Annotated in this window: 221 protein-coding genes, 2 pseudogenes, 1 riboswitch and 1 other annotated feature (2 of these 225 cut by a window edge); of the genes and pseudogenes, 128 read left to right on the top strand and 95 right to left on the bottom strand. The window is 36.1% G+C overall.

The features are described 5' to 3' along the window. The 8 genes from A5821_RS04025 to A5821_RS03990 form a co-directional block, all read left to right on the top strand. Positions 1-388, top strand: partial view of a GntR family transcriptional regulator gene (locus A5821_RS04025; RefSeq protein WP_086313303.1) — the 3' portion only. It extends 320 nt beyond the left edge of the window; the window shows 388 of its 708 coding nt (coding positions 321-708); its start codon lies beyond the left edge, outside the window; its stop codon occupies positions 386-388. Between the two features lie 94 nt (positions 389-482). After that, complete coding sequence (locus A5821_RS04020; protein ID WP_086313301.1) at positions 483-983, top strand: PTS system mannose/fructose/N-acetylgalactosamine-transporter subunit IIB; 501 nt, start codon at positions 483-485, stop codon at positions 981-983. Between the two features lie 2 nt (positions 984-985). Next, positions 986-1,798: a PTS mannose/fructose/sorbose/N-acetylgalactosamine transporter subunit IIC gene (locus A5821_RS04015; protein ID WP_086313299.1), complete on the top strand. Its 813-nt coding sequence runs from the start codon at positions 986-988 to the stop codon at positions 1,796-1,798. Positions 1,799-1,800: 2 nt separating this feature from the next. Further along, positions 1,801-2,619 (top strand): PTS system mannose/fructose/sorbose family transporter subunit IID, encoded by an 819-nt coding sequence (locus tag A5821_RS04010; RefSeq protein ID WP_086313298.1) that lies wholly within the window; start codon positions 1,801-1,803, stop codon positions 2,617-2,619. An 80-nt stretch (positions 2,620-2,699) separates the two neighbouring features. Continuing rightward, entirely contained in the window at positions 2,700-3,116 is a 417-nt protein-coding gene (locus A5821_RS04005; RefSeq protein ID WP_086313297.1) for a PTS sugar transporter subunit IIA, read from the top strand. Continuing rightward, positions 3,106-3,882, top strand: coding sequence for a glucose-6-phosphate isomerase family protein (locus A5821_RS04000; RefSeq protein ID WP_086313295.1), 777 nt, complete (start codon positions 3,106-3,108; stop codon positions 3,880-3,882). The genes A5821_RS04005 and A5821_RS04000 overlap by 11 nt, the downstream gene beginning before the upstream one ends. A gap of 14 nt (positions 3,883-3,896) precedes the next feature. Beyond that, positions 3,897-4,448: a glucose-6-phosphate isomerase family protein gene (locus A5821_RS03995; RefSeq protein WP_086313293.1), complete on the top strand. Its 552-nt coding sequence runs from the start codon at positions 3,897-3,899 to the stop codon at positions 4,446-4,448. Further along, complete coding sequence (locus A5821_RS03990; protein ID WP_086313292.1) at positions 4,423-6,165, top strand: class I mannose-6-phosphate isomerase; 1,743 nt, start codon at positions 4,423-4,425, stop codon at positions 6,163-6,165. The genes A5821_RS03995 and A5821_RS03990 overlap by 26 nt, the downstream gene beginning before the upstream one ends. 357 nt (positions 6,166-6,522) lie before the next feature. Here A5821_RS03990 and A5821_RS03985 read toward each other — a convergent pair whose 3' ends face one another. Continuing rightward, positions 6,523-7,161: a DUF998 domain-containing protein gene (locus A5821_RS03985; RefSeq protein ID WP_086313290.1), complete on the bottom strand. Its 639-nt coding sequence runs from the start codon at positions 7,159-7,161 to the stop codon at positions 6,523-6,525. Between the two features lie 274 nt (positions 7,162-7,435). Here A5821_RS03985 and A5821_RS03980 point away from each other — a divergent pair, with 274 nt between their 5' ends. Together A5821_RS03980 and A5821_RS03975 are read left to right on the top strand one after the other, a co-directional pair. Continuing rightward, complete coding sequence (locus A5821_RS03980; protein ID WP_086313289.1) at positions 7,436-8,884, top strand: DEAD/DEAH box helicase; 1,449 nt, start codon at positions 7,436-7,438, stop codon at positions 8,882-8,884. A gap of 274 nt (positions 8,885-9,158) precedes the next feature. Next, on the top strand, positions 9,159-10,973 hold the full coding sequence (locus A5821_RS03975; protein WP_086313287.1) for a penicillin-binding transpeptidase domain-containing protein: 1,815 nt from the start codon (positions 9,159-9,161) through the stop codon (positions 10,971-10,973). Positions 10,974-10,992: 19 nt separating this feature from the next. Here the strand turns inward: A5821_RS03975 and efbA are convergent, their stop codons facing one another. Then, positions 10,993-12,699: a fibronectin-binding protein EfbA gene (efbA, locus tag A5821_RS03970; protein WP_086313285.1), complete on the bottom strand. Its 1,707-nt coding sequence runs from the start codon at positions 12,697-12,699 to the stop codon at positions 10,993-10,995. Positions 12,700-12,998: 299 nt separating this feature from the next. On the opposite strand from efbA, the gene A5821_RS03965 reads away from it, so the two are divergent. Further along, the gene (locus tag A5821_RS03965) at positions 12,999-13,943 is read left to right on the top strand and encodes a PEP phosphonomutase (protein ID WP_086313284.1); all 945 of its coding nucleotides are present in this window, start codon (positions 12,999-13,001) and stop codon (positions 13,941-13,943) included. Between the two features lie 167 nt (positions 13,944-14,110). On the opposite strand, the gene A5821_RS03960 is transcribed toward A5821_RS03965, so the two are convergent. Together A5821_RS03960 and A5821_RS03955 are read right to left on the bottom strand one after the other, a co-directional pair. Beyond that, positions 14,111-15,232 (bottom strand): 5-methyltetrahydropteroyltriglutamate--homocysteine S-methyltransferase, encoded by a 1,122-nt coding sequence (locus A5821_RS03960; RefSeq protein WP_086313282.1) that lies wholly within the window; start codon positions 15,230-15,232, stop codon positions 14,111-14,113. Positions 15,233-15,249: 17 nt separating this feature from the next. Beyond that, complete coding sequence (locus A5821_RS03955) at positions 15,250-16,368, bottom strand: 5-methyltetrahydropteroyltriglutamate--homocysteine S-methyltransferase (protein WP_086313281.1); 1,119 nt, start codon at positions 16,366-16,368, stop codon at positions 15,250-15,252. 497 nt (positions 16,369-16,865) lie between these two features. Here A5821_RS03955 and A5821_RS03950 point away from each other — a divergent pair, with 497 nt between their 5' ends. The 5 genes from A5821_RS03950 to A5821_RS03930 all read left to right on the top strand — a co-directional run bounded on the left by A5821_RS03950 (position 16,866) and on the right by A5821_RS03930 (position 21,359). Then, positions 16,866-17,552, top strand: coding sequence for a hypothetical protein (locus A5821_RS03950; RefSeq protein WP_086313279.1), 687 nt, complete (start codon positions 16,866-16,868; stop codon positions 17,550-17,552). Positions 17,553-17,663: 111 nt separating this feature from the next. Continuing rightward, the gene (locus tag A5821_RS03945; protein WP_086313277.1) at positions 17,664-18,245 is read left to right on the top strand and encodes a GNAT family N-acetyltransferase; all 582 of its coding nucleotides are present in this window, start codon (positions 17,664-17,666) and stop codon (positions 18,243-18,245) included. 436 nt (positions 18,246-18,681) lie between these two features. Then, positions 18,682-19,671, top strand: a complete 990-nt coding sequence (gene trpX / locus A5821_RS03940) for a tryptophan ABC transporter substrate-binding protein (protein WP_086313275.1) — start codon at positions 18,682-18,684, stop codon at positions 19,669-19,671. 18 nt (positions 19,672-19,689) lie between these two features. After that, entirely contained in the window at positions 19,690-20,577 is an 888-nt protein-coding gene (locus A5821_RS03935) for an ABC transporter permease (protein WP_086313274.1), read from the top strand. Continuing rightward, complete coding sequence (locus A5821_RS03930; protein ID WP_086313272.1) at positions 20,574-21,359, top strand: ABC transporter ATP-binding protein; 786 nt, start codon at positions 20,574-20,576, stop codon at positions 21,357-21,359. The genes A5821_RS03935 and A5821_RS03930 overlap by 4 nt, the downstream gene beginning before the upstream one ends. An 81-nt stretch (positions 21,360-21,440) precedes the next feature. Here the strand turns inward: A5821_RS03930 and A5821_RS03925 are convergent, their stop codons facing one another. Beyond that, complete coding sequence (locus A5821_RS03925) at positions 21,441-21,899, bottom strand: threonine/serine exporter family protein (RefSeq protein WP_086313271.1); 459 nt, start codon at positions 21,897-21,899, stop codon at positions 21,441-21,443. 12 nt (positions 21,900-21,911) lie between these two features. Beyond that, entirely contained in the window at positions 21,912-22,673 is a 762-nt protein-coding gene (locus A5821_RS03920; protein ID WP_086313269.1) for a threonine/serine exporter family protein, read from the bottom strand. A gap of 254 nt (positions 22,674-22,927) precedes the next feature. Between A5821_RS03920 and A5821_RS03915 the strand changes: the two genes are divergently transcribed. Further along, on the top strand, positions 22,928-23,116 hold the full coding sequence (locus tag A5821_RS03915; RefSeq protein ID WP_086313267.1) for a hypothetical protein: 189 nt from the start codon (positions 22,928-22,930) through the stop codon (positions 23,114-23,116). A 37-nt stretch (positions 23,117-23,153) separates the two neighbouring features. On the opposite strand, the gene A5821_RS03910 is transcribed toward A5821_RS03915, so the two are convergent. Further along, the gene (locus tag A5821_RS03910; RefSeq protein WP_086313265.1) at positions 23,154-23,927 is read right to left on the bottom strand and encodes a Cof-type HAD-IIB family hydrolase; all 774 of its coding nucleotides are present in this window, start codon (positions 23,925-23,927) and stop codon (positions 23,154-23,156) included. Positions 23,928-24,077: 150 nt separating this feature from the next. On the opposite strand from A5821_RS03910, the gene A5821_RS03905 reads away from it, so the two are divergent. Further along, on the top strand, positions 24,078-24,797 hold the full coding sequence (locus tag A5821_RS03905; RefSeq protein WP_086313264.1) for a response regulator transcription factor: 720 nt from the start codon (positions 24,078-24,080) through the stop codon (positions 24,795-24,797). Next, entirely contained in the window at positions 24,798-26,264 is a 1,467-nt protein-coding gene (locus A5821_RS03900; protein WP_086313262.1) for a sensor histidine kinase, read from the top strand. 40 nt (positions 26,265-26,304) lie between these two features. Here A5821_RS03900 and A5821_RS03895 read toward each other — a convergent pair whose 3' ends face one another. The 3 genes from A5821_RS03895 to A5821_RS03885 all read right to left on the bottom strand — a co-directional run bounded on the left by A5821_RS03895 (position 26,305) and on the right by A5821_RS03885 (position 29,772). Then, the gene (locus tag A5821_RS03895; RefSeq protein WP_086313260.1) at positions 26,305-26,856 is read right to left on the bottom strand and encodes a hypothetical protein; all 552 of its coding nucleotides are present in this window, start codon (positions 26,854-26,856) and stop codon (positions 26,305-26,307) included. A gap of 4 nt (positions 26,857-26,860) precedes the next feature. Next, complete coding sequence (locus tag A5821_RS03890) at positions 26,861-27,571, bottom strand: hypothetical protein (protein ID WP_086313259.1); 711 nt, start codon at positions 27,569-27,571, stop codon at positions 26,861-26,863. 107 nt (positions 27,572-27,678) lie between these two features. Continuing rightward, positions 27,679-29,772, bottom strand: coding sequence for an LTA synthase family protein (locus A5821_RS03885; RefSeq protein WP_086314303.1), 2,094 nt, complete (start codon positions 29,770-29,772; stop codon positions 27,679-27,681). Between the two features lie 321 nt (positions 29,773-30,093). Between A5821_RS03885 and A5821_RS03880 the strand changes: the two genes are divergently transcribed. Beyond that, positions 30,094-31,266: a class I SAM-dependent rRNA methyltransferase gene (locus tag A5821_RS03880; protein ID WP_086313257.1), complete on the top strand. Its 1,173-nt coding sequence runs from the start codon at positions 30,094-30,096 to the stop codon at positions 31,264-31,266. A gap of 155 nt (positions 31,267-31,421) precedes the next feature. Here A5821_RS03880 and A5821_RS03875 read toward each other — a convergent pair whose 3' ends face one another. After that, on the bottom strand, positions 31,422-32,318 hold the full coding sequence (locus A5821_RS03875) for a LysR family transcriptional regulator (RefSeq protein ID WP_086313256.1): 897 nt from the start codon (positions 32,316-32,318) through the stop codon (positions 31,422-31,424). Positions 32,319-32,772: 454 nt separating this feature from the next. Between A5821_RS03875 and A5821_RS03870 the strand changes: the two genes are divergently transcribed. From A5821_RS03870 to ybaK, 5 genes are all read left to right on the top strand, one after another. Further along, positions 32,773-34,821, top strand: coding sequence for an FAD-dependent oxidoreductase (locus A5821_RS03870; RefSeq protein ID WP_086313254.1), 2,049 nt, complete (start codon positions 32,773-32,775; stop codon positions 34,819-34,821). 24 nt (positions 34,822-34,845) lie between these two features. Beyond that, positions 34,846-35,724: a shikimate dehydrogenase gene (locus tag A5821_RS03865; RefSeq protein WP_086313252.1), complete on the top strand. Its 879-nt coding sequence runs from the start codon at positions 34,846-34,848 to the stop codon at positions 35,722-35,724. Positions 35,725-35,753: 29 nt separating this feature from the next. Beyond that, the gene (locus A5821_RS03860; protein WP_086313250.1) at positions 35,754-36,956 is read left to right on the top strand and encodes an MFS transporter; all 1,203 of its coding nucleotides are present in this window, start codon (positions 35,754-35,756) and stop codon (positions 36,954-36,956) included. 13 nt (positions 36,957-36,969) lie between these two features. Continuing rightward, on the top strand, positions 36,970-37,725 hold the full coding sequence (aroD, locus tag A5821_RS03855; protein WP_086313248.1) for a type I 3-dehydroquinate dehydratase: 756 nt from the start codon (positions 36,970-36,972) through the stop codon (positions 37,723-37,725). A 138-nt stretch (positions 37,726-37,863) separates the two neighbouring features. Then, positions 37,864-38,316: a Cys-tRNA(Pro) deacylase gene (ybaK, locus tag A5821_RS03850; RefSeq protein WP_170922999.1), complete on the top strand. Its 453-nt coding sequence runs from the start codon at positions 37,864-37,866 to the stop codon at positions 38,314-38,316. Between the two features lie 23 nt (positions 38,317-38,339). On the opposite strand, the gene A5821_RS03845 is transcribed toward ybaK, so the two are convergent. Continuing rightward, on the bottom strand, positions 38,340-38,735 hold the full coding sequence (locus A5821_RS03845; protein WP_086313245.1) for a ribonuclease HI family protein: 396 nt from the start codon (positions 38,733-38,735) through the stop codon (positions 38,340-38,342). 83 nt (positions 38,736-38,818) lie between these two features. Between A5821_RS03845 and A5821_RS03840 the strand changes: the two genes are divergently transcribed. After that, positions 38,819-39,262 carry an EbsA family protein gene (locus tag A5821_RS03840; protein WP_086313243.1) on the top strand — a complete coding sequence of 148 codons (444 nt, stop codon included), beginning with the start codon at positions 38,819-38,821 and terminating at the stop codon, positions 39,260-39,262. A 73-nt stretch (positions 39,263-39,335) separates the two neighbouring features. Here the strand turns inward: A5821_RS03840 and A5821_RS03835 are convergent, their stop codons facing one another. Beyond that, positions 39,336-39,536, bottom strand: coding sequence for a cold-shock protein (locus A5821_RS03835; RefSeq protein WP_025869040.1), 201 nt, complete (start codon positions 39,534-39,536; stop codon positions 39,336-39,338). 401 nt (positions 39,537-39,937) lie between these two features. Here A5821_RS03835 and A5821_RS03830 point away from each other — a divergent pair, with 401 nt between their 5' ends. The 17 genes from A5821_RS03830 to A5821_RS03750 all read left to right on the top strand — a co-directional run bounded on the left by A5821_RS03830 (position 39,938) and on the right by A5821_RS03750 (position 57,163). After that, positions 39,938-40,321 carry a hypothetical protein gene (locus A5821_RS03830; RefSeq protein ID WP_086313242.1) on the top strand — a complete coding sequence of 128 codons (384 nt, stop codon included), beginning with the start codon at positions 39,938-39,940 and terminating at the stop codon, positions 40,319-40,321. After that, positions 40,321-41,022: a CBS domain-containing protein gene (locus A5821_RS03825; protein WP_086313240.1), complete on the top strand. Its 702-nt coding sequence runs from the start codon at positions 40,321-40,323 to the stop codon at positions 41,020-41,022. The genes A5821_RS03830 and A5821_RS03825 overlap by 1 nt, the downstream gene beginning before the upstream one ends. A gap of 6 nt (positions 41,023-41,028) precedes the next feature. Next, the gene (gene lspA, locus A5821_RS03820) at positions 41,029-41,505 is read left to right on the top strand and encodes a signal peptidase II (protein WP_086313238.1); all 477 of its coding nucleotides are present in this window, start codon (positions 41,029-41,031) and stop codon (positions 41,503-41,505) included. Beyond that, entirely contained in the window at positions 41,492-42,397 is a 906-nt protein-coding gene (locus A5821_RS03815; RefSeq protein ID WP_086313236.1) for an RluA family pseudouridine synthase, read from the top strand. The genes lspA and A5821_RS03815 overlap by 14 nt, the downstream gene beginning before the upstream one ends. A 423-nt stretch (positions 42,398-42,820) precedes the next feature. Next, the gene (pyrR, locus tag A5821_RS03810; RefSeq protein ID WP_086313234.1) at positions 42,821-43,378 is read left to right on the top strand and encodes a bifunctional pyr operon transcriptional regulator/uracil phosphoribosyltransferase PyrR; all 558 of its coding nucleotides are present in this window, start codon (positions 42,821-42,823) and stop codon (positions 43,376-43,378) included. A 33-nt stretch (positions 43,379-43,411) separates the two neighbouring features. Beyond that, positions 43,412-44,698 (top strand): solute carrier family 23 protein, encoded by a 1,287-nt coding sequence (locus A5821_RS03805; protein WP_086313233.1) that lies wholly within the window; start codon positions 43,412-43,414, stop codon positions 44,696-44,698. Positions 44,699-44,844: 146 nt separating this feature from the next. After that, positions 44,845-45,771 carry an aspartate carbamoyltransferase catalytic subunit gene (locus A5821_RS03800; RefSeq protein ID WP_086313232.1) on the top strand — a complete coding sequence of 309 codons (927 nt, stop codon included), beginning with the start codon at positions 44,845-44,847 and terminating at the stop codon, positions 45,769-45,771. Between the two features lie 9 nt (positions 45,772-45,780). Beyond that, a complete protein-coding gene (locus A5821_RS03795; protein ID WP_086313230.1) occupies positions 45,781-47,064 on the top strand; it encodes a dihydroorotase in 1,284 nt (427 codons plus the stop codon). A gap of 2 nt (positions 47,065-47,066) precedes the next feature. Continuing rightward, the gene (locus A5821_RS03790) at positions 47,067-48,146 is read left to right on the top strand and encodes a carbamoyl phosphate synthase small subunit (protein WP_086313228.1); all 1,080 of its coding nucleotides are present in this window, start codon (positions 47,067-47,069) and stop codon (positions 48,144-48,146) included. After that, positions 48,146-51,325 carry a carbamoyl-phosphate synthase large subunit gene (gene carB, locus A5821_RS03785; protein ID WP_086313226.1) on the top strand — a complete coding sequence of 1,060 codons (3,180 nt, stop codon included), beginning with the start codon at positions 48,146-48,148 and terminating at the stop codon, positions 51,323-51,325. Before A5821_RS03790 ends, carB begins: the two co-directional genes overlap by 1 nt. Positions 51,326-51,586: 261 nt before the next feature. Beyond that, positions 51,587-52,369 (top strand): dihydroorotate dehydrogenase electron transfer subunit, encoded by a 783-nt coding sequence (locus tag A5821_RS03780; RefSeq protein ID WP_086313224.1) that lies wholly within the window; start codon positions 51,587-51,589, stop codon positions 52,367-52,369. After that, positions 52,366-53,295 carry a dihydroorotate dehydrogenase gene (locus tag A5821_RS03775; protein WP_086313222.1) on the top strand — a complete coding sequence of 310 codons (930 nt, stop codon included), beginning with the start codon at positions 52,366-52,368 and terminating at the stop codon, positions 53,293-53,295. Before A5821_RS03780 ends, A5821_RS03775 begins: the two co-directional genes overlap by 4 nt. Further along, positions 53,292-54,011: an orotidine-5'-phosphate decarboxylase gene (gene pyrF, locus A5821_RS03770; protein WP_086313220.1), complete on the top strand. Its 720-nt coding sequence runs from the start codon at positions 53,292-53,294 to the stop codon at positions 54,009-54,011. The genes A5821_RS03775 and pyrF overlap by 4 nt, the downstream gene beginning before the upstream one ends. After that, positions 54,008-54,643: an orotate phosphoribosyltransferase gene (gene pyrE, locus A5821_RS03765; RefSeq protein ID WP_086313218.1), complete on the top strand. Its 636-nt coding sequence runs from the start codon at positions 54,008-54,010 to the stop codon at positions 54,641-54,643. The genes pyrF and pyrE overlap by 4 nt, the downstream gene beginning before the upstream one ends. 177 nt (positions 54,644-54,820) lie before the next feature. After that, positions 54,821-55,522 carry a carbonic anhydrase gene (locus A5821_RS03760; protein ID WP_086313216.1) on the top strand — a complete coding sequence of 234 codons (702 nt, stop codon included), beginning with the start codon at positions 54,821-54,823 and terminating at the stop codon, positions 55,520-55,522. Between the two features lie 14 nt (positions 55,523-55,536). Next, complete coding sequence (locus A5821_RS03755) at positions 55,537-56,427, top strand: LysR family transcriptional regulator (protein WP_086313214.1); 891 nt, start codon at positions 55,537-55,539, stop codon at positions 56,425-56,427. Positions 56,428-56,545: 118 nt separating this feature from the next. Continuing rightward, entirely contained in the window at positions 56,546-57,163 is a 618-nt protein-coding gene (locus A5821_RS03750; protein ID WP_086313212.1) for a hypothetical protein, read from the top strand. 66 nt (positions 57,164-57,229) lie between these two features. On the opposite strand, the gene hisC is transcribed toward A5821_RS03750, so the two are convergent. Then, on the bottom strand, positions 57,230-58,291 hold the full coding sequence (hisC, locus tag A5821_RS03745; RefSeq protein WP_086313210.1) for a histidinol-phosphate transaminase: 1,062 nt from the start codon (positions 58,289-58,291) through the stop codon (positions 57,230-57,232). Between the two features lie 216 nt (positions 58,292-58,507). Between hisC and A5821_RS03740 the strand changes: the two genes are divergently transcribed. Both A5821_RS03740 and A5821_RS03735 read left to right on the top strand, forming a co-directional pair. After that, positions 58,508-59,677, top strand: coding sequence for a pyridoxal phosphate-dependent aminotransferase (locus tag A5821_RS03740; protein WP_086313206.1), 1,170 nt, complete (start codon positions 58,508-58,510; stop codon positions 59,675-59,677). A 136-nt stretch (positions 59,678-59,813) separates the two neighbouring features. Further along, positions 59,814-60,719, top strand: coding sequence for a phosphate ABC transporter substrate-binding protein PstS family protein (locus tag A5821_RS03735; RefSeq protein ID WP_086313205.1), 906 nt, complete (start codon positions 59,814-59,816; stop codon positions 60,717-60,719). 61 nt (positions 60,720-60,780) lie between these two features. On the opposite strand, the gene A5821_RS03730 is transcribed toward A5821_RS03735, so the two are convergent. Next, positions 60,781-62,541, bottom strand: a complete 1,761-nt coding sequence (locus A5821_RS03730; protein WP_086313203.1) for a sensor histidine kinase — start codon at positions 62,539-62,541, stop codon at positions 60,781-60,783. Then, the gene (locus tag A5821_RS03725) at positions 62,538-63,251 is read right to left on the bottom strand and encodes a response regulator transcription factor (RefSeq protein WP_086313202.1); all 714 of its coding nucleotides are present in this window, start codon (positions 63,249-63,251) and stop codon (positions 62,538-62,540) included. Before A5821_RS03725 ends, A5821_RS03730 begins: the two co-directional genes overlap by 4 nt. A gap of 145 nt (positions 63,252-63,396) precedes the next feature. Between A5821_RS03725 and A5821_RS03720 the strand changes: the two genes are divergently transcribed. From A5821_RS03720 to ffh, 4 genes are all read left to right on the top strand, one after another. Continuing rightward, entirely contained in the window at positions 63,397-63,870 is a 474-nt protein-coding gene (locus A5821_RS03720) for a DUF523 domain-containing protein (RefSeq protein WP_086313201.1), read from the top strand. Between the two features lie 76 nt (positions 63,871-63,946). After that, on the top strand, positions 63,947-64,096 hold the full coding sequence (locus tag A5821_RS03715) for a hypothetical protein (protein WP_170922950.1): 150 nt from the start codon (positions 63,947-63,949) through the stop codon (positions 64,094-64,096). Positions 64,097-64,162: 66 nt separating this feature from the next. Continuing rightward, positions 64,163-64,501 carry a putative DNA-binding protein gene (locus tag A5821_RS03710; protein ID WP_086313199.1) on the top strand — a complete coding sequence of 113 codons (339 nt, stop codon included), beginning with the start codon at positions 64,163-64,165 and terminating at the stop codon, positions 64,499-64,501. 4 nt (positions 64,502-64,505) lie between these two features. After that, complete coding sequence (gene ffh, locus A5821_RS03705; protein ID WP_086313197.1) at positions 64,506-65,924, top strand: signal recognition particle protein; 1,419 nt, start codon at positions 64,506-64,508, stop codon at positions 65,922-65,924. Between the two features lie 62 nt (positions 65,925-65,986). Here ffh and A5821_RS03700 read toward each other — a convergent pair whose 3' ends face one another. The 3 genes from A5821_RS03700 to A5821_RS03690 are packed head-to-tail and all read right to left on the bottom strand — an operon-like array spanning position 65,987 to position 68,435. Beyond that, on the bottom strand, positions 65,987-67,156 hold the full coding sequence (locus tag A5821_RS03700) for an ABC transporter permease (RefSeq protein ID WP_086313196.1): 1,170 nt from the start codon (positions 67,154-67,156) through the stop codon (positions 65,987-65,989). After that, positions 67,153-68,052, bottom strand: coding sequence for an ABC transporter ATP-binding protein (locus A5821_RS03695; RefSeq protein WP_086313194.1), 900 nt, complete (start codon positions 68,050-68,052; stop codon positions 67,153-67,155). The genes A5821_RS03700 and A5821_RS03695 overlap by 4 nt, the downstream gene beginning before the upstream one ends. A gap of 2 nt (positions 68,053-68,054) precedes the next feature. Further along, on the bottom strand, positions 68,055-68,435 hold the full coding sequence (locus tag A5821_RS03690) for a GntR family transcriptional regulator (protein WP_086313192.1): 381 nt from the start codon (positions 68,433-68,435) through the stop codon (positions 68,055-68,057). A 143-nt stretch (positions 68,436-68,578) separates the two neighbouring features. Between A5821_RS03690 and A5821_RS03685 the strand changes: the two genes are divergently transcribed. Beyond that, positions 68,579-69,142, top strand: coding sequence for a DNA-3-methyladenine glycosylase I (locus A5821_RS03685; protein WP_086313190.1), 564 nt, complete (start codon positions 68,579-68,581; stop codon positions 69,140-69,142). A gap of 56 nt (positions 69,143-69,198) precedes the next feature. Here the strand turns inward: A5821_RS03685 and A5821_RS03680 are convergent, their stop codons facing one another. After that, positions 69,199-69,750, bottom strand: a complete 552-nt coding sequence (locus A5821_RS03680; RefSeq protein ID WP_086313189.1) for an NADPH-dependent FMN reductase — start codon at positions 69,748-69,750, stop codon at positions 69,199-69,201. Positions 69,751-69,924: 174 nt separating this feature from the next. On the opposite strand from A5821_RS03680, the gene A5821_RS03675 reads away from it, so the two are divergent. The 5 genes from A5821_RS03675 (at position 69,925) to A5821_RS03655 (ending at position 74,068) form a co-directional block, all read left to right on the top strand. Next, complete coding sequence (locus A5821_RS03675; protein WP_249921821.1) at positions 69,925-71,742, top strand: LPXTG cell wall anchor domain-containing protein; 1,818 nt, start codon at positions 69,925-69,927, stop codon at positions 71,740-71,742. 79 nt (positions 71,743-71,821) lie between these two features. Next, positions 71,822-72,658 carry a GNAT family N-acetyltransferase gene (locus A5821_RS03670; RefSeq protein ID WP_086313187.1) on the top strand — a complete coding sequence of 279 codons (837 nt, stop codon included), beginning with the start codon at positions 71,822-71,824 and terminating at the stop codon, positions 72,656-72,658. Positions 72,659-72,883: 225 nt separating this feature from the next. Then, a complete protein-coding gene (gene rpsP, locus A5821_RS03665) occupies positions 72,884-73,159 on the top strand; it encodes a 30S ribosomal protein S16 (protein WP_010761445.1) in 276 nt (91 codons plus the stop codon). An 11-nt stretch (positions 73,160-73,170) separates the two neighbouring features. Beyond that, positions 73,171-73,416, top strand: a complete 246-nt coding sequence (locus A5821_RS03660) for a KH domain-containing protein (RefSeq protein WP_086313185.1) — start codon at positions 73,171-73,173, stop codon at positions 73,414-73,416. Positions 73,417-73,522: 106 nt separating this feature from the next. After that, positions 73,523-74,068, top strand: coding sequence for a TIGR01440 family protein (locus tag A5821_RS03655; RefSeq protein ID WP_086313183.1), 546 nt, complete (start codon positions 73,523-73,525; stop codon positions 74,066-74,068). 57 nt (positions 74,069-74,125) lie between these two features. Here A5821_RS03655 and A5821_RS03650 read toward each other — a convergent pair whose 3' ends face one another. Continuing rightward, on the bottom strand, positions 74,126-74,464 hold the full coding sequence (locus A5821_RS03650) for a hypothetical protein (RefSeq protein ID WP_086313181.1): 339 nt from the start codon (positions 74,462-74,464) through the stop codon (positions 74,126-74,128). Next, positions 74,442-75,770: a DUF1576 domain-containing protein gene (locus A5821_RS03645; RefSeq protein WP_086313180.1), complete on the bottom strand. Its 1,329-nt coding sequence runs from the start codon at positions 75,768-75,770 to the stop codon at positions 74,442-74,444. Before A5821_RS03645 ends, A5821_RS03650 begins: the two co-directional genes overlap by 23 nt. Positions 75,771-76,103: 333 nt before the next feature. On the opposite strand from A5821_RS03645, the gene A5821_RS03640 reads away from it, so the two are divergent. Continuing rightward, positions 76,104-76,646, top strand: a complete 543-nt coding sequence (locus A5821_RS03640) for a TetR/AcrR family transcriptional regulator (protein ID WP_086314302.1) — start codon at positions 76,104-76,106, stop codon at positions 76,644-76,646. Between the two features lie 125 nt (positions 76,647-76,771). Here A5821_RS03640 and A5821_RS03635 read toward each other — a convergent pair whose 3' ends face one another. The 3 genes from A5821_RS03635 to A5821_RS03625 all read right to left on the bottom strand — a co-directional run bounded on the left by A5821_RS03635 (position 76,772) and on the right by A5821_RS03625 (position 78,415). Beyond that, positions 76,772-76,987, bottom strand: coding sequence for a hypothetical protein (locus tag A5821_RS03635; RefSeq protein ID WP_086313179.1), 216 nt, complete (start codon positions 76,985-76,987; stop codon positions 76,772-76,774). Positions 76,988-77,103: 116 nt separating this feature from the next. After that, positions 77,104-77,598, bottom strand: a complete 495-nt coding sequence (locus A5821_RS03630; protein ID WP_086313177.1) for a EutP/PduV family microcompartment system protein — start codon at positions 77,596-77,598, stop codon at positions 77,104-77,106. Positions 77,599-77,656: 58 nt separating this feature from the next. Further along, positions 77,657-78,415 (bottom strand): peptidylprolyl isomerase, encoded by a 759-nt coding sequence (locus A5821_RS03625; RefSeq protein WP_086313175.1) that lies wholly within the window; start codon positions 78,413-78,415, stop codon positions 77,657-77,659. A 179-nt stretch (positions 78,416-78,594) separates the two neighbouring features. On the opposite strand from A5821_RS03625, the gene A5821_RS03620 reads away from it, so the two are divergent. From A5821_RS03620 to A5821_RS03575, 10 genes are all read left to right on the top strand, one after another. Continuing rightward, the gene (locus A5821_RS03620) at positions 78,595-79,686 is read left to right on the top strand and encodes a DUF871 domain-containing protein (protein ID WP_086313173.1); all 1,092 of its coding nucleotides are present in this window, start codon (positions 78,595-78,597) and stop codon (positions 79,684-79,686) included. 132 nt (positions 79,687-79,818) lie between these two features. Then, positions 79,819-80,448, top strand: a complete 630-nt coding sequence (locus A5821_RS03615; protein WP_086313171.1) for an NUDIX hydrolase N-terminal domain-containing protein — start codon at positions 79,819-79,821, stop codon at positions 80,446-80,448. A gap of 122 nt (positions 80,449-80,570) precedes the next feature. Next, entirely contained in the window at positions 80,571-81,503 is a 933-nt protein-coding gene (locus A5821_RS03610) for an alpha/beta hydrolase (RefSeq protein WP_086313169.1), read from the top strand. 161 nt (positions 81,504-81,664) lie between these two features. Continuing rightward, positions 81,665-82,555, top strand: coding sequence for a site-specific tyrosine recombinase XerD (gene xerD, locus A5821_RS03605; protein WP_086313168.1), 891 nt, complete (start codon positions 81,665-81,667; stop codon positions 82,553-82,555). A gap of 30 nt (positions 82,556-82,585) precedes the next feature. Further along, positions 82,586-82,948: a GNAT family N-acetyltransferase gene (locus A5821_RS03600; protein ID WP_086313167.1), complete on the top strand. Its 363-nt coding sequence runs from the start codon at positions 82,586-82,588 to the stop codon at positions 82,946-82,948. A gap of 44 nt (positions 82,949-82,992) precedes the next feature. After that, positions 82,993-83,772: a segregation/condensation protein A gene (locus tag A5821_RS03595; protein WP_170922949.1), complete on the top strand. Its 780-nt coding sequence runs from the start codon at positions 82,993-82,995 to the stop codon at positions 83,770-83,772. Further along, the gene (gene scpB / locus A5821_RS03590; protein WP_086313164.1) at positions 83,769-84,386 is read left to right on the top strand and encodes an SMC-Scp complex subunit ScpB; all 618 of its coding nucleotides are present in this window, start codon (positions 83,769-83,771) and stop codon (positions 84,384-84,386) included. Before A5821_RS03595 ends, scpB begins: the two co-directional genes overlap by 4 nt. Continuing rightward, a complete protein-coding gene (locus A5821_RS03585) occupies positions 84,387-85,103 on the top strand; it encodes a pseudouridine synthase (RefSeq protein WP_086313162.1) in 717 nt (238 codons plus the stop codon). Positions 85,104-85,259: 156 nt separating this feature from the next. Then, positions 85,260-85,384: riboswitch (FMN riboswitch) on the top strand. Between the two features lie 397 nt (positions 85,385-85,781). Then, positions 85,782-86,396, top strand: coding sequence for an ECF transporter S component (locus tag A5821_RS03580; protein ID WP_086313160.1), 615 nt, complete (start codon positions 85,782-85,784; stop codon positions 86,394-86,396). 139 nt (positions 86,397-86,535) lie between these two features. After that, positions 86,536-87,261, top strand: a complete 726-nt coding sequence (locus A5821_RS03575) for an alpha/beta hydrolase (RefSeq protein WP_086313158.1) — start codon at positions 86,536-86,538, stop codon at positions 87,259-87,261. A 143-nt stretch (positions 87,262-87,404) separates the two neighbouring features. Here the strand turns inward: A5821_RS03575 and A5821_RS03570 are convergent, their stop codons facing one another. After that, a complete protein-coding gene (locus tag A5821_RS03570) occupies positions 87,405-87,617 on the bottom strand; it encodes a ferredoxin (protein WP_086313147.1) in 213 nt (70 codons plus the stop codon). Positions 87,618-87,656: 39 nt separating this feature from the next. Between A5821_RS03570 and A5821_RS03565 the strand changes: the two genes are divergently transcribed. The 5 genes from A5821_RS03565 (at position 87,657) to rpsA (ending at position 92,983) form a co-directional block, all read left to right on the top strand. Continuing rightward, complete coding sequence (locus A5821_RS03565) at positions 87,657-88,688, top strand: helix-turn-helix domain-containing protein (protein ID WP_086313143.1); 1,032 nt, start codon at positions 87,657-87,659, stop codon at positions 88,686-88,688. Continuing rightward, positions 88,685-90,127 carry a RecQ family ATP-dependent DNA helicase gene (locus A5821_RS03560; RefSeq protein ID WP_086313138.1) on the top strand — a complete coding sequence of 481 codons (1,443 nt, stop codon included), beginning with the start codon at positions 88,685-88,687 and terminating at the stop codon, positions 90,125-90,127. Before A5821_RS03565 ends, A5821_RS03560 begins: the two co-directional genes overlap by 4 nt. Before the next feature lie 79 nt (positions 90,128-90,206). After that, on the top strand, positions 90,207-90,761 hold the full coding sequence (locus A5821_RS03555; protein ID WP_086313128.1) for an SAG1386/EF1546 family surface-associated protein: 555 nt from the start codon (positions 90,207-90,209) through the stop codon (positions 90,759-90,761). A gap of 129 nt (positions 90,762-90,890) precedes the next feature. After that, positions 90,891-91,559 (top strand): (d)CMP kinase, encoded by a 669-nt coding sequence (gene cmk / locus A5821_RS03550; protein WP_086313126.1) that lies wholly within the window; start codon positions 90,891-90,893, stop codon positions 91,557-91,559. 212 nt (positions 91,560-91,771) lie between these two features. Beyond that, the gene (rpsA, locus tag A5821_RS03545; RefSeq protein ID WP_086313117.1) at positions 91,772-92,983 is read left to right on the top strand and encodes a 30S ribosomal protein S1; all 1,212 of its coding nucleotides are present in this window, start codon (positions 91,772-91,774) and stop codon (positions 92,981-92,983) included. Between the two features lie 91 nt (positions 92,984-93,074). Here rpsA and A5821_RS03540 read toward each other — a convergent pair whose 3' ends face one another. Then, a complete protein-coding gene (locus A5821_RS03540; protein WP_086313116.1) occupies positions 93,075-93,851 on the bottom strand; it encodes a helix-turn-helix domain-containing protein in 777 nt (258 codons plus the stop codon). A 229-nt stretch (positions 93,852-94,080) separates the two neighbouring features. Here A5821_RS03540 and A5821_RS03535 point away from each other — a divergent pair, with 229 nt between their 5' ends. The 7 genes from A5821_RS03535 (at position 94,081) to A5821_RS03505 (ending at position 101,896) form a co-directional block, all read left to right on the top strand. After that, positions 94,081-95,421 carry an acetaldehyde dehydrogenase (acetylating) gene (locus A5821_RS03535; RefSeq protein WP_086313115.1) on the top strand — a complete coding sequence of 447 codons (1,341 nt, stop codon included), beginning with the start codon at positions 94,081-94,083 and terminating at the stop codon, positions 95,419-95,421. A gap of 179 nt (positions 95,422-95,600) precedes the next feature. Continuing rightward, complete coding sequence (gene der, locus A5821_RS03530) at positions 95,601-96,911, top strand: ribosome biogenesis GTPase Der (RefSeq protein ID WP_086313114.1); 1,311 nt, start codon at positions 95,601-95,603, stop codon at positions 96,909-96,911. Positions 96,912-97,158: 247 nt separating this feature from the next. Then, entirely contained in the window at positions 97,159-97,434 is a 276-nt protein-coding gene (locus A5821_RS03525; protein ID WP_010761417.1) for an HU family DNA-binding protein, read from the top strand. A gap of 260 nt (positions 97,435-97,694) precedes the next feature. After that, on the top strand, positions 97,695-98,519 hold the full coding sequence (locus tag A5821_RS03520; protein WP_086313113.1) for a hypothetical protein: 825 nt from the start codon (positions 97,695-97,697) through the stop codon (positions 98,517-98,519). A gap of 522 nt (positions 98,520-99,041) precedes the next feature. Then, the gene (locus A5821_RS03515; RefSeq protein ID WP_086313112.1) at positions 99,042-100,088 is read left to right on the top strand and encodes a hypothetical protein; all 1,047 of its coding nucleotides are present in this window, start codon (positions 99,042-99,044) and stop codon (positions 100,086-100,088) included. A gap of 3 nt (positions 100,089-100,091) precedes the next feature. Continuing rightward, positions 100,092-101,351, top strand: coding sequence for a tetratricopeptide repeat protein (locus A5821_RS03510; protein WP_086313111.1), 1,260 nt, complete (start codon positions 100,092-100,094; stop codon positions 101,349-101,351). An 8-nt stretch (positions 101,352-101,359) separates the two neighbouring features. After that, positions 101,360-101,896 (top strand): ReoY family proteolytic degradation factor, encoded by a 537-nt coding sequence (locus tag A5821_RS03505; RefSeq protein ID WP_086313110.1) that lies wholly within the window; start codon positions 101,360-101,362, stop codon positions 101,894-101,896. Between the two features lie 53 nt (positions 101,897-101,949). Here the strand turns inward: A5821_RS03505 and A5821_RS03500 are convergent, their stop codons facing one another. Further along, complete coding sequence (locus A5821_RS03500) at positions 101,950-102,843, bottom strand: YitT family protein (RefSeq protein ID WP_170922948.1); 894 nt, start codon at positions 102,841-102,843, stop codon at positions 101,950-101,952. Positions 102,844-103,003: 160 nt separating this feature from the next. On the opposite strand from A5821_RS03500, the gene A5821_RS03495 reads away from it, so the two are divergent. The 25 genes and pseudogenes from A5821_RS03495 to A5821_RS03375 all read left to right on the top strand — a co-directional run bounded on the left by A5821_RS03495 (position 103,004) and on the right by A5821_RS03375 (position 125,975). After that, positions 103,004-103,351 (top strand): nucleotide pyrophosphohydrolase, encoded by a 348-nt coding sequence (locus A5821_RS03495; RefSeq protein ID WP_086313109.1) that lies wholly within the window; start codon positions 103,004-103,006, stop codon positions 103,349-103,351. Further along, positions 103,344-104,132 carry a 4-hydroxy-tetrahydrodipicolinate reductase gene (dapB, locus tag A5821_RS03490; RefSeq protein WP_086313108.1) on the top strand — a complete coding sequence of 263 codons (789 nt, stop codon included), beginning with the start codon at positions 103,344-103,346 and terminating at the stop codon, positions 104,130-104,132. Before A5821_RS03495 ends, dapB begins: the two co-directional genes overlap by 8 nt. Continuing rightward, entirely contained in the window at positions 104,129-105,340 is a 1,212-nt protein-coding gene (locus A5821_RS03485) for a CCA tRNA nucleotidyltransferase (RefSeq protein WP_086313107.1), read from the top strand. The genes dapB and A5821_RS03485 overlap by 4 nt, the downstream gene beginning before the upstream one ends. Positions 105,341-105,345: 5 nt before the next feature. After that, the gene (locus tag A5821_RS03480; RefSeq protein WP_086313106.1) at positions 105,346-105,717 is read left to right on the top strand and encodes a thioesterase family protein; all 372 of its coding nucleotides are present in this window, start codon (positions 105,346-105,348) and stop codon (positions 105,715-105,717) included. A gap of 82 nt (positions 105,718-105,799) precedes the next feature. After that, complete coding sequence (locus tag A5821_RS03475) at positions 105,800-106,252, top strand: hypothetical protein (RefSeq protein WP_086313105.1); 453 nt, start codon at positions 105,800-105,802, stop codon at positions 106,250-106,252. 73 nt (positions 106,253-106,325) lie between these two features. Next, positions 106,326-107,306 carry an NAD(P)H-quinone oxidoreductase gene (locus tag A5821_RS03470; protein ID WP_086313104.1) on the top strand — a complete coding sequence of 327 codons (981 nt, stop codon included), beginning with the start codon at positions 106,326-106,328 and terminating at the stop codon, positions 107,304-107,306. 16 nt (positions 107,307-107,322) lie between these two features. Further along, a complete protein-coding gene (locus A5821_RS03465; protein ID WP_086313103.1) occupies positions 107,323-107,661 on the top strand; it encodes a nitrous oxide-stimulated promoter family protein in 339 nt (112 codons plus the stop codon). A gap of 396 nt (positions 107,662-108,057) precedes the next feature. Then, positions 108,058-108,927, top strand: coding sequence for a shikimate dehydrogenase (gene aroE, locus A5821_RS03460; protein ID WP_086313102.1), 870 nt, complete (start codon positions 108,058-108,060; stop codon positions 108,925-108,927). Positions 108,928-108,956: 29 nt separating this feature from the next. After that, positions 108,957-109,979 carry a 3-deoxy-7-phosphoheptulonate synthase gene (aroF, locus tag A5821_RS03455; protein ID WP_086313101.1) on the top strand — a complete coding sequence of 341 codons (1,023 nt, stop codon included), beginning with the start codon at positions 108,957-108,959 and terminating at the stop codon, positions 109,977-109,979. 62 nt (positions 109,980-110,041) lie between these two features. Then, positions 110,042-111,103: a 3-dehydroquinate synthase gene (gene aroB / locus A5821_RS03450; RefSeq protein ID WP_086313100.1), complete on the top strand. Its 1,062-nt coding sequence runs from the start codon at positions 110,042-110,044 to the stop codon at positions 111,101-111,103. A gap of 11 nt (positions 111,104-111,114) precedes the next feature. Then, positions 111,115-112,281 (top strand): chorismate synthase, encoded by a 1,167-nt coding sequence (aroC, locus tag A5821_RS03445; RefSeq protein WP_086313099.1) that lies wholly within the window; start codon positions 111,115-111,117, stop codon positions 112,279-112,281. A gap of 29 nt (positions 112,282-112,310) precedes the next feature. Then, positions 112,311-113,408 (top strand): prephenate dehydrogenase, encoded by a 1,098-nt coding sequence (locus tag A5821_RS03440; RefSeq protein WP_086313098.1) that lies wholly within the window; start codon positions 112,311-112,313, stop codon positions 113,406-113,408. A gap of 176 nt (positions 113,409-113,584) precedes the next feature. After that, positions 113,585-114,832, top strand: coding sequence for a 3-phosphoshikimate 1-carboxyvinyltransferase (aroA, locus tag A5821_RS03435; protein WP_086314300.1), 1,248 nt, complete (start codon positions 113,585-113,587; stop codon positions 114,830-114,832). A gap of 15 nt (positions 114,833-114,847) precedes the next feature. After that, entirely contained in the window at positions 114,848-115,348 is a 501-nt protein-coding gene (locus A5821_RS03430) for a shikimate kinase (protein ID WP_086313097.1), read from the top strand. A gap of 12 nt (positions 115,349-115,360) precedes the next feature. Next, the gene (gene pheA, locus A5821_RS03425) at positions 115,361-116,209 is read left to right on the top strand and encodes a prephenate dehydratase (protein ID WP_086313096.1); all 849 of its coding nucleotides are present in this window, start codon (positions 115,361-115,363) and stop codon (positions 116,207-116,209) included. A gap of 110 nt (positions 116,210-116,319) precedes the next feature. Further along, entirely contained in the window at positions 116,320-117,447 is a 1,128-nt protein-coding gene (locus A5821_RS03420) for an LCP family protein (protein ID WP_086313095.1), read from the top strand. Between the two features lie 75 nt (positions 117,448-117,522). Next, complete coding sequence (locus tag A5821_RS03415; RefSeq protein WP_086313094.1) at positions 117,523-118,371, top strand: DegV family protein; 849 nt, start codon at positions 117,523-117,525, stop codon at positions 118,369-118,371. Positions 118,372-118,505: 134 nt separating this feature from the next. After that, a pseudogene (locus A5821_RS03410) lies at positions 118,506-119,123 on the top strand (DUF5052 family protein). 154 nt (positions 119,124-119,277) lie between these two features. Then, the gene (locus A5821_RS03405; RefSeq protein WP_086313093.1) at positions 119,278-119,469 is read left to right on the top strand and encodes a hypothetical protein; all 192 of its coding nucleotides are present in this window, start codon (positions 119,278-119,280) and stop codon (positions 119,467-119,469) included. A gap of 74 nt (positions 119,470-119,543) precedes the next feature. Further along, entirely contained in the window at positions 119,544-120,026 is a 483-nt protein-coding gene (locus A5821_RS03400) for a hypothetical protein (protein ID WP_086313092.1), read from the top strand. Positions 120,027-120,191: 165 nt separating this feature from the next. Then, positions 120,192-120,470: a hypothetical protein gene (locus A5821_RS03395; RefSeq protein WP_086313091.1), complete on the top strand. Its 279-nt coding sequence runs from the start codon at positions 120,192-120,194 to the stop codon at positions 120,468-120,470. A gap of 19 nt (positions 120,471-120,489) precedes the next feature. Next, positions 120,490-122,553 carry a cation:proton antiporter gene (locus tag A5821_RS03390; protein ID WP_086313090.1) on the top strand — a complete coding sequence of 688 codons (2,064 nt, stop codon included), beginning with the start codon at positions 120,490-120,492 and terminating at the stop codon, positions 122,551-122,553. Positions 122,554-122,609: 56 nt separating this feature from the next. Continuing rightward, positions 122,610-124,496, top strand: a complete 1,887-nt coding sequence (locus A5821_RS03385) for an ABC-F family ATP-binding cassette domain-containing protein (RefSeq protein WP_086313089.1) — start codon at positions 122,610-122,612, stop codon at positions 124,494-124,496. A 12-nt stretch (positions 124,497-124,508) separates the two neighbouring features. Then, the gene (locus A5821_RS03380; protein WP_086313088.1) at positions 124,509-125,456 is read left to right on the top strand and encodes a thymidylate synthase; all 948 of its coding nucleotides are present in this window, start codon (positions 124,509-124,511) and stop codon (positions 125,454-125,456) included. An 18-nt stretch (positions 125,457-125,474) separates the two neighbouring features. Beyond that, positions 125,475-125,975, top strand: a complete 501-nt coding sequence (locus tag A5821_RS03375) for a dihydrofolate reductase (RefSeq protein WP_086313087.1) — start codon at positions 125,475-125,477, stop codon at positions 125,973-125,975. 68 nt (positions 125,976-126,043) lie between these two features. On the opposite strand, the gene lexA is transcribed toward A5821_RS03375, so the two are convergent. Continuing rightward, the gene (lexA, locus tag A5821_RS03370; RefSeq protein ID WP_170922946.1) at positions 126,044-126,664 is read right to left on the bottom strand and encodes a transcriptional repressor LexA; all 621 of its coding nucleotides are present in this window, start codon (positions 126,662-126,664) and stop codon (positions 126,044-126,046) included. 332 nt (positions 126,665-126,996) lie between these two features. Between lexA and A5821_RS03365 the strand changes: the two genes are divergently transcribed. Both A5821_RS03365 and tkt read left to right on the top strand, forming a co-directional pair. Next, positions 126,997-127,239: a DUF896 family protein gene (locus A5821_RS03365; RefSeq protein WP_086313085.1), complete on the top strand. Its 243-nt coding sequence runs from the start codon at positions 126,997-126,999 to the stop codon at positions 127,237-127,239. A 98-nt stretch (positions 127,240-127,337) separates the two neighbouring features. Then, positions 127,338-129,332 (top strand): transketolase, encoded by a 1,995-nt coding sequence (gene tkt / locus A5821_RS03360; RefSeq protein WP_086313084.1) that lies wholly within the window; start codon positions 127,338-127,340, stop codon positions 129,330-129,332. A gap of 63 nt (positions 129,333-129,395) precedes the next feature. Here tkt and A5821_RS03355 read toward each other — a convergent pair whose 3' ends face one another. Beyond that, positions 129,396-130,538 (bottom strand): LPXTG cell wall anchor domain-containing protein, encoded by a 1,143-nt coding sequence (locus A5821_RS03355; RefSeq protein WP_086313083.1) that lies wholly within the window; start codon positions 130,536-130,538, stop codon positions 129,396-129,398. Positions 130,539-130,854: 316 nt separating this feature from the next. Here A5821_RS03355 and A5821_RS03350 point away from each other — a divergent pair, with 316 nt between their 5' ends. Then, positions 130,855-131,712 carry a glucosaminidase domain-containing protein gene (locus A5821_RS03350; RefSeq protein ID WP_086313082.1) on the top strand — a complete coding sequence of 286 codons (858 nt, stop codon included), beginning with the start codon at positions 130,855-130,857 and terminating at the stop codon, positions 131,710-131,712. A gap of 56 nt (positions 131,713-131,768) precedes the next feature. Here A5821_RS03350 and A5821_RS03345 read toward each other — a convergent pair whose 3' ends face one another. Continuing rightward, a complete protein-coding gene (locus tag A5821_RS03345) occupies positions 131,769-132,764 on the bottom strand; it encodes a 4-hydroxy-3-methylbut-2-enyl diphosphate reductase (RefSeq protein WP_086313081.1) in 996 nt (331 codons plus the stop codon). Positions 132,765-132,951: 187 nt separating this feature from the next. Here A5821_RS03345 and cysK point away from each other — a divergent pair, with 187 nt between their 5' ends. The 11 genes and pseudogenes from cysK (at position 132,952) to A5821_RS03295 (ending at position 150,229) form a co-directional block, all read left to right on the top strand. Then, complete coding sequence (cysK, locus tag A5821_RS03340; protein ID WP_086313080.1) at positions 132,952-133,881, top strand: cysteine synthase A; 930 nt, start codon at positions 132,952-132,954, stop codon at positions 133,879-133,881. 197 nt (positions 133,882-134,078) lie between these two features. Beyond that, positions 134,079-134,516 (top strand): peroxide-responsive transcriptional repressor PerR, encoded by a 438-nt coding sequence (gene perR / locus A5821_RS03335; RefSeq protein ID WP_086313079.1) that lies wholly within the window; start codon positions 134,079-134,081, stop codon positions 134,514-134,516. Between the two features lie 13 nt (positions 134,517-134,529). After that, entirely contained in the window at positions 134,530-134,910 is a 381-nt protein-coding gene (locus A5821_RS03330; RefSeq protein WP_086313078.1) for a RidA family protein, read from the top strand. Between the two features lie 254 nt (positions 134,911-135,164). Beyond that, the gene (locus A5821_RS03325) at positions 135,165-136,514 is read left to right on the top strand and encodes an NADH oxidase (protein ID WP_086313077.1); all 1,350 of its coding nucleotides are present in this window, start codon (positions 135,165-135,167) and stop codon (positions 136,512-136,514) included. Positions 136,515-136,641: 127 nt separating this feature from the next. After that, entirely contained in the window at positions 136,642-137,283 is a 642-nt protein-coding gene (locus tag A5821_RS03320; RefSeq protein ID WP_086313076.1) for a YczE/YyaS/YitT family protein, read from the top strand. Between the two features lie 464 nt (positions 137,284-137,747). After that, positions 137,748-142,556 (top strand): annotated as a pseudogene (locus tag A5821_RS03315) (Ig-like domain-containing protein); the annotation flags it as partial. Beyond that, entirely contained in the window at positions 142,557-144,425 is a 1,869-nt protein-coding gene (locus A5821_RS17565; RefSeq protein ID WP_422392085.1) for an Ig-like domain-containing protein, read from the top strand. A 186-nt stretch (positions 144,426-144,611) separates the two neighbouring features. Then, positions 144,612-145,541: a homoserine O-acetyltransferase MetA gene (gene metA / locus A5821_RS03310; RefSeq protein ID WP_086313075.1), complete on the top strand. Its 930-nt coding sequence runs from the start codon at positions 144,612-144,614 to the stop codon at positions 145,539-145,541. Between the two features lie 415 nt (positions 145,542-145,956). Beyond that, positions 145,957-147,312, top strand: coding sequence for a citrate transporter (locus A5821_RS03305; RefSeq protein ID WP_086313074.1), 1,356 nt, complete (start codon positions 145,957-145,959; stop codon positions 147,310-147,312). Positions 147,313-147,332: 20 nt separating this feature from the next. Continuing rightward, complete coding sequence (locus tag A5821_RS03300; protein ID WP_086313073.1) at positions 147,333-148,556, top strand: amidohydrolase family protein; 1,224 nt, start codon at positions 147,333-147,335, stop codon at positions 148,554-148,556. A 329-nt stretch (positions 148,557-148,885) separates the two neighbouring features. Next, positions 148,886-150,229: an FAD-dependent oxidoreductase gene (locus A5821_RS03295; protein ID WP_086313072.1), complete on the top strand. Its 1,344-nt coding sequence runs from the start codon at positions 148,886-148,888 to the stop codon at positions 150,227-150,229. A 53-nt stretch (positions 150,230-150,282) separates the two neighbouring features. Here A5821_RS03295 and A5821_RS03290 read toward each other — a convergent pair whose 3' ends face one another. After that, positions 150,283-150,675: a VOC family protein gene (locus A5821_RS03290; protein WP_086313071.1), complete on the bottom strand. Its 393-nt coding sequence runs from the start codon at positions 150,673-150,675 to the stop codon at positions 150,283-150,285. Between the two features lie 147 nt (positions 150,676-150,822). On the opposite strand from A5821_RS03290, the gene A5821_RS03285 reads away from it, so the two are divergent. Genes A5821_RS03285 through A5821_RS03275 form a run of 3 tightly spaced genes read left to right on the top strand, consistent with a single transcriptional unit; the run spans position 150,823 to position 152,485 of the window. Further along, complete coding sequence (locus A5821_RS03285) at positions 150,823-151,134, top strand: winged helix-turn-helix transcriptional regulator (RefSeq protein ID WP_010772493.1); 312 nt, start codon at positions 150,823-150,825, stop codon at positions 151,132-151,134. 55 nt (positions 151,135-151,189) lie between these two features. Then, positions 151,190-151,645: a nucleoside deaminase gene (locus tag A5821_RS03280; protein ID WP_249921820.1), complete on the top strand. Its 456-nt coding sequence runs from the start codon at positions 151,190-151,192 to the stop codon at positions 151,643-151,645. Positions 151,646-151,684: 39 nt separating this feature from the next. Beyond that, a complete protein-coding gene (locus A5821_RS03275) occupies positions 151,685-152,485 on the top strand; it encodes an alpha/beta fold hydrolase (protein ID WP_086313070.1) in 801 nt (266 codons plus the stop codon). Between the two features lie 210 nt (positions 152,486-152,695). On the opposite strand, the gene cls is transcribed toward A5821_RS03275, so the two are convergent. Beyond that, positions 152,696-154,156, bottom strand: a complete 1,461-nt coding sequence (cls, locus tag A5821_RS03270; protein ID WP_086313069.1) for a cardiolipin synthase — start codon at positions 154,154-154,156, stop codon at positions 152,696-152,698. Positions 154,157-154,360: 204 nt separating this feature from the next. Here cls and A5821_RS03265 point away from each other — a divergent pair, with 204 nt between their 5' ends. Continuing rightward, positions 154,361-154,900, top strand: a complete 540-nt coding sequence (locus A5821_RS03265; RefSeq protein WP_086314298.1) for a DUF2179 domain-containing protein — start codon at positions 154,361-154,363, stop codon at positions 154,898-154,900. A gap of 82 nt (positions 154,901-154,982) precedes the next feature. Here the strand turns inward: A5821_RS03265 and A5821_RS03260 are convergent, their stop codons facing one another. The 7 genes from A5821_RS03260 to A5821_RS03230 all read right to left on the bottom strand — a co-directional run bounded on the left by A5821_RS03260 (position 154,983) and on the right by A5821_RS03230 (position 165,527). Continuing rightward, positions 154,983-155,924 carry a DUF1803 domain-containing protein gene (locus tag A5821_RS03260; RefSeq protein WP_086313068.1) on the bottom strand — a complete coding sequence of 314 codons (942 nt, stop codon included), beginning with the start codon at positions 155,922-155,924 and terminating at the stop codon, positions 154,983-154,985. Between the two features lie 106 nt (positions 155,925-156,030). Further along, the gene (locus A5821_RS03255) at positions 156,031-156,957 is read right to left on the bottom strand and encodes a manganese-dependent inorganic pyrophosphatase (RefSeq protein WP_086313067.1); all 927 of its coding nucleotides are present in this window, start codon (positions 156,955-156,957) and stop codon (positions 156,031-156,033) included. 96 nt (positions 156,958-157,053) lie between these two features. Then, positions 157,054-157,818 carry a pyruvate formate-lyase-activating protein gene (gene pflA, locus A5821_RS03250; protein ID WP_086313066.1) on the bottom strand — a complete coding sequence of 255 codons (765 nt, stop codon included), beginning with the start codon at positions 157,816-157,818 and terminating at the stop codon, positions 157,054-157,056. A 65-nt stretch (positions 157,819-157,883) separates the two neighbouring features. Continuing rightward, entirely contained in the window at positions 157,884-160,130 is a 2,247-nt protein-coding gene (gene pflB / locus A5821_RS03245; protein ID WP_086313065.1) for a formate C-acetyltransferase, read from the bottom strand. A 286-nt stretch (positions 160,131-160,416) separates the two neighbouring features. Next, positions 160,417-162,888 (bottom strand): DNA topoisomerase IV subunit A, encoded by a 2,472-nt coding sequence (parC, locus tag A5821_RS03240; protein ID WP_086313064.1) that lies wholly within the window; start codon positions 162,886-162,888, stop codon positions 160,417-160,419. A 12-nt stretch (positions 162,889-162,900) separates the two neighbouring features. Further along, on the bottom strand, positions 162,901-164,979 hold the full coding sequence (parE, locus tag A5821_RS03235) for a DNA topoisomerase IV subunit B (protein ID WP_086313063.1): 2,079 nt from the start codon (positions 164,977-164,979) through the stop codon (positions 162,901-162,903). 122 nt (positions 164,980-165,101) lie between these two features. After that, positions 165,102-165,527 carry a CoA-binding protein gene (locus tag A5821_RS03230; RefSeq protein ID WP_086313062.1) on the bottom strand — a complete coding sequence of 142 codons (426 nt, stop codon included), beginning with the start codon at positions 165,525-165,527 and terminating at the stop codon, positions 165,102-165,104. 116 nt (positions 165,528-165,643) lie between these two features. On the opposite strand from A5821_RS03230, the gene plsY reads away from it, so the two are divergent. Continuing rightward, positions 165,644-166,276 (top strand): glycerol-3-phosphate 1-O-acyltransferase PlsY, encoded by a 633-nt coding sequence (gene plsY, locus A5821_RS03225; RefSeq protein WP_086313061.1) that lies wholly within the window; start codon positions 165,644-165,646, stop codon positions 166,274-166,276. Between the two features lie 53 nt (positions 166,277-166,329). On the opposite strand, the gene A5821_RS03220 is transcribed toward plsY, so the two are convergent. The 17 genes from A5821_RS03220 to A5821_RS03140 all read right to left on the bottom strand — a co-directional run bounded on the left by A5821_RS03220 (position 166,330) and on the right by A5821_RS03140 (position 183,101). Then, positions 166,330-167,205 (bottom strand): aldose 1-epimerase family protein, encoded by an 876-nt coding sequence (locus tag A5821_RS03220; protein WP_086313060.1) that lies wholly within the window; start codon positions 167,203-167,205, stop codon positions 166,330-166,332. 12 nt (positions 167,206-167,217) lie between these two features. Then, positions 167,218-168,009 (bottom strand): GTP-sensing pleiotropic transcriptional regulator CodY, encoded by a 792-nt coding sequence (gene codY, locus A5821_RS03215; protein ID WP_086313059.1) that lies wholly within the window; start codon positions 168,007-168,009, stop codon positions 167,218-167,220. Between the two features lie 122 nt (positions 168,010-168,131). Continuing rightward, positions 168,132-169,535: an ATP-dependent protease ATPase subunit HslU gene (hslU, locus tag A5821_RS03210; protein ID WP_086313058.1), complete on the bottom strand. Its 1,404-nt coding sequence runs from the start codon at positions 169,533-169,535 to the stop codon at positions 168,132-168,134. Between the two features lie 16 nt (positions 169,536-169,551). Beyond that, positions 169,552-170,100: an HslVU peptidase proteolytic subunit gene (hslV, locus tag A5821_RS03205; RefSeq protein ID WP_086313057.1), complete on the bottom strand. Its 549-nt coding sequence runs from the start codon at positions 170,098-170,100 to the stop codon at positions 169,552-169,554. 144 nt (positions 170,101-170,244) lie between these two features. Beyond that, the gene (gene xerC / locus A5821_RS03200; RefSeq protein ID WP_086313056.1) at positions 170,245-171,144 is read right to left on the bottom strand and encodes a tyrosine recombinase XerC; all 900 of its coding nucleotides are present in this window, start codon (positions 171,142-171,144) and stop codon (positions 170,245-170,247) included. A gap of 221 nt (positions 171,145-171,365) precedes the next feature. After that, positions 171,366-172,691: an FADH(2)-oxidizing methylenetetrahydrofolate--tRNA-(uracil(54)-C(5))-methyltransferase TrmFO gene (gene trmFO, locus A5821_RS03195; RefSeq protein ID WP_086313055.1), complete on the bottom strand. Its 1,326-nt coding sequence runs from the start codon at positions 172,689-172,691 to the stop codon at positions 171,366-171,368. 56 nt (positions 172,692-172,747) lie between these two features. Then, entirely contained in the window at positions 172,748-174,826 is a 2,079-nt protein-coding gene (gene topA / locus A5821_RS03190) for a type I DNA topoisomerase (RefSeq protein WP_086313054.1), read from the bottom strand. 120 nt (positions 174,827-174,946) lie between these two features. Next, complete coding sequence (gene dprA, locus A5821_RS03185; protein ID WP_086313053.1) at positions 174,947-175,828, bottom strand: DNA-processing protein DprA; 882 nt, start codon at positions 175,826-175,828, stop codon at positions 174,947-174,949. 66 nt (positions 175,829-175,894) lie between these two features. Next, positions 175,895-176,662 carry a ribonuclease HII gene (locus A5821_RS03180; RefSeq protein ID WP_086313052.1) on the bottom strand — a complete coding sequence of 256 codons (768 nt, stop codon included), beginning with the start codon at positions 176,660-176,662 and terminating at the stop codon, positions 175,895-175,897. Beyond that, positions 176,652-177,515 (bottom strand): ribosome biogenesis GTPase YlqF, encoded by an 864-nt coding sequence (gene ylqF / locus A5821_RS03175; protein WP_086313051.1) that lies wholly within the window; start codon positions 177,513-177,515, stop codon positions 176,652-176,654. The genes A5821_RS03180 and ylqF overlap by 11 nt, the downstream gene beginning before the upstream one ends. Before the next feature lie 8 nt (positions 177,516-177,523). After that, complete coding sequence (gene lepB, locus A5821_RS03170) at positions 177,524-178,078, bottom strand: signal peptidase I (protein WP_086313050.1); 555 nt, start codon at positions 178,076-178,078, stop codon at positions 177,524-177,526. A gap of 159 nt (positions 178,079-178,237) precedes the next feature. Then, complete coding sequence (locus A5821_RS03165; protein WP_086313049.1) at positions 178,238-179,683, bottom strand: S41 family peptidase; 1,446 nt, start codon at positions 179,681-179,683, stop codon at positions 178,238-178,240. Between the two features lie 95 nt (positions 179,684-179,778). Then, positions 179,779-179,997 carry a YozE family protein gene (locus A5821_RS03160; protein ID WP_086313048.1) on the bottom strand — a complete coding sequence of 73 codons (219 nt, stop codon included), beginning with the start codon at positions 179,995-179,997 and terminating at the stop codon, positions 179,779-179,781. A 4-nt stretch (positions 179,998-180,001) separates the two neighbouring features. Next, a complete protein-coding gene (gene msrA / locus A5821_RS03155; protein WP_086313047.1) occupies positions 180,002-180,511 on the bottom strand; it encodes a peptide-methionine (S)-S-oxide reductase MsrA in 510 nt (169 codons plus the stop codon). Then, entirely contained in the window at positions 180,508-181,191 is a 684-nt protein-coding gene (locus A5821_RS03150) for a YpmS family protein (protein WP_422392084.1), read from the bottom strand. The genes msrA and A5821_RS03150 overlap by 4 nt, the downstream gene beginning before the upstream one ends. 8 nt (positions 181,192-181,199) lie before the next feature. After that, on the bottom strand, positions 181,200-182,096 hold the full coding sequence (locus A5821_RS03145; protein ID WP_086313046.1) for an SGNH/GDSL hydrolase family protein: 897 nt from the start codon (positions 182,094-182,096) through the stop codon (positions 181,200-181,202). Positions 182,097-182,258: 162 nt separating this feature from the next. Continuing rightward, positions 182,259-183,101, bottom strand: coding sequence for a DegV family protein (locus A5821_RS03140; RefSeq protein WP_086313045.1), 843 nt, complete (start codon positions 183,099-183,101; stop codon positions 182,259-182,261). A 130-nt stretch (positions 183,102-183,231) separates the two neighbouring features. Between A5821_RS03140 and trhA the strand changes: the two genes are divergently transcribed. Then, positions 183,232-183,885: a PAQR family membrane homeostasis protein TrhA gene (gene trhA, locus A5821_RS03135; RefSeq protein ID WP_170922944.1), complete on the top strand. Its 654-nt coding sequence runs from the start codon at positions 183,232-183,234 to the stop codon at positions 183,883-183,885. A 161-nt stretch (positions 183,886-184,046) separates the two neighbouring features. After that, positions 184,047-184,247, top strand: a complete 201-nt coding sequence (locus tag A5821_RS03130; protein WP_010761341.1) for a hypothetical protein — start codon at positions 184,047-184,049, stop codon at positions 184,245-184,247. Between the two features lie 77 nt (positions 184,248-184,324). On the opposite strand, the gene A5821_RS03125 is transcribed toward A5821_RS03130, so the two are convergent. From A5821_RS03125 to A5821_RS03060, 14 genes are all read right to left on the bottom strand, one after another. Further along, positions 184,325-184,837 carry an adenine phosphoribosyltransferase gene (locus A5821_RS03125; RefSeq protein ID WP_069644738.1) on the bottom strand — a complete coding sequence of 171 codons (513 nt, stop codon included), beginning with the start codon at positions 184,835-184,837 and terminating at the stop codon, positions 184,325-184,327. A 3-nt stretch (positions 184,838-184,840) separates the two neighbouring features. Beyond that, positions 184,841-187,153, bottom strand: a complete 2,313-nt coding sequence (gene recJ, locus A5821_RS03120) for a single-stranded-DNA-specific exonuclease RecJ (protein WP_086313043.1) — start codon at positions 187,151-187,153, stop codon at positions 184,841-184,843. Between the two features lie 126 nt (positions 187,154-187,279). After that, positions 187,280-187,717, bottom strand: a complete 438-nt coding sequence (locus A5821_RS03115) for a LapA family protein (protein ID WP_086313042.1) — start codon at positions 187,715-187,717, stop codon at positions 187,280-187,282. Positions 187,718-187,825: 108 nt separating this feature from the next. Next, positions 187,826-188,626, bottom strand: a complete 801-nt coding sequence (locus A5821_RS03110) for an SDR family NAD(P)-dependent oxidoreductase (protein WP_086313041.1) — start codon at positions 188,624-188,626, stop codon at positions 187,826-187,828. Between the two features lie 12 nt (positions 188,627-188,638). Next, the gene (gene rnz / locus A5821_RS03105; protein WP_086313040.1) at positions 188,639-189,568 is read right to left on the bottom strand and encodes a ribonuclease Z; all 930 of its coding nucleotides are present in this window, start codon (positions 189,566-189,568) and stop codon (positions 188,639-188,641) included. A gap of 68 nt (positions 189,569-189,636) precedes the next feature. Then, complete coding sequence (locus tag A5821_RS03100; protein ID WP_086313039.1) at positions 189,637-190,932, bottom strand: sensor histidine kinase; 1,296 nt, start codon at positions 190,930-190,932, stop codon at positions 189,637-189,639. Continuing rightward, positions 190,925-191,617: a response regulator transcription factor gene (locus tag A5821_RS03095; protein WP_086313038.1), complete on the bottom strand. Its 693-nt coding sequence runs from the start codon at positions 191,615-191,617 to the stop codon at positions 190,925-190,927. Before A5821_RS03095 ends, A5821_RS03100 begins: the two co-directional genes overlap by 8 nt. Before the next feature lie 92 nt (positions 191,618-191,709). After that, entirely contained in the window at positions 191,710-192,282 is a 573-nt protein-coding gene (locus tag A5821_RS03090; protein WP_086313037.1) for a DUF1269 domain-containing protein, read from the bottom strand. 69 nt (positions 192,283-192,351) lie between these two features. Continuing rightward, positions 192,352-194,232, bottom strand: coding sequence for a carbohydrate-binding domain-containing protein (locus tag A5821_RS03085; protein WP_086313036.1), 1,881 nt, complete (start codon positions 194,230-194,232; stop codon positions 192,352-192,354). Between the two features lie 9 nt (positions 194,233-194,241). Next, entirely contained in the window at positions 194,242-194,919 is a 678-nt protein-coding gene (locus tag A5821_RS03080; RefSeq protein WP_086313035.1) for a DUF4956 domain-containing protein, read from the bottom strand. Next, the gene (locus A5821_RS03075; RefSeq protein ID WP_086313034.1) at positions 194,909-195,637 is read right to left on the bottom strand and encodes a polyphosphate polymerase domain-containing protein; all 729 of its coding nucleotides are present in this window, start codon (positions 195,635-195,637) and stop codon (positions 194,909-194,911) included. Before A5821_RS03075 ends, A5821_RS03080 begins: the two co-directional genes overlap by 11 nt. 135 nt (positions 195,638-195,772) lie before the next feature. Further along, the gene (gene ald / locus A5821_RS03070; protein WP_086313033.1) at positions 195,773-196,885 is read right to left on the bottom strand and encodes an alanine dehydrogenase; all 1,113 of its coding nucleotides are present in this window, start codon (positions 196,883-196,885) and stop codon (positions 195,773-195,775) included. Between the two features lie 23 nt (positions 196,886-196,908). Then, on the bottom strand, positions 196,909-198,183 hold the full coding sequence (kynU, locus tag A5821_RS03065) for a kynureninase (RefSeq protein WP_249921819.1): 1,275 nt from the start codon (positions 198,181-198,183) through the stop codon (positions 196,909-196,911). A gap of 81 nt (positions 198,184-198,264) precedes the next feature. After that, positions 198,265-199,458 carry an MFS transporter gene (locus A5821_RS03060; RefSeq protein ID WP_086313032.1) on the bottom strand — a complete coding sequence of 398 codons (1,194 nt, stop codon included), beginning with the start codon at positions 199,456-199,458 and terminating at the stop codon, positions 198,265-198,267. Between the two features lie 322 nt (positions 199,459-199,780). Between A5821_RS03060 and A5821_RS03055 the strand changes: the two genes are divergently transcribed. Further along, positions 199,781-200,224, top strand: coding sequence for an Lrp/AsnC family transcriptional regulator (locus tag A5821_RS03055; protein ID WP_086313031.1), 444 nt, complete (start codon positions 199,781-199,783; stop codon positions 200,222-200,224). Between the two features lie 119 nt (positions 200,225-200,343). On the opposite strand, the gene obgE is transcribed toward A5821_RS03055, so the two are convergent. Both obgE and A5821_RS03045 read right to left on the bottom strand, forming a co-directional pair. Continuing rightward, positions 200,344-201,657 carry a GTPase ObgE gene (obgE, locus tag A5821_RS03050; RefSeq protein ID WP_086313030.1) on the bottom strand — a complete coding sequence of 438 codons (1,314 nt, stop codon included), beginning with the start codon at positions 201,655-201,657 and terminating at the stop codon, positions 200,344-200,346. A 169-nt stretch (positions 201,658-201,826) separates the two neighbouring features. Then, on the bottom strand, positions 201,827-202,816 hold the full coding sequence (locus A5821_RS03045; RefSeq protein WP_086313029.1) for a DUF4003 family protein: 990 nt from the start codon (positions 202,814-202,816) through the stop codon (positions 201,827-201,829). A 227-nt stretch (positions 202,817-203,043) separates the two neighbouring features. Between A5821_RS03045 and gap the strand changes: the two genes are divergently transcribed. Continuing rightward, entirely contained in the window at positions 203,044-204,054 is a 1,011-nt protein-coding gene (gene gap / locus A5821_RS03040; RefSeq protein ID WP_086313028.1) for a type I glyceraldehyde-3-phosphate dehydrogenase, read from the top strand. A gap of 68 nt (positions 204,055-204,122) precedes the next feature. Here gap and A5821_RS03035 read toward each other — a convergent pair whose 3' ends face one another. From A5821_RS03035 to A5821_RS02980, 12 genes are all read right to left on the bottom strand, one after another. After that, the gene (locus A5821_RS03035) at positions 204,123-205,151 is read right to left on the bottom strand and encodes a 3-deoxy-7-phosphoheptulonate synthase (RefSeq protein ID WP_086313027.1); all 1,029 of its coding nucleotides are present in this window, start codon (positions 205,149-205,151) and stop codon (positions 204,123-204,125) included. A 67-nt stretch (positions 205,152-205,218) separates the two neighbouring features. Further along, positions 205,219-205,461, bottom strand: a binding site (T-box leader). 122 nt (positions 205,462-205,583) lie between these two features. Further along, entirely contained in the window at positions 205,584-206,063 is a 480-nt protein-coding gene (locus A5821_RS03030; protein WP_086313026.1) for a Fur family transcriptional regulator, read from the bottom strand. 124 nt (positions 206,064-206,187) lie between these two features. Next, positions 206,188-207,057, bottom strand: a complete 870-nt coding sequence (locus tag A5821_RS03025; protein WP_086313025.1) for a CvfB family protein — start codon at positions 207,055-207,057, stop codon at positions 206,188-206,190. Between the two features lie 19 nt (positions 207,058-207,076). Continuing rightward, positions 207,077-207,403, bottom strand: coding sequence for an AzlD domain-containing protein (locus A5821_RS03020; RefSeq protein ID WP_086313024.1), 327 nt, complete (start codon positions 207,401-207,403; stop codon positions 207,077-207,079). Continuing rightward, positions 207,396-208,100, bottom strand: a complete 705-nt coding sequence (locus tag A5821_RS03015) for an AzlC family ABC transporter permease (RefSeq protein WP_086313023.1) — start codon at positions 208,098-208,100, stop codon at positions 207,396-207,398. The genes A5821_RS03020 and A5821_RS03015 overlap by 8 nt, the downstream gene beginning before the upstream one ends. A gap of 208 nt (positions 208,101-208,308) precedes the next feature. Then, the gene (locus A5821_RS03010) at positions 208,309-210,270 is read right to left on the bottom strand and encodes a cell division site-positioning protein MapZ family protein (RefSeq protein ID WP_086313022.1); all 1,962 of its coding nucleotides are present in this window, start codon (positions 210,268-210,270) and stop codon (positions 208,309-208,311) included. A gap of 158 nt (positions 210,271-210,428) precedes the next feature. Further along, the gene (gene rpoD, locus A5821_RS03005; RefSeq protein WP_025868903.1) at positions 210,429-211,535 is read right to left on the bottom strand and encodes an RNA polymerase sigma factor RpoD; all 1,107 of its coding nucleotides are present in this window, start codon (positions 211,533-211,535) and stop codon (positions 210,429-210,431) included. A 75-nt stretch (positions 211,536-211,610) separates the two neighbouring features. Then, positions 211,611-213,521 (bottom strand): DNA primase, encoded by a 1,911-nt coding sequence (gene dnaG, locus A5821_RS03000; protein ID WP_086313021.1) that lies wholly within the window; start codon positions 213,519-213,521, stop codon positions 211,611-211,613. A gap of 262 nt (positions 213,522-213,783) precedes the next feature. Then, complete coding sequence (locus A5821_RS02995; protein ID WP_422392081.1) at positions 213,784-214,698, bottom strand: SPFH domain-containing protein; 915 nt, start codon at positions 214,696-214,698, stop codon at positions 213,784-213,786. Positions 214,699-214,750: 52 nt separating this feature from the next. Beyond that, a complete protein-coding gene (locus A5821_RS02990; RefSeq protein ID WP_084013189.1) occupies positions 214,751-214,984 on the bottom strand; it encodes a hypothetical protein in 234 nt (77 codons plus the stop codon). A gap of 38 nt (positions 214,985-215,022) precedes the next feature. Next, on the bottom strand, positions 215,023-217,359 hold the full coding sequence (locus A5821_RS02985) for a cation-translocating P-type ATPase (RefSeq protein WP_086313019.1): 2,337 nt from the start codon (positions 217,357-217,359) through the stop codon (positions 215,023-215,025). A gap of 143 nt (positions 217,360-217,502) precedes the next feature. Continuing rightward, on the bottom strand, positions 217,503-218,120 hold the full coding sequence (locus A5821_RS02980) for a lysozyme family protein (RefSeq protein WP_086313018.1): 618 nt from the start codon (positions 218,118-218,120) through the stop codon (positions 217,503-217,505). 174 nt (positions 218,121-218,294) lie between these two features. On the opposite strand from A5821_RS02980, the gene A5821_RS02975 reads away from it, so the two are divergent. Together A5821_RS02975 and mprF are read left to right on the top strand one after the other, a co-directional pair. Continuing rightward, complete coding sequence (locus A5821_RS02975; RefSeq protein ID WP_086313017.1) at positions 218,295-219,014, top strand: alpha/beta fold hydrolase; 720 nt, start codon at positions 218,295-218,297, stop codon at positions 219,012-219,014. A gap of 9 nt (positions 219,015-219,023) precedes the next feature. Next, positions 219,024-221,612, top strand: coding sequence for a bifunctional lysylphosphatidylglycerol flippase/synthetase MprF (gene mprF, locus A5821_RS02970; protein WP_086313016.1), 2,589 nt, complete (start codon positions 219,024-219,026; stop codon positions 221,610-221,612). Between the two features lie 102 nt (positions 221,613-221,714). Here the strand turns inward: mprF and A5821_RS02965 are convergent, their stop codons facing one another. From A5821_RS02965 to A5821_RS02920, 10 genes are all read right to left on the bottom strand, one after another. Then, on the bottom strand, positions 221,715-222,584 hold the full coding sequence (locus A5821_RS02965) for a PhzF family phenazine biosynthesis isomerase (protein ID WP_086313015.1): 870 nt from the start codon (positions 222,582-222,584) through the stop codon (positions 221,715-221,717). A 245-nt stretch (positions 222,585-222,829) separates the two neighbouring features. After that, positions 222,830-224,017 carry an elongation factor Tu gene (tuf, locus tag A5821_RS02960; protein ID WP_086313014.1) on the bottom strand — a complete coding sequence of 396 codons (1,188 nt, stop codon included), beginning with the start codon at positions 224,015-224,017 and terminating at the stop codon, positions 222,830-222,832. 203 nt (positions 224,018-224,220) lie between these two features. Then, positions 224,221-224,382 carry a hypothetical protein gene (locus tag A5821_RS02955; protein WP_170922943.1) on the bottom strand — a complete coding sequence of 54 codons (162 nt, stop codon included), beginning with the start codon at positions 224,380-224,382 and terminating at the stop codon, positions 224,221-224,223. A gap of 14 nt (positions 224,383-224,396) precedes the next feature. Further along, positions 224,397-224,753 carry a hypothetical protein gene (locus A5821_RS02950; protein WP_086313013.1) on the bottom strand — a complete coding sequence of 119 codons (357 nt, stop codon included), beginning with the start codon at positions 224,751-224,753 and terminating at the stop codon, positions 224,397-224,399. 331 nt (positions 224,754-225,084) lie between these two features. Beyond that, a complete protein-coding gene (nagE, locus tag A5821_RS02945) occupies positions 225,085-227,067 on the bottom strand; it encodes an N-acetylglucosamine-specific PTS transporter subunit IIBC (RefSeq protein WP_086313012.1) in 1,983 nt (660 codons plus the stop codon). A gap of 21 nt (positions 227,068-227,088) precedes the next feature. Then, on the bottom strand, positions 227,089-227,922 hold the full coding sequence (locus A5821_RS02940; protein ID WP_086313011.1) for a PRD domain-containing protein: 834 nt from the start codon (positions 227,920-227,922) through the stop codon (positions 227,089-227,091). A gap of 307 nt (positions 227,923-228,229) precedes the next feature. Beyond that, a complete protein-coding gene (gene rpoE / locus A5821_RS02935) occupies positions 228,230-228,862 on the bottom strand; it encodes a DNA-directed RNA polymerase subunit delta (RefSeq protein ID WP_170922942.1) in 633 nt (210 codons plus the stop codon). Between the two features lie 75 nt (positions 228,863-228,937). Then, positions 228,938-229,372, bottom strand: a complete 435-nt coding sequence (locus A5821_RS02930) for a DUF1934 domain-containing protein (protein ID WP_086313009.1) — start codon at positions 229,370-229,372, stop codon at positions 228,938-228,940. Positions 229,373-229,500: 128 nt separating this feature from the next. Continuing rightward, positions 229,501-230,442, bottom strand: a complete 942-nt coding sequence (locus tag A5821_RS02925) for a sugar-binding transcriptional regulator (protein ID WP_086313008.1) — start codon at positions 230,440-230,442, stop codon at positions 229,501-229,503. A gap of 2 nt (positions 230,443-230,444) precedes the next feature. After that, positions 230,445-230,686, bottom strand: the 3' portion of a protein-coding gene (locus tag A5821_RS02920) for an alpha-ketoacid dehydrogenase subunit beta (RefSeq protein WP_086313007.1). The gene runs 748 nt beyond the window's last position; 242 of the gene's 990 nt are visible here — the last part of the coding sequence; the start codon falls outside the window, past its right edge; its stop codon occupies positions 230,445-230,447.

Genomic DNA, 230,686 nt, shown 5'->3' with positions numbered 1-230,686 from the left:
GACTGCGTCAGCTAAAATTGCGAACTTTTTAAATATCAAAGAAGGTGAGCCTGTTTTAAATCTTCAACGGGTTTTTGGAACGGACGATCTAGCATTTGCATTTTTTGATACCTACTTTACCTTTGATCAACGTTTTTCAATAGATAGCCAAGACTATTACGGTTCTTTTTATGAATATTTGAAAAAATTTGATATTGTTGTAGATTCAATTAAAGAATATGTTGAAGCAATTGAACCAAGTGAACAATTAGTACAAGCTCTTGAAATCAATGAACATACGCCGATTTTAAAACGAGTAAGAATCACTCAACAATTAGGGAAAGATTTTCACGAGTACTCAGAGTGTTTTTATATAGGTAGTGAGTATCGCTACTATGTAGAAGGCTAAACTTAATTAAATGAAAGTGTATTTCTGAAAACAGAAATATATTTTCATTATAATATAATGTAATGACAATATGTCAATATGAGGAGGAAGAAATATGGCAATTTCATTTATTAGAATTGACGATCGAATTATTCATGGACAAGTGGTTACACGTTGGATGAGTGAAAGAAAATGTGATGGGGTCGTAGCGGTAGATGATCCATCAGCAAATAATCCGGTACTTGCTAAAATGTTGAAGTCAGCAGTTCCCTCGCCGTTAAAAGGTTTTGTGCTAACAGAAGCAGAATTAATACAAAAATGGCCTAAGATTGTTGAAAGCAAGAGACAATATTTTCTAATTGCACGTTCACCAGAAACACTTGTTAGAATTTTTGAAAGCGGTGTCGATTTTATTTCTGAGCATCAAGAGTTAAATGTTGGACCGATGAGTGTTAGGGAAGGGGCAAAAAAATACGGTAAAAACTTAAGTATGATTCGAACTGAAGAAACGGCTTTTGATACATTGCAAAAAAATGGGATGACCATTTCATTTCAATTGGTACCCGATTCCAAAAAGAAAACTTGGACTGAACTGAAAGCTGAAGGAGGAGAGTAATAATGAATGGAACCTTATTATTTCAAGCAGTTGCGGTGTCGATCTTCTGTTATCTTGGTGCTTTATCGACACCTTGGCTACTGGGTTTGACAGGTGGATGGTATACAATTACGCGACCATTAGTATCAGGAATGATCGTTGGGTTAATTTTAGGTGATCTGAAACAGGGAATTTTGATTGGTGTTGCAATTCAAACAGTCTATATTGCAATGGTTACACCTGGAGGACAGATGCCGGCAGATCTAAACTTTGTAGCTTTTCCAGCTATTGCTTTAGCGATGTTATCAAATGCAAGTACTGAAGTCGCTGTAACCTTGGCTACGACCATCGGTGTTCTAGGTACGATCGTGTTTAACTTATATCAAGTAGTCAACTCATTTTGGAATCATCGAGCGGTAGCAGCTATTCAAGAAGGCGATTATCGGAAATTTCGCTTAAATGCCATTGCAGGGCCTCAAGCAACAAACTTTATTTCTCGTTTCTTGCCTTCATTCTTAGTTGTGTATTTTGGTTCAGGCTTTGCTAAAACAATGTTGGATTCTATGCCTCAATATTTGATCGATGTTATGAGTTATTTAGGTGGTGTTTTGCCAGCGATTGGGATTGCAATGTTACTTACAGCAGTGGTTAAAGAGAATTCACTGTTTCTTTTCTTCTTATTAGGATTTGTTTGTATTGTCTTTTTAAATTTAAATATGATTGCGCTAACAATCGTAGCAGGTGTCATCGCGTATCTGTACTATACAGGTTCGAGTAAAAAAGGAGTAGTTACTCCAAATGGTGTAGTTGACGAAGAGGATGAGGAGGAGTTTTAATAATGACAGAAAAATTATTAGATAAAAAAACCTTAACAAAGTCATACCACAAATGGATGATGTATAACTTGGTTGCCATGAGCTTTGAGTTTTTAGAAGCGATGGGATTTGCGCTGTCAATGGAACCAATAGCTGATAAATTATACAGTGAAGAACCTGAAAAGAAAAAAGAGATGATGGAGCGCCATACTGCGTTTTATAATACGGAACCTCAAGTTGGAGCATTGATCAATGGAATCTCAGCTGGACTTGAAGAACAAAAAGCTTTAGGGAATTCTGGCATTACAGGTGAGTTGATCAATAGTTTGAAGATTGGTTTAATGGGTCCTTTGGCTGGTATTGGCGATTCAATGGTACCAGGAATGTTGATTCCGATTTTACTTTCAATCGGGATGGGGTTATCTTCAAATGGCAGCATTCTAGGCGTTCTTTTCTATATTGTTGCGTATAACTGCATTATGTATTTTGGTTCTCGTTATCTCTTTTTTAAAGGATATGAACTTGGTGCTGAATCTGTGGATGTATTTACTGGAGAAAAAGCACAGCAAATAACAAAGGCGATTACTGTTTTAGGAATGACAGTTATTGGAGGTGTAGCAGCTTCTTATGTAAAACTTGAGATACCCGCAAAATTTGCTTTAACAGGAACAGAAATTGATGTTCAAGCAATACTAGATGGTATTTTTCCTAAACTAGCACCGCTTTTAGTGATTTTCTTTTCTTGGTATTTGATGGCGAAGAAAAATGTTTCTCCAGTGAAACTGATTATGCTTTATTTTATCGTCGCATTTGCGGGTGTTGGTCTAGCTTATCTATTTTAAAAACAATTGGATACTATAAACACAACTATTCAAATGTGATTTAGGATTTTTAACCAATGACAAAAGGAGATAGGATATAAATGAATAATCGAATCATTTTAGTAAGTCACCTCGGTTTAGCAACTGGAATGAAAAAAGCTCTTGAGTTTATTGTGGGTGAGCAATCACAGCTTTATGCCGTAGAACTAGATGAACAAGGAATCGAGCATTTTAAAGAAAAGTTGCGCTTTTTAGAAAATGAAAACAAGGTAGATCATACAATTATTGTAAGTGATATTCCTTCAGGTTCACCAGGAGCTACGGCGTATAGTTTTTTCGCAGAAACAGGTAGCGTCAGGTTGTTAAGTGGCATGAATCTTCCGTTAGTGCTGGATTTAGTTTTATCAAGTGCAGTCAAACCAGTTGAACAATTAATTCCCGAAGCAATAAGTGCCGCTAAAGAAGCGATTCAAGATTATACAATTTTTTCGGATGGAGAGTCTGAGGATGAGTTTTGAGAGGGTGCTTGATGTTCAGTTGGAAGCAGCAGACTTGACCTTTCAATTTGGCTCAGGTATTTTTCATCCTGAAAAAGTAGAAAAAAGATACTTGAAAGATATTTGTGCTAGCTTGCTAGATAGAGAGGCAAAAGGACCAGACATTCTATATTCAATTGCAATGGATGTGGGGAAAAAGGATCATTTTGAAGATTTGAGAAAACGTAATTTATTATATGGAATCGTTGCATATAATGCTGGTTTGATTGGCAATGAACTGGTCCGTAGTCAAGGACATATCCATGCAGTATCAGCTTCATGTCAGTCTTCTACACCAGAAGTATATGAAATATGGCAAGGTGAAGCATATATTTACATGCAGGAGTTCGTTGAAGATTTACCAGGACGATGTGTAGCGATTTTAGCTAAAGCAGGAGAGATTGTTATCGTACCACCAAATTGGGCCCATTATACTGTAAATGCTTCTCAAAATAAAAAAATGCTCTTTGGTGCTTGGTGTGTTCGGGACTATGCGTTTGAATATAAAGAAATTAGGAAACGTCAAGGTTTAGCTTATTATCCAATCGTTGAAAAAGGTGTAGTAAAATGGCTAAACAATTCTCATTATGTTTATGAAGGCTTAGAAATAAAACAAGCCAGAGAGTATCCTGAGTTTGGCTTATCCAAAAAGAATTTATATACACAATACGAAGAAAAAATGTCGCGATTTGAATTTGTGACGGATCCATTGAAATATCAAAGAATATGGACAGAATTTCAACCGTAGAAAGGAGCTGGAAAATGACGAAAGCGCTAATTCGTCTTAATGAAAAGATACCTTGTCTGGAAGGAAAGGCTATTAAAACCAGTCAAACTAAGCTTGAAAGTTACCTAGATTATTATCAAGAAAACAATCAAAATTTTGACCTTTCTAAAGTCATCTATGAAGTTGAATATCATGACAATGGATTACAAGAGGGGCAAAAAGGAGGCTTGTTTCTTGGGATCTCCCATTTAATGCCAGGCACTGTAGGTGAGGAATTTTATATGACGAAAGGTCATTTGCATCACAAAAAAGATACAGGCGAATATTATTGGGGATTAAAAGGATGTGGTCTGCTACTTTTAGTTTATGAGGATGGCACTTATGAACTTGAGAAGGTTTCCACAGGTTCAATTCATTATATTCCTGGAAGGACAAGCCATCGTTTGATCAATATCGGTACTGAAAAACTATCAGTCGGTGCATGCTGGTCAACAGAATCAGGACATGATTACGTAAACTGCCATTTTCCAGTCAGAGTGTTTAAAAAAGGAGAGGGAAAATTTGAAGTCATCCATTGTACGACCTGAGATAAGAATACAAAATCAGGCAACAGTTATTACATCTTATGAAGAAATTGTCCAAACATTACTAGAACAAAAAAATAAGAATCACGCTTTAACGATCGCAATCGAGTGTTATCCAGTTTCAAATGAAACTCTTTTGTTAGAAAAAATCATTTGTCCGTTAAAACCAGCGATGATTATCAATGCCGCTGAACTATTCATAGAGTCATCTGAATTAAATAAAAAAATCCAAGATAATTTAACGGATGACCGAATCTTTGGTTTGATGAGTCATCATATTTTTGAGGATTTTGTCGATGAAGCAAAATTTAAGATCGTAACAGATAAATTGAATGAAGTAAGAGCTACACAAGAACTTTCAGTTATATACGGTGTAGGGGCTTCTCTTGTCGATAATGTAGATATACTGATTTACGTCGATTTGGCACGTTGGGAGATCCAAAAACGCTACCGTTCTGGAGAATATAGTAATTGGTTTGGAAATAACGCAGGAGAAGATGCCTTACGAATGATCAAACGCGGCTATTTTTTTGAATGGCCAATAGCTGATCGTCATAAGAAAAAAATTGCTGGAAAAATAGATTATTTAATAGACATTCATGATGAAAAACAACCGAAAATGATTGCCTATAAGGATTACTTAAATGGTTTGAAAGAAGTTGTTTCTCAGCCCTTTTCATTAGTTCCCTTTTTTGATCCAGGGATTTGGGGTGGAACATGGATGCAGAAAACATTTGATATCGGACATGAAGAAAAGAATTTAGCGTGGAGTTTTAATGGGGTACCAGAAGAAAATAGTTTACTGTTAAATTTTTCAGGAACATGTATTGAGATTCCAGCGAACAACTTGATTTTTAACTTTGGGGAAGAACTTTTAGGGAACAGGGCATTTGGCCGATTTGGGCATGAATTTCCTATCCGCTTCAATTTTTTAGATACGATGGATGGTCAAAATTTAAGCTTACAAGTTCATCCTAAAGTAGACTATGCACAAGAAAAATTCGGCGTTCCTTATACTCAAGATGAAAGTTATTATGTGTTAGAAGCCAAAAATGATGCAGTTGTTTACTTAGGTGTAAATGAAGGTATTGAAAAAGAAGAGCTGATCAATGCGTTAAAAGAGGCTGAAACAGGGCAAGTAAGTTTTGACGATGAAAAATATATTTACCGCCATGTGATGAAAAAGCACGATCATTACTCTATCCCTTCTGGTACGATTCACTCTAGTGGTAAAGATTCGGTCATTTTAGAAATTAGTGCGACACCAAATCGTTTTACTTTTAAGCTTTGGGACTGGGATCGAGTAGATTTCGATGGCTTACCTAGACCGGTCAATATTGACCATGGAGAACCTAATATTGACATATACAAAGATGAAAAGTGGGTTGAGAAAGAATTGATCAATCCATTTATAGTAATCGCACAAGGTGAAGGCTGGTTGGAAGAAAAAACAGGACTTCACGAAACAGAGTTTATCGAAACAAGACGACATACATTCAATCAAAAAGTACACCATGAAAATCATGGGAGTGTAAATGTCTTGAATTTGGTTGAAGGGGAAGAAGCATTAGTAACGAGTCCTAAAGATGAGTTTGCACCTTATCGCATTCAATATGCGCAGACGTTTATTATTCCTGCAACTATCGAAGTATATGATATTGAACCGTATGGAGCTAGTTTGGGTAAAACAATTAAAACGATGAAGGCATTTGTGCGATAGCTATTGAATGAAGAAAAAACGTACGAAACCTTAGTCATTAAAGCATGTTGATAAAAAAACTCTTGGAAACGAGGTCGAAAAAGTGAATTTGCAAAAGACTTTTTTGATGGTGGAGCAATTTTTAAAAAAACGAAAAGACTTTTTGCTTAAGCGGTCGGTTTGTCTGTTGGAGATGAATTTTTTGAAGTATGATGTTAACTAGGTGGATCAAATAGAATCAGTTTTTTTATAATTCTAAAATGAACTTCTTTTTTAGACCATTATATAGAGTATGGTCTAAAAAAAAGAAAAGTCTTGAATGAAAAAGTACTAAAAAACAATCACGATTTAGTTTCGAACTATCATCGTGATTGTTTTTTATTTTTTCTTAGGTAGATTTTTTAATGCTACCAAAAAGAACGGCAAATAGAGAAATAATAAGTTTGTACGTTGCCAAAGACCACGATAAGGAATCGGAATTTTGTTTACTAAAGGAATTTTAGGTGCGGCAAATAAAAGCATAAAACAAATTGTAATGATAAAGATAATCCTAAGTTTTTGTACAAATAAATAATTTTTTTCTAAACCGTAGAGTTTCATCAAAATAAAGGTAGCGATAAGAAGTGCGATAAATCCTATTCCTGATAAGTAATCATGCACAATTGATTCAATATCTATTTTAGATAGGTTAGTTGAACGATCAAAAAGTGCTGTAACAAAACAATCTCCAAGTGCAAATCCAGTCATCATAATACTCAGCCATGTAGCAAGGGATGTTGATGTATTTTTAAAACGTGTATAGAAACTAGGGATAGTCAAAAGAAGTAAACTACCATCAATCAGCTGCCAAATTTTAAAACCGATCCTAGTTGGGCTGCCATCCTCACCGAAATCACTGATCAGCATTGTAATGTGGTTATAACCTGGATAAAAAATTGCGAAAATCCACGGAAATGTAAATTCGCTGATAATCACCAAGATCATAATAAAAAATCCATATTTATGTAACATTTTCATGAAAAAACCTTCTTTATTTATAATCATTTAAATTCACTACAGTATACTATACAACTTGTTCGTTTAAGAAAAAAATGATTTAACCACTAGCTTCTGATTTACGCAGAAGAACAAGAGGAATCTACCCCCTTGCAGTTCAAAGGTTTTTCATGGATAATAAGGAACTGAGTCTAAAAAAATATTTGGACTACTAAGATGATAAATAAGGTCACACTAAAGGAATTCTAACGTGTGTAAAATATTTTGATCAATACAAGAGAAGAATGGTGAAACGATGAATAGAATAAATTTCAACGATTATCCGCTAAGTGACGTAATCGTAAAAGCAATTTCAGATTTAGGTTACCAAACACCAACACCAGTTCAACAAGCAGTCATGCCAGCAGTGCTGGATGGAAGAGATGTTCTAGTCCAGTCACAGACCGGAAGTGGAAAAACTGCAAGTTTCGGTATTCCACTTTGTGAAAAAGTCGACTGGGTGGAAAATAAACCGCAAGTACTTGTTCTAGAACCAACAAGAGAGTTAGCGCAGCAAGTGCAAGAAGATCTTATCAATATTGGACGTTACAAACGGATAAAAGCTACTGCAGTTTATGGAAAAGCTTCATATGTTAAGCAAAAATCAGAATTAAAACAAAAAAGTCATATCGTTGTTGGAACCCCTGGTCGAGTATTAGACCATATCTTAAAAGGGACACTTCCTCTTGAAAAAATCAATTGTTTAGTGATCGATGAAGCAGACGAGATGCTAAATATGGGATTCATCGAACAAGTGAAAGAAATAATTGCAGCCTTACCAGAAGCAAAAAATACGCTATTATTTTCTGCGACAATGCCAAAAACAATTGAACAGATGAGTAGTTCATATCTACATGACCCTATTATCGTAAAAATAGAAGCGACAGAGAAAACAACGCCTAAAATTCAACATGCTTTTTTAAATGTATCTGAGGAAAGCAAATTGGCAGCATTAGAAGCGGTGACGATTGTTGAAAATCCGGATACTTGTATCATTTTTGGCAATACACAAGAAAGAGTTAATGACACATACGATTTCTTAGTTGACGCAGGTTATCCTGTTGGGAAATTGCATGGTGGTATGATACAAGAAGATCGTTTTGAAGTGATGGATGCCTTTAGAAAAAGCAAGTTTCGTTATCTTGTGGCGACAGATGTGGCAGCTCGAGGTATCGATATTGAAAATATCACTCACGTCATCAATCTTGATGTTCCATTTGAAAAAGAAAGTTATATTCATCGGGTAGGACGAACAGGACGTGCAGGGAAAGAAGGTTTTGCGCTGACATTCGTGACGCCTAAAGAAGAGACGTTGAAAAAAGAAATTGAATCCTTTGGTGAATTAACAATGACACCAATCACGTTACCTAATGCTAAGTTAGTTGCCAAAAGTAAATCAGCTTTTGAAAAGAAAATAACAACAAAACAAAAGCCTAAACAACAAAAAGCCAAACGTGTAAATGAAGAAATCACAAAAGTTTATTTCAACGGTGGTAAGAAAAAGAAATTACGCGCACTTGATTTTGTAGGAACTATTTCAAAAATTGAAGGAATCACATCAGAAGACATCGGTATTATTACCATTCAAGAAAACGTGACGTACGTTGATATTCTAAATGGCAAAGGTCAACTTGTGATTCAAGCGATGAAAGAAAGAACAATCAAAGGCAAACAATTAAAAGTACATGTAGCAAGAAAGAAATAATTAAAACGAGTATATACTTCAAATATGGATTGAAGCATATACTCGTTTTTTTAGTTATTTAAGAAGAATTATTTGAACCGACTACAGAAGTCGTAAACTGAAAAAATTAAATGTGTTTTTTTTGTTACAATACTCTAATTTTTGTTTAAGAAGGGAATCGTAAACAAAAAGAGGGGAAGCAAAAGAGGTACAATGAAAGAACACTATTCGCTGAAAATCTGCCAATAAATATCCGTAGAAAAATCAGCCTAAAAAAATTTGGAGATATGCTTGAATGAAAAAAATAAAAGAAATACTTAAAAAACGCAATCTTTCAACCACTAAAAACCGAAAACGAGTTGGTGTCATTATTCTATTTTTAACCAGCTTACTTTTCTTACTATTTACAATTCGCTTTTCCTATATTTTACTTACAGGTAAAGTGGCTGGAACCAATCTTTCTGAAAAAACCAAAGATCTTTATGAAGTTCATGAGATTCTAGAGGCTAAACGAGGATCGATTTTCGATAAAGATGGCAATGTATTGGTGGAAGATTCTAGTGCGTTTTCACTATACGCTATTTTAGATCAAAACTATACAGATTTAGACGGTAAAAAATTGTATGTTCAAGAAAAAGATTGGGAGACAATTGCTGAAATTTTTGAAAAATATGTAAAAATAGATAAAGAAATAACCTTAAAACAATTAAAACCTAGTGTCAATGATCAAGGAGAAACTGTCACGACTGTTGAGTTTGGAACGAACGGTAAAAATTTGAATTTTGAAACGAAAAGAACGATCCAAACTGAACTAGATAAGAAAAAAATTTCAGGTATTTACTTTAAAGAAGAGAAAAAACGTGCGTATCAAGTCGGAAATTTTGCTTCCTATTTTGTGGGTTACACTCAACAAGATAAAAAAGGAAAAGAACAGGGTGTCATGGGGATTGAAGAGGCATACGACGATAAGCTATCTGGTAAAAATGGCTCTAGAAGTTACGAAAAAAACTCTGCGTTAGGCGATGTAAAGCCTGGAAGTGTGAAAGAGAAGAAACGAGTTGATGGGAGTGATATCTACACCACATTGGATACAAATCTACAGTTTTATTTGGAGGAGCTTCTAGATGATGCTGCGCAGAAGTATCAACCAGAGCATATCACGGCAACTTTGATGGAAGCGAAAACTGGAAATATAGTAGCAACTTCTCAACGACCATCATTTGAATTAGATACAAGAAAAGGCTTAGAAGATCCTAATACTGCTCGTTGGAGTAATATTTTAGTAGAAGATGTCTATGAACCAGGATCAACGATGAAAAGCATGATGATTGCAAGTGCGATCGAAGAAAATAAATTTAACGAAAGTGAACAGTTTAATTCAGGAAATATCAAAGTCGATGATACAACGATCAATGACTGGAATAGCGGTGTAGGTGATGGACCGATGACGTTTAGACAAGGTCTAGCATGGTCAAGTAATGTTGGAATGGTGACACTTCAAGAGCGGATGCCTGACTTGTGGCAAGAGTATCTTAAAAAATTTGGTTTTGGTCAAAGTACAAATTTCGGTCTAGCAGGTGAAGCTGCGGGAGAAATTCAGAACAAGACAACAGTAGATAGAGCAATGACATCTTATGGTCAAGGAATCTCCGTTACTCACTTACAAATGCTTCAGGCGTATACTGCAATTGCTAATGGTGGAAAAATGCTGAAACCGAACATTATAAGTAAAGTAGTTTCTTCAAATGGAAAAGAAACAGTTATTGAACCAGAAACCGTGGGGACTCCAATTTCAAGCGAAACTGCTGGGAAAGTCTTAGAATATATGAAAGACGTTACCACAGATCCTAAGTATGGAATGGGGAAAGAATACGCAATAGATGGATTGAATGTCTCTGCAAAGACTGGGACGGCAGAATTCTTTGAGAATGGTAAGTATCAAAAACAAGAATATTTACACTCTGTCGTTACGATCACACCGACCGAAAATCCTAAGTATATATTTTATATGACTATTAAAAAACCTTTATTACAAGGTGTTTCTGCTAACACTATTATCGCTGATGTAGCAAATAAATTAGTAGAACGGGCAATAATCGCCAATAGTTAAAGAAAAACGAACAAACCATTTAATAAGGTTTGTTCGTTTTTAATATTTCGAGTAATTTTTCATCTGGTGTAACATAGAGTGTTTTTTGATTCTCATAAATAACATAGCCTGGTTTAGCACCGTTTGGTTTATGAACATGTTTGACCTGAACATAATCAACTGGGACTTGAGCTGAGAGGCGATATTTCGAATAATAAGCCGCAAGATTCGCTGCTTCCAAAAGAGTTTTCTCAGAAGGCTCAGGATCTTTGATGATTACATGGGAACCAGGAATATCTTTAGCATGTAGCCAAATGTCAGTTTTTTTAGCTGTTCTAAGTGTAAGCTGATCATTTTGAAGATTATTACGACCGACAAGAATCAAGCTGCCATCGCTTGAGTAAAATTCTTCTGGTTTACTTTTTTTGAGTTGTTTGTGTTTTTTTACACCACGTTTTTTGACGTATCCTTGTTCAATCAATTCTTCACGAATCATTTCGATATCCATTGGCCCAGCAATTTCCAATTGCGATAGAACGGATTCTAGGTAGCTTATTTCTTGATTTGCCTGCTCAATTTGACCATGAACAACTTTAACGGCATTTTTGAGCTTTTGATATTTTTGGAAATACTTTTGTGCATTTTGATTTGGGGTAAGGGCTGGGTTTAATTTAATTTTCAATAACTGATCCTCTTCATAATAATTCGGCAGTTCAACAAATTCAGCACCTTTTGGAACTTGAGTCATAAATGTGGTTAACAATTCACCATCACGACGATAATTTTCGGCATGTTCTGTATCTGCTAATGTTTGCTTAAGTTTCACCACTTTACTTTGGTTTCGTTTCAATTCATTTTCAATTTTATGGATCAATTCGCCACCTTGTTGTTTAACGCGGTCTTTTTCAGCTTTTCCACCATAAAATGCATCCAGTAATTCACTTAAATTCTCAAAATTTTGTTGTTTTCCAACTAGAGAGTTAAAAGGAAGAGGTGTAAAGTATTCTTTTTTCTCAGTGAAGGTTAAAGTAGGAGAAATGTCACTTGTAAGTGAAGACCAAAATGATTGCCATACAAGCATCTTCTCGTTAGGACGTTCATTTAAACGCAAAGCTAATTCATCAGCAGTGTCTCTACCTAGGCCTTGGAATTGACTTTGCAAATATTTTCCATTGATTTCACTTGTCATTGAAAGAATTTCAAAGACTTTTTCTTTACTTACTAAAAATGGATTTGGTTGATCTTGTTTTGGCGGATCGATATATTCCATGCCTGGAAGTAAAGAGCGGTAACTATTTTGAGAACTACCGATGTGTTTAATCGCATCGAGAATCTTACCGTTTTCTTTGTTTATCAAAACAACTGTACTGTGTCTGCCCATCAATTCGACGATCAGGACAATGTTTTGTAAATCACCTAGCTCATCTCTTTTTGCGAAAGTAAAATGGATCACCCGATCATTATCGACTTGATGAATCTGTTCTAAAATGGCACCTTCAAGAAACTTACGCAACATCATCACAAAATTTGGCGGTGTGTCAGGATTAGCATAAGCGATTTCAGTCAGTTGGACCCGTGCATAACTTGGGTGAGCTGATAAAAGTAATTTATGATTTTTCCCTTTAGTGCGGATAACTAAAATAATTTCATTTTCATAAGGCTGATGAATTTTTGAAATTCGGCCTGTGGCTAAAGTCTCGGATAATTCGGAGACCATTGCATGAGTAAATACGCCATCAAATGACATAAACATCCCTCAATTCTATATACATAATAATACTATTATAACGGAGTTCTTTTTATTTATAAAGGAAGGGGAGAATAAAAGCCTAAGAATGTGAAATTGATGAATCTATCTAGTAATTGACTGCGCTTTCTTTTGTTTTTTAGTATAATAAGGGTAAAGTTATTTATCTAGCTACAAGGGCTAGCTCTTCGTAAAAAAGATAAAATCTGCCTGTAACAAAAAGCATCATAAACAGATTTTTTTATTTTTCGGTCAGAGCTGAACGAGTCTGCTACACTTTCAAATTAGGAGGAACAAAAATGGTAAAAAGATTGATCAGTGCAAGTTACAGTGAAGTCGCAAAAATGACAGCAGAAGAGTTAAAGCAGTCGATTAAAGCGAGTGAAGGACGGACGATTTTGTCTGAAAATGTCGTTATAGCGTCCCCGCAAGCTGGTGATATTAGTAATGCCGAAGTTGCGGCAGCATTTGGAGCAGATTTGATTCTGTTAAATGTTTTCGATTGTTTTAACCCGATCGTACAAGGAATTCCTGGTATGTCTATGGAAGAGGTTATGAACTATTGGCAGAATCCAGAAAAAAATAAGATTAACCCAATTCCTATTTTAAAAGAACTGGTAGGTCGTCCAATCGGCGTGAATTTGGAGCCGGTTGATGACTCATCTGCAATGTTTAGTGATAAACTCACAATTAGTAATGGTCGTACAAGTTCAAAAGAAACGATTCAAAAAGCCGAAAAAATGGGGATTGATTTTATTTGTTTAACTGGAAATCCCGGCACTGGAGTAACGAATTTAGAGATTGCTAAAGCGGTAAAAATCGCAAAAGAAAACTTCTCAGGATTGATTATTGCTGGAAAAATGCATAGTGCAGGTTCTGATGAACCGGTTGTATCGACGGAAGCTGTCGAAGCTTATGCAAAGGCTGGAGCAGATATTTTATTAATGCCTGCTGTTGGGACAGTTCAAGGTTTTACAGAAGAAGATATGAAAGCAGCGGTAGCAATTGCTAAAAAATATGATCTATTGACAATGTCAGCAATCGGAACGAGTCAAGAAAGTGCAAATAAAGAAACGATTCGTCAAATTGCATTGACGAATAAAATATGTGGAGTAGACATTCAACACATTGGCTATGCTGGCTATGGTGGATTAGCTCCAGTTGAAAATATTTATGAAATGTCGGTTGCGATTCGTGGAATGCGTCATACGATCAATCGGATGGCTCGTTCGGTGAATCGATAAATAAAAAGAGTGAGTAACAAAAAAATGTTACGCACTCTAAAACTTGATAAACGGTGGCCAAAAGTCAGAATCTTCGGTAATTTCGTAAAAAAGCGAGCAATACAAAAAGCGTATTGTTCGCTTTTTGTATTGCTCGAACCTAAGCGACTTTTGGCTTAACCTGTTTTTTAAGCGTCATTCCAGACAGATTTAGCAGTATCAACAACTAATCGTACTTTCGCCCATTGTTCATCTTCAGTCAGATGGTTCCCTTCCTCAGTAGAGGCAAATCCGCATTGGGGAGAGAGACAAAGATTAGTTAGCGGGATGTAGGTTGCAGCTTCAGAAATTCGTTTGCGTAAGTTGTCTTCTGATTCTAATGTAGGAAACTTAGAAGTGACTAAACCAAGGACTACCTTTTTTGCAGGACCGTTTTTATAGATTTGTGCTAACGGTTCAAATCCTCCAGAGCGCTCATCGTCATATTCTAAGAAATAGCCGTCAATATTTAAACGTGCTAAATAAGTAGCGACATGATCATAAGGACCTGCAATAGCCCAGTCGGATTTGTAATTGCCTCGGCAAACATGCATTGTGATTGTTAAATCCTCAGGTAAATCTTCCAGCAATTGATTGACTACAGAAACGCCGGCTTCACATTGTTGTTGCCAATGTTTGATCTCTTCTTCAGTTTTAGCATTTTCGATAAAGCCTGTGTACATTCCCCAAGAAGTATCATCTAATTGGAGATAACGGCAACCTAAATCGTAAAATTTCAGAATCGTTTGATTATAAGCCTCGGCCAAGTCATCAATAAAGACTTTTTCGTCGGTGTAACTCGCATAGGTGAATGTATCACTTTTACGGTTGAAAAGTAGTGTTGGGGAAGGAATTGTTGCTTTCGCGATGATCCCTTCTGGTGTATGTTCGTTTAAAAAAGTAAAGGCTTCAAAAAATGGATGATTTGGATTGAATGTGACTTTATCTGAAATTTGATAAGAAGCGGCTCTTGTTTCTACTTCATTAAATTGATAACCATGTTCGGGTGTTGTTTGTTCAACGCCGTTTAAGCCCCAAAGAAAATCTAAATGCCACCAACTACGGCGAAATTCACCATCAGTTACGGCTTTTAAACCATTTTTAATTTGGTTATCAATTAGTTCAATGATAGCTTGATCTTCGATCTTTTTTAAATCTTCAGCAGATATAGTTTTATCTAAAAACTGTTCTCTTGCTGTTTTCAATGCATCAGGTCGCAAAAAACTTCCTACCTGATCGTAACGAAATGGAATTTCTTTAATGTTTGTCATTTTGTTTCCTCCTTTTTTTAAGCGTCTTGCCAGACAGTTTTAGCAATATTTTTTACAAGTTCAATTTTTTTCCATTGGTCTTCTTCAGTCAAATGGTTCCCCTCATGAGTAGACGCAAATCCACATTGTGGTGATAGACAAATTTGATCTAAAGGAACAAATTGACTGGCTTCGTTGATTCGTTTAATAATAGTAGATGGTTCCTCTAACTGACCATTTTTCGTTGTGACTAGGCCTAAAACGATTCGTTGCTGTTTCAATTCTTTAAGTGGTTCAAATCCACCAGAACGTTCATCGTCATATTCTAAGAAGAAACCGTCAAATGCTTTGATGGAAAATAAATTTTTGGCAATTTTTTCGTATGAGCCGTTATAAAGCCAATGGGACTGGAAATTTCCTTTACAAAAATGGAAGGTAACAGCTAAATCAGCTGGTTTATTTTCTAAAGATTTTTCAGTTACTTCTTGGAAATCACTTAATAATTGATCGGCATCCAGACCATTATCTTTGATCATTTTACGGAAACGTTCATCAAATAATCCGCCCCAACTTGTATCATCCAGTTGCAAATAGCGACATCCAGCATCATAGAAAGCTTGAATCGCGTCTTGATATGTTTTGATTAAGTCTTTTTTAAATACCTCTAAAGACTCATAAATTGGATTTTCATTGTATTGTTTTGACAAAATCAGTGAATCTAAAAAGATCATATTAGGACCAGGGATCGTTTGTTTAGCTAGAATTGGTGCTGCATGTTTTTGAGTAAAACGAAAGTGGTCTAGAAAAGGATGATCGTTTGAAAAAGACAAAGGACCACTGACATAAGTCCCTTGAGCATCAGTTGTGATACCAAAAGCGGTCGTTTGAAAATCATAAACAGTGATACCCTTTAACCCTGCAATAAAGTCTAAATGCCACCAACGACGTCTGAATTCACCATCAGTAACAGCGTGTAAGCCAATTTTTTTCTGCTTTTCAATCAAGTCGATAATCGCTTGATCTTCGACTTGGGTCAATTCCTCTTTAGAAATATCCCCATTAACAAATGCTGCTCGTGCAGTTTTTAGGGGTTCTGGTCGTAGAAAACTCCCTACGGTATCATAACGAAAAGGGACGGTTTGCTTGTTTTTTGTCATAATTGTTCCTCCATTATTTTATTAGACTTATAAAAATACAAAAAAAGCCCAATACTTTTTCGCAAAAGTAAAGGACGACTGATCGTGTTACCACCTTTAATTCAAAAATCTCTTACAAGATTTTCCTCAATAGGTACGGATGATATTCATCGATACCATGACGCTGTAATGGGCGTTCCCAATAAACTACTCAAAGACCATCTTCCTATTTTCAAAAATTATCTCTTTTCAGCTACCGAGACTCTCTCATCAATTTTATAAAAATAGTACTCTTCTTTTCATCGTATTTTAATTTATTCATCATTAAGGAAAGTATAGGCTAGGGGTCGTATTTTGTCAACAGGTGATTTTATTATTGTTGTTTTTTAATATTTATATATGTTTTAAAAGAAAATATTCTATTTTTTGTTAAAAATAACGGGAGCATTATTTGTTATACTAGGCAAAGGAATGAACTACTAGTATAATAGGGATATAAGTAGTAGAGGAGAGAACACATGAAGAAAAATTTTATTGATGTTAAAGATGATTTTGTGGCTACTATAAATAGACAGAAAAAGCTTACTGCCATTATTTTAGCTGTGATTGTTCTATTTATTATAAGTTTGTTTATAGTAGTGCCTAAAGTACAAGCAAATATTCGTGCTTCAGAGATCAATTCTTTAGTGAATCAAGATAAACTGACAAAAAAAGCAAATTTTTTAAATGCTAAAACTGCAGATAAAGAAATCAGTGAAAAGACGGCAATGACTGTTTTGTTTTCAGTACCAAGTGGAAAAACTTACGGAGAAATCATCGATGTGCTAAAAAGTTCTAAGCAAATGAAAGAATTTAATCATAGCATTTATATCTACCCAATCGTTTATGATGCACAGAAGATTGAAAATAATTATAAAATTAAGAAGGATGATGTGACGATTGTCTTTTTTGAAAATGGCAAAGAGAAAAATAGAGTTCTTATTGATGAAAGTCTCGACATAAAAACAATGTTGATTCCAAGTTTAAATCAGTTGCCACTACCAAGTGTAGAAAAAAATATTCAACCGCCAGCCTCTTCAACTTCAACAGAAGCAACAACTGACACGACTCAAACAATAGAAGAAGAACAATCAACTGGTGAAGAAGAACAGCCGGTAGAACAGACAGTAGATCAATCTGTTGAAGCTGATTCAGTAGCGCAATAAACCAATTTTAGAAAGAAGGGCTTGATATGAGAGAATTTATTCTATTCAGTTTATTAGGACTTTTGATATTGAAACCTAGATTACAGCGTGTATATGTAAGAAGTGAACGACGTGACAAACGCTAAATGGCGGACTTTGGCAACAGATTTATTAAAAAAGAGGACTCAGCCTAATACTGAGTCCTCTTTCAATCGTACTACATCCAAAAAAATCCGATTAAATGAAAATATTCGTTTGATTCCTTTTGATAAACTCCGCAAAGAGTCTTTAAAATGGTATCAAGATCCAGACAGTATGCGTAACATTGTCGGAATAAAAATCACATATACGAAAGAACAAATCAATCAAATGTATGAATGGCAAAATGAACATGGCTTACTTTATTATATTGAGTATATCAGTAATGATCGTTCTCAAATAATAGGAGATGTTTGGTTGGCGGAAGATGACTATGCGATTGTAATAGATCGATCTTTTAGAAATCGCCATATTGGTCGAACAGTCACGAAGTATTTCATTTATAAAGCTAAAAGGTTGGGACGAAATTTTATTACTGTTAGTGAAATATTTAATTGGAATAAAGCATCTCAAAAAATGTTTACACGCTTGGGGTTTTATCCTTTCCAAGAAAATAAGGATAGTTGGAGTTATCGTAAACGATTGAAAAAAACTCAAAAGTCAAAATATTCTTAGTTTAGCCCTTTTTTAGACTTGACGAACAATTTCTCTTTAGTGTAAACTGACTGTATTAGAAAACTATAGGAGTGATTATATGAATCGACTATCAAAACCAATCAAAGAATTGAATAGTTCATGGCAAAACTGGCGTAGATAGTTGTATATATGATACTCTCATAGATACAACTTTAGAAGACAAATTCTAAATTTTGTATCTATGTCGGCTTTTTCAAGATGAATTTTTGACCGCATAGATAAGTGATCTATGTGGTTTTTGTTTATAGAACAACGACCACTCCTTTATTAGGATTTGTCGTTGTTTTTTTATTTACTGCTATTGAGTTTGTTTCATTAAGTATTATCTGGCTTTCAGAAAAAATACTGCCATTGATTGCTTTTTTCTGTTAAGACAGAATCAATCCATTCAGCTTTTAAATTAGGAGGAAAATAGATGAGAAAGAATCGTTTATCAGTCGTTGTCGTTATTATCGTTATTTTTTTAATTGGGTCATTTTTTGTAGAGAAGAAAGAAACAGCCAAGCAAAAGCTACCAACAGTTGGTGTACTACAATTTGTTAGTCATCCTGCTTTAGATCAAATTTACAAAGGAATTCAAGCTGGATTGAAAGAAAAAGGCTATGAAGACGGTAAAAATATGACAATTGTTTTTCAAAATGGGCAAGCTGATCAAAGTAAGTTGACCACGATGAGCCAACAATTAGTCCAAGAAAAAAAATCAGATGTCCTAGTTGGAATTGCCACACCAGCAGCTCAAGCACTTGCTAATACAACATCAGAAATACCGATTGTTTTAGGAGCGATCACGGATCCTGTCAGCGCAGGATTAGTAAAAGATAATCAACAACCAGGAGGTAATATTACGGGTGTAAGTGATAAATCACCAGTTGATGCTCAATTTAAATTAGTAACGGAATTATTGCCGAAAAGTAAAAAAGTCGGAATTCTCTATGCCTCTTCTGAGGAAAACTCAAAGTATCAAGTTGAAGAAGCAAAAAAAGTTGCTGAGAAAAAAGGCTTATCTGTAAAAAGCTTTGCGGTTCCTTCCAGTAACGAAATTGCGCAAACGGTTCAAGTAATGACAAGTGAAGTAGATGTTATTTATATTCCTACTGATAATACCATTGCCAATGCGATGCAAACTGTAGTCAATGAAGCCAATAAATCAAAAACGCCAATTATTCCATCGGTCGATACAATGGTTGAACAAGGTGGACTGGCTACGGTGGGAATCAATCAGTTTGATCTAGGTGTTCAAACTGGAAAGATGACAGCAGATATTTTGTCAGGTAAAAGCAAGCCTGCAACAACACCAATTTATACCTTTAAAACGGGTGATATTATTATTAATCAAAAGCAAGCAGAAAAACTAGGGATATCCATACCCGAAAAGATCAAATCAGAAGCAAAAATTATAGAATAAACATAGGGAGAGGATAACATGATAGTATCGGCAATTGGACAAGGAATGTTATGGGCAATATTAGGATTAGGAATTTTTATGACTTATCGTATTTTAAATTTTCCAGATATGACGACGGAAGGGTCATTTCCGTTAGGAGGAGCGGTTTGTGTTACGGCAATTACTGCTGGAATCCATCCGGTTTTAGCGACTTTACTAGGTGTTTTGGCAGGGATGTGCGCCGGACTTGTAACAGGCTTATTGTTTACTAAAGGAAAGATCCCTGTGATATTGGCGGGGATTCTGGTGATGTCGGGTTTGAACTCGGTGATTCTTTATGTCATGCAAACACCCAATTTATCATTGTTGAATAAACCAAAAATCCAAGATTTCTTTTTACAACTTAATTTACCTAATTATTATGATATTGTATTTTTAGGTGTGATTTTTCTTGTAATCATTATTTGTTTGTTATTGTTTTTCTTTAATACGAATTTAGGACAAGCTTATATTGCAACTGGTGATAATGAGCATATGGCGCGTTCAATTGGAATCAAAACAGATTCAATGAAAATACTCGGTTTAACCTTATCAAATGGCGTGATTGCTTTATCAGGGGCATTGATTGCTCAAAATGATGGATACGCGGATGTCAATAAAGGCACTGGGGTCATTGTCATCGGATTGGCATCGATTATTATAGGAGAAGTGTTGTTTGGAGAATTGACGTTTGCAGAACGCTTGGTGGCAATCGTGGTTGGAAGTATTATTTATCAACTACTTATTCTAGCTGTTATCAAACTTGGGTTTGATACAACTTACTTAAAAATCTTCTCAGCGGTGATCTTAGCAGCCTGTTTAATGATTCCACAACTAAAAAAAGCATTGAAACTTCACTTTCTACCACAAAAGGAGGGAGAAAAATGAGTACAGTTTTAGAACTTAAAAATGCAACAAAGTATATCGATAATGGTTTGAACGAAAGAAAAGTGATATTAAATCATGTGAATCTAAAAATCAATCAAGGCGAATTTGTCACTGTATTGGGCGGTAATGGTGCGGGTAAAAGTACGTTATTTAACAGTATTGCTGGAACAGTAGCACTAAGTGAGGGCGATTTGTTTATCAATGAACAAAATATTACTGCCTATTCTGAAGAAAAGCGTGCCTCATATTTATCCCGTGTTTTCCAAGATCCTAAGATGGGCACAGCGCCAAGAATGACTGTTGCCGAGAATTTATTATTAGCATTACATCGAGGGAAAAGAAGAGGATTGAAGTTACGAAAAATAAATGAAGAGAGAGCACTGTTTACAAAAATTTGTAGTGAGGTCGGAAATGGATTAGAAAATCATCTAGACACACCGACAGGAAACCTTTCTGGGGGTCAAAGACAGGCGTTGAGTTTATTAATGGCAACTTTGACTAAACCTGAATTGCTCCTTTTAGATGAACATACAGCAGCACTTGATCCTAAAACCTCCAAGCAGTTGATGCTGTTGACAGAACAACGGGTCAAAGAGGGGGAGTTGACTTGTTTGATGATCACTCATCGTATGGAAGATGCTTTACATTACGGAAATCGATTGATCGTATTACAAAAAGGTCAAATTATCAAAGATTTAAACAAGGAAGAAAAAGAAAAACTAACCTTACAGGATTTACTGTTATTCTTTGAAGAAGAAGCAGAAGAGATTTCAATTGAATAGAGAACAAAGTGTAACTGAGGGAAAACCGCACAATGCGTTTATGCATTGTACGGTTTTCCCAAGTTACACTTTCTATTTTTATCAAGAATTTTTCATTGGCGTTTTATTTTTATCCAATAAATTTTTTAACAGACGTTCAACGATTCCAGTGACCATAAAGCCAGCAGCAATCGCACCAGCAGTCATGATTACCTTGATGATAGAATGGACACCGTTGACATAATCGCCTAAAACAATATTTCTAACAGCTTGATAAGCTGGTCCTCCAGGAACGAGTGGGACAAGACTCGGAATATTGAAAATTGTCATGGGCATTTTTTTTCTGCGTGAGAAGTAAATACTTAACAATCCAATACCAATTGCACCCAGAAAGTTAGCAAAAATGCCACCTGCTTCTAGATTTTCAGTAGACCAATAGATCATCCAGCCTACAGCACCAGTGATACCACAAGCATTTAAAACTTTTCGAGGTACATTTGTAACAATTCCGAAAGTTACTGTACTTAGGTAACTAAATATACAATGAATAACTACTTCCACAGTCATTTCTCCTTACATAAATAATTTAAAAACAATTGCGATACCGATACCAATGGAACCCGCAACAAAGATTGCCTCAGTAGCACGTGCTGTCCCACTTAATAAGTGTCCTGCTAAGATGTCTCTGAATGAATTTGTAATCGCGACACCAGGCACCAGCGGCATGACAGCGCCAATAATAATATTATCGATATTTCCAGCTAAGTGGAATCTTACTGCTAGATAAGCTAACAGACCAATTGTGAAAGCAGAAAGAAAATCATCTAAAAATTTGATGTTCAGCCATTCCTTGGTAAAATAAGCAACCGTAAATCCAATCATTCCAATGAAAAAAGTAGCTAAAAAATCATTCCAATTTCCACCAAAGATATACATTAGCGTACAGCTGACGATTCCTGCTGCTAAAATTTGCAAAGGAACAGAATAAGTTGGCGCTTCATGATTGATATTAGTAAGTTTTAGATTAAGTTCTTCCAATGAAATTTCTTTATTGGCAAATTTTCTTGAAAGATTGTTGACGATTGCTACGTTTTCTAAATTAATACTGCGTTCTGTGACATTTTCTAATTGGGTGTAATTACTGGAACGAAATCCCATAAACAAACCAGTGGCGGTAACATAACTAACACTTTCTTTTTGCCCAGCATTTTCAGCGATTCGATTCATCGTATCTTCAACTCGATAAACTTCAGAACCACTTTCAGTCATGATTTTGCCAGCCATCAAACAAGTATCTAAAATAAGTTGTATATTTGATTGTTTCTTTTCATCCATGGATCAAAAACTCCTTACAATAAAAAATTTGCAGTAAAATCAGTGTATCATTTTTTTTCGCTGTTTGAAATGGATAGCGCGATTTACAAGAAAAAAACACTAAAAAATTGAATGTGCAATATTTAGAGTTTCCTTAGAATTATAAAGAAACACTAAAAAATTGTAGGAAACTTCACAGATAACCAAAAGATCCTTGCTTTTTCTAATTAAAAGTCCTATCCTTATAGGTAACAAACCAAAGGGGTCTAGATATTATGGATAAACAATGGTCACTTTATTCAGTAAGTAGTCTGATTTTACTTGTATTGTTAAAAAGAACATTCGATCAAGGACATTTAGGGTTAAGTGCAATTTTACTTTTTCTCTTACTGATTCAAGTGACAGGAACCGTTATCTGTGTTCATCAAAAAAGACATAAAAAAGAAATCCCATCTTCTAAATAAGAAGTGGGATTTTTTAGTTCTATTTTTAAACTAAAGATTAAATCAAATCAAAGTGTTTTAAAGCGTGAACAATGCCGCCTTCAGTATTTTTCTTAGTGATAAAACTAGAACGCTCTTTTAATTCATTACGGGCATTTCCCATAGCGATTTTGTTATCGCAAGCCTCAAATAATGCAAGGTCATTGATACCATCACCGAAGGCAAAAGTGGGCACATTTGGTAAATTCAATGTTTTAAAAAGGTTTTGGACGCCACTTCCTTTAGAAACTCCTTTTCTAACCGTATCTATTGAATAGGGACCATTTCGATAAAAGGTCATTTCGGGAAAATGTTCTAAATAATGCTCATCGCCATCTTCAGATAAAACGAGCATCATATTAACTGTTTTTCCATCTAAGCTAGAACGATCGATTACAGGAACATCTGAATGGATAAAAGCGTAGGCACTTTGAACAATCTCATTGTGACCAGAACACCAAATTTGCTGATCATTGTAATAGGAGATTTCGTGACCTAAACTTTTAACATGCTCATACATTTTTAAACACTCTTCAAAGGTGAACTCATCTGAATAAACTTTTTTTCCTTCTACTTGAATAAACTGACCATTCATAACGATGGCAGAATCAATTCCGCTATCTTTCATGATATGTTCAATCTCTACAATTGTTCGACCTGTTGCAATCAACGGTAAGACATTGTTTGCTTTTAAGGCACTGATCGCATCGGTTATTTCTGTAGTAATTTGTGACTTCTCATTCAATAATGTTCCATCTAAATCAAAAAAAGCAACTGCTTGTATATTTTCCATGAATTTTCAACGTCCTTTCATCCTTAATCTTATCAAAAATTGAATAAAAGACAAAGCTTTTTTGAAGAAAGGTAGAAGTTATTGGTGCTGACAGGTTTTTAGAGTATAATATAAATGACGTTAAACTTGAAGGGAAGAGGAGAGTAAATAATGAATGTATTGATGATAGAAGATAATGAATCAGTTTCAGAAATGATGCAAATGTTTTTCTTAAATGAAGGATGGGAGGCTACTTTTAAATACGATGGTAAAGAAGGGCTGGATGCCTTTTTAGAAAATCCAGAAAAGTGGGATATGATCACACTAGATTTGAACTTACCAACGATGGATGGAATGGCTGTTTGCCGAGAAGTCCGAAAAGTGTCAAATACTGTTCCAATCATTATGTTAACAGCTAGAGATTCGGAAAGTGATCAAGTAATCGGATTAGAAATGGGCGCAGATGATTATGTGACGAAACCGTTTAGTCCACTAACTTTGATTGCCCGGATCAAAGCTTTGCACCGCCGCTCAGAGATTGGAGAACATGCTCCTGATGGTACAACTAGTTCGGATGATAAATTCGATGTGGAAACAGATCACTTCAAGATGAATACAAAAACTAGAGAGGCTTATTTAGACAATAAATTAATTGATGGTCTCACACCTAAAGAATTTGATTTACTTTATACTTTAGCTAAAAAGCCAAGACAGGTTTTTTCACGAGAACAATTACTTGAAATGGTTTGGGACTATCAATATTTTGGTGATGAGCGTACCGTAGATGCACATATTAAAAAATTGCGTCAAAAAATTGAAAAAGTGGGACCACAAGTGATTCAGACTGTTTGGGGTGTAGGGTATAAATTTGATGATTCTGGAGTAGCTTAGATGAAATATTTATATCAACAATTACTTGCTTTTTGGGGAGTGATCATTCTAATTATTTTGATCGTTGGAACTTCTTTTACCCAATTAACTAAAAAAACACTGCAGGATAATAATTATGAGCAACTTCGAGGGTATGCCATATCGGCATGGAAGACAAAGGATTCAATCACTCGACTTCCTGGAATGACTGATCAAGATATCTGGAATACATCATTCAGTTTATTTGAAGGTTTTTTAAGTAATCAGGATGTTCAATTTGTTTTTTATGACAGAAATATGCAAGTTCAATATCCTTTAAATACACAACACAAACTAGATAATTCCGTTATAAAAGAAAATTGGGACGCTTTGATGGAAGGCCAGCAAGAATACGCAACAATCAATAAAGACATCTATGGAAATAAAAACATGTCGTCTTATGTAATGATGCCAGTTAGTACGACGAATGCCCAGAATGAAAATATAATCATCGGTGCATTAGTTATTACCCAGCCAGCCAAAAACGTTTCTGATAGCGTAGATGCAATCACAGCAAATTTATTTAAGGGATTTATCATCTCGAGTATCGTAGGCTTGATTTTAAGTTATTTCTTTGCCAGCTTCCAAGTGAAGCGGATCAATCGCATGAGAAAGGCTACAAAAGAGATAACAAGCGGTAATTTTGATGTAAAACTGGTTACGCATGATAAAGATGAATTTGATGATCTAGCTGAAGACTTTAATAAAATGGCGGAGTCACTGAAAGAATCTAGAGAAGAGATCGATCGTCAGGAGGATCGTCGTCGTCAATTCATGGCAGATGCTTCTCATGAGATGAGAACACCGTTGACAACGATCAATGGTTTGCTGGAAGGATTGCAATATAACGCGATTCCAGAAGGGCAAAGAGAGAATGCGATTAAACTTATGCAAAATGAAACATCTCGTTTAATCAGGCTTGTAAATGAAAACTTAGATTACGAAAAAATCAGAACCAATCAAATCAGTATTGTAGTCAAGAAATTTAATGCAACTGAAACGCTGAAAGACATTCTTACTCAGTTAGAAGGAAAAGCAGAATCAGCCAATGACAAGCTTATATTAGAAGCTGATGAAGCAATTGATGTTTATGCTGACTATGATCGCTTTGTTCAAATTATGGTCAACATTATTCAAAACGCGATACAATTTACTCAGGATGGAGAGATTCGGGTCCATTTGCAAAAAGGATACCTAGAGACGATCATTACGATTTCTGATACGGGTATTGGGATGACAGAAGAGCAAGTCCAAAATATCTGGGATCGTTACTATAAGGTTGATCCGTCGAGGAAAAATACAAAATATGGTGAATCAGGATTAGGTCTATCAATCGTTCAGCAGTTGGTTCGCTTACACAAAGGGAAAATTAGTGTGGAAAGTCAGGAAAACAAAGGAACTAGTTTCACTATTTCATTCCCTGATGTCGAAATAGAAGATGGTGCATAAAAAATACCAGTTAAGCAGATTTTGCTCAACTGGTATTTTTTTATGCTATTTTGATGATTTTATCCATATATGGGCTTTCAGCAATTTGAATATCATTAGTCAAAACTAAAATGGCTTTCTGTTTTTCTTTTGCTATTTTTTGAAGTAAGGGCAATAATTCTTGTCTTTGACTAATGGATAGCTCTTGGAAAATATCGTCAATAATGATGATATCTTTTTTGATTAATAAGAGTTGAACTAATTGAAGTTTGACTAGTTCAAAGGCGCTTAATTCATCTTTAGACTTGTTTAAGATACTTGTGGTAAGTCCGACATAGTCAAAGAGCACATTAAGTATCTTCTTTTTCTCTTTTTCTTTGATCGAGGAACCAACAAATAGATTATCTCTGATTGAAAGGTAAGGTAAAAAGATATTTTCAGAGAGAATAAAACCAATGGCCATAGATTGTTTCATATCAAATGTTTTATCAATAAGGAAATAAAAATCGGCTTGAATACTGCTCTGATCTTCCAAAACAACCGTCATATGTTGTTGTTGGAATAGTTCTTGGAAGCTTTCTTCAGTCCAATTTTTTGCTAAAGGAAAATTCATTTACTCACATCCTAAATACGTTTTTCATTTTCTTTGAAAGAAAATAGGTTGATAACAAGGTAATTCCTGTCGTAATGGATAATAATAGAAGACAATTTTTTGAAAAAGCCTTGAAAATTGTTGAAGATGTTAAACTACTTATTCTCAGAGATACAAAATGTGTATCCCCAGCAGTATTGATTACTTGATTGGGAGTACTCTCAACAAGTACCTGGGAAGAGAATAACGGAATCCGCTTAATGCCCATGCCATTTGCAAGGAGTGGCCTAATATGGAGTAAAATATATTCATATGTATGCTGACAAATGATCAGAAATAAAGCCGTGATAATAACACCTGCTATTACGGGAATGATACTTTCTATAATAGATTGCTTGATAACGAAGCGATTTGAAAAACCCATAATCCTCCATTTTATCATGTCCTGATTTTTTATTTTTAATGCGATAAATACCATGGTTGTAATCAGTATTATCCAAATCAATAAGGTTGTGAAGTACATAGAAGAATACATTTGCATGATCTTTCGATAATTCATGTGGTACTCAGTATTGTGGATCATAGAACTCATTTGATCATAAAACGATTTTTCTATATCTCTAAGATTCATAATACTCGTTAATAAAAATAGAAAAAAAACTGAGCAAACACCAATACTAAATGAAATTTTTTTATGATAAGAAACGCTGGCAAAAGCGTAACGTAAGTTTTTCAAATATGTTCACCTCACTAATTCAAGTATAAAAGAAGAATATGAATTAATTATGAATAAGATATAAAAAAGCTTGAGTAATTTACTCAAGCTTTCATGATTATTTTGTGTTATTTTGCAGATTTTAGATAATCTTGATAAGACTCAGTATGGTATTTATCAACAGTTGAGGTATTATTATTTTTACTATAAACACTCGTTGATTTTTTACCTTTGTCATCTTCGATTTTTTCCAATTGTTTTAATTGATCCTTGTAATTATAATCATCTGGGTTTACTGGTGTTAAGCCACTATTTGTATAGAAGCGTAATAGGTCACCATTTGTTGTTTGGTCTGACATTTGAAGCTGTAAGTTCGCTTTATCTTTTAGTTCTTTGGCTTCTTGTTTTTCTTGTTCAGTAGGTTCTTCTAGCAAACGACCAGTTGCCGTTTCATAGATACTAGAACCTAACATAGTGTATTTAGGTGACACATAATTGCCATTTCTAAAAGCCACTAATTGTGAATTTTCTTTAGAGAATAAGTCTTGTCCCATTTGAATATAATTCTTTGTATCGATCCCCATTAAGTGTAATAAGGTAGGTAAAGCATCAATTTGACCACCATAAGTATGGTTGATACCGCCGTTTGTTTGACCCGGAACATGAATCATGTAAGGAACACGCTGCATTGTTGAGTTATCAAAGTCGTTCCAAGTTGATTTTGTTTTACCAAGTAATTCAGCTAAGTTATCATTTCTAGAAGTAGAAATACCATAATGATCGCCATATAGGACGATGACAGAGTTGTCATATAAACCACTAGTTTTTAGATAGTTAAAGAACTCTTCGACTGATTTATCAAGATAGTTTGCTGTAGCGAAATAGCCATTGATTGTTTCATCAGACGTTTGAGCAATCGGAAATCCAGCTTCATCATTTGTAAATTGAGAATATGGATAGTGATTTGAAACAGCAATAAATTTAGAATAAAAAGGTTGTTGTAGTCGTTCCAAATATTGTGCAGACTGTTGGAAAAATGGTTTGTCATGCAAGCCATATTGGAATGAATTATCTTCATTGACATCATAGTAGTTAGCATCAAAGAAGTAGTTATATCCTAAATGTTTGTAAGTCTCATTACGATTCCAGAAATTACCAGCATTTCCGTGAAAAACAGCACTCGTATAACCAGCTTCTTGACCTAAAATAGCAGGAGCTGCTTCAAAGGTATTTTTACCACCGACTTGAGTGAATAAAGAACCTTGATCTAATCCAAATAATGAATTTTCAAACATTGTTTCCGCATCACTTGTTTTTCCTTGTCCCACTTGGTGGAAGAAGTTATCAAAACTATACGTACTGTTGCTGTGATACAAGCTATTAATAAAAGGTGTAACGACGTGTTCAACGCCTTTTTCATCTTTTAATTTATAATCAATCAAAAATTGTTGGAAGCTTTCTAAGTGAATATAGATAACATTTTTTCCTTTAGCCATCCCGAAAGTATCAGGGTTTGGAGCTGCGTAGTGTCCTTTTACATAATCGGAAACAGCGTCCATATCATTTTCACTGGCTTCAGCTCGAACTTGGTTTGTTTGATAGGTTGTCACACCATCATAGACAGTAAACGCATTTAAACCTAAAAACTTAACGATATAATCACGGGAGAATTGGCGTCCTAATAATTGCGGGCGAGCTGTTTCAGCTAATGTTAAGTTTGCTACAAAAAATAAAGCAGATAACATGCTGATCGATACAGCAACACGAGCTCTAACGGGACGTTCATCCATCTTGATTTTTTTAGTCAGCAATAAAATACCAACAATAATAAAATCAATCCAATAAATCACATCATAGGGTCTAAATAGACGTAAGGCACTTTCACCAAGACCACTAGCAACTTTTCCAGCACCAAGCATAGTGTTAACAGTGATAAAGTCAGTAAATTCTCTATAATAAACAACATTTGAGAATAAAAGTAATGACATTAAGAAGTAAATCACCATCATGGTAATGTATGAAGCTTTCTTTCTCCTTACATACAGTGCAACTGCCAATAAGAAAAAGGTAGAGGCAATTGGATTGATGAAAAGAATGAAATATTCAAAAGCATTTTCAATTCGCAAATGAAAATCGACAGTATAAGCAAAAATATTTTTCAGCCAAATCAACACCGCAACTACCCCGAAAAGTCCTAATCGAGTGTCTAAAAACTTAGGCATATGCAGTTTTTTTATAATATTCAAAGTAAACGTATCCTTTCTAAAATCAAATCTAAAAGAAAGCAAATGAAAATAGTTCAAGTGCTTTTCATATACCCTTATAATTCTACTCTCTCTGCAAATCGATGTCAATTTAAATCAGGCTAGAACGAGTAAAAGTTAATAAAATTTTACTTTTCTTAAGATAATAGAACATTCATCTATAAATAAGAGCACTAACGACAGATGGCACATTATTTGATATACTAGCGAATGACGAGAAATCAAGCGGCTGAGTAGCGGCTTTAAGAAATTAAATTTGGATAAAGGATGTCGTTATATATGAATATAATAGTAACAAAAAAATCAGAAAAAAAATTCAAAGGAGGATATCCTCTCGTGCAGAAAGAGGATTTACTAAGCGTCCCTAATGATTTTTCGGATGAGTGGGTTACATTTGTTGACAGTAAAGGTCAATTTATTGCGACAGGCTATCTTGGTGAACAGAACAAGGGAATCGGTTGGTTAGTAAATTGGGATGGAAGGATAGATCCTTTCTTTTTAGAAAAATTATTTTCAGAAGCTAAAACGCATCGAGTTAAATATGAACAAGATGAATCAACATCCGCTTACCGCTTGTTTAATGGAGAAGGAGACGGACTTGGCGGGTTGATTATTGACCGTTATGATGATTTTGCTGTTTTTTCTTGGTATAATGCAACCTTATATCAAAAAAAGGACGAAATCGTTCAAGCCTTTAGAAATAGTGTTCCAGAAATCAAAGGTGCGTATGAAAAAATTCGTTTTTCTACAACTTCACTGCCGGAATCTCAAAAATTATTTGGTTCTGATGCGCCTGAACCACTTTTAGTTTGTGAAAATGGGGTAACCTATGCAACGTATTTAAATGATGGCTTAATGACCGGGATTTTTCTGGATCAAAAAGAAGTACGAGGCCGTTTAGTTGAAGGGCTTGCTGCGGGAAAAACTGTTTTGAACATGTTTAGTTATACTGGTGCTTTCTCAGTTGCGAGTGCGATGGGAGGATCTAGCACAACTACAAGTGTGGATTTAGCTAAACGAAGTTTGCCAAAGACAAAAGAACAATTTGAAGTCAATCATTTAGCAGTAGATGACCAAAAAATCATTGTAATGGATGTTTTTGAATATTTTAAATATGCTAACCGCAAGCAACTCAGCTACGACGTTATCATTCTTGATCCGCCAAGTTTTGCTAGGAATAAGAAAAAAGTTTTTTCAGTAGCAAAAAATTATGGAGACTTGGTAAAGGATTCCATTGATATCTTAAAGAAAGACGGTTTTTTGATTGCTTCCACAAATGCAGCCAACATTTCGTTGGAGAAATATAAAAAAATGATTATCCAAGCTTTGGAAGAAAAGCATGTACGTTATCAATTTAAAGAAACCTATCAATTACCTGATGATTTTAAAACAAATCAATACTTTGAAGAAGGTAACTATCTAAAAGTATTTTTTATTGAGATAAAAAAATAGCAAAAAAGTATAGTGATAAAACTCGGATAAATAGCGTGAAAAAATGAGTTTGGGACTGAATTCTATGTGAGTGGGGTATGACATAAAGAGTCATGTCCCACTCATTTTTTATCGAATTACTCAAGCTTATAAAGGGCTTTTATCAGAAGCAGATTTTATTGATAAAACATATTTTGAGCATAGGACACAATAAATTCTTTAAAACGCAATGCGGCAGGTGAAAGAAAATGATCCTTTTTTGTTGCTAAATAAATATAGCGGGGGAAAAAATTGTCTTCAAGGGAAATAGACTTGACGTTATAAGCTGAAATTGATGGGATTTTCGGCATTAATGCAATACCATAATCATGAGCAACAAAGCCTAACATGGTATGATCTTCTTCCACTTCACAAGCAATCTCAGGTGTGATGGCTACAGCGGCCAGCATTTTATCTAGGTAGGGACGCAGGCCACTTCTTTCATTGAAGTAAACAAAAGGATAATCACTCGTTTCTTTCAATGAAATACTGTCATAAATCGCTAAAGGATGATCAAAAGGAACAACCAAAACAATCTCTTGTTCTGTTAGAATCTCGTAATGGAGCTGTACATCTTCTTTTAATTTTGACGTAATTGCAATATCCACTTCTTCTTTTAAGAGCAAATCAGTCATATCAGAAGAATTTCCTTGAAATAAATTGAACCGAATCTGCTCGTTACCAGGGTAGGCAGAAAATTCTTTCATCAACTTGGGTGCTAATAAAGAACCTGCAGTGTAAATAAAACCAAAATCAATAAGTCCTTTCTCTGGGCTCACTAATTCTTTTAGTGCTCGTTCGCCTTTTGCTAATTCTTCTAGAGCCGTTGACACATATGTATAGAAAAATTTACCATATTTTGTTAGTTGAATATTTCGTCCTTTTTTTTCAAATAATTGAGCCTCTAATTCTTTTTCCAATTCAGACATGGAATGGCTTAAATTAGGTTGCGTTGTATTTAATAATTTTGCAGCATGCGTCATATGCTGGGTATCTGCCAACATTCTAAAAAATTCCAATTGTCGTAAATTCATGTGTAAAAACTCCTTGTCGTTCATTAATTTATAAGCACAGTTTATCAATAATCAAAGGAAGATGCACCAAAAAACATAAAATCGTTTCATTTCTAATGTATAAATTTTATTTATCAAAAGTATAAAAAACATTCATTGGAATTTATCAATATGTTGAATTAAAATAAGTTCATACCAATTGTGAAAAGAGTAACAATGGAAAATCTAGGTAGATTGAGTTTGTTTTAGCTTTGGTGTTACTAGTTACATGACCAGTTCTTCAGATATGAATGAGATAAAAGTGATGTAACAATTTCACTAAGAACTGACGAGGTTTACTATACTTTATTTGTTATCGAGCTGCACAAGTCAATCCTGAATCAAGTAGATAAATTGTGAATAATACACAAAAATTTCATTGTCAATTTATAAAGGATCGATAGAGTTGTGCTGCTTTTAAATCGAGGAGGCAATCATGAATAATTATCAAGCAATCTTTGAACCATTAACTGTGAAACGTATGACATTGAAAAATCGTGTCGTCATGCCGCCTATGGGGACTAATTTCGCCAATATGGATGGGACATTCAGTATGCAGCATGTTTCGTATTATGAACAACGTGCTAAGGGAGGAACAGGTCTAATTACCTTAGAAAATGTTTGCATTGATTACCCTATGGGGACCAATGGCGCCCGTCAATTAAGAATGGACAATGATCAATATATTTCGGGATTATGGCATTTTAACGAAAAAATGCATGCATATGGTGCGTGTACTTCTGTTCAAATCAATCATGCGGGGGCTTCAGCGTATGGTTTACGTTTAGAAGGAGAACAACCAGTTTCAGCTTCTAATATTCCATCAAAAAAAGGGAACCCTATACCGCGTCCATTAACAGAAGAGGAAATTTATGGCATTGTTGACCGTTATGCGGATGGCGCTTTAAGAGCGCAAAGAGCTGGATTTGATTGTGTAGAAATTCACGCAGGACATTCGTATCTTTTAAGTCAATTTTTATCTCCTTTATATAATAAACGAACAGATAAATTTGGCGGAAGTCCAGAAAATCGTGCTCGGCTGACTAAATTAGTGGTTGAGGCTGTTAGAAAAGCTGTGGGGCCGTTTTTCCCAATTTCTCTTCGTTTTAGTGCGGATGAATTATTAGAAGGTGGCAATACATTGGAAGATACGATTGAAATTTTGAGTTATTTTGCCGATGAAGTAGATATCTTAAATGTTTCTGCCGCATTGAATGACAGCTTACAATATCAAATCGATAAAATGAATTTGGAAGATGGTTGGCGTGCTTACATGTCAAAAGCAGTGAAAGAACGTTTTCCTGATAAAGTGACCGTAACTTCTGGGAATATTCGCAGTCCTAAAAGAGCAACTGAAATTCTCGAATCAGGAGATGCAGACTTACTGGCGATGGGCCGCGGCTTGATTGCTGAGCCTAACTGGGTCAACAAAGTTGCCAATGGACAAGAAGATCTGCTTAGAAAATGTATTTCGTGTAACATTGGTTGTGCAGATCACCGAATTGCTAAAGCTCGTCCAATGCGTTGTACAGTCAATCCAGATTTACATTATGAAGACGATTATAAGATGAAACCAATTTTACACCCGACGAAAATGGTTGTGATCGGTGGTGGGACAACAGGACTTGAAGCAGCAGCAACTGCAGCGGAAGTTGGCGTAAGTGTGGAGTTATTTGAACAAAAAGGTTATTTAGGCGGCTTAGGTCATGAAATTGCTCGTTTCCCAGATAAGAAAAGAATCGATGATTTTATTACCTACGAAATTAATCGCTGTAAAGAATTGGACAATTTAGCAATTCATTTAAATCATGCAGCATCATTAGCAGATATTGAAGCAATTGGACCAGATATCATCGTTAATGCGACTGGAGCAAAACCATTACTTCCACCAATCAATGGATTAAAAGAGCAACTAGAAAATCCAGATAGAAAAATCTTCTCTATTTTTGATATTTTAGAGGATATGTCAAAATTTCAAGAATTTGAAGGGAAAGAAGTCGTTGTAATCGGTGGAGGTGCTGTCGGTTTAGATGTTGTAGAATACTATGCAGAACGTGGTGCTAAAAAAGTGAGCATCGTGGAAATGCAAGGTGAAATCGGGAAAGATCTAGATTTAATTACAAAACTTGCAATGATGGAAATCGTCGAAAAATTCGATGTGGAAGTTCATGTAGAAACGAAATTAACAGAAGTTAGAGAAAATAGTTTCTTAGTTGAAAAAGATGGAGAAATGATTGAGTTACCGTTTGATTTAGGGTTCGTATGTCTTGGAATGCGTGCAGAAGCACCAATGATCCGTGAACTTGATAATTATGCTAGACGTAATGGTGCCGTTCTTTTAAATATGGGAGATAGCAAAGTGGCTAGAAGAATCATGGAAGGCACAAGAGAAGCACGAGATATTTTAAAAACGATTGAAGTTCTAGAAAATACTCGGACTCAAAAAATGTTATTTGAGCAAGCGAAAAGTCTTCAAGCAACATAAATTAAATAAAGTGAGGGAATTAATATGACAGAAAGAATTGATGGACACACATTATTAATCAGTTTAATTGCAACACCGATTCGCCACAGTTTATCACCAACAATGCACAATGAAGCATTTGCTAAATTAGGGTTGGATTATGCCTATATGGCGTTTGAAGTGGGAAATGAAGAGTTGAAAGATGCAGTTCAAGGAATTCGCGCGTTAGGAATTCGCGGCTCTAATGTATCTATGCCGAACAAACAAGCGATCATTCCTTTTTTAGATGAGCTTTCACCTGCTGCAAAATTAGTGGGTGCAGTCAATACTGTGACGAACAAAGATGGAAAAGGTCATTTAGTTGGGCATGTGACAGATGGTACTGGCGCGATGCGAGCATTGAAAGAAGAAGGCGTAAACGTCAAAGATCAAATCGTGACAATGACAGGTGCAGGTGGTGCAGGAACAGCCATTGCGATTCAAGCGGCATTAGATGGTGTCAAAGAATTGCGGATTTTCAATATCAATGACCAACACTACAAAAATGCTGAAGAAACAGTCAAAAAAATCAACGAAAATACAGAATGTACAGCAACGCTAACTGATTTATCGAATCAAGCAGCTTTTAAACAATCCATTGGTGAGAGTAGTATTTATATAGATGCTACAGGTGTAGGTATGAAACCTTTACAAGAGGAAAGTTTGATCAATGACCCAGAGGTTATCCGTCCAGATTTAGTCGTTTTTGATGTTGTGTATATTCCTAAAGAAACAAAACTGCTGAAATTTGCCCGCGAACATGGTGCAAAGAAAACGATTAATGGACTTGGCATGATGCTTTATCAAGGTGCAGAAGCATTTAAACACTTCACTGATGAAGATATGCCTGTCGACTATATCAAAGAGCTACTATTTAAAGACTAAAAAGAATCTTACTTACAGGAGAGAAATAAATGAAAAACAAGTATGTACCAACAGCGTTAGGGCTGTATATCAATTATATTGTTCATGGAATGGGCGTTTTGATCATTATGCAAAATAAAGACGCTTTAGCAGCACAATGGCATACCAACATAGAGGGAGTCTCAGGGGTTGTTGCAATGCTTGGAATTGGAAGACTAGTTGCAATTTTAATTTCAGGTTGGCTGTCTGATAAATTTGGCCGTAAACCATTTGTTTATCTTGGAATGCTGATTTATGCACTATTTTTTGTTGGAATTTTGTTTAGTCCAAGTGTCCCAGTTGCGATGGCATTCGGTGTGATTGCAGGAATTGCCAATTCTTGTCTTGATTCTGGAACATATCCAGCGCTAATGGAGTCATTTCCTAAGACAGCAGGTACAGCTAGTGTACTGATTAAAGCAGCTGTCCAGATCGGTCAATTTGCTTTGCCATTTCTAATTGCATTTTTGGCTAGTAGTGGTCTATGGTTTGGTTGGTCGTTTATTGTCTGTTTAGTTTTATTATGCGCTAATGGTCTGTTCTTATTAAAATTACCATTCCCAGACTCAGATAACAAAGCGGCAGAAAAAGAGGGTGTTGAAGTTGAAGCAGCGCCCGTTACAAAATTCAAAAGTAAACCTAAAATGCATATTGAAGGCGTTGCATTTGTGATTTACGGATTTATTTCTCAAGCAACGTTTTATTTGATTAGTCAATATATTGCCGTCTATGGACAAGAAGTCGCTTCTATGTCTGAAAATGCAGCCAAATTACTTGTTTCATATTATTCTACAGGGTCATTGGTTTGTGTGGGGGTAACGGCAGTTGTTGCCGCTAAAATTCGCCCAGTTAACCTAGTGTTGCCATATACTTTTGCTTCATTCTTGGCAATCACTGCGATGTGGTTATTCCCGACACCAATAGTCTTAACAATTGGAGCTGTCTTAGTCGGTTTTTTTGCAGCAGGTGGGGTTATGCAATTAGGATTAACTGTGATGGGAGAAATGTTCCCAGCTGGTAAAGGAACTATTACGGGTATCTTTTACACATTCGGAAGTATTGCTTCCTTTGCTATTCCTGTAGTTTCTGGTAAAATCGCTAGTAGTAATCCACACGGTATTATGTTATTAGATGCTATTATTGCAGGAATCGGTTTTGTTTTAGCCGTTATTATTTTTATTCGCTATCGTCAAACGATCGATACATCCAAATAAGGAGGATGCAAAAATGAATACAGTCACCGTTAAAAATGTAACTCTTGGAAGTGGGAGTCCTAAAATTATTGTTCCTTTGGTAGGAAAAAATGAAATAGAATTAATAGAAGAAGCCAAACACTTATTGACGATCGATTGTGATCTAGTGGAATGGCGTGTCGATTTTTTTGACCGAGTTGCTGATTTTCAAGCGGCTGCTGAGATGTCCAAAAAAATTGCAGCGATTCTAACAGATAAACCTGTTCTGTTCACTTTCCGTACGAAACAAGAAGGGGGCGAAATTCCGTTTTCAGATGAACAATATTTTGGATTATACAAAACTGTTATCGAAAATGGCGCAATTGATTTATTAGATGTGGAGTTGTTCATGGATGAAGAGCTTGTTCAACAAACTATTGAAGCCGCTCACGAAAAAGAAATCAAAATTGTGATGTGTAACCATGATTTCGATAAAACTCCTGCTAAAGAAGAAATCGTTTCTAGATTATGTAGTATGCAGAAGAAACATGCGGATATCTGTAAGATTGCTGTTATGCCGCAATGCTCAGATGATGTGTTGACACTTTTAGAAGCAACCAATGAAATGAAAAAAGTGCACGCAGATCGCCCAATTGTAACAATGTCAATGGGACAATTAGGTATGGTTAGCCGGATGTGTGGCGAAGTTTTTGGTTCAGCGATGACTTTTGGTGCAGCGAAAAAAGCTTCCGCACCTGGACAAGTACCTGTAAATGAACTACGTGAGATTCTTCAAACTCTGGCATTCTAAAAAATAGGCTAGTTAGAAATGAGTGGGAACTTGTTTCTAGCTAGTCTATTTTTCTTGCATCGATCCATTTCTTTGATAAACTGAACTGTGAGGTGAATTCAATTGGTTAAGAAAAAGAAAATACAAAAAACAAATGCAATGAGAATCGTTGAACAACATAAAATTGCTTATAAAGAATATGAATTTGAATGGAGTGAGGATCATTTAAGCGCAGAGAGTGTTGCTCAAAAGATAGGAATCGAAGATGGGAAAATTTTTAAAACCTTAGTAACCGTAGGAAATAAGACAGGTCCTGTTGTTGCTGTAATTCCAGGAGATAAAGAATTAGATTTAAAAAAATTAGCTAGTGCAAGCGGCAATAAAAAAGTTGATATGCTTCATTTGAAAGATTTAGAAGAAACAACAGGTTACATCAGGGGCGGTTGTTCTCCGATCGGAATGAAAAAACTATTTCCAACCTACATCGCAGAAGAGGCAAATAAGTTTGATAGTATTATTATTTCAGCAGGCAAAAGAGGGATGCAGATAGAATTGCCTCCCGTTTCGATTCTTAAAATAACAAAAGGCGAAATTGTAGATTTGACAATGTAAAAGCAAATTCTTTTGATATAAGGTTACTGATATTTTTGTAATGCTTGTCTAGCTAAAGTGTCAGCACCTTTATTTTGGCTTTCAGGTAGCCATTTTACCAATAATAAAGAAAAATGGCTTTCTAATTGCAGAAAGTCATGCAAGTATGGTTGAAATACGGGGTTTTTAGCATGATGTTTCTCGATTGTTTGGACAACGATTTTACTATCAGAATGAATCAACACAGTTTGATTGTTTAACTCTTTTTCAACGACTAGTTGCAATGCTTTAATAAAAACTTTAAATTCTGCTTCGTGATTGGAACACTCGCCCAGTGGCACATGGATTTGTTCGTGAAGTGAGTCTCCTACGAGAACGATACCACCGCCACTTGGACCAGGATTTCCTTTTGTTGCAGCGTCGACATATATTCGTAACATAAATATCTCCTTATTTTCTTTTCGTTCAAAGTTGAAGTATGTTACTATTATAACACACTGAATTTTTATTAAGGGGTCGCTACATGAAGAAAAAAGTCTATCATTGGCAACCAGAATTATCGACAGCGATAATTTATTGGTCTTGTACATTTGGCATTTTATTTTTTAGTTTGATATTGACATTGGAGCATACTCGTCCTTATTTGATTAGTAATATCGTTTTAGGCATTTTCTTTTTCTTTGCTTTATTAGGGTGTAATCGTTATTTTATGATTGACGATGAGTATTTAATCGTTCATGCATTATTACCAGTAAGACGAAAAAAAATAACATTATCTACTATCGAAATGATTCGGGTGGGGCCTAAATGCATTGAAATAAAATCTTCTGAATTTAAAGAAGGCTCGCAAATGTTTATTATGACCAAGAAAAATAAGACAGCATTTTTAGAGTCAATCAAGGAAAAACCATTGTTTACAGCAACAGTTATTGATGATCCTGACTTGACCATTAGTAAACATTATTAAAAAGAGAAGAGCTGAACGAAACGTCTATGTTTCGTTCAGCTCTTCTCTTTGTTACACAAAAACGCTAAATTTTTTATATTTTTTTCACATGTGCAGCTTGTAAACCACGTGTACCTTCCATTACTTCAAATTCGACAGCTTGATTTTCTTCCAAAGATTTAAAGCCATCTTCTTCAATTGCTGTGAAATGAACAAAGATTTCTTCGTCCTCATTGTAACCAATAAAGCCGTAACCTTTTCTATTATCGAACCACTTGACGAACCCTTTTTCCATTCAAATCACGCTCCTTTATTTTCTAAAGTCTAGCATCATTATAAAGTGAAAAAAGCACCCCGTCAATCTTTTGAAAAAAAGTTGATTTCCAGATAGAAAAGAGCTGAACGAAAGGCTATCTTAAAGAGCATTTTGGATAAGAATAAAGGAAGACTAAGTAAGGACGGAAATAGAAATACTTTAACGTGATGTCTACTGAGCATTTTTTGAGGGTGCGTATTTCTTAAAACGATCTTTCTAGGATTCATATTAAAGTCCACTATTGAAAAAAAATCGGCATTCTTGTGCGAGGGATCGTTATTTATAAATACAACTATTTAATCATCAAAAAACTAACTTCTTTCTTCCAGTCTGTAGCTTTTTGTTATATACTTTAAACTAAAGCTCGAGGAGGGATCAACATGAAGATTCGTTGTACTAGAAATACCGGATTTTATGGAATGGGTAGTCCAATCGAGATTAAAAAAGACGATGAAAAATGGTTTTATTTAAGTCAGAATCAAACCAAACAAGTTGAAGTTGAAGCAGCAGAATGTACAATCCAAGCCAAATTTTTCTTTTTAAAAAGTGTCCCTTTTAAAGTGATTGATCAGGGACATATAATTGATTTAGAAATTACGATGAATCCAACGTTGATTTTCGTTTATGTTATACTATTTGTTGGCATGTTTTTAATTCCTGTGCTGCATTTGAACGTAATAGAAATTTTATTACTATTAATAATCTATTTTATTTTTGTATTTTCCATGTTAAGTAAAGCATATGTGATCAAGGAGAAAAACTGATGGGTGATAGAGCAGAAGAGTTTTTAAGTAGTTTTAACCGTATCGAAAAGTGGTTTCGCGAGCAATTAAATAATCCTACAAATATGGGATTTAGTGAAATGGTTCGGAGACTATCAAGAAAAAAGGATAGCCACATCCCTTTGTTTCAGGATGATTTACTGCAAATGGCTCAATTGAGAAATGCAATCGTACATGAACAAATATCAACTGATTTCATCATTGCTGAACCGAATGAGTGGGCAGTCAATCGCATGCATGAAATTGAAGAAGCCTTGATCAGTCCTGAAAAGGTTCTACCACGTTTTGCTAAAAAAGTGACTGGATTTGACATAAATATTTCAATCAAAGAAATCCTATCCATTGTCGCTCGTAAGCAGTATTCACAATTTCCAATTTATCATAATGGCGTATTTAAAGGTTTGATTACAGTCAGAGGTTTGGGTATTTGGTTAGCTGTAGAAAGTTCTAAAGGTGATATTCAGTTAGAAGGAAGACGGGCTTCTGAGCTTTTGGTAAGTAATTATAAAGGCAGTAACTTCCAGTTCGTAAGTAAAGAGACCACGGTGTTTCAAGTGGAGGAAATGTTTGCAACACAAGTTAGACTAGAAGCGATATTGATTACAAAAGATGGCGATCCAAATGGCAGTTTGCTTGGGATTATCCGTCCGAGAGATTTATATAATAATTTAGAGAAGGAATGAACGCCGTTGTTAGCAGTCTATTTAATAATCAGTGCCGTTTTGATCAGTTTAGATCAATGGGTGAAATATTTAACAGTAACAAATATCCAATTGGGAGAAACGAAAGAGTTTATTCCTGGATTCTTATCGTTTACGTATCTTCGTAATACGGGAGCGGCTTGGAGCCTGTTAGAAGGGAAAATGTGGTTCTTCTATATCGTTACGGTAATTGTGGTAGCCGTGGTTCTGTATATTTTAGTTAAAAATATTAATGGAAGTAAATGGTTTACAGTCGGTTTGAGTTTAGTCTTAGCTGGAGCAATTGGCAATTTTATCGATCGCTTGCGTCTAGGGTATGTTGTTGATATGTTCCAAACAGAATTTATTAACTTTCCTATATTCAATGTTGCTGACTCAGTGTTAGTAATTGGTGTAGTTTGTATTTTTATTTATTTGATTTTAGACGAAAAAGCAGCGAAGGATGGAAAAAATGGACCAAATTAATGTAAAGATAAAACAAGAAAAAGGACGGATCGATAAAGTTTTAAGTGATTTATTAAAAGATCATTCTCGTTCACAAATTCAGCAATGGTTAAAAGACCAAAATATCACAGTGAACGGTGAAATTACTCGCCCCAATTATAAAGTTAAAGAAAATGATGAAATCAGTATCAATGTGCCAGAACCAGAAGAACTCGATGTTTTGGCTGAAGATATTCCAATCGAAATCGTTTATGAAGACGATGATGTATTGGTCGTTAATAAACCCCAAGGGATGGTCGTTCATCCATCTGCTGGACATCAACATGGAACATTAGTAAATGCTTTGTTGTACCATATTAAAGATTTGTCTTCGATCAATGGGATTATTCGTCCAGGAATTGTGCACCGTATCGACAAAGATACCTCAGGCTTGTTAATGGTTGCCAAAAATGACAAAGCGCATATTGCATTAGCAGAACAATTAAAAGATAAAACTTCGCTCAGAAAGTACGTTGCCTTAGTCCATGGTGAAATCTCACATGATAAAGGTGAAATCAATGCACCCATTGGACGGTCTAAAAATGATCGTAAGATGCAAGCCGTGATCGAAGGCGGAAAACCAGCTGTCACACACTTTGAAGTCTTAGAACGATTTGAAGGATATACTTTGGTTCAATTACAATTGGAGACGGGACGTACTCATCAGATTCGTGTCCATATGAAATATATTGGATTTCCAGTTGCAGGCGATCCACTTTACGGACCAAGAAAAACGTTAAAAGGCAATGGTCAGTTTTTACATGCCGAAGTACTGGGCTTTAAACATCCTACAACTGGTCAAATGATGGTCTTTGAAGCACCGTTACCTGATCTTTTTGAAAAAACTTTAGACCAATTAAGAAATAATGATTGATTTATTTCAAAAGAAAAGGTACACTGTTCTAGAAAGAAAATTAAATAAGTAATCCTTTAAGAGTAGTCCCGTGAGGCTAAGAAGGAAACATGCAGAACAATATCTAGGTGCGCCTGGAAAAAATCTGTGTGAACTGAATGGTATCTTTGTATAGATAAAAGATAAATTCAATCCTCCTATCCGAACACGGGTGGGAGGATTTTTTGTTTGCTGCGAGTTGCTGTGAATCACGAAGAACAAAGTGATTCGATGATGAACAGTACTTGGCGAATGAAGTGAGCGAAGCTACTACCCAAAAAACTCAACTACTTAAAATTGGAAAAGTCACACTATCACATGAAAAAGAGCAAGCGTTCCGCCTTAAACGCTGAAACAGGAAGCTCATAAGGCAAACGAAAAACATTTTTTAGGAGGAGCAAAAAAATGCAAGGAAAAGAAGTCGTTGATGCAGTAACAATGAAACGTGCGCTTACTAGAATCACTTATGAAATTATCGAAAGAAATAAAGGAATTCAAGATATCGTTTTAGTAGGTATCAAAACGCGTGGTATTTACATTGCTCAAAGAATCGCTGAACGATTAAATCAATTGGAACACATTGAGGTTCCAGTCGGTGAACTAGACATCACTTTGTACCGCGATGATATGGACGGACAATCAATGAAAGAACGTTCATTAGAAGAACCTGAACTTCATTCATCCAATATTCCAGTTTCATTGGAAGGTAAAGAAGTGATCTTGATTGATGATGTGTTATTTACAGGACGAACGATTCGAGCAGCAATGGATGCTGTGATGGATTTAGGACGACCAAGAAAGATCTCATTAGCAGTTTTAGTCGATAGAGGACACAGAGAACTTCCGATCCGAGCGGATTATGTTGGGAAAAATATCCCTACTTCCATGGCAGAAGAAATCATTGTTGAAGTGGAAGAAAAAGATGGTGCAGATCGGATTTTGATTGCTAGCACTAAAGAATAAACAAATACAATAGCAAAGATAGGATAGGTTGAGATGACAGAAAAAGAATTTCGCAATGAAGAAGCAGTTTTAGATATTCACGATAAACCAAAGGCGGCACATTGGATCGGTTTAAGTTTACAGCATTTATTCACAATGTTTGGCGCAACAGTGTTAGTTCCGATTTTAGTAGGAATCGATCCAGGAATTGCCTTAGTTAGTTCGGGACTTGGAACAATCGTCTATTTATTCGTAACGAAAGGGAAAATTCCAGCATATCTAGGAAGTAGTTTTGCCTTTATCGCTGCTATGCAGATGTTGATGAAAAGTGACGGCTACCCAGCAATCGCACAAGGTGCCATAACGACAGGACTGGTTTACTTGATTGTTTCCATCATCATCAGTAAAATCGGTTCGGATTGGTTAGATAAAATTTTACCGCCGATCGTAGTAGGACCTGTGGTGATGGTAATTGGATTAGGATTGGCTTCTAACGCGGCAAATAATGCCATGTTCAACAATGGAGAATACGATTTCAAATTCATTACAGTTGCACTTATTACACTTGGATTAACCATTTTTTATAACATGTTTTTCAAAGGTTTTCTAGGCTTGATTCCAATTTTGTTGGGCATCGTCAGTGGATATTTAGTTGCATTGTTATTCGGTATCGTCGATATTGAACCAATCAAAAATGCGGCTTGGTTTGCTATGCCGAATTTTGAAATTCCTTTTGTTCAATATCAGCCGAAGCTACATCTAAATGCAATTACAACGATGGCGCCAATCGCATTTGTCACAATGACAGAACATATCGGACACTTGATGGTTTTAAATAAATTAACGAAACGAAACTTCTTCCAAGACCCAGGTTTATCCAAAACATTAATGGGTGATGGTGCTGCGCAAATCGTAGCAGGTTTGGTCGGTGGGCCTCCTGTCACAAGTTATGGTGAAAACATCGGAGTTTTAGCCATTACACGAGTACACAGTGTATTCGTGATTGCAGGTGCCGCGGTCTTTGCTGTAGGGCTTGGGTTTGTAGGGAAATTAAGTGCAATTATTTTGAGTATACCTGGCCCAGTTATCTCTGGTATCAGCTTTGTCTTATTCGGAGTAATTGCAGCAAGTGGATTGAAAATATTGATTGATAATCAAATCAATTTTGATAAGAAAAAGAATTTATTGATTGCATCAGTGATCTTAGTTATCGGTATCGGTGGTTTAGTCTTTAAACTTGATACCTTTGAATTATCATCAATGGCACTCGCGACAGTCTTAGGAATTATTCTAAACTTGATTTTACCTGAAACAGCACGTAGTGAAGAGAAGTCTAACTAGTGAAACGGAACGTTGTTACTATCGTTATCTAGCTTTAAGAGCTAGTCTCAAGGAAAAAAGATAGATTATAAATGAGGTCAAGAGCACCTCAGTCATATTTTTCTGTACGAGCTCTTACAGCTTTTAAAACAAGGAGGAATGAATGCATGATCATCACATCTGAACGTATCAGTTTAAAACATCTTTTAACAGTAGAAGTATTGAGTGATCAAGAAGTTATGGGCTTGATCCATCGTGCACAAGAATTTAAACAAGGAGCCACTTGGCAGCCTGAAAAAAAACAATACTTTGCAACAAACTTATTCTTTGAAAATAGCACACGAACGCATAAGAGCTTTGATGTTGCTGAGAAAAAGTTAGGAATCGAAGTGATTGAGTTTGAAGAAAGTATGAGCTCAGTGAAAAAAGGTGAGACACTTTATGATACAGTGCTGACAATGTCGGCAATCGGAGTTGATGTGGCAGTTATTCGTCATGGAGAAGAAAATTATTATGATGAACTGATCCAAAGTAAAACGATCCAATGTTCCATTATTAACGGTGGAGACGGCAGTGGACAACATCCTACTCAGTGCTTGTTGGATTTGATGACTATATACGAGGAATTTAAACACTTTGAGGGGTTGAAAATAGCAATTGTTGGAGATATCACGCATTCTAGAGTTGCAAAATCAAATATGCAAATGCTAAAACGGCTTGGTGCAACGATTTTTTTCTCAGGACCAGAAGAATGGTACGACAAACAATTTGAAGCTTATGGGCATTACATGCCTTTAGATGAAGTAGTTGAAACGGTAGACGTGATAATGTTGCTTAGAGTTCAGCATGAACGGCATGATGGGTCAGAACTATTTTCAAAAGAAGAATATCATCAGGAATATGGTTTGACTGTTGAGCGGGCTAAACGACTTCAAAAACATGCTGTCATCATGCATCCAGCCCCTGTCAATCGTGATGTGGAACTGGCGGATTCTCTAGTCGAAGGGATTCAATCCAGAATCATTCAACAGATGAGCAATGGTGTTTATATGAGGATGGCAATTTTAGAAGCAGTATTACATGGAAAGGCATAGGTGAACAAAATGAAAACACTTATCAAAAATGGAAAAATCATTAAAAAAGATAATCAATTAATTCCAGCTGAAATTTGGATCGAAGATGGTAAAATCAGAGCAATTGGTGAAATGTTTGATGAAACGACTTTTGAAAAAGTATACGATGCAAAAGGCCAGCTGATCACACCGGGATTAGTAGATGTTCATGTTCATTTAAGAGAACCTGGATTTACGTATAAAGAAACGATTGAAACAGGGAGTAAATCTGCTGCTAGAGGCGGATATACAACAGTATGTGCTATGCCTAACTTGAATCCAGTTCCAGATACTGCCGAAAAATTAAAAGAAGTTTACGAGATCATTAAAAAAAATGCTGTGGTAAAAGTACTACAATATGCACCGATTACAGAAGAATTGCGCAGCGAAACGTTAACAGATCAGAAAGCGTTAAAAGAAGTTGGCGCTTTCGCGTTCACAAATGACGGTGTAGGGGTACAAACGGCTGGAACAATGTATCTTGCGATGAAAGAAGCAGCTTCGCTTGGTATGGCGATTGTGGCTCATACAGAAGATGAGTCACTGCTTTTTGGCGGAGTGATGCACGAAGGGGAAATTTCTAAAAAATTAGGACTACCAGGGATTTTAAATTCGACAGAAGCCTCACAAATTGCTCGAGATGTCGTTTTAGCTGGTGAAACTGGTGTTCACTATCATGTTTGCCACGTTTCAACGAAAGAAAGTGTTCGGGTGATTCGTGATGCAAAACGGGCGGGCATTCATGTAACGGCAGAAGTTGCTCCCCACCACTTGATTTTGATTGATGAGGATATTCCGGAAGATAATGGTTTTTGGAAAATGAATCCCCCGCTTAGAGCAACAACTGATCGTGATGCACTGATTGAAGGATTACTTGATGGTACGATTGATTGTATAGCAACCGATCATGCACCACATGGCTTAGAAGAAAAAGATCAAACATTCTTAAAAGCGCCCTTTGGTATCGTGGGAAGTGAAACTGCATTCCAGCTGATTTATACAAATTTTGTTGAAACAGGTAAATTTACTTTGGAGCAAGTCATCGATTGGATGGCTACAAAACCAGCTGAAATTTTTGGAATAGAAGCCGGCACTCTTACAATTGGAGCGCCAGCTGATATAGCAGTTTTTGACTTAGAGTTGGAAGAAGCTATTGATGATAAAGACTTTGAGTCGATGGGTGTAAATACACCATTTGTCGGCTGGAAAGTTAAAGGAAATACATTAATGACTTTTGTTGATGGGCAATCAGCGTGGTCTAAGGGAGATGCATAAATTTGAAGCGACTATTGATACTAGAAGACGGAACCGTTTTTGAAGGAAAAGCATTTGGTGCAGAGGTCAATGTTGTTGGAGAAATCGTGTTTACAACAAGTATGACAGGCTATCAAGAAACGATCACTGACCAAAGTTTCAATGGTCAAATCATTACATTTACCTATCCAATGGTTGGGAATTATGGTGTCAATCGTGATGATTATGAATCAATCTCCCCAACTTGTAAGGGCGTAGTAGTAAAAGAGCATGCTCGACTTGCTTCGAATTGGCGTGCGCAAATGACGTTGGACGAATTTTTAAAAAGAAAAGGGATACCTGGAATTTCTGGCATTGATACTCGGGCATTAACAAGAAAACTTCGGTCGGTCGGAACGATGAAAGCTGGATTCATTGATGCTGATGATGATTTGACACACGAATTTGACCAATTGAAAGCAACTGTTTTGCCTAAAAATCAAGTGGCACAAGTTTCCACTACTAAGCCATATCCGAGTCCTGGAATTGGGCGCAATGTAGTAGTAGTTGACTTTGGCTTGAAACATAGTATTTTAAGAGAATTGTCGAAACGTCATTGTAACTTGACTGTATTACCTTACAACACAAGTGCTGAAACAATTTTAGAACTTTCTCCTGATGGTGTGATGTTGACAAATGGACCTGGAGATCCTAAAGATGTGCCAGAAGCAATTAAAATGATTCAAGAAATCCAAGGAAAAGTACCGATTTTCGGCATTTGCTTAGGGCATCAATTGTTTGCTTTAGCCAATGGAGCGGATACGTACAAAATGAAATTTGGTCATAGAGGCTTGAATCATCCAGTTCGAGAAATCGCAACTGGAAAAATCGATTTTACTTCACAAAATCATGGATATGCAGTAGATGAAAAAACTGTCGATCCTGAGAAATTGATGGTTACTCATGTGGAAGTAAATGACGGTTCAGTTGAAGGGGTGAGACATCGTCAATATCCAGCCTTCACAGTTCAGTATCATCCAGATGCTGCTCCTGGTCCGCATGATGGACTTCATTTGTTTGACGAGTTTATGGAATTAATGGATGCATGGAAGGAGCAAGACTAATGCCAAAAAGAACAGATATCAAGAAAATCATGGTCATCGGTTCAGGACCGATCATCATTGGTCAAGCTGCTGAATTTGATTACGCCGGTACTCAGGCTTGTCTTGCTTTGAAAGAAGAAGGCTATGAAGTTGTTTTGGTAAACTCAAACCCTGCTACAATCATGACAGATAAAGAAATTGCAGATCAAGTGTACATCGAGCCAATTACACTAGAATTTGTTTCTCGTATTGTACGAAAAGAGCGTCCTGATGCGTTACTTCCGACTTTAGGTGGACAAACAGGGCTGAATATGGCAATGGATCTTGCAGCATCAGGTATTTTGGACGAATTGAATGTAGAGTTATTAGGGACAAAACTAAATGCCATCGACCAAGCTGAGGACCGGGATTTATTTAAGCAATTGATGGAAGAATTAGAACAACCGATTCCTGAAAGTGAAATTGTAAATACAGTTGAACAAGCAGTAGCGTTTGCGAATACAATTGGTTACCCAATCATTGTTCGTCCAGCATTCACCTTAGGCGGAACAGGCGGTGGAATGTGCGATAATGAAGAAGAACTACGTATTATTGCTGAAAATGGGTTGAAGTTATCACCAGTGACTCAATGTCTGATTGAAAAAAGCATTGCGGGTTTTAAAGAAATAGAATATGAAGTGATGCGTGATTCTGCTGATAATGCAATCGTTGTTTGTAATATGGAAAATTTTGATCCTGTGGGAATTCATACAGGTGACTCGATTGTTTTTGCACCCAGCCAGACATTATCCGATCATGAATACCAAATGTTGCGTGATGCCTCTCTTAAAATCATTAGAGCATTGAAAATAGAAGGCGGCTGTAATGTTCAATTGGCTTTAGATCCTCATAGTTTCAATTATTATGTAATAGAAGTCAATCCACGTGTTTCCCGTTCGTCAGCGTTGGCGAGCAAAGCTACAGGGTATCCAATTGCTAAGCTGGCAGCCAAAATCGCTGTGGGACTTACCTTAGATGAAATGAAAAATCCAGTCACAGAAACAACTTATGCGGAATTTGAACCCGCCTTAGATTATGTTGTAGCTAAAATTCCCCGTTGGCCTTTTGATAAATTTGAAAAAGGTGAACGCCGTTTAGGAACTCAAATGAAAGCGACAGGGGAAGTTATGGCGATTGGTCGAAACATTGAAGAGTCCTTATTAAAAGCTGTCCGTTCACTTGAAATTGGCGCTTATCATAATGAGTTGAAGGAAATACAAGACGTTAGTGATGAATTATTGACTGAAAAAATTGTAAAAGCTCAAGATGATCGTTTATTTTACCTATCAGAGGCTATTCGAAGAGGGTTTACGATTGAAGATTTAGCTATGTTGACTAAAATCGATTTATTCTTTCTTGATAAATTGCTTCATATCGTTGAGTTGGAAACGTCCTTAGAGCAAAATATCAAGGATGTTGAGACATTGAAAGAAGCGAAACAGAATGGTTTTACCGATAAAAAAATTGCTGAGTTATGGCATATGAGTGAACAAGAGGTTGCTGATTACCGCCATGAACAAATGATTCTGCCAGTTTATAAAATGGTAGACACTTGTGCGGCCGAATTTGAGTCTCAAACACCTTATTTTTATAGCACCTATGAATTTGAAAATGAGAGTATTCGCTCTGAAAAACCATCAGTATTAGTTTTAGGTTCAGGTCCAATCAGAATCGGTCAAGGGGTCGAGTTTGACTATGCAACAGTTCATTCAGTCAAAGCAATTCAAGAAGCGGGTTTTGAAGCAATTATTATGAACAGTAATCCTGAAACTGTTTCAACAGATTTTTCAATTTCAGATAAACTTTATTTTGAACCTTTAACCTTAGAAGATGTCATGAATGTGATCGAACTTGAACAACCAACAGGCGTTATTGTTCAATTCGGCGGTCAAACAGCAATCAATTTAGCTGAGCCATTAGTAAAACAAGGTGTCAAGATTTTAGGAACGTCGATCGAGGATTTAGATCGAGCTGAAAATCGAGACTTATTTGAACAAGCCTTACAGGCCTTAGATATTCCGCAACCACCAGGAGATACTGCTACGAGTGCTGAAGAAGCTGTAGCGGTGGCAAATAAAATTGGTTATCCAGTATTGGTTCGCCCAAGCTATGTACTAGGTGGACGAGCGATGGAAATTGTGGAAAATCAAAGAGATTTAGAAGATTACATGCGCAACGCGGTAAAAGCTTCACCAGAACATCCAGTGTTAGTTGATCGCTATCTCTTGGGGAAAGAGTGTGAAGTTGATGCGATTTGTGACGGTCAAACGGTCTTGATACCAGGCATCATGGAACATATTGAACGTGCTGGTGTTCATTCGGGAGATTCGATGGCTGTTTATCCTCCGCAAACTTTGTCAAATGACATTCAACAGACAATTGCAGATTATACTAAAAAACTTGCAATCGGTTTAAATTGTATTGGTATGATGAATATCCAATTTGTAATCCATGAAGAGAAAGTTTATGTGATTGAAGTCAATCCACGAGCTAGTCGAACAGTCCCTTTTTTAAGCAAAATCACAGGAATTCCAATGGCTCAAATAGCAACGAAAGCTATTCTTGGTGAAAAATTAACGGATTTAGGCTATCAAAATGGTCTATATCCTGAGAGTCAGCAAGTACACATCAAAGCACCAGTGTTCTCTTTCACTAAACTTCAAAAAGTAGATACGTACTTGGGGCCTGAAATGAAATCAACTGGTGAAGTGATGGGTTCAGACTATAGTTTAGAAAAAGCATTATATAAGGCTTTTGAAGCTTCTGGACTTCATTTACCAAGTTTCGGAGCTGTCTTGTTTACAATTGCAGATGAAACAAAAGAAGAAGCGCTGGCTTTAGCAAAACGGTTCAATGAAATCGGTTATAGCTTGATTGCGACACAAGGTACTGCAAAATTTTTAACAGACAATGGTTTGTTGGTTAAAACAGTGCTTAAAATCAACCAAGGTGGAGAAACTGTACTTGATTTGATCCGAAGTGGTGAAGCTCAGGTTGTTGTGAATACGATGGATAAAAATCGTTCTGACCTAACTCAAGATGGATTTTTGATTCGTCGAGAAGCAGTAGAACATGGCGTTCCATTATTCACTTCATTAGACACAGCCGAAGCTATCTTAAAAGTTTTAGAATCACGAGCTTTTTCAACTCAGTCGATTTAAACTAAAGTGCTAGAGGCATAACACTACGAGTTATATGCTTGACTCAAGGAATCGCAATAAACGGTGGAAGCAGAAGCAACTCCTGTTAAAAGTAAGAGAGAATTCAAAAAAATTGAAAAGCACCGATTAGGAACCATTCAACATCAGAATTAAAAAATCCGTGTTTCTTGTCATTTTCGTGAATTCCCTCATATTTTTCGGAGTTAGACACTTCCGTCCACCCTCTTTTACTACAATAAAAGTTGCAAAGGAGCGGAATACATGAAACAGGAAATAATGACGATTACGTCTCAACAACAATTAGCACCTAGAATTTTCCAATTGACGTTAACGGGTGAGTTAGTCAATGAAATGGAAAAACCAGGTCAGTTTCTTCATATCAAAGTTCCACGAGCGGATATGCTTTTAAGAAGACCGATCAGCATCAATCAAATTAATAAAGAAGACAAAACCTGTACAATCATTTATCGCACAGAAGGAGATGGGACTAAAATCTTCTCGGAACTTTCTGCTGGAGATACTTTAGATGTGCTAGGACCTTTAGGAAATGGATTTGATGTTGATTGTCTGTCTAGCGGTCAAAAAGCGTATGTCATTGGCGGTGGGATCGGCATTCCGCCACTGTATGAATTATCGAAACAATTGAAGCAAAAAGGCATTGAAGTTGTCCATTTTCTCGGTTATGCGTCAAAAGAAGTTGCGTATTTTCAAGAAGAATTTATGGCTTTAAGTGACACACGATTTGCAACAGATGATGGTTCTTTTGGCGTAGAAGGAAATGTCGGTAACCTGATACTAGAAGCTATTAAAGAAGAGCAACCTGACGCAGTGTATGCTTGCGGTGCTAATGGCATGTTGAAAATGGTTGCCCAAGTTTTTTCTGAAAATCCGAACGTTTTTCTTTCTTTAGAACAACGGATGGCTTGTGGAATGGGCGCCTGTTACGCTTGTGTATGTCATGTACCAGATGATGAAACTGGAACGAAAAGTGTCAAAGTTTGTGATGAAGGGCCGATTTTTAGAGCCAGTGAGGTGGTTTTATGATGCAAAATTCGTTAGCGATCAGTATTCCTGGTTTAGAATTAAAAAACCCGATCATCCCAGCTAGTGGTTGTTTTGGGTTTGGTGAGGAATACGCTAAATATTATGATCTTAGTAAATTAGGTTCAATCATGGTCAAAGCAACAACACCCAAGGCGCGCTTTGGAAATGCAACCCCAAGAGTGGCAGAAACACCTAGCGGTATGCTAAATGCAATTGGTTTACAGAATCCAGGTTTAGATGTAGTGATGCAGACTAAACTTCCAGCTTTAGAGGCCTATGATTTACCAATTATTGCCAATGTTGCTGGGGCCTGTGAAGAAGATTACGTAGAAGTTTGTAGTAAAATTGGTGATGCTCCTAATGTTAAAGCAATCGAATTAAATATTTCGTGTCCAAATGTAAAACATGGCGGTATTGCCTTTGGGACTGATCCGGATGTTGCGTTTCAATTAACACAAGCTGTAAAAAAAGTGGCCAAAGTTCCGATTTATGTGAAACTTTCTCCCAACGTGACAGATATTGTGCCAGTTGCACAAGCAATCGAAGCAGGAGGTGCTGATGGCTTTTCGATGATCAATACACTACTAGGAATGCGAATCGATTTAAAAACTCGCCGTCCAGTCCTAGCCAATCAAACAGGAGGGTTATCAGGTCCTGCAATCAAGCCTGTTGCTATTCGATTGATTCATCAAGTTTCTCAAGTATCCAATCTGCCGATCATTGGTATGGGTGGTGTACAAACGGTAGATGATGTATTAGAAATGTTTATGGCAGGAGCAAGTGCTGTAGGAGTAGGAACGGCTAATTTTACAGATCCTTATATTTGTCCTAAATTGATCGATGCTTTGCCTAAAAGAATGGCTGAACTTGGTATTGAATCATTAGAGCAACTAATCAAAGATGTTAGGGAGGGAAAAAATCAATGAGTCAACGACCGATCATCGCTTTAGATTTTCCTTCAAAAATTGAAGTAGAAACCTTTTTAGACAAGTTTCCTAAGGAAGAGTCATTATTTGTAAAAGTTGGAATGGAACTATTTTATCAAGAAGGACCAGAAATAGTTCGTTGGTTAAAAGCATTGGGGCATTCTGTTTTTCTTGATTTGAAATTACATGACATTCCTAATACTGTTGAAAAATCAATGGTTGGTCTTGCAAAACTTGGTGTCGATATCACCAATGTACATGCAGCTGGCGGGATCAAAATGATGAAAGCGGCTATGGCAGGACTAAAAAAAGGGACGAGAAATGGTGCGAAGATTCCGATTTTGATTGCTGTAACACAACTTACTTCAACAAGTGAACAAGAAATGCAGCACGATCAATTGATTGAAGTTCCATTAAAAGATAGTGTGATTCATTATGCTAAGTGTACAGAGACAGCGGGGCTAGATGGGGTTGTTTGTTCTGCATTAGAAGCCCAAGACATCCATCAAGCAACGAGTGAGTCTTTTGTTTGTTTAACACCTGGTATACGCCCAAGCGGCAGCGAGGTAGGAGATCAACAACGTGTAGTGACACCAACAGATGCAAGAAAAATTGGTTCGACATATATTGTAGTAGGACGACCAATAACTCAAGCCAAAAAGCCATATGAAGCATATCTATCAATAAAAAATGAGTGGAATGGAGAAAATAAATGACCGAATTAGCTAAAAAAATTGCCAAGGATTTACTAGAAATTGAAGCAGTATTTTTAAGTCCAAATGAGCCTTTTACTTGGGCTAGCGGCCTTAAAAGTCCGATTTACTGTGATAACCGTATCACAATGAGTTATCCAGTTGTGCGTAAAGATATCGCTAAAGGATTAGCAGAAAAAATCAAAGAAACATATCCAGATGTGCAAGTTATTGCGGGAACAGCAACTGCGGGAATTCCTCATGCAGCTTGGGTTGCGGATATTTTAGATCTGCCAATGGTTTACATCAGAAGCAAAGCTAAAGAACATGGAAAAGGAAATCAAATCGAAGGTCGAATTTTTAAGGGGCAAAAAATGGTTGTGATCGAAGATCTGATTTCAACTGGCGGTAGCGTCCTTGAAGCAACAGACGCGGCAAAACGTGAAGGAGCAGACGTTTTGGGTGTCGCTGCAATATTTACCTATGAATTACCGAAAGGCAAAGAAAAATTTGCAGAGCAAAAGATGAACTTACTTACATTAACGAATTATTCAACTTTGATTGAAGCTGCTTTGGAATCGAATTATATCGAGGAAAATGATGTTACACTATTAAAAAACTGGAAACAAGATCCTGAAAATTGGTTAAATAAATAGTTAAAAATATAAAAGTGTAATTTTTGATAGGAATCAAAAGTTATACTTTTTTATTGATAGATGGCTGTATTCAGGTGTGTTATACTTTGATAAAATACAAAGCAGCGGTTGAAAATTGACTGTTTATAGTAATTAGTATAAAGTTATTTAAACAATAAAATCAAAAGGTGGGGTTTGATGAAAAATATTCGAAATATGGACGTAGAATGGGGATATGAAGGTGAGCTTGGTCCTGAACATTGGCACACGCTTTGTGATTGGTTTTCAACCGGCGCGAAATATCCTTATCAATCGCCAATCAATTTGTCAAAAAACTTAATCAATGGAGACTCTACGAATAGAGAGATTGATTTTTTTTATAAAACAGAAGAATTTACTGAAAAAGAATTTAAAAACACGTTTCATTTCATTCCACCAAATACAGAAAGCTATGTGGTTTTTGAAGATGAAAAATATTATTTAACAGATATTCACTTTCACACACCAAGTGAGCATACATTTGATGGAGAACATGCTCCGCTGGAATTCCATCTTGTTCACATGAATAATTCTGGTGATAATTTAGTTGTGGGTTGCTTATTTACGATTACAAAAGATGACAATAGGTTTTCAAAAAATCAAACCACACTGGAATGGAATTCGGAAACCCATCAACAATGGTTTAATCCTTCGATCTTTTTGCCAGAACAAAAATCACATTTTCATTATTTAGGTTCATTAACGACACCACCAACAAAAGGACCTGTTCATTGGTTTGTTTTCGATTCTATTCAGAAAATGGATCAAGATTTTTTTGAGCGGATCGATGAAGGCATGCTACCATTTAATAATCGCCCAGTCCAAGCGTTGAATGGACGTAAAATCTATTTTTCTGAATAAGACGGAGGGCATCTATGAATATTCAACAGATGAAATACGTTGTAGCTGTTGCAAACAATGGTAGTTTTAGAGAAGCTGCAAAAAAACTTTTTATCACACAACCAAGTCTTTCTAACGGTATTCGTGAATTGGAAGAAGAAATCGGTGTAACTTTATTTATTCGTACCAATAAAGGTGCTTCATTGACTGAAGAAGGGTTGACCTTTTTAGAACATGCGGAAAAAATTTTGACCCAAATGGAAATAATTGAAAATCGTTATCAAGAAGTGACGAAGAGTGAACGTTTTTCGATTTCATCTCAGCATTATGATTTCTTAGGAGAAGTAATGGGCAAAGTCATCCAACAATTCAAAGACCAGTATAAAAATTTTCGGGTTTTTGAAACAACAACTCTAAAAGTGATCGAAGATGTAAAAAGTTATCACAGTGAACTGGGAATCATTTATTTAAATAGTCAAAATCAATCTGGAATCGAACGATATTTAGAACAAGCAAATTTAACATACGAGGTTGTTGGAAGCTTTAAAACCCATATTTTTCTTGGCAAAAACCACCCTTTAGCGAAACAAAAGGAGATAGAGTTAGAACAACTATGCTGCTATCCTCAAGTTCGATTTACACAAGAAGGGAGTAATTTTGCTTATTTTTCAGAAGATTTAATTGAAAATCAGGAGCAAGAAACAGTGATCTATACAAATGATCGAGGGACGTTGATGAATTTACTTGTAGAGACAGATGCGTATGCATCAGGATCGGGTGTAGTGACTGGATTTACGAAAAAAGAAATTAGGTTAGTCCCTTTAGCAGAAAGTACGAATAACAAAATCTGTGTCCTTTATCAAAAAAATCGTACCATCAGTACAATTGGGCAATTTTTTATGAAAGAATTAAAGCAACTGTTTTGAAATACACAAAGATTTTGTCTAGGCATAGGGAGTAGCTTACAACCTTCTAAGTTGAGTGAATAAGAGAACTATAGTGTTTTATAGGACAATAAAGAGATCAGAAAAAGGAGAGCATCAAGTGAAAAGGAATAAAGTTGGGAAAACTTTCATTATTTTAGGGTTAGGTCTTCTCTTAACAAGTTGTGCTACAGTTGAAAAAAATAGTAAACAAGTGACAAATACAGAAAAAACTGAACAGAAAAAAGCCCCTGCAAAATCAAAAAATGAATCATCCACTAAAGCTAGTAGTGAGGATGAGATTGAAGAAATCATTGAGACTGAAAATGGTACTTTTTCTGTTTCCTTGCCTGATGGCTGGGTAGAAATAGACCCAACGGAATTAAACGATGATGCAGATGTTGGGTTAGAGCATGAAGACAAAATGATGTATGTTGCTGTTTTAAGTGAATCAAAAGAAGACTACGATGGTTTTGAAGGATTTAAAGAAGTGACAGAATTTCCGGTAGAGGTCGAAGAAGAGACAGAAAAACCGATTGATCTTAACGGCTGGAAAGGAACTCGTCGTTTAATGACCGCTAAGATGGATGGTCTTAGATTCTACTATGTGTATGATCTAGTGGAATCAGATGCAGGACATTATGCTCAGAGAATGGCTTGGACAATGAACAGCAAAAAGAAAAAATATGGTAAAGAGTTGGAAAATATGTTGGATTCTATAAAAGATGTAACAAATTAATCCTATTGTTATATAAGAAGGAGGTTGGGGTGTGACTTTTAGAGTTATATCCCAACCTCCGTTCTTTCAACTATTTTTTGTTTCTTTAACAAAACGATTTAGTAACTGATTCACGGCTTCCATTTCTTTTTGCGTACCAATCGAAATGCGTAAATAATTGTTCAGCCGTTTTATTTTTGGAAAGTAACGAACAAAGATATTGTGTGCTTCCAAGTAAAGATAAAGCTCCTTTATTATCAAATCAGGATGCGTTATCAGCACAAAATTTGTTTTGGAAACCAATGAGGAAAAACCTGATTTTTCAATATTTTTCGAAAACCAATCTCTCGTTTCACAAATGTCTTTAGTTATTCCTGCATAATACGCTTCATCTTCGACAGCAGCAGTAGCTAGATCTTCCGCTAACATATCAACAGAATAGGGATTAAATGATGACTTGATATTTTCTGCAATTTGAATATACGCTGGATTGCCAATGGCATAACCAACTCGTAACCCTGCTAAAGAATTTGCTTTTGAAAAGGTTCGAATAATAATCAGATTTGGGTATCTATCTAAAAGTGAGATGGCAGACTGACCAGCAAAGTCAATGTACGCTTCATCGATGATCACGATAACGTCTTGATTGTCCTTTAATAAATGTTCGATTTCTTCAAGAGGTTTGAACAAACCTGTAGGTGCATTTGGATTGGCTATGATGATACCGCCGTTTAGTTGTGTATAGTCTTCCTCGACTAGCTCAAAATTATTGTTTAGCGGCACCTCTTTGAATGGAATTTGAAATAAATCAGCCCAAACTTTATAAAAGCCATAAGTAATATCTGGAAACAAAATAGGATCAGAGCTATTGAAAAAAGCGAGAAAGCAAAAAGCTAAGACTTCATCTGAACCATTACCAATTAAAAAGTGATCAGGAGATAGATTATGTTTCGCACTTAAAGCCTTTTTTAAAGAGAGGTTATCAATGGAACTATATCGTTTCAATCGTTCAACATCGAATTTTTTTAAACTCTCTGCTACTTTTGGAGAAGGTGGATAGGGATTTTCATTGGTGTTTAACTTGATCATATCAGAATAATTCGGTTGTTCTCCCGGAACATAGGGTGTGATTTTTCTAATGCCTTTCATCTGGTTCTCTCCCTTCATTTCACTTAACTATAAAGAAGAGAAGAAAGTTTCGCAAGAGGAAAATGTGAATTTGGGGAGAAAAAATCTAAAATTGAAATACAAATTTCATTTTAGGCTGACTTGTGCTATGATAGTTCCATTAAGAAAAATACAAAATGAGAGCACAACTATTTTAATTATCGTCGATTTGGCGATTAGATAAGAGGGGATGGTTTGATGGATTTAACAAAAAGATTTAACAAGCAAGTAGGAAAAATCGCTGTTTCGATGATTCGCCAATTTGATGAGCAGGTGACAGATATCGAAGGGATCATAAAACTTACTTTAGGAGAACCAGATTTTAATACCCCTGAACATGTAAAAACAGCTGCCCATGATGCGATCAATGCTAACTTTTCGCATTATTCAGGCATGGCAGGATTGACGGATGTCCGTGAAGCAGCTACATTTTTTATGAAAGAAAAATATGGTGTCAGCTATCAACCAGCTTCTGAAGTTTTGGTAACAGTAGGAGCCACTGAGGCGATTTCAGCTAGTTTATTATCTATTTTGGAACCTGGTGATAAAGTCTTGATGCCTGCCCCAATCTACCCTGGATACGAACCTGTAATTACATTGGCTCAAGCAGAACCTATTTATATTGATACGACCTCAAACCATTTTGTGTTGACACCTGCAATGATTGAAGCAGCGATGTTAGAGCATGGTGATCAAGTCAAAGCAATTATTTTAAACTATCCAAGTAACCCAACTGGCGTAACGTACAACCGTGAAGAAGTTCAAGCAATTGCAACTGTATTGAAAAAGTATCCGATTTTCGTAATCAGTGATGAGATATACAGTGAATTGACATACGAAGATCAACATGTATCAATCGCTGAGTTTATTCCTGAACAAACGATTTTGATTAATGGTTTATCAAAGTCACATGCAATGACTGGTTGGAGGATTGGCTTTATTTTTGGTCCAGAGAAATTAATTGCCGAAATAATCAAAGTACATCAATATTTGGTTACAGCTGCGTCTACCATTTCTCAAAAAGCTGCGGTCAGAGCATTAGTTGAAGGGATGAACGATGCTGCAGTGATGAAAGAAGAATACCGTGAACGTCGAGATTTTGTTTACGAACAAATGACTTCTTTTGGTTTTGAAGTTGCTCGACCTAATGGAGCATTTTACATTTTTGCTAAAATTCCTTCTGGGTACGAACAAGATTCGATGAAATTTTGTGTGGATTTAGCTCAGCAACAAGCAGTAGCAATTATTCCAGGAGTTGCATTTGGTAAAGAAGCACAAGGGTACGTTCGAATTAGCTATGCAGCTGATATGGCTACCTTAAAAGAAGCAATGAGAAGAATAGGAACATATATTAAAACGAACAGTTAAGCGAGCAATCGCCTAACTGTTTTTTGCCTAAACAAAACCTTTACATTCCTTTACTCGTTATTTACAAAACGTTGAAACAGAATTAACACTACCTTGTTAAACTAAGCTTGTAACTAATTGAAAAGGACGTGTAAGAATGAAGAAACGTTTATTATCGGCAGTTGTATTAAGTGTAGGGCTTTTAATCGCAGGGTGTGGCAATCAAGGAGCTACAACTAGCGAGAGTACTAATAAATCTAAAGAGAGCAGTAATAGTAATCAACCCGTTAAAATTGTAGCAGTTGGTTCAACCGCTTTGCAGCCTCTAGTAGATGCGGCAAAAGATCAGTTCATATCTGAACATCCTAATTATACGATTTCAGTCCAAGGAGGAGGTAGTGGAACAGGACTATCTCAAGTCTCTGATGGCGCTGTAACAATTGGAAATTCAGATGTTTTTGCCGAAGAAAAATCAGGTGTTGATGCGTCGAAACTTGTTGATCATCGCGTAGCAGTTGTTGGCATGGGGCCTGTAGTCAATAAAGAAGTTGGTGTCAAGGATATCAGCAAGCAAGAATTGATCGATATTTTTACTGGAAAAACTAAAAATTGGAAAGACCTAGGCGGTAAGGATCAAGAAATCGCTGTTATCAATCGTCCAAGTGGCAGTGGTACGCGGGCAACTTTTGAAAAGTGGGGACTTGACGGCGCAACGGCTGTTCAGTCACAAGAACAAGACTCTTCAGGAACAGTTCGTCAAATCGTTGCACAAACACCAGGTGCAATCAGTTATCTTGCCTTTTCTTATATGGATGACTCAACGTTAGCATTGAGTATTGACGATGTAAAACCAACAGAAGAAAATGTAGCGGATAATTCTTGGAAAATCTGGTCTTACGAACATATGTATACAAAAGGCGAGCCAGATGCTGATGTAAAACCTTTCTTAGACTTTATGTTGACAGATGATGTTCAAGAAGGTGTTGTGAAAGAGTTGGGCTACTTACCAATGACTTCGATGAAAGTTGAACGAGATGTATCAGGAACAATCACCAAAAAGTAAATTCTTCCCCTAAAATAAAACAGCAGGTGAGATTCGTTTTACGACCAGCTGCTGTTTTATTTTATTTATTTTTAGGTAGCTTTACTATAAATGTTGATCCTAGTCCCAAGTGACTTTCGATCATAACCGTACCACCTAATAATTCAGTATAATTATGCACGATCGACAAGCCTAATCCAGTTCCGCCAGAATGGCGACTGCGTGCTTTGTCGACTCGGTAAAACCGTTCAAAGATTCGCTCTTGATCCTCTAAACTAATACCGATCCCCATATCTTTCACTATATAAAAGAATGTATCTGAAAAACCAAAATCAATTGTGATCGTTCCATTTGATTGGGAATATTGAATCGCATTTTCAATCAAATTTTTCACGATCGGATAAAAAAGTTCATACTTTGTTGTATAGGTTATTGTCTCGTTACCAAGTATTTCAATCGTTAGATTCTTTTCTTTGATTGCTTTTCGATAGGAGCGTAGAATTTCTTGAGTAAAAGAGAATAAGGAAACTTCTTGGTCATCATATGAAATATTCTTTCCATCACGAGAAAGCTGTAGAATTTCTTGAATCAATTGTTGCAGACGCAACGCATCTTTTTGCATAATCTCTAAAAATTGTGATAAGGTTTCAGGATCATCTTTAGCACCATCCAATAGAGTTTCAGTAAAGCCTAAAAGGGACGTAACAGGAGTTTTTAATTCGTGTGAGACATTACTAACAAAGTCTTTTTGGATTTTTTCTAATTGTCTAACACGGGTTAAATCATAAGCAATTCCTAGCACTTGGTAATTATTGCCATCTTCTTCTATAAATCTTAAAGAGATATCCAGAATTTTTTCATTCAATGATTCGGTTAGCTTGATTTCTTGATGTATTGAGCTTTTTTCTGTAATAACTTGATGTATTAAATGAATCAGAGCAGGTTCGTTGATTACTTCAAAGTAATCTTTCCCTGTATCTTTTTCAGCAATCATTAAAATATCCAGCATTTTAGGATTGATCAGCTGTAATTTTCCATCAACATCAATCATAAACACACCAATCATCAATTCGTCTAATAAAGCATGAAATTGCTCTTCAGTAGATGTATAGGCTAAATAAGTTTGACTCATTTGTTGGCTCAAAAGGTTGACTGTTTGATACAGTTCATTCCATTCAGGAGAATCTTGAATGATTGAACGAGCTTCATCTGGGTATTTCACGATTTTTTTCAAAACAGGTAAAACAGTCACTAGTGGTTCATTTTTTTGATGTAATAATAAAAAAACAAATGCCGTAATAATCAAAAATAATAGCCCCAAAGTGAGTAAAATATACCGTTTAAATGATTGTATACTGTTAGAAAATTGTGTTGTTTCTTCTGACATGCGAAGGATACCTATTCGCTCACCCTCTTTATCGACGGGTAAAGCTAAATAAAGTAATTCTTCTTTTAAAGTAGTGCTTTTTCTTAATGCAGAACCAAAATCAGCACCTGAAAGAATAGCTTTTACTTCGGGACGAGTACTTCTGGATTCATGAAGCGTCGAATCTACACTGTCGTAAAAAATATCTCCTTTGGCAGTCATCAAAGTCAGTCGTTCATTTTTGTCTGTTGCATAATGTTCAATGATTTTTTTTTCCTGATCTGAAAACTTTTGAGTCAAAAATAAATTAGGAGAGAGTTGATCGAGAATCAGAGTTCCTTTTTTTTGTAAGTATTCTTCTTGTTGAGATAATAACTCTTTTTTAAAAAATGAGTTTGTTAAAAAAATACTGCCTACAAATAAGGCAAGCATCACGATCCCAACTAACCAATATTCAAGACGCTGACGTTTTCTCATTTTTTAGGCTCCTGAAAACGATAGCCGAATCCTCTAACTGTGACTAGATAGGCAGGCCGTTTTGGATCGATTTCAATTTTATCTCTCAAATGGCTAACATGTACATCGACGATACGGCTTTGACCAGCGAAATCATAGTTCCAAATTCGGTCCAGTAAAGTATCACGATCGATCACTCGATCTTTACGTTTCATAAAGTAAACAAGAAGCTCAAACTCTTTTGGGGTCAACTCAATTTTTTCACCACGCACGCTCACTTCATAATTCTGCTCATCCACAAGGATTTCTCCTAATGCCAAAGGCGCTTTAGCTGCTTCATTAAAATCTTCTGATTTAGTTGGCGCAGGTTTTAAGCGGCGGAAGATTGCTTTCATCCTGGCTAAAACTTCTCTAGGGCTAAAAGGCTTAGTTAGATAGTCATCTGCACCAATTTCCAATCCAATGATTTTATCCACTTGATCATCTTTAGCTGTCAATATCAAAATCGGTGTATCGATTTTTTCTCTGCGTAATGATTTTGTAATTTCCAAACCATCCATGTGCGGCAACATAACATCTAAAATAATAAAATCAAATTGATTGGAAAGAGCTAACTCATATCCAACTGCACCATCGACAGCTGTTGTCACCTTATAACCGTCTTTTTCTAAATTAAATGTCAACAACGTTACAATAGAAGGTTCGTCATCGACAACTAGTACTTTTTTCATCTGTTGGGCTCCTTTGAATACGAAATAATCACAAGGTTATTTTATCACAGATTCCTAGCTATCAAAAACTTTATGGAATGTTTGTAAAACTACTTTCAACGTCAAAGAAATGGTATAATAATAAAGATTGAAAAGAGGGAAGCAAATGATTGGAATTAGCGCATGCCTTGGTGGTATTTGCTGCCGCTATGATGGTCAGTCAAAAGAAATCACGGCTTTAAAGAAATTAGTAGAGAATGGTCAAGCAATACTTGTTTGTCCAGAAGTTTTGGGTGGCTTACCAATACCTCGGGAACCTGCTGAAATTAGTGGAGGAGATGGTTTTGACGTTTGGAATGCCAAAGCCAAAGTTCTTACTAAAACAGGAGAAGATATGACAGCTTTATTTAAACAAGGTGCAATTATCGCCTACCAAAAGTTAGTTGAAAAAGGTGTCACAACGATTATTTTGAAAGAAAATAGCCCATCGTGTGGAGGCAGTAACATTTATGATGGTACATTTTCTGGTGATCGTCGCAACGGGCCAGGTGTTGCAACAGCTTACTTCATATCCAAAGGCTTGGATGTAGTTTCAGAAAATGAGTGGCAAACAGTCATCAATGGTGAGGAATATCAATGACGGAAAATGGAGTACTAACATTATTTGATGAATAAAAGACAAAAAATGCAAGAAATCCATCTGAAAGGTTATAGGGATGAACTATCTTATTCCTAGTTATCGTCAGAATAATGATCAACAAGAAAGCATAGAATACTGCTTATCTAAAAAGGATTTTTGTGTAAATCCGCAAAGTTATTATGATCAATTGATTAAATCATTTGAAAAAAACGTGAAAATCAAATAAGAACTATTGACTAATCACTCTGAAATCGGTAACCTAAAAGGGATTGAAGATAGGAGTAAAAAAACTATGGAAATTGAAAAAACCAATCGAATGAACGCATTATTTGAATTTTACTCCACTTTGTTGACAGAAAAACAAATGAATTATATGGAGATGTACTATGCGGATGATTTCTCCTTAGGTGAAATAGCTGAGGAATACGATATCAGCCGTCAAGCAGTTTATGACAATATCAAGCGGACGGAAAAAATTTTAGAAGAATATGAAAAAAAACTTCATTTATTTTCTGATTATGTCGTTCGTGGAGAATTACTAGAAACACTAAAAAACTATGTAAACGAAACCTATCCGAAAGATACAACGATAGCCCATTATATAGAACAAATACAAGAAGTAGAGGAATGAGATTATGGCTTTTGAAAGTTTAACAGATCGCCTACAACAGGCAATGAGCAAATTACGTCGTAAAGGGAAAGTATCTGAAGCAGACGTAAAAGAAATGATGAGAGAGATACGCTTGGCATTGCTGGAAGCCGATGTAAATTTACAAGTGGTCAAAGATTTTACCAAACGTGTCCGTGAACGTGCAGTTGGTGTGGAAGTTCTTGAAAGTTTGTCGCCAGCGCAACAAATCGTTAAAATCGTTGATGAAGAATTAACCGCTACACTTGGAACCGAAACAGTTGGCTTGAACAAGTCAGAACGTATTCCAACTGTAATCATGATGGTTGGTTTACAAGGAGCTGGTAAAACAACGTTTGGTGGTAAATTGGCAAATCACTTAATCAAAAATGAAAATGCCCGTCCATTGATGATTGCAGCCGATGTATATCGTCCAGCGGCGATCGATCAGTTAAAGGTATTAGGTCAACAATTAGATGTACCTGTTTTTGATATGGGAACAGATGTTAGCCCTGTTGAAATTGTTCGTCAAGGTATGGAGTTAGCCAAAGAAAAGAAAAACGATTATGTTTTGATCGATACGGCAGGTCGTCTGCATGTCGATGAGGCGTTGATGGATGAATTAAAACAAATCAAAGAAGTAGCACAACCCGATGATATTTTACTTGTTGTCGATGCAATGACAGGGCAAGATGCGGTCAATGTTGCAGATAGTTTCAATCAGCAATTAGGAATCACAGGAGTTGTAATCACAAAACTTGATGGTGATACGCGTGGTGGTGCGGCACTTTCTATTCGTTCTGTCACTGGCGCACCAATCAAATTCATCGGTTCTGGTGAAAAACTAACAGACTTAGAAATTTTCCATCCAGATCGTATGTCCAGCCGTATTTTAGGTATGGGGGATATGCTGACCCTGATCGAAAAAGCCCAACAAGATTATGATGAGAAAAAAGCTGAAGAACTTGCAGTAAAAATGAAGGAAAATAGCTTTGATTTTAATGATTTTATTGAGCAGTTAGATCAAGTAATGGGGATGGGACCAATTGAAGATCTACTGAAAATGATTCCTGGAATGAATAATATGCCAGGGCTAGAAAACGTCAAAGTCGATCCAAAAGACGTAGCACGTAAAAAAGCCATGGTACTTTCAATGACACCAGCTGAACGAGAAAACCCGGACTTACTAAATCCAAGTCGCCGTCGGAGAATTGCCGCGGGTTCTGGTAATAACGTCGTTGAAGTTAACCGAATGATCAAACAATTCAAAGAATCTAAAAAAATGATGCAGCAAATGTCTAAAGGCAATATGGATATCCCGGGCATGGATCAAATGCTTGGTGGAGGTATCAAAGGTAAATTAGGAAAAATGGCTATGAATCGTATGGTGAAGAAAAGTAAGAAGAAGAAAAAGAAGAAAAAATAAAAAAAATGAAGCTACCTAAAGTCATTAAACCTTTAGGTAGCTTCATTTGCATATAAGAGAAATTATGATTCAATACGAAAATCATTTTTTAATTGTCTTTTATTGTTGACCCATTCATGAATTTCTTTTCTAAAAACAAGATAAATTCCAATCAAAGCGGTGATTGTCCCATAGAAAAGTAAGCTAGGGATCGGGGAGCTATCTGTTCCACCGAGATACAAACCGCCACTAAATACAAGAACTATTGGAATGTATACGATCATAGCAATGACGACAGGAATTTTAAGTCTATCAAATAAAAGATAGTTTCCTTTCTTTTCCAAACTAAGCGTGGGAAATAAGAAAGAACCAAAAATGATTAAAAACACCGACAATACAAGAGAGACTATAATGGGGACTGTAGAAACAGGATCTTTTGTTACGGTGTACACGAAAAATTTATTCATTACAACAATATCTGTTGTTGTATTCGTAAAATAGTACCATGCATTTGTGAGGCCAGTGATAAAAAATTCTAAAGAGGCGCAGAACCCAAATACAGTTAGCGGTCCTAAAATAATATTTCCAGTTACTAAACCAATAAAAGCTGAAATAAAGAAATAGCCGATACAAGTTATCCAACTAGCTAAAACATTTACAGCTAAATCTGTCATACTTATATTGACATACTCAGTTGGGATTCCAGTTGTAATAATGCTGACAAATAGAATTTTAGCCAGAAGTACACTGATTAAAATAGGGAAAGAAATCAATATAAGTTTTGAATAGTAAATTTTCCGTTTAGAAACACCTAATGAAAATAAAAATTCATTGAATGATGTTTTTAAATCAACGAAAAAGAGAAAGAATCCGATTATTGTAATAGCTGCGATCAATAGGAGCGGATTTTCATTGAAATACATAGTATAGTATGGTTGGTCAACGGAGACGGAGGTAATCAAATTTCCCTGTTCATCATATTCTTTCGTTTGATAAAACAAGCGCAATCCTTCTTTTTTATCTAATTTTTGTCGTTCTTCAAGTGACAATCCTTTAAAACTAGGATTATCTTCTTCGGACATTTCTTTTAAATTTGTGATATATTCCTCAGAGTTGTAATAATTGTTCATATCTTTCCAACGATTGACATCGCTAATACCCAAATAGCTATAAAACAATAGAATAGATAGACTGGCTACAATCAATGTAAGTCCGTATCGCTTTTTCAAAATAGTCATTAACTGTTTATTCATAACGTTTCTCCTTGTAAAGAGTCATTTGTTTTTTCATTTGCAAGGTTTACTTCAAAGACATCTTCTAATGTTAGTGGTAGTTCTTCAAATAAAATAGGCTCCTCTGCTTGAATCAATATTCTTAATTCTTCTGTATAATCTTCAAAAATAGCTGTAACAACACGCCCTTGAAAGTGAAGTAATCTACTGTTTTCTTTAACGAATTGAGGGACTTTCTTCGTTTTAAAAACCATTTGGATTTTTCGAGCACTTTCTCTTAGCGATTCCAAGTGATAATCAAGCTGAATTTGATTTTTTTTCAAAATCAATGCTCGATCGATAATACTCTCTAGTTCATTTAAATTGTGAGAAGAGATGATAATTGAGCGACTATTTTCACTGACGTCATCTAAAAGAATTCCTAATACGTTCTTTTTGACAATGATATCTAATCCATCTAGAGGTTCATCCAATAAAACATAATCAGCATTAGAACAAATAGCTAAAATCATTTTATAAAGCCCCTGCATACCTTTTGACATCGAACGATAGTTGAAACGGGGGTTTAGATTGTTTTTCTTTGTTAAGGCTAAATATTTTTCTTTGTTAAAACCTGCATATGCATTTTGGTAGAAAGTGAGGATTTTCTTTAATGTATAGCCGGAAAGAAAATTATATTGTTCATCAATATAAAAGATTTTTTGCTTGAGTAATTTATTTTTTTGAAGATCTTCTTGATCGATGAGGATCTGACCTTGATCTAACTCATAGTGACCGGCAATTGATCTGAAAAAGGTTGTTTTACCAGAACCATTTCGTCCAATCAACCCTGTGATTTCCCCTTGGTTGAATGTCAAGTTTATATCCTTTAGAATAACTTGTCGATCGATCTTTTTTTCTAAATTTTCTATTTTCATGTTTACTCTCCCTTCAATTCTTGATAACTTTCATCTAACCATTGAGTCATTTCATTTTTAGGAACGTTTAAATAATTTGCTTCAATAACTAAATCAGTAAACTTTTTTTTGATTTTTTCGATCTGATATTCGTCTCGAAGATCTGTATCAATTTTTTTTACATAGGTGCCTTTCCCTTTAACGGTTATGATAACTTCTTGTGCTTCTAATAGTTTGTAAGCCTTACTGACTGTATTAGGATTCATCATAAGCTGTCGGGCCATTTCTCTAACGGAAGGAAGACGGTCACCAGATTGTAGTAAACCGCTTAAGATATCTTCTTTGATTCCTAACATTAGTTGTTCGTAATAAGGTTTACTACTAGCTTTATTAATAGAAACCATAAATTTCTCCTTTCAACAAAAGGTGTTTGTTGTGTACTAGTATACATAGTACAGTTTGGTTTGTAAACATTTTTTTCTAACTTTTGCTAGAATGAAGATATGTTATAAAAAAATTAAGATTTAGCGATTGGAGGAAAAAGTAAATGAAACAGAGGTGTTCTTGGGCGAAGGGGAATGAAAAAATGGAAAACTATCATGATACGATTTGGGGTGTCCCTTTACATGATGATCAGAAATTATTTCGAAAATTAATCTTAGATATCAACCAAGCTGGGTTAAATTGGCAAACTATTTTGAATAAAGCAGAACATTTTGACGCTGCTTTTGATGATTTTGATATACAGAAAGTCGCTTACTATGACGAAAAAAAAATTGAAGAATTATTGAGTGATTCAGGAATTATCCGTAATCGTAGAAAAATTGAGGCTGCAATCCATAATGCCCAAAAAGTTATAGAGATCCAAAATGAGTTTGGCTCATTTTCTAGTTATTTATGGGCTTTCAACTCTCATAAAGTTTTGAAAAATTCTTATCAAGATCAACTAGAAATTCCTACAACAAATGAATTATCTGATAGAATAACGAAAGATTTGAAAAAAAGAGGGTTTAAGTTTGTCGGTAGTACGATTATTTATGCATTTCTAGAAGCTGTTGGAGTGATCAATGATCATGTGACAACATGTTTTCGTTACGAAGAATTAAAGTAAGAAAATAGTCTAGACCAAACTATTTTTCAGTTTTGGTTTAGACTATTTAAATAGAATTAACTATTTTTTTCTAAAAAGATAAGGTAAGAATCAACGATTGTTTTGAAAAAATTCATAGTATTCTCAGCAATGGTGCCATCATCATTGATTAAATTTACGACATTACCGATATAGGCTTCGGGCTGTTGTAAAGTAGGGATATTAAGAAAAACAAGTGATTGACGTAGATGATGATTTGCACCAAAAGCACTTAATGCGCCAGGTGATACGCTCACAACTAATCCTGGTTTTCCATCCCAAACATTTTGACCATAGGGACGGGAGCCAACATCTAAAGCATTTTTCAAAACACCTGGGACAGAGCGATTATATTCTGGTGTGACAAAGACAAGACCAGAAAGCTGTTTAACTTCCTCTCTAAATGCTGTCCAAGCGGCAGTTGGAGTTCCTTCGTCATCCAAATCTTGGTTATACATTTGCAGTTCCTGCAAGTTGATGAAAACAGGTTCATATTCTTCTGGGAATAAACTTGAAATAGCAGTTGCGACTGTCTTACTGTAAGAGTTTTTTCTTAAACTTCCGACAAAAAAACCAATTTTTTTCTTCATACTATTATTCCTCCATTCGATAAATAACGTTTATTATTTTATTTTAAGCTGAAGTTTTCGTTTTTGCAAGAAATCGAGTCATGTGATTGTCACAAGCAAATCAATGTTCACAGACAAATAATCTCTATATAATAAAAATTAACAAAAAATTGGTTAAAAAATGGGGCTAAAATGATGTATAGAATAAGGCGACTAAGTAAATTAAGCCTGTTTTTAGTTATTTCATGGTTGATGGTGCTAGGAATTACGACGAAAACACACGCAGTAGAAGCCGATTCTAGTACAACGAATCCTCAAGTAACTGCAAGCACAAACATCTCTGAACAAAATTCTGAAGATAGTAGTACCGAAAAACCTGATAGCGGGACCTCTTTGACTGATGAGAGTAGTGCTGAGAGTCAGGAAAATATTCAGTTTACAGTTAAAGGGAAAAGAGAATATGGTTCAGAGCTATTGACAAACGTGAGTTTGACGGACATTGCGAATAACCCGATCCAGCGTGTGAAAAGTAGTGATAAAATCAAAGTCAATTACTCATTTTATCTTCCTGATGAAGTACAAGCAGGGGATGAATTGACTTTTGAATTACCGCCTATTTTACAAATGATAAATTACAGTGAGTTCCCACTACTCAGTGAAAATGGCAGTAAGATTGGTCTGGCAAACGTAGATCGAACAACCAATAAGATTACAGTTACATTCAATGATTATGTTACGAATCATAATACAATTAGTGGTCAATTTTTCTTTTGGGTAAAGCTTGTGAATGAGCAGACAGTAGAAGGTGTTAATCCGATTCCGCTACCGGTCAATGGTACAACGAGCAATCTCGAACTTGCAATAAATAAAGCTAATGGTATCAGCACTGGAACGACTAATCCGACAACTATTTTTAAAAGTGGTAAATTCGATTCAATTGACCCTCAAAAAATCAATTGGACAATTACGCTCAATAATTCTGGACAAAATCTTCTGTTGCCAATCATTAATGACAACTTAGGAGCTGGACAACAGTTACTAGTTGATACATTTAGTGTTAATTATCGCGATGCAGATAAAAAAAGTTTGAAAAAATATTCGCTTCCAAGTATTATTCAAGGGGACATAACGAATGTAATCCCAACTGCAAATGGTTTTACACTAGCTTTACAAAGCCTAGGTAGCTACAGCGTAGGAAAAGGATATGTATCGGCAGTTATCAATTATAGTACAAAAGTCACAGATTCATCAGTAAGATATGTAAATAATGCAAATACTTTAGATGAAGCAGGCACGCCGCAATCAAGAAATGCTAGTTTAACTAATTATGCCAACGGTGGTATTGGTAACGGAGATGTGAACCAGGTAATCGATGTTCTTACGGATAAAATCGATGAAACTGAAAGCATTGATTTAGAGGAACTGACAGATAACTCTGCTCAAAAATTAATAGAGGCTAAAGAGAACGCTCAAACTGTGGTAGACAATGAAAATTCAACGGTTATAGATTTAGAAGATGTCACGGAGTCACTAGTTAACCAGTTAGTAACAATTGAAGAAAGTGTTCAAGTAATAGATATTGAAGAATTAGAGACTTTTATTGAAGAAAATAATGAACTAAATGAAGAAACCTATACACCAGAAACTTGGAATCAGTGGATCGATAAAAAGACAGAGGCTATCAGGCTTGTGCAAATAGTTAAGGAAACACCGAGAGCAGTTAGTCGGGTCAAGATCAAACAAATGACTCAAGAACTGAAAACAGCCAGAGCCGATCTTATTGAAGTAACAGGATCAACTGAGACTAGAGAATCAGAATCGTCTGGTACAGCATCAACTACAGAAGCAACGAGCGGTACTCAAAATAGTACCAGTAATCCAAACGAAAATAGAAATAAAAATCAGCAGCGTTTATTAAATACTGGTGAAACTAGCTCACCCGTTTTACTGATTATTGGGATTTTATTATCTGTCATTGCATGTGGGATGATATTTAGCAGAAAGAACGTTTGATAATAATTAACGATTAGTAGATTGCATTATTCTAAACTCTTCGATATACTCAACCTAAATTAGATACAAAGGAGAATAAATGATTCTAAAACAAACAATTCAAAAGCACTTAGAACCACAAGAAATTAAGGATGTCCAAGTCTTAAAAGAAACCAATAAAAAAATCTATTCGATTGAATACAAATTGGATTTAAGCTTCTTCAAAAAAACGAATGAAAAAGTAGATCATTTGCTGTGTTGGGAGGAAGATGTCTTAGTTGGTTATGCAGCCCTGAGTAATTTTGACCCTGAAGAGTTGGAAGTAACTATCATCGCCCAACCAAACAAAAAAATTATCGATAAGATACAAGAGGCTATAGTAAGCTTTTCTCGTCAACGCATGATCAAGGAAATTTTGTGGATCATTGATCGAAAAGATCACTTTCTAAATTCGTACGTTAAAGAAGTAAGTGGTTATAAATATAGTTTTTCAGAATATGCGATGATTTTGGCTACAGATCAATTTGTTTTGACTCCTTCAGATTACGCTATAGAACCTGCAAGGATAGAAGAAGCGAAGGCAATTGCTGCATTAGAATATGGAAAATCAACAGATGAAATTGTACCCATAGATCAAGAGGATCTGAAAAAAACACTTGTTTTAAGAGAAAATGGACAAGTAATCGCAAGTATTCGATTAGAAAACGAAGATAATTCTTATGGTATATACGGATTTGTCGTAAGACCAGATTATCGTGGTCAGGGTATTGGTAGAAAAATAATCTGTCAGCTTGTTCAGCAATTGATCGATAAACAAGCAACGAAAATTTATTTAGAGGTTGATTCTACGAATGAAGCGGCCCGCCATTTATATCATTCGATAGGCTTTGAAGAACAGACGTTGTTTGACTATTACATCTATACATTAAATAGATAAAAAATAAGCGATGAACTAAAGAAATGTCTTCTTTGGTTCACCGCTTATTTTCGTTAAGCAACAATTGATTGCCCCTGCCAAGGTAGATTAAGTATAGAGCTAAAGGAGCTGAAAAGCAACGTTTTAAAGCTTTTTTTAAGGTGTCAAGAAAAAACTCTTTACAGCTTATTGAAAATCTGGTAAACTAACATTTGTGATTAAGTTAATGGAGGTGTAATATATAAAATGTCAGTAAAAATTCGTTTAAAACGCATGGGTTCTAAAAAGAGTCCTTTTTACCGTATTGTAGTCGCAGATTCTCGTTCTCCTCGTGATGGACGTTTCATCGAAACTGTTGGAACATACAATCCTTTAAAAGATCCAGCAGAAGTAGTTTTAAAAGAAGATTTAGTTTTAGACTGGTTGTCTAAAGGCGCTCAGCCTTCAGATACTGTTCGTAACATCCTTTCAAAAGAAGGCGTTATGAAAAAACACCACGAAGCTAAACTTGAAAAGAAATAAGGTGACCGATTATGACAGATGTGAAAGAGTTAGTCTTAACTATCGTTCGCCCATTAGTCAGTCAACCTGAGCTAGTCAAGTTAGAAATAGAAGAATCTGATGTTTTTCTAGAATATAATTTGACTGTATCGCCTGAAGATATTGGACGTATCATCGGAAAGCAAGGACGTGTTGCTAAAGCAATTCGGACGATTGTTTACAGTGTACGTTTGGATGGACCCAAAAAAGTTCGTTTGAATATCGTAGATGGTAAATAGCACGAAGTAGAGCACTCAATTTTTGAGTGCTCTTTTTGTGTATTTTGACGAATTGTTTGATATCCGCTACTATAAACAAAAAGAGATATAAATGGAGGAGAAATCAATGGAGGACTTGAAAAGTTATCAAGAACAACTATTGCAAGCACTTGATGAATATATTGTACAAGCTGAATTAGAAGCAGGGGATATTTTTGTACTCGGCTGTAGCAGTAGTGAAGTTGCTGGGGGAGTCATTGGCAAATGTTCTAATTTGGAAATAGGAGAAATGATCGTTTCAACAATCAAAGATACTTTAGTCCAAAAAAAGATTCATCTTGCTGTACAGGGATGCGAGCATATCAATCGTTCACTCGTTATTGAAAAAGAAGTTGCTAAGTACCAACAGTTTGAAATTGTTTCAGTCGTACCAGCACTTCATGCTGGAGGAGCTGCTGCGGTGGCTGCCTTTAAATTATTCCAAAATCCAGTAGTGGTGGAAAAGATAACGGCGCAAGGCGGCATAGATATTGGTGATACATCGATTGGTATGCATATCCAGCATGTTCAAGTTCCTGTGCGTACATCGATCAAAGAAATCGGAGGAGCGCATGTCACTTACTTACGTACGCGTCCAAAATTAATAGGAGGAATTCGTGCGGTTTATGAATAAAAAGCGAGGATGAGATCCCCCTTAAACCATAGGGCTCTCATCCTCTTTTTTGAGTAGTTATTTTTTTCTAAATACTTTAATTTCAAAGTCGGGTGAAACAAAACTAATTTCTGCTTCATCAATCATTAACCCTAGCAGATGATAGTCTTCTTCTTCATGGTGAGTAATGCCGAGTAATTCATCATAATAACTTTCAATGCTTAAATCTCTAGGTGTATTTAATAACTCTAATAAATGCAGGACATTGTTTGGTTCTTTATCAGTTTTGCCATGTATGTTGATGTAAAAACCTTCCGAAGTAAAATCTACGTCAATCCGAATCTTTTCAATACCATTTGAAAAAAAGTAAGTCAATAATTCATCTACAATTCGTTTAGCTTTGTCTCTTTCTTGCATGTTGTTTCACCTTTCTGATCTGTAAAATATTATCTAGTAATGGTACCATGACAGCCGCAACAAAACCAGTAGAAAACCCATTATTATAAAGATTCAATCCGCCATGGAGGTAGCTGACATTTGTAACTAAGGACATATGTAAAAATCCTGCAATCAAGCCAAAAGTAATGCCATAATATCCTGCAATCGGTGCTAAACCAGTACCGAAAATACCCGCAAGAACCACAGTCGTTTGATTTACTTCAAAAACCGAAGAGAGCTGTGCAGTCAAAAAAACGCTGATGAGCAAAGGTAAACTATTCAGAATATGGTTACCAAAAGCGCTAAAACCAACCGCAGATAAAATTGCACCAACAATCGGTCCGTTAAGTGTAGAGTGACTAACTTGAGTGTATCCGACCAATAATAATCCCATTAGAGACATATTCATCATCGTGGCACCGACGCCTGAAATAGAAATAAAATCAGTAATCAATTTCCCAGATGTTTTACTGATTGCTTTTAGCCCTTTCAAAGAAAAATGATTGACTATGAATCCAACTAAAAACATCATAAAAAATAAAAATAATAGAAAAAATAGAAGTTTAGTATGATATTCAGTTGAAACTAAATTTTTTCCTTCAATCTTCCAGCCAAACATCCTCAAAATACCTGTAAACATCATAGCAATAAGTCCAGAAGTAAAACCGACATTATATAAAGAAAAGCCTTGATGAAAGGTAAGTATGTGAGAAGCTAAAGGAGGTAAAATCAACCCGATGAAAATACCCACTAAGCATCCTAAAGGGATTGAGAACTGTAATGGTAAGGAAATTCCAAATGTAAGGTAGCTGATGATCGGAGAAAGAGCACTACCAAATAAGCTAACAACAATAAATTGTGAAAAAGGTTTTTTTACAATTTTTGCATAGCAGAGTCCACCAATAATAATTGGAATTGAATTATATAAATTTTTTCCAAAAAAGGAGCAACCTGATACGGTAAACAAAGCTGCGATCATAGGACCGTTGATGGGGATTTTTTCTTTTTTAGCGAGCAGTACACTGATTAAGGTAAGTAAGCCGCTATTAACAAAAGCACTGCCGAAAGTACCAAGTTCAATATAATCAGTTAATAGATTACTGGGAGAGGTTAAAATACGCGCCATTCCTGCCCATAAAAGAGTGATAGGTTCACTAAAAAGACCAATAATGATTAAGATGAAGCAATACCCAATTAAAAGATAATAGTGTTTATTTTTATGCGTCTTATCCAAATTTGTTTTATCAGTATGTAAAAAAAGTGCTTGGCTGTTTTCTTTAGCCATAAAAAATACCTCCATTGTCTGTCAATAACTTAACTATAGCTTGTAAAACATTCATCGGTCAATCATATTTTAGGAAAGTCGAGTAAATTATCACGTTTTTTGGATATAACTATAATTATTGAGAAAATGAGCTGCCAAAAGAGTGTAAAATAAAAGAATAAACATTAAAAAAATAAATAATGATAAATAGAAAATAGTTATCTAGTTATATGAGAGAGTTTAACGGAGAATAGAAAAATGGAAAACACTAAAAAGATCATCTTTAATTTTTCCTATTTTACATTGAACGCTATTCGAGCTAGTTCAACTTTTATATCTGGAGGAGGGATTTTTTTGGTTAGGAAAAAAGTTTATAAAAAACAACATATTTTAGTAGCGGCAAGAGAACTATTAGCAGAAAAAGGTTTTTCATCTATAACAGCAAGAAATGTGGCTGAGTATATGGGGATTTCAACTCAACCCATCTATCTTGAATTTAAAAATATGGAAGAGTTGAAGTTGACTTTGTTAAAAACAACGTATGATATTTTAGAAACTGAATTTTTCTCTAAAAAACAAACGTCAAATAATGTAGTAAATTTTGGATTAAATTACCTTGATTTTGCTAAAACAAATAGTAAATTGTATATATCGTTATACATAGAGCAACATTCATATGGACAAGAATTACAACAATTATCCTTTGACTCATTTCAACATTCTATTAAAGAAGATAAATATTATGCAACGTTTTCTAATGAAAAACTTAAGAAGTTACACATGAATTTATTGATCGTTACTATTGGCATGGCTTCATTGAGTATTTCAGGAATAGTGAACCAGACAAGAGCACAATTGATGACAGCATTCGAAGATATTGAACAAAAGATACAATAATAAAAAAGACTGCAACAATAACATAATCTAACTAATGTGAGTTAAACAAAAGAAAAACAATTACTTTTGTTCCAAGGTAGTATAGAGTATGTATTCAGCAGTCTTTTTTGGAGTAATCAATTTGTTCAAACAGCCTGAGGTATAAAGTCAATTGTACATAAATCGTTATAATGAAAATGGAGAGTTGCTTGAATCTGTCCATCTTCGATCAATTTTTGTGCAGTGTCTTTTACGTCTTCTTGGTCAAATTGCTGGAAATTGATCACGTTTGCTACAAAATGAGGAGATTTCCTATTGGAAGCCTCAAGTATGAGCGTTTCGATCTGTGGATTAAACGTCATTCGCTTTCACCTCTTTTATCAACAGTACCATTTTAAACTTAAATTGAATAGTAATTTGTTACTAAATGAGGATATGGAAAGAGTTTTTTTCACAATTTCGCTGACATCAACCTTCATTATGGAAAAAAATCAGCATGACGGGTTTTCAGTATCGTTAGTTTTTTGTTTATGGAGCCTGCTATTTTTTGTAGTTCAAATATATTCTTTTTTTCATAATGATGATTCCAAATAAACATCATTTTCAGTAATTGGAAAGTTGGTTTATAATTAGCGGTTTCTTGATTAGTGATTTGCTTGATGAAACGACTAAAAATACGATAAAGGCGAATAGGGTAAGGGGGCAGCAATACTAAGATGATGTCTGCATCATTTACTGCGAGTTTGATCCAGTTTTTAGTTGTGGTACCTTCAATGATCCAAGTTTCTTTTGCTAAAATAGCTTGTAGTTGATGTGTAGATTCTTCTTCAGAGTATGGTATATCTCCAGAAGGTTGACGATTCCAAATCAGATTGTCCAATTCATAATAAGGAATCTTTTTCTTAGCGGATAATTTTTTGGCAAAAGTTGTCTTTCCGCTCCCAACAGGTCCAGCAATCATGATTTTTTTCATATTTAGGCTCCCATCTAAATAAAAAAAGAATGGCAATGAGACGCCATTCTTTTTTTATTTATTTTTTCGCTTCTTGTAAAATGTTTATTTTTTCGATTCGGATATCTTTCTTTGGTTTGTCCTGTTCACCAGTTTCAGCAGCAGCAATTTTATCTACAACATCCATACCTTTCGTTACTTGACCAAAAACAGTGTGCTTACCATCTAAGTGAGGTGTGCCACCTTTTTTGTATGCATCGATGATTTTTTCTGGTTTATCATCTTTTAGTAAGCCGTCCGACATATCATCCGTATTTTGAACGATAAAGAATTGACTACCATTCGTACCATTTCCTTTTTCATCTTTACCAGCATTGGCCATTGATAATGCTCCGCGGATGTTATAAAGCTGATTAGAGATTTCATCATCAAAAGAACCATTCCAAATGCTTTCTCCGCCAGTGCCGTCACCTTTAGGATCGCCGCCTTGAATCATAAAGTTCTCAATAACACGATGGAAAATAACATTATCGTAATAACCATTTTTTGCATGTGTTATGAAGTTTTCAACTGTTTTTGGAGCTTGTTTTGGAAATAATTTGATTTCGATTGATCCTTCTGTTGTGACCATTTCTACCAAATCTTCATCTTCGCTGACCGTATCTGATAATTGAGGTAATTCTAGTGAATTTAAATCAACGGATTCAGATGTTTTAGTTTCACTTGAAGAAGTAGCAGAAGAATCTGCCGTTTTTTTCTCATTTTTAGGTCCACAAGCTGCGAATAATACTAATGATGTTAAAAGTGTTGTCGCAACAATGAATTTTTTTGTTTTCATAAAGTTAAGTCTTCCTTTCAAAAATAGGTTTACATCTCATCATAACAAATCCTCTTTAGAACCGCTAGTCAAAATGGAATTTTTTTAAGATTTCCAAAAGGTGTAGACCACTTTTTTTTATTCTGCTATAATGAAAATGGATACATTATAATCAATACAAATCTTAGGAGGCAGTAATAATGGGAAAATTAGGTATTTCTATTTATCCAGAACGTTCAACATTTGAAAAGGACAAAGCTTATCTAGACTTAGCACATAAATATGGATTTAAACGCGTTTTTACAAGTTTACTTCAAATCACAGAAGACAAAGAAAAGGTATTAGGAGAGTTTAAAAAAGTCGTTGATTATGCTAACAGTCTTGGAATGGAAGTTATGGTTGACATTAATCCTGCCTTATTTGAACAATTAGAAATTTCTTATGATGATTTATCATTTTTCGACGAGATGGGTGCTTATGGTGTGCGCTTAGATGTTGGGTTTACGGGGGCTGAAGAAGCGAAAATGACGCGTAATCCTTATGGCATCAAAATCGAAATTAATATGAGTACCGGAACGAGTTATGTAGACAATATTATGAGCTACTCACCAAATACAGATAATTTGTTAGGATCACATAATTTCTATCCACATCGTTATTCTGGTTTGGGGTATGATCATTTTGTTTTTTGTTCTGAAAAATTCAGAAAATATAATTTAAATACGATGGCATTTGTGAACTCACATGACGCAACATTTGGTCCGTGGCCAACGCAAGATGGATTATGTTCTTTGGAAGATCATCGTGATTTAGAAATCGCTACACAAGTAAAACATTTAGTATTAACAGGTTTGATCGACGATATTTTGGTCGGAAATGCCTATGCATCAGAAGCAGAACTTAAAGCAATGGCGGATGCATTTAATGCAGAATATCCTTCTGTCAAAGTTGATGTAGCAAAAGATATTTCGGATGATGAGAGAGAAGTACTGTTTACAAGTCTTCACAGCTATCGCGGAGATCGCTCCGAATATATTTTACGCTCTACTATGACACGGATTCATTTTAAAGATCGTGCGTTTCCAGCTCATAACACGAAAGATATGACAAAAGGTGATGTCTTGATCGATAATGTTGGGTATGGTCAATATAAAGGTGAAACACAAATCGCATTGAAAGAAATGAAAAATGACGGACGTGTCAATGTTGTTGGACGTATTTCTGAAGATGAGTTATTCTTATTAGATTTCTTAAAACCATGGTCTAGCTTTAAATTAATTGAAAATAAATAATAAAATAGAGAAGAGATCAGACGAAAGTAACGTACAACTTTTGTTTGATCTCATTTTTTTATTAAGATTCTTCATAAATGGGTTTAACACGAGGGGGATTTCGATAAAATAGAAAGTAACGAGGTGAAATTCATGGAAAAAGAACTAAGTATTTTATTAGCTAAACTTCAAGGGATTGCTCAAACGGGAAAAAAATATGGGAAAGATATTTTTGATCGAGAGCGTTATGAAGAGCTTTCTAAAGTAACAAAAAAGTTAATGGAAACACTTTACCCTAGTTTATCTGATAAAGAGTTAACGATTCTTGTTGATAAAGATGAAGGCTATGCAACGCCGAAAGTTGATATTCGAGCAGTCATTTTTAATCAAGAAGGGAAATTATTGCTAGTAAAAGAAAAAAGTGATCATTGTTGGTCTTTGCCTGGAGGTTGGGCAGATATTGGCTATTCACCAAAAGAAATTGCTGAAAAAGAAACGATGGAAGAAGCCGGAATACCCGTTACAGCTAAGCGTTTGATTGCTGTGATAGACATGTCAAAACATGATTTTCCACCTTCATTGACTTATGTCTATAAGTTTTTTATTCACTGTGTCGCTGAGGATGGGGAATTAAAAACAGGAATTGAGACAAATGACGTTGGTTATTTTTCGCTACCAGAAATTTATTTACTTAAACTTTCTAAACAACGAAACATCATCGATAATTTTGAAATGATTTTTGCTGATTACCAAAATGAAAAAAATATCATGATCTGTGATTAATATTGCGAAAACGCCAATAAAACATTATACTATTTAAGAATTTGAAAAAATTAGTATCATTTGGTTTTTATTCTAAGAAAAAGACAGTGTTGTGAATGATACGTTTAATGGGGAGTAATCGAATGAATCGCATAGTAAAAATTTTGATTGTTATAGTCGTTTTAGTTGTAATCGTACTAACAGGAGCTGGGATGTATTTCTATAATTATGCTGTTGTTCCATCAGAGAAGGATTTTCTAGCTGGAGATACACCAGGGACAGATGTCGAGGTAAAAACGCCAGAAGAAAAATGGTTTAAAGATGAAAAGAGCCGTTCATACTGGGAACTGACTTCTAAAGATGGTTTAAAGTTAAAAGCAATTTATTTACCTGCTGAGGGGAAAACAGATAAAAATGTTATCATGGCGCATGGTTACATGGGAAGTGCTGAGACAATGGCTAGTTTTGCTAAAATGTATCATGACTGGGGCTATAATGTTTTAGTGCCGGATGCTCGAGGTCATGGTGAAAGTGAAGGGGATTATATTGGTTTTGGCTGGCCAGAGCGAAAAGATTATCTTCAGTGGATCGATAAAATGATCGCTGAAAATGGCAAGGATGCTCAAATCACTTTATACGGCATTAGTATGGGTGGAGCTACAGTCATGATGACCAGTGGGGAAAATTTACCGAAAAATGTTAAAGCAATCGTTGAAGATTGTGGTTATTCCACGGTAAATGAAGAATTAGCCTATCAATTAAAAGATATGTTTAATTTACCAGCGTTCCCATTAGTTCCAGTAACAAGTTTGATCACCAAAATTCGTGCTGGTTATTTCTTTGGTGAAGCAAGTTCAGTTGCACAATTGAAGAAAAATAAAGTACCAATGTTGTTTATCCACGGTGATGCAGATAAATTTGTGCCATTTGAAATGTTGGATGAAGTATATAATGCAACAGATGTACCAAAAGAAAAATTCGTGGTGTCAGGTGCTGGACATGCTAAAGCTTACACAGTTGACCCTAAAGCGTACAAGGCGAAAGTTGAAAGTTTTTTAACAAAATATGTAGATTAATGATTATCGTCATCCAGTTTGAAAAAATTGGTGACGATTTTTTGAAGTAGAAAAACGTCATTTGGTTATATAAATGTCATAAAAAAATTATCCTTACTAATTTTACTATACATCTGCTAGAATTCTTTGATATGATAATAAAAAGAAATGAGGTAAAATAGATGGAAGAACAAATTATTGACTATCTGCATTACTTACAAATAGAACGAGGACTTTCTCTGAATACAAGAAAAAGCTATGAACGCGACTTACATAAGTATTTAGTGTTTCTACAAGATCAAAAGGTAGAGAAATGGCAGTTGATCGACCGTTACATAATTATGGAATATTTACAAACGCTGCATAATGAGAACAACTCCTCTGCAACGATCATTCGAATGATTTCAAGTTTAAGAGGCTTTCATCAGTTTTTAAGACAAGAACGATTCACAGATCATGATCCAATGCAACATATCGATTCACCTAAAAAAGCACAAAAACTTCCTAGCACATTATCAGTTGAGGAAGTTACTTCATTGATAGAAACACCAGATACAACGAAACCTTTAGGGATAAGAAATCGAACGATTTTAGAGGTCATGTACGCAACTGGATTGCGAGTGACTGAGTTAGTAGATCTAAAAATCGGCGATCTACACTTATCGATTGGTTTATTGCAGACTATTGGTAAAGGCGATAAAGAGAGAATTATTCCTTTGGGGGATTATGCGATTCAATGGATTGAAAAATATCTAGAAGAAGCTCGGCCGACTTTAATCAAAAAAAACCAAAATGAAACACACTTATTTGTAAATCATCATGGGAAACCATTATCACGCCAAGGAGTTTGGAAAAATCTAAAACAAATTGTACAAGAAGCTGGGATCAATAAAAACATTACTCCGCATACATTACGGCATAGTTTTGCAACGCATTTATTAGAGAATGGAGCAGATCTAAGAATTGTCCAAGAACTTTTAGGTCATGCAGATATTTCTACGACGCAAATTTATACCCATATTACCAAACAAAGAATGGCCGATGTTTACAAACAACATTTTCCACGAGCTTAACTAATTAAAAAAGGAAAGAAGGTGAAAATCATGTTAACTTATTATCGAAAAGAGCAACGGAAAATTGCGATGGGACTATTAAGTTTTCACCAAAAACTAACTGAATATCATTCCCTACTAAAAGAAATTGATATGTATGAAACTGACGAGAATCTGCACTTACTTTTTTGGATACCAGATGGAGAACAAAATATTCAAGGGATTGTCGGAATCGAGATAGAAACATCTGATGCGATGATTTTACATGATATATCAATCAATCCTTCTTTTAGAGGTGAAAAGTTAGGGTTTGACTTACTAAATGAAATGGTAGAGCTTTATCCTGAAATGAAAATTTATGGAACATTAGCCACATCTGCTTATTTATCTAAGTGGAAAGAACACAACGCTTGAATTTTATGGTAAACTAAAGAGCTGAAAAAGAAAGTTGGATGATCTTGCAGGAAATTAATGTGAAATTGGATGTATTTGAAGGACCGTTAGATCTTTTATTACATTTAATCCAAAAATTGGAAATCGATATTTATGATATTCCAATTGCTGCAGTAACGGAACAGTATATGAACTATATCCATACAATGAAGACGTTGGAATTAGAAATTGCTGGAGAATATTTGGTGATGGCAGCGACATTGATGGCAATCAAAAGTAAGATGCTTTTGCCTAAACAAGAATTGGAACTGACTGAAGATGATGAAATCCTTGATGGTGAAGATCCACGGGATGCTTTGGTTGCTCAATTATTGGAGTATCGTAAATTTAAATATGCAGCAGGTCTTTTGCATGAAAAGGAATCAGAAAGAAGCCTCTATTATACGAAAGAACCGATGGATGTTGATGAATATAAAGAAGACAATCCTTTGTTAGCACCAAATCAACTGAACACGATTGATTTGTTTTTAGCTTTCCACGCAATGTTGGAAAAGAAAAAAAGTCGACAGCCAGTGGAAACGACTGTCGCTGGAGATGATGTATCAATTGAAGAAAAAATTGCGACCATCACTCAAAAAATGTGCCAAATTGATCGGGATACACCGGTCAATTTTGAATCCTTTTTCGCCTCATATTCTAAACAAGAAGTAGTTACTACCTTTATGGCTTTGTTGGAATTAATGAAAAAAGGGATTGTTCATGTAGAACAAGAGGACAATTATAGTACTATTTTACTATATAATACCTCTGAAGAGATTGAATCAAGTACGGAGGAAACAATGTGACCACAGTTAGTCAAGTCGAAGCGATTCTATTTGTTGTTGGGGAAGAAGGAATTGGTTTAGAAGAATTATCCTATTTATTGGGGCTTTCTACTGCTAAAACATACGAAGCGCTGACCGCTTTAAAAGAACGCTATGAATCAGATAAAGACGCAGCTTTAAATATCCTAGAAGTCGGAAATCATTTTATTCTATCAACTAAGAAGGCTTTTGCGCCTTTATTAAAAAAATATGCACAATCGCCTATTTCGAATTCTTTGTCTCAAGCAGCTCTCGAGACATTATCGATCGTTGCGTATAAACAGCCTATTTCAAGGGTAGAAGTAGATGAAATTAGAGGTGTACAGTCAGCAGGTTCAATGCAAAAATTAGTTGCTCGTCAGTTGATTGAAGAAAAAGGCCGAGTCGACGGTCCTGGTCGAGCTATTTTATATGGAACCACTGCTTATTTCATGGATTATTTTGGTTTAAGATCTCTAGAAGAGCTACCGGATATCCAACAAATGGAAGAAGAAATCGCAGAAGAGTTACCTTTAGACCTCTTTTTCGATCGTTACAAAGAGTTAAATGAAGAAGAAGCAACAACGGAGATAAACGAATCGGAGGAAGAAAACTAAATGGAAAGACTTCAAAAAGTAATCGCGCATGCAGGGATTGCATCTCGCAGAAAAGCAGAAGAATATATCGTTAATGGACGTGTCAAAGTAAATGGAAAAATCATTCGAGAACTAGGAACTCAAGTCGGTAAAAACGACAAGGTAGAAGTGGATGATGTACCGATTTATAAAGAAGAATATGGTTATTATCTGTTCTACAAACCAAAAGGGGTAATTTCTGCTGTTTCCGATGATAAAGGTAGAAAAGTTGTCACTGATTTTTTCTCGCACATTAAAGAGCGTATTTACCCTGTAGGGAGATTAGATTACGATACTTCAGGTTTATTGTTATTAACAAATGATGGAGAATTTTCTCAAAAATTAACTCATCCAAGCCATGAAATCGACAAAGTGTATGTGGCGAAAGTAAAAGGCCTAGCCAAAAAACATGATCTGCTTCCATTAACAAAAGGGATTAAAATCGAAGGGTACAAAACGGCTCCTGCCGCTTTTGAGATTATATCTGTTGACCTAAAGACAAATACTAGCATAGTAGAATTAACCATTCATGAAGGTCGCAATCATCAAGTTAAAAAAATGCTTCAAGCAGTCGGATACCCAGTACAGAAATTAAAAAGAGAAAAGTATGGAGATTTGACCTTAAAAGGACTACGTCCAGGTGAATACCGTAATTTAAATAAAAAAGAAATTAGTGTCTTAATGAATCAATCAAAATAATTTTTTTAGAAGGAGGGGTCTGAACTGAGTGTAGTTCGGGCTCATTTTTCATAGTGACCATTCTTCATAGTCAACTAAATATGTGACCTATTGAACATAAATATTGCTTTTTTCTAAAAAGGTTGTATACTGTAATTGTACAAAAATTTAATAAAGGTTCGTCTTCAGGGGCAGGGTGCAATTCCCGACCGGTGGTTATAGTCCACGACCTACTTCATTTGAAGTGGCTGAATTGGTGAAATTCCAATACCGACAGTAAAGTCTGGATAAAGAAGATAGGGCTTATTTGAATTGGCATTTTTCAGATAAGATAACTCTACTCTATTTTCCCTGCTGGAAAATAGAGTTTTTGTTGTGAATTGCTGTGAATCACTAAGAGCTAAGTCTCTAAGAATTGAAGGCCAACGATTGGCCAAGGGGCAGCGTAGATGATGAACAGCGCTTGGCGAACGAAGTGATAGAAGTCACTTTCGTACGGAAATACCATATACTTAATCAAAAACTAAATATGAGTGAATTCTTTTTATAACTAAATACTGTTTTACCTCAATAGTAGTTTGTTATAGCAGTCTAATTGTTTGATCAAGCAAGATTTCACAGCAAATCAAGAGTAATCACTGAAAAGAATCAATTTAGAAAAGTTCGTTTGAAGATGGGTCCTTAACAGGAGGATTTCATATGCGAAACAACAAGGTACAAAAAATGGTAAGTGTAGCAATGTTAGCAGCAATAGGGGTGGTTTTGCAGTTTGTAGCATTTCCGATCATGCCCATACCTGCGCTCAGTTTCTTGAAAGTTGATTTTAGCGATATTCCAGTCATGATCAGTATGTTTTTATTTGGTCCATTAGCTGGAATTAGTACAGCTTTTATAAGGTCTGTATTACATCTGTTTACAACGGGTGCATCGCCACAAAATTTAGTCGGGGATGCCGCTAGCTTTTTTGCGACAACTGTTTTCACTTTACCGATGTATTATTTTTTCAAACAGGGAAGCGATAAGCTTTCAAATAAAGTTTTAGGAATTTCTACAGGAATAATTGCGTTAACCGTCTTCATGGGTATCGCAAACTATTTCGTCATCACACCGCTTTATTTGAAATTATTCGGTGTGTCTGCTGGGCAATTTTTAGGCATGTCACTAGCGAAATATGTTACGATTGGGATTATTCCATTCAATTTGATTAAAGGCGCAATTGTAAGTGCTGTTTTCTTAGTGCTTCATGCAAAGCTTTTACCATGGTTGTCTAGAAAACAATATCAGTTGGGCGATAAAAAAACGATAATGAAATAAGTCTTTATTATAAATAGTTGAAGCATGGAGAGGAACCATTAAGTTCCCTCTATGTTTTTTTCGTGGTCAGGACTAAACATTCTAGATATTGAATATTTTCTGATAAAATAGTTAAAGTAAGAACAGGAGGAGTAATAAAATGAAAAAATGGCAGAAACGCCTACTTTGGCTCGGCGGAATACTAGTGGCATTGATCTTAGTTGGTTTATTTTACATAAAAACCATTACATATACACCTACGACGATCGCCTTAGAATCCTCTAAACAAGCAATAGATGAAAATGGCACACTATTTTTCAAGGGAAACAAAGAAAAAACAACAGTGATTTTTTATCAAGGTGCACTGGTTGAAAATGCTAGTTATAGTATTTGGGCTGAAAAAGTAGCAGAAGCCGGCTTTTCAGTTTATCTTGTAAAAGAACCCTTTAACCTAGCTGTGTTAGGGCAAAATAAAGCGGAACAAATCATCGAAGCAAATCATTTAAGCAATTATGTGATTGGCGGGCATTCATTAGGTGGCGTTATGGCTAGCCGTTTTGCTGCTGAGCAAGAGGGTCATAATGCGTTAAAAGGTGTGTTTTTCCTAGCAAGTTATCCTGATGAGAAAGGTAGTCTCGCAACATTTAATGGTCAAGTACTTTCATTGACGGGTTCTGAAGATGGTGTTTTGAATTGGCAAGCATACAATCAGTCGAAAAAATATTTGCCTAACCAGACTATTTTTGAAGAAATCAAGGGTGGAAATCATGCTGGCTTTGGTAGCTATGGTGAACAAAAAGGCGATAAACCAGCTTTGATCAATAATGATGAACAGCAAGAAGCCGTTGCTGGTCAGTTGATTGACTGGTTAAACACGATAAAATAAACAATAAAAGAGTTTAGCTCTGAGAAATAAGAAGGAGTTACTTTTTTCTCGCTGTTTATTCAGATTTAAAGCCCAAAACAAAACTGTTTTTTAGTTTTGCCCTGGGCTTTTTGTAATTGCTTAAATAAATGCTCTGATTTTTATTATTTTTCTATGATCTCTATTGCACGAACAGGGCATTTACGGTACGCTGTTAAGACATTGTCCCTTTCGTTTTCGGGAACAAATTCTTGCGTTGCCTTATTATCATTTTTTAAAATGACGATTCCATCATCATTATAATCGAATGTTTCTGGTGCATACACTTGGCATAAGCCACAAGCAATGCATTTTTCAGGAATTATTTTACATAACATATAAGCACATCCTATTCTATCATTGAAAGAGGTGGTAATATGGAACCTTCTTTTATTTTAGCGTTATTTCAGCATGGATACAAGGCGCGAACTTCGACTTTGTATCATCTTTTAAAAGGCAAGCGGACAAGTTCTGTGTTGCTTTATGGTTTTATATATGAAAATTTACGTTTTTTCCAATTATGTCCAGAATTATCTGAAAAACAGTTTAACGACATACTAGATAACTTGATCCAACAAAAGTTATTATACCAAGATATAGAAGGTGAGGTTCAGATATCAAGTAAAGGAATGGAATTAATAGACCGTGATCGTAATCGCTTGACTCAAATCGATAATTATCGTTTTGGTAAAACCGATGATATTATTTGGCGATTATTACAATTTACGGTACAAGTTGTTTCAAATTTATCTTATGCTAACAAAAATTATGTTCCACTTGAACAATCGCCATTGTATCAAAAACAAGTAAAAATGTATATAAAATCAATGCCCAAAGCACAATTAATTCAAACTGTTAAAACAGAATGGACCGAAATTTTTTCTAAACTCCCTAAAGATGAAGCGGATTTTTTCGCCCGTCAATTGTCAGGTTATCAGCAAATTGGTAAAACCTCTTTTCAATTATTGGGAAATCAACCTAAAGCATTTGAACGGTATCTGCTAAAAAAAGAAAAACTTCATCATTTGTTAACTACAATCTGTTTGATGCCAGAAGGAAGTTTTTTGAAGAAGTTGATTCTTCAATTAGTTCAACAAAATGAAAATAAAAGTATGAGTGAAACAAGCTATTATTTAAAAAAGCAGCTTTCAATCGAGGCGTTAGCTCAGCAAAGAAACGTTAAAATAAGTACGATAAAAGACCATCTGATGGAGCTTGCTTTAACAAAGGAGTTTCCGTTTGAACAATTTGTATCCTGTGAAACTTCTCATCATTTAATGAACTATCCCAAACCATATCAGAACTGGGTATACCGTTCAGTAAAACAAACAAGTCCAAAACTCGACTACTTTGAGTTTCGTTTATATCAAATTCAAAAACTTAGAGAAGAAAGAGAATTAAGCAAATGACAATTATTTTAGAGGAAATATTACAAAAGAAATTTGGATTCAATACATTTAAACCAGGACAAAAAGAAGTCATTGAGCAACTGTTAAACAAACAAGATACATTAGCTGTTTTGCCAACAGGTACTGGAAAATCCTTATGTTATCAGCTAGTTGGACAATTGGTCGAAGGAACAGTATTGATTGTTTCTCCGTTGTTATCTTTAATGGAGGATCAAGTAATCCAGTTGCAAAAAAAAGGAGAAGCAAGTGTTATAGCCTTAAACAGTAGTTTGTCTTTTTTTGAAAAGCAATATGTATTGAATCATTTAAGTGAGTACAAATTCATTCTGATTAGTCCTGAAACGTTGATGCAAAAAGAGGTTCGAACGAAAATTGCTGCGTTAAAGATTGCCTTGTTTGTAGTTGATGAAGCCCATTGTGTTTCCCAGTGGGGCGTTGATTTCAGGCCAGAATATACTCAGCTAGCAAAAATCCAAGCGGAATGTCATTATCCATTGACGTTAGCCTTAACAGCAACAGCGACTCCATCTGTAAAGAATGAGATTATCAGCCAAGTATTTGCCCACCGTAAAACGATTTCTGAGGTGATTTTCTCGGTGAACCGCCCTAATATTGGGTTGATCGTCAACCAAACAACAGAAAAAAATGATGTATTACTTGCTTATCTTTTACAGTTAAGAAATAAAGGAATCATTTATTGTGCAACTAGAAAATCGTCTGAAAAAATCAATCGACTGATCAATGAAGAAACGAATTTGAAGTCTGCATTTTATCATGGTGGTTTGACAGCGAATGAGCGTAGTTTACTCCAGCAACAATTTGTTTCCAATCAAATCGATGTTTTGTGTGCGACGAATGCTTTTGGTATGGGGATCGACAAACCAGATGTTCGCTTCGTAATTCATTATGATTGCCCTGATAGTTTAGAAAACTATGTTCAAGAGATTGGCAGGGCTGGCCGCGATGGTCAAAGTAGTGTTGCGATTTTACTCTATCAAAAAGGAGACGAATTTATTCATTATTATTTTCAGTCGGAAAGTCGCCTTGATCGTGAGCTTTTAAATGAATTAGCAGGATACCAATCAGAAAAGCAAGGAAATAGTCTGCCTGCATTAAATGAAATTCAACAAAAGTGGTTACAAGGATATTTAGAAAATGACTATACGATAGAAGAATTAGAACAAAGATTATTAAGAAAAGAGAAAGAACGGCAACAGCAGTTAAGCATTATGTTAAACTATATCAAGGAAGAAAAATGCCGTCGTGCGTTCATTCAGCATTATTTTTCAGAAGAAATCAAGAAAAAATCACAAGAAAATTGTTGCGATCAGTGCGGCTTATCCTTTGACAACTACAAAGGGCAAATAGTACAATCACCAGAAGAAAACGAAATCTCTGAACACTGGGAGGACATTTTAATAAGATTATTTAAAGAATGAAAATAATCTTTTTTTAGACTGCAGTTGAGGAAAAGCTGTGGTATAATAACAAACGAAAGAATTTTAGGAGGAACGATACGTGAGTAAAAAAGATAGTAAAAAACCATCAGGTGCACGTGAACCTTGGGAGCAGTCGATTTATGATACTGATAAAAATACTGGGGGCTCTCGCTCAGAGAAACGTCAACAAAAAAAAGGGAATACGGTCTTTCTAACAATTTTAGTTATTCTTTTACTTTTGATCATTGCTTTACCAGTAGGTACTTATCTATATGTGATGCGGGATAAACCGAATGACAATAAACAAGCGAGCCAACCTTCTTCATCAGTGGTTGTTCAATCGTCGACAAAAAATAGTTCAACACAGTCATCGTCTTCAAGTGCTAATGCATCACAAGAGACACCAGCATCGTCTTCAGATGCCGTGACTGATGGCGCGCAAAGCAGTGTACCGCAAGAAACTACTCCGACAAGTGCAGCTGAAGAAGCGGCTGTTTACACAGAAGTACTTAATGGAGAAGGTCCAAATCAAGTTGCTTCAAGAAATGGCATAACAACGGATGAATTATTACAATTGAATGGCTTGAATTTAAATTCTGTTTTACAACCAGGTCAATCATTACGTGTCAAATAACAAAAAGATCGGATAAAAGCGCAAGCACCAACTGTCGCATGTGCTTTTTCCGTTATTAAGGGTCTGAAACAAAACAATCGATGTTTTGTACCAGACTCTTTTACTATGTGATAAACAAAGGAGCGCATTATGAAAAAAATAAGTATTGCCATTGACGGGCCAGCATCTTCTGGGAAAAGTACGGTAGCTAAAATTTTAGCAAAAAAACTGAATTACATTTATTGTGATACTGGTGCAATGTATCGAGCTTTGACCTATTTAGCAATGGAAAAGAACATTGATTTTGAGAATGAACAAGGCTTAGTCGATCTTTGTCTCAATCATGAGATTTCGTTTAAACAGACAGATAAAGAGCAATTGGTTTTTGTCGATGGAATCGAAGTAACTGAAGAAATCAGACAACCTGATGTCACAAATGCTGTTTCGATCGTGGCAAAACATGGAGCAGTTCGAGAAAAAATGGTAGAGTTGCAACAAATCATCGGGCGTGCTGGCGGAGTTGTCATGGACGGACGAGATATTGGGACTGCAGTATTACCTGATGCGGAAGTTAAGATTTTCCTCGTTGCCAGTGTTGAAGAACGAGCTGAAAGGCGTTATAAAGAAAATCAAGAAAAAGGAATCATGACGGATTTCGCTACATTAAAAAACGAAATTGAGCATCGAGATTTCCTTGATTCAACTAGGGAAGTCTCTCCTTTAAAACAAGCAAAAGATGCGGTGAAAATCGATACAACTGGGATGAACATAGAAGAAGTCGTGGAAGCTATCGAAGGGGTCATCTTAGCAAAAAGATAAGTATTAATAGCTGAGCTAAATTGGCTGAAAAGAAAGTATGATTAAGTAAAAGTTATACTTTCTTTGCCTTTAAGCAAGAAAATGTCTTCTTATTTCAAAGAAAAAGAAGAAAATGAGAGAAATCGCTTTATTTTTTCAGCAAAATCCCGTACTATTAAAGGAGTAGGTCAGTTTTTTACGAATTTTTTGGTGGCATAGGAGGATAAGTATTCATGACAGAAGACAAAAAAGTGGAAATCAACAATGAAACAATGGAAGATGCAATGAACAGTGTCCAAGAAGTAAATGTAGGTGACATCGTTAAAGGTGAAGTACTTGCAGTTGAGGACAAACAAGTTGTCGTTGGTATTGAAGGTGCTGGCGTCGAAGGTGTAGTACCTGCAAAAGAATTATCTACAACACAAGTAGAAGATATCAATGAATTAGTAAAAGTTGGTGACATTTTAGATTTGGTTGTCATCACATCAATTGGTAAAGACAAAGAAAATGGCAGTTACTTACTGTCTAAACGTCGTTTGGATGCTAAAAAAGTTTGGGAAGAAATCGAACAAGACTTTAAAGCAGGCAAAATCATCGAAGCACCCGTTACAAATGTTGTAAAAGGTGGTTTAGTAGTGGATGTCGGCGTTCGTGGCTTTGTTCCAGCGTCAATGGTAGAAGACCATTTTGTTGCTGATTTTTCAGAATACAAAGGTCAAACACTGACATTTAAAATCATCGAGATCGAACCTTCTGAAAATCGTTTGATTTTATCTCATAAGGCAGTTGTTGCGGCTGAGAAGAATTCTAAGAAAAAAGATATTTTAGCAACACTTCATGATGGCGATATCGTTGAAGGAAAAGTTGCTCGTTTAACTGATTTTGGAGCGTTTATTGATTTAGGCGGGATTGATGGCTTAGTTCATGTTTCTGAAATTGCTCATCAACATGTTGGCAAACCAAGTGATGTACTAACGGTTGGTGATGATGTAAAAGTTAAAATTCTTTCAATCAATCCAGATGAAGAACGTGTTTCACTATCAATTAAAGAAACATTAGCTGGACCTTGGGAAGATATCGAAAATAAAGCCGCTGTCGGTTCTGTTCTTGATGGAACTGTTAAACGTTTAACGAGCTTTGGGGCATTCGTTGAAGTGTTCCCAGGAGTTGAAGGTTTAGTGCATATTTCTCAAATTTCACACAAACACATTGCAACACCTCACGAAGTCTTACAAGAAGGTCAAGCAGTTCAAGTGAAAGTTTTAGAAGTCAATCCAGAGGAACACCGAATTGCATTAAGTATCAAAGCATTAGAAGCAAAACCTGAATCTCAAGAAGAACCAAAAGATGTTCAAGAATATGAGTTACCAGAAGAAAATACTGGTTTCACAATGGGTGATATCTTAGGGGATGCTTTAAAAGCACAAGATTCTGATTCAGAATAATTTTATCAATAGAGCGAAGGGAGACCTTCGCTTTTTTCGTCTAAAAAACACCCACTAAAATAAGATAGTGGGTGTTTTTTTTGTTTAGATACTAATTATAAATAACTCGCAAATCTGCGGGTGTATGTTCACCCCGATATTGTTTACGAAATTGGTAAGGAGATTGTCCAACTTTTTTCTTGAATAATTTACTAAAATACGTTGAATCAATATAGCCAACTGTACCAGAAATTTCTGTGATCGATTCTTCCGTTTTCATTAATAATTGTTTGGCTTTTTCTATGCGGTAGGCAGTTAAGTAATCAATAAAATTCATTCCAACAGCCTCTTTAAAGAATCGACTTACATAGTGTCGATTTAAATGCATGATATCTGCTAACGTCGTTAAGTTGATTTCTTCATCATAATGATCATGAATATAATCTAAAATAGTGTTGATTTGTTCTTTTGCTAAGACCGTCGGCTTATTATTCAATACATCCATTAAAGAAACTTGGTTGAGTGATTTAACACTCCGATCAATGGCAAATTTTAACTCGTTGAAGTCAATAGGGGTCAATAAGTAATCGATCACACCACAGCGCAACGCTTGGTGGATACTTTGAAAATTATCTCGTTCTGTTAATATGATTACTTTGATATTTGGTAGTTGTTGAACTATTTTGCGTTTTACGATAAAACCATCAACGTCTAAATGATCTATCGCAATCAAAAGAATTTCAGGAAGTAACTTTTCAGCAATGGCTAAAGCTTCTTGCTCTGTTTCAGCTGGAGGTAACACTTTTATATTCATGAATGAGTCGTTGATCGTTTGTTGAAGTGTTTGTTGTTCTTTGGCGTCATTACTGACAATCAATAATCGGCACATAAGTAAACCCTCTTTTCTTTGATGAGATAATAGTTCTTCTGTTTGTGAAAATTTCTTTACTACTCTATAATACCTTGAATAAATAAAGCTTTCAAGTGCAATTCTTTGTGAAAAAATTACGCAAATAGGTAAATTTTGTCCATAATCTTCTTAAAATATTCCCTAACAAATTGCATAAAATAGATTAAAATCAATTTGTAAGCGTTTAAAAAAGAAGGAGTGTTCAAATATGACTGAAATAATTAAAGTAGAAGAAATTGAAACACTAGTCGAAACAGCAAAGAAAGCACAAGCCGTGTATGAAAATTATACACAAGAGCAAGTAGATGCTATCGTGAAAAATGTCTATCAAAAAACACTTGATAATGCCGAAAAATTAGCTATTTCAGCAAATGAAGAAACTGGCTTTGGAAAAGTTTCTGATAAAGTGATCAAAAATACCTTTGCAAGTGAACAAGTATATGAAAGTATCAAAGATCTCCCGACAGTAGGAATAATCAATCGCCGTAAAGAAGAAAAAATAATTGAAATTGGAATTCCTTTAGGTGTTGTCGCAGGTTTGATTCCTTCAACAAATCCGACTGCAACAGTTATTTTCAAGTCACTGATTGCTTTAAAAACTAGAAATGCGATTGTTTTTTCACCACATCCTAAGGCGTTAAAATCAATTTTGATGGCGGTGGAAATCATTGAGCAAGCAGCGATTGAAGCAGGTGCACCAGCTGGCTTAGTTCAAGTGATCCAAAATCCTACCTTAGATGCTACAAGTGCTTTAATGAAGCATACCGATGTTTCCTTGATTCTTGCCACAGGTGGTAAAGCAATGGTTCAAGCAGCATATAGCTCTGGTAACCCAGCAATTGGGGTAGGTCCCGGAAATGTTCCAGTATTAATCGATGCAACAGCTGATATTGCTCACGCGATTGATTGCGTAGTCAGCAGTAAAACATTTGATAATGGAATCATTTGTGCTTCAGAGCAAGCTCTTGTAGTTGATAAAACTGTGAAATCTGATGTTATTGAACAATTAAAAGCGAAAAAAGCTTACTTCATGAATGAAGAAGAATCAGCGAAAGTCAGTCAATTTATTTTAAGGGAGACAGGAACATTGAATCCAGAAATCGTCGGAAAAAGTGCTCCAGATGTTGCGAAATTGGTAGGTATCTCTGTACCGGAAGATACAACTATTCTAATTTCAGAGCAATCAGAAATCGGTCATCACAATCCTTATTCAAGAGAGAAATTAACACCGATTTTAGGACTATTCACAGTTGATTCATTTGAAGATGGGGTAGAAACATGCAAAGCTTTACTTGCAAATGAAGGAACAGGTCATACAGCAGTGATTCATACTACAACTGATGCAAACGCAGAGACGTTTGGCTTAGAAATGAGAGCATCACGTATCTTAGTGAATACATTAGGAGCATTAGGAGCAATCGGAGCTACAACTAAATTAGCGCCTTCGATGACATTAGGATGCGGTGCGATGGGCGGCAGCAGTACGACTGATAATGTAACAGCTCATCATTTGATGAATGTTAAACGCATCGCTTATGGTATTGAATAAGAGTAAATAAAAGAATTAAAATAAAATAACCTGTAATTGCAGTTTTGAAGATTCGCAATTACAGGTTATTTTTTTGCATCAAGAAGGTTAATTCACTTAATTCACTAGTTTTTCTTGCATCTTAGACAAGCTTTAGGTAAACTAGTAAAGATTGAAAACTTGTCAAGGAGGTAATTTGAATGGCAAATCCAACAATTGCAATTGTCGGTCGTCCCAACGTAGGGAAATCGACAATTTTTAACCGTATAGCTGGTGAGAGAATTTCTATCGTAGAAGATACACCAGGTGTAACAAGAGACCGTATTTATGCCACAGGAGAGTGGTTAGGACGTGAGTTTAGTATTATTGATACAGGTGGTATCGATCTAAGTGACGAACCGTTTATGGATCAAATCAAGCATCAAGCAGAAATTGCTATTGAAGAAGCTGATGTGATTATTTTTGTCGCAAGCGGCAGAGAAGGGGTTACAGATGCAGATGAATTAGTTGCAAGAATTTTGTATCGCAGCAACAAACCCATTATTTTAGCTGTCAATAAAGTTGATAACCCTGAAATGAGAAATGATATCTACGAATTTTATTCTTTAGGATTAGGCGATCCATTTCCTATTTCCGGAAGTCATGGTTTGGGTATTGGAGATGTTTTAGACGAAGCTGTTAAACATTTTTCAACTGAAATTGAAGAAGAAGATGAAGATACGATCAAATTTAGTTTGATTGGGCGTCCAAACGTGGGTAAATCTTCATTGATCAATGCGATTCTTGGTGAAGACCGTGTGATCGTTTCAGAAATAGAAGGAACAACTCGTGATGCAATCGATACGCATTTTGAATCAGAAGATGGGCAAAAATTCTTGATGATCGATACAGCTGGTATGCGCAAACGAGGCAAAGTTTATGAATCAACAGAAAAATACAGTGTGATGCGTGCCATGCGCGCCATTGAGCGTTCTGATATTGTTTTAATGGTTTTAAATGCGGAAGAAGGAATTCGGGAGCAAGATAAGAAAGTTGCTGGATACGCTCATGAAGCAGGGCGAGGGATCATCATCGTTGTGAATAAGTGGGATACAGTCGAAAAAGAAACAAATACAATGCGTGATTTTGAAGAAGAGATCCGCGAAGAGTTTCGATATCTTGATTATGCACCGATCATCTTTGTTTCAGCTTTGACAAAACAACGTTTGAATAAATTACCAGAGTTGATCGAACTTGTCAGCATGAATCAAAATCTACGTATTCCATCAGCCTTGTTGAATGATGTAGTGATGGATGCTATTGCCATTAATCCAACTCCGACTGATAAAGGCAAGCGCTTGAAAGTCTTTTATGGAACACAAGTGGCAATCAAGCCGCCAACTTTTGTTATTTTTGTAAATGAAGAAGAATTAATGCATTTTTCGTATGCACGATTCTTAGAAAATCAAATTCGTAAAGCCTTCACTTTTGAAGGAACACCAATCAAAATTATTCCAAGAAGACGGAAGTAGCGCATTTTACCACACTTTTTTCAAATGTACAAATAAATTCATTGAGTTATAAAAAAAAATGATAGTTTTAGAAAAAACTGGTTAAAACGCATCAAAAACCTTGCTATTACAAGCTTCCTATGATATCGTGATAACAGAATATTGATCCAATTCAATATTTGTACGTCATTTTTGGACCACTCAAAAATAAACGTAAATTAGATATCTTTTAGATATCCTATCCCTTGTGGAGGAGGTGAAATAATCCATGGCAAATAAAGCAGAATTAATCGAAAACGTTGCATCTTCAACTGGTTTAACTAAAAAAGACGCAACTGCAGCAGTGGATGCTGTATTTTCAACAATCCAAGAATCTCTTGCTAAAGGTGAAAAAGTTCAATTAATCGGTTTTGGTAACTTTGAAGTTCGCGAACGTGCGGCTCGTAAAGGACGTAACCCACAAACTGGTAAAGAAATTCAAATCGCTGCAAGTAAAGTACCTGCGTTCAAACCAGGTAAAGCGTTGAAAGATGCTGTTAAATAAGACAGTTCTTAGAACCCTTGATTATTCAAGGGTTCTTTCTTTGTTTCAGAGATAACTAGTAAATACGACTAGAAAGAAAATGGGATTCTTATTATTTAATAATAGATGTAGTTTAACTTTTATAGTATATAAGTATTTTTAATCAAATTTAAAGAAAAAAATGATTGATTTTGAAAACTAAATGTTCAAAATTAGATATAATCGAAAAGCAAAATATGCTATAATTTTTTTGAAACAAATGAATATTTAGGAGTGTTAAAATGAAAAAATTTGTAAAATGTTGTGGGCTATTAGGAATTATCGGGTTGAGTCTAATTGGAGGGTCACAGGCTTCTGCTTATCGTGATGAAAGTCGAGATACGCAGCCATATGCATATATTCCAGATCCTTTTTTAAGAAACCAATTGTTTGATTTGATTGATCGAGGCAATAATGACTTATTCGACAATTATGGTTTGTTTGAAAAAAATGAGTTAAAAAAAGCATCTGGATTGTTGTCTTCTGAATCAAGTCCATTTAGTTTAGAGGGAATTCAGTTTTTAAGTAATCTAGATAATTATGATATGGATGGTACACATGCTGTTGATTCTAGACCACTTAGCCACTTGGAAAATGTTAAGACTTTCGAAGATTGGGGTAGCCCTTCTTTTTCAATTGATTATTTAAAGTCAATGGCTAAATTAGAAGAGTTAAACATAACGCTTACTAATCTTGAAAACCAAGATAATCAAGACGAAAAGTCTTTGGCACCAATTTTGGATATATCTGCTTTGAATACTTTAAATAATTTGAAAGATGTTCGAATAGGATCACAAGAACGATTCTATCCAACAGTTGTATTAAAAAATGGGATGAATCAATATCAGCTAGTAGATCCAGTTATTTTGTCAAAACAATTTGATGGAGTAACCGTTGAGTATAAATCAACGGATGAGAATTTCACCTATGATAATGGTATCATGACGTGGAAAAATCTAACGAGCGATACGATTAAATTGAAATTTTCTTGGACAGCTGTGAAAAAGGATGGAAATAATTCATATTCATTTATAGGAGAAGCAGCGATTCCTATTCTATGGAAATGATAAAAAAATCTATGTAGTTAAAACATATTTGAATTTTATTTAGAAGAAGCGTTTAAAGGATTAGGTCTTTTAGACGTTTTTTTCTGTATCTTGGCAGAGCATGAATTGATTGGATGATAAATAAAAAAACCAATCCTTTCAGATTGGTTTAGCGGATACAAAAATAATTAGCTATGTCTAAAAACAACTCGTTTAACTATGAACAATGCAAAGTGCTAATTATTCAAATCAGACTGAATCACTCTGTTTCTTAAAACACTAACTTTTAAAGAATTGCGCTATTTTTCATTAGAATTTAGTCGTTTTCTGAAACAAGTTAAGTATAAACAATAATTAAGAAGTTTTTACCTATACAAATTAGAATTTATATACTAAAATAATGAATCAATAATGCCTGTTCTTTAAGAAAATTAAAAGAACTACTGTCTTTAATTGCAGTTCATTGCCTTTTCAAAAATAAAAATCATCCCTCTTTCTGTTTTGTGACAACTAATGGTAAAATAGAGAAGAGGGGTGTTGTCGATGGAATTCATTTATAAGAAGAATCAACTGCAGACAATAATTATCTATGGAGAAACCTTCGCATCACAGATTAAATCATCTTCATTTGAATCGAAACATCTTTTTCTAATTACTAATCAGCGGTATTATGATTTATTTTCGGATAAACTGATTCAGCTTTTTGATGACAAACTAGAATTAGATTGGTATATTTGTAAGAATGACGCTCATTGTAATAATATGAATGAGCTAGAAGGGCTATTAAGTTTTTTAGCAGATTTTAATCAACAACAGGAATTTCTTTTTCTAGGTGTTGGTAATGAAGGGATTGTTCAGTTAACCAATTTTTTACATGAAACTTCTGTATTAACGTGTGAATGCTGGCTTTTACCATTATCGATTCAGTCGCTAAGTAAAAGTTTGATCGGTGAAGTTCAAATAGAACTAAAGAATCATCCTGTTTTGCAGAGTCGAACATTAGCAGATAGAATACTCTATGATCGGACGTTAACAACGGATCATGGAGAGGGAAAACTAGTTGATTTCTTTGTTTTTATTCGTTGCGGTTTAGTTTGCAGTCATGATTTTTTACGTATGCTTTTTAAAAATTATAGTGATGCCACTCGATTGAATCAACATTCTTTTGCTGGGATGATAGATGAAATGATACGTTACTATGAAAAAGATGCGCAAATAATAGATCAATTTGGACAACTATTTGAACAAGGATTTTTAGAAACACCAAATGGACATTTATTATCTGGTCACATGAAGCGATTTTTAGGCTGTCTCCTGCAATTACTTTGGGCACAAGAGCGCAATGGATTTTCGTTTCATTATAAAAACTTTATTATTTGGTTGATCCGTTTAGGATATCCTGTTGATTTTCCTGAACAAATATTAGTCAGTGATTACGTGGAAGGCATTCTAAAATGTATCCATCGCGGTGAGGCGGCAACTTTACTAAAAGAAGTTGGGGCAGTTGATTCTGTGCAACAACCTAAAACAGAAGATCTATTAGCAACAGTAGAAAAATATAAAACTATTTTAAATGAGATTAGAGGATAACATATGACAACCTATAGTGAAAAAATGCTACAAGCATTGCATGAAGAAGATTTGGCTCAAGCACAATTGATGTTGGCAGAAGCCGTTAGAAAAGATGATGACGATACACTTGCTGATTTAGGTGAAGAGTTATTATCACTGGGTTTCTTAGAAGAAGCTAAAATAATTTTTGAGCATTTACTGACTATTTATCCAGAAGTAGACGGTTTGAATATTCCTTTAGCTGAGATTGCCATTGAAAATGATTTGATAGATGATGCGTTTGTTTATTTGGAAAATGTGGGGAAAGATAGCGATAGTTATGTTCAAAGTCTACTTGTGACAGCTGACTTGTATCAAGTGATTGGCATACCAGAAGTTAGTGAAGCAAAATTAAAAGAAGCCCAACGATTAATGCCGGATGAACCATTGATTTTATTTGCTTTAGGAGAACTGTATTTTTCTAATGGACAGTTCCAAGAAGCGTCAGCTGCTTACCAAGAGTTGCTTGAGGCGCAAGTTACAGAAATATCGAGTGTTTCTATCAATGAACGTTTAGGAAGCACTCATAGCATGTCAGGCGATTTTGAAGAAGCGATCCCATTTTTAGAAAAAGCATTAGAAGAAGGTCAGACAGATGATCGCTTATTCCAATTAGCATTCACATACCTACAATTACATGAAAACCAAAAAGCAATTGCTCTATTACAGCAATTAAGAGTATTAAATCCACATTATCAATCGCTGTATTTATCACTAGGCGAAGCACTGCAAGAAGAAGAACAATTAGAAGAAGCACGCACTGTTTTAGCAGAAGGAATCAAAGAGAATCCTTTCCAAGTAGACTTATACCAATTAGCATCTGAGAATGCTTACCGATTGCACGATACAGAAAAAGCTGAATCGTTGTTGTTACAAGCTTTAGAACTTGGAGAAAAAACCGATGAAACTAGACTTACATTAAGTAACTTGTACTTGAATGAAAATCGCTTTGATGAAGTAATTGAAGTTGTACAGAAAATGGAAGAGCAAGGTCATCCTTATGGGGAATGGAATCTAGCACATGCTTATAATGAATTGGAAGAATTTGATTTAGCAAAAGTTCATTATGAACAAGCATATCAAGAACTTTCTCACGAACCAGAATTTCTAAAAGAATATGCGGTATTCCTTCGTGAAGAAGGAGATCTAGAGAAAGCAAAGGAATTATTACAACACTATCTTCAACACGAACCTGGTGATAATGAAGCAGAATCACTGTTAGAAGATATTGAAGAAAGATAGGTGATAAAATGTTTGTTAATGTCGCTGATAAAAAGGAATTTTTAGTTTGGTTAGTCAATAATATTTCGTTTAGTCAAAGGGAAGTTTTGTGGATTTTAAATTATTTGATCAACCATGAAGCTATTTTGAATAATGTACATTTTATAGAGAAAGCAGAAAAAGCTGTTCGTGGAATAAAAGTGACAGCAAGAGAAATGGAAGATGAGCCGATTCGATTATTTTTATCTGGAAAAGAATTTACTGATACTGACCAGATTTTTCATGAAATCCGCATGAACTGGAAAGAAGCGCTATATATAGAGTGTGTATTTGAAGGTTCATGGCAAAATAGCCAGTATCTATCTATATTGGAGGATAATCCATACGCTCGTTGGAATGAACAGGTCAGTGAAGATGTGATCGAAAGTATTAATGATTTCTTTGCGCAAGAAGAAAAACAAGCGAAGTTAAATTTGTTGTATAGCCAAATTGATTTAGCGTTGGAAGATAATAATTATGAAGCATTTTTAGAATTAACAGATGAATTAAATCGTTTGAACAAGTAAAAAAGGTAAAGTAGAGTGGTGTTATTCCTGTCTACTTTACCTTTTTAGGTGTTTTAATTCAGTTGTTTTTTTCTTTTAAATAACATTTTAGTAGGTCTAGCATAAGTAAAGCCTTCCCCAATGGCTTCATGGACGTTGATAACAGAGATAAACGCTTTGCTATCAAGCTCGTGAACGATTCGTTTGATCTCCATGATTTCACTTGGACTAACTACTACATAGAGGACCTTTTTATCAATTTGAGAATAACCGCCTTGACCATCTAAATAGGTTACGCCGCGCTCTAATAATGCCATGATCACTTCACCTATATCCTCAGAATGATCTGAAATGACCAGAATTCCTTTCGCCGCATAAGCTCCATCCAAGACAGAATCAACTACCTTGCTGAAAACAAATGAGACAATCAATGTATACATCATTCGTTTGACATCAATATAACTCAAAGACAGAATCAATACTAAAATATCAAAAATCAGCAATGAACGGCCCATACTGACACCATAATTTTTTTCTAGAATTCGCGCTACCACATCGGTTCCCCCAGTTGTTCCACCTACGCGATAAACTAAACCGCTGCCGATACCAGCAGCAAGTCCAGCCAATAATGAAGCAATCAATAAATCATGATCTAAATTGACTTCTATTGGAAATCGTTGCCATAACCACAAAAAGACTGATAAAGAGACGGTTCCTAAGATCGTATAATAAAATGAATGTTTCCCTAAAACTTTCCCGCCAATCAAGATCAGTGGGATATTGATAATCAAGGTTGAATAAGCTGGATCGATATAAAAAAGCGCACGTAAAATCAAGGTAATACCTGTTACGCCACCTTCTGCTAAATCATTTGCAATATTGAATGTTACTAACCCAAATGCATAAAGACAGGTCCCCGCTAAGATCAGCAAGACATCTTTAACATAAAACTTTTTTTCTTCAATCATCGTGTTCACTCCTAAAACGTATTGGCCAAAGGTATCCGTCTTTGTACCAAAGAACCCTTATCCAGTACTCACTTTATCATTCTCATTATAAAACAACAAGTAGAACCTTTTCAGATTGCGTAGTTTTTGATAAGATGTGTAATAGAAAGGTTGGGGTAAAATGAAAGACGAAAATCAATCTCTGCTTTCGATGCAAGCAGAAGTGGATGCTTATATCCAGCAATTTAAAACGGGTTATTTTTCTCCATTAAGCCAAATGGCACGATTAACGGAAGAAGTAGGGGAGCTAGCCAGAGAAATCAATCATTATTATGGTGAAAAGCCTAAGAAGCTAGATGAAAAACCAAAAACTGTTTCTGAAGAATTAGGTGATGTATTATTTGTCACGATGATTATGGCGAATTCATTAGATATAGATTTAACTGAGGCATTTCAAAAGAATATGGAAAAATTCAATCAACGGGATAAATATCGTTTTGAACGAAAGGATGGACAAACGAATGATTAAAATTTTAGTCGCAGGTTTTAAAGGGAAAATGGGGGCAACCGCAACAAAAATGGTTTTAAATCATGAACAATTTGAATTGGTAGGTGTGTTGGACCCATTTGAAGAAAAGACAAATCTTAATGAGTTAGTAGAATATTCGTCAGTCGATGTACCGATTTTCAAAACGAAAGAAGACGTTCTTTCTGTTCATCCAGATGTTTGGATCGATTTTACAATTCCAGCAGTTGCATACGAAAATACGCGCTTTGCGATTGAGCACAAAATCTCACCAGTTGTCGGTACAACAGGTTTAACAGAAACACAATTAGTTGAGTTGACAGATCGTTCAGAAACTTTAAAGGTCGGTGGATTGATAGCACCAAATTTTGCAGTTGGCGCTGTTTTGATGATGCAATTTGCGCAAAAAGCTGCTGCCTATTTTCCAGATGTGGAAATCATAGAATTACATCATGATAATAAATTAGATGCTCCAAGTGGGACGGCAATAAAAACGGCTGAAATGATGAGTGAAGTTCGTTCAAAAAAAAGCCAAGGTCATCCAGAAGAAAAAGAATTGATAGAAGGTGCACGTGGCGCGGATTTTGAAGGGATGAAGATTCATAGCGTTCGTTTACCTGGCATGATCGCACACCAACAAGTGCAATTCGGTGGCGTTGGAGAAGGTTTGACAATTAGACATGATTCCTATGATCGCAGTTCATTTATGACAGGAGTCGCTTTAGGTTGTCAAAAAGTCGTTCACTTAGATACATTAGTGTATGGGTTGGAAAATCTATTATGAAGCTTGAGAGAATACCAGATGAATTCACTAAAGCTGCGAGTGTGCTGAAAGATATCCAGGCTCACGGATTTGAAGCTTATTTTGTTGGCGGAAGTGTTCGCGATGCACTATTGAGACAACCGATCCATGATGTAGATATCGCTACTAGCGCATATCCAGAAGAAATCAAGCAAATTTTTCCTCGAACAGTTGATGTGGGTATCGATCATGGAACAGTTCTTGTCTTGGTTGGTGAAGAACAATATGAAATCACTACTTTTAGAACGGAGTCAACGTATCAAGATTTTAGGCGACCTGATACAGTAACCTTTGTTCGTTCTTTAAGAGAAGATTTAAAGCGTCGAGATTTTACGATCAATGCTTTAGCAATGAATGTTGAAGGGACGATCATTGATTTATTTGATGGCATGAATGATTTAGAGAAACGGATTATTCGAGCGGTTGGAAATCCTAAGGAACGATTTCACGAAGATGCTCTGCGAATGATGAGAGGGTTACGCTTTGCCAGTCAATTGGACTTTACGATTGAGCCAAATACATTAGCGGCTATTGAAGAATTTCATCCACTTTTAGGAAAAATTTCTGTAGAACGAATTGCTGTGGAGTTCATCAAACTTTTATTAGGAAAAAATAGAAAAAATGCTTTTCAGCCTTTTATCGAGACCGAATGTTATCTATATTGCCCCGAATTAAATAAATATGGTGAAGCATTGTTTAACTTTTTGGATCTGCCAAATAAACAGATTGAAACGGATAGTCAAGCTTGGGCTTTATTGATCAATACATTAAATCTAAAAGGTAATGAAATTCGCAGCTTTTTGAAGTCTTGGAAACAATCGAACCAAATGATTCATGAAGTGCAACAACTAATTTATGGATTGAACCAACGACTTTTAGATGACTGGCAAGTCATGGATTTGTTTAATTTAGGGTTGAATGCGGCTTTATCTGTGGAAAAACTATTGTTTTATTATGGGCAAAATAGTAAACTTGAAGAAGTAAGAGAACGTTATTTATGTTTGCCTATTCATGACAGAAAACAACTTGCAATCACAGGTAATGATTTACTCACTTATTTTGATAAAAAACCAGGAAAATGGTTGGGTGAGATGATTGAAGCGATTGAAGCAGCTGTTGTAAATGGGGAAATAGCAAATAATAAAGAAGTGCTGATTACATTTGCGAAGGATAAGATTGATAAGGAGTGATAGGCATGAAAGAGTTTTCTAAAAAGTTCGTTGTTGGTTCTAAAGATACTGCAAAAGAAATCGGTTCTGGTGATCTAGATGTATTAGCCACCCCAGCAATGCTAGCGATGGTCGAAAATACGACCAAAGAATATTTGCATAAAGAATTAGCCTCAGAAGAAACGAGCGTTGGCACATTGATCAATGCTAAACACCTACGTCCTTCTAAAGTTGGTGCAACTATTACTGTCAAAGTAAAAGTTGAGTCTCAAGAAACGTCTAAAATAAATTTTTCTTTCGATGTTTTTGATGAGGTGGAGATAGTGGCAACGGGAATCCATCAACGGGCTGTTATCTTAACGGATGTTTTTTTGGATAAATTGGCACTTCGTAAGTAATGAAGCGAATAGTGTGACCTAGCTTGAAAGTTATGCTAAACTTAACTTTGTAGAAATTATTTTAGATAAGGGGACTTAAATTATGAGTAGAGAAATGACTGGATTAAAGTTTTATTTTAGAAATGGTGAAACATGGACGATCGGTCGTCGTTTTATCGGAGATTTATGGATCAAACAAATCTCAACTAGTTTTGGCCGTATCCACGGAAGTGAATTTATGGAAATCCATCCATGTGAAGGATTTAAAATCGAAATTTTCCAAGAAGGTGATCACGTTCAAACACATGATATCAACCTTGGTGGATTAGAACTAGGTATGTTCGCTCGTGCGTTAAAATATGAAGATATCGAGCGCATGGAAATTTTATACAAAACTGGTACACCAGATTTAGTATACTTCCCATACAAAGATAAAACTGACGAAGGTTTAGACAATGTATACCAATCTACAAAAGTCAGCGAAAAAACAAAAAGTTTATATATCGTGATCGATCCAAAACAAACCGTTGATGACGTTTATGGTGAAGAACTTTAATAAATAATTGATTTGACCGTAGATTTCTTTTAAAGATTCTACGGTTTTTTCGTTAAAATCGCGAGGTGTAAAAATGAGAGCTATCGAGTTATCTTATAAGGAAAATCAACCAATCTTAGAACTGACTAAAGATGCAGCATTACCTGAACGAACTTCTAACCAGTTATTGATTAAAGTTGAAGCCGCAGCCATCAATCGTACCGATTTAGTGGCAATAGACACAGGAAAACTACCAAAAGGGAACACAATTTTAGGTGTCGAAGTTTCAGGAACAGTAGTAGAAAGTGACTCTGATGCATTCCCTTGCGGAAGCCGTGTGATGGGGCTTGTAAACGGCGGTGGATATGCAGAGTATGCTGTGATGAGCCTTGGTAATGCAATGCTTTTATCTGATCAATTAACGTTTGTTGAAGGAGCGGCAATTCCAGAAGTATTTTTGACAGCATATCAAACATTATTTTGGCTGGGCGAATTAGGTCCAAATCAATCTGTTTTGATACATGCTGGTGCTAGTGGTGTGGGAAGTGCCGCAATTCAGCTAGTCAAACAACTGACTTCTGCGAAAATCTTTGTCACCGCTGGCTCAGCTGATAAACTTGAATTATGTCGATCATTAGGAGCAGATGTTGTGATTAATTATCATGATGAAGATTTTAGTAAAAGAGTTTTGACTGAGACTGCTGGACAAGGAGTGGATGTTATTTTAGATTTTATTGGTGCCTCTTATTGGGAAAAAAATCTAGCTAGTATTGCTTACGATGGTCGCTTGATTCTTATTGGCATTTTAGGTGGTACAATTATAAAAGAGCTAAATTTAATGGATCTATTAGAAAAAAGAATAGCTATCAAAGGAACTTTACTCACACCCAGAAGTGACTCCTATAAAGCAAAACTGACTAAAGAATTTTCGGATAAGACAACTTCACTTTTTGAAACTGGATACCTAAAACCAGTTGTAGATACGGTTTTTTCACTTGAAGATGTAGAAAACGCACATCAATATATGCGAAGCAATAAAAATAAAGGGAAAATCATTTTAAAAATCAATGACTGAAAAGTGAGAGATGGAAATGGTAAAAAAGAATACTGGACCAAAAATACAAGAAGAAAAACGTACTATTCGAGCAATGATCGATATCTATTATAAAAATCACGAAGCAACTAAGATCAATAAACAAATGTTATTGACTTATTCACATCTTCGATTGGATGTCTGTCGTTTTGGAGAAGAAAAGCCAACGTGTAAGCAGTGTCCTGTACATTGCTATCGACCGGATTATAAAGAGCAAATGAAACAAGTGATGAGATATTCTGGACCAAGAATGTTGCTTTATCATCCAGTTTTAGCTGTAAAACATCTTCTAAAAGAAAATAAAAGTAAAAAAAGCAGTCAAAACCTCGGCAATTAAAGGTTTTTAATTTAAAAAGACAAAAAAATTCAGAACAAAAAGAAAAATAGGTTGACACTTAGTTTTCCTAGGTATATACTGAGAACAATTCTTAAATAAATCAGTTACGGAGTGATTCATATGACAACCATGAAGCATAACCAATCACAACTGAATAATTATTACTTTAGCTATTTTAGATGAGTTTGTATTCATAAACATTATGGATGCAGACTAGCAAGTTTGTATCTATGATGGCTAGGGAATTTTGAGATGACTTTCAGCCGCGTAGATGAGAAAATCTATAGTGGCTTTTATATTACCTATTTTTTGTGAGGTGTTCACTGTAGATTTTTCTAAAAATTTACGTGAATACCTTTTTTGTTTGAAAAAAATCATTTTTTAGGAGGAATTAAGATGGAAAATAAGATTACAGGCCACACTAGACTGGCTGCATTATTTGCTACACCGATCCGTCACAGTGTATCACCAATGATCCATAATACAGCTTTTCAAACATTAGGAATTGACGCGGTATATCTTGCTTTTGAAGTGGGAACAGATGGATTGAAACAAGCCATCGAATCAATCAAAAACTTAGACATGATTGGTGCAAACTTATCAATGCCCAATAAAATCTTAGCCGTTGAGTATATGGATGAGCTAAGTGAAGCCGCTCGCCTGATTGGTGCGGTCAATACTATTACCAATGATCATGGTAAGCTTACAGGGCATAATACTGATGGTACTGGATTTATGAGAAGCTTAGACGATATTGATGTTGATATTATCGGGGGAAAAATGACGATAATAGGAGCGGGCGGGGCAGCGACTGCAATTATTGTTCAAGCAGCATTAGATGGCGTCAAAGAAATTACAGTTTATAACCGAAAAGATGAGTTCTACGAAAAAATCAAAGAAAAATTAGCTTATATTTCAGAAAATACAAGTTGTGTTATTACATTAAACGATTTATCTGATGAACACAGTTTGGCTAAAGATGTAGCTGAAAGTGCACTATTATTAAATGCAACAGGTGTCGGAATGAAACCACTAGAAAACCAAACGCCGATTCAGGATTTCTCTATCATTCGTCCAGATTTAGCGGTGTGCGATGTCATCTACACCCCTAGAGAAACAGAATTCCTAAAACAAGCTCGTTTACGTGGCGCTAAAACCAACAATGGTTTAGGAATGTTGCTATATCAAGGAGCTGCAGCATTTGAAAAATGGACAGGACAAGAAATGCCAATAGAAATCGTAAAACCAATTATTGAAAACAACTAAATTAGAATTGACTGAAGGAGAGAATATACATGATCGTAATTATGAAATCAGAAGCAACGAAGGCACAAATCAAATCGGTGATCGAACGAGTAAAAAAAGAGGGACTAGAAGTTCATTTAAGTGAAGGCAAAGAGCAGACCATCATTGGTTTGGTTGGTGACACAAGAAAAATGCAAGATGTAGCATTCAATAGTTACGATGGTGTTGAAAACGCAGTAAGAATTTCCTTAACATACAAATTAACAAGTCGAGAATTTCATCCAGAAAACACAGTTGTGGATGTTGATGGCGTTAAGATAGGCGATGGAAGTATGACGATGATGGCAGGACCTTGTTCAATCGAAAGTTTAGATCAAATCCGTGAATGTGCTAGAATCGCAAAAGCAGGAGGCGCAACGATTTTACGTGGTGGTGCATTTAAACCAAGAACATCTCCTTACGCTTTCCAAGGCTTAGAAGAAGAAGGGTTAAAATACATTCGCCAAGCAGCCGATGAATTTGACATGAAAGTTATTACAGAAGTGATGGACGAAGCTCATATCGATATGATTGCTGAATACAGTGATATTTTACAAATCGGTGCTAGAAACATGCAAAACTTCAAATTATTACAAGCTGTTGGGAAAACGGGTAAACCAATTGGCTTAAAACGTGGTATTTCTGGTACAATTGATGAGTGGTTAAATGCAGCTGAATACATCGCCGCTCAAGGAAATTTCAATGTAATTTTCATTGAACGTGGCATTCGTACCTACGAAACGGCAACACGTAATACACTTGATTTAAGTGCTGTTCCATTAATTAAAAAATTAAGTCATTTTCCAATCATTGTTGATCCAAGCCATGGGGTAGGAATTTGGGATCTAGTTCCTTCGATGGCACGAGCTGGAGTTGCAGCAGGGGCAGATGGTTTAATTGTTGAAATACACCCAGATCCAATTAATGCATGGTCTGATGGTCCACAATCACTAAACGAAAAAACTTACATGCGTATGATGAAAGAAGTTCATATTATTGAAAAAGCAATGAAAGAAATCAATGCTTTAGGATAAATAAGTAAAACAAAGAACAACTGAAGGTTATTATTTTCTCATTAAAAAAGGAGTTGAAACATGTGAAACTAACAGTAAATTTACCCAATCATTCGTATGATCTGACTATCGAAAAAGGCTTGTTAAAAGACATTGGTCCTTGGACAAAGAAACTGTGGTCGCCACAAAAGATTGTGATCATAACGGATACGAATGTTCAACCTTTATATGGAGATCAAGTTTACAAAAGCTTGAAAGACGCAGGATTTGAACCTTCAACTTTTGTGATCGAAGCAGGAGAGCAAAGTAAGAGCTTGTCTGTAGCCGCTGATATTTATGATTTTCTGGCAGATGAAGGATTGACTAGAAGCGATGGAATCATCGCTTTAGGTGGCGGTGTTGTGGGAGATTTGGCTGGTTTTGTTGCCTCAACCTATATGCGTGGTCTTCATTTTTTACAAGTTCCAACGACATTATTGGCTCAAGTAGACAGTAGTATTGGTGGGAAAACAGCAGTTAATACAAAAAAAGCTAAAAACTTAGTCGGTACATTTGCTCAGCCTGATGGTGTTTTAATTGATCCAGATACTTTGAGTACGTTGGAAATCAGACGGATTCAAGAAGGGATTGCTGAAATCATCAAATCTGCTGCTATTGCCGACGAAGATTTATGGCACAAGCTAGACTTACTAGTAGACGAACATGATTTGATCGTACATGCAACTGAAATTATTTCTGCATGCTGTAAAATCAAACGGAAAGTTGTCGAAGAAGACGAATTAGATAACGGCGTTCGTTTGCTTTTAAACTTTGGTCATACAATTGGTCATGCATTAGAAAATACTGCTGGCTATGGTAATTTAACTCATGGTGAAGGTGTAGCAATCGGGATGAGCCAAATCACACGAGTAGCCGAAAGTAAAAATTTGACACCGGTTGGTACGACCGAGCAATTAAATAAAATGATTCAAAAATTCAATTTACCAACTACATCAGATCAATGGGATCATGAACAATTATACACGGCACTGACTCATGATAAGAAGACACGAGGCGGGAAAATCAATATTATTTTATTAGAATCTATTGGAAAAGCCAAAATTGTTCGTATCCCAATAGAAGAAATGAAGAGTTATTTAGATTAGGAGGAAAACACATGCGTTTTATTACTGCGGGAGAATCACATGGACCAGAATTAACAGCAATTATCGAAGGCCTACCGGCAGGTATGCCATTATCACCAGAGGATATCAATCTAGAATTAGCAAGAAGACAAGGCGGATATGGCCGTGGAGGGAGAATGTTGATCGAAAAGGATCAAGTAAGAATCACTTCTGGTATTCGTCATGGCAAAACATTAGGTTCTCCAGTGACACTTGTCGTTGAAAATAAAGATTGGAAAAATTGGACTTCAGTAATGTCGATAGAGGAAGTTTCTGAGAAAGAGAAAAAGATCCGTCGGGTAAATAAACCACGCCCAGGACATGCAGATCTTGTCGGCGGTATCAAATACCAACATGATGATCTCAGAAATGTCTTAGAACGTTCTTCAGCGCGTGAAACAACGATGCGAGTTGCGATTGGCGCAGTTGCTAAAAAATTACTAAAGGAATTGGATATTGAAGTAGCTGGTCATGTTGCCATCTTAGGCGGAATCAAAGCTGAAATTCCTGATAATTTAACAGTTAAGGAAATTCAAGAACGCTCGGAGAATTCAGACGTTCGTGTGCTTGATCCTTCTGTTGAACAAGAAATTCGTGACTTGATTGATAGAACAAAGAAAAATGGTGATACAATTGGCGGTGTTGTAGAAGTCGTTGTTGGCGGTGTTCCAATCGGGTTAGGCAGTTATGTTCAATGGGATCGCAAATTAGATGCGAAAATTGCTCAAGCTGTGACAAGTATTAACGCCTTTAAAGGTGTTGAATTCGGGATTGGCTTTGAAATGGGCTTTAAACCCGGCAGCCAAGTCATGGATGAAATCGTTTGGAATAAAGACACGGGTTACACAAGAACGTCCAATAATCTAGGCGGTTTTGAAGGCGGGATGACAAATGGAATGCCTATCGTGGTTAGAGGCGTTATGAAACCTATTCCGACTTTATATAAACCATTGCAAAGTGTTAACATCGATACAAAAGAACCTTACAAAGCAAGCGTAGAGCGATCTGACAGTACAGCTGTTCCTGCAGCAAGTGTTGTTTGTGAAGCTGTAGTTGCAACTGAAATAGCGCAAGCCATGTTGGAAAAATTTGGTAGTGATGCTTTTGAACAAATGAAAGAAGAAGTTGAATCCTACCGTCGCTATACTCAGACGTTTTAATCAAAACTAAACATGGAGAGTGAAGCGAAATGAATAAAAAGGTTCTGATTGTCGGTCTAGGTTTGATTGGCAGTTCATTAGCATTATGTATCAAAAAAGAACATCCATCTGTAGAAATTATTGGAATGGATAATCAAGCAAACTCGGAAGAATTTGCATTGAAGCGAAAAATTATCGATCGAAAAGCAACTTCTTTTGAAGAAGCAGCGGTGAAAGCAGATATCATTTTTCTATGTACTCCGGTTAAAAGCATGATGAAGCAATTAACATTATTGGGAACTTTGCCGTTAAAACAAAATGTGATTATTTCCGATGTCGGAAGCACGAAGCTAGAAATTATTGAAACAGCTAAAAAAGCAGGCTTGCATACCTTTGTCGGCGGACATCCAATGGCTGGATCACACAAATCAGGTGTAACGGCTGCAGATGAAAATTTATTTGAGAATGCGTATTATATTTTAACTTTCTCGGAAGTAGAGAAGCAAAGTCAAATTCGAGAACTACAAGAATTACTACACGGGACACGAGCAAAATTTGTAGTTCTTACAGCTGAAGAACATGATCAAATTACAGGAATGCTCAGTCATCTGCCGCATATTATTGCCGCAGGTTTAGTGAATCAAAGTAAGGTTTTCAATGAGGAACATCCGCGTTCTCAACAATTAGCGGCCGGCGGCTTTCGGGATATTACACGAATTGCTTCTTCTGACCCGCAGATGTGGACGGATATTTTGTTAAGCAACAAAAAGGCATTATTAGCGTTAATAAGTTCATGGCAAAATGAAATGGAACAAGTTTCTACTTGGATTCAAACTGAAAATAAAGAAGCCATTTTTCAATTTTTTTATGAAGCAAAGGAAACTCGTAATCAAATGCCTGTGCACAAGGAAGGTGCCATTCCGGCATTCCATGATTTATTTGTAGATGTACCCGATGTACCAGGCGTGATTGCTGAGATTACTGCTTTATTGGGGAGAGCTCAGCTTTCATTAATTAATTTGAAAATTCTTGAAACTCGTGAAGATATCTATGGTATTTTGCAATTGACGTTTAAACGCCAAGAAGATTTAAAAAGAGCAAAACAAACAATAGAAAAAGAAACAGATTATTTGTGTTATGAAAAATAAATAATATGGACTTTTTTTTAGAGGAACTGTTATGATTTTAGATACGTTGCTGTGCAAATCAATCTTTAGAAAAAGATACACATCAATACTTTCTACAAGATGCTAGGATTTGTTCCGCTTTTAAAATTAGGAGGGATATTTTGGATTTAGTAATCAACAAAGTTGGCTTGAATGGAATGATCGATATTCCTAGCGATAAATCAATTTCGCATCGAAGTATTATGTTTGGTGCAATCGCACAAGGGAAAACGACAATCAAAAATTTCTTGCGTGGCGATGACTGTTTAAGTACTTTAAAAGCTTTTCAGGATTTAGGCGTTAACATTGAAGATGATGGCGAAACAATTACAGTTCATGGAACAGGTTTTTCGGGATTAACACAAGCTAAGCAGGCAATCGATGTTGGAAACTCAGGGACTACGATTCGTTTGATCATGGGAATTTTAGCAGGAACGAATTTTACTACAGAGCTCTTTGGTGATCATTCCATTGCCAAACGACCGATGAACCGTGTAATGATGCCGATCAATCAGATGGGGGCTGAATGTACAGGTCATGATGGAACAGAATTTCCGCCTCTAACTGTAAAAGGGACAGAAAATCTTAAGCCGATTAATTATCAAATGCCGGTCGCCAGTGCACAAGTCAAGTCTGCAATTTTATTTGCGGCTTTACAAGCACACGGAGAATCCGTTATTGTAGAAAAAGAAAAAACACGAGATCATACAGAAGACATGATTCGTCAATTCGGTGGTAACATTGCTGTTTCAGGAAAGGAAATTCGGATTGAAGGACCACAAAAATTAGTAGGACAAGAAGTTACTGTACCAGGTGATATTTCTTCCGCCGCCTTTTTCCTTACAGCGGGTTTGATTATTCCAGATAGTCGAATTGTCCTAAATAATGTAGGCTTAAATCCTACCCGTACTGGAATTATTGATGTTATTCAGCAAATGGGTGGGAAACTAATGATCGAAGAGACAATGAGTGACGTGAATAAAGCGGGGACATTGATTGTTGAAACGAGTGAGTTAAACGGAATCGAAATCAGTGGCGAAATTATTCCAAGATTGATTGACGAACTACCAATCATCGCCTTATTGGCAACACAAGCAAAAGGGACTACGATCATTCGAGATGCTGAAGAGTTAAAAGTGAAAGAAACCAATCGAATCGATGCTGTGGCCAATGAATTAAACAAAATGGGTGCTAATATAGAACCCACAGATGATGGGCTGATTATCCACGGTAAGACGAAGCTGCATGGGGCAAAAGTTACTAGCTACGGCGATCACCGTATTGGTATGATGTTGCAAATCGCCGCTCTTTTAGTAAAAGAAGGAACGGTGGAATTAGAAAAAGCTGAAGCAATTTCTGTTTCTTACCCCAGATTTTTTGATGATTTAACTAAATTATATCGATAAACGGAGGAGCAAAGTATGAAGGGAATTATTTTAATTGGTTTTATGGGAGCAGGTAAGACAACAGTTGGAAAACTACTGTCAGAAAAAACAGGTATGGAGCATATCGATTTCGACGATAAAATCGTTGAAGAAATTGGTATGACGATTCAAGAATATTTTGATTTACATGGGGAAGAAGCATTCAGAGAAAGAGAAACGAATGTCTTAAAGCGATACCTAAACCACAATCAAGTTGTATCAACTGGAGGCGGGATCGTTATGAGACCGGAGAATCGGGAGCTTCTAAAACAAATGGCTCCTGTTGTTTATTTACAAACGAAACCGGAAGTTTTTATACCACGCTTGAAACACGATCATACAACTGTCAGACCTTTAGTTGTGTCAAAATCTCCAGAAGAAATCAGAGAGGTTTTTGAACCAAGAATTCCATTTTATGAGGAAAGTGCCAGCTTAGTTGTTGCGACAGATGATCGAACACCAGAAGAAATTGTACACGAAATATTAGAGAAGATATAAGTAGGTGAGCCAATGAAAGTCGGATTTTTAGGTCCAGAAGCTTCTTTTACTCATAATGCAACGAAAACTGCTTTTCCTGATGATGAGTTGATCTCTTATCATTCGATTCCGGCTTGTATAAAAGGTGTTGAGTTTGGAGAAGTCGACTTAGGTGTTGTGCCGATTGAAAATACGATTGAAGGATCTGTCAACACGACAGTAGATTATCTTTTTCATCAAACTACGATTCCTGTAGGAGCAGAAATCGTCTTACCAATTTATCAACAATTGATGGTCGCAAAAAACAACAAAGATATCTGGCAGGAAACAACTAAAATTTTATCGCATCCTCAAGCATTGGCGCAATCACAAGAATTTATTCGCACCTATTTTCCAATGGCTGATCTTGAAGCAACGCCGTCCACCGCTTATGCTGCAAATTTTGTTGCGAGCCATCCAGATCAAAAAATTGCAGCAATTGCACCCAAACTTTCTGCTGAGAAATATGATCTTAAAATTGTTGGCAAAGACATTCAGGATGTGGCGATTAATCAAACCAGATTTTGGGTGATCGGATCTGAAAAAGTCGAGTTACCGATCAAAGCAACTGACAAAAAATTAACCATTGCATTGACGATGCCAAATAATATGCCAGGAGCTTTACACAAAGCATTATCTGTTTTTAGTTGGCGAGAAATTGATTTAAGTAAAATTGAATCACGACCTCTGAAAACAACTTTAGGTGAATACTTCTTTTTAATTGATATCAATGTTCAAAAACCGCAGCAGTTACTAGATAATGCTATAGAAGAAATATGTTTAATGGGTGGATCAGTCAAAATATTCGGGAATTATGCGATTCATCCAATCAACGGAGTATAAAGATCTGAAAAGGTCTTTTTATTTTTTGTTAAATTTTAGCTATCTAATAGGAATTTTTAGTGAAATAAGGTATGCTTATAACTGTTGTTAATTAAAGTGAGGTGGAAATGATGAGCCGTGTAGATCGCTATAAACACATACATGATAAATCAAAACCAATAGAAGAAAAAAACGGTTTTAATCCTAGAAAAGAAAAAAATCATACAGAAGTACCTAGAGATAGCTATAATCAGGAACAAGAACCACTAAATGAGCAAAATCAAAATGTTGAACCAACAAATAGCACTGAAAAAGCGAAAGGCTTTACGAAGAAAGAAAAAAAACCGAAGAAACCAAAAATAAAAAGACGGTTTAGTTGGCCCAAAAGAATCGTTTTATTTTTTGTGTTGCTGATAGTCTTAGCAGTGGGATTCTTTTTCAAAGGGAAATCTTATGCTGAAAATGATAATTCGTTACCTAAAGAAGCAATAGAAACCTTTAATGGGGTGAAAAGTGCGAATGGTGCGAATAATATCTTGATTTTAGGTAGTGATACAAGGGGCGAAGATGCTGGACGTGCAGACACTATTATGGTGCTTCAACTAGATGGACCTTCAAAAAAACCTAAATTGATTTCATTCATGCGGGATACCTTTGTTGATATTCCAGGTTATGATGACAATAAGATCAATGCAGCTTATGCATTAGGTGGAGCAGATCTAGTTCGTCAAACGTTAGCTGAGAACTTCAATATTCAAACTAAATACTATGCGAAAGTCGATTTTCAATCATTTGAAAAAATTATTGATTCAATGTTTCCAAGCGGTGTCAAAATTGATGCTGAAAAAGATTTAAACTTAGATGGGGTGGACATTGCCAAAGGTAGCCAGAAGATGGATGGACACACACTGTTGCAGTATTCACGCTTTAGAAAAGATGAGGAAGGCGATTTCGGTCGTGTTCGCCGGCAACAACAAGTGATGACAGCTGTTATGGGACAATTAAAAAATCCTTTAGCGTTACTCCGTACTCCAGAATCTCTAGGTCGCCTAGTTGGCTATATGTCAACGGATGTTCCTACAACATTTATGCTGCAAAACGGCCCATCCTTAATGTTAAAAGGGGGCAGCGGGATTGAGCGCTTAACAATTCCAGTTGAGGGATCTTGGAGTAACCTAGATATTGATTACGCGGGTAGTGTTCTTCAAATTGACTTGGACACAAATAAATCAGCCGTTCAAAGTTTTCTGGGTCAATAAGTATTTTATTTAATTATGACCTGATTTATGCTATATTTATAGTACCGTGTAAAATTAGTGAAACGAGGTTACAAAATGAAAATTGCTATTGTGACAGATAGTACGGCTTATTTACCTGAGCGAATCAAGAACTCTTCTGATCTGTTTGTTATTCCTATACCTGTAATTCTGGATGGGAAGATTTATAATGAAGGAATTGATATCGAAGCTGATGAATATTACAGCTTGTTGAATAGTAGTAAAGAATTTCCGACAACTTCTCAACCTGCATTAGGTGAAGTGATTGAACTGTACAAAAAAATTGCTGCTAAAGGATATGATACAATTATTAGTATCCATCTCTCATCTGGAATTTCAGGATTTGTTAATACGTTATTTACGTTAACCGATTCGATCGAGGGCGTCACGCTTTATCCTTACGACTCTAAAATAACGAGTGTACCAATGGGACATATGGTCGAAGCTGCCTTGGATTTAGTGAAAGAAAATGCGAGTTTGGAAGAGATCTTTGCAAAATTAGACATCATTAGAGATAATACGTATGCTTATTTGATTGTTGATGATTTGAATAATCTAGTGCGCGGCGGTCGTTTAACCAATGGTGCGGCATTGATTGCTGGATTATTGAAAATCAAACCTATTTTGACTTTTGAAGATGGTAAGATCGTCCTCTTTGAAAAAATTCGTTCAACGAAAAAAGCATTTGCTCGTGCTGAGCAAATCATCGGTAAACGAGATGAAGAAATCGGTAGACCTGTGAAATTATATGTGATTCATGCAAACAATTTAGAAGTTGCCGAAGAAGAGAAAGCAAAGCTCCAAGAAAAATACCCAAATGCAATTATTGAAATTGGTCATTTTAATCCGGTTATCGGAACTCATTTAGGTGAAAAAGCTATTGCACTATGTATCTCAGCTCAGTAACTAAAGTATAGAATTTAAGGGTGAAATAAAGCTGTTAGCCAGTTTTATTTTATCCTTATTTTTTTGTTTCGTACTTTAGATGGATACCTTTTGATGACAATATTTGTTATGATTAAAAGAAGGAGGAGAAGTAAATGAAAAAATGTCGGGTTAAAAAGGCTACAGCTTTTGTTTTTTTAATGTGTAGCATGTTGGCTGTATTAAGTGGTTGTCAAAATATTAGAATGTTTTTTAAAGGGTTTGAAGAAAATTTTAAAGGATTAGAGATGTCGATCCAAACATATGATGAACAAAGTCAGCTGGTTGATCAAGTTGTCGGCAAATCAGTGAAAATTGAACGAGATGAGACATTTGACATTCAGGAAGGGGAAAATGAAAAAAAAGGCGATGTCATTCAAATCACCATCGGAAAACACTAGATGCATCATGTAGGATCTTCAATGATCATCAGTGAAACTGGGTTGGAAAACGTTTTTGAAAAGTATGCGAAGACGATAGATGTTGAAAACTTTGATCGAGGTGTCCCCTTCATCAATAGTATGGTCAATGACTTAAAAAATTCGTTTACTGGTAAGAAAAAAGTTGTCTTGATTCGCAGTCAAAACGGTACGCCATTAGCAACTTATGCAGGAGATAAAGTCTCAATGTATCAAACGGATGTCCCTAAGAGTACTGGGTTATTGATAGATGGAAAGTATTTATTTATTTATCGCTGTGATTACACCATTTATGATACAGATTTATTGACTTAACAACTGTATCTGTATCGTTCAACTAAAAAGAAATAGTGTGTTACAATAAAAAATAAATCATGCTATTTTAATCGATTATCGATAAAAAATAACGATTCAATAGTCATTTTCCTTTAAAAATAAGGTATACTTAAAGAAAAAGGAGGGCGAGTGGATGAATCTAATAGAAGAACGTTTGCAAAAAGAAAAAATGAAACAAGTTCAACTACTCGCAGCATATTACCAAGTGGTCAATCGTTTACCTCTTGGTAATAAGAGAGATCAGATGATTCGAGATATATTAGCTTGCAAAGATAAAATAAAAAAAATAAATCAGCAATTAACAGAATTAAATAAAAATGACTAATTAGTTTTCGGGTGTGCCTACTTACGTTCATTTAGGTAATTAAATAGTAAAATCCATTTATAAAGGAGTATATTTTGGTAATAGATTTTTTTACAGTATTACTCGCAGCTTTTGTTGTGGTTATGTATAGTTACTTGGGTTTGGTAAGAAGAAGTGTTTTGATCAAAAATGTTAAAAGAAAATTTATTTTTGGTGTAGTGATTGGATTCAGTTTGTTTATCTTGATCCTCTCTTTGATCAGCGAACAAACGGTCGATCAAAGAATTCGTAGTTTTCTTTCAATTTTGCTTGTTTTGAGTTTTTTACTGGATACAAAGGGTCTTTCAGATGATCGACTTATTTTAGGTCCATTTGATAAGAATGGCGTCATGTATCAAGATATCGAGAAAATGGCTTTATTACTTAAGAAAGAAGAAATCCGTTTAAATTATTTTAAAAATGGCCGGCGTGGTCCAATGATGACATTTTCAATTCCCTTAGAGGATTTATTAGCGTTTCTCTCTGAGCGTTTAAATGAAGAGACTGAAATCAGTATTTTAGTGGATGAAGAGAAATAAACGAGCAAAAGAGGAGAAAACAATATGTTTTTTTCAGTATTTATCAAAGTTGTGGAAACAAGTAGTCAATTTGAAAAGATTTTTTTAAATAATAGTTAATTTTAGTAGGTATTTCTTTAACTGTTTGCTATAATGTGCAGAGAAATTCTGAAAGGAAGTATTGTTGTGAATAAAGAAATAGAACAACGAATCGCTGAATTACGTGAAAAATATAAAGAATTGCCCCCGGAGAAAAAAGCCGAATGGGAACGTCATATAAAAAAGAGAAATTTTTTGAACTATAAAAAAATTGAATTGATCAAATCTGAGTTACTTCGTTTAGAAGCGCGTCGCGCTCAACTAGAACTGTGTGATAGAGAAAAAGAACTTGAATTAGTAGAGAAAAAGATTACCTGTAAAAAAGAAAAATTATTACGGTATTTAGGAAAACAGCTTAATCAATAGTGAATAAGGGGGATACGAGATGGAGTTTGTTTATTTAATTATTGTTTTTGCTTTTGCGATAACATTCTCAAATGTCTTCAATCGAATCGTTCCAATCATCCCTTTACCAATCGTACAAATAATCGTTGGGGTTTTAATTGGTTTGACAGATATCGGTCGGGAAATAACATTTGAACCAGAAATATTTTTAGTAATGATCATAGCACCATTGTTGTTCCGTGAAGGAGAACGAAACGATATTTCTGCTACTATGAAAAATTTTAGTGTTATTTTATTTTTAGCTTTCATTGGCGTTTTGATCACACTTGTAAGTGTGGGATGGGCTTTACATATGGTTATTCCTGCTTTGCCGATTGCAGCTTGTTTTGCTTTGGGTGCAGCACTTGGACCTACAGATGCAGTCGCTGTAGGTTCTTTATCTGGAAAAATCCAGATACCACCTAAAGCGATGCATATTTTAGAAGGCGAAGGCCTGATAAATGACGCATCTGGTGTTACTGCCTTTCAATTTGCGCTTGCAGCATTACTGACAGGCAGCTTCTCCGCTACAGATGCGGGAATTACGTTGATTGTTTCCAGCATCGGAGGTGCCATTGTAGGTGCTGCTTTGGTCATGATCAAGCGGCAAGTCGTGATGATTTTAGAAAAAGCTTCTGCAAGAGATGTAACTGGTTATTTGTTATTAGAGCTATTGTTGCCTTTTTTGGCATATATGGTTGCTGAACTTTTTCATGTTTCGGGAATTATTGCTGCCGTTGTGGCAGGGGTTATGCAAGCCGCTAGTTTTAAAAAGGTCTCATTATTCGAGGCAGAACTTTCAAACGTTTCTGAAAGCACTTGGGGTACTATTACATTTATGTTGAATGCATTAGTTTTTCTTTTTTTAGGAATAGAGTTATCACAAGTTTTTTCACCGATTTGGAATAGTGAAACGTATTCAAATAGTTTCTTAATGGTAGTTGTTCTGATTTTAAGCGTTACACTATTTGTTGCACGTTTTTTCTCGATTGTATTGATCTATAGTGTAAAGAATGGTTTGAAAAATGTTTGGCAGTCAATGAACGAAATGTTGATTCTAACATTTGGCGGAGTCAAAGGAACAGTTAGTTTAGCGACGATTTTCATCTTGCCTTTAACTATCAATGGGCAAGATTTTCCTGAACGATCCTTACTTTTATTTATTACAGCGTGTGTAATCTTAGTTACATTAGTTGGCGGCATTCTTGTTTTGCCATTTTTAACTGAGTCTGATGAGGTAGAAAGTACCAATATTCAAGGTATTACTTTGTTGCAAGAAGTTATGGAGAGACTTAAAAAGATAAATCATGAAGATCCTCATGTCGAAATGAATGTTGTCATTGAGAATTACCAAGACCGTGTGAAAGAATTATATACAGAGCAATTGCCTTCGGATCAGAGACAAGAGGTACAGGAATTAAGGGCACTGATTGTTTCGATTGAGCGTGACGGTTTAGAAGAAAGCTTCCGCCAAAAAGAAATTGGGATTGAAGGTTATCGACTTTATGAACGCCTGATTTCAAGGATGGAACGTTCTATTGCAAGGCAGCTTTTGTCTATTATTGGTTTTTGGTTGCTCTTTGTTCGTCAAATCATTGCATTTTTTGTTCATCCTAATTTATTGTTTGCCAAAAAAGATGAAGAGAATCGACGAGAATATCAAAAAGAAGAATTAGAAAATGTTCGACAAGTCTTTTTACAAAATACAGAAGTTATTTTAAAAAGTTTAGATAATTTAAAAGGTGTTTATGATGATGAAATCATACAATTCTTTATTGAGGGGCGTTTACAATTTGCTCATAGATTAGAAGATGGAACTTTTATTGATTCATTTATCGTACGATCTCAGTCCAACTATGTTAAGGAACTTTTGATTGGGTATCAAGAAGAACGTAGAATGATCGATGAATATGAGCTTTCTGAAAAAATAACTTCTTTTGAAGCAAATGAATACCGTAAAAATGTTAATTTATTAGAATCATATTCAATCAATGATGTTTCCAGTACCATTCCATTGAGAAAATTGACAAGAGAATTAAAAAAAGAAGCAGACCAAGAAAACTAGCTTCTTTTTTTTACTTTTATTTGTTACAATAGGCAGGATGAAAAGGGCGTGAGCATATGAATGAGTTAAAAGTAAATGAATTGACCAAAACATATGGAGAGAAGACATTATTTGATCATATTTCTTTCCATATTCATGATAAAGACCGGATTGGTTTAATCGGGACAAATGGAACGGGGAAAACGAGCTTATTAAATATTTTGGCAGGTAAGGATAGCGGTGATGGGGATATTGAATCCATTCAACAAGCGAATGATTATCAAATAGGCTACCTTTCTCAAGATCAGGAGTTTGACCCTGATTTAACCGTGGTAGAAGCTGTTTTTCAGGGAGATACACCTATTATTCAAGCGGTAAAAAACTACGAATTGGCGTTACTTGCTTTGGCTGAAGATGGTCTTAGCGAAGTTGCACAAAAACAATATGCACAAGCAGAAGAACGTATGAATAAAGAAGATGCTTGGACTGCTGATACTGATGCCAAAATTATTTTACAAAAATTAGGCATAGAAACGTTACATAAAAAAATTGGTGAGTTATCCGGTGGGCAAAAGAAACGTGTTAGTCTAGCTCAAGTATTGATAGAATCACCAGATCTACTATTACTTGATGAACCGACCAACCACTTAGATTACGAAGCAATCAGTTGGCTTGAAAGCTTTTTAAATGGTTATCGCGGGGCAATTTTAATGGTAACTCATGACCGTTATTTCTTAGATCGAGTAACAAACCGAATTTTTGAATTGTCTTTTGGGAAGTTATATGAATATAAAGGGAATTATGAAGCTTATATTATTGCTAAAGCAGAACGTGAGCGTGTTGGTGTTGAACAAGAAGAAAAAAGAAAACAACTTTACAAACAAGAACTAGAGTGGATGCGTGCTGGCGTAAAAGCACGTGGGACTAAACAACAAGCGAGACAAGACCGCTTCCATGATCTTAAAGAAAACCTTCATCAAGTCAATCAAAAAGGGCAATTGGAAATAGATGTTGCGACACAAAGATTGGGTAAAAAAGTTTTAGAAATCAAAGATGGAAGTTACGGAATCGAACATAAAACACTTTTAAAAGAATTTGACTTACTTGTTCAAGCAAAAGATCGCATTGGTATTACTGGGAAGAATGGTGCTGGAAAATCGACACTATTAAATATTTTAGCTGGGCGTTTACCTTTGGATAGTGGGATGTATTCGATTGGAGAAACAGTTAATCTTGCATACTATACACAGCAAAATGAAGCAATGGATCCGAATCAACGCATGATTTCATATTTACAAGATGCAGCAGAGCAAGTGCAAAGAACAGATGGAACAAGTATTGGGGTCGCCGAACTACTGGAACGATTTCTGTTTCCACGATTTATGCATGGTACAATCATCGGCAAACTTTCTGGTGGTGAAAAACGCCGCTTATACTTGTTAAAACTATTGATTGGTCAACCAAATGTGTTATTATTGGACGAACCGACAAATGATTTAGATATTGATACTTTAACAATATTAGAAGATTATATTCAAACATTTAAAGGGGCTGTGATCGCTGTTTCTCATGACCGTTATTTTCTTGATAAAACAATGGATAAGTTATTAGTTTTTCAAGGAGAAGGTCAAATCACAACCTATTTTGGTTCAATGAGTGAGTATCTTACTACAAATAAAGAGCAATCGAAAAAGTTAGTTAAAACTGAAACAAAACCACTTAAAGAAACTGAAAAAAAAGCAAAGACCAAATTAACCTACATGGAACAAAAAGAGTGGGCATCAATTGAAGATGACATAGCAAAACTTGAAGAACGTTCAGATCAACTTACACAAGAGATGAATCATCAAGGAGATGACTTCACAAAATTACAAGAGCTTCAGTCAAGCTTGTCCATAGTGGAACAAGAACTTGAAGAAAAAATGGAACGTTGGGAATATTTGAGTGAATTTGCAGAAAATTAGGAGGCAGTAACTATGGAAGAAGCATATTTAGCATTAGGCCGTAAGATTTTAGAGGAAGGTCATTTGAAAGAAGATCGCACTGGAACAGGTACAAAAAGTATTTTTGGACATCAAATGCGTTTTGATCTGACAAAAGGATTTCCTTTGTTAACGACTAAGCGAGTGCCGTTTGGTTTAATTAAAAGCGAGCTTTTATGGTTTTTAAATGGTGATACGAACATCCGCTATCTCCTGCAACATAACAATCACATATGGGATGAATGGGCTTTTGAACGTTATATCAAAAGTGATGAATACCAAGGTCCTGATATGACAGACTTTGGTCGTCGTGTTCTTGTTGATGAAGAATTTAAGAAAAGCTATGAAAAAGAACATAAAGAATTCTGTAATAAAATTTTATCGGATGATATTTTTGCTGAGAAACATGGTGAACTAGGCAATATTTATGGAGCTCAGTGGCGCCATTGGGAAACCAAAGACGGTAGTTTCATCGATCAACTAAAAAATGTTATTGAAATGATAAAAAAAACGCCTGATTCAAGACGTCTGATCGTGTCTGCTTGGAATCCAGAAGATGTTCCATCAATGGCTTTGCCGCCGTGTCATACAATGTTTCAATTTTATGTGAATGATGGTAAACTAAGTTGCCAGCTGTATCAACGCAGTGGAGACGTTTTTCTAGGTGTTCCTTTCAACATTGCCAGTTATGCTTTATTAACGCATTTAATTGCTCATGAAACAGGTTTAGAAGTAGGCGATTTCGTGCATACATTAGGAGATGCACATTTATATACCAACCATGTTGATCAAATGAATGAACAACTTACTCGAGAGATTCGATCTTTTCCAACGATAAAATTGAATCAAGAAAAAAAATCTGTTTTTGATTTTGATATGGAAGATATTGTTATAGAAGGATATGATCCGCATCCAGCAATCAAGGCACCGATTGCCGTTTAATTTGAAAGGAGTTTCCTGATGCTAGCAGCCATATGGGCACAAGATGAAAAAGGGACGATCGGTAAAGAAAATCGATTACCTTGGCATTTGCCAAATGATCTGAAATTTTTTAAGCAAATGACTGAAGACAACACGATTGTTATGGGAAGAAAAACTTTTGAGGGAATGGGAAGCCGCCCACTGCCGAATCGTCAGACGATTGTCCTGACAAGAGACAAAGGATACCGTGCAAAAGGGGTCATTGTATTTCATACGATTGATGAAGTTCTAGATTACGCTAAAACTTTTGCTGGGATTACATTTATTGCAGGTGGTTCAGCAGTGTATGAGGACTTTTTACCTTATTGTGATGTGCTGTATCGTACAGTGATTCATCATATATTTGATGGTGATACGAAATTTCCAACTGTTGCTTGGGATGATTGGACATTAATCAATTTAAGTGAAGGATCTAAGGACGAAAAAAATAGTTATGATTATCAGTTCGAGACATATCAGCGTAAAGTAGCAGCTGATTAAAACGTTAATGAGGCTTATTCGGAGGAATAACAAAAAAACATACTATTGCTAGTATGTTTTTTTGTTATTTAAATATGATTGCGGTATAAACCAACAACTTTACCTAAAATACTCACATTACTTAAAATAATTGGATCTAGCGCATCATTTTCAGGTTGTAAACGAATATGATCTATCTCTTTAAAAAATCGTTTGCAAGTAGCTTCATCTTCATCAGTCATAGCAATGACGATGTCACCATTTGATGCAGAGCTTTGTTTACGGACAATTACTTGATCACCATCCAAAATCCCTGCGTTGATCATACTTTCACCTCTGATAGTCAGCATAAACAGAGCATTTTCTTCTGCTTTTAAATCAGGAGGAAGAGGGAAGAAATCAGAAGCTTCTTCTACAGCTAAGATAGGTTCCCCAGCGGTAACAACTCCGAGCATCGGGATAACTGTTGGTTTAACACCAATTTTATCCAGGCCGTCCGCTGTTAATTCAATTGCTCTTGGTTTAGTGGGATCACGTAAAATCAACCCTTTTTTTTCTAAACGGGCTAAGTGTCCATGAACAGTAGATGTTGAAGAAAGATCAACCGCCTTACCAATTTCTCTAACGGTCGGGGGATAGCCTTTCAGTTCGACTTGTTCGTATATATATTTTAAAACCTCAACTTGCCTTGTGTCTGTACGTTTCACCAAAACCCGCACCTTCTTTCAATTTATAATTTTAGTGTACCATAGTTTTATATAGGAATCAAACAGGCGTTCGTATTTTTTTGAAATAAGTACTGTTAGGGCAATTTTTGTATAGAATAGGCAGTTTTGTTTCTTTTTTATCTAAGAATATAGTTGTATTTTTTGTGTGCATCTTATAAGATAGACATGGAATGTAAACTTGTCTAGCTATATGGGGTAGCAATAAGCTCGATTTTTTATAATAATAGAATATGACTGCGAAAAAGTATTACAGAACTATTTTTATCTGAGCGCTGAGCGAGCCTATCTAGTTTTTAAAATAAGGAGGTATGACTATGTTATCGTCTGAAAAAATGAACCGAATCAATGAACTTGCTAAAAAGGCAAAAGAAGGTGAATTGACTGAGAAAGAAAAAGCAGAACAAAAAGTACTTCGTCAAGAATATTTAGCTGCTTTTCGCGGTGGTATGCGTCATCATATCGAGGGAATGAAAGTGGTTGATCCTAAAGGAAATGATGTAACGCCAGAAAAATTGAAAGAGATCCAGAAAGCTAAAGGATTGCACAACAGGAAATAATTTTAGTTTTTTTTACTAAAAGTAATTGCTTTCATAAACGAAATACGATAAAATATAGTTAATAAAGGTAAAAAAAACCTAAATAGGAGATGATTTTTTTGTTCGACAACACTGATCAGTTAGGCGTCAATACAATTCGCACACTAAGTATCGAAGCAGTACAAAAAGCAAATTCAGGACATCCTGGATTACCAATGGGTGCTGCACCTATGGCCTATGCGCTTTGGACAAAGCATTTAAAAGTAAATCCAAAAACATCAAGAAATTGGGTAGATAGAGACCGCTTCATTCTATCTGCTGGTCATGGTTCTGCAATGTTGTATAGTCTGCTTCATTTAGCAGGATACGGTGTATCGATGGATGATCTGAAAAGTTTCCGTCAATGGGATAGCAAAACACCCGGACATCCTGAAGTTCATCATACAGATGGTGTTGAAGCAACGACTGGTCCTTTAGGACAAGGCATTGCAATGGCTGTTGGTATGGCAATGGCTGAAGCGCATACTGCTGCGACTTATAATCGTGATAGCTTTCCAGTAATCGATCACTATACTTATGCACTATGTGGTGACGGTGATCTGATGGAAGGTGTTTCGCAAGAAGCTAGTTCAATGGCCGGACATATGAAGCTAGGTAAGCTGATCGTGTTATATGATTCAAATGATATCTCATTAGATGGACCAACATCAAAAGCATTTACAGAAAATGTTGGGGCTCGCTACGAAGCATATGGTTGGCAACATATCTTAGTGAAAGATGGTAATGATTTAGAAGAAATTTCAAAAGCAATCGAAGCAGCAAAAGCTGAATCCGATAAACCAACATTGATAGAGGTCAAAACAGTTATCGGTTATGGCGCTCCAAAAGAAGGAACATCTTCTGTTCATGGCGCACCAATCGGAGCAGAAGGAATTACTGCTGCTAAAGCCGTTTATGGTTGGGAATATCCTGATTTTACAGTTCCAGAAGAAGTTGCTGCTCGTTTTAAAGAAACAATGGTAGACGAAGGCGGAAAAGCCGAAGACAAGTGGAATGAAATGTTTGCCAATTACACAAGAGAGCATCCTGAATTGGCTAAACAATTCAAACAAGCCTTCTCTGATGAGCTTCCTGAAAATTGGGATAGTGAACTACCAACTTATGAAGTAGGTTCAAGCGCAGCTAGTCGAGTAACGAGCAAAGAAACAATTCAAGCAATTTCTAAGGCTGTACCAGGTTTCTGGGGCGGTTCTGCTGATTTATCTGCTTCAAATAATACAATGGTCGCAGCTGAAAAAGATTTTGAGCCGGGACAATATGAAGGCCGCAATATTTGGTTTGGTGTCCGTGAATTTGCAATGGCGGCAGCAATGAATGGCATTCAATTACATGGAGGAAGCCGTGTTTATGGCGGAACATTCTTTGTTTTCACAGACTACTTACGTCCTGCGGTCCGCTTAGCAGCAATCCAAAATACGCCTGTAACCTATGTGTTAACACATGATTCTGTCGCTGTAGGTGAAGATGGACCAACGCACGAGCCTGTTGAACAATTAGCAAGTATTCGTTGTATGCCAGGTGTCCAAGTGATTCGTCCAGCCGATGGTAACGAAACAGTTGCAGCATGGAAGATTGCTATGACAACAAAAAATGCTCCAACAGTGTTAGTTCTAAGTCGTCAAAACTTACCTGTTATTGAAGGAACAAAAGAACATGCAGGAGAACTTGTCCAAAAAGGCGCTTATGTAATTTCGAAGCAAAAAGGCGAAAAACCAGAAGGTATCTTAATTGCAACTGGTTCAGAAGTTAATTTAGCGATTGAAACCCAAAAAGCTTTAGCAGAACAAGGAAAAGATGTTTCGGTTGTTTCAATGCCTAGTTTTGATTTGTTTGAAAAACAATCGGCGGAATACAAAGAGTCAGTTTTACCTAAAGCTGTGACCAAACGAGTAGCAATTGAAGCTGCTTCACCATTTGGCTGGGAACGGTATGTTGGAACTGAAGGCACAACTGTAACGATTGATCACTTTGGTGCTTCTGCCCCTGGAGATCTAGTCTTGAAAGAATTTGGTTTTACCGTGGATAATGTAGTTTCAAAATATAATAGTCTATAAAAATAAAAAACAGAAATTCACGAGTTGTGAATTTCTGTTTTTTTATTTTTTAAATTAAGAATTTTATATTATCTTTTTATAGATAAAAGGTATTGATAAGATGGTAAGAAAACCTAGAATGACCAATTTGAAATTTTTATTTTCTCCTGTTTTAGGAAGATTTTTTGTTGTTTTACCAATTGGTTTGGTATTTATCGTAGTATCAGAAGAAGCTGTTTTTTCTGGAATAGTAAATGAGACGGTTTCACTGTAATCATCCCCAAGATAGGCAGTGATAGTTAGCACAGTGCCTGGAGCAAGGGGGGCTTCTTTATATGAAAAATAGCCGTTTTCATCACTCATTACACGCGCTTGTCCCATAGTAGTTGGCATCGTAAGTCCAACAGCTGCATGAGGAGCAGTTTTTCCACTGAGGGTTCCTGTGTCATGATCATAAGATAAATCACTGATTGTTAAGGTGGCAGCTTTCGTCGGGATTGTATAACTGATCTCTTCACCAGAAGCCCCGTTTAAATAAGCAATAAACATGACTTCCTGACCAGAAGAAAATTGACCTACAAACGAAAAGTTCCCATTCTTATCTGTTGTTGTTAAGCCATCTACTTTTGGACTTTTATTAGCAGAAAGAGTAGCATAAATTTCAGCACCAGGAGCAGTTTTACCTGAAACAGTTTTAGTTGCAAAATCATAAGATAAATTTGAAATTGTTAACGAAGGATCATTCGGAATAATAAAAGTAGTCGGTTCACTAAGTACGTCATTTAGTTGTGCGGTAAGGCTTATTTTTCTTCCTGTATCAAAAAGGTGATTAATGGAAAAATGTCCATTATTGTCAGCTTCCGCTGTCGCACTTGGTTCCGCAATTCCGTTTGAATCATAAACAATTGTAGCGTAAACTGTAGCTCTTGGAGCGGTTTTACCTGAAATAGTTTTAGATACAAAATCATAGGATAAACTTGAAATAGTCAAACTAGAATCGGCTGAATTTCTATTTTCGCGTGAACTCTCAGTCGAATTTTCAGTTTTTTTCGTTTTAGACTCTGCAGAAGAAGTTGATTGCTCTTCAGATACTGCTTCAGATGTTACAGGAATATTACTGGAATTTTCTTCAGAACTTGTAATTGTTTCTCCCAAACTGATAGTAGGTAACACTGTTAAACCGACTAATAATGTGCTTATACCCAACCATATTGCCATTTTTTTCATTTTATTCACTCCACTTAAAGTTTTTTGTAATCATTACGTAATAATTGTAACGTAAAAGAAAAGTATTGCAATCGTTTTATAGACATTTAAAAAAACTTAATAATTGCGGGACAAAGGTATTTATCTAAAAAAAACGTCCGAATAATAGACACTAAGTAAACTGTATAAAACAAATATAGGTTTGGTTAATAAAACAAAAATTTCAACTGGGTTACGCCTGTTTTAAAACTTCAAATTTCAAGAGTTAATAATTGTTTATAAGAAAGACCCCGAGTAGAATGATGGTACGATGTTCTAATTGAGGAGGAACAAATGAATGGACGAGATTAAAACAAGAAGTAGTAGACACCAGCAAAAAGAGCATAAAAATAGACGTATGCGTCTGACCTCTATGGTAGGGACTTCATTAGTATTTCTTCCAATTGCAGGTAATTTATTACCACTAGGAGTTCAAGCAACTGAAGTTGAAACGCAAAGCGAAGTTTCTCAACAAGCATTTATTGATTCTATTGGATATTCAGCTTCTTCCGTAGCTGATGCCAATGACTTATATGCCTCTGTTATGATTGCACAAGCATTGTTAGAAAGCAGTTACGGTACGTCAGGCCTAGCCGCTGCACCTAATTACAATTTATTTGGTGTGAAGGGCAGTTATGGTGGTCAAACAGTTTATATGCCTACATTAGAGTATTTAAATGGCGAATGGGTGACAGTGACGGAACCTTTTAGAAGTTATCCATCATATACTGAATCATTTCAGGATCATGCGAATGTCCTAAGAACAACCATAGCCTCCAGCGGTAATTACCATTATTCAGGCGTGTGGAAAAGTAATACGTCTAGTTATATGGATGCTACAGCAGCACTAGCTGGACGTTATGCAACGGATCCTAATTATGCAAGCAAATTGAATTGGTTAATTTCTGCTTATGGTTTAACAGCTTATGACAGTGGAAGCACTGGATCATTTGTGACAAATGATAATTCAACGACGGACCAATCAACGATTGGTCAAAGTAGCACAACTACCACTGCTCAATCTTACACTGTAGCCTCTGGAGATACTCTATGGGGGATTGCTGAAAAGTTCGGCATTTCTGTGGATCAACTTATGGCATCAAACGGCATAACTGCTGAATTAATTACTGTTGGGCAAGTATTACAAGTCGTATAAAATAAAGCTAGCAACATTTTGTCATCTCAATGACTTTTTGTTGTTAGCTTTATTTTTTATCGTTTACCTGATCGCAATTCTTCTAAACGCCGTTGACGATTTTTCGTAAGATCTTTTATTCTTGGTCTAGGTAAAATGTCTTCAGGCACTGTTCTTGAATTCCTTATGTGAGTGTTGGAATCATCAATATCAAAATGAGTTAAATAATCAATAACTTCACGAACAATTTGAGTGGGAGTAGAAGCGCCTGCCGTTACAGCGATTTGCTCAACATCAGCCAACCAGTTAGGGTCTATTTGTGAAACATCAGAGATTCTGTGCGCTGGAACTCCAGCTTGTTCAATAGAAACTTGCGCTAATCGATTACTGTTATTACTTTTCGGATCACCAACAACAATTGTTAAATCACAACCTTGAGCTTGTTCAACGACCGCTTCTTGACGAACCTGGGTCGCTTTACAAATATCTTTGTGAATCACCACATGAGGGTATTTCTCCTGAATGGAATCCATCAAGTCACTAACATCCCATTGACTCATAGTTGTTTGATTGGTCACAAAGATTTTATCAGCATCCAGCTGTAAATTCGCAATATCAGATAAATTAGCAACTAAATGAACATGTTCGGGTGAAACACCAATCGCGCCTTCAGGTTCCGGGTGATTTTTTTTTCCAATATAAATAATTTCATAACCTTCTGCAACTTTTTCAGCGATTAATTCGTGTGTAATCATCACATCAGGACACGTTGCATCAATAACAGTCAAACCTTTTTTGATAGCTAACTCTTTTACTTTTGGTGAAGTGCCATGCGCTGTGAAAATAACTGTTCCCTGATCGACTTGGGATAGAATCTCTTCACGGTTATTACCATCTAATGTATGGATTCCGATGCTTTCAAAGGCGTCTGTTACGTGTTTATTGTGAACGATCATACCTAAAATATAGATTGGACGTGGTAAGCTTTCATCAAGAGACGCGTTTCTAGCAATAACCATTGCATCAACAACTCCGTAACAATAGCCACGGGGACTAATATTTTTAATTTTCATAAGGGAATATACTCCTATTTACGATTTTTAAGTCTTCTCTACTATACACTATTTTTGTTAAATTTGTTTAAAGAGTATAGTCCAAGTAGGGAATAGTAGCAAAATGATAGCCAGATAAGATCATATGAGCTATTATAAATACAAGAAAGTTTTTACGTATTCGAATAACAAAATGGAGGAATGGATCATGACTCAAATTTTTAATTCTGTTACCGAATTAATAGGGAAGACTCCTATTGTAAAGTTAGGACACATTGTCCCTGATGGAGCCGCTGATATTTTTGTGAAACTGGAATTTTTTAATCCGGGCGGAAGTGTAAAAGATCGAATTGCATTAAGTATGATCGAGAAAGCTGAAAAGACCGGTCAACTTAAAGCGGGCGATACCATCGTGGAACCAACTAGTGGAAACACTGGTATCGGTTTAGCAATGGTCGGAGCTGCCAAAGGGTATAAGGTAATTATTGTTATGCCGGATACGATGAGTGTTGAACGTAGAAAATTAATGCAGGCATACGGCGCTGAGTTATTGCTTACTCCAGGTTCTGATGGCATGAAAGGAGCAATCGCTAAAGCATCCGAATTATCAGAAAAAGACGGCTACTTTATGCCGATGCAATTTGATAATCCAGCTAATCCAGAAGCTCATGAAAAAACAACTGGTAAAGAAATACAAGATGTTTTTGGGCCAGCAGGGTTAGAAGCGTTTGTAGCTGGAGTGGGAACTGGTGGAACGATTACTGGAGTTGGTAAAGAACTGAAACGAGTTTATCCGAAAATTTCAATAGTTGCAGTTGAACCGACTGAGTCACCTGTTTTAGAAGGTGGAACTCCGGGTCCGCATAAAATACAAGGAATCGGCGCAGGTTTCATACCCAAAGTATTAGACACAGATATCTATGGAGAGGTCATTGCAGTGGCTAGTGAAGATGCAATGGAAACTGCTCGTCAATTAGCAATGCAAGAAGGGCTGCTCGTTGGGATATCAGCTGGAGCTGCGGTACATGCCGCTATTCAAGTCGCGAAAAAATTAGGACCAGGTAAAAAAGTATTGACTGTTATTCCTGACAATGGTGAACGTTACTTGTCAACAGCGCTTTATAATTTTCCAGAATAATAAGATTGTAAAAGGGAAGCGTAAAATTACGGTTTCCTTTTTTTGTATATATAATCAACCAAAAAGTGTGTAATAATTATATTATTTTTAAAAATTGGTGTTAAACCTGATATTTCCTAGGGTATTTACGTAATTATTCTTGTCAATATAGATTAGAAATAGTATCATTTAGGAAAGAAGACTGGGAGGGGAAACAAATGGACAATGTATTGGTAAAAAATGCACTTGAAGAGTTAAAAGAAGCCAATATTCGTATTACTCCTCAAAGGTATGCAATTTTGGAATATCTAATTGAGAATCATAGCCATCCAACAGCCGATGAAATTTATCGTTCACTAGAAGATCGTTTTCCGAATATGAGTGTTGCAACTGTTTATAATAATTTACGTTTGTTTACTGACATTGGTTTTGTTCAAGAGATGAATTATGGTGATGCATCTAGTCGCTTTGATTTCAGCTCTAAAAAACATTACCATGCCATCTGTCAGAATTGTGGTAAAATCGTCGATTTTCATTATCCAGGTTTGGAAGATGTTGAAATGGCGGCGAGTAAATTGACGGGCTTTGAAATTAATGAACATAGATTAGAATTATATGGTCTGTGTCCAGACTGTCAAAAAGCAAAAAAAGAATGAAATGAGGGGTAAAATGAAATCAATCAATACAGATAAAGCACCGAAAGCAATTGGTCCTTATGTACAGGGAAACATTGTAAATGGTTTGTTATTTGCCTCAGGTCAAGTTCCATTGAGTCCTGAAACTGGCGAAGTTGTTGGTACTACGATTGAAGAACAAGCCGAACAAGTTCTTAAAAATATTGCTGCGATTTTAGAAGAAGCAGGTAGTGACTTTGATCATGTTGTCAAAACCACATGTTTTTTAAAGAATATGAACGATTTTGTAGCATTCAATGAAGTTTATGCAAAAGCCTTTACCAATCAATTACCTGCGCGTTCTGCTGTAGAAGTAGCCCGTTTACCTAAAGATGTTCTTGTTGAAATAGAAATTATAGCTTCAATAAATCAATAGCAACTTATTTTCACAAGCTGAGAAATTAACGTTTCTCAGCTTTTTTTGTTGGAAAGACAGTGTTTAGAAGTGTTTATATAGTTAATTTGATGAAAATAAGGTTAAAAATAGACAAGTTTGTGAAAAAATAAGTTTTCGATTCACAAGCAAAGAACTCGAATATGGCTTTCTACTTTGTTATATTTTTAGTATACCAATAGATTCATAATGAGTTCATTGGTGAAAAATTTAACTTGAAAGAAGGGATTTACAAAATGAAAGTCGTAGTCGTAGGATGTACGCATGCAGGAACAGCTGCAGTCAAAAGTATTTTAACAAATCACCCAAATGCGGAGGTAACCGTTTATGAACGAAATGATAATGTATCGTTTCTATCATGCGGAATTGCTTTATACGTTGGAGGAGTAGTGAAGGAGGCTAGCAGCTTATTCTATTCAAGTCCTGAAGAACTAGCGTCTCTTGGTGCTACAGTTAAAATGGAACATGAAGTCGAAACAATCGATGTTGATCATAAAACAGTAACTGCAAAAGATTTACACACTGGTGTTGAAGAAACGGTGTCATACGATAAATTAGTTATGACAACAGGTTCTTGGCCAATCATTCCGCCAATTAAAGGAATTGAAGCAGAAAATATTTTATTATGTAAAAACTTTAACCAAGCGAATGTCATTATCGAACGTGCAAAAGATGCGAAAAAAGTTGTCGTTGTAGGTGGCGGATATATTGGTATCGAGTTAGTTGAAGCTTTTGTAGAGTCAGGAAAAGATGTTACACTGATCGATGGATTAGACCGTATTTTAAACAAATATTTAGACAAGCCCTTTACAGATGTTTTGGAAAAAGAACTTGTGGATCGTGGCGTAAAGTTAGCACTAGGTGAGAATGTTCAAGAATTCAAAGCTGATGCAAGCGGACATGTGAATAAAGTAATTACACCTAGCCAAGAATTTGAAGCGGATATGGTCATCATGTGTGTTGGATTCAGTCCTAATACAACATTGCTTAAAGATAAAGTAGATATGCTACCAAACGGAGCTATCGTTGTAGATAAATATATGAGATCAAGCAATCCTGATATTCTTGCCGCAGGTGATAGTGCAGTTGTACACTATAATCCAAGTAATACAACGAATTATATTCCGCTAGCGACAAATGCTGTTCGCCAAGGAATGTTAGTTGGTTATAACTTAACAGAACAAAAATTAGCTTACCGCGGAACGCAAGGGACTTCTGGATTATACTTGTTTGGTTGGAAAATTGGATCGACGGGTGTTACTTTAGAAAGTGCAAAAATGAACAACTTAGATGTTAGTGCAACACAATTTGAAGACAACTATCGTCCGGAATTCATGCCAACGACTGAAAATGTCATGATGGAATTAGTCTATGAAAAAGGGACAAATCGTATCGTCGGGGGACAATTGATGTCTAAATATGATATTACTCAATCAGCTAATACTCTATCATTAGCTGTTCAAAATGAAATGACAGTTGAAGATCTTGCCTTATCAGATTTCTTCTTCCAACCGCATTTTGATCGTCCTTGGAACTATTTAAACTTGTTAGCACAAGCTGCATTAAAAGATATTGCTCATAATTAATTGATTAGAAAAACTAGAGGTGAATGCAGGTTCACTTCTAGTTTTTTTCAGTACTCAATCGTTAATCTTGCCTTTTAATTTGATTTTTGAGATGCTTAATGCGTCAAATTAAATGAGGTGTTAGAAAATGAAGAAAAAACAGAAAAGTGAGTGGTTGATTCGCTCGTTGTACGCGTTGATAGGTGTAGCAATTTTATCTTTTGGAGCAGCAACGTTACGGATTGGCCAAGTAGGATTAGACCCCTACACAGCAGCGAATATCGGAATAGGGGAGAGTTTAGGCTTATCTTTAGGGGTGTATCAACTAATCATCAATATAGTTATTTTGGGGTTAGTTTTTGTTTTCGGAAGAAAATATATTGGTCTTGGAACAGTGATTAATATGGTTCTAACTGGTTTTTTTATTGATTTTTATACATGGCTATATTCAACCTTTGTCACAATAAAAATCAATCTATTTACTCAAGGACTGCTGCTTATTTTAGGTGTATTGATATTTACTTTTGGTGCATCGTTTTACATGTCAGCCAAAATTGGCAATGCTCCATATGATGCCATTGCCCCTATTATCGTAGAACGTACTAAAGCTCAATATCGTATAGTAAGGATCATACAAGATATCTTTTTCGTGATTTTAGCTTTTATTTTTGGCGGACCAGTTGGTCTAGGAACTGTGATTAATGCATTTTTCACTGGTCCTCTAATTGATTTTTGGAATAAAAAAGTCAGTGAACCAATCATTGAAAAAAGTGTAAAAGAAAAACTGTGATTTGACAGTTAAATAGATCAATAATAAAAAACAAAGATTATTCATTTTCTTTGTTTTTTTATTTACTTTTATTCGTTGGCAAAGAGTGACTCTGGAATGGGAAGGAAGCGCTTTCTGTTATTTTAAATCAAAATGAGATATTAATTGAATAATAGATCGCGGATGTAATGCCTTATTTTTATTATAAAATAATTAATAAATAAAAATCGTTTATACGTTGTTAAATAAGCTTTTACGCTTGTTTTTCTTGCCGTTTTCATTTAATTATTATAAGTATATAAAAAAATAATAAGCATTTTCAATACATATCATTTCCAAAAATATTATAAAGGTTATAAAATCTGTAGGTAGAAGCTTAATTAAGTTATGTTGCTCACGATTTAAGAAAGGAGAGTGTCAATTTTTTTAAAAGCTTCTAGTTGTTCGTTATGTGGTATCAGTTTGATTGCAAGAGGAGGATAATTATGAAAGATGATAAGCAAAAAAAGAAAAGCACTAATAAATCAAAAAAACAGAATAAATATCGCGCATTATCATTAGTGTTAACAAGTAGTCTAGTTATTGCACCATTGACTGTTCCCTTGACATTTTATTTGCCAGGAGGAATTACTGCTTCCGCTGCTATATTAGATGCTGAAATCCTATCTAATATAACAAGTTCAAACGATAGTGGAACTACTACTGCCAACCGTTTTGCAGCAGATGGCGCTACAAAAAATGTCAATTTTTCAATTTCTGGTAGTGAGTTAGTTGGTGGTTCTGTTATCACAAGCGGCACAAAGCAAGCAGTTTTATCCATTCCAACCGAATTAAATGGACGTGTTTCTACAAATGGACCGGCTCAGATTGATACAAATATTACTTTAACTGTAGGGGACCTAACATTTTTAACGGGAACATTAGATGCTGTTAACACACTATCTAATTTGTTAACTGATATTGTTGATGGTTCCTTAGGTAGTTTAACTGGTGTTACATTGAATTTAACTGAAGTTAATCAAAAAATCGATGCGTTAAATAATCTTGAAAATTTTGGTAGTGCGCAATTTAGTTCTACTGCTGTTCTTTCTCCTGACGGTAAATATATTCAAGCCAATATTGATGATGGCTTAGGTTTAGTTTTAGCTCAGAATGTTTCAACACTTTTACAAGATTTGCAAGCTGCCGTTACTGCTTTAGAGGCAGAGGGTAGCGGAATTGGTAGTAATATAGTTGCTGCAGCCATTAACGCTGCGCTACTTCCAGTTAAAGGCACAGTGAATACAGCTATTAACGTGGCATTACCGTTAGTCGGTCTTGGCGGAGCGGGGGTCAACCAACTGGCTGATGCTTCTGTATTAGGATCTACAACAATCAATATCCCAACAACTGTTGTTAGTCCAACAAGCTTATCTCAAAACTTAGATGCTAGATTTGTTGGTACTGTTATAAAAGCTGATACTATTGATGTTAGTTTGATCAATACGGCTAATGGGGTTTCTGATATCTATTACGCTGGTAACGCAGTAGTGATAGCGCCTCCAGTAGTAACAAATACAACAGGTACCTCAGCAACGGGTTATACAGTAACAGGTACAGCGACAGCTGGAAATACTGTTGAAATTCGCAATACAGGTGGAACTGTAATCGGAACTGGTACAGCAGATGGAAGTGGTAACTTCAGTATTACTATTCCACAAGGCCAAGCAACAGCTAATGAGCCATTAACTGCAGTTGCCAAATCTGGATCAGACGAAAGTACACCAACACCATTTACAACACCAGCAGATGCAGTAGTAGTAGCACCGCCAGTAGTAACGAATACAACAGGTACCTCAGCAACGGGTTATACAGTAACAGGTACAGCGACAGCTGGAAATACTGTTGAAATTCGCAATACAGGTGGAACTGTAATCGGAACTGGTACAGCAGATGGAAGTGGTAACTTCAGTATTACTATTCCACAAGGCCAAGCAACAGCTAATGAGTCATTAACTGCAGTTGCCAAATCTGGATCGGATGAAAGTACGCCAACATCATTTACCACGCCTGCAGATGCAGTAGTAGTGGCACCGCCAGTAGTAACAAATACAACAGGTACCTCAACGACGGGCTATACAGTAACAGGTACAGCGACAGCTGGAAATACTGTTGAAATTCGTAATACAGGTGGAACGGTAATTGGAACGGGTACAGCGGATGGTAGCGGTAATTTCAGTATTTCAATTCCGCAAGGTCAAGCAACAGCCAATGAATCTTTAAATGCAGTTGCCAAATCTGGACCAGACGAGAGTACACCAACCGCATTTACAACACCTGCTGATCCAATTGTAGTGGCACCGCCAGTAGTAACAAATACAACAGGTACCTCAGCAACAGGTTATACAGTAACAGGTACAGCGACAGCTGGAAATACTGTTGAAATTCGCAATGTGGGTGGAACTGTAATCGGAACAGGGACAGCGGACGGCAGTGGTAATTTTAGTATCCCGATTTCGCAAGGTCAAGCAACAGCAAGCGAGTCTTTAACCGCAGTTGCCAAATCTGGCGTAACTGAAAGTACGCCTACACCGTTTACGACGCCAGCAGATCCAGTGGTTATCGCGGCACCAACCGTTGACAATGTAACAGGCACATCCACAGCTGGCTATACAGTAACAGGTACAGCGACAGCTGGAAATACTATTGACATTAAAAACACAGGTGGCACGATAATTGGGACGGCTGTTGTGGACCCTAGCGGGAACTATACAGTGACTATTCCAGCAGGTTCAGCAACACCAAACGAACAATTATCTGCAATAGCAAAAGACGCTGATGGTAATCAAAGTCCAGCAACAGCGTTCGCCACACCAGCAGATCCAGTCGTTGTCACAGCGCCAACAGTTGATACTGTAACAGGTACTGGAGCAACAGGCTACACTGTGACAGGTACAGCGACAGCTGGAGACACAGTTGAAATTAGAAATACAGGAGGAACAGTCATTGGAACAGCGATCGCAGATCCAAGTGGCAATTACTCAGTAGTGCTTCCAGCAGGTTCAGCAACACCGAGTCAACAATTATCTGCAGTAGCCAAAGACGCTGACGGCAATCAAAGTCCAGCAACAGCATTTACAACACCAGCAGATCCGGTAGTAGTTGCAGCACCAACCGTGGATAGTGTAACTGGTACTTCAGCAACAGGGTATACCGTAACAGGTACAGCCACAGCTGGTAATACAGTGGAGATCAAAAATACAGGTGGAACGGTAATCGGAACAGCAATTGCAGATCCAAGTGGCAACTATACTGTTACGATCCCAGTTGGTCTAGCAACACCAAACCAACAATTATCTGCAGTAGCCAAAGATGCGGATGGCAATCAAAGTCCAGCAACAGCATTTACAACACCAGCGGATCCAGTCGTTGTTACAGCACCAACAGTAGATAGCGTAACGGGTACTTCAGCAACAGGTTATACTGTAACAGGTACAGCGACAGCTGGTAATACTGTAGAAGTTAAAAATACAGGCGGAACGGTAATTGGAACAGCGATCGCAGATCCAAGTGGCAACTACACAGTTGTGATTCCTGCAGGCTCAGCAACACCAAGTCAACAATTATCTGCAGTAGCAAAAGATGCGGATGGCAATCAAAGTCCAGCAACACCATTCACAACACCAGCAGATCCAGTAGTAGTCACAGCACCAACAGTAGACAGTGTAACGGGTACCTCATCAACAGGTTATACCGTAACAGGTACGGCACCAGCTGGGAGTACTGTAGAAATTAAAAACACAGGTGGCACAGTTATTGGAACAGCAGTTGCAGATCCAAGTGGCAATTACACAGTTACGATTCCTGCAGGCTCAGCATCACCAAATGAACAATTAACCGCAACAGCAAAAGATGCGGATGGTAACACAAGCCCTGGAACATCATTCACAACGCCAGCAGATCCAGTAGTAGTCACAGCACCGACAGTAGATACTGTAACAGGTACAGCTGCAACAGGTTATACCGTAACGGGAACCGCAACGGCTGGAAATACTATAGAAATCAAAAACACAGGTGGGACAGTAATCGGAACAGCAATTGCAGATCCAAGCGGCAACTACACCGTTACGATTCCAGCTGGGCAAGCAACACCAAGTCAACAATTAACCGCAACAGCCAAAGACGCTGATGGCAATCAAAGTCCGGCAACACCATTTACAACACCAGCAGATCCGGTAGTAGTTGCAGCACCAACAGTGAATACAGTAACAGGTACCTCAGCTACCGGTTATACCGTAACAGGTACAGCGACAGCTGGTAATACTGTAGAAATCAAAAATACAGGTGGCACGATTCTTGGAACAGCAGTTGCAGATCCAAGTGGAAACTTTTCAATTGTGATTCCAATCGGTTCAGCAACACCAAGTCAACAATTAACCGCAACTGCTAAAGACGCTGATGGAAACCAAAGCCCAGCAACACCATTCACTACGCCAGCAGATCCAGTGGTTGTCACAGCACCAACAGTTGATAGTGTAACAGGTACTGGAGCAACAGGTTATACAGTGACAGGTACAGCACCAGCAGGAAGCACTGTAGAAATTAAAAATACAGGCGGAACGGTGATTGGAACAGGAGTAGCAGATGGTAGTGGCAATTACACAGTTACGATTCCAGCTGGCTCAGCATCGCCAAATGAACAATTAACCGCAACAGCCAAAGATGCGGATGGCAACACAAGTCCTGGAACATCATTCACTACACCAGCAGATCCAGTGGTTGTCACAGCACCAACAGTTGACAGTGTAACAGGTACAGGAGCAACAGGTTATACTGTAACGGGAACCGCAACGGCTGGCAATACTGTAGAAATTAAAAACACGGGCGGAACAGTCATTGGCACAGCAGTAGCAGATGGTAGTGGCAATTACACAGTTGTGATTCCAGCTGGCTCAGCAACACCAAGTCAACAATTAACTGCAACAGCCAAAGACGCTGATGGCAACCAAAGTCCAGCCACAGCATTTACAACACCAGCAGATCCAGTAGTAGTTGCAGCACCAACAGTTGATAGTGTAACAGGTACAGGAGCAACAGGTTATACTATAACAGGTACGGCAACCGCAGGGAATACTGTTGAAGTTAGAAATACAGGCGGGACAGTTATTGGAACTGCAACAGCGGATCCAAGTGGAAATTATTCAGTAGTGCTTCCAGCAGGTTCAGCAACACCAAATCAACAATTATCTGCAGTAGCAAAAGACGCTGACGGAAACCAAAGTCCGGCAACTCCTTTCACTACGCCACAAGATCCAGTGATTGTTAGTGCACCAACTGTGGATACTGTAACAGGTACAGGAGCAACAGGCTATACAGTGACAGGTACAGCTACAGCTGGTAATAGAGTAGATGTGAAAAATACTGGAGGAACAATTATTGGAAGTGCAGTAGCAGATGGTAGTGGCAATTACACAGTTGTAATTCCAGTCGGCTCAGCAACACCATTGCAACAACTTTCTGCTGTAGCTGTAGATGGAGATAATAACCAAAGCTCAGCAACACCATTTACAACACCAGCAGATCCAGTAGTAGTCACAGCACCAACAGTTGATAGTGTAACAGGTACAGGAGCAACGGGCTATACAGTGACAGGTACAGCACCAGCAGGAAGTACTGTAGAAATTAAAAACACAGGCGGCACAGTAATTGGAAGTGCTGTAGCAGATGGCAGTGGCAATTACACAGTTACGATTCCAGCAGGCTCAGCATCACCAAACGAACAATTAACAGCAACTGCTAAAGACGCGGACGGAAACACAAGTCCTGGTACAGTCTTTACAACACCAGCAGATCCAGTGTCAATCCAAGCACCAGTGGTTACTAGTGTAACTGGAACTTCAGCAACTGGATATACAGTAGTTGGAACAGCAGTTGCAGGAGATACTGTTTCAATCAAGAAATTAAATGGAACTGTAATTGGTTCAGTTCAAGTAGATGGTAGCGGAAATTACTCAGTAGTGCTTCCAGCAGGCTCAGCTAGTCAACTTGAACAATTGAGAGCAATAGATTCTGACGGGGCAGGTAATCAAAGTCCAGCGACATCATTTACAACGCCAGCAGATCCAGTAGTAGTTGCAGCACCAATCATAACAAGTGTAGTAGGGAACTCCCAAACGGGCTATACAGTGACAGGGACAGCAACTGCAGGTAATACAGTATCACTTAGAACTCTTTCGGGAACTGAGGTAGGAGCTGGAGAAGTCGACGGAACGGGCAACTTCTCAATTGAATTGACTTCTCAAGATGTAGACCCATTACAACAATTAAATGCAGTCGCAATCGATGATGCGCTTAACTCAAGCTTACCAACATTATTTACAATTCCAGCTGATCCTTCATCAAATGTCGAGGCACCTGCTATCGATAACGTGACAGGGACATCTAAAACAGGTTACATTGTAACAGGTAGAGCAACGGCTGGAAATAAAGTGAAAATCCGCAATGCGGCAGGAAGAGTTATCGGATCAGGTGTAGCTGATTTGAATGGAACAATTTCAGGTGGAGCTCCACTTGCACTAGACGGTGAGTTTGCTATCGCTTTACCAATAGGAGCTGCTACTGAAAATGAACCACTAACAGCCACTGCTGAAAATAGTAATGGAGAAGTCAGTACAGCAACACCATTTATGACACCAGCTGATCCAACAGTTTATGTTGCTACACCAATCATTAACAGTGTAACTGGTAATTCAATGACTGGTTATACAATCAAGGGAATCGCAACACCAGGAAATGATGTAGAACTTCAAAATGCAGCTGGAGAAGTTCTAGGTACGGCGACGGCAGGCGATAACGGTGGATTTGTTATTGAAATCCCAATCGGCTTTGCTGAACCAAAAGAGCTGATTTTAGCAATTGCCAAAGATAGCGATGGTAATCAAAGTGAACCAGCTAGCTTTAAACTGCCAGCCGATCCAAGTGACGGCAATGGCAACGGTAATGGAACTGGTAACGGCGGCAACTTAGGTAATAATAGCGGTTCTGGCTTGAAAAACCTAAGCGGCGGACAAAAAAATCTTCCTAATAACGGTGAAATTGTCAGCAATTGGGGAGTAGTAGGAGCGTTACTATTAGGTGTCTTTGCCTTCTTCACCTTCAAACGCAAAAACAAAGAAGAAGAATAATCTAAGGCATTAACAAGTTTACTTTCTATAAGGGAAAACATGAGGTGGGACTAACATCCTGCCTCGTGTTTTTTTGATGAAAATCAAAATTAGAAGTTTGCTTAGCGTTTTCTCAGAAAGAAACTTCCTTTCTCCCGCGTTTTATCGTAAAATGAAATTAGACAAATAGAAAGGGAGGATATGGGTATGCCGATTCGTGTTCCAAAAGAATTACCAGCTATTAAAGTATTAGAGAAAGAGAAAATTTTTGTAATGGACGAAGATCGTGCTATGCACCAAGACATTCGACCTTTAGAAATTTTAATCTTAAATTTAATGCCTAAAAAAGATGAAACAGAAGTTCAACTGTTAAGACTACTCAGTAATACGCCATTGCAAATAAATGTTGACTTCTTGCATATGAGTAGTCACGAGGCAAAAAATACATCAAGTGAACATCTAAACCGCTTTTATTATCAATTCAAAGAAGTTCGGGAGAAATTTTACGATGGTTTGATTATTACAGGCGCACCAGTTGAACAACTACCATTTGAAGATGTTGATTATTGGGAAGAATTACAAGGGATTTTAGAATGGAGTAAATCACACGTATTTTCAACGTTTCACATTTGTTGGGGAGCGCAAGCAGGGCTTTATTACCATCATAAAATCGATAAGTACCTATTAGACCAAAAATTAACAGGGATTTATGATCATGATGTACTGGCGCCAACGTGGAGTATTCTAAAAGGATTTGACGATTTATTTTTTGCTCCACATTCACGTTATACTGGCATTAAAAGAAGTGATGTAGAGAATGTGGCAGAGTTAGAGGTTTTGGTTGAATCAAAAGATGCTGGGGTTTTTTTAGTTGGAAATAAAAATAATCGAGCATACTATGCAACCGGACATTTAGAATATGATCGGGAAACGCTTGAACAAGAATTCGAGCGAGATCAATTAAAAGGGATTCATCCTAAACTACCTAAAAATTACTTTCCAAATGATAACATGAAGGAACGACCTCAACTAAGATGGCATATGGCAGCTTCATTGTTATTTTCTAATTGGTTAAACTATGCGGTTTATCAAAATACACCGTATGATTTAACTGAATTGCTTAAAGAAAAAGAATAGTAAAGACAAACAGCATAAACAAATTGTGTACTTCGATTTGCATATGCTGTTTTTTTACAAATACTGCATACATAAAAATGCAAGCGTTACCGTTCTTTTCTAGTTCTTACAACTTATTGGTGCATTCTTGTTCCTTTTTTTAGAAAATAAACGTATTATAAGATGAAGGAAGGAGGTTGCGGTAACTGAATTGAAACAAGTGAACAAGAGTATTTCAATCACATAAATAGTTATTTATCCTATTTTCTATTTGAGAATAAATAACTTAATCAAGTGGAAGAACTAAAAATGGACATACCTATAATTTTGTATCCTATTGGAATATTTCCAGGGTATAAAATTCAGTAATTAAAAAAATGCAATGATTACTTGTTAAAAAAAGAGGTTTTAATTAACCAAAGTTGGAGGAATAATGATGAAAATACCTAAAAGATTTTTGAGTGGACTACTACTTTCAATACTGTTTCTTTTTTCATTTGTGCCTGCATTTGCACAAGAGATTGATGCAATTACAGCACCTACGGGAATAAAAGCGGTTATCGTAATCATTCCATTGATTTTAGTTTTAGTTTTATTATTTATGAAAGTCGATATGATCATTGCTGGTTTTGTTGGCGGTGTTCTAGCGATGATTATTGGTGGAATTGGATTAGAACAAGCCAATAAGCAATTATTAGAAACTATCCCAATGATGCTCGGCATTACTGTGCCGATCATCAATTCTGCAGTTGCAATGGCCGTGTTTAAGTCAGGTGGTTATTCAGCAGCATTAACACTTGCCAAACGTGGGACAAAAGGCAAAGTCGAATATGTTTCAGCATTTATTGTTATTTTGTTAGCAGCAGCGACATATATGTCAGGCATTGGCGGCGGAAGCGCAATGGTTATCGCACCATTAGCATTTGTAGCGGTCGGAGCAGTTCCTGAGCTGATTGCGGCGATGTCACTTGCGGCAGCTGTTTCGTTTACGACTTCACCAGCTTCATTGGAGTCTAGTATCGTTTCTAAATTAGGCGATTTCAGTGTAGCAAAATATGTTTCAGATATGCGTCCGATTTGGTTACTTTTTTGTGCGTTAGCTATTATTTTAGCTTTTTGGGGAACAAAACGTCGAAATATTGGTTTTAAAGAAAATAGTGATGATGAATACGCGCAAATGAGTAATAAAGCATTATTTAAATTGACTTTACCTGCAATCTTTTTATTGTTTGCCGTAATTTTCGGTCCTGTAGTTAATGATCTTGTAGGATTCCCATTATTGACGCCGCTAGTCTATATGGTTTTGACATTGGCTTTGATTTTTATTTGTTCAGATTTCACGTTGAATCAGTCTGTGGAAGCTATGGTGGATGGTTCTACGTATATTTTGACTCGATTGTTCCAAGTAGGTATTTTCCTAGCATTTATTAATATCATTGCTCAAACTGGTACCTTTGCTGTTATTGCGGGTATTGCAAGTGCTGCGCCTACGTTGATCATGGTTCCAGTTGCGATTTTAACGGGAATTTTAATCGGTGTTCCTGCGGGTGCTTATGTAGGTTCCGTGTTAACTCTTGTTCTCCCTGTAGCTGTGTCATTAGGTTTTTCATCTATCGAGCTTGGATTAGTTGCAGTTGGAGTAGGGCTAGGAAGCCAAATGAGTTTTGTCAATATCACGATGCAAGCTTTATCATCTGGATTCCAAATTCCGATTTTAGATGTGGTAAAAGGCAATGTAAAATGGATCAGTTTAGCTTCAGTTGTATTGATTGCAATTGGATTCTTTATTTAAAATAGAAAGGGTGTTCAAGAATGGATATTTTAATTAAACAAGCAAGATTAAGTGATGGAGAAGCGTTGCAGGATGTTGGAATTAAAGATGGGAAAATCGTTGCAATTTCAGAAAGTATAACTGAGAATTCGGTTACTGTGATCGAGGCTCAAGGTCGAGTATTGATTCCCGGATTAGTAGAAAGTCATATTCACTTAGATAAAGCACTGATTGCAGATAGAAAACCAAACAAGTCTGGAACTTTACAAGAAGCCATTAGTGTTACAGCTGAATTGAAACCCACATTTACAGAAGCGGACATTTACTCACGAGCAAAAAGAGCCTTAGAAATGATTATTTCTCACGGTGTGACAGCAGTGAGAACCCATGCAGAATTTGATCCTGCACAAGGTTTTTCGGGTTTTAAAACAATTATGAAATTAAAAGAAGAATATCGAGATTTAATCGATATGCAAATCGTTGCGTTTCCTCAAGAAGGGATTTTTAAAGCTCCCGGGACTGAAAAAATGATGTACGAAGCAATGGAAATGGGTGCAGATGTTGTCGGGGGGATTCCTTACAATGATGCACCAGCTGATAAACATATCGATTTAGTTTTTGAAATTGCTAAAAAATATGATAAAGACATTGATCTTCATCAAGATTTCAGTGATGAAGCAACAGATATTTCGATTGAGTATTTGTGTAAAAAGACGATTGCAGAAAATTATCACGGCAGAGTTTCTGTTGGGCATTTGACTGCGCTTCACGCACTAGAACCTGAACGACTAAATGAAATTATTACCTTGATGGCTGAAGCACAAATCAGCGTTATGGCTTTACCTGCTACAGATTTACATTTAGGCGCTAGAAATGATCTATATAATGTGAGAAGAGCGGTAACACCAATCAGAAAACTTCGTGATGCTGGCGTAAATGTTTGCTTAGCTACCAATAATATTCGCAATGCGTTTACTCCTTATGGGAATGGTGATTTAATGCAGATTGCCATGTTAGCGATTCCTGTGGGGCATTTGGGCGGAGCAGATGATTTACCAACTGTTCTACCTATGATTACAGACAATCCGGCTAAAGCACTAGGGCTTCAAGACTATGGTCTTCAAGTAGGGGATAATGCTGATCTTGTTTTATTAGACACGAAAGTAAAAGCTGATGCGATCATTGATATCCCAGAAAGAAATTATGTCATTAAGAATGGCAAAATCACTGTCGAAGTAAAAAAAGAAGTGACTATTTTTAAATAATCTGATTTTATAGCCAACTATGAACGTATTTAACTGTTTATAGTTGGCTTTTTATTATGTCTAATCAAATTAGTTGTCTATAATTTATTTATGTAAACTATCGTTAGGAACGATTATCACTTTAACCAAAAAGTGAGTATGCAATAGATATGATAAATTCAAATGAATATACTGATATGAAAACAATATGTAAATAATACAAACAAAAAAATACTTGAAATTCTCAATTATTTAACTTAATTGAGAATAAAAAAGTGGAAAAACTTGTAATAGCCTATGATTATATGATACTCTTTATTATATAATAAAGAATATAGGAGGAATGTGAAATGAAAGTAATAGTTTTAGGTTCATCGCACGGAGGTTACGAAGCAGTTGAGGAATTATTAAATTTACATCCAGAAACAGAAATTCAGTGGTATGAAAAAGGAGATTTTATTTCTTTCTTATCATGTGGCATGCAACTTTATTTAGAAGGTAAGGTAAAAGATGTCAACTCCGTTCGATATATGACAGGTGAAAAGATGGAGAGTAGAGGAGTCAGTGTCTTCTCGAATACTGAAATCACTGAAATCAAACCTGAGAGTCATCAAGTAATAGTTAAAGATTTATTGTCAGGTGATGAACGCATTGAAGCTTATGATAAACTGATCATCAGTCCAGGAGCGGTTCCGTTTGAATTAAATGTCCCAGGAAAAGATTTAGAAAACATTTATTTGATGCGTGGCAGAAAATGGGCTATCAAATTAAAGGCAAAAACGGTTGATCCTGAAGTGAACAATGTTGTCGTCATTGGAAGCGGCTATATTGGTATAGAAGCAGCAGAATCATTTGCTAAAGCTGGTAAAAAAGTAACAGTGATCGATATTTTAGATCGGCCTTTAGGCGTGTATTTAGATAAAGAATTCACAGATGTTTTGACAGAAGAAATGGAAGCTAACAATATCAACGTAGTAACTAATGAAACCGTTCAAAGTTATAAAGGTGAAGGGCATGTTCAAAAAGTCGTAACAGATAAAGCGGAATATGATGCTGATCTTGTTGTTGTAGCGGTTGGTGTTCGTCCTAATACGGGTTGGTTAAAAGATACATTAGAGTTACATCCTAACGGGCTGATTAAAACGGATGAGTACATGCAAACAAGTGCCCCAGACGTTTTTGCTGTAGGAGATGCGACAATGATCAAATATAATCCAGGTGAAACAGAAGTCAACATTGCGTTAGCAACAAACGCAAGAAAACAAGGTCGTTTTGCAGTGAAAAATTTAAATGGTCCTGTAAAACCATTCCCAGGTATTCAAGGTTCATCAGGTTTAGCCGTTTTCGACTACAAATTCGCCTCTACTGGTATCAATGAAGAAATGGCCAAAAAATTAAATAAAACAACGAAATCAGCTTTAGTTGTGGAAGATTATTTAATGGATTTCAATCCAGACAAACAAAAAGCTTGGTTCAAACTTGTATATGATCCCGAAACAACACAAATATTAGGGGCACAATTGATGTCAAAAGCAGACTTAACTGCAAACATCAACGCTATTTCTTTAGCAATCAAAGCGAAAATGACAATCGAAGATTTAGCCTATGCTGATTTCTTCTTCCAACCATCGTTTGATAAACCTTGGAATATTATCAACACAGCTGCACTAGCAGCTATGAAGAATGAACAATAATTTTATAATAAAAAACCAATTGCTAAATATTTTTTAGCAATTGGTTTTTTATTTTAGCGATCAAGAAGTTCGACCCAAATACCATCTGGATCTTCTACTATAGCAAACCGAACTCCATTTTCATCACTAGAAATTGGAGCAACAACAGGAATTCCAGCGTTTGAAACTTTTTCAAACAGCCTATCTAAATCGCTAACAGTTACAGTTAACCAGCGTAAACCAGTCGCTGCTGTTGGTCCTCCTAAAGGATTCTTTTCTACACTGCCGATTCCAGCTTCCAAGAGTTTCAAAATCGAACCATCAATAGAGAATCGGTGAAGCGAGATACCATTTGTCTCTAAAACACCAATGTAGGGTAACTCAAGAATCTCTTCATAAAATGTTTTACTTTTTTCAAAGTTAACAGGATTTATTCCTATTTGTAAATTACGAAATGTTGTTGACATATATTGCACTTCCTTCGTGGAGTTTTTTGTATCAAATTTATGCTTTTATTTGATATGTATTGATATTATAATAATGGAAACAAAGATACTAGTACTAACATTTTTGTTACCTAGATATTTTTGATTTAAAAAGGAGTTTTTGAATTTATGAACGAAGAAAAAAACTGTGCTATAAGTAACATAATGAATATTTTAGGTGGGAAATGGAAACTAGAAATATTGTGGCAAATATTGAATGATGAAGGTATCCGATTTAACCAACTGAAGCGAAACATACCTGGCGTCACAAATGTTGCTTTAATCAGATGTTTAAAAAGTTTAGCTGAGCATAAATTTATCAAACGGATCGACAAAAAAACTGTTCCTCCTCATGTGGAATATTATACGACAGAAAAAACGCAACTTCTATTTCCAATTCTTTCACAATTAGCTGAGCTCGGAAAAACAATTAGTTCGTGAAAAAAGGTCTTTTAGTTAACTAAACAAATAATTGAAGTGAAAGAGGGACAATCAGATGATGAACCAGCATCCAAGTACTAGAATCATGTCAGAGTTAATCCGAAAGCAATGGAGTACACACTCTATTTATGCCGCAATTGTAAATAGAGAAATGGAAATCGTTGCTATTGGTCAAACGACTGTTCAAGAAAATAATGATCCAACAGCACATGCTGAAGTCAATGCAATCAGAGCAGCATGTAAGTTTTTAAAAACCGATATTTTACCAACTGGTTATTGGTTATATTCAACATTCGAACCTTGTCCGTTATGCTCATCTGCCATCATCTGGAGTGGTCTCGATGGTGTTGTGTATGCTAATGACCCCAGGTTTAGAGGAACTTTACCAAATTGGTCATTTATTAAGTGCAAAGAAGTTCTAAAACAAGGTGCTGATATACATCAAGTGAATTTAATCGAAAATTTTATGTTAGATGATATAAAAGGATACTTCACTAGACATCAGAAATGAAAAAGTTTTTTCAACGTTAACGAGAGAGGAGAGGGATAGATGTATTACTCTAATGAGATTGCAAAAATATATTATACAGTTGTTGGTCAAGGGGATCCGTTACTAATTATCCACGGTTTTTCTATTGACCACAGAAGTGTTAAAGGGATTGTCGAAGAGTCTCTTCAGAATAAAGCGTATAAACGGATTTATATTGATTTACCTGGTATGGGAAGATCGGCCGCACCTAGAAAAATGATTAACGCTAATGAATTATTGACCGTTTTAATTGAATTTATAAATGATATCATTGGTAAAGAATCTTTTTCTCTTTTAGGTTATTCATATGGGAGATACCTAGCATTAGGAATAATAAAAGCGATACCTGATAGAGTAGAAAAGTTAATCTTATTAGCACCTGTAGTGAAGGCGCTTTTCGGTAAACGCCGTTTACCGAAAAGACTCGAAGGAGAAGCGGCATATTTTGAAGTTGAAGATAAAACCCTTTTCGAAGAATACAAAAACAATGCTGTTAATATCACTAAAAAAGGATATGAAAACTATGTTTCAGAAATCCATTCAGGACTTTCTGTAGGAGACCGCGAATTCCAAAAGTCTTTTCAAAAAAATGGCTATTCATTCGGTTTCGAAGAAAGTCTTTTTGGTGAAGTTATCAATTGTGCAGCATTAATTATTTTAGGTGAACAAGATGAAGTTGTCGGCTATAAAGACATGATCGAAAATCAAAAAGACTTTTCGAAAGGAGTTTTTATTCTGTTAGAAAACGCTGGACATAATTTGCAACTAGATGAACGTGAAAAAGTAACGAACGAAATTAATACATTTTTAGAATTACAATAGAGTTTATTGAGTATAAGGATAAAAATATAAATCTATCCATATTTTACAGTTCAGAAACTACTTTGTATAATGTATATTATGTTAACTAGAATACGGAATTGAAAAAGCGGCGTGCAATTATTACATTGGAGACTTCCATCCCGTGTCCTATCTGTGTACCTAATAAAAAAGGAACAAATTCGACATCTTACGAATTTGTTCCTTTTTTATTTATAGTATCGGTGATAACAATCGTGAAAAGTTTTGCTTAAATCGTAACCAATGAGATTGATTGCGAATAATTTCGTCCGTTAATAAAAGACTGTTATCCATATCGGATTCAAATATTTGAGTTAGTTTCCATGCGATTCTGGTATCATAGATAAATGTACTTACTTCAAAATTCAATGCGTAACTTCTAATATCCTGATTTGTGGTACCGACCATACAGATTTCATTATCGATAATCATCGTTTTAGCATGCAAGAAGCCATTTTGATACATATAGACCTTAATACCTCTTTTGTGTAGGTAATTGGCATAATATTGAGTTGCACGATAAATAAATGGATGGTCTGGCATACACGGAATCATGATGCGCACATCAATACCAGATCGAACTGCAATCAACAATGCATTGATCATACTGTCATCTGGTATTAAATAAGGTGTTTGAATCCAAACCGATTTTTCAGCAGATAAAATCATTTTGATAAAACCGCTTTTTAAGATTTCTTCTTCAGAGTCCGGTCCATCAGACACCACCTGTAAGGCTAAATTTCCAAGTTCGTTGTCTTCAGCAATTTGGAAATAGTTTTCTAAATAATCCATTTTTTGTGATTCATGTTGTACAGAAGCGTTCCAATCCATAATAAAAATCTCCTGTAAGGAGAATACGGAAGTGCCAACTAAACGGATATGTGTATCTCTCCAGTAACCAAATTTCTTACTATCTCCTAAATATTGATCGCCAACATTAAATCCACCAGTCCACCCGATCTTCCCGTCTATTACGACGATTTTACGATGTAGGTGATAGTTTAAACGAGTCTTGCTAATCATGTTTTTTGACGTAATAAAAGGTGCAACCTTCCCTCCTAAGGCAACGAATGCAGCAAAAAACTTTTTGTTTGCTCCAGGAGAGCCCCAAGGATCATAAATCAAATGAACCGAGACCCCTTCTTTTACTTTCTCCCCTAATAAATCTAAAAACTGATTCCCGATATGATCGTTAAAAAAGGAATAATATTCAACATGGACTGTTTCTTTAGCCTGACGAATATCATCAAATAGGGCATCGAATTTTTCTTTTCCATCTGTATATATTTTTAGACTATTCCGTTTACTTAATGGTGAAGAATCCATATTTCTAAAGTATTTATTCAACACACGTGCGTCAGTTAATAAATTAATATCCAATTTTCCATCTGACTTGAGATTGTCTTCATCGACCATGTTCTTGATTTCAGTAATTTTTTCTTTATCATAAGCAGTCAGATTGAACACTTTTTGCCCATTGATGCCTCTGCCACAAAAAAGATAAATAATAAAGCCGATTCCTGGTAAAAATAATAACGTCATGATCCAAGCTAAAACACTTGAAATGCTACGTGGTTTTCTAAAAACAGTAATAAGTGCTGCAGTGGTATTTAATAACAATAATACCAAAAGTATGATGATAAAAATTCTCATCCGATTTCATGTCTCCCTTAAAATACGTAATATATTGATTATAGCAAAAACCATAGATTCATCCAACAAATAACATCTCTTAAAAAAAGATTCGTTGTGTGCATGGCCTAAATCAAAATTATTTTTATATTTGGATTTTTACTATTTTAATTCTCATAATGTTGTACTATAATATGCTGATATTGTTAATTGAAAAGAGGAAATATTAAAATGGACATCAAAATGTTAGTAACTATCTTTGTGGTTAATTTTTCTTATATTACATTGAATACGATTCGTTTTATGCTAACTATGAAAGGCTATCGCTTGATCGCGCCTTTAGTAAGTATGGCAGAGATAACGATCTACGTGTTAGGCCTTAGCATGGTACTCAACCGCTTAGATAATCCACTAAATCTAATTGTGTATGCGCTGGGTTATGCAGTGGGTATCAGTGTTGGAATCAAAATCGAAGATTATTTAGCGCTGGGATACATTATGGTAACAGCTATCCTACCTTCTTCCACAGAGCAGCTCAATCTACCAGAAATACTAAGAGATCACGGTTATGGTGTTACACAAAGTTTTGGAGCTGGTCGTGAAGGTGAACGAATGATTTTAGAAATTTTATCTCCACGTAAAAATGAACGTAGCCTTTATAAACTAATCAACGAAAAAGAACCTAGAGCATTTATCATTTCGTATGAACCTAAGTTTATCTCCGGTGGTTTTTGGACAAAGAAAGTACGCAAAAGAAATAAATGATCAAACAACGTCTCTTGATTTATTAAAAATGAAGGACGTTGTTTGATTTATATGTAAGTTTACATAATATAATTATGGTAACTTAGTGTTTGAAGTAACGAATTTGGTTTTGATTTGGAAAACATGTACTAAACAAAATGCTATATACTTGCATCTTATAGAATATACGTTGGTTCTGATCGTCAATGGTCTTCCATAACAACCTGAATTCTGTTTCTAGTTTATCTAGAGTAAGTTGGTTTTCTTCTGAAAGTTTATCATCCTCTAGATAAGTTGCTTCGAGAAATAATTCTCCTTCAGTATTTCTGATTAAGTCTTTTGTAGTTATCAAAGCCTCTTCAAAAATATTTGGTTTTCTTACTCTTGAAGGATTTCGCTTAGCAGAACGAATTACTTTTTGAATTTGGGCTATAAAATAATGGATGTCCACATCACCAATTATGTCTTGTAAGGGTTTGAAATGTTCAGGCAGCTCTACCCTTCTCGAAAGTAAATTGAAATAATTGGCCAAGTCAAACGGAATCTGATTCTCTTGATAAACAGACACAAATCGTAATGTATCATTCCCCTCCTCTCTTTTGCGATAGAATTGTAAAGAGAATGACTCTGGAGAAGATTCGATACCAAAAAAGTAACCCTCCTGCTCTTCTTCAAAAAGCAAGGACCACAGCCATTCCCCAAATATAAAGAAATTGACTTGTGATGAATTCTTTTGAACAATATTTCTTAATAGACTGGTTATTGTTTCAGGAATTTGTACGTTTTTTTGGGTGGAATATATTGGAAAGGTTAAATGATATCTTCTGTTTTTTCGCTCAAGAAGGCCATATTTGATTAACTTATCCAAATATAATTCTAAATTACTATCTGTTGGAATATTGGCTTTTATTTGACGTAATATCACATCTTGCTCGTTGTGGTTAGAAAGATAATCCACTATTTTTTTGAATAATGGATCAAAAATCAAGTTATTTAACTCTGTTTCATTTTTGTCTGTTGTAAAATAGTAGGTTGTATTTTTCACGATAAGATCACTCTTTCTTTAACCTAGATAAAAAATAAAAACTACAGGTGGAGTCATTAAAACACCACCTGTAGTTTATTAAGTTGCTAAATCAGATGTATAGTTTTTAACTAAATGCTTCTGTTAATTGAGGAACAACTTGCTTTTTACGAGAAACAACTCCATTTAAAAATGCACGGTTATTATCTAATTTCACCTTAAATGCTGCTTCTACTTTATCTAATGAATCTCCAATCACTAATAATTCAGAATCACTATTTAAAATATTTGTGATGATCAAGACGAATAAGTCATACCCATTCGCTGCGTTTGCGTTATTCATTGCCGCTTCTAGCTCTACTTGACGGTCTAGTACTTCATTTAGATCAACTGTATTGACTTGTGCGATACGAACGTTTTTATCTCCCATTGGGAAGCTTTTAGCATCCAAATCTAATAATGTTTCAGCTGATTTATCACTTAAATTTGTACCAGCTTTTAACATATCTAAACCATAGCCGTCTAAGTTGATTTCTGCGATATCTGCTAATTCATTTGCTGCATCGATATCTTCTTGTGTACATGTTGGTGATTTGAATAACAACGTATCTGAAATGATCGCTGACACCATCATCCCAGCAATTTGTTTAGGGATAGTGACATTGTTTTCTTTAAACATCTTTAAAACGATTGTACTTGTACAGCCTACGGGTTCTGCACGATAGTATAATGGATCAGCTGTCTCAAAGTTAGCGATACGGTGGTGATCGACTACAGCAAGGATAGTTAGATCTGCAATATCAGCAATACTTTGTTGGAATTCGTTGTGATCTACAAGCATGACTTGTTTTGTTTCATTAGCAGCGCTTTCTACGATTCTTGGTGCATCTACATTGAAGTAATCTAGTGCATATTGAGTTTCTTCGCTTGGTGCACCTAATGCTACAGCTTCTGTATCTTTACCTAGTTCTTTTTGTAAGTATGCAAAGCTGATTGCAGCTCCAATTGCATCTGTATCAGGATTTTGGTGTCCAAAAACAAGAATTTTTGACATAAAAATAGTTCACTCCTTCTTTTTTCTTCATTACTAATAATAACAAAAAATAGAAAAGAAACAACAATAATTGCCGCTCTTTTCTATTTTTATAAACTATCTTGTCGCAAAACCTTGATAGTCATCGACATGAAGTAGTTTTTTAGCATTTTCTACACGGTCTTCTTTAGGCGGCTCGATACCATTAAGTGGATATTCTAGGCCTAATTCATCCCATTTATATTTGCCCATTGTATGATACGGCAATACTTCAACTTTATCGACGTTTTTCAATGTTTTAATAAAAGTATCTAAACGGATTAAATACTCATCGTAGTCACTACGCTCTGGAACTAAAACGTGACGAATCCAAACCGGTTTACCAATTTCAGAAAGATATTGGGCCATTTCTAAAATATTTTCATTTCCTAATGAAGTCAGTAATTTGTGCTGTTCATTATCAATGTGTTTGATATCAAATAATAATAAATCAGTATAATTCATCAGTTCTTGAAATTGGCTAAAGAAAGGTTCTTCTCTCGTGAATGGTTTGCCACAAGTATCGATCGTTGTATGTATTCCTTTTTCTTTGGCTTTTTTAAATAAGTCAGTTAAAAATTCTAATTGAAGTAACGGTTCGCCACCGCTGACAGTGATGCCGCCTTTATCGCCCCAATAAGAACGATACTTGATTGCTTCATCCAAAACTTCATCTGTTGTAACTTCGCGTCCGCCAGAACCAATTTTCCAAGTGTCTGGGTTATGACAAAATTGACAACGCATGCGGCAACCTTGTGTAAAGACAATAAAACGAACGCCGGGTCCATCAACGGTCCCAAAATTTTCTGTAGAGTGGATTCTACCGATAACAGGAGTTGTCATTTCTCGTTCCTCATTTCTTTTAAAAAAAGGGCTGACACGAGGTCAACCCTTCAATTGTTTGTTTATTATAGTCTGTCGTGAGAAGTTCTAGAGATAACGTCTGCTTGTTGCTCAGGAGTTAAGTCACGGAATTTCACGGCATATCCAGATACACGAATTGTTAAGTTAGGGTATTTTTCTGGATGAGCTTGCGCATCTAATAATAATTCATTTGTGAATACGTTAACGTTCAAGTGGTAACCGCCTTTATCAAAGTAGCCGTCCATTACGTTACGTAAGTTGTCGATTCTTGTGTCATCATCTTTACCTAAACCGTTAGGGTTGATTGTTTGTGTATTAGAAATTCCATCTAATGCACTTGTATATTCTAATCTAGCAGTTGAGTTAAGTGATGCTAAAAGACCATTTTTCTCACCTAAGAATTTACCATCTTGGTAACTTGGGTTAGCACCAGGTGCTAATGGTTTACCCGCACGACGACCATCTGGTGTGTTACCAGTTGCTTTACCATAAACAACGTTTGAAGTGATTGTTAATAGAGATGTTGTTGGTTTTGCATTACGGTACGTATGTTGACGTCTGATTTGAGTCATGAAGTATTCAAGGATCCAGTTAGCCATTGCATCTGCTTCTTCATTATCGTTACCATAAGTTGGGAACTCATTTTGAGGAACATAGTCAATTGCTAATCCATCTTCATCACGGATCACTTGTACATTACCATGTTTGATCGCCATTACTGAGTCTGCAGCATGTGAAATCCCTGCAATCCCTGTTGCGAAAGTACGGTTTAAGTTGCTTTCCATGAAGGCTAATTGTGCTGCTTCATAAGAATATTTATCATGCATATAGTGGATAACATTTAAAGTATTTACATATAATTCAGCTAACCAATCCATAATATCTTTATAACGATCGATAAATTCGTTGTAGTCTAAAGTATCGCCAGTCATTGGACGGAATTTAGGAGCTACTTGCATCTTCGTTTTTTCGTCTACCCCACCATTGATTGCATAAAGGACAGCTTTCGCTAAGTTGGCACGAGCACCGAAGAATTGCATATCTTTACCCATAACTGTTGCAGACACACAACATGCAATTGCACAGTCATCTGATCCCCAGTTAGCGCGTAATAAGTCATCATTTTCAAATTGGATAGATGAACTTTGTTTCGCAATTTTAGAAGCGAATGTTCTGAATCCAACTGGTAAATGTGAAGAATATAACACAGTTAAGTTTGGTTCTGGAGATGGTCCCATGTTTGTTAATGTGTGTAAGATACGGAAATCACTCTTAGTCACTAATGAACGGCCATCTAAGCCCATACCAGCGATTGATAATGTTGCCCAAATTGGGTAACCAGAGAATAATTGGTTATATTCTGGAGTACGAGCGAATTTAACCATACGTAATTTCATGATTAAGTGATCGATCATTTCTTGTGCTTCAAATTCAGTGATCAATCCAGCGTCTAAATCACGTTGGATATAGATATCTAAGAATGCTGAGATACGTCCGATAGACATTGCAGCACCATTTTGTGATTTGATTGCTCCTAGGTAACCGAAGTATAACCATTGGATTGCTTCTTTGGCATTTTCAGCTGGTTTAGAGATATCAAAACCATAAGTTGAAGCCATTTCTTTAAGATCAGCCATTGCTCTGATTTGTTCAGAGATTTCTTCTCTTAAACGAATAACATCATCTGTCATTACTTTGTTACCAGTGTTGCTTAAATCTTTTTTCTTTTCAGCAATTAAGAAGTCCATTCCGTATAATGCAATACGACGGTAGTCACCGATGATACGACCACGACCATAAGCATCTGGAAGACCTGTGATGATTTTGTTTTTACGTGCTGATCTCATTTCTGGTGTATAAGCATCGAAAACACCTTGGTTGTGTGTTTTTCTCCACTCTGTGAATATTTTAGACATTTCAGAGTCTACTTCATATCCATTTGATGTTAAAGAGTTGTTTGCCATATTGATACCGCCAAATGGCATAAATGCTTGTTTTAATGGAACATCCGTTTGTAAACCAACGATTGTTTCTTCTTCTTTGATCAAATATCCAGGTTCGTGTGATGTAATGGTTGCAGGAATGTTGCTGTCCATGTCGTATACACCATTTTTTTCATGTTGTACTTCAAATAATTCCTGTAATTTTGTCCATAATTTGTCTGTGCTTGGCGCGATTTGTTCTAGGAAAGAATCATCACCTGTGTATTCAGTGTAGTTTCTTTGAATAAAGTCACGTGTGTCTACTGATGTTTTCCATTTGTCGCCTTTAAAGCCTTTCCATTGCTCCATTGTGGGCCTCCTTAGTATGCTGAAATCTACTGTAACAGCTTTATGTGATTAGTATAACACATCGCGGATTTTATGCAAGCCTTTCCTTACTATATTTTGAACTAACCACTGTTTTTACGACCTATTTCAACTCGAAAAGCTTATATAACAACGTTTTGCATTTGTGATAAAATTAACTAACTTGTTTTTTGTTGATATTGAAAGTAAGAAATCTGTTATACAAAAAAGGGTATCTGTGCTAGTACAGATACCCTTTTTTGCTAATTATATAGAACAGTTATATGAATTATTTAGAATTTTCTTCTTCTTTTGCTTCTAGTTCAGCTGTATGCATTTCATGTACTTCAAGAATTTCACCATCTTGTTTTTCATCAAGCATAAAGGAACCGTTTGATGTTCGATCATTAATTGGATACTTTTCAGAGTCAATCGTATACTGCTTACCGTTTTGTGTTGTAACTAATAGTTCTAATGGGCTGCTTTCCGACATAAAGGTTACACGATGTGGATTTTTTTTCAATTCTCTAAGAACCATCAATCCTCGTTTGGCACGTCCCAGTTGAGGTAATTCTTGAGCTAGCATTCGTTTAATGCTTCCTCGCTGTGTTAACATCACGATCGGGGTATCGCCGTCTTCATGAACTAATAAACCATTCACTACATAATCTTGCTCTTTCAAGTTCATGGCTTTAACACCGGCAGCTTTGGCACCTACTACAGGTACTTCTTCTAGTGGATAGCGTAAACCAAAGCCACGATGGCTAACTAAAAAGACATCTAAGATTTTTTGTTCATTTGTCAAATAGACATTTACAATTTCATCAGTTTCAGATTTTAGTTTCATACAGTTTGTTGGGCGACTCTTATAGGTCCTCCAAGGTTCAAAATCGGTCATTTTACTTTGTTTGATCATGCCTTCTTTTGTCATAAAGACAAATGTTTTGGTTGGAGATAGTTCTTTATAGGTATAAACAGCTATAATCGATTCGTCGATTGAGAGATTTAAAATAGCTTGTGAAATATGTTCACCTATTTCCTTCCATCTCAAGTCTGGAAGTTCGTGGACTGGTCGATAAATCACATTTGCTTTATTTGTAATCAGCAAGATGTGATCTAATGTATTGACTTCTCCTGTGTAAAGCAGGAAGTCCCCGTCTTTCATTCCCACTTCTTCTGGTTTCGATGCGCTGTAAGAGCGTAAACTGCTGCGCTTGATGTACCCTTCATGGGTAACCGTAACAACTACATCTTCTTGAGCAATCAGAACCTTCGTATCAATCTTGATTTCTTGAATTTCATCTTCGATTTGTGTCAGGCGTGGATTACCATATTGTTTTTTGACTTCACGTAATTCTTTTTTCATCACGTTGAATAATTCTTTTTCATCACTCAGAATTTTTGTCAACTCAGTAACAAGCTGGTTTAACTCTTCCGCTTCTTTTTCAAGTTGCGTAATATCTGTATTGGTTAAACGATACAATTGTAACGTCACAATCGCTTCTGCTTGTTCTTCAGTAAAGGCATAGGCTTTGACTAAATTCGTTTTAGCATCTTTTTTATCTTTACTACCACGGATCGTTTCGATCACTTTATCTAAGATCGATAAGGCTTTGATTAGACCGGCAACGATGTGTTGGCGTTTTTTTGCCTTATTCAATTCATATTGACTGCGGTTAGTGATCACTTGTTTACGGTGCGCAATATAACTATCTAAAATACGTTTTAGACCCACTTGTTGTGGTGTCATATTATCAATAGCAACCATGTTGAAGTTATAGTTGATTTGTAACTCAGTATTCTTGAAAAGATAATTCAAAATGCCTTCAGCATTTGTATCTTTTTTTAATTCGATCGCGATTTGTAAGCCTGTCCGGTCACTTTCATCACGAACTTCGGCAATTCCATCGATTTTTTTGTTTAAGCGGACTTCATCCATCTTCTTAACTAGAGTCGCTTTATTGACTTCATAAGGAATTTCGGTGACAATAATTTGCTGTTTGCCGCCTTTTAAAGGTTCAATTCTTGTTTTAGAGCGAAGGATTACTTTGCCACGACCTGTTTCATAGGCTTTTTTGATTTCTTCTTTCCCTTGTAGAATTCCACCTGTCGGGAAATCCGGTCCTGGAATAAATTCCATCAGTTTATCTAATGTCGCATTTGGGTGGTCGATCAGATAAATCGTACCATCAATGATCTCAGCTAGATTGTGCGTAGGAATTTCTGTAGCATAACCCGCTGAAATCCCAGTTGAACCATTCACTAATAAGTTAGGATATTTTGCAGGTAAAACAGTCGGCTCTTTTTCAGTATCATCAAAGTTCCAAACAAAATCCACTGTTTCTTTTTCGATATCTTTTAAAAGTTCTCCACTTAATTCAGATAAACGAGCCTCGGTATAACGCATTGCAGCTGGCGGATCACCGTCCATACTTCCGTTATTCCCGTGCATTTCGATTAAAACTTCACGAAGTTTCCAATCTTGGCTTAAACGAACCATTGCTTCATAGATACTGCTGTCACCGTGGGGATGGTAATTCCCCATGATATTTCCGACTGATTTTGCGGATTTTCTAAAACTTTTTTCAAAGGTATTTCCATCTTTGTTCATGGAGAATAAAATTCTACGTTGTACAGGTTTTAACCCGTCACGAATATCAGGTAGGGCCCGTTCTTGAATGATATATTTGGAATATCTTCCAAAACGATCGCCCATTACTTCTTCAAGCGTTAATTCTTGAATATCTTGGCGTTTTTCCAAATTTGTCACTCCCTACTCTAAATCAAATAAACTGATTTCTTCTGCCGCTTCGGCCTCTGCATTTATACGTTCAGTTTCTTCTTTTTTTTCTTCATCTAGTACTTCATTTGAAATGGATGGTGAAATCTCCGTCTCGCCATCTTTTCTATCTAAGATGCTGCCATCTTCTTCTAAAGTAAATTGTACATGGCGCTCGATCCATTTTCTTCTTGGTTCGACTTTATCGCCCATAAGAGTCGTTACACGGCGTTCTGCTTGCGCAGCATCATCTATTCTTACACGGATCAAAGTACGTGTCTCAGGGTCCATTGTGGTCTCCCACAGCTGATCTGCGTTCATTTCCCCTAGACCTTTGTAGCGTTGTAGCATATAGCCTTTACCGACTTGTTCTGTTACGTTAGATAATTCTTCGTCTGTCCAAGCATATTCGGTTACTGCTTTTTTACCGATCCCTTTTGATACCTTATATAGAGGCGGCAACGCAATGTAAATTTTACCTGCTTCAATCAGCGGTTTCATATAACGATAAAAGAATGTTAGTAATAAGACTTGGATGTGAGCACCATCGGTATCCGCATCGGTCATGATAATAACTTTATCATAATTACAGTCTTCAATTGAAAATTCTGGTCCAACACCTGCTCCGATTGTATAAATCATTGTGTTGATTTCTTCGTTTTTCAAAATATCCTGCATTTTTGCTTTTTCAGTATTTAGAACTTTACCACGCAACGGTAAGATCGCTTGGAACTTTCTATCCCGACCTTGTTTAGCTGAACCCCCGGCAGAATCTCCTTCGACTAAGTATAATTCATTTCGTTTGGGATTACGTGATTGCGCTGGTGTTAGTTTTCCAGATAAAAGAGATTCCCCTTTTTTCCGTTTTTTGCCATTTCGACTTTCTTCACGAGCTTTACGAGCTGCTTCACGAGCTTCACGAGCTTTGATTGCTTTACGAATCAATTGTTGGCTCATTTCACTGTTTTCTTGTAGATAAAAACCCATCTGTTCTCCCACAACGTTATCTACCGCATTTCGAGCCATTGGGGTTCCTAATTTTTCTTTGGTTTGACCTTCAAATTGCAATAAATTTTCAGGAACACGGATTGATAAAACAGCAGCTAATCCTTCACGGAAGTCACTCCCCTCAAGATTTTTGTCTTTTTCTTTTAATAATCCGACTTTTCTAGCATATTCATTGTATGCTTTCGTCATTGAAGACTTCATCCCGACTTCATGGGTTCCACCATCTTTTGTGCGGACATTATTTACAAAGGAAAGAACATTTTCTGAATAGCCGTCATTGTATTGATAGGAAAGTTCAACTTCGATTCCGTCCTTTTCACCTGAAAAATAAACAACGGGTGTCAAGGTATCTTTTTCTTCATTAAGATAGGCAACGAATTCTTTGATACCTTCTTCATAATGAAAAATTTCTTCTTTAGGCTCTTCACCTCTGAGGTCTGTTAGGGAGATTTTTACGCCTTTTAATAAGAAGGCAGATTCTCTTAAGCGCTCTGCTAATGTATCGTATGAAAAATGAATAGTGGAAAAAATAGTATCATCTGGTAGGAAAATGACAGATGTTCCATTCTTTTTATTCGTTTTTCCAACTTTTTTTAGCGTACCTACAGGTTTTCCGCCATTCTCAAAACGTTCCATGTATTCTACACCATCACGAACGATTCTAACTTCTAACCAGCTAGACAATGCATTAACAACACTGGCACCCACACCATGCAATCCGCCAGAGGTTTTATAGCCGCCTTGACCAAATTTTCCTCCTGCGTGAAGTACGGTGAAGATTACTTCTACAGTTGGGATTCCAGACGCGTGCATTCCAACGGGCATTCCCCGACCTGAGTCAGTTATTTTGATGCTATTATCTTTTTGGATCGTCACACTGATTTCATTACCGTAACCGGATAATGCTTCATCAACTGCGTTATCAACGATTTCATAGACTAAATGATGTAATCCACGGCTGTCTGTGGAGCCGATGTACATTCCTGGTCTTTTTCGTACAGCTTCCAATCCTTCTAAAACTTGGATGGAGGCGTCATTGTATTCATTGTTTACTTTTTTCGCCAAAGAAAAAACTCCTTATTCTTGAATTATAGGGCGCGAGGCCACATCATTACAATAATACTCTAAAAGCTCTCAAAAAAAAAGAGCTTTCCTAAACGGCCACTCTTTCTTAAGATCATGTGCATCTATTTCGGCATTTCAGCTAATTCAATTTTAATGCAACGATTCATTATAATAGCATTTCTACCTGCTTTTTTCAACAGTTCCGCAGCTTCTTGACTTTCAAGACCCAATTGAGCCCAGAAAACTTTGGCATTTGTTTCTATAAAATCTTGAGCAACTTCTGGCAAAAATTCACTACGCCGGAAAATATCGACAATGTCGATTTGACCTGGCACATCTTGTAATCTCTCGTACACGTGTTCACCAAGAATTTTTTGTCCAGCTAATATGGGGTTTACAGGAATGATTTCATAACCATATTCTTGCAGTAATTTGGCTATTTTGTAGCTTGTTCGATCTTCTTTTCCGCTTAATCCAACGATAGCAATTCGTTTCGCTTGTTTTAGGTAATTAAAAATTTCTTCTTGCGAGGGGTTTTCTACAGGCATTTTGCTCATCCTTTCAAATTTCTCTTCATTTCATTATACAACGAATATTTAATTATTGTTAGCTGTTTCTATTCATGATAAAATAAATGCTAGTTTGAACGGAAAGAGGTTGCTCAATGAAATTCTTTGTGCTATTGATTATAGCTTATCTACTTGGTTCCATCCCTTCGGGTGTTTGGGTTGGAAAACTTTTTTTTAAAAAAGATCTTCGCCAATTTGGCAGCGGCAATACGGGAACGACGAATACGTTTAGGGTTTTAGGGAAAAAAGCTGGTATAGCTGTTTTACTAATGGACATTTTAAAAGGAACGTTAGCAACTAGTTTACCGCTACTATTTTCTTTGAATGTTAACCCGTTGGTTTTTGGTGTTGCAGCAGTTTTAGGTCATACATTTCCAATCTTTGCAAATTTCAAAGGAGGAAAAGCTGTCGCGACAAGTGCAGGGATGATTTTGGCTTACAATCCAGCATTTTTTGTTTATTCTGCCTTAATTTTTATTATTATGTTATACATTACTAGCATGGTAAGTTTGACTAGTATGATTAGTGCTGTATTGATTACTCTTTCAACCATTATATTGCCAGTTGCGATCCCTGCTATCTTGCCTCAATTTGATTGGTTGTTGACGATGATTGCTTTTGCTTTAACAATTTTTATTTTTATTCGTCACAAAGATAATATTAAACGAATAAAGGACGGTACTGAAAGTCGCGTACCTTTTGGGTTGGGCGCAAAAAAAGAAAACTAAAAACTAGGATACAAAGTATTATAGACTTTGTATCCTAGTTTTTTATTTCAGTCTTATTTAGCTGTAAGAGTGTATTGTGTTTTAAAGACTTCTGCTGCGGCTAAATTATTGATCCCCTTTTTGTCAACAAGGTTTCCGGTAGCATTTACTTCATCTGCAATGCCGCACCACGGCTCTATACAAACGAATGGTGCTTCTTGTGGATAAGGAGACCAAATTCCCACATAAGGCATGTCAGAGTAGCTTAAACTAATACTGTGAGGCCCTTCGTCTGTTTCAATCGTAAACGTATTGACTCCTTTAGTCTCAAAGATAATAGCGTCATTTTTGAAAAGTTCTCTACGAATATCCAGACTTGTATTTGTCTGCCCTAATGTTTTATGCTCGAAATCTGCGAAAGGTCCAGCTAAAGGAATCTGAGTACGTGATTTCTTAGGTGAAAAACTCAAATAATAATCATCAAACGTCAAGCTTTGTTCTAAAGGAACGTTAAAAGCAGGATGACCGCCGATTGAAAAATACATTTCACTGTTCCCTGTATTCTCAACTTGATAATTAACCACCAAGTTATCTGCTTCTAAGGCATAAGATAGAATCAACTCAAAATCAAATGGATACACTTTTTTTGTCTCTTTATTACTTTTTAATGATAGTGAAACTAACTCGGAACCGTGTTCGATCACTTCAAAAAGACTATCTCTAGCAAATCCGTGTTGACTCATAGGATATGTTTGATTTTCATATGTGTATCGATCATCTTTTAGGCGACCAACGACTGGAAATAACACGGGCGCATGACGACCCCAAAAAGCTGGATCTGCTTGCCAAATGTATTCTATATTATTTTTCTTTGATTTCAAGCTAACTAGCTCAGCACCATCTTCAGCAATCGTGGCGATCAAAAATTCATTTTCAATTTGTACAGTCATTTCTACGACCTCCTACTTGTTATCTTTTTCCAATTCTTTAATAAATTGTTTGTTTAAGACTTTCAGATACGTTCCTTTCATACCTAGAGATCGTGATTCAATGATTCCGGCAGATTCTAATTTTCTTAATGCGTTCACAATCACAGAACGAGTGATTCCGATTTCATCTGCAATACTAGACGCAGTTAGTCTACCCTCTTCACCATCTAAAGCTTTGAAAATCGCTTGGACTGCTTTTAATTCACTGTAAGATAATGTATTGATTGCCATTTGTACAGCAGTTGCACTCCGAACATTTGCCTCGATGTTTCTTGATTGTTGGTATAGGATCTGCATCCCAACAACAGTTGCGCTATATTCGGCTAAAACTAAATCATCTTCGTCAAACGATTGTTCTACTCTAGCTAAAATAATTGTTCCTAAACGTTCACCTGCTCCAAACATTGGAACGATCGTTGTTAGACCAAAAGGATATTTCTCACGCAGCTCAACAGGAAAGGCAGTTAAATCACTGGTGATTGAAATATTCGCTTCTGTTTTGACTAAGTTGTCAGCAGCGTCTGTATAGCTTTGCGGAAATCGTTTTTCTTCGAACATGTGTTTAACGCGGGCATTATTCACATCTAACTTTTCGTTATACCCTAACAAAACGCCTTCGTTACTGATAATGTAGGCATTGCTATCTAAGACATCGCCTAAAATCACCGCCATTTTGTCGTATGGTAATTCTGCTTTTTGATCAAACGTATTTTTTTGTTGTAACAGTTTATTGATTTGACGGGTTTTTTCTAATAAAGTAGTCATTTTTACTCCTCCTAATTTAAAAGCTGAGCGGACTCTTCCTGCTATGAAAGTAAAGCAAGAAAAATGAAGCGTACTCTTTATTTTTCTTTTTTAGAGGAACAAGCCAGCAAAGCTAAATAATACTAAAGAATGTAGCGGCTCAAATCTTCATTTTGAACAATACTATTTAATTTTTCATTTACATAAGCTTCTGTTATTGTAATTTCACCCATTTGCATATCAGGAGCTTCAAATAGCAAATCTTCCAACAAACGTTCTAGAATCGTATGCAGACGACGAGCTCCGATATTATCAGTGTCACGGTTAACGTTAAACGCAATATTGGCGATTCGCTCGATGGCTTCTTTCGTAAAGATTACTGTGACATTCTCAGTACCGATCAAAGCAATATATTGCTTGATCAAGGCGTTATTCGGTTCTGTTAAGATTCTTACAAAATCTTCAGCTGTTAGATCGTCTAATTCAACACGAATTGGGAAACGACCTTGTAATTCAGGGATCAAGTCACTTGGTTTAGATAAATGAAATGCTCCGGATGCGATAAATAATATGTGATCCGTTTGAATTGGACCGTATTTTGTATTGACTTGTGAACCTTCAACAATAGGTAAAATATCACGTTGGACTCCTTCACGAGAAACTTCACCCGAATTTTGTTGGCTTTTGGAAGTGATTTTATCAAACTCATCTATGAAAATAATTCCGCTACTTTCGGCTAAACGAATTGCCTCACTATGAATATCGGCATCTTTGACGATTTTTGCAGATTCTTCTTTTACTAATAATTCTTGAGCTTCTTTCACTGTGACAGTTCGCTCCACTTTTTTCTTAGGAGATAGAGCTCCTAAAGTTTCGTTTAGATCTATTCCCATCTGTTCCATACCAGCATTCATAGCAGGCATTGTTTTTTTAGGTTCTTCGATTTCGATAGTGACTTCACGATTATTTAATAACCCTTTTTCGAGTTGCTCAAGAATCGTCTTACGGTTAACTTTGATTTCCTCAGTTACTTCTTCTTGTGTTTCTTGAGGTTGTTGTGTACTGTTGAACATTTGCATCATTTGTTCAAACTGATTGTTTGATGTTTGTTTTTGCTCTTTTTTAATTCCTGGTACTAGCACTTTTACCAATCGATTATTTGCTTTTTTTAAAGCTTGTGAGTAAACGCGGCTGTATTGTTGTTTTTCCACGATTTGTATAGCCTGTTCAACTAAGTCACGAACCATGGATTCCACATCTCGACCAACATAGCCGACTTCTGTAAACTTAGTTGCTTCAACTTTTATAAAAGGTGCATTCACAATTTTCGCTAAACGTCTAGCAATCTCTGTCTTTCCTACACCCGTGGGTCCGATCATCAGCATATTTTTAGGTGTTACATCTTGCTGCATTTTTTCTTCAAGTTGCAAGCGACGATATCTATTTCTTAAAGCGACTGCAACTGATTTTTTAGCTGTTTCTTGTCCAATAATATATTCATCTAATTCTTTCACAATTTCTCTCGGTGTTTTATTCAATTCATTCATGGTCATTGTCCCCCATTTACAATTCTTCTACAATAATGTTGTGATTTGTAAAGACGCAGATATCTGCGGCAATGTTTAATGCATTTTTAGCGATTTCTTTTGCAGACATTTCTTTGTCTCCGTAATGTTTCATAGCACGTGCTGCAGATAATGCAAAGTTACCGCCAGAACCGATTGCTAAAATGCCATCGTCTGGAGTGATTACTTCTCCCGTGCCCGAAACTAACAGCATTTCTTTATCGTTCATAACGATCAACATCGCTTCTAATTTTTGCATAGATTGCTGAGTCCGCCATTCTTGAGCCAACTCAACTGCAGCACGAGTTAGATTTCCATTGTATTCGTTTAACTTACCTTCAAATTTTTCTTCTAATGTAAAAGCATCTGCTACACTTCCAGCAAATCCGACAACAACTTCATCATTGTAGATTCTGCGGACTTTTTTAGCAGTCCCTTTCATAACAACAGATTCGCCCATTGTTACTTGGCCATCACCAGCCATTGCAAATTTCCCGTCTTTTTCAACAGCACAAATCGTTGTTGAATGAAATTGTGATTCAACCATTATAGTTCCTCCTAAATTTAAAAACGTAGTAGGCTTATTTACCCTTGATAGAAAATAGAGAAATATAAAAGTGGTATTTTTTGCCCCAATCATATTGTATTTTTTTCGAAGAGTTAGCCTATGAGTTCGTTAAAAATTTCCTCATTATGCACGAGGATGAAATGTTCGATAATTTTTTTGTAAGCTTTCTTTTGTTACATGGGCATAAATCTGCGTAGTAGATAAATCAGAGTGTCCCAATAGTTCTTGAACTGTTCGCATGTCAGCACCATTGTTTAATAAATGGGTTGCAAATGTATGGCGCAACATGTGAGGATGAATATCGCTATTTAATGTACTTTTTTTAATAAGTTGATTTAAAATGTATTCAACTCCTGTTGGCGTGATTTGTGCCCCGTGATGATTTACAAAGACAAAGGCATGTTCTTGCTGATATTTGTCCATCAAGACGGCCCGTCCGTTTTCTAAGTACTCTTTCAATGCATCTTCAGCGAAAGAGCCAAAAGGCACATAACGGTCTTTATTCCCTTTTCCGTGAATCAACAATACATTGGCAGAAAAATCAATTGATTGTAAAGTTAAGTTTGTACATTCACTTACACGGATACCAGTTCCATAAAGAATTTCTAACAATGCTTGATTTCTCAAATCTAACGGTTTCGTTCCTTTAGCACTTTCGAATAAAGCATCCATTTCTTTTTCATAGAAGAAGCGAGGAAGGCGTAATTGTTTTTTCTTCATATGGACATAGGAAAAGGGATTTTCCTTGATTGCTTCATTTTTAAGTAAAAATTGATAAAAAGATCGTAAACTGGCAATTTTTCTACTTATAGAATTTCGGCTGTATTCTTTGTCGTAGAGAAAACTAAGATAGGTTCGAATATCTAAATGATCCACCTTCAAGTAATCTGGCTCTCCAGAATTCTTTAAAAAATCAAAAAAGTTCATAATGTCTTCTTCATAAGCGATTTTAGTCTTTTCAGAATACCCACGTTCAACAATTAAATAATCTAAAAATAATTCTGGCCATTTTTTTTTCTGCATAGACACTTCCCCCAATAAATTACAAAGTAACTTTAGCATAACCATTTTGAAAAAACAAACGAATTGTCAGAATTTAATCAATATTTTCAAATTTGGTAACAATTTATTCATATTTTACTTTAAATGCTCATAAATTATAAGTGTAATTTAATTTTTTGTTCGCTTGCCAATCAATAATCAAAAGACCAAGACAAATTGAACAGTTTGTCTTGGTCTTTTGATTATTTAGTTTGTTCCACAAGATTTAGGTCTTGTGTCACTTTGGCTAACGTCGTTAATGCTCTGTCTGCGATTGCTTCATAGCGTTCTTTTTTATCTTTGATTCTTTCTGGCATTTCTGGGAATAGCCCAAAATTAGCATTCATAGGTTGGAAATGTTTGCCTTCTGCATGGGTAATATAATACGCCATACTTCCTAGAGCTGTTTCTCTTGGAAAGACTACAGGTTCTTCCCCTTTTGCTAAACGAGCAGCGTTCATTCCAGCAAGTAAACCACTAGCTGCACTTTCGACATAACCTTCAACGCCCGTCATTTGTCCAGCGAAGAACAGATTTTCTCTTTTTTGAGATTGGTATGTTGGCTTCAATAATTCTGGTGAATTCATAAAACTATTCCGGTGCATCACACCATAGCGAACAAATTCAGCATTTTCTAAACCTGGAATCATTTGGAAAACACGTTTTTGTTCCCCCCACTTTAGATGTGTTTGGAAACCAACTAGATTGTATAAAGAAGCGGCTGCATTATCCTGGCGCAATTGAATAACAGCATATGGGCGTTTACCTGTCTTAGGATCTTCCAATCCAACTGGTTTTAACGGACCGAATAACATAGTTTTGATGCCACGTTTAGCCATTACTTCGATTGGCATACAACCTTCAAAGAACTTCTCTTTTTCAAAGGTTTTTAACGGGACAACTTCAGCTGAAATCAAGGCTTCATAAAATGCTTTGAATTCTTCTTCTGTCATTGGGCAGTTTAGATAAGCGGCTTCACCTTTATCGTAGCGGGATTTCAGGTATACTTTATCCATATCGATCGTTGATTTATCAACGATTGGAGCGGCTGCATCATAGAAATAGAAACCATCTGATCCATTAAACTCTTTGATTTGCTCTGCTAATGATTCTGAAGTTAACGGTCCAGTTGCAACAATTACTATTCCTTCGGGTATTGCAGTGATTTCTTCATTTTTTACAGTAATCAACGGATGATTTTTGATTTTCGCTGTAATTTCTTGTGAGAATGTATCACGATCAACTGCTAAAGCACCACCAGCTGGTACTGCTGTTTTGTCTGCACTACTAATAATGATTGAATCTAAGCGACGCATTTCTTCTTTTAATACTCCCACAGCATTTGTTAAGTTGTTTCCTCGTAGTGAATTGGAACAAACTAACTCAGCAAAATTTTCTGTTTGATGGGCAGGCGTCTTTTTAACTGGACGCATTTCATAAAGGGTTACTGGGACACCAGCATTTGCAACTTGCCAAGCGGCCTCACTGCCAGCCAAACCAGCACCGATAACTGTTACAGAAGTAGACATATATTTCCTCTTTTCTTCAAAAAACCAACGGGATTTTCCGCTGGTTTTTAACTTTCTTATTTTTGAACATTTTCTTCGTAATCACCATTGATACAAACGACTTGTTTCCCGCCTTTAACTTTCTTTTCGACGAGATACTGTCCACATTTTGGACATGGACGACCGATTGGTTTGTCCCAAGAAGTAAACTCACACTCTGGATAACGACTGCAACCATAGAATAATCGATTCTTTTTAGATTTGCGTTCAATGACTTGACCTTCATTACAGACTGGACAAGTCACGCCGATTTCTTTAACGATCGCTTTAGTGTTTCGACATTCTGGAAAGTTACTACATGCAAAGAACTTGCCGTAACGTCCTAGCTTGATTACCATCGGGTGACCGCAAAGATCACAATCAAAACCTGCTGGCTCATCTTTGATCTGTATTTTTTCGATTTTTTCTTCTGCATTCGTCAACTCTTTTTCAAATGGTTGGTAGAAACGATCGACGACTTCTACCCATTTTTCTTGACCAATCCCGATTTTGTCTAAATCGCCTTCCATTGAAGCTGTAAAGTGGACATCCACAATTTGCGGGAAGAATTCAACAATCAACGAGTTGACAATTTCACCTAATTCAGTTGGCTCAAATCGCTTATTCGTCAATTTAACATAATAACGTCTTTGAATCGTTTCTAAAGTGGGTGCATAAGTAGAAGGGCGACCTACACCATTTTCTTCTAGGGCACGAATCAAGGTTGCTTCACTAAATCTTGCTGGTGGTTGTGTGAAATGTTGTTTTGGTTCGATATCAAGAGCATTCACTTTGTCACCCTCAGCCAAATCGGGAAGGATATTTTCTTTATCCTCTTTACCGTCATCACGACCTTCAACATAAACTTGCATGAACCCTTTGAATTTCACCTTAGCCCCATTGGCGATGAAAATCACGCCGTTTTGTTCTAATGTTACCTTCATTGTATCTAATACAGCAGGTGTCATTTGACTAGCAACTAAACGTGACCAAATCAAAGTATAAAGTTTTAACTGATCTTTGTCTAGGTATTGTTTGATTTCATTTGGCGTACGCATTACGCTTGATGGACGAATGGCTTCATGGGCGTCTTGAGCACCTTGAGCATTTTTCACTTTGCGTCCGCCGTGAGCTGAAAACTCACTTCCATATGTTTTTTCAATATACTCAGCTACTTCTACTTTAGCTGAATCTGCTATTCTGGTAGAATCAGTACGCATATAGGTAATCAACCCCACTGTTCCCTGTTTCCCTAGAGCAATTCCCTCATATAATTGTTGAGCGACCATCATGGTTTTTCGGGTTCTGAAGTTTAATTTTCTAGCTGCTTCTTGTTGTAGGCTACTCGTTGTAAAAGGTAGCGCAGGATTTCTCTTACGTTCTTTTTTCTCAACTTTTGTTACATCGTACTCTTTTCCTTTGATTCGTGTAGTGACTTCTTTGACGGCTTCAGCGTTTGGTAATTTTTTCTTTTTACCATCTAATCCCCAGAAATTCGCTTTGAATTTCTTTTTCGCTTTTTGGAAATTGCCATCAATACTCCAGTATTCTTCGGGAATAAACTTACGGATGTCATTCTCACGATCAATTATGATTTTAAGAGCTACCGATTGTACACGTCCAGCACTTAGTCCTTTTTTGACTTTTCTCCATAATATTGGACTGAGTGAATAGCCAACTAGTCGGTCTAAAATCCGACGGGCTTGTTGCGCGTCAACCAAATCTAAATTGATTGTACGTGGTTCTTTAAAAGCAGCTTTTACCGCTTCTTTTGTAATTTCATTAAATACAACACGATTTTTATCATTTAAATCCAAGCCAAGAAGGAAAGACAGATGCCAAGCAATCGCCTCTCCCTCTCGGTCCGGATCGGCTGCGAGATAAACTTTTTCAGCTTTTTTAGCAGCGGCTTTTAAACTTTTGATTACATCGCCCTTACCCCGAATTGAGATATAGTGCGGTTCATAATTATTTTCAGTATCAACGCCCATTTTACTTTTGGGTAAATCTCGAATATGCCCAACACTGGCAACAACCTTATAGTTTTTTCCTAAATATTTTTCAATCGTTTTGGCTTTAGCTGGTGATTCTACAATAACTAGATATTTATACGCCATTCAACGTGTGGCTCCTTTCGGTTTTTGTGTTTCTTCTATTATATATATCAAAATGTAGAGAACTCACAAATCGTACTTCATCATATCTATTCATCAAAGGTTTGTCAAGGATTGATACAGCTAAATCGAAAAAAACTGAATTTCATCTAAAATATCTTGAGGACAAATTGTACATTTAGCGCCTTCCTGAATAAGACCGTGACAGCCATCTGATTGAGAATTAAATAGATTGCCTGGTACCGCAAATACTTCACGCCCGTACTCTAAAGCTGCTTGTGCAGTAATTAAGGATCCACTTTTTTTCCGTGCTTCGATTACACATGTACCTAAACTTAGGCCAGCAATGATTCGATTTCTCATAGGAAAATGATATTTTCTCGGTCCTGTACCATTGGGGTATTCACTTATGACTAATTGCTCGGTCATCATTTTCCGTTGAATGTGAGCTGTTTCCTTTGGGTAGCAAATATCAAGACCAGTTCCTATCACACCTATGGTATTTCCACCATGTTGCATTGTCACCTGATGGCTAACACTATCGATACCTTTTGCCAATCCGCTAACAATCGTCAAATCATTGCTGATCATCTCAGGGATCAATTGGCGTACAACATTGATTCCATATACAGAAGCCGCTCTTGCTCCAATGAAAGACAAGCAATTTTTTTCTAAGAGTTTTGGATTCCCTTTATAGAACAATAGTACTGGACAGTTGTAAATTTGTTTTAAATAGTAGGGATAGATTGCATCTAGGATCGTGATAAAGGTATGCGACTCTTGATACACTTTCAATTCGTCTGAATCAGCTGTCCAGCGATCCCAAGATTCAGAAAATAGCTTTTGATACGTTGTGATTCCAGCAATTTGTATAATTTCTTCTTTTGAAAAATCCGTACTGTTATTATACTTCATTGAAAAATCTAACACTTTCAGCATACCTATGTTGCCAATGCCATGACAAACAGCTAACTTAAAGAGTAAATCTCGTTGTTGTTCTTCCATAAAAAAACCTTCTTTCACAAATACTTGTTGTAATAAGTATTCGCAAAAAAAAGGTTTTTTTATTTTTTAACACATATCTTTGATTGGTGCAAAAGTCTTTCTGTGAATCGTACAGATTCCTTGCTGCTGTATTCCTAGTAAATGTTCTTTTGTACCATAACCTGCATTATTTTCAAATCCATATCCTGGATACATTTTGGCATAGTCTTCCATTAAACGATCGCGAATGACTTTTGCTACAATACTTGCCGCAGCGATTGAGATCGAGCGAGCATCCCCTTTGATAATATTTTCTTGAGGAATTTTGACATCTAATGTCATAGCGTCGATCAATAAATAATCTGGAATAAAACAAAGATCTTCCAGTGCGATTCCCATAGCCATTTTTGAAGCCTGATAGATATTGATTTCATCAATTTTATTATGGTCCACCATACCTATCCCAATTGAAATAGCTTGATTTTGGATTTCATCATAAAGCTCATCTCTTTTTTTCGCAGATAATTTTTTGGAATCATTTACACCAAGAAGTTGAAAGTTCTCAGGTAGAATAACTGCTGCTGCAACAACAGGTCCTGCAAGTGGACCTCGTCCAACTTCATCTATTCCTACAATAAGGCGATGTCCTTTTGCTCGTGCATTTTTCTCAAACGATTGCATTTCTTCAAATAATGCCAACTCTTTTTCATGTCGTTTTAGTCTTTTATCCCACTGGACTAGAGCTTGTTGAACACCGCTACGCTCATCTGCTTGCCACTGTTGGATCCTTTTATCTTCTCTGTTATCAATTGTAGTTAAGGCTGTTTTAATTTGCTGAATTGACTCAGTTTTCATCTTTTGTAGCTCCTAATTCTTCCCAACGATCTAAAGTATATGGTCCTAATTTGCTGCTGCGGATCTCTTGAATGATCATTTCACTTGCTCGATCATAATCATCATTAAACCCACGCTTTTGACTGATCAACATCAATAGTTCAGCACCTGGTAAAAAAGTTTCTTCTTGTGTTAATTTATAGCGTTCAACCAAACGCTCTGGATAAAAACGTGAAAAAAAAGCTAGTCCGTAAATAGCTAAATCATCTAAATGAAGCAGTTGATCTTTAATTGCTCCAGTTAATGCTAACTTTTTACCGATTTCTTGATCTTCAAATTTAGGCCATAGGATTCCTGGTGTATCCAATAGTTCTAGCTCAGTCCCTGAACGAAGCCATTGCTGCCCTTTAGTTACGCCAGGCTTATTACCTGTTTGGGCGATTTTTTTCCCTACCAAACGATTCATGAGTGTTGACTTTCCAACATTTGGAATACCAATACACATTGCACGGATGGCTCTTGGTTTCAATCCTTTTAAGCGTTCACGTTCAAGTTTTTCTTTCAGAGCTTTTTTGGCTTCAGGAATGATTTTATTGACCCCTTTATTCTGCTGTGCATTAATGACTAAGGTATGATAGCCTTTTTCTTGAAAATATTGCTGCCATTTCTGGTTTTGTTCTTTATCAGCTAAGTCTCCCTTGTTTAGTAAAATCAAGCGCGGCTTTTGTTGTACAATCTGATCCATCATCGGATTTCTGGATGAAAGAGGTAATCTTGCATCAATCAACTCAAAAACGATGTCAACGTATTTAATTTTTTCAGATACTTCTCTTCTAGCTTTGGCCATATGCCCTGGAAACCATTGTATTGTCATTTTATCACCTATCTTGGTATGAATTTCATATGTGTTATTGGATAATATACAAACTGAGCTTTTCCTAAAATATACTTACTTTCAACAGCACCAAAAGAACGACTGTCCTTTGACATTCGTCGATTGTCGCCTAAAACAAAATAACTATCTTTAGGTAAAACGTCTGCTGTAATAAGATTACTTAAATCAAAATCAGTTGTGTAAGGAACTGCCTCATGATCTTTTTTGATGTTTTTTTCTAGGAAAGATTCTTCAATCGGCTTGTCATTTATATAGAGTTGATCGTTGTCGTAACGAACTGCTTCTCCCGGCAGCCCGATTACTCGTTTAATATAAATGGCTCCATTTGGTAATTTAAACACTACAACATCAAAACGTTTGATTGAGGAAAATTTCTCCATCACAATCATGTCACCCTGACTCAGCGTTTTTTCCATTGAATTTCCGTCAACTGGAACAGGGATCAGAATGAAACCTCTTAATATAAATAACAAGACGAACGAAGGAATGAGTATTTTCATGAAAAAAATAAAATAGCCAATATAAGATTTTTGTTTTTCCACTCTGTTCTCTCCCTTTTTCTTGTTGATTCTATTATAAAGGAAAAACACTTGAAAAAGCGACTAATTTAAAGGAAAATTTATTCTATATGTAAGCAAAATAAGAAATAGGTGTGAAAAAGGGCATTTTCAAGTAATAGTCCCTCTTCACACCTGCTTTTGTTAGTCTTTTTTAGATATATTTTGAAGTTCTTTAATACCAGTGTCATAAGCTTGATCGTTGTTTTTAATTTTTTTTCCTATTTCAATTTCGATTTGTGCAGCAGTTTCATTGTCTACCTCTCCCGTAACTGGAAGGACGTTGTCAGTTTGTAGTGCTCGAACAGCAGCTGTTGTTTGTTCTGAAAAATCACTACTGTCAGCATTAACTTCGTAGCCAAGTGCATTTAGTAAGGCGTTGACGTTTTTGACAACTGGTGAAGAATCACCTGATTTTAGAGTTTTATCTCTAGAAATTGGTGATAAGTATGCATAGTCAGGATAATCAGCCTTAACGTTAGGTTCTAGGCCTTTTTCATGAATCCATTCACCTTTTGGCGTTAACCATTTTAGAACGGTTAATTTGATTTCACTCTTATCATTTAAATTTTTAACGGTTTGAACAGTCCCTTTGCCAAACGTTTTTGTTCCAATAATCTTTTTATTACCTGATTCTTTTAAGGCAGCTGCAAAAATTTCAGATGCACTTGCACTTCCCTCGTCCACCAGAACGACAGTTGGTTCCTTTACTTTAAAGCCGCCGTCTAATTTGCTAGAAGCAACATCTTCACTTGTATTTCCGTTTTTATCCTCAAATTTTACAATTGTTTTCCCATCTTCAAGGAACATACTCGCCATTTGTTCCACCTGGTCAAGCAATCCACCGGGATTTTGGCGTAAATCGATCACAAAAGATTTTGCGCCATCTTTTCTTAACGTTTTGATTGTTTCTTTAAGCTCGTTATAGGTATTTTCACCGAAAGAAGTAATCTTGATTGATCCGATCGTTGGCTCTTTTTTATCTAATTCACCTTTAACCGTTTCAAGTGGAATGGTATCTCGTGTAAGTTTTAATTCAAAAGTTTCTTCGCCACGCTTAATTGTTAAACGTACTTCAGTTCCCTTTTTTCCACGAATTTTGCTGACGATCTGAGACAGTGTTTTTCCTTGTGTTTCTTCATCATCGACTTTTAAAATCGTATCGTTTGTTTTGATTCCCGCTTTAGCGGCAGGAGATCCTTCGATCGGCGCTTGAGCTACAGTCGGTAAGTCCTCAGTCATCGTCATGGTTGCACCGATTCCTTCAAAACTCCCCGAAAGACTTTGGTCCAGCTCGTCTGCTTCTGGTTCATTCAAGTAACTGGAGTAAGGATCATCTAAGGATTCTGTCATGCCCTTTAGCGCACCATCGACTAGTTTTTTCTCGTCGACTTTTCCTACATAGTTATTAACGATTTCATTATATAGATCATCAACTTTTTTTAACTCACTTGTTTGAGCAGGATTATTAGAAACTTGTTTTTTATATTGATAGTCAAAATAAATATAACTACTGCCACCTGCCAAAAAAGCAACACAAGCAATTGAAATAATATATTGATGAAAAGGCACTTGTCTTTTATTTTTCATAAGCTCATCTCTTTTCTGTAAAATTATCATTGCATGTTTTCCAGTTTACCATGAATAAAAAAGAAGGAAAAGCTTTCTTTGCCTTTCCTTCTTTTTTATTTATTGTTTTCTACGTATTTTTCCCATAAGTCATCAAAAATGTGCATATTACTTAAATAATCGGCATTCATTTCTAAATAACTAGATAGCTCATGATAGTCTTCAGACTGTTTTGGAAATTGAATATCTTTTGCTGCATCATTTGCGAATTGGCTCTCTTCGGTCTTCTTAGGAGCTCTTAGTGTCATTAAGTAGTGATAAAAACTTCTTCTCATATATTCACCAATTTTCTTCTATAAAGTTTGCTCGATTTAGATGTGCTTGTTCATATCGTTTAGGATCTTTTTGGTAAAAATCTTGGTGATATTCTTCTGCTGGGTAAAAGATACTTGCAGGTTCAATCGATGTAACGATCGGCTCGCTAAATTTGCCGCTTTCTTGTAGCTCTCGCCGACTTTTTTCTGCAATTTTTTTCTGCTCTTCATTTGTATAAAAGATAACTGGACGGTAATTATCCCCGCGATCTTCAAACTGACCTAGAGCATCTGTTGGATCTGTCTGTTGCCAATATATTTCAACTAGTTTTTCATAAGGCATTACTAGTGGATCAAATTCAATCTCAACAGCTTCTGTGTGACCTGTAGTATGACTCAGTACTTGCTCATATGTTGGATTAGCAACGTGACCGCCCGTATAGCCGGAAACTACTGAGTGAATACCAGGTTGTGTGTCGAAAGGCTGGATCATGCACCAAAAACACCCGCCAGCAAAGATTGCTTTTTCGCTCAATTCGATTCCTCCTTCTTGTCACTGTTATCTTTTGGCAAGTATATATTCATACGAATATCATCATCCACTAGATTTATTTTTTCTGCGCGTATAAATAAACCGTTTTGCATTCTAAATTGATCTAAACGTAATAAAATCGTACTATCTTCTGGATTTACTTCTACCCAATTAGGTAATTTATAATCTCTTTGGACAAATTTTAAAATTTCTTTCATCGGTAATCCTAATGTCCCGATGGATAAGCTTTTTGCTTTTAATTGTACATTGCCATTGTCCATCACATAAGGATCAAAATAAAGGTAAAATTGGATAGGGTGTCCTAAAACTTTAAAAGTGCCATTCAACATTGCTTCATTTTCTAAATAAAATTTATAGGTGATATCTGATCCCTTTTGAAAATCACTAAGATAAAAATCGATCAACGCATTTACCTGTTTTTTCTTGGATTGAATTGCTACAACAGGTGTACCGTCTTTTTCTACTAGTTCAGGAACAGGTTTATAGTTTGGTTCACGAACCTGTGTGATTCTTACAAAAACAAAAGCTAAGCTACCAATAATCAGTGCAACTAAAACAATGAATGCTACTTTCCAACGGTTGATTGTACTTTTCACTTCAGGCGCTTTTTTTCTTCGTTTATTTTCTTTTTTCACTTCTTTTTTTTCCTCTGGTTCATTCATCATCTTTATCACTCGCTTCCCTTTTTAAGCCATTCATTTTTTGTTTTTACCATTTCATCACGAACTGTACTAGCCATGATTTGATACCCTAAATTATTGGGATGGAAGTGATCTTCTTCATAAAGAGCATTATTTTTGATATCCTGCTCACCACTGGAGGTCATACCAGAAGCTATGTCTTCGCTGCTGACGATCCCTACTTCGTCACCTGCACCTTTATAGAGTAAATCATTGATTGGAATGAAGTATGCGTTTTTCTCTGCTTTGACGATTTCTTCTGTTCCATTGTTCCAACTATCGACTATCTCTTGCATCTCGGTAATATCAGGGAAGTAAAGATAAAAAGGATTGTAGATCCCTAAAACGTAGATTGGTGCATGGCCATTATATTTGCGGATTTCTGTTAGTAGTTTCTCTACCTCTTTTTGATATTTTTTTAATGGTTTTTCAAATGAATTTTTTGTTAAGCGAAACACGTCACCCTTGATTACTTTCATTAAATCGTTCCCGCCTACAGTCAATGTAATGACATCCGCTGATGTTAAGCCATCTTGAATTTCTTGACTCTTTTTGATTCTTTTAAGAATTTGATCGCTACGATCCCCATTTTTACCAAAATTATCTGTTTGAACCCCGTTCAAATGATAGCGTTCTTGTAAATCACTTGCAACTAATGGAACAAAGCCGCCAGAGTTTGTTAGATCACCAATTCCTTCTGTCAGCGAATCACCAATGGCAGTGTAATGAATCACTTCTTTTGTTTGAGCTTTAGTCGTTTGTTTTGTACCAGTACCTAAAATTGGACCTGCTTTTGGAAGTGCTACAATCAATAATAAAAAAACACTGATAAGCGTTATGAAAAAAAGAGCAAAACTGGACCAATTTTTTTTGAAAAATACTTTCATTGTTTCCCTTCCTTTTCTGTAAATCCTAAAAAATTCAAAAACTTGTTGATTTACAGTATTTGGATTTTCTAATTCTTATAAAGTAAATTATCTCTATTTTAAGTTAGTTTGTACAGTAAAATTTTTATTAAAAAAAGCAGATCAGTTTGATCTGCTCAAAACTCAGTCTGTATAGTACATTATAGCGAAAGCACCTTTACCTGTATGCGTTGCAATGACAGGATTTGTGTGCAATACAGGGATTTCCATATCAGGGAACAACGCTTGGAGCCCTTCTTTGAATCCATTCGCTAATTCTAATCCATCTGCGTGAGAAATACCGATTTGTCGTACATTCGGCAAATGACTTAACTCATTTTTTAGCTCGTCAAACCATTTATTAAAAGTTTTCATTCCTCGTCCTTTAGCAACAGGAATCAATTCTGTATGTTCGAAATCCATAACGACTTTCATATTGAAAATACTAGATAAAAGTCCAGTTGCCCGGCTGATCCGACCGCCCTTCACTAGGTTGTCTAATGTAGATATCCCAATAAAGAGTTTCGTATTTTCTTTAACATGATTGATTTCAGCTAAAATCTCTGGCACGCTTGCTCCGTTTTGGGCAAGTTTAGCTGCTTGGATTACTTGGAATGACAACCCTTGGTCAGTGAAATCACTATCGATCACAGTAACGTTTGCAGAACTGAGATTGCCAGCTTGTCTAGCTGCCTCCACTGTACCGCTCAATCCTTTTGTCATGTGAATTGAAATCACTTCACTGCCATCAGCACCTAAGCGATCATATAGCTCAACAAATTCACCAATAGGTGGTTGGCTTGTCTTGGGTAGTGCTTTTGCTGTACTCATCAATTCCATAAAATGTTCGCCTTCTAAATGATCATCATCAGCATATACTACGCCGTCAATCATCACAGATAAAGGCATCATGTGAATATCTAAATCATCGCGTACACTTTTCAGCATTGTGCATGAAGAATCAGTCACAATTTTTACATTTGTCATAATTTTATCACTCTTTCTTTAAAAACAACCTCAATTCGTGGTAAAATACTTTTGAGGCTTGAATGTCTGTTTTTATTATAACAGACAAAGAATTATTTTTCACCAAATTAAAATGAAGGAAGTTGATTTCTTGGAAAAAGTAAAATTCTCCAGAAAATATATGATTTTAAATGAAGTACTTAATGCAGTAACTCATGGGATTGGGGCTGGATTAAGTATTGCAGGGTTAGTGATTTTGCTGGTTAAAGGTGCTCGTCTTGGTTCGGCTGTTCATGTTGTTTCATATGCTATTTATGGGTCGACACTGATTCTCCTCTTTCTATCTTCGACTCTATTTCACAGTCTGATTTTCACGCGGGCAAAGAAAGTCTTTCAAGTTTTTGATCATAGTTCCATTTTCTTATTGATTGCTGGAAGTTATACCCCTTTTTGTTTATTGAGTATCAAAGGCTGGTTAGGTTGGTTATTGTTTGTACTCATCTGGGTAATGGCAATTAGTGGTGTTGTCTATAAATCTTTGACGCTCCATAAACAAGAAACGGTAAAAAATGTTTCTACAGTGATTTATATTATTATGGGGTGGCTTTGTATAACTGCGGCAAAACCTTTATACGATTCTTTAGGACCTACAGGTATTGCTCTGCTAGTGGCAGGAGGCGTTTCTTATACTTTAGGTGCTGCATTTTATAGCTTGAAGAGTGTTCGCTTTATGCATGTGGTTTGGCATCTGTTCGTTATGCTGGGAGCTGGATTTATGTTCTTTTCAATTTTACTTTATACTTAAAAAAATACAAAACCCCTTTATTTAAAGGATTTCCGATACTTCTTTTTGATTAATCAAAAAAGAAGTATCTTTTTTTGTATTTATCTCTTTACAAACCGAACAAACATTCGTATAATAACTATACAAACGTTTGTTCGATAAAAATTATGAGGTGATTAAGAATGAAAGCAGTTCGTCGTGGCGGGTTATTATTTGTTGTATTGATTATTGGTATTTTCTTAGGAACATTAGGACTACAGTCCGCTTTACTTATTGTTAGCCCTCTATTTATTATATGGTTCATGTTATGGGATGAAAAAAGATATACTCATACAAGAAAAAAAAATGAACATCAACACTATGTTTATCGTAAGTATCCATAGTCTTTAGCAGGAAGCTCTTTTCCAAAATATAAAAAAAGATCTTCGTTCCGGGTTATTCCAGAACGAAGATCTTTTTTTTAATATTCCATCAATGTAACAATTTCATAACCAGTAATTTTATCTCGTCCATGCAAGTCCATCAATTCGATCAAAAAGGCACAGCCGACAACAATGCCACCTAAAGATTCGATTAATTCAATCGTCGCCTTGATCGTACCGCCAGTTGCTAATAAATCATCACAAATCAATACTCTTTGTCCTGGGATGATCGCATCCTTATGAAGAGTTAATGTATCAGTACCATATTCTAAGTCATAAGTTACTTCGATTGTTTCACGAGGCAATTTGCCTTTTTTACGAACTGGAGCAAACCCAACACCTAGCTCATATGCGACAGGACATCCTACGATAAAACCGCGTGCTTCAGGTCCTACGACCATATCAATTCTTTTTTCTTTTGCATAATCAACGATTTGTTTTGTTGCTTCACGATATGCCTCACCATTTGCCATCAATGGTGAGATATCTCTAAAGATGACCCCTTTTTCTGGATAATCCGGAATACTAGCAATATAATCTTTTAAGTCCATTTTCTAAACTTCCTCCTCATTCCACAGCCATTGTTGTAACGTTTCACGATCGCTGTATAACAAAAACTCTTCTGTTTTGATTTTTTTTAGGCGAGTTTGATAGACCTTACTTTCCGTTAATGGATGATTTTCAGGACTTTCAACTTTTCTTAAAACACCGTTTTCTATTGTAACAAATCCTAGATCAAAAAACACCTGAATCATAAAAATTAATAGTTTTTCTTGTATTTTTAAATGTTGTGCCACAACATTTAACTTATAACGAACATCCACTTGTTCTTGTTGTCTCACAAATTTGTATAGTTGCGCATATTGTTCCCTTGTTCCGGTTCCGTTCAAATAGGCTTCTTCTTGAGAAATCCCCATCATATAGACCCGTTCTATTTTAGCAGTTTGTGTGATTTGTTTTAATAAATCCACATCATCTGGGCAATCAACAAAAACTACTTGTTGACTATTCGTTTTTTCAATTCTCTCAACGGTTTCAGTTATAGTGCTGAATAAAAACTGATCACTCGTAGGGTCATCGATCAATTTTTGACTATTTGCATTAAAATAGATATATAGAGTATTTGCAACGGGTATCTCTTTTTGACGAGCGCTTTTTCCACGTAAATCGAACAATTGAACACCATCAACAGAAAAATCAGTGACCATCAGCTGGGGCTTTTTATTCCCATTCCATTCATTGATCGATAATTGACCTACAATATTGGTTGTGCCCTGACCCAATTCATCTATTTGATTGCCCATCTGAAAGGCAATCGCATCTAATTTAGCACCAATTTGACTTAATTGGAATTTAAGGTGACTTTTATCAGCGCCAATTTGACGGCTTTGTTCAACTGTGACATCTTCAAATAAAAAGTTTGGAACGGGATTATCTGTTCCAAAAGGAGCCAGAATTTTTAGCTGCTTAATAAAAGGGATTGTTGCTTCTTCAACTTTCAGTGATTCATCGAGCAACAATTCTTGACCTTGGGAAAGATCGATCTGATTTACTTCAAGATAATTTGCGAGATGTTTTTTTACTTTATCAATATTTACTACAGGTAAAGTCATACCAGCAGCCATATGATGACCCCCGAAATGAGAAAAGTCTTCCCGAATTTCATTTAGGGCATCATACAAATTCAATGCTGAAACACTACGCCCTGAACCTTTAGCTATTTCGTTATTTTCATCAATTGTCAGTACAATTGTCGGTTTTCCTGTATCTTGCATGATTCGTCCAGCTACAATACCTAAAACACCTTCGTGCCAGCCTTGTTTTGCAACAATATGAATCGGCTCTGTCGAATCAATAAGTTCAAAAGCTTCTTTAGTGATTGTAGCTACGATTTCTTTACGCGTCTCATTTTGACTATTGATATAAGATGCAATTCGTTCTGCTTCTTCTTCGTCAAAGGTAGTCATCAATTCTACCCCTGGAGTTGCATCGCCTAATCTACCTAAAGCATTCAATCGTGGTGCGATCGTAAACCCAATACTCTCTTCACTGATTGCTTCTTTTTTCAACTCTGCCAGATGGATCAAGATGTCTAAACCAATTCTTTCACCGTTTTGAATCATTTCCAGTCCCATTTTGACAAGGACTCTGTTTTCATCGGTCAGCGAAACTAAATCTGCAATTGTTCCAATCGCAACTAAATCAAGAAATTCGGCAGGCAATTCACCTAATAATGCCGTTGCAACCTTAAAAGCCACCCCTACCCCAGCTAAATCTCCAAATGGATAGTGTCCTTCTGGATGTTTTGGATGAACAATTGTAAAAGCATTTGGTAACTCTGGCGGTAGTTCATGATGATCTGTCACAATGACATCAATCCCTTGTTCGGTTGCGAAATTGATGGCTTCATGCCCTGCTACACCATTATCCACAGTAATGATCAGTTGGGCACCATTTTCGATTTGTTCTTTAAATACAGCTAAATTAGGACCATATCCATGAATAAAACGGTTTGGCAAGAAGTATTCCACTTCACCACCAATCAATTCTATCGCTTCTTTCATCACTGTCGTACTTGTAATGCCGTCTGCATCATAATCTCCATAAACTAAGATTTTTTCGCCCTTAGCTACGGCCTCTTGAATTCTCGTAACAGTTTTTTCCATGTCATGCATTAAAAAAGGATCATAAAGATTTTCTATTGTAGGACGTAAAAATACTTCTATCGCTTCTTTTGACTGGATACCACGATGCCATAATAGTTGCCCTAGTAAAGGATTTATTTGTTCATTGGTTAGTATAGTTGAAAATTCTTCAGGTAATTCTGTCTTTTCTCGTAATTGCCACATATATTTTGCTTTTTTCACGACGTCACTCCTAACCAAGTAATTATAGCAAATAGGATCAGAAAACTAAAGAAACTATCCTGAAAATAAACAAATAAAAAAAGCAGAGATAAACCACTTCTGCTTTCTCTCCGCTTTTTTGTGTTTTTAAATCTCTTCTTCCTTACTTCTTGGTTTAGTAAAATGATCAACACGACTACCAACAGATTCCGCATCTGAGACTGGCGTGATAGGTGTTGGTGCAGCGGTATCATATTTTGCTTGTAATTCAGCCAGTTGATTTTCATATGCCCGCTTTACTTTTTCAACTTCTTCTTGCGCTAATTTATCTGCATCGTTTTTGTACAGTTCAATGTCTTTCTTTAATTCTTTTACTTGTTTCTTTTGCTTCAACATTGTAGTTGTTGAAGTCAGTAGACCAATCAGTGCACCAACAATGGCAGAGCCCAAAATAATGAGGATCAATGGACCTGAGATTTTAGCAAAGCCAAAGTTGACTGGTACTGTCTGATTATTTAATACAGCAAAAATGACAACGATCAGAACCAAAATAAGACCGATAACAACACGCCACTGATTTTTCATAGTTTATTTCCTCCTCTGTATATAGATAACAATATTCCCTTCGCTATCTCTTCGTTTGAGCTTCAGTATATTTTTTACTGAGGTTCATAGGAAAAGCTATGAAGTTTATTATTTCTTATTCAATATTCCACCAGCTAGTAGATCGCCTATATGAGGAAATAATGTGTACAAACGATATGCACCTTCCATCACTTTTGGTCGATTGATTTCACGCTTACAGGTTCCCATGGCATTAACAATTTCTTTCGCTAGTTTATTTGGTTCTAAAACAAACAAATCAACCGAAGCTAAATAGTCTCCTGAAGGATCCGCTTTATCGAAAAATTCTGTTTGAATAGGACCTGGATTAACTGTTGTCACGGAAATACCTAATGGCTTTAGTTCTAGACGTAAAGCATTTGAGAAACCTAGGACCGCAAATTTAGTTGCTGAATAAACAGTCGACTTGGCTGTCGCCATCTTCCCAGCCATTGAGGCTATATTGATAATATGTCCAGTTCCTCTTTCAGCCATTTGAAGGGCTGCTTTTTGAGTAAAGACCATCATACCTAAAACATTTACTTCAAACATATTTCTAGCAACAGCTAAATCAATATCTATGAAGTTTTCAAAAATTCCAAAGCCAGCATTGTTCACTAATATATCGATTGGGCCAACTTCTGATTCGATTTTATGAAAAACATTCTCTACATTCTCAGGATCTGAAATATCTAGTTGGAAAGAGAATGCCTGTTTTCCACTTAACTCTTCGCATGTTTCTTTGACTTTCCCAATCAAATTGATGCGTCTAGCACACACCACCACAATTGCCCCTTTTTTTGCTGCTTCATAACAAATTTGTTCCCCTAAACCAGCAGAACCACCTGTTACAACAACAATTTTATCTGTTAAATCCTGTCCCTTAAACATTCTATTTCCCCCTTACTCAGATTTAAATGGAATCTCTACAATTTCCATATCCTTAACGATTTTTGTGTTAGGAAAAATTTCTTTCGCTTCATTTTCTAACTGGATAATATCTCCTGTTAAATAGCGGGCGCTGATATGAGTGAGTATTAGTTTGTCCACTTGAGCTTTTGATGCAACTTCTGCTGCATGGTGACTTGTGGAATGATAATAAGCTTTCGCCATTTTTTCTTCGTCTTTATTGAATGTACTTTCGTGAACTAAAACATTTGCCTTTTCTGCAAGTAATATACTATTTTGTGTTTTTCTTGTATCACCTAAAATTGTAACGATTCTGCCTAGTTTTTTTTCACCAACAAAATCTTTACCGTTGATTACTCGTCCGTCTGGTAATTCTACAGATTCTCCTCGTTTGATCTGTCCGTATATTGGTCCTGATGGAATGTTTAAAGCAGCTAATTTATCTACTTGTAATTCCCCTTCGTGATCAGCTTCTACGATTCGATAACCAAAGCTCGCAATTCCATGATCTAGCGCTTTACATGTTACAGTAAATTGTTTGTCAGAAAATACGATACCTTCTTTGATTTCAATAAACTTAAGTTCATACGAAAGCCGCGTTTGCGAGACTTTTAATGCTGTCCGAACGAAATCAGCAATACCAACGGGTCCGTAAATCTCTAGTTTCTCATTTCCACCTTGGAATGAACGACTGCTTAACAAACCTGGCAATCCAAAAATATGATCTCCATGAAGGTGAGTAATAAAAATTTTTTCGATTTTTCTTGGGCGAATATTACTTTTTAAAATTTGTAATTGTGTTCCTTCACCACAATCAAATAACCACACAGCATTTCTTTCATCTAATAATTTTAAAGCAATGCTGCTTACATTACGATGCTTTGCTGGAACCCCAGCTCCTGTACCTAAAAATTGTAATTCCATGAGCTACCTAACTTTCTTTAAACTTCTTCTTTATTTTAGAAGAAAGTCGTCGCTTTAGCAAATAATATTTATTTTATAGGAAAACGTAGAACCACTGTTGTTCCTTTTGGTGTTGTATCTTTCAATTCGATTTTTCCTTGGTGTTCATCCACGATCCATTTTGCAATTGCAAGACCAATACCGTAACCGCCTGTTTTGCGATTTCTTGACTCTTCCACACGATAGAATCGTTCAAAGACCGCTGTTTTTTTCTCTTCACTAATGCCAATCCCAGTGTCGCTGATTTTAATGAGCCATTGATTATTTTTTACACTCGAAGAAACGACTATTTTTTCACCAGCTACAGTATATTTTAGTGCATTATCCAACAAAATAATCAGTAGTTGATGGATTCTTTTTTTATCGAAAACGAGTTGTTGATCTTCCCCTAAATCAATAAGAAATTCTTTTCCTTCTGCTACAGCTAATTCTTGATAAGGCATAAGTACCGTATTCAAAAAAGGATTGATTTTCACAGGTTCTTTTTCAAGAGTCAATGAATTGGAATCCGAACGAGCCAGTAAGAGCAAATCGCTTGTTAATTGGCTTAAACGTTGAACCTCGTCAAGTGATAAAGCAATTGTTTCTGATTCTTCTAGAATTGTATGGTTTGGCTTAGTAAATAATCGTTCTAGTTTCGCTTGGATGATCGTTAGCGGTGTTCTTAACTCATGAGAAGCATTTTCAACAAATTCCTGTTGTTTTTTCCAGGAAGTCAATATAGGTTTCATAAACCATTTTGAAAGGAAATAACTTAAAGCGATCGATAATAAACCGAAAATAATCATACAAATGATCAGTATTTGCTTAAACTGTTCAACAGTTCCTTTGATTGGATCTGTGTTCACTAAAAGTTGAATATAGGCTATTTGATCCTGATTTTCTACAGGTAGTGTGATCGAGTGGAAGTGCAAAGTACGCCCATTACTGTCATTTGTTTGAATGCTGCTAATGTTATGTAAATTTTTAGTTGATAACCTTAAGTTTTGAAAATCGTAATAGCGAGAACCTAACTCAGCTTTATTGGCTATTTTGCCTTCTTTGGTCCAAAGAATCACCTGTTGTTGAAAATTGTTTGGAGGTGGTGTGTCTAACTTGCCTAGTGGACGTGAATTGTCTTGCACTTGCTGGGATTTCGTTAATTGATGTTGTAAAAATTTTTGATCATCAGCAAGTCGTTGCAAATCATGATCCACAGTTTCGTACATAGACGTTTGCACTAATTGAAAAACGATCAAACCTAATATCAAAAAAATACTTGCAAATGAAATTAAGTTCATCAAGAAATAATTAACTCGTTGCTTTTTACTTAGTTGCTTATTCATGGTCCTGTCCCTCCGGTACTTCAAAGAGATAGCCAACATTTCGTAAAGTTCTAATCCAATGATCGATTCCCCATGGTTTCAAATTTTTTCTTAGATTACTCATATAAACCTCCACAACTGTCAATGTTGTATCAGACTGAAACCCCCAAATTCGATCAAATAATTGATCTTTCGTAATAATTCGTCCCTTGTTTTGCATCAAATAATGCAATAGATCGAATTCTTTTCCCTGAAGTGTTAATTCATTGCCATTAAAGCTTGCTTGACGGTTATCAAGATCTAAACGTAACGTGTTAACGATTAGTTCATTTTTCCCATTCATTCCTAGAGCACGTCGTGCAAGTGCTTGAACGCGTAACAATAGTTCTTCTCGGTGGAACGGTTTGGTCAGATAATCATCTCCGCCATTTTTAAACCCATTAACTTTATCTTCCAGATCATCTTTAGCAGTTAATATCAAAACAGGTGTATATATATTTTTCTTTCTTAAAGCTGTTAAGATCTGTTCACCAGACATTGAAGGCAACATCAAATCCAGAACGATCAAATCATAGATCCCACGTTCTCCTTCGTATAACGCCTCTTCTCCATCATAAACTTGAACAATTTCACCGAGTTCAGATAGAATCTCTAAAATACTATCTGATAGGATCTCATCATCTTCTACTAATAACAGTTTCAGCACTTACTTTCACATCCTTATAATCAAAAAAGAAGACGTGTAGAAATAGTTTCTGTCACGTCTTCTAGTTTATTTATTTTGCCACTGATGATCGACTAATGTTCATTTTTATCATCGGAATCTTGTTTTTTATCTTGCCAAGATTTTTCAGCTGAATCTTTTGTTTCTTTTTCTACAGCTTTGGCATCTGTAATTTCTTTTTCTACATCTTCAAAATCTAAACGGGTAATTTCTCCGCCTAATTCGTTCATGATTAATTGATTTAACGGACGATTATCCTCTTCCTCAGCAATCAAGATCAATCCTGTTTCTCCGTCACCAATTTGCTTTGTTACGTGTTCAAAGACGGTCTGAGCGCCTTGGATTTCTTTAGCATCTTGAGAAGCTCCGAATAAACTTCCTGCAAACCAACCAAGTAAAATTCCCAAGGGTCCTCCTAATATGCCGATCAGCATTCCGATCATACTATTTTTTGCAGTATGGTTATTGCCTGTAAAGTCAATAAAATCATCAATTTTAAATTGGTGTACACCATCGTTTACATGGGTTACTACCGCCATTTGTTCGCCCTTGATTTTTTGTTCCACATACAATTTCTTTATTTCTGAAAATGCTTGGTAAGCTTGACTCTCTACTTCAAAATGCATAATAATAACTCGCTTAGACATATAACCACCTCGTTCTATTTGATACTCTTATTCTATCAATAAACTAGCTATAAACGCAATGAAAATCAATTATTTAGGTGGTTGACCTCCAGGGCCGCCGCCCATTTGGTTGCCGGAAACTTCTGCACCGGTTTGGTCTACTGAAGTCAGCACATCCTCGATTGAAATTTTGGCAAGTTCTGTTCCACTTGAATAGTTACTATCACTGTACAATCCATTTTTTTCCGTGCCAGAGTCCTTACCGCCAGTGAATAAAGTCACAGTTTCACCTACTTTTAACTCAGGTGAGCTAATAGAAATATGTGAAAAACTCTTTTCTGGTGCAAATGAAAGAATTGTATCTCCTGCTCCATTGCTCAAATTAACTAAAGTTCCTTCTTTTTGAGTATCGTCAAAGTAAAGACTCAATGTCACTTGTGAGGAAATGTCACTAGCACTCATTGCCATACCCGAGCTGCCGCTTGCAGCAAGAATACCACCATCCATCGTAAAGCTTCCGTCATAATCTAGTGCTGCATTTCCGTTGTCTGTTGGTCCATTGACGATCAACGTTCCAGCAGTCATCCGAACATCACCATTACTATCGATTCCGTCGCCATCGGCATTTACATAGATAGTCCCACCATTTACTTCTATAAATTTAGTACTATCTAAAGCTTCGCCAGGTTGTCTGGTACCAGTGCCTGGTTCACCAAATGAATCTGCACCAAACGGACCTTCTTGATCTGCTTCATCAGAACTTCCTCCTGCAGCATTGATTCCATCATCTGAAGCATTGACAGTAATATCTCCATCATTGATTATAACTGTGGCACCTTCTAATCCCTCATACGAATGGTCTATATTGATTGTTCCATTATTGATCAGCAAATCTGTATCAGCATGAATACCATCATCACCACTTGCTAATTTAAACGTACCATTGTTGATTGAAATAGCAGCATTTGAATGGATTGCATCATCCGCTGTATTAAAATCAAAGTTTCCCTCATCTATAACAATATTTCCAGAAGCTTTTAGTCCTTTAAAACTAGCTGTTGTGTCAATTGATTGATCTTCATAACCATCAGCCGTCTGTATTTTAAGATCCGCTTGTGCAATGGATAGATTTGTTTCAGCCTGAACACCATCATTTCCTGAATAAATCGTAAAAGTTCCGCCATCAAGTGCAATCCAGCCTTTGTCAGTCTCAGTACTGTTATTAGCTTGAATCCCGTCACCTTCAGTCGTTTTTAAAGAGAAAGTTCCGTCAGCAATTGAGATAGAGTCTTTGCCTTTGATAGCATTATTTTTAGCAGTTACATTGATGGTTCCGTTTGTAATAACTAGATCATCTTTACTCCGGATACCGTTACTATAATTACCAGAAACTTCTAGAGTTCCAGTTCCATTGATTGTTAAATCATCTTTACTGAAAAAAGTAGCATCAGGTTCTGTTTCTTCTGTAGAAGTGAAATTGTATTTATTTCCATCTGAAAGGCTATTTTTCGAATCTTCAGCTAGCGTTGTGATTACTTTTTTAGCCTGTTCAACATAAATTGCAGATGATGTGTCATTGGTGATTGTAACGGTATTTAATATTAGGTGGACTGTTTCGTCATTCGCTACGATTTTTATTTGTCCGTTGTAACTACCAGTTAAAATATACGTCCCGCCTGCTGTGATAGAAAGCGTATTATCTTTTTCAGATACGCCTGAACCTTCAATTTTGCTGCCGGAATCTATCAGCTCAATTTTGGTTGCTGTTTTTTCGTCATAACTCTCATCAAAATCTTCGTCATCGTATTTACCATATTTTGTTTCAGATGTTTTTTTAGCCTCTTGAACTGACACACTTTGTTCTTTACTTGAATTTGCAGTTGTCAGACTGTTTGTTTCTTCTTTAGCACATCCAGTAAATAGAATGAGTAAAATTGTTAATGCTGTTAAACCAAATTTATTTATTTTCATTTTATCCACCTACAATTCTTCTCTATTCGTTGAAACTTTCCCAGAAACAATCGTCAAATTCCCATTTCTTATGCGTATAGCATCCATTAGCTCTTTTTCTCTTGTATTATCTTTTAGAGTGATTCGATATCGAAGTTCATATAAACTACCCATGTTAGTTGTTTTTACTGAGTCTAGACTAGCTGAATAAGTGTACTGCTGAAATAAGTCATCAAATAGACCTGGGTAATCTAAATCCTCGGGAATCGTGATCTTTACTTCCCTTTCAGAAATTTTTTGTTTTTCGCCAAAATGAATCGTATTTAAAAGCAGTAAGAAAATGGCAATAATCAAAGAAAATAATACAATGTAACTAACATATCCCATTCCTGTGGCAAGACCAATCCCCATTGACCAAAAAATGCTAGTGATTTCTCTAGCTCCACCAGCAACTGAACGGAATCTGATTAAGCTAAATGCACCTAAAACAGCAACACCTGTTCCTAAATTCCCGTTGACTAGCATGATTACCAATTGAACTAAAATAGGTAGAATAGCTAAAGTAATGACAAAGTTTTTGCTATAAACATTTCTGTACATATGAATAAAAGCGACTAATAAACCCAATAAAACTGAAGTAATAATACAAACTAAAAGTTGTTTGATTGACAAATCAACTGAACTTTCCACTAATAGACTAGACAACATGCTGAAAATCCTCCTTACAATATAGGTAACGTTGGTATGTTTGTGCATATTTTGAAAATGATGTTGGATAAATCTCAAGTCCTCCTAAGATTTCTGAAAACCATACTGGATAAGCTCCTAATGCTTTGACTTCCATTAAAACGTCAATTTCTGGTGCTACTCTATCGCCATGATCATCTAATGTATGACTTAATTGTTCTTTTCGGTAGCGAATATTAAAATCAAAAGTAATCCGAAAATCTTCATTTTCTGACGCAAGCAACGCTCTTCGATCGTATGCAATCATCACTTTAGGTTCTAATCTTTTTCGGGCGAACAACCAATCGATTTCTTGTTTGATTTGTTGATCTTTTGTGGTTTTCAACTGAAATGAATGAGGTTTTTTAAGGTATTTTTTTGCTGTGCGGTAGGACAATGCTACTCTCCTTTTATAAACCACACCACTGACTTTCTTTTTTATTTCAAGAAAAACAGTGCTATCTTCGTTTGGAAGTCCATAACTTCTAATGCGGAATTTTTCTTTATAAACTGGCTTTGCGATGGAGTTTCGAATCATTTCATAATTTTCTGTATCAAAATAGATAGAAATAATGGTGTGTAATCCATATTCATCCTCTTCCATGTAAGGCTGTAATTTTCTCTTTAATTGTTGGTACACGATGTTAGTCAGTGCATATTTTTTTTCTTTTCGTTGAAAACTGTTTTTTAGTTTAACCATTCTTTCTCCTCCTTTGACTAAATTCAGTATATAAAAGAAAACATAAACGAACCTTAAAGGGAGTAAGAAAAAGTCATCCTATTACTGAATAACAAACTCACTCAGTGATAGGATGACTCGAAGAACGTATTCAATTTAGTTTAATAGCTCTAATACCGGGGTATACTCCTTGTTTTGATCTTTTGCTACAGCCTCCATAGTTAAGTGCTTTTTATACGTATTGATCCCTGTTGAGACAGTTTCATTTTCTTTTGCTGCACGTACAATCCCTTTGTTAGCGATCGTAACAGCATATGGAATCGTAGCATTCGTCAAGGCAAATGTAGAGGTTCTAGGAACTGCTCCAGGCATGTTTGCTACAGCGTAATGAACAACGCCATGCTTAACATAAGTTGGATTATCATGTGTGGTGATTTGATCTGTCGTTTCAAAAATTCCACCTTGATCAATTGCAATATCGACAATAACTGCTCCTGGTTTCATTTGTTTGACCATTTCTTCAGTGACAAGTTTCGGTGCTTTGGCTCCTGGAATCAGGACTGCTCCTATCACCACATCCGCTTCTTTTACTTTTTTCTCAATATGGTAGGCATTAGAGATCAATGTTTGCACATTATTTCCAAAAAGATCATCTAGTTCAGCTAATCGATTAGGATTAACATCTAAGATTGTTACTTTGGCTCCTAGACCAATAGCGATTTTGGCGGCATTTGTTCCTGCTACGCCGCCACCTATAATAACCACTTTCCCTCTTTCAACACCAGGAACACCAAAAAGTAAAATGCCTTCTCCACCTTTCGGCTTTTCTAAAAACTGTGCCCCGACTTGTACGGACATTCGACCTGCAACTTCGCTCATCGGTGTCAACAACGGCAGGGTATGATTGAGACTCATCGTTTCATAAGCAACAGCAGTCACATTGTTTTCGATCAAAGAGTCAGTCAATTCAGGCTCTGGTGCTAGATGGAGATAGGTGAATAAAATCAAGTCATCGTGAAAATACTGAAATTCTTGTTTTAATGGCTCTTTCACTTTTATAACCATATCAGATTGCCAAACTGCAGCAACATCCGTTTCAATTTCAGCTCCTACATCTTCAAATTCTTGATCCGTAAAACCTGAACCAATACCAGCTGAACTTTCTACCACTACTTGGTGACCGTTGTTGATCAAGCTAACAACGCCAGCTGGTGTAATAGCTACTCTGTTTTCATTGTTTTTGATTTCTTTTGGAATACCGATACGCATGATTTTCACCTCACTGATTTATTTTATACGACTAATGTTCGTTCGTTACTGAACTGTTGATATTTTTTATTGATAGCGATGTCTTCTAAAGTTTCAACCAATGTGTATACTTCTTCATAGGTGTTATATAAAGCAATAGGCGCTAAACGAATAACATTTGGTTCTCTGAAATCTGGAATGATATTTGCTACTTTTAACGCCTTACAAATTCGATAAGCTTCATCGTGTTCTAAACAAACATGACCGCCTCGCTTACTATCTTCACGAGGATTTCCAACAGCATAACCATATTTCGCAAGTTTTTCATCGATCAGATACATTAGATACGCAGTAATCGATAGTGATTTTTCACGAATCTTATCCATCCCTACTTCATTGAAAATCCCTAGTGTACCTTCTAATGGGGCCATTGCCAAGAAGCTCGGAGAACCAATTTGCCAGCCACTCGCATCATGTTGGTGCTCAAATTCATGTTTCAGTTCAAACTGAGTATCATCCTTATTGCCCCACCAACCAGCTAAACCTGGTGCTTCTTTAAAATGCTTCTGATTCATATAAAGTCCGGCGATAGATCCAGGACCAGCAGATAAATATTTATACGTACACCACACAGCAAAATCAGGATCTACATCTTTAAAATCCATTGGTATTGCGCCAATCGCATGACACAAATCCCAACCTATTAAAATTCCTCTTTGATGCGCTGCTTTTGTTACCCGCTTCATATCTAAAACTTGCGAACTACGATACAAAACAGTTGGTAATAAAATAATTGCTACATCCTCTGTCATCGCTTCGATAATCGAAGATTCATCAATCAAACGTCCATCAGCACTTTTTACCACTTTCACAGCGTCTTTAGGATCGTATCCTCTTAATCGAACTTGACTATCAATCGCATAACGGTCTGTCGGAAAATTCAAATCATCAACTAAAATTTTGTAGCGTTCTTTCGTTGGTTTGTATAAAGTACTGATACATTGATGGATATTAATTGTTGTACTACCTGTAATCACAACTTCTTCTGGGTACGCATTGATCAGTGGTGCCGATAACTCTCCTAATTTACCTGCATAATGAAACAAACCATCCCATAATTTGATACCTTCCTTTTTCCAAATATCCATCATATTTAGTAAAGCTTTTTCAGCATCTTTAGAAGCTAGTCCAAGAGAATTACCATCCATGTATATTTCACCTGGCTGAACATAAAAGCGATCTCTGATATTTCTAAGTGGATCTTTCTCATCTAATTCTTGCGCAAATGCTAAATCTGTCCGAAAGTTTCTTTCCATCATTCGTCACCTTCCAAGTTTTGATTTTTTATTTAAAAGAAGTATTTCCTTAAAACGAAAACACTTCCCTGCTTACAAGTTGAATTACACCAACAAATTCTCATTCTTTTTACTCATTTTAATGAATCCCAAAATTGCGAATACCGCGAGTAGTCCTACACCACCAAGTAAATAAATAGCCATTGACCAAGATTCACTTGATTCACTCACTTTTGTAACAAGCGGAGTTCCTATAAAAATTCCGACATAATAAAATAGATTGATAAAAGAAATACTCGCGCCAATCAATTGCTCTTGTTTTACTACTTTTGGCGCTAAAATCATCACACAAGAAGAAGCTAGACTCGCTCCAGCTGAAAGTGCAAAGAGTTGTGCTATAAACGTGAAATTACTGGATAAAAAGCCCATCCATAGTGTGGCGACTAACATCAATACAAATGAACAAAAAATAATCATCTTTCCTTTTTTTGTTTTATCGATCAAGTAACCCGCTAAAGCACCAAATGGGATTCCAAATAATCCGAAATAACCAGTATAACGATTGGCTAGTACTTCTGATAGTCCATATTGTTGGATATAAATCTGTGGATAAAGATTGATAAAAGCGAATAAGATAAACGCCATACAACCTTGAGCGAGCGCTAACCACCAAATCGCCTTATTTTCAATCGCTTTTTTGAATGAACCGTTGTTTTCTTTTTCTTTGGCAATCGATCGACTCGTTGGTTCATCTAATAAGAAGAGATACAGACATAACAATAATAATGATACTCCTGCGATAACTAACCAAAGTGAACGTAAGCCGTAAGCCTGTGACAAGGATTTAAATAAATTCATCGCTAACATTGAACCTAATGCTGAAAAAGTTCCCCAAATCCCCGTTGCAATCCCACTATTCCCCTCTTTAAACCAAAAATTGATTAAGACGATCCCAACCATAATGATCATTGAAAACGAAATCCCTTCAATGGCCCTTGAAATCAATAATGACCAAAAATCATGAGTGAACGCACCCCAAACATTGCCAATCGCTAAACAACCCATCAATCCCATTAATAATTTTTTAGGGCCAAATCGCGTGACCAACGTCCCTCCAGGAATTGCTAGAAAAATTCCTGAAACCGTAAAAATCGACATTAACCATGATACTAAAGAAAGACTTACACCTAGAGTTTGACCTAATTCATTTTGGATCGGAACCAATTTCAATTGACTTAAAGAGACAATTACTCCACCTAGATACAACAACAAAAATTTTAACCATCTGTTTCTTACCATAAAGAACGCTCCTTTTCGGTCTGTCTTTTTAGATTGAAGAAACAACGCATCTACTAGTAAATGATCACGTCATCTTAAGATAAGTTAATCATAACGAATTTTTCGTTTTTTTGTATATAAAAATATGAACGAATAGTAAGCGTTTTCTTTTCAATTTAGTAAAAGTATGCCAATTATTTTTACAATCTGAAATCTAAGCAACGGACTAGTCGATCAATTAATCTTATGTAAAGTCAAATTCTTCTGGAAAAGGCTACTTTTTTCCTCTATAATAAAACATACAAATTAGTTCTGAATACAACCATTTTAAGGAGGTAGACCATTGGATAAAACTGACCACAAACTTTTGCGGATTCTCCATGAAAATTCTCGAATTTCGATTGTAGAGCTTTCCCAAAAAGTCAACCTGAGCCGACCTAGTGTAAAAGAACGAATCGATAAGCTCGTGGAAAAAGGTATCCTCACCAATTTTACGATCCAAGTCTCAATGGAGCAGATCAAACAAACCATCACTTTTTTTACAGAATTGAGTCAAGTGACTCTACCTGTTGAAAAAACCTTAAAACAATTAAAAAATAATCCTTACGTAAATGAAGTTCATATTGTAAGTGGTGAAGTCAATTATTTAGTGAAGGCAACTGTAACAAACACAACTGAAATGAAAAATTTATTGGCAAATTGGATGCAATTTGCCAATGTAAAAAGTTCAATTATTCTAGAAAGTCCAGTAGAAAATCGCTTATATCTGGGTGCTGATAATGAATAAGAACAAGTAAATTAGCCCTATTTTCTTCTTTGTAAATAATAGCCTTCCAATTGTGAATAAATTCACTATTGAAACTCAAAAAAAGAGCTAATAGATACATCAGCTCTTCTCTCATTTGATTAATCTACAAATTCAAATTCGTATTCTCCGATTCGGACAATATCTCCATCTTTTGCTCCACGAGCGCGCAGAGCTTCATCAATTCCCATACCACGTAATTGACGTGCAAATCGCATCACACTTTCATCATGTTCAAAGTTAGTCATTTGGAATAATCTCTCTAAGGACTCTCCTGATAGAATCCATGTCGCATCTGGATCACGATCGATTGTAAATTCTGGGCCATCTGGTTGGAAACCATAATGAACAGTATCTTCTATGATTTCTTCTTCATACAATGGGAATTCTGGCGTTACATCGATTAAATCAGCTGTTGCATTAAGCAAAGGCTCAATTCCTTTACGTGAAACCCCAGAGATTGGAAAAATCGGTAAATGATCTGCATACTCATCTGTTCGTTCTTTTTCGATTTGTTCTTTGAATTTTTTTAAATTCTCTTCTGCTTCTGGCATATCCATTTTATTTGCTACGATAATTTGTGGTCTCTCCATTAAACGCATATTATGAGACGCTAACTCTTTGTTAATAGCTAGATAGTCTTCGTAGGGATCGCGTCCTTCCATCCCACTCATATCGATGACATGTAAAATAACTCTAGTTCGTTCGATATGACGTAAAAACTGAGTACCAAGTCCCACCCCTTGAGAGGCTCCTTCGATCAATCCAGGCAAATCTGCTGCGGCAAAGCTTCGTCCATCACTTGTTGACACCATTCCAAGGTTAGGAACTAATGTTGTAAAGTGGTAGGCACCAATTTTAGGTCTAGCGGATGAAATCACAGATAATAAAGTAGATTTTCCAACAGATGGGAATCCAACTAACCCAACATCAGCTAGAACTTTTAATTCTAATTCGATTTTTCTTTCTTGACCAGGTTCGCCATTTTCAGCAATTTCAGGAGCTGGATTTTTAGCAGAAGCAAAACGAATATTGCCGCGTCCGCCACGTCCGCCCTTAGCTACAGTCAACATTTGACCATTTTCAATCAAATCTCCAATTAAAGTACCTGTCTCAGCATCACGAACCGTTGTACCTGGTGGAACTTTTACAAATGTATTTTCTGACCCGCGGCCATGCATTCCTTTACTCATTCCATTTTCACCTGGTTGTGCTTTAAAATGACGGTTAAAACGAAAATCCATCAAGGTACGCAATCCTTCTTCTACAACAAGAATTACATCTCCTCCTTGACCACCATCACCTCCGGCAGGCCCGCCGTCTGGTACATATTTTTCTCTACGAAAGGCAACCATTCCGTCTCCACCCTTACCAGCTTTGACATCGATTGTTACCTGATCTAAAAACATGGACATATTGTGTCCTCCTATCTTAAAAAGGTTGGGACAAAAGTATTATGCTTCTATAAGTCTAGCAAGCAGCTACTTTTGTCTCACCATTTATTCTATACTTAACGAAGATGTTGTTTAAAAGCCTTTCTTATTGTAAAGGTTAAACGCAGATTTGTCTAGCCAAATTCGTTTTTTAAGAACTTGAATTTGCTGCTGATACTGATGCTGCAATAGCTGCCGTGACTGCAGCTTGTTCTTGAGCCATCATCATGGTGATAGTTAGAGCTGATACAGTTAAGTTATCAGAAGGTAAAAAATGCATTTCTTCATTAATCAACAAGCCTAGAGCCATTGATTGTCGAAAATCTTTATAAAAAAGTAGATTCGTTTTTTCTTCAAGAAGATCTAAATAATCTCCTAATGCTAGAAAGTCTACGCCTTTTAATGAATCTAAAAAGGCTAAAGTAACAATGCTATTATAAAATTCTGGTTTCGATCGAATACCTAGTCTTTTTAATGAATCGATCAAGTAATCCATCCGATCAAGTAGATCATGTGAGAAAGAACCCGTTAACATTGCTGCTGTAGCAGCCGCAAACTGTAAATGATTCGACTTTCGGAAACCATAGTTATTTAAAGCTTGATAATAAGACTCTACCAAATCACCAACTTGTTTGGCAGACAAATGTTCAAGTTCAGTTTGTTGAGATAAAGAAATAGCAATAGCGCCATCTTCTGCTCCTGTAAGAAAATAGTGATGCTTTTTTAACTCCTCAAAAATTTCCCGTCCTCTTCGTACAACAAATTCTTTTTCAGCCGTTTCTACAAATTGCAGTAAATAAGCTGAGAAATAAGAATACGATGAAAGATAAAAACCAGCATCGCGTAAACGGTGATAATCGGCAATCAGAATATGAATATCCAACTCTTTCGTCTTACCATTGGCTAATAACATGCCTACTAACATCCCTCTCATAGGTTGTCCTAAGACATTAAAAAATGTTAACTCGCTTTGAAGCGTTTCTTCCATAGAGCGATAATCTGTATCTGAGAATCGTCGATCCTTAGATACAAATGAGCGTGCTATCATATAAGCAACACGTTTATCAAACCATTTCCCTTTTCCCTCTTTAATTGCTTGGTAATTTACCTGAAGCAATTCAACAACCTGAGCTCTATTCATTTTTCCCAACCCCTTTTTTATTAAAAGACAAGATTTTTGACAAAATCTTTTAAAGCGTCCATGCTTATAGTATAGCGTATATGACCGTTTTTTTAAATATGCGATTGGATACGCTATTTGTATAATTGTTGCGGAGCCGTATAGATTTGTATGCTAGTTATTTTCGTTAAATCAACTAGAGACAAATTTATTGACTTGCTTAAAATCATCAAAGGAGGAAATTTAGCATGACAGTAAAAGTAGGTATTAATGGATTTGGACGGATTGGTCGACTTGCATTTCGCCGCATTAAAGAAGTTTCTGATGATATTGAAGTTGTTGCAATCAACGATTTGACGAGCCCGACAATGTTAGCACAATTATTGCAATTTGATTCCACCCATGGCACTTACCCAGGGAACGTGACTGCAACTGAGGATTCAATTGTAGTAGATGGTGAAAAAACAAAAGTTTATGCAGAAGCGGATGCTAGCAAGTTGAAATGGGTAGAAGAAAATGGTGTCGATATCGTTTTGGAATGCACTGGATTTTATACTTCAGAAGAAAAAGCGCAAGCCCATTTAAATGCCGGGGCAAAACGCGTCGTAATCTCTGCTCCAGCTGGCGATATGAAAACAATCGTTTATAATGTTAATGACGATACTTTGACACCGGAAGACAGAATTATCTCTGCTGGTTCTTGTACAACAAACTGTTTAGCTCCTATGGCCTATTTCTTGAATAATGAATTTGGTATTGAAGTGGGTACTATGACAACGGTTCATGCTTATACATCCACTCAAATGCTGTTAGATGGTCCAGTAAAAGGCGGAAACTTACGAGCTGCTCGATCTGCTGCTGACAACACGATTCCTCATTCAACTGGTGCAGCTAAAGCAATTGGCTTGGTCATTCCAGAATTGAATGGAAAACTACAAGGACATGCACAACGTGTGCCAGTTGTTGATGGTTCGTTGACTGAGTTAGTATCCATTTTAAAGACAACAGTTACTGCTGACCAAGTAAATGAAGCAATGAAAAAACATACAGTCGATAATCCATCTTTTGGTTATGATGATCGTGAAATTGTTTCTAGTGATGTAATTGGGACAACTGAGGGTTCTATTTTTGACCCAACCCAAACTGAAGTAACAACATCTGGTCAGTTTCAACTAGTTAAAACTGTCGCTTGGTATGATAATGAATATGGGTTTACATGCCAAATGATTCGTTTACTAGAAAAATTTGCAAATTTGTAAATTCAATCGAATAAGTAAAACCTCCTTTGGATGATTCATAGGAGGTTTTATTTTATTCATTTATCAAATCAAGCATGTTCAGCAATATAGTTTACTAATTGCTCAGTCTCATCCCAGCCTATGCATGGGTCGGTAATGGATTGGCCAAACACTTTTCCATCTGCTTCTTGACGGCCGCTTTCGAGGAAGCTTTCAATCATGAAACCACGAACCCAGTTTTTCATCTCACTATTCCATGAACGATTGATCAACGTTTCTTTGACGATCCTGATTTGTTCTTTGTATTGTTTTCCTGAATTATCATGATTTGTATCAATCACGATAAAAGGATTTTTGTAATTTCCAGCTTTGTAAAGTTCAACGACTTTCAATAGGTCTTCATAGTGATAATTAGGAATATTTTCTCCATACTCATTCAAACCACCTCTTAATACAACGTGGGCCAACGGGTTAGAGCTAGATTCCACTTCAAGGCCATTAAAAATAAACTCTTGTTTTTGCTGCGCTGCATATAACGAGTTAAATAGGACCTTTAAATTACCGCTAGTTGGATTTTTCATTCCTGTTGGTTGATCGATTCCACTGGCAACAAAACGATGTTGTTGATCTTCTACGGAACGAGCGCCGACCGCAATATAGCTAACTAAATCTTGAACAAATTCTAGATTCTCGGGATAAAGCATTTCGTCTGCTGTTGTTAAACCAGTTTCGCTAATAACGCGATTGTGCAAACTACGAACAGCGGCAATACCTTTGATCAAATTACTTTCACCTTCTGGATTTTGCTGATGAAGTAGGCCTTTATAGCCATCACCGTTCGTTCTAGGTTTGTTTGTATAGACTCGTGGAACCATGAAAATTTTCTCTTGAACTTTTTCTTGTAGTTTAGCTAAACGAGTAACATACTCCATCACAGCATCTTCATTATGAGCTGAGCAAGGACCGATTACTAATAGTATCTTGTCACTTTTCCCTTCGATGATTTCTTTTAATTCTTGATCTCGAGCGGCTTTTAACTGCTCTTGTTCGGGTGTTAATTTAGATAATGATTTGACTTGCTCAAAATTGATCGGTTGGCTTAATGTTTTAAAACTCATACGATAACTTCCCTTCATTTTTTATGATCAAACAATAAAATAAAAAAGCCCCGTCCTTTTCATTTCTGAAAAGGACGAGACCGAATGATCCGTGTTACCACCTTTGTTTACAATCAGCTTACACTCATTGACTTGTTAGGTACAAAATTATACCTTGGCACAATAACGGGTGCGCTTGACCGTCACAGCCTACTCGATTCGGTGTGAAGTTCAAAGAGGAATTCAGATATCTTAGGTTTGTGCGCCTCTCAACAGCCGGCTACTTTCTGTACACCTGCATTATCTTACTAGTTCTTATCAAAACTTTTATTGTTTATTGAAGTCATTGTAAGAGATTCTTTCAGAATTGTCAATCTTTTTTAAGAATAAAAATAATAGAGAGCATTTCTGCTCTCTAAATTTAAATAAGGCAATTTGAATTTACTCCAACTATTAAGATCGAACCTCTTCTGTAGGATGATTTTTCTTCTTTTGTTGGCAATCTTGACAAATGCCATGAAATGTTAAGCGATGATCTTTCACTAAAAAATGATAATGCTGCTCGATCACTTGCTCTACTTCCCCTAATAAATCATCTTCCACTTCTTCGATATTCCCACATTCTAGACAAAGAAGATGATGATGGAAATGTTTAGCACCTTCTTTGCGTAAGTCATAACGTGCTAATCCATCGTTAAAACTTACCTTATCTACGACTTTCAAGTCAGTTAAAATTTCTAATGTACGATAAACTGTTGCTAAACCAATCTCTGGACTTTTTTGTTTCACTAAAAAGTAAATTTCTTCAGCCGATAAATGATCTTTTTCATTTTCCAGCAATACTAAAACTGTTGCTTCTCGTTGAGGCGTCAGTTTAAAACCAGATTCATGCAATTGTTGTTTCGTTTTCTTTAAAGCAGCAGTAGAATCCATAAATGCAGCCCCTTAATTATAATTATTTCAATCTAGAACGATATATTGCTGTAACAAATTATAATAAGTATAAAATAAGTCTGATATATTTGCAAGTGATTCTCAATTAGAACGAAAAAAACAATTATTTTTCTTGTTGTTCTTCTTTCAAAATAGTAAATCCAGCCTCTTGTATAATTTTTCCTTGCTTTAATAGATTCCCAATAGCTCGCTTAAACTGCGCTTTACTGATACCGAACGTTTGTTTGATTTCTTCTGGGTTCGATTTATCAGTAAATGGGATTTTATGATCCGCCGATCTTTCTAAAAAGGTCAAAATCATTGCTGCATCATCACTGATTACTTCGTAGCCACGAGGTTTTAATGAGATATTTAATGTTCCGTCGGGTCTTACACCAATCACACGGCCGTTCACTCTTTCGCCTAAACGGGGCTCTTGGTAGCGTTCTGAAGGATGGATAAATGCAATGTAGAAATCATCGGTCAAAACAAATGAGCCGATCATTTTCAAACGATACACAATTCCGCTTATATTCTCATTTTTTAATTCCTCGGTTCCAGGTTTCGCCATCGCTTTAAAAATTTTCTCATCCGCTAATTCTCCCCAAATACGCTCCTTGTTATCGACCTTCAGGGAAACCATCAGTTGATCGTCTTTTTTCGGCCATAATTCACGCATTACAGGTAGTTCGTCTAATGAAACAACAACATCCTTATCTTTTAACCCGATGTCTACAAAAGCCCCTAAATCGCGTCTTGTGCCGGTTACCGTTCCAAAAGCATATTGTCCTATTCGAGCTGTAGGGATCTTAGTCGTCATCTCTGGTTCTTGCTTTTGGTTCATATACCCAAAGCCTTCTACTGCTTCACCAATTTCATGCTGACCTTCTTCTTTAGCCAACCGCAATGTAATCCCGTTTTTTTGTAAAAAGTAGTAATTCTCATTTTCATCGATAACTAATGCAGTAAATACTTGTGCTAATAGTTCATTCATAATTTTCTCCTTCTGGCGCTTAGCCTAAAAAAATGCGTAATAATGCAATGGTCACAATTCCTACTACAACTGTTTTCATTAAATCTTTTGTACGAATCGCAACAAATAAAGTAGGAATACAACTTAACGCTTCTAGTGTCTTTACTTTAGGAAAGCCCGTTGCCTGAACTTCTAAAATACTCTGAAATAAGAGTGCCGTCAAGATACAAATCGGAATATAGGATAAAAACCGAAGAAACCATTTCGGAAAGTCAACTCGTTTTGAAATCAAAAAGGGGAAAATCCGCGGAATCCAAGTAACTATCGAACATCCTAAAATTGTCAATAATACATAATTGCTACTCACGATGATTCACCAACCCAACTGTACAGCCTAATAGTGTAGAAAATAAAACGGAAATCTCCGGTGAAAAAAAGCCCATAAAGAAATACAGTGACAAACAAACTGTAGCTAAAACAATCAAGGTTTCTTTGGTATTTCTTTTGATAGGTATCTCTACTTGCAAGATAAATAATCCGGCAAACATTGCTACTAAGGCAAAATCCAATCCTAATAAGTATGGATCCGGAATAAAAGTTCCTAGCAAACCGCCTAAAATAGTTGAAAAAATCCATGCTAGATAAGCAGTTATGTTCAATCCGTGAGTCCAAGCAGAACTAACTCGATGCTCATTATTTAAAGCTGTCATAAGCACACCATACGATTCATCTGTTAGAAGAGTTCCGATCCCAATGCTTGTAATCAGAGGTTCTTTTTTAAAATAAGAAGCCACAGACATGCTCATTAAAAAATGTCGTAAATTTACTAAAAATGTGGTAAAGATAATTGCTGAAATTGGTGAATGAATCGCTAACATACCACAAATAATAAATTGAGCTCCGCCAGCGTAAACCAACACAGACATCAGGGCAATTTCAACAATCGTCAACCCGACATTTTTGCCAACAACTCCTGCCGCGATCCCGATGCCCAAGTAACCCAAAATTGTTGGAATGCATGCATTTATCCCCTCTCTAAATGTTAGATATTCTTTTTTCTCCATACAGTTCTCCTTGTACTAATATCAATCGTCATTGATATTATTTTGCGTTATTTGAAAGAAAAACAACCTTGGAACAGAAGTTTTTAACTCCGAGATATAAGAAGTGTTTGCTTCTATCCCTACCTTTTATTCGGATTTTAAAAGGCTGGGATGTAACTCGAAGAGTTATGTCCCTGCCCCAGTTTTTCCTTCATTTTTTTAAAACAAATTATCTTCCGGCATTCCTTGAAGCATTTCCTTTGAACCAGCCAGTTTTTGCATTGATTGTTACTAGATACTGATTATCTGATCCGTATAAATTATAATAACCCTCGCCATTAATGATTCTGGCTGGTTGTAAAGAATAACCACTCGCAGTGATATAGCCACGCTCAATACAGGTTGCGATCACTTTTTCTTGAATCCCAGGTGCCCAACTCCAAGCAGGATTGCTCATATCACTAACATCATTGGCATCTACTGAGTATACAGGATCTGTATAAATTCCGTCAGCATTCGCTGCTGAAAAAGTACTTGCGTCTGGTTGTACACCATTGGTTGGCTGTGTTGTGTTATTTTGATAGTTAGTTGCCGCTTCAGATGTTTGACTTTGCGATTGACTCGCAATTGTTTGTTGTTGCGCAATAGCAGCTTCTGAATCTGTTAATGATTTATCAGCTTTAGCTAATGCTTCTGTTAATGGTTTACGAAGTGGCTCACTTTTTACTTTATCAACTTCAGATTTGGCTGCTGTATAATTATCTCTGGTTAACGCTTCAGTCAATTCATTATTTTGATAAAAAATAGCAACTGCCGCTTTAGCTTTTTGTAATTGATCGTACTGGCTGATTGCTTGATCAGTCGCTTGGTTAAGCAATTTATCAAAGTCATCTTTTTCTTCACGTCTAGCAAGATCAATCTTTTTATCCGCCTTGAGCGCTACATCTTTTAATTTACTTCCATCAACAATTGGCTGAGCAAATAATTCATTTACTTTAGTGATTGCTGCCTGTTTATCTGTTACATTTTTATAAAGAGCGTTTAACTCTTTATACTTAGGGTCATCTTTAAGTGTTTCTAAATTTTCTTTGATAGTCTTTGGACTAACGCTAACCATTTCTGGTTTCAGAAATAGATGTTTAGCATCTGCAAAATAACTATTTAACTCTTTTTCTGTTTGCGTTGCTAATTTATCTTGCTTTTGCGTAACTTGATCATCGGTTGCTGCTCTTTTTTGCGTCTGACTATAGGCAAACCATGATCCGCCTGCAAGTACGATCACTGCAGCTAAAATGATCGACATTTTTTTATAGTTTTTCCCCGTTGATTTACTCATTGTCTCATTTTTGATTTCTTTTGGACGAGTTTGCTCAATCGACGGTTTTTCAAATTGATTTTTGGCTGTCGTAGACTCTTCCCCATCTTTAAAGAAAATAGGCGCATCATCCATTTCGATCTCTTCAGGCTTCTTACTTTTTGAAGGAATTTCAGAAGCCTTATTAGGCAAGGCTTTAGGACCGATTGGTCTGGCTTGCGTTGACTCGTCTGTTGGTTTAGTGAATTTTGTGATTTCTTCTTTTGGTCCATTTTCTTTTACTTGTAGTTGTTCTTTATCCGTTGATTCTGGTGACTTATGGTCTGATTCGTTTGATTTCACTTCATCTAGTCCTTTATCATTAGATTCTGACTGTTCACTAGAAACTTCATGTTGCTGCTCGGTTTCTAGTTTTTCTTCAGTCTTTTCTGGTTTAGCTGTTTCTTCAACGATAGGTTTGTCATTTTTGTGTTCATTGATGTACTGATTCAAAGCAGCAGTATTAACAAGCTCATCTGTCTCTTTACTTAATTCTTTTTCAGATACTATTTCATTATTTTCTGTTGGTTGTGCTTCTGACACCGGCTCTTTTTCTACATCTTCTTCATGTTCTTTTGCTTTTTCTTCCGGTTGTTGTTCATTAAACATCGTCATAACATGCCCAATGCTCATATCCTTCAATTCAGACCACTCGATATTTTCATTTTGTTCTTTATTTAAAAAATTAGAAGTATCTTCAGTTTCTTCATTATGTTCTTTTTTGGTTTCTATAGTATCCTCTTTTTCTTGATTTTCTTTAAAAGAATAACCACAATTAGGACATATATTTTCTTGTTTGTCTATTTCAGTTCCGCAATTCGGACATTGTTTTGTCATGCACTCCGCCTCACATTCTACACATTCGTAAATCTAATCTACCATAAAATCGTGTTTCTTCCAATATGTACTATCTAACTTTTTTGTTACGATTGTTTAAAAACAGCTCTTTCCGAAAGAAATCGAAAAGAGCTGTTCAAATTTTTAAGAAAAACTTCTTATTCTAGAAAATCTTTTAGTTGTTTTGATCGTGAAGGATGGCGTAGTTTACGTAATGCTTTCGCTTCAATTTGACGAATCCGTTCACGTGTTACACCAAATACTTTCCCTACTTCTTCCAATGTTCGTGTACGTCCATCATCTAACCCAAAGCGTAAACGTAAAACATTTTCTTCGCGGTCAGTTAATGTATCTAAGACATCTTCTAATTGTTCTTTTAACAATTCATACGCTGCATGTTCAGCAGGGCTTGTTGCGTCTTGGTCTTCAATAAAATCGCCAAGATGAGAGTCATCTTCTTCACCAATCGGTGTTTCCAAAGAAACAGGCTCTTGAGCAATCTTCAAGATTTCACGTACTTTTTCAGTTGGCAAGTCCATTTCTGCACCGATTTCTTCTGGCGTTGGTTCTCTGCCTAAATCTTGCAGTAATTGACGTTGAATACGAATCAATTTATTGATTGTTTCAACCATGTGTACAGGAATGCGAATGGTTCTAGCTTGGTCAGCGATCGCGCGAGTGATTGCTTGACGAATCCACCACGTTGCATAGGTTGAAAACTTAAAACCTTTACGATAGTCAAATTTCTCAACAGCTTTCATCAACCCCATATTACCTTCTTGAATCAAATCAAGGAATTGCATACCACGTCCTACATAACGTTTTGCAATTGAAACTACTAAACGTAAATTAGCTTCTGCTAAACGTTGTTTTGCTTCTTGGTCGCCTTCTTCAATTTTAAGGGCTAATTCTACTTCTTCTGCTGCAGTTAATAATTGAACACGTCCAATTTCTTTTAAGTACATGCGAACAGGATCATTGATTTTAACACCAGTAGGGGCAGATAAATCTTCCATTTGGGCTTTTTCAGCAACTTTTGCGTCCTTTTTAAGACTATGTTCACTTGGATCACCATTTTCATCAACGACGCTGATTCCAGCATCTTCGACTTTTTGAATCAATTTTTCCATTTCATCGGCGTTCAACGTAAATGGCGTTGCTAATTTGTTTGTTAAATCATCATAAAGAACATTGCCTTTCGGTTTGCTCTCTTTGATAAAGGCTGCCAATGCAGCTGCATATTTTTTTTCTGTTTCTTTTTCCATGAAAGAAGGCCCCCTTCATTTTTCCATTCGGCTAAATATATAAATAATAGTCAAGTACACTGTCTAATCTTTCTATTAAGACGCTGTACGACTTTTTTGCAATTGTTTTACTAAACTAACGAGTTCAATCGCTAATTCATCGACTAACTGTTTGTTACCGAGACGTTCAGCTTCTTTTTTTTGCAGTTGCTTTTCCCTGATTTGTTCATCCAAGCTAGAGTTTTCGATTACTTTAATAACATCCGTAATTTCCCGTTCAGAACTTTCTTCTGAAATGGTCTGTAGAGAAATATCGATTGCTAATTTCTTGATTGTTTCTTCTTTTAGATAATCGATAAAATCAGCAAGTAAAAATTCTGAATGAATACTCATATAGCTATCTAACAATAGGTACAATTCCTGATAGTGATCGTGAGCAAAACTAAAATCTGGTAGCTGCATCAATTGGTTTCTAACACTTTGTTCGTTCATCAAACGATACAATAACGTACGCTCTGCTTTTTCCACTTGAGTCAAAGGAAGTTTGTTTTGAACAGAAGGTACAGGCACGGATTGTTCTTCAAACATCTCAGGAGGTTCCAACATGTCATCGATGTCATAAGTCTGAGGCGCGGGTGTTGCTTGTTGCCGCTCTCTTCTTTTGGTAGAACGCTGTTGTGTTTCAAGCTGCTTTAACTGTTCTTCTAGAGAATGAAAAGATAATTGAAACTCTTGTGCCAATTGATTCAAATAGCGATCACGTTCTAACGGTGACTGTACTAAAATCAATTCTTGCAGTAGGTCATTCACATAATCTAATTGCTCTTTCTCGTTGTTCATGTTTCTAGATAAACGATGATACTGCATTTTAAAACTAAAAACCGTTTCACGACCATGAAGTGCTAATTCACGAAATGACTCATTACCATATTTTCTCAAATACTCATCTGGATCTAGTTTTTCCGGAATGCTGACAATACTTAATTGGAACCGACTATGTTCACTTAACAAAGAAATAGCACGATTTGTTGCTTCTACTCCAGCTGTGTCTCCATCGTAACAAACCACAAGTTCTTTTGCTACTCGTTCAAGTTTACGAATCTGTTCGTTCGTCAAACTTGTTCCCATGGAGGCAACACCACTAGTGATTCCTGCTTGCCAAGCTGCAATAACATCCATAAATCCTTCAAATAGAAATACCGTATTTTCTTTGCGTATCTCTTTACGAGCCTTGTCAAAGTTAAATAATGTTTCTCTTTTGTTAAACAAGACTGTTTCCGGGCTATTCAAATATTTTGGCATATCGTCGCCTGGAAAATCTTCTGTTTTGAGTAATCTTCCTGAAAAAGCAATCACATTTCCTCGATCATCATTGATAGGAAACATTACACGTTGGTAAAAACGGTCTAAAAACTCTCCATTGTCTCTTTGTATAAACAACCCAGATTCTTTAGATAAATGCTCTGCGACCTCTTCGTTTTGGAATACTTGACTTAAAAAATCACGTTTTTGAGGTGCGAATCCGATTTTAAATGTTTCGATAAGCTCTTTTGTCAAACCTCGGTCTAATAAATAGTTCAATGCTGGTTCACCAATTTGGGTATTCATCAAAACATGGTGATATAAGTCCGCTGCTTTTTTATGCAGTTCGATCAGTTTGCGATTTTGCAGGTTTTCAGTTGTATCCGAATCAAAGGTATTGACCCAATCGATATTAACTGGAATCTGCTCTAGTTCAGCAACTCTGCGCACAGATTCAGGAAAATTGATTCCTTCGATTTCTTGCAGAAAATTAAAAACAGTTCCGCCTTTTCCGCAGCCAAAACAATGAAAAATTTGTTTGTCTTCTGCTACTGAAAATGAAGGGGAACGTTCTTCATGAAACGGACATAGACCCATAAAATTCTTGCCGGATTTTTTCAATTGAACATATTGTCCAACAACATCCACAATGTTCGTACGTTGTCTTACTTCCTCGATGACTTCTTGAGGAATTCTTTGTGCCACTGTTCTCACCTCCAAAAAATAGCCAAAAGCTAATTCATGTGATCAGTCAGTAAAAAAGCACTGAAACCTTCAGCGCGATTTTTAAAAGACACAATTACACATGTTTCATTGTATCACACTAAACATAATTTTCAAGTAAATTGCACCTTTATTTTCATGAAATATAGTAATCACTAAATTAGTTTACATAATACATTTATAGTAACCTCTTTCTTGTGATAAAAAAAACAGATAATTATTATCTGTTTTTTTATCAAGCAAATTACTCTGCACCGTATTCATGATTAGTTTGTTTTTTCGTATCTTGTGCTGACCATAACTCTTTTGCTACTGGAATATTTCCGAGTTCAGTCATATTACTTGGCAAGATAACGGTATTTGTTTCACTTCTCACCACTTGTTTAAATGCTTCTATTCCTAGATACGCTAACGCTTGTTCATTTAAGTCACTTTCTTTGATTGCTTGATTCAACGCTAAAATACGTTGTCTCTCTGCTTCCGTTGTTATACGAATACGTTCTGCTTCGGCATCAGCATCTATTTTTGTGCGTTCTGCTCGGGCTTCAGCATCTATTTTCGTTTGTTTCGCTCTAGCTTCCGCGTCGATTTGCATTTGTGAGGCATTCGCTTCTGAATCTAAAATAATCGATTGTTTTCTACCTTCTGAGATCGTGATGGTTGACTCTTTATCACGACTTGCAGTAATCAGTTTATTCATTGAGTTCACAATTTCGTCTGAAACAGAAATTTCACCAATATTGATTCGGTCAATAGATAAACCATAACCAGCTGTGATGTCTTTTACACTTTCAAATAAACTTACGTTGATTTCCTCTGTACCGTTAAGAACTTCATTCAGATCCATTTTTCCGATAATTCCACGTAAATTTGACTGACAGTCCTGAATCATCGATGTAACTGAGTCTTCATTATCATAAACAAAAGCTCGGACATCAGTTACATGATATTTGATAGCCTCATCAACTTCTACAATTACATTATCTCGAGTGATAACACTTTGAGATTCAATTTCTAAAGGCGTCTGTTTTAAAGAAACACGCCCTCTTACTTTGTACAGTACAGGGATCAAAAAATGAAGGCCTGGATCGATTGTTTTGACATATTTCCCAAAGCTTTCAACGATTTTGACTTCACCTTGTTGAACAATGATGACCATTTTTGAAATAAGTACCAAAATTAATACAAGAACAATAATAAAGATTAGAATATTAAGGATTATCAATATAATTCACATCACTTTCGAATAAATAGTTGTTTACCGTTACAAATAATTCAGTACTTGAAAAATCCACGACCTCCAACATCGCCCCCTTTTCAGGGATACCGTTTATGACACGATACATGTATGGACTGCCATAGATTCGGATGACGCCATTAAAATTATCTGTTTGGGACCGAAAACATTTACCGATAGTCTTGCGCATTTGATATTCTCCACTCATAAATATCCCTCCTTATTTTCACACTTTTTTACCCCACTTTATAGATCTTTGATTGTTTTACCTGCTCGTTTCATTTGGAAAATACCAATCATGATTCGAACAACAATATTTATAAGCATCATAACTGCAAAAATCGGTAGTGTTTGTTGGTTTAAGAACCCTACTTCTAAAATACTATGGAACAACATTGCAGCAACATAGATTCCCACGACTGTTGTGACAGCTAGGAAAATGCGTAATGGATTAAACGGTAAACACGCACGAACAACTGCCATACAACTAATACCGATTAATAAGTAATACATCAACGTCGTTGTATCCATTTGAGTAAAGCCTTGGTTTTGACCCATTAAGTATACTGCGACAATGTTTAGTACTACCAACACAGCATTCACGGAAGCATTCCTTAAAGCTGTCGGCAGGAATTTACCTTGTACTTTTCGCTTATCACTTTCAAATGATAAGAAGAACGCTGGGTACCCTTCTATTGCCAAATCGATCAACGTGATTTGGATTGGGATAAAAGGAAATGCAATTGTAGTAAACACACAAATCATTGATAAAATAAATGAATAAATCGTTTTTATAAAGAACACACTCGCAACTTTCGTTACATTATTAACAACGCGTCGACCTTCAAACAACACATCTGGTAATGTTGTAAAATCTGAATCCAACAACACTAGATTAGAAATCTGTCTTGTTGCGCCATCGCCTTCCGCCATAGCAATACTACAGTCGGCTTCTCTTAAAGCTAACACATCGTTGACACCGTCACCCGTCATCGCAACAACGTGATCGTTATCTTTTAATTCACGAACGATCGTGCGTTTTTGCTGTGGCGACACACGACCAAATACAGTATACTCGTGTACTGCTTTACGGACTTCTTCTTCTGTTTCCATGGTAGAAAGGTCAACATAAGATTCATAGCCAAATAATCCAGCACGACGAGCAATATTAGAAACCGTTACAGGATTATCTCCTGAAATTACTTTAAGATCGATTCCTTCTTCACGCAAATATGCCAATGTTTCATTGGCATTCTGACGAATCGGATCATCGATTTCTAAAATAGCCAAAGGTTCTAAATAAGGCATATTTTCTTCATCTAACGGCGTATTTTCTGCAATACCAAGCATCAATACGCGATAACCATTTTCTTGAGCCTCGATCACTTCTCTAGGTAAACGATTCTCTACGAATAATCGTTCAGGTGCCCCAAGATAAACAGTTCCTAATTCGTTAAATTCGATAGCCCCCCATTTTCTCTCAGAAGAAAATGGTAATGCCTTCACAGCACCATAACGGTTGGAAAGTTCAAAATAATCTCGAATTGCTTGCATCGTGATATTATTATCTGTACTTTCAGCTAAGTAGCTGCCGATAATTTGCGGGAAGTTCTCATGATAATCTGCATGTAAAACTTCTACTTTTTGAACTTTCATTTTTCCTTCAGTGATCGTTCCAGTCTTATCTAAGCAAAGTGTATCCACATGGGCTAACGTTTCAATAGAATACATGTCTTGAACAAGAATCCGCTTTTTAGCTAGTTTTACCACACCTGTTGTTAATGTAATGCTGATTAAAAGAACTAATCCTTTTGGTAACATCCCTAACAAAGCTGCTGCAGATGCAACTACAGATGCTTCTATACCAGAGTTACGGATCATAAAGCCTTCTACAAACAAAATAATCCCCAAAGGTATAATGACTAAACTCGTAAATTTTGATACTTTACGAATAGAATTTACTAATTCAGACTGAATTGGTTTGTGAACTTTCGCTTCAGCAGTGATTTTGACCGCATAATTATCAGCTCCAACATGAATCACTTTACCATATACTTGACCACTTGCTAGAAAACTACCGGATAATAAAATAGTTCCTTCTGTTTTCTCGATCAAATCTGATTCACCAGTCAGCAATGCTTCATTGGCTTCTGCTTTTCCATCTAAAACTTCCAAATCAGATGGCACTTGTTCACCAGCAGAGATCACAACAATATCATCCATCACCAATTCTTTTGTATCGATCTCAACCTGCTTACCATCGCGAATCACATGAACACTTTCTTTGGCTACGATGGACAGTTTTTGTACAAGGTTTCGCGCATGAATTTCTTGATAAATGCCCATTCCCATATTCACTAATATAATTGCCAAAAATGCTAAGTTAGAATAAGCTCCAACAAAAAGTAGACAAAGTGCAATTCCAAAGTTTAAAAAGTTAAACAATGTCATTACGTTATCATAAATAATATCCTTTGTAGATTTAGCCACATTTTCTTCGTAATCGTTTTGTAACCCTTGTTTTTTTCGTTCCTCAACCTCTGATTGAGTCAATCCTTGTTTTAGGTCAAACTTATTTGTCATGGACTTGGTTCCCTACTTTCTCCTTGTTAAAAATACATCCTCTTTAGTTTACTTGTTAATAGAAAGAACTTCAAGAAAATCCTTAAGAATTCGTATTTTTTGATAGACGATATTCTTAAGGATCCGTATTGTTGATATTAAAATTATTTTAACCACTTAATAAACTGTTCGTTCATTTTTACGATATCGGCATAGAACATGTTTCCACCATTACTATACAAAAATCCGCCGTTGTAGACCAATGCTTGTGGTCGATAATAACGATAGGTTTTCTGATCATTATTTCCTAATAGTGGTGACAAAATCTCCTTGGAATATTCTTCTGCTAAACGAATCGAATTTTTCCCACCGCGTTCTTTCACGAATTGAATATAATCTAATCCGAAATTATATGCTTGAACAGCGGTCCAAATATCACAGCCTGCTTCATTAGCTTGAGTGATTGATTGTGCTAAAAAAGCCACTCCTGTATCGATACTTTCTTTAGTCGTCCCGATCATTTGTCGTTTTCCATAGGCACTTTCACTACTTTGCATCAAATCCTCTGTTTGACCCTTTGATTCAGTATAAATAATTGCTAAAACTAAATTTTTGTATTCTGGAATATTATTTACTTTGACTGCTTGTTCTACTTCATCTTCATAAGTCATCACTTGCTGAACATTTTGGCGAATCTGGTAGCCCAGATAACCTAAACCAATAATCAATAGTAGAAAAAACAAGAACAGTGATTTTTTTACGATTTTCATCAATTTGCCCATCTTATCATCCAAACTTTTTGTGAGTAGATTTCATCATACTTTATTATTCAAAAAAAATCTAAAAAAAGGCTGATTCTTTATTATTCTTTAATAAAAATTTGAAATTCTATTTTCTCATTTCAGTTTGAAATCTAAGTAAAAACCGATATACTAAGAAAGACAGGTGGTATCAATATGGATAAACAAAAAAAAGTACTGAAAACAGCAGATAATAGTTCAATTTATTATGAAGTCTCCGGTAAAGGATTTCCTTTGTTTTTACTTCATGGTAATGGCGGAAGCGGAACCTATTTTGAAAAGCAAGTGCCGGAATTTAGTCGCTATTTTACTGTATTTACAGTTGACAGCCGTGGTCATGCACGCTCGACGAATCATAGCAACTCATTAACATTTGAACAGATGGCAGATGATTTATACTGGATCATGAAGCAAGAACATGTTAGACAAGCAAACATCCTAGGTTTTAGTGATGGCGCGAATCTTGCGATGGTATTCGAAAAAAAATATCCCCAAATGGTTCGTAGATTAGTTTTAAACGCCGGAAATACTGTAGTTCAAGGTGTTAGATTCCCTATTAGAATGCTTACAGCGATAGAGGCTATTTTGTTGCAACTTTTTGCATTGTTCATTAAGAAAGCAAAGAAACAATTACTCACTGTCCATCTAATGACACACGATATCGGTGTGTCTAAAACAGATTTACAACGTTTCTCTGCTAAAACTCTAGTGATTGTTGGTAAATATGATATCATCAAGCAATCACATTCAATTTATCTAGCAAAAGAAATCCCTCATGCATCATTTATTTTAGTTCCAAAACAAGGGCATTCTTTTGCAAAAAAAGATCCTGAAACGTTCAATCGAGAAATTTTAACATTCTTACAAGAAAAGTAGGTGCTAGTAATGAAGAAAATGCTTCAATGGATCAAAGAGCATGTTAGTTATTTTAAAAGTATATTTATTTTTTCAGTTGTAATCATTGTTTTCCGTGAATTACTTTCAATCAGCAAAACCATTTCATTTGAACAACTCGGAAATATTTTTCAAGATCTTGCCCTTTGGAAAATCGTCTTGATGTTTCTGATTGGGCTAGTTGCAGTATTTCCGATGATTGGCTATGATGTCATTCTTAATAAAATTTTGAAACAAAAACCTAAAAAAATGTTTCTTATAGAAAGTAGTTGGATGATTAATACGATCAATAATATTGCGGGATTTGGCGGTTTGGTCAGTATCGGATTACGTTCAGAATTTTATGGAAAAGAAAAAGATGGTAAAAAAGTCGTTCAGGCTCTTTCAAAAATTCTGATTTTCTTAATGTCTGGTCTCTCTATTTATAGCTTGATTGCCTTTTTCCTTGTTATGTTTGGTCATACTAATGATTATCTGCAGCAATATTGGATTTGGCTGATTGGCGGCGGTTTATACTTCCCTGTCGTTCTAATTGCAAGTTTGATTAGAAAAGATGAGTATATTGGAGACATCGATAATCAAACACGCGCAGGACTTATTTTGACTTCGTTTTTAGAATGGACAGGCGTTTTAGGTAGTTTTATTTTAATTGGTCTGTTGATGGGCGTTAAACTAAATCCGCTTCAAATCATTCCGCTTTTCATCGCAGCTTCAGTAATTGGAATTGTTTCCATGATTCCTGGTGAATTAGGTAGTTTCGATATCATGATGATTGTTGGTCTATCCGCTTTAGGCATCAACCGAGAAGTTGTGATTGCTTGGATCTTACTGTATCGATTATTTTATTACATTGTCCCTTTTATTATTGGGATCATTTTCTTTATAAAAAATCTGAGTCATAGTTTAAATTCGCGTTATTCAGGGATACCACGAGAATTATCAACCGAATTAGCACACAAATTTGTTGTATTTTTAATGTATTTTTCAGGGATTATGATTGTCCTTTCCGCTACGATTCCAGAAGCATTTAGTCAACTTAATTGGTTAAAAAAACTCAATCCCCTTTCATTTCATATAATTACGCAGCTTCCTGCTATTTTATTAGGTTTCTTGCTGCTAATCATGGGGCGTGGGATAGCTGCTAGGGTTAAACGTGCTTATTTACCAACAATTGGCCTCATTTTAATTACACTCGTTTATACATTTATCAAAGATTTCAGCTGGGGTGTCATTATTTTTCTTAGTCTTCTACTCGTCATCATTGTTTTTTCAAAGAGAGAGCTATTCAGAGAGCAACTGGTATATTCGTGGGAAATGATCACGGTTGACGGTATTATTTTTCTAGCATTAACCCTTTTATATATCGTGATTGGTGTATACAATTTACCAACGTTTCCTCATCACAAAAACCGTTTTATCTCGTTCTTTTTCTTTCCGTCAGAAAAAATTTGGTTTTCAGGGTTTATCGGTATTTTGCTAGTAACGTTATTTAGTTATTTATTTATCCGTTATCTTGAAGGCAATCGGTTTAAAATGGGCTCCTTATTAGATGAAGATCGTGTTCTTTCACTATTAACTAAATTTGGTGGAAATACAGATAGTCAGCTCATTTTTCTTGGAGACAAAGAGATGTACATCTATACCGATCAAAATAATGAAGAAACTGTCCTATTACAATTTAAAACGTTAAACGACAAATGTATTGTAATGGGCGATCCTTCCGGTAAAAAAGAAGATTTTCCAGCAGCTGTTGAACAGTTCATTAACGAAGCAGATAAATGGGGGTACCTCCCTGTCTTTTACGAAGCTTCAGAAGAAGTTGTGATGTTCCTACATGAATTTGGCTATGACTTTATCAAAATGGGCGAAGAAGCTCATGTGGACTTGCCAAACTTCACGCTATCAGGCAAAAAAATGAAAAGCGAACGAGCTGTTATGAATCGCTTTACAAAGGAAAATTACCGTTTTGAGGTACTAACCCCTCCTTTTTCAAAAGAATTGATGCAAGAATTAAAACAAGTTTCTGACGAATGGCTAGGCAGTCGTAAAGAAAAAGGCTTCTCATTAGGATTTTTTTCTGAGAATTACTTACAGCGGGGAAAGATAGCGGTCGTTAAAAACCAAGAGAATCAAATTGTAGCTTTCGCGAACATCATGCCAACGTATACTAAAGAAGAAGGCACGATCGACTTGATGAGATATAATAAACAAGCGCCATCAGGTGTAATGGATTACCTCTTTATCTCCCTATTTAACTATATGAACGATGAAGGTTTTACTTACTTTAACTTAGGGATGGCACCTTTATCCAACGTAGGAACCTCTAAAAAAAGTTTTATTCAAGAACGAATCGCTTATCTAGTTTACGAATTCGGATCACGATTTTACTCATTCCAAGGGTTACGCGATTATAAAGAAAAATATGCGGCTGATTGGGTATCTAGATATACGTTATACTCACGAAAGAGTTTCATTGCTTATGTGATGATTGCTTTACTTATCATAGATAATGCTCCAATCGAAAAGCAAAAGAAAATGCATGGCGTTCGTCGAATTCTTCGAAATAGATACCAACGTTAACGTATCAGAGCAACTGGGTGGAAGTGTTTAGTTTTCCCCAATGCCATTCAATTCAAAAAGAGACAGATCTATAACGCTTTAGTTATACGTCTGTCTCTTTTTTTATATGCTTACCTCGAATTCTTCGTTAAGGCACGCTGTTCCAGAGATTTTAACTTTGTGTACTCCGCTACTATTTTTTATAACATTGACTAAAACGGAGCCTTCCATCTCAACATGCTTTCCTTGAGAAATATCGATTTCTTTGCTTTTTTCGTCAATATAAATTTGGTTTAATGCATATGCTCCCATTACACCAGATGCTGTTCCAGTCACTGAATCTTCCGTTGTTCCGGAAAACGGTGAAGAAAAATGTCTCGCTGAAAAAGAACCCGTTCGTTCATTAACGATTGCAAAAGGATGAATCGATGATCTCGGTATTTCCTTTAAAATATCTGGAAAAGCTTCCTGTGTTGCTGTCATTCTATCTAAAATCGTTGTATTGATCACGGGTACGAGCAGTGTCCATGATCCCGTATTTCCATATTGAATAGGATAATCTTTATGAAGATCTTCTAGTTCAATTCCTAAGCTTTGGCAAAGAGCTAGTCGATCCCCGTCAAAATCAACGAACTTAGGCTCCGCCTGCTCCATAGTAACCCTTTGATGCTTATCATCATACGCAATTTGTAGTATTCCTGCCCCAGTTTCAATCTGCAGCTGTTGATTTCCTTTTCCATTATACAGTGCATAAATCGCTCCGATCGTGGCATGTCCACAAAGTGGTGTTTCGTGCCCTGGGGTAAAATACCTTAATTTAATTGTAGCTCTATCACTTGAACAAACAAAAACGGTTTCGTTGAAGCCAACTTGCTTTGCAATAGTTTGCATTTCATCTGTAGTATACTGATTCCCACCTAGAACAACGCCTGCTGGATTCCCTTGTCCAACAACTGTAGTAAAGGCATCTACTCTTAAAACGGTACATTTCATTTTTTCTAACTCCCCTTCTTTTTAACGAATAGTATAACATAAACTGAATTTCGATTTTTGGAAATAAAAAATGAATGGGACATAACTCTTCGAGTCATATCCCACTCACGTGGAATCCATATAAACGGTGGGAGCAGAAGCAATCTTATCTGAAATTGCTGTAAAACACAACGAGGAATGAGTTGATGTTGCGCAGTACCTACTTAGTTCTCGGGATTAAACACTCCTGCTCCAACCTCTTTTTGTTATTTTTCTATTTCAGTCACAATACCTGAACCGACAGTCCGTCCGCCTTCACGAATTGAAAATGTCGTTCCTTGTTCCACCGCAATTGGGTGAATCAATTCAACATCGATCGTAACATTGTCTCCTGGCATAACCATTTCAACGCCATCAGGTAATTCAACAACTCCAGTTACATCAGTCGTCCGGAAATAAAATTGTGGTCGGTAGTTCGTAAAGAATGGTGTATGCCTTCCACCTTCTTCTTTTGTTAAAACATAAACTTCAGCAATAAATTTAGTATGAGGTGTAATCGAACCTGGTTTGGCGATCACTTGCCCACGTTCAATTTCATCACGAGTAATTCCTCTTAGTAATACTCCTACATTATCTCCTGCTTCACCGTAGTCTAGTGTTTTACGGAACATTTCAATACCTGTCACTACAGCTTTTTGTGTATCAGGTTTGATTCCGACAATTTCGATTTCATCCCCAACACTTACTTTTCCTCGATCGATACGCCCCGACGCTACTGTTCCACGCCCTGTAATTGAAAAGACATCTTCCACTGGTAGTAATAATGGTTTATCTGTATCTCTTTCAGGTGTAGGAATATAGGCATCTACAGTATCCATCAATTCCATAATTGTAGCTTCCGCAGTTGGATCTCCTTGCAATGCTTTTAGTGCTGACCCTTTGATGATAGGTGTATCATCTCCTGGGAAATTGTATTCATTCAGTAACTCACGAACTTCCATTTCAACTAAATCAATCAATTCTTCATCGTCGACTAAGTCAATTTTATTAAGGAAAACAATCAAATATTTTACGCCCACTTGACGAGATAGTAAGATGTGTTCCCGTGTTTGCGGCATTGGTCCGTCTGTTGCTGATACGACTAAAATCGCACCATCCATTTGGGCTGCACCTGTAATCATATTTTTAACATAATCTGCGTGTCCTGGCGCATCGATATGAGCATAGTGACGAGCTTCTGTTTCATATTCTACATGTGATGTGTTGATTGTAATACCACGTTCACGTTCTTCTGGTGCTGCATCAATACTAGCATAGTCTTGCGGGTTTGCTAGGCCTTTTTTCCCTAATACTGTTGTGATTGCAGCGGTCAAAGTTGTCTTACCGTGATCGACATGTCCGATCGTGCCGATATTTACATGTGGTTTACTTCTGTCATAATGTTGTTTTGCCATTTTACAAACCTCCTATTTTGTTTAAAGATTCAGTAGAAAATCAACTTCCGATTGACCTTCCCTGACCTTTATAGTGTTATTATATACCTTTAAAATAAATGCACAACTTATTTGCTTACTATTTATAAGTAACGAGATTTTACTATAAAAAAAGAAAGACAGAAATAATTCTATCTTTCATATGCTACTATTCAGTTAATTACTTATTTTTTATAAAACTGATCCATTTTCTGTTCAACAGCTTCGCCACAGACATTTGCAAATTCTGCAGATAATCGTCGAAGTTCTATTGCATCATCCAATGAAAGATCTTCTGTTTGGAACTTTTCAATCAGTCCTAACAATTGTTCCGTCTTTTCGTTCATACCATTTACCACCTTTATTCTCCATCAACCACTTGCTCATATACCTTTTCATCATAAACAGTTAAGATAAACTTTTCTTTATAAGACTTTGTTGTTTCCTTTATTGACTCTATCAAATGAGATTCACAATCAAGATATAGAATGATTGCTTCAAATCGATCTTTTGTGTCTTTTAAAAAGCGTGTTAAATCGTCAAGTGTATTGTGCTTTGTCATTGTTTCGTAGGTAGGCATTTGCTTTGCGCGAATAAAATTATGCGGAATTTCTCCAGGATAGCCAACGACTGCAACTTTCTTCCCTGTGTGCTCTTTTTTTACTAATTCCCAAATTTTGTCGATTTTTCTCGGATTGTTTCCTTTAATAATAATCATGTGATTCTGCTCCTTCATCTTTATCATATTTACCCAATATGACACAAAGAAACCGTATGATCATCAACTGGCACTTCTTTGTGTCCAGCGTTATTCATGCAAGATAATCTCCTCCTAATTTATAAGCTGAAAGAGCTTGTTGAACCTCGACAGAAAATAAAAAAAGTTAACGTACTTTTTACTTCATTTATTTTTATCTCTTTACTTCTAGGTTAGCTCTTGAAGCTAAATAACATAAAACAATTACACTTTAACCATATCATAGAATAAAAATAAAGCAAGAAAAGAAATAAAAGCTACCTGAGACTATTCTCAGGTAGCTTTTATCAGCTTATTTTACAGTTACTTTACCAATTGAATCATTAGCGCCAACTGTTTGATTTGCTTTTGTTAAATCGTAACTTTCAACAACATCTTGATTTGTAAATACAACGATCAAATCAGATTTTTTACCAGCAGTTTCTAAAGCTGCTAGATCGATTGTTGCGATTTTATCACCTTGTTTTAGTACTTGACCTTCTTCAACATGTAACGTAAATGGTGCACCTTTTAACTCAACTGTGTCTAAGCCCATGTGTAACAATACTTCAATACCAGAATCTGTTTGAATTCCTAAAGCATGTTTTGTTGGGAAAATACTTGTGATTTTACCTGCAACAGGAGTTGATACTTCACCATCAGTTGGGATAACTGCAAAACCGTCACCCATCATTTTTGCTGAGAAAACATCGTCTTGTACTTCTGAAATGGGGATAACTTTTCCGTTTGCAACAGCATATAATTCAGTTTCCTTTGCTGTTACTTTTGGTGCTTCTGTTTTCACTTCAGGCTTTTTTACAGGTTCACCTGTAACAGGAGCTGCGCCATTGCGAATTTTATTCATTTCATCAGCTACAAATTGCACTTCTGTACCGACGATTACTTGAATATTTGTATCATCAATCACTTTCACACCAGGAACGCCTGTTGCTTTGATTTTTGCTTGATCGACTTTGCCTGTGTCACTAACAGTTAGACGCAAACGAGTTGTACAATTATCGATTGAAGTAACGTTAGCATCCCCACCAAGACCTTGGTAGATTTTGCTAGCTAAAACTGCAAATTTGTTGTCACCAGTTGTATCGATGTCTGGTGTTTCTTCGCCTTCGCCCTCTTCACGACCAGGAGTCATTAAGTTGAATTTTTTGATTGCGAAGTCAAATACAACAAAGTAAAGAACTGCCATAACTAATCCTTGAACAATCAACATATACGGTTGGTTGGCAATTGGATTGCGTAAACTTAAAACAAAATCGACTAAACCAGCACTGAAAGCAAATCCTGCTGTCCAGTGGAAAATTGCAGAAATAAATAATGAAATACCTGTCAAAATAGCATGTAAAACATATAATGGCCATGCAACGAACATAAATGAGAATTCTAGTGGTTCAGTAATACCAGTAAAGAATGAAGCAAACGCTGCTGCGATCATTAATGAAGCTGTTGCTTTTTTCTTTTCAGGACGTGCATTACGGTAAATTGCATAAGCACCTGCTGGTAATCCAAACATCATCATTGGGAAGAATCCAGCTTGATACATACCAGTGATTCCTTTTTCTCCAGTACCAGATAAGAAGTTACCGATATCATTGATTCCAGCAACGTCAAACCAAAACACTGAGTTTAATGCATGATGTAACCCAGTTGGGATTAGTAAACGGTTAAAGAATCCATATAAACCAGCACCGACAGCACCTAATTTAGAAATAGACTCACCAAATGCAACTAGTCCAGAGAATACTACTGGCCATAAGAAGAATAATACACCTGAAGCTACTAGCATTGCTAATGCAGTCATGATTGGAACTAATCGCTTACCACTAAAGAAAGATAAAGCCATTGGTAATTTCACCTGACTAAATCGATTGTACATTGCTGCGGCAATCAATCCAGATAAAATTCCGATAAACGCATTACTAATTTTAGCAAATGCAGGATCAACTTGTTCTACTGGAATACCTTTCATGGCACCCACTGCTGCAGTTGAAAGTAACGTTGTTACTACTAAGAAAGCGACCAAACCACTAAGGGCTGCTGCACCATCTTTATCTTTAGACATACCTAATGCTAAACCTACCGCAAATAATACAGGTAGATTATCAATAATTGCGCCACCTGCTTTAACTAAAAAAACAGATAGAAAGTTGGGATCTCCTAAACCCGTCATAACGTTTGGATCGATCCAGTATCCAATACCCATTAAAATCGCTGCAGCTGGTAATACCGCTACAGGAAGCATCAACGAGCGTCCCATTCTTTGCATATATGCTTTCATTTTTGTCTCTCCCCTTGTCTTTTATTTGATCATCTTCAGCCGTTCGATATGAATAGCAAGATAACCTAATTCTTCGTTTGGTACTTGATAGTGAAAATTTCTCATTAACAAAACTTGAACTTTTTTTGATATCTCGTAACTTTCTGCGTATTTTTTACGCACGACATCCAAAATTTCATCATCTAACACTGCGTACTGACTTTGTTGAAATCGGTGAATAAACAAGCGTAAATGATTGACCAATCGTGAATAGCTGAGACTCATCTTTTCATCATGAATATTGATTCCTAATTCTTGCTCGATCAAATGAATAATTTCTGAAACAATTGTGACTTCACGAATACTTTTACTGTTATCCGTTCGCCCACTACGAGCACTATGAATATGGATTGCAATGTAACCTGCCTCATCATAACTAAAAGGGATTCCTAACGTTTGTGTCAAATAATCAACTGCCCATTGCGCAATCGAAAACTCCTCAGTATAAAGAATTTCGATTTCATTCAAAAGTTTATTTCGCACAATGATATTATTTTGAATATTTTCTGCGGCAAACGCAATATGATCACTTAACCCAATATTGATATGTTCATTTAACTTTTCACCAAGCACAGTTTCAGCATGAGCGATGATTTCTTCTGTGACAAAAAAGTATCTCTCATCAATTTGTGATAATAAAACTTGCAGCTTTTTCAAGCCCTCAGGTTCCATCACAAACATCCGTTCCACTTGTTGTGGGAATAACAAATCATTTTTCTTTTTGTTGAATCCCACGCCTTTACCAACGGCCACTTTTTCTTGTCCATCATCCACGACGAGTACTGCATTTTGATTGAGCACCTTTTTGATTTTCATAAACATTCCTCTTCTGCAGAAGTAGATTGTCCGTTCTCTTGTTATAAGACAACAAAAAAAGCATAGAACAATCCCGTCAAAATATGAGTATATCATATTTTAATGAAATTCTTCCATGCCTAGTATTATCTAGTCACATGAAAACGCTATTCTTGTTTTGTTAACAATGATAGTTTACAAAGATATAGACCATTTGTCAATCATTTTGATTCTTTTTTTCTTATCAAATTATAAATTCAATCATTGGTAACTTTATTAAGAAAGAAAAAGAGCATTCCCAAAGTGAGAATCCTCTTCTTTTTACTCTTTATACTTCTTCTTCTGGATCTGCATATTCATCTTCGTCATCGAAGTCATCATCTACATCATCTTCATCAATGATTGTAAGATCTTCTTCGATTCCAGGTAACTCTTCTTCTTCATCGTCAGAATCTGCACCGATTTCTTGAAGATCAGAATTATATGCTTTGATTTCTTCATCTTCTTCATCGTCATCATCATCGTAAAGAATATCATCGTCATCATCATCCGTTAATTCAGCATCTTCCGGATCATCATCGTTGTAGTCAATCACATCTTCATCATTAGCATCAATAATGAACGCATTGACTTTCTTACGTTTTCTACGGCGTGGTTTATCTTCTTCGTCCTCATCTAAACCATGTGTTACTTCTTCGTCGATAGAATCGATTGGATACCATGAGCGCAAGCCCCAACGGTTATCTCCTAAAGAGATAAAACTGCCATCAATATTTAAGTCAGTATAAAATTGTGCTAAAGAGTCACGAATTTCGCTGTCAGATTTTCCAAGATAATTTTGAATTTGGTTTACTAAATCAGAGAAGTCCATCACATCTTCACGTTGTTCTAAAATTGCGTGCGCAACTTCGATCATGGATAGTTCATCTTTGTTCAACCCGTCAAATACATTAATTTCCAAACGGTACACGTCCTTTCACAGTCTACTCCTTATCATACAAAAACATGAAGAAAAAATCAATTGATTATTACATAATTACGCAGTAAATTCTAGTTCTAAATGATATTCACCGATTTTTTCGGCTTGAGAGTATAAATCATAGTCAACTAAAATGCTGCCTGCAACAGGCTGATCCTTGAGACTGAAGCGCAAATTACGAGTAAATGTCGTGATTTGAAATAAACCATATGGTGTTTTATAGCTAGTCTCTAATCGTTCTTGGTAAGCAAATTTCAATCGCATTCTAAGACCACCTGCACGAATCAGTTGAATTTTACCATCAGGTTCAACTTTGATCGTCACTGGTACAGGCTCGCCTTCTTCTTGTTCTTCTTTATAGCGAATATATAATGTATCACCGATCTTCACGATTTGACCTTCTAAATCAAAATAAAAATTTTTCTTTTCACCAGCTTGATCTACTATTGTTTTTAATTGAATAGATACTGGTGTTCCTTGTGATAAATCCATTAAAAGCACTCTCCTTAAATTAAAAGCTGAATACGTTCATTCAACCTTGACAGAAAAATAGGAAAATAGGACTACGGCATCCTTTCCTTCTTTCATATTTTATCTTTCCACGAACATACTAGTCAAGTTTACACCAAAGCTTCTGCAACTATTTGATCGACAACTAAAATAGTACAACATTTTCCTAGTAACAGTGGTTTGATACTTTCAGCTTTTTCTTTACCGCAACCAATAACCATTACATCTGGTATAGTAACTAAATCCTCAACTTTAATACCTAACATTCGTTTACTTATTTCATTGTTCACTGTTTGACCATTTTTGTCAAATAAGGATGCTACAGCATCTCCTTTGACCCCAGTTTTTTTGATTATATCTAACTCTTTCGTTTCGATATAGCCAAGGCGTTTCCATGTAGAACTTTCATTTGGATTACCTACACCAATAATCGCAAAGTCAACATTTTTTGCCTGATCCATCGCTTTTTGGACTAATTGAGACTCATTTAAAACCTCTGCCAGTACATTACTTTCGGCTAAGGCGGGGGCGTAAAAATATTGACAGCGACTGTTGAGTTTTTCAGCTAATCTAAAGACTAAGTGATTTGTATCAAAATAAAGATGCTCGCTAGAAACACCACCGACTAAAGGACAAACTTTGATTGTTGGAAATGAACAATAAGGCATCTCGTCGATCATATCAGCTAAAGTCGTTCCCCAAGATAAACCAACACTCATATCTGCTTTTAATTGGTCTAACAGATAAAATGCTGCTGCTTGACTGACTTCTTTTTTTAACGTCTCAACTTGTTTTTGCTCATTTGTTGGGACTACAATCACATCTTTTAACTGGTATTTTTTTTCTAAACGTAAGCCAAGTTCTACTGCATAAGCAGATTCGTCTTTGATAGAAATCGAAACAATGCCTGATTCCTTCGCCTGTTGCAAAATTTTAGAAATCACAGGTCGTGATATATTCATTTTTTTTGCAATGACTGCTTGTGTCAACCCTTGCTCGTAATACATCGTAACAATTTTTAGTATTTTTCTACGGTCTTCACTGATTTTCATAGCTAAACCTCGATTTCTGCCATGACCTGAGTTACTGCGTCAAGAAGTGACTCAACTTGAGGGGTTGCGTGAGCTTCTAACATTTTTTGTGCCGGCATTGGTACAAATGCCCCGCCTAAGCGTACAATCGGTGCTTTTAACTTCATAGAAATTTTAGATTCAGCAATGATCGATGTGATTTCTGCGCTAAACCCGCTATTTTTTACAGCTTCTGTTACGACGATGACGCGTTTTGTTTTTTCGA

Origin of the sequence: Enterococcus sp. 7F3_DIV0205 (assembly GCF_002141365.2) — a bacterium.
GTDB lineage: Bacteria > Bacillota > Bacilli > Lactobacillales > Enterococcaceae > Enterococcus_L > Enterococcus_L palustris.
Note: the sequence above shows the minus strand (reverse complement) of the source record. Positions and strands in the feature narration are given on the sequence as shown.

Coding starts and splice junctions, on each gene's coding strand:
- rpoD (WP_025868903.1), bottom strand. CDS start 211,535: ATGGAAAAAGAAACAGAAAAAAAATATGCAGCTGCATTGGCAGCCTTT.
- A5821_RS02965 (WP_086313015.1), bottom strand. CDS start 222,584: ATGAAATGTACCGTTTTAAGAGTAGATGCCTTTACTACAGTTGTTGGA.
- A5821_RS03415 (WP_086313094.1), top strand. CDS start 117,523: ATGAAAATTGCTATTGTGACAGATAGTACGGCTTATTTACCTGAGCGA.
- A5821_RS03125 (WP_069644738.1), bottom strand. CDS start 184,837: ATGGACTTAAAAGATTATATTGCTAGTATTCCGGATTATCCAGAAAAA.
- rpsA (WP_086313117.1), top strand. CDS start 91,772: ATGACAGAAGACAAAAAAGTGGAAATCAACAATGAAACAATGGAAGAT.
- A5821_RS03475 (WP_086313105.1), top strand. CDS start 105,800: ATGAGTAGAGAAATGACTGGATTAAAGTTTTATTTTAGAAATGGTGAA.
- A5821_RS03025 (WP_086313025.1), bottom strand. CDS start 207,057: ATGAATGAACTATTAGCACAAGTATTTACTGCATTAGTTATCGATGAA.
- A5821_RS03660 (WP_086313185.1), top strand. CDS start 73,171: ATGACAGATGTGAAAGAGTTAGTCTTAACTATCGTTCGCCCATTAGTC.
- A5821_RS03570 (WP_086313147.1), bottom strand. CDS start 87,617: ATGTTATGTAAAATAATTCCTGAAAAATGCATTGCTTGTGGCTTATGC.
- A5821_RS03980 (WP_086313289.1), top strand. CDS start 7,436: ATGAATAGAATAAATTTCAACGATTATCCGCTAAGTGACGTAATCGTA.
- A5821_RS03150 (WP_422392084.1), bottom strand. CDS start 181,191: ATGAATGAACCAGAGGAAAAAAAAGAAGTGAAAAAAGAAAATAAACGA.
- A5821_RS03985 (WP_086313290.1), bottom strand. CDS start 7,161: ATGAAAATGTTACATAAATATGGATTTTTTATTATGATCTTGGTGATT.
- pyrR (WP_086313234.1), top strand. CDS start 42,821: ATGCAAGGAAAAGAAGTCGTTGATGCAGTAACAATGAAACGTGCGCTT.
- A5821_RS02940 (WP_086313011.1), bottom strand. CDS start 227,922: ATGAAAATCAAAAAGGTGCTCAATCAAAATGCAGTACTCGTCGTGGAT.
- A5821_RS03385 (WP_086313089.1), top strand. CDS start 122,610: ATGAATGAGTTAAAAGTAAATGAATTGACCAAAACATATGGAGAGAAG.
- A5821_RS03815 (WP_086313236.1), top strand. CDS start 41,492: ATGGACCAAATTAATGTAAAGATAAAACAAGAAAAAGGACGGATCGAT.
- A5821_RS03035 (WP_086313027.1), bottom strand. CDS start 205,151: ATGAGTTTTAAAACATTAAGCCAACCGATCAATTTTGAGCAAGTCAAA.
- cmk (WP_086313126.1), top strand. CDS start 90,891: ATGAAAAAAATAAGTATTGCCATTGACGGGCCAGCATCTTCTGGGAAA.
- A5821_RS03295 (WP_086313072.1), top strand. CDS start 148,886: ATGAAAGTAATAGTTTTAGGTTCATCGCACGGAGGTTACGAAGCAGTT.
- A5821_RS03775 (WP_086313222.1), top strand. CDS start 52,366: ATGATGCAAAATTCGTTAGCGATCAGTATTCCTGGTTTAGAATTAAAA.
- A5821_RS03885 (WP_086314303.1), bottom strand. CDS start 29,772: ATGCCTAAGTTTTTAGACACTCGATTAGGACTTTTCGGGGTAGTTGCG.
- A5821_RS03730 (WP_086313203.1), bottom strand. CDS start 62,541: ATGAGAAAACGTCAGCGTCTTGAATATTGGTTAGTTGGGATCGTGATG.
- A5821_RS03305 (WP_086313074.1), top strand. CDS start 145,957: ATGAAAATACCTAAAAGATTTTTGAGTGGACTACTACTTTCAATACTG.
- A5821_RS03995 (WP_086313293.1), top strand. CDS start 3,897: ATGACGAAAGCGCTAATTCGTCTTAATGAAAAGATACCTTGTCTGGAA.
- A5821_RS03130 (WP_010761341.1), top strand. CDS start 184,047: ATGAAAGCAGTTCGTCGTGGCGGGTTATTATTTGTTGTATTGATTATT.
- ffh (WP_086313197.1), top strand. CDS start 64,506: ATGGCTTTTGAAAGTTTAACAGATCGCCTACAACAGGCAATGAGCAAA.
- dapB (WP_086313108.1), top strand. CDS start 103,344: ATGATTAAAATTTTAGTCGCAGGTTTTAAAGGGAAAATGGGGGCAACC.
- A5821_RS03330 (WP_086313078.1), top strand. CDS start 134,530: ATGAAATCAATCAATACAGATAAAGCACCGAAAGCAATTGGTCCTTAT.
- A5821_RS03275 (WP_086313070.1), top strand. CDS start 151,685: ATGTATTACTCTAATGAGATTGCAAAAATATATTATACAGTTGTTGGT.
- A5821_RS03830 (WP_086313242.1), top strand. CDS start 39,938: ATGAAGATTCGTTGTACTAGAAATACCGGATTTTATGGAATGGGTAGT.
- A5821_RS03920 (WP_086313269.1), bottom strand. CDS start 22,673: ATGGATGAAAAGAAACAATCAAATATACAACTTATTTTAGATACTTGT.
- A5821_RS02985 (WP_086313019.1), bottom strand. CDS start 217,359: ATGACAAATAAGTTTGACCTAAAACAAGGATTGACTCAATCAGAGGTT.
- A5821_RS03845 (WP_086313245.1), bottom strand. CDS start 38,735: ATGTTACGAATATATGTCGACGCTGCAACAAAAGGAAATCCTGGTCCA.
- A5821_RS03580 (WP_086313160.1), top strand. CDS start 85,782: ATGCGAAACAACAAGGTACAAAAAATGGTAAGTGTAGCAATGTTAGCA.
- xerD (WP_086313168.1), top strand. CDS start 81,665: ATGGAAGAACAAATTATTGACTATCTGCATTACTTACAAATAGAACGA.
- A5821_RS04005 (WP_086313297.1), top strand. CDS start 2,700: ATGAATAATCGAATCATTTTAGTAAGTCACCTCGGTTTAGCAACTGGA.
- A5821_RS02925 (WP_086313008.1), bottom strand. CDS start 230,442: ATGAAAATCAGTGAAGACCGTAGAAAAATACTAAAAATTGTTACGATG.
- codY (WP_086313059.1), bottom strand. CDS start 168,009: ATGACTACTTTATTAGAAAAAACCCGTCAAATCAATAAACTGTTACAA.
- kynU (WP_249921819.1), bottom strand. CDS start 198,183: ATGATGGAAAGAAACTTTCGGACAGATTTAGCATTTGCGCAAGAATTA.
- A5821_RS03710 (WP_086313199.1), top strand. CDS start 64,163: ATGGAAATTGAAAAAACCAATCGAATGAACGCATTATTTGAATTTTAC.
- A5821_RS03560 (WP_086313138.1), top strand. CDS start 88,685: ATGACAATTATTTTAGAGGAAATATTACAAAAGAAATTTGGATTCAAT.
- A5821_RS03840 (WP_086313243.1), top strand. CDS start 38,819: ATGAAGAAAAAAGTCTATCATTGGCAACCAGAATTATCGACAGCGATA.
- A5821_RS03010 (WP_086313022.1), bottom strand. CDS start 210,270: ATGACAAAACAATGTCCGAATTGCGGAACTGAAATAGACAAACAAGAA.
- A5821_RS03915 (WP_086313267.1), top strand. CDS start 22,928: ATGGATAAACAATGGTCACTTTATTCAGTAAGTAGTCTGATTTTACTT.
- dprA (WP_086313053.1), bottom strand. CDS start 175,828: ATGGAAGAACAACAACGAGATTTACTCTTTAAGTTAGCTGTTTGTCAT.
- A5821_RS03600 (WP_086313167.1), top strand. CDS start 82,586: ATGTTAACTTATTATCGAAAAGAGCAACGGAAAATTGCGATGGGACTA.
- A5821_RS03755 (WP_086313214.1), top strand. CDS start 55,537: ATGAATATTCAACAGATGAAATACGTTGTAGCTGTTGCAAACAATGGT.
- A5821_RS03290 (WP_086313071.1), bottom strand. CDS start 150,675: ATGTCAACAACATTTCGTAATTTACAAATAGGAATAAATCCTGTTAAC.
- cysK (WP_086313080.1), top strand. CDS start 132,952: ATGACTCAAATTTTTAATTCTGTTACCGAATTAATAGGGAAGACTCCT.
- rpsP (WP_010761445.1), top strand. CDS start 72,884: ATGTCAGTAAAAATTCGTTTAAAACGCATGGGTTCTAAAAAGAGTCCT.
- A5821_RS03345 (WP_086313081.1), bottom strand. CDS start 132,764: ATGAAAATTAAAAATATTAGTCCCCGTGGCTATTGTTACGGAGTTGTT.
- A5821_RS02950 (WP_086313013.1), bottom strand. CDS start 224,753: ATGATTATTATTAAAGGAAACAATCCGAGAAAAATCGACAAAATTTGG.
- A5821_RS03110 (WP_086313041.1), bottom strand. CDS start 188,626: ATGTTTAAGGGACAGGATTTAACAGATAAAATTGTTGTTGTAACAGGT.
- A5821_RS03325 (WP_086313077.1), top strand. CDS start 135,165: ATGAAAGTCGTAGTCGTAGGATGTACGCATGCAGGAACAGCTGCAGTC.
- trmFO (WP_086313055.1), bottom strand. CDS start 172,691: ATGTCTACTTCTGTAACAGTTATCGGTGCTGGTTTGGCTGGCAGTGAG.
- der (WP_086313114.1), top strand. CDS start 95,601: ATGGCAAATCCAACAATTGCAATTGTCGGTCGTCCCAACGTAGGGAAA.
- A5821_RS03650 (WP_086313181.1), bottom strand. CDS start 74,464: ATGCAAGAAAGAGACAAAGCTAAACGAATTGTAGATGAATTATTGACT.
- A5821_RS03085 (WP_086313036.1), bottom strand. CDS start 194,232: ATGAAAATAAATAAATTTGGTTTAACAGCATTAACAATTTTACTCATT.
- A5821_RS03515 (WP_086313112.1), top strand. CDS start 99,042: ATGGAATTCATTTATAAGAAGAATCAACTGCAGACAATAATTATCTAT.
- A5821_RS03700 (WP_086313196.1), bottom strand. CDS start 67,156: ATGAATAAACAGTTAATGACTATTTTGAAAAAGCGATACGGACTTACA.
- ybaK (WP_170922999.1), top strand. CDS start 37,864: ATGAGAATCGTTGAACAACATAAAATTGCTTATAAAGAATATGAATTT.
- A5821_RS03805 (WP_086313233.1), top strand. CDS start 43,412: ATGACAGAAAAAGAATTTCGCAATGAAGAAGCAGTTTTAGATATTCAC.
- A5821_RS04020 (WP_086313301.1), top strand. CDS start 483: ATGGCAATTTCATTTATTAGAATTGACGATCGAATTATTCATGGACAA.
- A5821_RS03165 (WP_086313049.1), bottom strand. CDS start 179,683: ATGAAAAATAAAAGACAAGTGCCTTTTCATCAATATATTATTTCAATT.
- A5821_RS03720 (WP_086313201.1), top strand. CDS start 63,397: ATGATTGGAATTAGCGCATGCCTTGGTGGTATTTGCTGCCGCTATGAT.
- pflA (WP_086313066.1), bottom strand. CDS start 157,818: ATGACAACTCCTGTTATCGGTAGAATCCACTCTACAGAAAATTTTGGG.
- A5821_RS03795 (WP_086313230.1), top strand. CDS start 45,781: ATGAAAACACTTATCAAAAATGGAAAAATCATTAAAAAAGATAATCAA.
- A5821_RS03875 (WP_086313256.1), bottom strand. CDS start 32,318: ATGAATTTACGACAATTGGAATTTTTTAGAATGTTGGCAGATACCCAG.
- A5821_RS02930 (WP_086313009.1), bottom strand. CDS start 229,372: ATGGATTTATCACAAGGAACACCAGTATCTATTCAATTAAAAACAATA.
- tuf (WP_086313014.1), bottom strand. CDS start 224,017: ATGGCAAAACAACATTATGACAGAAGTAAACCACATGTAAATATCGGC.
- hslV (WP_086313057.1), bottom strand. CDS start 170,100: ATGGTTGAATCACAATTTCATTCAACAACGATTTGTGCTGTTGAAAAA.
- A5821_RS03690 (WP_086313192.1), bottom strand. CDS start 68,435: ATGGTTTCTATTAATAAAGCTAGTAGTAAACCTTATTACGAACAACTA.
- A5821_RS03935 (WP_086313274.1), top strand. CDS start 19,690: ATGATAGTATCGGCAATTGGACAAGGAATGTTATGGGCAATATTAGGA.
- A5821_RS03905 (WP_086313264.1), top strand. CDS start 24,078: ATGAATGTATTGATGATAGAAGATAATGAATCAGTTTCAGAAATGATG.
- A5821_RS03930 (WP_086313272.1), top strand. CDS start 20,574: ATGAGTACAGTTTTAGAACTTAAAAATGCAACAAAGTATATCGATAAT.
- A5821_RS03405 (WP_086313093.1), top strand. CDS start 119,278: ATGAATCTAATAGAAGAACGTTTGCAAAAAGAAAAAATGAAACAAGTT.
- A5821_RS03910 (WP_086313265.1), bottom strand. CDS start 23,927: ATGGAAAATATACAAGCAGTTGCTTTTTTTGATTTAGATGGAACATTA.
- A5821_RS03355 (WP_086313083.1), bottom strand. CDS start 130,538: ATGAAAAAAATGGCAATATGGTTGGGTATAAGCACATTATTAGTCGGT.
- A5821_RS03670 (WP_086313187.1), top strand. CDS start 71,822: ATGATTCTAAAACAAACAATTCAAAAGCACTTAGAACCACAAGAAATT.
- A5821_RS03390 (WP_086313090.1), top strand. CDS start 120,490: ATGGAGTTTGTTTATTTAATTATTGTTTTTGCTTTTGCGATAACATTC.
- hslU (WP_086313058.1), bottom strand. CDS start 169,535: ATGAATGAATTGAATAAAACACCGAGAGAAATTGTGAAAGAATTAGAT.
- A5821_RS03365 (WP_086313085.1), top strand. CDS start 126,997: ATGTTATCGTCTGAAAAAATGAACCGAATCAATGAACTTGCTAAAAAG.
- A5821_RS02980 (WP_086313018.1), bottom strand. CDS start 218,120: ATGGGCAAATTGATGAAAATCGTAAAAAAATCACTGTTCTTGTTTTTT.
- A5821_RS03100 (WP_086313039.1), bottom strand. CDS start 190,932: ATGAATAAGCAACTAAGTAAAAAGCAACGAGTTAATTATTTCTTGATG.
- A5821_RS03440 (WP_086313098.1), top strand. CDS start 112,311: ATGAATAAAAAGGTTCTGATTGTCGGTCTAGGTTTGATTGGCAGTTCA.
- A5821_RS03895 (WP_086313260.1), bottom strand. CDS start 26,856: ATGAATTTTCCTTTAGCAAAAAATTGGACTGAAGAAAGCTTCCAAGAA.
- A5821_RS03230 (WP_086313062.1), bottom strand. CDS start 165,527: ATGCCTGTAGAAAACCCCTCGCAAGAAGAAATTTTTAATTACCTAAAA.
- A5821_RS03615 (WP_086313171.1), top strand. CDS start 79,819: ATGGAAAAAGAACTAAGTATTTTATTAGCTAAACTTCAAGGGATTGCT.
- aroA (WP_086314300.1), top strand. CDS start 113,585: ATGATCGATATTCCTAGCGATAAATCAATTTCGCATCGAAGTATTATG.
- aroD (WP_086313248.1), top strand. CDS start 36,970: ATGAATACAGTCACCGTTAAAAATGTAACTCTTGGAAGTGGGAGTCCT.
- A5821_RS02955 (WP_170922943.1), bottom strand. CDS start 224,382: ATGAACGAAAAGACGGAACAATTGTTAGGACTGATTGAAAAGTTCCAA.
- A5821_RS03900 (WP_086313262.1), top strand. CDS start 24,798: ATGAAATATTTATATCAACAATTACTTGCTTTTTGGGGAGTGATCATT.
- A5821_RS03145 (WP_086313046.1), bottom strand. CDS start 182,096: ATGAAAGTATTTTTCAAAAAAAATTGGTCCAGTTTTGCTCTTTTTTTC.
- obgE (WP_086313030.1), bottom strand. CDS start 201,657: ATGTCCATGTTTTTAGATCAGGTAACAATCGATGTCAAAGCTGGTAAG.
- aroE (WP_086313102.1), top strand. CDS start 108,058: ATGGAAAATAAGATTACAGGCCACACTAGACTGGCTGCATTATTTGCT.
- A5821_RS03880 (WP_086313257.1), top strand. CDS start 30,094: ATGAATATAATAGTAACAAAAAAATCAGAAAAAAAATTCAAAGGAGGA.
- ylqF (WP_086313051.1), bottom strand. CDS start 177,515: ATGACAATACAATGGTTTCCAGGGCATATGGCCAAAGCTAGAAGAGAA.
- A5821_RS03520 (WP_086313113.1), top strand. CDS start 97,695: ATGAAAAAATTTGTAAAATGTTGTGGGCTATTAGGAATTATCGGGTTG.
- A5821_RS03220 (WP_086313060.1), bottom strand. CDS start 167,205: ATGACTGTACAAATTGAAAATGAATTTTTGATCGCCACGATTGCTGAA.
- A5821_RS03045 (WP_086313029.1), bottom strand. CDS start 202,816: ATGAATAGAGCTCAGGTTGTTGAATTGCTTCAGGTAAATTACCAAGCA.
- A5821_RS03030 (WP_086313026.1), bottom strand. CDS start 206,063: ATGGATTCTACTGCTGCTTTAAAGAAAACGAAACAACAATTGCATGAA.
- A5821_RS03685 (WP_086313190.1), top strand. CDS start 68,579: ATGAAACAGAGGTGTTCTTGGGCGAAGGGGAATGAAAAAATGGAAAAC.
- pflB (WP_086313065.1), bottom strand. CDS start 160,130: ATGGAGCAATGGAAAGGCTTTAAAGGCGACAAATGGAAAACATCAGTA.
- efbA (WP_086313285.1), bottom strand. CDS start 12,699: ATGTCATTTGATGGCGTATTTACTCATGCAATGGTCTCCGAATTATCC.
- A5821_RS02990 (WP_084013189.1), bottom strand. CDS start 214,984: ATGAGTGGAGAATATCAAATGCGCAAGACTATCGGTAAATGTTTTCGG.
- rnz (WP_086313040.1), bottom strand. CDS start 189,568: ATGGAATTACAATTTTTAGGTACAGGAGCTGGGGTTCCAGCAAAGCAT.
- A5821_RS03280 (WP_249921820.1), top strand. CDS start 151,190: ATGATGAACCAGCATCCAAGTACTAGAATCATGTCAGAGTTAATCCGA.
- A5821_RS03630 (WP_086313177.1), bottom strand. CDS start 77,598: ATGAAAAAAATCATGATTGCTGGACCTGTTGGGAGCGGAAAGACAACT.
- A5821_RS03500 (WP_170922948.1), bottom strand. CDS start 102,843: ATGATTGAAGAAAAAAAGTTTTATGTTAAAGATGTCTTGCTGATCTTA.
- A5821_RS03565 (WP_086313143.1), top strand. CDS start 87,657: ATGGAACCTTCTTTTATTTTAGCGTTATTTCAGCATGGATACAAGGCG.
- A5821_RS03575 (WP_086313158.1), top strand. CDS start 86,536: ATGAAAAAATGGCAGAAACGCCTACTTTGGCTCGGCGGAATACTAGTG.
- A5821_RS03735 (WP_086313205.1), top strand. CDS start 59,814: ATGAAGAAACGTTTATTATCGGCAGTTGTATTAAGTGTAGGGCTTTTA.
- A5821_RS03160 (WP_086313048.1), bottom strand. CDS start 179,997: ATGAGAAGAAGTTTTTATCACTACTTAATGACACTAAGAGCTCCTAAG.
- A5821_RS03780 (WP_086313224.1), top strand. CDS start 51,587: ATGAAACAGGAAATAATGACGATTACGTCTCAACAACAATTAGCACCT.
- A5821_RS03675 (WP_249921821.1), top strand. CDS start 69,925: ATGTATAGAATAAGGCGACTAAGTAAATTAAGCCTGTTTTTAGTTATT.
- A5821_RS03835 (WP_025869040.1), bottom strand. CDS start 39,536: ATGGAAAAAGGGTTCGTCAAGTGGTTCGATAATAGAAAAGGTTACGGC.
- A5821_RS04010 (WP_086313298.1), top strand. CDS start 1,801: ATGACAGAAAAATTATTAGATAAAAAAACCTTAACAAAGTCATACCAC.
- A5821_RS03965 (WP_086313284.1), top strand. CDS start 12,999: ATGGTAAAAAGATTGATCAGTGCAAGTTACAGTGAAGTCGCAAAAATG.
- mprF (WP_086313016.1), top strand. CDS start 219,024: ATGAAGAAAATGCTTCAATGGATCAAAGAGCATGTTAGTTATTTTAAA.
- A5821_RS03180 (WP_086313052.1), bottom strand. CDS start 176,662: ATGAAAACTGAGTCAATTCAGCAAATTAAAACAGCCTTAACTACAATT.
- A5821_RS03535 (WP_086313115.1), top strand. CDS start 94,081: ATGACTGAAATAATTAAAGTAGAAGAAATTGAAACACTAGTCGAAACA.
- A5821_RS03740 (WP_086313206.1), top strand. CDS start 58,508: ATGGATTTAACAAAAAGATTTAACAAGCAAGTAGGAAAAATCGCTGTT.
- A5821_RS02995 (WP_422392081.1), bottom strand. CDS start 214,698: ATGGTCATCATTGTTCAACAAGGTGAAGTCAAAATCGTTGAAAGCTTT.
- A5821_RS03380 (WP_086313088.1), top strand. CDS start 124,509: ATGGAAGAAGCATATTTAGCATTAGGCCGTAAGATTTTAGAGGAAGGT.
- A5821_RS03950 (WP_086313279.1), top strand. CDS start 16,866: ATGAAGAAAAATTTTATTGATGTTAAAGATGATTTTGTGGCTACTATA.
- A5821_RS03870 (WP_086313254.1), top strand. CDS start 32,773: ATGAATAATTATCAAGCAATCTTTGAACCATTAACTGTGAAACGTATG.
- A5821_RS03825 (WP_086313240.1), top strand. CDS start 40,321: ATGGGTGATAGAGCAGAAGAGTTTTTAAGTAGTTTTAACCGTATCGAA.
- A5821_RS03695 (WP_086313194.1), bottom strand. CDS start 68,052: ATGAAAATAGAAAATTTAGAAAAAAAGATCGATCGACAAGTTATTCTA.
- A5821_RS03090 (WP_086313037.1), bottom strand. CDS start 192,282: ATGTCTAAGCGAGTTATTATTATGCATTTTGAAGTAGAGAGTCAAGCT.
- ald (WP_086313033.1), bottom strand. CDS start 196,885: ATGCGTATCGGTATTCCAAAAGAAATCAAAAACAATGAAAACAGAGTA.
- A5821_RS03865 (WP_086313252.1), top strand. CDS start 34,846: ATGACAGAAAGAATTGATGGACACACATTATTAATCAGTTTAATTGCA.
- A5821_RS03975 (WP_086313287.1), top strand. CDS start 9,159: ATGAAAAAAATAAAAGAAATACTTAAAAAACGCAATCTTTCAACCACT.
- A5821_RS03015 (WP_086313023.1), bottom strand. CDS start 208,100: ATGGAGAAAAAAGAATATCTAACATTTAGAGAGGGGATAAATGCATGC.
- hisC (WP_086313210.1), bottom strand. CDS start 58,291: ATGAAAGGCATTAGAAAAATCACACCCTATGTTCCGGGAGAACAACCG.
- A5821_RS03860 (WP_086313250.1), top strand. CDS start 35,754: ATGAAAAACAAGTATGTACCAACAGCGTTAGGGCTGTATATCAATTAT.
- A5821_RS03510 (WP_086313111.1), top strand. CDS start 100,092: ATGACAACCTATAGTGAAAAAATGCTACAAGCATTGCATGAAGAAGAT.
- A5821_RS03655 (WP_086313183.1), top strand. CDS start 73,523: ATGGAGGACTTGAAAAGTTATCAAGAACAACTATTGCAAGCACTTGAT.
- A5821_RS03525 (WP_010761417.1), top strand. CDS start 97,159: ATGGCAAATAAAGCAGAATTAATCGAAAACGTTGCATCTTCAACTGGT.
- A5821_RS03060 (WP_086313032.1), bottom strand. CDS start 199,458: ATGGTAAGAAACAGATGGTTAAAATTTTTGTTGTTGTATCTAGGTGGA.
- carB (WP_086313226.1), top strand. CDS start 48,146: ATGCCAAAAAGAACAGATATCAAGAAAATCATGGTCATCGGTTCAGGA.
- A5821_RS03140 (WP_086313045.1), bottom strand. CDS start 183,101: ATGACAAATGTAAAAATTGTGACTGATTCTTCATGCACAATGCTGAAA.
- xerC (WP_086313056.1), bottom strand. CDS start 171,144: ATGCAGAAAAAAAAATGGCCAGAATTATTTTTAGATTATTTAATTGTT.
- pyrF (WP_086313220.1), top strand. CDS start 53,292: ATGAGTCAACGACCGATCATCGCTTTAGATTTTCCTTCAAAAATTGAA.
- topA (WP_086313054.1), bottom strand. CDS start 174,826: ATGGCGTATAAATATCTAGTTATTGTAGAATCACCAGCTAAAGCCAAA.
- A5821_RS03725 (WP_086313202.1), bottom strand. CDS start 63,251: ATGAAAAAAGTACTAGTTGTCGATGACGAACCTTCTATTGTAACGTTG.
- A5821_RS03465 (WP_086313103.1), top strand. CDS start 107,323: ATGGTAAAAAAGAATACTGGACCAAAAATACAAGAAGAAAAACGTACT.
- A5821_RS03485 (WP_086313107.1), top strand. CDS start 104,129: ATGAAGCTTGAGAGAATACCAGATGAATTCACTAAAGCTGCGAGTGTG.
- A5821_RS03505 (WP_086313110.1), top strand. CDS start 101,360: ATGTTTGTTAATGTCGCTGATAAAAAGGAATTTTTAGTTTGGTTAGTC.
- A5821_RS03760 (WP_086313216.1), top strand. CDS start 54,821: ATGAAAAATATTCGAAATATGGACGTAGAATGGGGATATGAAGGTGAG.
- A5821_RS03320 (WP_086313076.1), top strand. CDS start 136,642: ATGAAGAAAAAACAGAAAAGTGAGTGGTTGATTCGCTCGTTGTACGCG.
- A5821_RS03635 (WP_086313179.1), bottom strand. CDS start 76,987: ATGACGTTTAATCCACAGATCGAAACGCTCATACTTGAGGCTTCCAAT.
- A5821_RS03715 (WP_170922950.1), top strand. CDS start 63,947: ATGAACTATCTTATTCCTAGTTATCGTCAGAATAATGATCAACAAGAA.
- A5821_RS03620 (WP_086313173.1), top strand. CDS start 78,595: ATGGGAAAATTAGGTATTTCTATTTATCCAGAACGTTCAACATTTGAA.
- A5821_RS03625 (WP_086313175.1), bottom strand. CDS start 78,415: ATGAAAACAAAAAAATTCATTGTTGCGACAACACTTTTAACATCATTA.
- A5821_RS03350 (WP_086313082.1), top strand. CDS start 130,855: ATGGACGAGATTAAAACAAGAAGTAGTAGACACCAGCAAAAAGAGCAT.
- pyrE (WP_086313218.1), top strand. CDS start 54,008: ATGACCGAATTAGCTAAAAAAATTGCCAAGGATTTACTAGAAATTGAA.
- aroF (WP_086313101.1), top strand. CDS start 108,957: ATGATCGTAATTATGAAATCAGAAGCAACGAAGGCACAAATCAAATCG.
- A5821_RS03300 (WP_086313073.1), top strand. CDS start 147,333: ATGGATATTTTAATTAAACAAGCAAGATTAAGTGATGGAGAAGCGTTG.
- A5821_RS03800 (WP_086313232.1), top strand. CDS start 44,845: ATGATCATCACATCTGAACGTATCAGTTTAAAACATCTTTTAACAGTA.
- A5821_RS03495 (WP_086313109.1), top strand. CDS start 103,004: ATGAAAGACGAAAATCAATCTCTGCTTTCGATGCAAGCAGAAGTGGAT.
- gap (WP_086313028.1), top strand. CDS start 203,044: ATGACAGTAAAAGTAGGTATTAATGGATTTGGACGGATTGGTCGACTT.
- A5821_RS03680 (WP_086313189.1), bottom strand. CDS start 69,750: ATGAAGAAAAAAATTGGTTTTTTTGTCGGAAGTTTAAGAAAAAACTCT.
- plsY (WP_086313061.1), top strand. CDS start 165,644: ATGAAATTCTTTGTGCTATTGATTATAGCTTATCTACTTGGTTCCATC.
- A5821_RS03080 (WP_086313035.1), bottom strand. CDS start 194,919: ATGTTGTCTAGTCTATTAGTGGAAAGTTCAGTTGATTTGTCAATCAAA.
- aroC (WP_086313099.1), top strand. CDS start 111,115: ATGCGTTTTATTACTGCGGGAGAATCACATGGACCAGAATTAACAGCA.
- A5821_RS04015 (WP_086313299.1), top strand. CDS start 986: ATGAATGGAACCTTATTATTTCAAGCAGTTGCGGTGTCGATCTTCTGT.
- A5821_RS03375 (WP_086313087.1), top strand. CDS start 125,475: ATGCTAGCAGCCATATGGGCACAAGATGAAAAAGGGACGATCGGTAAA.
- perR (WP_086313079.1), top strand. CDS start 134,079: ATGGACAATGTATTGGTAAAAAATGCACTTGAAGAGTTAAAAGAAGCC.
- cls (WP_086313069.1), bottom strand. CDS start 154,156: ATGAGAATTTTTATCATCATACTTTTGGTATTATTGTTATTAAATACC.
- A5821_RS03470 (WP_086313104.1), top strand. CDS start 106,326: ATGAGAGCTATCGAGTTATCTTATAAGGAAAATCAACCAATCTTAGAA.
- A5821_RS03075 (WP_086313034.1), bottom strand. CDS start 195,637: ATGGTTAAACTAAAAAACAGTTTTCAACGAAAAGAAAAAAAATATGCA.
- A5821_RS03420 (WP_086313095.1), top strand. CDS start 116,320: ATGAGCCGTGTAGATCGCTATAAACACATACATGATAAATCAAAACCA.
- nagE (WP_086313012.1), bottom strand. CDS start 227,067: ATGAAAGCATATATGCAAAGAATGGGACGCTCGTTGATGCTTCCTGTA.
- A5821_RS03255 (WP_086313067.1), bottom strand. CDS start 156,957: ATGTCAAAAATTCTTGTTTTTGGACACCAAAATCCTGATACAGATGCA.
- A5821_RS03480 (WP_086313106.1), top strand. CDS start 105,346: ATGAAAGAGTTTTCTAAAAAGTTCGTTGTTGGTTCTAAAGATACTGCA.
- A5821_RS02975 (WP_086313017.1), top strand. CDS start 218,295: ATGGATAAACAAAAAAAAGTACTGAAAACAGCAGATAATAGTTCAATT.
- trpX (WP_086313275.1), top strand. CDS start 18,682: ATGAGAAAGAATCGTTTATCAGTCGTTGTCGTTATTATCGTTATTTTT.
- metA (WP_086313075.1), top strand. CDS start 144,612: ATGCCGATTCGTGTTCCAAAAGAATTACCAGCTATTAAAGTATTAGAG.
- A5821_RS03610 (WP_086313169.1), top strand. CDS start 80,571: ATGAATCGCATAGTAAAAATTTTGATTGTTATAGTCGTTTTAGTTGTA.
- A5821_RS03430 (WP_086313097.1), top strand. CDS start 114,848: ATGAAGGGAATTATTTTAATTGGTTTTATGGGAGCAGGTAAGACAACA.
- A5821_RS03960 (WP_086313282.1), bottom strand. CDS start 15,232: ATGACAAACATTAAAGAAATTCCATTTCGTTACGATCAGGTAGGAAGT.
- pheA (WP_086313096.1), top strand. CDS start 115,361: ATGAAAGTCGGATTTTTAGGTCCAGAAGCTTCTTTTACTCATAATGCA.
- A5821_RS04000 (WP_086313295.1), top strand. CDS start 3,106: ATGAGTTTTGAGAGGGTGCTTGATGTTCAGTTGGAAGCAGCAGACTTG.
- A5821_RS03115 (WP_086313042.1), bottom strand. CDS start 187,717: ATGAAAAATCAGTGGCGTGTTGTTATCGGTCTTATTTTGGTTCTGATC.
- A5821_RS03285 (WP_010772493.1), top strand. CDS start 150,823: ATGAACGAAGAAAAAAACTGTGCTATAAGTAACATAATGAATATTTTA.
- A5821_RS03540 (WP_086313116.1), bottom strand. CDS start 93,851: ATGTGCCGATTATTGATTGTCAGTAATGACGCCAAAGAACAACAAACA.
- A5821_RS03585 (WP_086313162.1), top strand. CDS start 84,387: ATGGAAAGACTTCAAAAAGTAATCGCGCATGCAGGGATTGCATCTCGC.
- A5821_RS03955 (WP_086313281.1), bottom strand. CDS start 16,368: ATGACAAAAAACAAGCAAACCGTCCCTTTTCGTTATGATACCGTAGGG.
- A5821_RS03645 (WP_086313180.1), bottom strand. CDS start 75,770: ATGGCTAAAGAAAACAGCCAAGCACTTTTTTTACATACTGATAAAACA.